Origin of the sequence: Pseudomonas sp. USTB-Z, from assembly GCF_019691255.1 — a bacterium.
Taxonomy (GTDB): Bacteria; Pseudomonadota; Gammaproteobacteria; order Pseudomonadales; family Pseudomonadaceae; genus Aquipseudomonas; species Aquipseudomonas alloputida.
The window spans coordinates 56,988-236,647 of sequence record NZ_JAECZP010000008.1 but is presented as its reverse complement, the minus strand read 5'-3'; the positions used below and the strand labels follow the sequence as shown (position 1 = coordinate 236,647).

Sequence of the window (179,660 nt, the reverse complement as noted above, 5' to 3'; positions counted from 1 at the left end):
CAGCGGGGTTCGCGCCAGCAAATTCAAGGCATCGGCATCCCACACTTGCGGCCGCGGGGGGGGGGGGGCCCCCCCCCACACCCAAACGCCCCCCCCCCCCCCCCCCCCCCCCCGCCCCCCCCCCCCCCCCCCCCCCCCCACGCCGGTGTCCAACCGTGCGCCTTTCGACGAGCAGAGCTGCCTGCTGGTCGAAGCGTTGCGCCCGGAGGTGGTGAGCTTCCACTTCGGCCTGCCGCAGGCCGAACTGCTGCAGCGGGTAAAGGCCAGCGGTGCCAAGGTACTGTCCAGCGCCACGACCGTGGAAGAAGCGGCCTGGCTGGAGCGCAATGGCTGCGATGCGATCATCGCCATGGGTTATGAAGCCGGTGGCCATCGCGGCATGTTCCTCAGCGATGACATCACCAGCCAGATAGGCACCTTCGCGCTCGTACCGCAGGTGGCCGATGCCGTCGGCGTGCCGGTGATTGCCGCCGGTGGTATCGGCGACCACCGCGGGCTGTTGGCGGCACTGGCCCTAGGTGCCTCGGCAGTGCAGATCGGCACGGCTTACCTGTTCTGCCCCGAGGCCAAGGTGTCGCCAGCGCATCGCCGGGCGCTGGACAGCGCGCCTGCCAGCGACACCGCGCTGACCAACCTGTTCACCGGCCGACCGGCGCGCGGCATCAACAATCGCCTCATGCGCGAGCTGGGGCCGATGAGCGAGCTAGCACCGCGCTTCCCGCTGGCGGGCGGGGCATTGATGCCTTTACGGGCGATCACCGATCCGCAGGGTAAGAGTGATTTCAGCAATCTGTGGTCGGGGCAGGCGTTACGGCTGGGCCGGCACATGCCGGCGGGTGAGCTGACCCGGGAGATTGCCGGTAAGGCACTGGCAGTGATCGGTCACCAGGCATTCTGACAGGCAGGCCTGGCCTCTTCCCGGCCAATGGCTTATCGCTATATAGTCAAGGCTATAACGATAACCTCAAGGAGCTGTCTTCATGCGTATCCGCTCGCCCCAGTTGGCCGTCACTGCCCTGGCCAGCCTGTTCGCCTTCAACACTGCCTGGGCCGACGAAGTCCAGGTCGCGGTCGCAGCCAACTTCACAGCCCCTATCCAGGCCATCGCCAAGGACTTCGAAAAAGACACCGGCCACAAACTGGTCGCGGCCTATGGCGCCACCGGGCAGTTCTACGCGCAGATCAAGAACGGTGCACCGTTCGAGGTGTTCCTCGCCGCTGACGACACCACCCCCAAGAAGCTTGAAGCAGAAAAGGAAACCGTACCCGGCTCGCGCTTTACCTACGCCATCGGCACCCTGGCCCTGTGGTCTGCGAAGGAAGGCTACGTAGATGTTAAGGGTGAAGTGCTGAAAAAGAACGAATACAAACACCTGTCCATCGCCAACCCGAAAGCGGCACCTTACGGCCTGGCCGCCACCCAGGTACTGGACAGGCTGACGCTCACCGAAGCCACCAAAGGCAAGATCGTCGAAGGCCAGAGCATCACCCAGGCCTTCCAGTTCGTCTCCACCGGCAACGCCGAACTCGGCTTTGTCGCCCTGTCGCAGATCTACATGGACGGCAAGGTGACCCATGGCTCGGCATGGATCGTGCCGTCCAATCTGCACGACCCGATCCGCCAGGACGCCGTCATCCTCAACAAAGGCAAGGACAATGCGGCCGCCAAGGCACTGGTCGAATACCTCAAAGGCCCGAAAGCCGCAGCGGTGATCAAATCCTATGGTTATGAACGCTGATGCCACTCGATGCCAGTGACCTGGGCGCTATCTGGCTGACCGTAAAACTGGCCAGCCTGACCACCCTGATCCTGCTGGTCATCGGCACCCCGGTCGCCTGGTGGCTCGCGCGCACGCGCTCATGGCTGCGCGGACCGGTGGGTGCGGTGGTGGCACTGCCGCTGGTACTGCCACCGACGGTGATCGGCTTTTACCTGTTGATCGCCCTTGGCCCGCACGGCTGGCTTGGTCAGGCCACCCAGGCGCTAGGCCTGGGCAGTGTGGTGTTCAGCTTCACAGGCCTGGTGATTGGCTCGACGGTGTATTCCATGCCGTTCGTGGTGCAACCCCTGCAGAATGCCTTTGGCGCGATCGGCCAACGGCCCCTGGAAGTCGCCGCCACCCTGCGCGCCAGCCCATGGGACACTTTCGTTCATGTGGTGCTGCCGCTGGCCCGCCCTGGCTTCGTCACTGCCAGCATCCTCGGCTTTGCCCACACGGTGGGCGAGTTTGGCGTCGTGCTGATGATCGGTGGCAACATCCCCGACAAGACTCGCGTGGTTTCGGTACAAATTTTCGATCACGTCGAAGCCATGGAGTATTCGCAAGCCCACTGGCTGGCCGGTGCCATGCTGGTGTTCTCATTCCTGGTGCTGCTCCTGCTGTACGCTGGACGCCGCGGCAAAGCTGGCTGGAGCTGAAATGACCGCATCGATTGTGGCGCGTCTGAAACTGGCACGCGACGACTTTACCCTGGACGTCAACCTGCACCTGCCCGGGCGCGGCATCAGCGCACTGTTCGGCCACTCTGGCTCCGGCAAGACCAGCTGCCTGCGCTGCCTGGCCGGGCTGGAACGGGCCGCCAGCGCCTATATCGAGGTCAACGGCGAAGTCTGGGAAGACAGCACCCATGGCTACTTCCAGGCACCGCACCTGCGCCCGGTGGGCTACGTGTTCCAGGAAGCCAGCCTGTTCCCGCACCTGTCGGTGCGCGGCAACCTGACATTCGGCTGGCGCCGGGTAGCGCCTGCTGAACGCAAGGTCAGTCTCGACCAGGCATGCCAACTGCTGGGTATCGGCCACTTGCTGGACCGCCGCCCGGCAACCCTGTCGGGGGGCGAGGCGCAGCGGGTGGGTATTGCCCGCGCCCTGCTCAGCAGCCCGCGGCTGTTGTTGATGGACGAGCCGCTGGCAGCCCTCGACGGCCCGCGCAAGCGGGAGATACTGCCCTTCCTGGAGCGCCTGCACGACGAACTGGACATCCCTCTGATATATGTCAGCCACGCCCAGGATGAAGTCGCGCGGCTGGCCGACCACCTGGTGTTGCTGGAACAAGGCCGGGCGATCGCCAGCGGCCCGATCGGCGAAACCCTGGCTCGCCTTGACCTGTCGCTGGCCCAGGGCGACGACGCCGGCGTCGTGTTCGAGGGTAAGGTGGTAGGGCACGACCCGCACTACGGCCTGCTGGACCTGCGCCTGCCCGGCAGCAGCGGGCCGCTGCTGCGCATCACCCACGCGGCGCAGGTGATGGGCAGCACCCTGCGCGTCAAGGTGCAGGCCCGGGATGTCAGCCTGGCCCTGGCGGCGGACAGCGCATCAAGCATCCTCAACCGCCTGCCGGTGCGTGTGCGCGAGAGCTGCCCGGCAGCTAACCCGGCGCATGTGCTGGTCAGCCTGGATGCTGGCGGCAATGCCCTGCTTGCACGCATCACCCGCTTCTCGGCAGACCAGCTCGGTTTGCACACGGGGCAGATACTGTTCGCCCAGATCAAGTCGGTGGCCCTTTTGGGTTGAGCATCCTTAGCGCGCGTACTGTCCATTGATCAGTGACCTGATCGAGGCCCGCCGCCCATGCTTGACTGCCCCCTGCCGCGCACCCTGCACTACGTTGACGACAGTCAGCCGGGCCTGACCCGTCGGCGCTGGCGCGACCGTTTCATCTACCTCGATGCCGATGGCCAACGAGTACGCGACAGCGAAACCCTCGCACGCATCGCCGCACTGGTGATCCCCCCGGCCTACACGGATGTGTGGATCTGCGCCGACCCGCAAGGCCACCTGCAAGCCACCGGCCGTGATGCCCGTGGCCGCAAGCAGTACCGCTACCATGCGCAGTGGCGCGAACTGCGCGACCAGCACAAATACGGGCGCATGCTTGCGTTCGCCCAAGCCCTGCCAAAGCTGCGCACACAGCTGGAAGCCCACTTGGCGCGGCCAGGGCTGGACCGGGAAAAGGTCATGGCGCTGGTGGTGAGCCTGCTGGACCACACCCTGATCCGCATTGGCAACCAGCGCTACCTGCGCGATAACCGGTCGTACGGATTGACCACCCTGCGCAATCGCCATGTACAGATCAAAGGCAGCAGCATTCGCTTTCAATTCCGCGGCAAGCGCGGCGTCGAACACAACGTCACCCTCAACGACCGGCGCTTGGCCAACCTGCTCAAACGCTGCATGGAACTGCCTGGGCAGGCACTGTTTCAGTACCTGGATGAAGACGGCCAGCGCCATAGTGTCGGCTCCACCGAGGTCAATCAGTTTTTGCAGCAGTTGACCGGCGCCGACTTCACTGCCAAGGACTATCGCACCTGGGCCGGCAGCAGCCTGGCATTGAACCTGCTGAAGCCCTTGGCCTGGGAGCCGGAGAGTGAAGCCAAACGTCAGGTCGCCGCAATAGTCCGCCAGGTGGCCACGCGCCTGGGCAATACGCCGGCCGTGTGCCGACGCTGCTATATCCACCCGGCAGTCCTGGAGCACTATACCTTGGGGCGCCTTGCCAATTTACCGAAAAACCGAGTGCGCAAAGGCCTGGACCCGGAGGAAGTGGCCTTGCTGTTGTTTCTTCAGGCACTCGAGGAACAGGAGGCCCATTGAGCTTGTCTATTCAGCCCATGATGCGAAGAAATTTCCCATTAGCCGCCAACCCCCCTATTCTTGCCAGCGAGCACCTTGGCCGACAAACCGTTGACGGTTTGCTTTGGCACCTGCAACTGAAGACACGCAACAGAATTTGTCTGTCGGGGAATTACTATCCGCCGAAAGCGTCTTTAATGAGAAGGAAGAGGGACAAGCTCCCGCCGCCACGGCAACTAGCCCAGCGGACTTTTACATCACCAAGGAGAACTACATGCTGATACTCACCCGTAAGGTTGGCGAAAGCATCGTCATCAACGATGACATCAAAGTCACCATTCTGGGCGTCAAAGGGATGCAGGTGAGGATCGGTATCGATGCACCGAAAGATGTTCAGGTCCATCGAGAAGAGATCTTCAAACGTATCCAGGCCGGCAGCCCGGCTCCGGAGAAACACGAAGACTCACACTGAGCGTCACCCGAGGGGCATGGATGCGCTCGACCGTCAGCCTCAGGTGCCTATTAACTGATGCACCGTGGCGATCATCTCATCCATGTCGAACGGTTTGTCGAATATTGCGGCAAACAGGGCCGGGCATCCTTGGCTGGCCTGTGCGCCGCTCATGAGGATGACCGGCAACTCGCTTAACGCCGGGTCCTGGCGTATGGCGCGTGCCAACTCCTCACCGTTGAGTAGCGGCATCATGTAGTCGGTAATCACCAGCTGCACACGTTTTTCCTTCAACGCCTCCAGTGCTTTGCAGCCATTGCTCGCCTTTTCCACCACGAAACCTTCGTCCTCCAGGGCGAACCCGAGGATATCGGCGATCAGGTATTCGTCATCGACAATCAGGATGGTGTTCATCGGCTCGTCCGTCACCCGCTCCCCTGCGGCGTCGGCGTTCCCGAAAGCACACCGCAGGCACCTTCGAATGCCTTGCGCAAGGTGATGCCTTGCGGCCCGATCAGCAGCTCGTGCAAGGCCGGATCATGGTGGCTGTCACGCACCTTGAGGACCGACAGCATGCGCTGCAGTCGCGAGTCCAGTTCGACAAAGCGCATCAGCATAAGGTTGTCGACGATACTCGACAGGTCCGGCGCGGGGGCGCTGATTTCCGCGCCGAAAATGTCGCGCATCTCCCAGGTCAGGACCACGCTGACATCGCGCGCGCGCAACTCACCCGCCAGCGCGCGGAAAAACGCATTCAGCCGCGTCGGGTCAATAGCCAGGCGGCTGAATGCGCCAAGGCTGTCGATCACCACGCGCTTGCTGCCCTGCGCCGCTACACGCTCCAGTAATCGCGCGCCAACCTGGTCCAGCAAGCCTTCGGTGGTCGGCTGCCAGCACAGCTGCAAGCTACCGCCCTGCTCCATCGCGGCAAAATCGTAACCGAGCGAAGCGGCCTTGCTGCGCAGGCGTTCGGGCGTTTCGTAAAAACCGAAATGCAACCCCGGCGCCTGCGGGGTGCTGGCACCCAGAAAGGCCAGGCCCAATGATGTCTTGCCAATCCCCGAAGGCCCCATCAACAGGCTGACTGACCCGGTGGCCAAGCCACCGCCAAGCATTTCATCGAAGGTTGGTACACCGCTGCTGATACGCGCCAAGGTGCCGCTGCCCAATTGGCTGGGGTGGCTGAACAACGCTTCCAGGCGAGGATAGACCTGCATGCCGGACTCATCGATAAGGCATTCGTGACGCCCCGACAACGCACCGCTGCCGCGGGTCTTGCGCAATTGAACATGGCGCACGGCGCGGCTGCCGACCAGTTGCTCGCCCAGTTCGATCACGCCATCGACCATGGTGTGTTCCGGGCTGCCCTCGTCCAGCCGGGCACTCGTCAGCAACAGTACGGTGCAACCGGCGAAGGCCGCATGCCCCTGCAGCTCAGAGACGAACTTCTTGGTGTCCAGCGCGGTTTCCGCACGTACCCGGGCATTGAGCACACCGTCGACGATCAGCAGGCTGGCCTGTTGCCGGGCAATTTCCTGGCGCAGCAAGCGCACCACCGCATCCAGCCCGTCCTGCTCGAGGGTATCAAAGGCGCTGACGAACTGGATCTTGTCACCGACCAGCGCCGGGTCGAAGAAGTCCAGCGTGGACAGGTACTGGAACAAGCGTTCATGCGACTCGCTCAGCAAGGTGGCCACCAGCACCCGACCACCGCCACGCACGTGGCCGCAGGCCAGCTGATTGGCGAGGATGGTCTTACCGGCCCCCGGCGGGCCCTGGATAATGTAGGAGGCGCCAGCTATCAGGCCACCCTTGAGCAACGCGTCGAGCCCGTCGATCCCCGTTACCAGCCGCTTCAGTGCCTGCGCCATGATGTCTACCTGTCGAGTGGGCTATCCGTCTGGTCCTGATACATTGGCAAGTACAGTCGCATGCAAGTTCCCCGGCCAGGCTCGCTGTCGACACAAATGGCACCACCACTTTGCCGGGCGAAGCCATAGACCTGGCTAAGCCCCAGGCCGGTACCCTTGCCGAAAGGCTTGGTGGTGAAAAACGGCTCGAAGATACGCGGCAGTACCTCTGTGGGTATGCCTGCGCCGCTGTCTTCCACCTCGAAGCGCACGAAACTGCCCTTCAGCCCTTCAACTTCGCCGAACAGCTCGACCACATCGACAGTCAGGCTGATGCGGCCATGCCCGTCGATGGCATCACGGGCATTGAACAACAGGTTGAGCAACACCATCTGCAGTTGCCCGGCATCCACCTCGATCAACGGCAGGTCCGGTTGCAGCAACACCTTCAAGTCAATTGAGCTTGGCAATGCATGTTCAAGCAGGCCACGCGTAGCGTTAACCAGCTCTGCCGGGGCAACGCTGGCCACATCGAACTTGCGGTGACGGGCAAAACTGAGCAGTTGTTGGGTCAGTTCGGTGCCACGCTGGCTGGCATCGAGGATGTGCTGCAACATGCGCTGGGTGCGTGCCGGGTCCTGGGTGGCCAGCGCCAGGCGCGCCGAGCTGATGATAATGGTCAACATGTTGTTGAAGTCGTGCGCCAGACCACCGGTCAACTGGCCGAGGGCTTCAAGCTTCTGCGCCTGGAACAGCTGGGCGCGCACTGCGTCGAGCTGCTGCGCCGTCTCGCGGCGGTCAGTGATATCACGTGTCACCTTGGCCAGGCCAATGATCTGGCCATTCTCATCACGGATCACATCCAGTGCCGCCAAGGCCCAGAACTGCGTGCCGTCCTTGCGCACCCGCCAGCCTTCGTCCTGCGCCACACCCTGCTCCAGCGCCTGACGCAGCAGGCACTCGGGGCGGCCCTGCGCACAATCCTGTGGGGTGAAGAACAACGAAAAATGCTTGCCGATCACTTCATCCCTACGGTAACCCTTGATCCGTTGCGCGCCTGCGTTCCAAGACACCACATGGCCGGAAGGGTCGAGCATGTAGATGGCATAATCCACCACCGACTGAACCAGCTGTTCATAACGATGGGCGGGCATGAGGGAAGCGTCGAGGCAGTCGGCTGAAACCATGCAAACTCCACTGGCACAGCAGGAGGGAGAAAATGAACGTAGCCTGGAGTGTCTGCCAGTAGACAGCTGAACGACTACAGGCTGTCAGCGTTCCGGCTCGGCCAGCGCCGGGCTGATGCACCGCGGCATGGCCTCTTTCAGCAATCACAGGCTGAGCCGCATGATCATACCACCGCCGGCAGAGGCCAACACGAGCACCTGCGCGAACAACAGCCGCCAGAATAACCGTGGACGCACCACACCGTCGCCAACTCGGCCCCATGTCATTGCGGAACACGCTTGGATCCAATCATGGGCAACAGTGGCGTAACGACAGCAAGGTGTCAATTGCCCGTTCGATCGCCTCTTCTATCTGTTGATCATAGGTGCTGCAGTTGACTCAACTATAACAATGGGTTATAAAGCGCGCTTGATTGCGAAGCCCTTCTGCTTAGAAGCGAGCTGGTCGTTGCGACCCCTTCAAACGTGCGAGTGTGGTGGAATTGGTATACACAGCAGACTTAAAATCTGTCGGCGTGAGCCTTGCGGGTTCGAGTCCCGCCACTCGCACCAAACTTCGTTGAAAAGGCGCCCCTGCGGCGCCTTTTTGCTGCCTGGCAGCAATGTCTGGCGTAGCTGCTAAAGTGGAGCTTGTCCCCGTCAAATGGAACGCCGCCATGCGCTACTCCCTGTTCGATGGTCAACGCGACATCATTATCCTGATCGCCCGCGTACTGCTGATGGTCCTCTTCGTCTTGTCTGGCTGGGCCAAGCTGACCGGCTTCGATGGCACAGTAGGCTACATGACCTCGCTCGGCGCCCCTGCCCCGATGCTGGCAGCAGGGATTGCCGTCATCATGGAGTTCGTCGTCGCAATCCTGTTGATCCTCGGTTTCTACACGCGGCCGTTGGCCTTTCTTTTTGCGCTGTTCGTACTGGGCACGGCGCTGCTGGGCCACCCGTTCTGGAACATGGTCGACCCCGAGCGCAGCGCCAACATGACTCAGTTTCTGAAAAACCTCAGCATCATGGGCGGCCTGCTGTTGCTGGCGGTAAGCGGGCCCGGGCGGTTCTCGGTGGATGGTCGCTGAGTCAGTCGTCGCAGTCGTCGAACCAGGCTGGGTGATCGCGCTCTTCATCATCGAGGTCATCCAGCGTCTCCTCGTCTTCCTCCACTTCATCCTCGGCACCTTGGGCATCTGCCTCGGGCTCCACGTCGTCGTAGAGAAATTCGTGGTCAAGCAGGTGATCGTGCTCGGGTTCGTGCAGGTCGTCTTCGTCGCGCATGCTGGCTCCTGGGATAATGGCAGGCCTGTATAGGCTGATCAGGATGCTGGGTCAATGCGTTGTCGCTTAATCCTGGGTTAACCGGCCCGGCGCAACCTGCAGGCTCTCCCTTCAAACGTCTTTCGCCCGCCTTTATGGCGGGCTTTTTTATGGCCCTGCGCACTTCGGTGCAGATGATGACAGCCCCATGACCTGATCTTCACGAAATGCCGACATCCGGGTGGGCACACTGACCCTGCTCCGTACGTTCTTGCAGCCCGCCGCATCATTGCCGCGGGCTTTTCTTTTTTCCGCAAATGCCAGTCAGGCATCCGTCGGTATTTTGCGCAAACGTCCACCATGACCATGATCTGAAGCAGTTTTGCCTGGCCAGGCGAGGTCTATGCTGTCCCAGCGATAACCCAAGCTCATATCGGATAGACACGGAGGCTCTCATGAAAGCTGCTGTCGTTGCACCAGGCCGTCACGTGGACGTGGTAGAGAAAACCCTGCGCCCTCTCGAATACGGCGAAGCGCTGCTGAAGATGCAGTGCTGCGGTGTGTGCCACACCGACCTGCACGTGAAAAATGGCGACTTTGGTGACAAGACCGGTGTAGTACTGGGCCACGAAGGTATTGGCGTGGTTCAGGAAGTTGGCCCGGGCGTCACCTCGCTCAAGCCAGGCGACCGTGCCAGCGTCGCCTGGTTCTACCAGGGTTGCGGACATTGCGAATACTGCAACAGCGGCAACGAGACCCTGTGCCGCGACGTGAAGAATTCCGGTTACACCGTGGACGGCGGCATGGCCGAGGCCTGCATCGTCAAGGCCGACTACTCGGTTAAAGTGCCCGACGGCCTCGACTCCGCTGCCGCCAGCAGCATCACCTGCGCCGGCGTCACGACCTACAAGGCAGTTAAGATCTCCAACGTCCGCCCCGGCCAATGGGTCGCGATCTACGGCCTCGGCGGCCTGGGCAACCTGGCCCTGCAATATGCCAAGAATGTGTTCAACGCCAAAGTCATCGCCATCGACGTCAACGAAGAGCAACTGCGCTTCGCCAGCGAGATGGGCGCGGACCTGGTGGTCAACCCGCTCAACGAAGATGCCGCGAAGGTCATCCAGGCTAAAACCGGCGGTGCACATGCTGCCGTCGTTACTGCTGTGGCCAAAGGCGCGTTCAACTCGGCTGTCGATGCCTTGCGCGCTGGCGGGCGACTGGTGGCCGTCGGGCTTCCGTCGGAGTCCATGGACCTGAATATTCCCCGCCTGGTGCTTGATGGGATCGAAGTGGTGGGCTCGCTGGTAGGTACACGCCAGGACCTGCAGGAAGCCTTCCAGTTTGCCGCTGAAGGCAAAGTGGTGCCCAAGGTAACGCTGCGACCGATCGAGGATATCAACCAGATCTTTGACGAGATGCTTGAGGGCAAGATCAAAGGCCGGATGGTGATACAGTTCGAAGGCTGACAGTCCGAGCCAGGTCATGTGGAACCACAGCAAAGCCCGTAGATGACCCTCTACGGGCTTTTTGCCTTCTCAATTGTCAAAGGAACAGACCATGACCGTAGACTGGCACGCCGGGCCGATCACCCGTACGACTCCATTGGACAAGCATTACCGCAACACGCAGAAGGTTCGTCAGTTTCTGCTCAGCGAGTGCGGCGCGGCATTCAAGTTCGACCGAGGATTCATGCTTTGGATCAAGAGTGGTACCCCATCAACCATGGGTGACGTCGCGGACGAATGGCTACGGAGGTGTGGTTGACGCTCTGTATCTGACGGCTGCAGGCAGGCCTTGGCTGCAGCCGTTGCTTTCAGCATCTTGTCCAACGATTCAACCATGCTGGAATAATCCATTTCCTGACTCCCTCGATGGTGGAATTGGCTTGAGTTCAACCCTAGACTGCGAACATTTCAATATTTGAAGAGGAAACCTGGAATTATCACTCATCCTTCATGCTGAAGACCGGCGCCCGCGAGGTGTGGTTCAAGAAAAGTGCTCAACCTGCAAGGGCGAGCCTGTGCATATGAGGAGATCGGTATGTCCATTCGAAGCTTGGCGAAGCACCTGCCGCCAGACCCTTCGCGGGAAGGCTGGGTCATCGGATGGGGGGTCCTGAGAGACCGACATCCATGGCATTTTGTCGACGTTTATGCCGACCAGAAAACGGCCATGGCAGAGGCGCAGCGCAGAGGAGACGGCTACGTGGTGGAATTCGGCTCGCACCGCTTGGGGACGCATGAATTTATCTGCGGTGTCACCTTACCTGAAGGCTGACGCTCGATCGAAAAGGGTCATGGACAGGACTTCAAGGCATTATCTGCCCGTTGGCAATAGCACTGGCTTCAAGCTTGGCGCGCTCCGCGTCCAGAAAAACATAAGCGGCCTGTAGCGTGGTGATCTTCGTTTGAATCTCGGCCATCTTGGCGGCGACCAAGACGGCGCCTTGCGCGCAATCGATCGTGTTTCCCCGCCTGGCCACAAGAATGTCCCTAATCTCAGCAAGTGAAAAGCCCCCGCCCTGGGCGCTCTGTATGAAGGCCAAGTCAGCTACGGTCTGTTCACTGTAACTGCGATAGTTGTTGGCTTGTCGGTGTGGCTCGATAAGCCCGAGCTGTTCGTAATAGCGCAATGCATGGCGGCTGAGCCCACTCCGGCGCTCCAACTCTCCAATATTCACGTTAAAAACCCTTGACTGTAGAGCAGGCTCTACACCTTAGCCTGCGCCCATTATCCAAACAAGGGTTCAAACATGAGTGTGGAATGCTTTGTCACCGGCGGCAGCGGCTTTGTGGGGCAACATTTGCTGGCCGCTCTTACTGCGCAAGGGCACAAGACCTGGGTGCTGATGCGCAGCCCCGGTAACATCGAACGCCTCAAGGAGCAGGTAGGCCAACTGGGGGGTAACCCGGAGTATCTCCATGCCGTTGAAGGAGATATCAGCCAGGAGGGGCTTGGCCTCAGCGAAGCAGACGAAGAACGCGTCACTTCGGCCGCTGTATTTTTCCATCTCGCGGCGGCATTTTCCTGGGGGCTGACACCGGAGCGCGCCCGCACAGTCAATGTCCAAGGTGCTCTGAGCGTGGCCAGGCTTGCGGCCAGCCAGCGCATCCGATTGCTCATGGTAGGCGGCTTCATGCTGCAAAACCTCAACCACCTTGCCCGTATCGGGGTTGATATTCAGTGCCCTGAAAACACAAACTGGCCCGCGGTCTACGCCCGTGTAGGCGGCTACGAAGGCAGCAAACTCGAGTCCCATTTTGCAGTCATCCGCTATATGCAAGACGCAGATGCGGATTACACGATTGTTCACCCTGCTACGGTGTGCGGCCACAGCGAGAACGGGCATATCCTGGACGGACAACCGCTTGCCGAACTCATTCGTAATCTGGCACAAGGCCGGTTCAAAGCTGTTCCCGGTTCCGCCAGTCACTGGTTGCCATTGGTCAGCGTCGATTATCTGGTGAACATGATAACTTGCGTGGCGTTCGACCCCGCCATGGCCAACCGGCAAGTGCTGGCGCTGTATGAGCGAACACCAAACTTGCAGGGAATGCTTGTGCAGATCGCAGACACGCTAAAGGTCAAGGCACCCCGCCGCCATATACCCATAGGGTTGCTCAGGTCGATATTGACAATTCCGGGACTGGCGACCCGCCTGGCGATCAGCGCCGAGTCATTGAACTTTATTCAGACACAGCGCTTCGACATGGGAAACAGCAGGCAATTGGAGCGCAAGTACGCGTTTACCCATCCCGACATGACGCAGGCTTTGGAAAACACGGTGCGCTATGTCAACGGCTCCTTGATGAAAAAATCCAAAAGTGAGGGCGCAGGCCAGCGAGGATGACGGGCCAGGCTGATGATGCCCACTCTGTCGGATAGCTGGAAGTGTGGCGACGCAGGGATTTCATGCACTGCCTCTTCGCTGATGACAGTGAGTCGCCGCTCGACCTCCGGCGCTGCGCGCCTGGCCGCTATTTCGAGGCAGCCATAAAGCCCGCAACAGGCGCACCTTCAGCGGCGACACGTCGGGCCCGGCCAACGCCCCACGCCAGCGCCCTGGTCATCGACTCGCCAGGGCGAGAATCGAAGGCCTCTTCAAGGATAGCCATGCCACCAGGGGCGTACACCCCGATGAACATCTGCGTTTTGCCTGTCCGCGACAGTCGCGTCTGAACATCAATGTATGTCCCATCGTCGAGTGTCTCGTCGTGAGTTCGGTGATGAAGCGTCGGGTCAGCCCAGGCCCAGAAAACATCACCGCGTATTCTCATGAGACGCTCCTACGACTTTAGTTGTAGTCAGGTGGTTTATTGCCACCATAGCGAACGTGCAGTTTTACGCAAATTCGTCTGACTCATCTGTGAGCTGAATCGGACAATCGGCTATTCAGCAGCCCCGCCAAAGACTCAACGCTTGTCGTGAAGCTCCGGGGGCCATGCGCTAAAGAACCACATAATTCCTGGCACCAATACATAGATCCAGTGCTGGCCAGGGTAGATGAAGATGCCGACAGCCCAGATGGCGAGTAAGGTTCCGCCCGCTCGCCTACGCCGCCTCGGCGTGAACCATTCCTGAAACGCCTTGTGCCTCTCCCGCAGTTTCATTACCACCCTCCCTGTTTGGTAAGCGGCGAAGCATATCACCTCTAGTTCAACGATAACGCGTCCCCGGCAAGGGCGGCGCCTGCACGCAAGAACCACGACATGACCCAACAACAGCACGACGAGCGCAAGCCGGAGCGGGTCATCCGCCAACATCTACGGGCTCAAGCAGCTGCGCTCAGTGTTCGACTAGACATCAATGGCCCCCAGCACGCCGGCCCTGATCGCGCAGTACCGCGACTCAAGGTTGGCTATGAGATTTCGGAACTCCATGCCAAAAGTTACCGAACTCGTGGCGTTTTTGGACCCATACAGAAAACCCCGCAGACGTTAATCTGCGGGGCGTTCGAATGGTGGAGGCCGAGGTCGGAATCGAACCGTCTGGCGATGGCAGTTAGAAACACCAGTCCTCGGCGTGTACGACACGACAGAATGGTCCCGCGAGGGTCGCATTGTGATGAGCGACAATCTCTTCGGCCTTCAGGGCAGGGGTGTCGGTGCAGGTATGGCCATCGGCGATCAGCACTGCATCGAATCCAAGATCTCGTGCGGCGCGGCAGGTGCTATCGACACAGTATTGGGTTTTCATTCCGGTAATGACCACACCCTGAGTTCCACAATCCCGTAACCGATCGGCCAAGGCGGTCTTGTAGAACGCGTTAGGTCGGCTTTTATCGAAAATCACTTCGTCGCCTTGTAACACCAGCTCCTGCACCAGTTGCGTCAACGGGCTTCCAGGCTCGATTGGCGACCCAGGTGGACCAATATGGCGGGCGAGAAAAATGGGTGCTCCTGCACTTCGGGCTTTACTCAATAAATTATTCAATGTGTCTAGCAGCGCTTCGCCAGCCCATGGCTTATCCGGGCCATAAAACAATCCAGCCTGCATATCAAGAATCAACAGTGCATACATAATGCTTTCCCTTGCATATTGGCCAGCGACACAAGGGCAAAAGAAAAGGCCCTTTCCATCACTGGCGGGCCTTTGAAGTTCGTGCGTTATTGGCTCACGAAACCCCTCACGACCAGCCTCTGGCGGTCGTGACGGTCGTGGTCAAGGCAATTCGTAGTTGACTCATAGAGCTGACAGTAGCTGCACTTTACCGGGTTGGCAAGTGAGCGCTGTGAGGGTGAAGGCTGATTGAAGTATCGAGCATTGAGGTCCGCTTGTGGCCGATAGCTGCCCTTCGTGAAGGGCAGCTATCGGCCACAAGCGGACTGAGGAGCGGTAAATAAATCTTCCCCTTTTCGCGGCCCCTTTTCGTTGGTTTTGCGAAGCGAACCCAAAAGAAAGAATGCGGTGAGTCAGGCACTCTTCGACTGCTGGTTTTGGGGCTGCTTCGCAACCCAACGCGGGACAAGCCCGCTCGCCACAGGTTACTTGTTGCCTGTTCTACCTAAATACCTTGAAAGGGCTGCATCTAACTCGCAGCCAAAAAGCTAGGACAAATCAGCGACAGGGCTGACGCTACTGTCTCGTTCTGCGATGCTCAACACCGCCGGTAGCTGCTGCTCGACAGGTAACTCGGCGGTCTTATCAAGAAGTTCATCCAAGTCGAAAACGGCCATTTCGACATAGCGTTTTATGCACATCCGCTCATAGGAAACGCTGCGAATACCGTCCAGTACCAGCCAGTTCAAGAACAGTGCGCCCATACCCAGCACCACGATCACCGAGCCCTTGCCCCATGTGAACAAAGGCGTGGCTTTAATAATTTCCGTGCACAACGCGATCATCAGCGCGATCAGAGAGGCGAAACTCAGGTTCTGGGATAAAGCAGGCCTGGCGGGTTTTCCGGTCAGGCCAGCATAAGCTGACAACTCGCGTAGTTTCTCAACCGTGTAGCCTTCCTTGCGCAATCCCTCCAGAAAGAAGGCATAACAAAGGGTGTTTTCCCTTTCTAGGCTCGGCTGGTGGTCAATCGCGTGATCTGCAAACTGCTGCGGGTAAACCATGCGCAATGCTTTAAGGCGCGTGACATAGAGCAGAAGAGCCCAAGGAGCCAGTGCCATGTAGGTGTAAGGAATCAGCGTAGGGTTCTTGATGCCGAACATTGCGAACACAAAAAGCAATGCGGTTGACCCTATCGCTGACCACATTGGCCATAACTTGCGAGCATTGTGGAGTTTAAATATGTGTTTATTGGGTTGTTTGCGACTGATTTTATAAAGGGCCTCGAGTTGAGCCCATTCCTTGAGTTTCATTATCCATCCTTATTTTCAAAGTCGTGATAACCGAGCGATACAACGTTGCCCGCAATTGCCACTGCTGACAACCCACAGCCAAAAAAGACGATCGAAAGGCGACAGATTTATTTTTCTATCACTATCCGATTTTGGCCGATATCCGCCCTTCGCGAACGGCCGCAATGGGTCGATAGCTGTCACTGGCTACCCTGGGCTTTCTCCCCATAGCCGTTGTTCACACAAGGAGGCTCAAGCGACCTCCTCATGCTCGATCAGCGCCCACAGCCTAGCTGCCTAGGTGAACTACAGCATGTCTGCCAGCTGGTCTTCGTCAACGTCGCTGCGTCGGTGCGCGGAAAACGCTAGCTCAACGAGCACCGCGGCCCTGCCATCGGGATCGGTCAACAAGGCCGGCTGGTCATTCAGCTCGGCCAGCCAGGCGGACGGCAGGCTTAACATTTGACCGTCCATAGCTGGTCGATCCGTGTCGTATAGGATTGGCTCATCATCTCCCTCCTCATACCCCAGTCCGGTATCGCCGGCACGCTGGCGGCCCGCACTGTCCCCCTCCCCCAGCGCTCGTTGATGCCATCCATCAAGCGTACCGACCGAGGCAACCAATGCCGCCGGCAGCCAGGCGGACAAGGTGGTCCCTGCCGCTGCAACCTGTGCAGTAGTAGTTGTTGCGGTAGCCGCGAGGGAGGCGCCAGTGACGACGCCAATCCCGGTAACCTCGGCCGCGGTCTTGACGCCCTCGGACGCTACCTTGGCACTCGTGGTGGTGGCGATCCCGGCCAGTTCCAGGGCGGTGTTTATGCCGTACCGGGTACCCACCTGGATGAGCGAGCTCAGAACGTCCGTGACAATAGATCGCCCCAGACTGGCCATGGAGTCTTCGAGGCTTTTCCCTTGGACGATTGCTTCCGCCGTGTTGTCGCCAATCCCTTGGGTCACCGACTCCATGGTGTTGTAGATCATGTCGGAGGTCTGATCGCTCTGCCTCCGCCGCATTCAACGCCGCGATGGTGCGCGCTCAGGCCGAGATCGGACCGGTGTTCCGCGACAAGTACAACAGCCAGACCAACAGCTCTTATGCTGCCCTTGAGTCGATCGACAAGAAGATCGCCCCAACCTACACGCTGCACGGTTTTTCCCTCTCGTTCGGTACCGATGACAGTCCGCTGGCCGGGCACATCCGCACCGTCTGCGACTGCATGCACGAGGCCGGGCACACCAAGCGCTACTACGTCGACCTGCCAATCGACTCGACCGGCATCAAGGGCAGCGTCAACAAGACCGGCGTGCACGCCAATGGCTCTACCTACAGCTATGCCCGGCGCTACCTGACGATGATGATCTTCAACGTCGTGCTGACGAACGAAGACAACGACGGGAACGGCGGCGGTGAGCAACCCCAAAGCCTTGGGGAGCTTATGAATGAGTGGATCCCGAAGGCCTACGCCGCTGACTCCAAAGACTCGCTCACAGCGGTATGGCAGGCGGGCGTCAAGTTCGCCCAGGACCTAAAGGCCACCGACAAGAAAACGGCCGACGAGCTCTACGAGGCATTGAAGGTAGCGGTTAGCGCTCGCGGCTCTCAGCTCAGCGCAGCACCACAAGTGGGAGCAAGCCAATGATCATCGTCAATTGTACTCAGGGCTCGCCAGAGTGGCTGCAGGCCCGCGCTGGAGTGATCACCGCCAGTATGTTTAGCACCGCACGCTCACGGGTGAACGGACTGAACGCCCAGCAGAAGAAATACGTTGACGCCATGCTTGCGGGCCTTGGCGAATCCAAGGCTATGGAGCTGGCAGGCTACAAGGCCGGTCCAAAGGCCGAGGTCGTGCAGCGCGCCCTAGATGGCGAAACGGTCGGCGAGCCATCGAATGCCGCCCTCACCTACGCCTTCGAGCTGGCCGTCGAACGCATAGGCGGCGCCCCGCTCGATGGAGGGTTCGAGACCTGGCAGATGCGCCGCGGCCATGAACTGGAGCCGGAGGCGCGCATGGAGCATGAAATCCAGACTGGCCTTATCGTCACGCAGGTCGGCCTGGTTAAAACAGACGACGGCTCGTTCGGCGCCAGCGCGGACGGCTTCATCGGCGAAGACGGCGGAAGCGAATACAAGTGCTTCCTGGCCCCGGACAAGCTCCGCGCGTTCCACATCGACAACGATGCCAGCGACGTCATCGACCAGGTGCAAGGCTGCATGTGGATCACTGGCCGGAAATGGTGGCACATCGGGATGTACTGCCCCCTCCTCAAGCCCGTAGGCCGCCAGCTCTGGTGGCGTGAGTTCAAGCGCGATGACGACTATATCGAACAGCTTGAGCAGGACCTGTGGGAATTCAAGCTGCTCGTGGACGGCTACGAAAAGCAGCTGAGGAGCCAGGCAGCATGAACCCATCAATCGACCTGGAGGCCGCCAAAGCGGCCTTCTTTGCCTCTGGTGGCCAGCTCGTTGTCCTTGAAGGCTTCACCCATCGACCGCTGCCGCCGCGCAAGCATCCCGATACGCAGCCAAAGCCAGCCGCTAAGGCGAGGCCCAAGAAACCTAACCCAGCCCCGCGAAAGGAGAAGGTGAAGGCCCGAGTTGCAACGGTGGCCGAGATGGCGAAGATCATGACCTGCCAGCAGGTTCACGAGGCCACCGGCATTTCCAAACAGGCCCTATTCCGGGCCGCCCGCGAAGGCAACTTTGTTTTCCGACGAGCCGAGCGGAAGAAGTCAGCCAACAGCAAGCGGGATGCCCAGCGCCAGATCCAGCGGAACCTGAAGCGGATCGAGGAGCTGAAAGTGGTCCAGAAAATATGCGCCCTGCGCGATACCGGCCTGCACCGCGCCCAGGTGGCCGAGCAGCTCGACCTGAATTACGGAACGCTGGTGAAGATCATTGAGCGCAACAGTATCGACTTCCCGCGGGTACGCATCAGGAAATGAAAAGACTCAACAGCCTGGTCCGCCAGCGCCGGCGGCAAGAACAGTTCCACCTGCCGCCCAGCGGCCTCACGGAGCACAGACATGCAGCAAGCACCCTCTGGAGTGGTAACCCTGCCGGCCTGGATGAATCGGCCGATCAAGAAGCTGTACATCACCCGCAGCGGCGGCCAGTACCGGCCTGATGATGTGGCCCTGGCCTTCGCGCTGAGCCTGCGCATGCACGACAGCGCCGATCACCTGCGCAGGCTGGCACGGCGCCTGGTCGACAAAGTCTGCCTGGAGCACCAGCCGAACATGAAGCGCCTGGCTCGTGAGGCTGACGACGCCAAGGTGTTCGACGCCGCGCTCAAGATCATCAATCGGGTCTGCGACCTGCTCGACATCGGGCCGGGCGCCACCTTCGTGCGCAATGGAGGCGATGATGGCTCTGACGCAGCAGCAGCGTGACGAGAAGCGCAGGGCCAAGGCCGAGCGCCTGCAGGAAGAAGACCTGCGCTTGAAGGCTCGACCAGGGACTAAACAGGCCCTGCTGGAACTGATGGAATGGGCCGGGATCGAGGAACAAGGCGAGGCGATGACGCTGATGATTCATCACGTCGAGGCGCTCGGGCATCACGCCTTGTTCAGGATTGCGCGCCACGAAATCGAAGCTCACCGTTTTGTGGCGCGTACTGAGCCGCTGCGGCTATCAGCAAGGAAGCGGACTGGCCAGCACCTGCGGGCGATCTGCGGCTGGGCTGACGCCACATACAGCCAAATGATTGAGGCGCTGATCCACGGCATCCACGCACTGGGCAGGGTGCACGCGGCGAAGTTTCTAACCCCGCCGCGGCACGAGATCAGCATCTCGCCGCGCCTGGCCCTGGCCTTCGACCGGAAGAGCATGCTGATGATTCAGCAGGATCCTGGCGACGAAGTTATCAGTCCAATCGCAGTCACTCGCTGATATCAATTATCCTCATCGACATCGAGCGAATCCCCTTCATCGTCGGTCAATCCGAATTCATCTTCTGCTGCGATCTTTGCCTCTGATTCAGTGTCAGCAAAAACCGTCCCGAGCTTTTTCCCATGAAGATACACGCGCCATTTCTTCATTACTGATCCTTATCCCGATCCCATGCCGGTCACCCGTAATACCCCATCCCAAACCAAATTGCCACCATGGCAAAGGGTCAGTTTGGCGAGTTGTTTTGGGAGTGGAACGGCGCAAAGGTCATGCCGAAAAACCAACCTCCGATCATTGCCAGCCATATCGACTTGTACCCGTCGACGTTGTAGGCAAGCCAGTAGTTGGCCGCAGTGATAACAACGAACACTGAGAAAAACTGCTTGCGGGAATATCTGCTCAGGTAGCGGGTTGCTGCGGCCTCTAGGTCTTTGAGCTTCTTCACTGCGATTCATCCTTGAAAAGACCCTGCAATCCTACCCTATCGCCCCATTTTGACACCATGCCGCATCCGGCCACGGAGGGCGGCGTATGCATGGAGAAAGCCATGAGCAACTACAACTGCGACTACGTCCGACGCCATTACGGCGTACCAGCTGAGATAGGCCGGCGCGTCATCGCCAACGGCGAGCCTGGCGTGATCATGGCCGACCGCGGTCAGTACATCGGCGTAATCCTCGACAGCGACCCGAAGAAGCGCATCCGTAACTACCACCCCACCTGGGAGATGCAGTACGGCGAGATGGCCTAGAAGCTTCCGCTGAAGCGCTACCAGGTTCTGGTCAGTGGCTGGGATTGGTGGGACATCACCAATCGCACCATCGTCGATGTGTTCGCCTGCACGCCATCGCAGGCCAAGTACAAAGCCTACGAGCGGTGCGAGTACCACGATATCGAATGCATGTTCGGCTTCAAGGTGCGCCGAGCCTGACCATCCGGCGCTGCCCGCCAGCGACTAATCTGCTCCGGCATTGGCCTATCTGATCTCAGTTCCGTTTATCGTCATCCGTTGGAGGGCTGTACATCCCCCTATCCTCGCTGAGTCGGTGAAAAGGCGACCGCTTCAGCCGAGGGATTGCGAAATGGTAAACAATCAACAGCGTTGCCCATCCAGCAAGGCAGAAAATCGAACGCTCGCTTGTGCTCAATGACAGGTCGAAAGAGATTGCCACTATCGCAAACATGATGCTGACGAAGAAGAATCCAGTCGACAGGGCATTGACGAGGAAATTAAGCCTGTGCCAACGATCTGGGATCAGTTCGAGGGGGCCTGTGGCGATCAGAGCAATTCCAAACGGCACGGAATAGCTGATCAACGACGCAGATGGCTTTCCCAACCAAAGAAACGCTATCCAAATCGCGAGCCCTATGAATGATGCCGTTCGGGTCTTCATCGCGGCAGCTCCTGATCTTGGCGATCTTCCTCGATCTCGCAACCCCATTACCACCATCCTTGTTTGGTGAGCGGCGAAGCATATCACTCGGCGCTGCCCGCCAGCGCCTTCCCTATTCAACGATAACGCCTCCCCGGCGAGGGCGGCGCATGCAATGGTGATTGCCATGAGTAACTACAACTGCGACTACGTTCGCCGTACCTACGATGTGCCGGCCGAGGTCGGGCGCCGCGTGATCAGCAACTTAGATTCCCATATGATCTGGTCTGCCGAGGACAGCACATCGACATCGCTCTCTCGATAGCAAACTAGAGCAACGTATTTACAGTATAAGGCTTTTATTTCTCACCATTTCAAATTTTGAAAATGCAGGACGAACTTTAAAGATGGAAACTTCAGCGAGCTCTTCGCCTAGCACGTCACGCACTTCTGCGCTAGACGCATCGGACTCACATCCGATAATTACTTGACGAAGTTTTACAGCACCTCCAAACTTAGAAAAATACAAATCACCTTCTTTATCACAAAAACCAAGCCTCTTCACAAGACGCTCTTCTTTCTCATAGCTCCAGCTTCTGTGCTTTGTAGTCAAGAGGCCTAGCAACCATTCAAATCCTTTTTCTTGGCTTAACAGATCGTTACCATCAAACTTCTTGCGCCCTCCCGTATAACTCACCTCATGGAGAGCTGATTTATCGATATCAAAACCCAGACAGATTCCTTTGTGCCTATCACCATAATGCGCCCATTGGACCGGGCTTCTAAAGGACCTGCTAAAACATATGAACCCATATTCGCTCGCAAATGAAGCTTTCAGTCTTCCTATGTGAAGCCTTAATTGCTTATCTTTCAAGTCATAGGCCAACAGTTCAAAAGGATCGTTTAACTCCATCACCCTGGCAATTTTAATTCGACGATTTTTTATATTTTTCAGACCATATTCTTTATTGCAAAAATGATACACCCGAACAACATCACTCTCATCCATTAATCAAACCCTTAAACGAAATTCTACAACTATACCCATCAGGATCCATCATGCCCACAGCAATCGACCTATTCGCCGGCCTCGGCGGATGGAGCACCGGCGCGCGCGCCGCAGGCGTCCAGGTTCTCTGGGCAGCAAACCACTGGCCGGTAGCCGTTGAATGGCACAGCGCCAACCACCCCGACACGCTTCACGTCTGCCAAGACCTGCACCAGGCGCGCTGGGAGCAGGTGCCGGCTCACGACATCCTTCTTGCCTCACCCTGCTGCCAGGGCCATGCGAAGGCCCGAGGCAAGAAGTCGGGCAACCCCGAGCATGACGCGTCGCGCTCCACTGCCTGGGCACCGGTATCGGCACTGGAGTTTCACCGGCCACAAGCGGCAGTGATCGAGAACGTGCCTGAGTTCACCGACTGGGTGCTCTACCCGGCCTGGCTGCAAGCGGTGCAGGCGCTGGGATATCAGGCAGCGCCACACATCGTCGACTGCGCCGACCTAGGAGTACCGCAGCACCGGGTGCGCCTGTTCATGGTCCTGACCCGCAGCAAGGCGCCGCTGATGCTGCAACTGCCCAAAGAACGGCATGTGCCAGCCGCCAGCTTCCTCGACTTCGCCTCCGGGCGCTGGTCGCAGATCGAAAAGCCAGGCCGGGCCCAGGCCACGCTTGACCGGGTACGCAACGGCCGCCAGCGCTTCGGCGACCGGTTCATCATGCCCTACTACGGCAAAGGCTCCGGCACCACCGGCCGGGACATCAACCGACCGATCGGCACCATCACCACCCTGGATCGCTGGGCCTTGGTCGACGGCGACCGCATGCGGATGCTCAGCGCCAGCGAGGCCCTGGCCGCTATGTCGTTCCCAGCTAACACCCTGCGCCCGGACAGCCACCGATTGACCATGCACATGGCCGGCAACGCGGTGCCGCCTCTGGCGGGGCAGCGAGTTATCGAAGCGCTCATGGCAGCGGCCTGAAGTCGTTAAACAGCCGCACCAGCTCGTGAGCGAGCTGCGCAATAAGCAAGAAAATTTTGAGGATCTGGAGGAGGGTCATTGCTGCTCACCAAATAGACGTGGTGAGCCGAAGAATACCGACGCCAGTTTCACCATTTTTCGACTGATATGCAAGGTACCCCCATGCCCACAGAAAACCGATCCAGCAACACAGAGATGGTCAGCGAACTACTGCCGTGCCCCTTTTGTGGCCAGCAGGACTTCCTCATCGAGCGCCTAGACAGCGATGCCTCAGTGGTGATCTGCCAAGGCCTGACCGGACCGCATGAAGCCTGTCTGGCCCGTGGGCCAGTGGGCGTGGCGCAGGATGAAGGCGAGGAGCAGCCAGGCCGCGACAAGGCTGTCGAGCTGTGGAATGCGAGAGCCGAGCAGCACCAGGGCGCGCCGGCTGTATCGATCCCCGAGGGTTACTGCCTCATGCCTAGGCGACTCACTGCCGAGAACGGAGCCAAAGCGCTGCTGCTTGGCGAGTTCAAGCTGGAGGTCACGCGCGAGTGCCCCGAATGCCTGGAACTGGACGAGCCTGTAGTTGGCTGCGAGATCTGCGACGGTGAGGGCGAATACGCGCAGCGCTACACCATCCCATGGGAACAGATCAAATTCATCTACAGCGAGGCCGTGAAGGGTCTTGCTCTCCAGCCGAACGTCACATGCAAGCCATCATGACATTCGGAGTACAAAAGTACTCCACCCAGCTGTAACCCCTCTCCCCTCTATTCACTGCCGCGATATGGCGGCCAAGGAACGACCGTGCCTGTAGAAAAAACTGCTCTCGACTCCATCGATCTGGAAGCCCTGCATATCGCCGCCAAGGCCGCTGCCGAGGATGTGATCCGCTCCCACGGCTGGAAGGGAATGATCGAAGACGCGGACCTGCTGGGAACCGATGAGCGTTACATGGTCCTGGCCGACCCGGCTGTAGCTCTGTCCCTGATCGAAGAGGTACGCAACTTGCGCCAAATGCTGCAGCAGCCCCGCGTGCCGGACGGCTTCGCTTTGGTGCCGCAAAGCATGTTGCTCAGCAAGGACGTCATCGGCGTCATCAATTTCCACTGCGGCGACACCGACCAGGAAGAAGGTGGCCAGTTCGGGCAGTACACCGATGGCCGGCTGTGGGTCGGCTACGTGCTGGACGACGATGGGAACAAAGTCCACGGGCTGCACATCGCGACCGATGAATATCCGGAGGAAGGAAGCACGACGCTGGTTGAGTTTACGGCGGCTCAGCCATGACCCGCCTCGCCCTCTGCCTCCTGCTGCTGGCCACCGGCGCCAGCGCAACCGAGAACGTCATCGACGTGCAGCACGACAGCCAGCGCGGCGTCACCTGCTACCTGCTCAACGGGGTCGGCATCAGCTGCATCCCCGACAGCCAGCTGCAGGCCAGCAACGAGCCCCAGCTCTCCCCGCACGAAACACAACCCGAACCTACACCCGCACTGGCGCCTGGGCGCTGGATTGATGAGAGGTATCAGCTGTGAAGATTGGAAAACTATTCCTCGGGCTGAAATGGTGCTACGGCGGCAAAGATGAGGCCGTTGTCGCCAGCTGGGCACTGAAATGTGGCTACTGGCGCTGGGCGGTCTGGTGGCGCAAGCCAAAGAAGGTGCTGTGCCTTCCGGCCTTCGGACCATCCATGACAGCAGGTACGAGGTACTTCGTTGGTCATGGCCACTTTGGCGCCTGGGCGCGGCTTCCGCTGATCGGCTCGTTTTCCATCTCGACCCAACCGCCCTACCCGGCGCAGGTGCAGCCATGACCGACCTGATCGAAGTGAAGTCCTGCGATCTGCAGGGCGAGGCCCTGGGCTGGGCCGTGGGCAAGGCCGAAGGGCTTGACCTGTACCTGGAACCTCCCGGGTACAACGGCGTGCCATGGCGGGTGTTCGCCCGGTACCGGGGCGAGGCCATCGAGCACATCAAGCGGTTCAACCCGTGGGAGGACTGGGCTCTGGGAGGGCCGCTGATCGAGGAGCACATGGTCAGCCTGCATTGCCCGCAGAGCACCGACGATGTTTGGGCTGGCTGGGTGATCACCGACAAGGGGGAGTTTTGCCAGGCCGGTGACACTGCCCTGCTCGCCACCTGCCGCGCCATAGTCGCTCACAAGCTCGGCGATACCGTCCCGGTGCCCAAGGAGTTGATCATATGCCAGCTTTTATCATGACGAATATGGCGCAACTGAAGGATTTAGACTTGTCACACTAAAAAGCAGGCGGGTACTTCTATCCCTAGAAATCACGACGCTTAGACGACGGCGTTAACGCGCGAATACTTTCAAGCTCCCGCTCCTCCGTGATGCAATGTCTTACAGCCATATTCAGAAGCCCAAACAATGATAAAGCGACATCAGGAGTATCGCCCAGATTAATAGTGCCGGGATGCACTGATTCGTTACCAAAAATTCGAATCGTGTCAAAAGCCTTCAAAACCCTTGGTGGAAGTCCTTTATCTACAAGCTCGCCAATCTGCGTGTGTATATCCCCCTTTTTACCTAGCAACTCATGGCATAGCTTCTGTACGCACAGCCTCAACAAGGCTGCCGATGCTCTTGGTGAGGCGCCAAAGACTTTCCGGGCTTCTTCAAAATCGGATTTAATTACCTCAGGCATATCTGGTTCAGCCAATGGTGCCAAACATACATGCGGATACACTAACTCATCTTTCGGGCTCAACACCCTACCAAGACTAACCATCCGGTCACCATCTCTTTTCCCCTCATCGACCCAAACACCAGAGCGTTTGCAAGCATGACACTCTGACAAACTAACTATGGAGTAGGTATTAGGATCTAAAAGCAAATTACTCCACTTCATTGCCGAAAACGCTCCACAGTGCGGACAATTGAAGCTGGGCGATCTATATTCAGGAGCCACGTTACTTTTTGACATATACATTTCCTTTTTGACGAGCAATCTTAGCCCCGCCTAAAGCAAACATCCAGCCTCAAAAAACCATCTCCATCTTGCCGATGACAACTTGAATCACGATCGGTATCACTACTCATAGCTCAAGCCCGCCGACATGCGCGGGCGAGGAATCCCCATGCCTGAAATTAAGTGCGAGCACGGCCACACGATGCGGATCGGCACCGACAAGTGGGTGGAAACACTGACCTTGGATCAGTTGCGCTACGCCCGCGACCAGATGGCCTTGAAGATCCAGGCGGCCGAGGCCCAGCCGAAACGCTGCGTGTGGCAAGTCTGTCGGGGCGGCCTGGTCGAGGGTAACTACCGCGAAGAGGACTACGAGAAGGCAGCCGACCACCTGGTGCGAATCTTCAAGGAGCACTTCATCGAGGAGGCGAAGGCTTTCGTCGAACGTCACTACGGCACGCTTCGCTTCGAGCGCGAGATTCCGCACCTCTCTGTAGAGCTGGTCAGCCAGTTCGAATATGGCAACGAGTGGTTCCCGGCCAAGGCCTGACCACCAACCTGCCGCCACCGGCGGCGTGGAGACCATCCCATGGAAACCGAGATCCTTTCGGACGAAGAGCTGGTGGCGATCACCGGCTACAAACCCCGGGCGTGGCAGCGCCGCTGGCTCACTGAAAAAGGTTGGCACTTTGTCGAGAGCCGCGGCGGCCGGCCACTAGTAGGCCGCCAATACGCCCGCCAGAAGCTCAGCGGCGTAGTGATCGACACCGTTCCAGTTACTGCAGCCCCGCCACCGGCGCCAGCCTGGACCCCTGATTTTTCCCGAGTGAAGTGAAATGCGCCCACGGAAGACCGAGAATCGCGACCTGCCACCAGGTATGTATCGCCGCAAGAGACAAAAAGCCAACGGCAAGGTGTGGGAGGCGCTGTACTACAGAGACAAGTCAGGCAAGGACATTTTCCTCGGCAATGACTTGGTGAAGGCCAAACTGAAGTGGGCGGAACTGGAGGCCAAGTCGGTACCGAAAGAGCTGACCACAATGAAGGGAATCTTCGACGAGTACTTGCTGAAGATCATCCCGGGCAAGGCCGCCAGAACCCAAAAGGACAACATCTACGAGCTCAAGCAGCTGCGAACCGTGTTCGACTCGGCGCCAATCGATGCCATCACGCCGGCGATGATCGCGCAGTACCGCGATTCGCGGTCGGCCAAGACCAGGGCAAACAGGGAGATCGCCCTGCTCTCCCATGTGTTCAACACAGCAAGGGAATGGGGCCTCACTACCAGGGACAACCCGTGCCTGGGCGTGAGGAAGAACAAGGAAAAGCCGCGCGACTTCTATGCCAACGAGACGGTGTGGCAGGCGGTATATGAGGAAGCTCCACCGGAGCTCAAGGATGCGATGGACCTGGCGTACCTGACTGGCCAGCGACCGTCAGATGTGCTGTCCATGCGAAAGGACGATGTGGAGGGGATCTACCTGATGGTCAGCCAAGGCAAGACCGGCAAGAGATTGAGGATCGTCTTGGAAGTGGACGGGGTGAAGAACAGTCTGGGCCAGCTGCTCGAGCGAATCATGCGCAGGACCAGCGAGCACCTGTCGCCGTTCTTCATCCTCAACGAGCACGGCAAACGCATGAGTTGGCCAATGTTACGCAACCGGTGGGCAGACGCCCGCGAGAGCGCAAGGGTAAAAGCTGAAGTCGAGAAAAAGCCAGACCTCGCCAACCGAATCGCCCAGTTTCAGTTCCGCGATATCCGACCGAAGGCTGCCTCGGAAATCAACGACCTGAGCGATGCGAGCGTGCTGCTGGGGCACTCGAAAGAGGGAATCACCGAGCGCGTTTACCGGCGCGTCGGGGCCATTGCCAAGCCTTCAAAATGAGGAAGTTTTGGGACTGGTTGCAATTTGTTTTGGGACTTCGGCATTTTCTGGCGTACAAAGAAAAGCCCCGCAGACGTTAATCTGCGGGGCTTTCGAATGGTGGAGGCCGAGGTCGGAATCGAACCGGCGTAGACGGATTTGCAATCCGGAGCATAACCACTTTGCTACTCGGCCTCAAAGGTCGGATCTAGCTGCTTGCGCTTTGCTATCTCCTTGAAACGCTGAACCTTTTTCAAAGTTTGCTGCGTTTCGATGGGCGCCATTATGTCTTCATTCTTTTAACCTTGCAACCCCCTGAACGAAAAAAAATTTCAACGGGTTCAAGGTGTTAGCGCAGGCGGCTGAGTTTACTCCACAAGCCCACCACCGCGTTCTCCACGGTACCGCTGGCGGCCATGCCAATCCGCTCCTGCAGGCTCTTGCGTTCGGCATAGTGCAGGTGGAACAGGTTGGCGTTGCGTGCGCGCTCGCTCAGGTACTCGTCACTGGTCTGCAACTCGTCAACCAGCTTGCGATTCAAGGCGGCCACGCCCAGCCAGACTTCGCCAGTGGCCACTTCATCGATGTGCAACTGCGGACGATAGCGGGAAACGAAATCCTTGAACAACTGGTGAGTGATGTCCAGGTCTTCCTGGAACTTCTCCCGGCCCTTCTCGGTGTTTTCGCCAAAGACGGTCAGGGTGCGCTTGTATTCGCCAGCAGTCAGCACTTCGAAGTCGATGTCGTGTTTTTTCAGCAGGCGGTTGACGTTGGGCAACTGCGCCACCACGCCAATAGACCCCAGTACGGCGAATGGGGCACTGACGATCTTCTCGCCGATGCAGGCCATCATGTACCCACCGCTGGCAGCCACCTTGTCGATACACACGGTCAACGGGATGCCCGCCTGGCGAATACGCGCCAGTTGCGACGCAGCCAAGCCGTAACTGTGCACCAGGCCACCGCCGCTTTCCAGGCGCAGTACCACTTCGTCACGCGCGGTGGCGAGCGTCAGCAGCGCAGTGATTTCGTTGCGCAGGCTTTCGGTGGCTGAGGCTTTGATGTCGCCATCGAAGTCCAGTACGAATACCCGGCTCTTGTCCTCGGCCTTGCCCTTCTTCTGCTGTTTTTCCGCCTTGGCCTGCTGCTTGCGCAGGGCCTTGAGCTGGGCCTTGTCGAGCAAGCCGGACTCCAGGCGCTCACGCAGGTCCTTGTAAAAATCGTTCAGCCGGGTGACCTGTAATTGCCCGCCCGATTTGCGCCGACCTTTGCCACGCAGCCCGGCGATCGCCGAAAGCACCACCAATATGGCGATGACCAGGGTGGCGGTTTTGGCGAGAAAGCTTGCGTATTCGGCAAGAAACTCCACGTTGACTCCTTAAATACCTGCGCCACTACGGCGCGTCACTGTTGCAAGCATACCGTTGCGCCTGTGGTGCTGCCAGCCGGTGTAAACGCTGGCAACACCTTTCAAACAACCTTTTCAAACGCTTGTATGTTTTTTCGTTGACAGCCCGTGAGCCGCATCCTAACCTCGCAGCAACCTCCAACAGGCCGGAACCTTTCGTGGGCAATCTCTACCTGATTCGACATGGCCAAGCCTCCTTCGGTGCCGATGACTACGACGTCCTCTCGCCCGTGGGCGTGCGCCAGAGCCAGGCCCTGGGTGAACACCTGGCCCAGTTGGGCGTGCGGCTGGACCGCTGCATGGCTGGCGACCTGCGCCGCCAGCAGGATACCGCACGGCTGGCGCTGCAGGCGCTGCACGCCAACGGCTGCCCGGTGCCGGCGGTTGAGACCGACGCCGCATTCAATGAGTTCGATGCCGACGGTGTGATCCGCGCCCTGTTGCCCGACCTGCTGCCCGAAGAGCCCGATGCCCTGCATGTGCTGCGCAATGCTGCGCAGCACCGCAGCGAGTTTCAGCGTCTGTTCGCGTTGATGGTGCAGCGCTGGCACGATGGCGAGCATGCCGATAATGGCCTGGAAACCTGGCATTCGTTTACATCCCGCGTACAAGGTGGGCTGCAACGCGTGCTGGATACCGCCGGCAGCGGCGATCATGTTGCTATCTTCACCTCGGGTGGCACCATTGCCGCCCTGCTCCACCTGGTTACCGGTATTACCCCCAGCCAGGCGTTCGCGCTGAACTGGCAGATCATCAACACGTCGCTCAGCCAGCTGAAGTTTCGCGGCCGCGACGTGGCACTGGCCTCCTTCAACAGCCAGGCCCATGTGCAGCTGTTGAGGGCGCCGGAGCTTGTCACTTACCGATAAGCCCGGCTTGTTGTGTCCCTGCGGGGACGTGTAAATCACTCTATAAGGAATGCGCCATGACCTCCGTAGCTGATGCCGTCAAAAAGATGCAAGAGAAATTCAACCCATCCGCTGCCGCCGGCCTGGACCTGGTGTTCGGCTTCAACATCACCGACGAAGACAAGCACTACGCGCTGATCGTCAAGGACGGCACCTGCGACCTGCAGGAAGGCGAAAACCCGGATGCCAACTGCACCCTGGTGATGGACGCCGAAACCCTGAAGGGTATCGTCAGCGGCGAAACCGACGGCATGCAGGCCTTCATGGGCGGCAAGCTGCGGGTTGAGGGCGACATGATGCTGTCGATGAAACTCAGCGAGCTGTTCCCGTCCTGAGGGCTGGGAATACCGGATGATCGAAAAACCGAAGCCTGACGGCTTCGGTTTTTTTTGCCCTGCATTCGGTGCAGTGATCCACCAGCAACACCCTCACCTATTTGGCACATGGGACGATTGTTCCAACCCTGGCGGACCATTAGATTACCCAATAGTACTTGCTATCGAGAATAAGGAAGACGCATGACGCTCACCGACCAGTCCACCCAGGTACGCCCCGGCGAAGAACTCGACGCGGCCGTCATCGACCCTTACTTCAAAGCCAATATCCCCGGCCTGCTCGGCCTGCCGAGCATCAGCCAGTTTCCTGGCGGCGCCTCCAACCTCACCTACCTGGTCAGCTACCCGGGCCGCGACTTCGTGCTGCGTCGCCCCCCCTTCGGTCAAAAGGCCAAGTCGGCCCACGACATGGGCCGCGAGTTCCGCATCCTCAACCAGCTCAACAGCGGCTTCCCCTACTGCCCCAAGGCCTACGCACACTGCACCGACACCGGCCTGATCGGCGGTGAGTTCTATGTGATGGAACGGGTCAAGGGCATCATCCTGCGCTCGGACATCCCGGCCGAACTTAACCTGGACGCTGGCCGGACCGAAGCCCTGTGCAAAAGCTTCATCGACCGCTTGGTCGAGCTGCACCAGGTGGACTACACCGCCTGCGGCCTGGCCGACCTGGGCAAGCCGGAGGGCTACGTGCAGCGCCAGATCGAGGGCTGGACCAGCCGTTATGAAAAAGCCCTGACACCGGATGCGCCACGCTGGGAAACGGTAACCGCCTGGCTGCACGAAAAAATGCCCGCCGACCACCCGCGCCCAGGCATCGTGCACAACGACTACCGGTTCGACAACGTCATCCTGGACGCGGACAACCCCATGCGCATCATCGGTGTGCTGGACTGGGAAATGGCCACCCTGGGCGACCCACTCATGGACCTGGGCAACTGCCTGGCCTACTGGATCGAAGCCGGCGACCCGGCGCCAGTGCAGTTGATGCGCCGCCAGCCGAGCAACGCGCCGGGCATGCTCAGCCGTCGCCAGTTCGTCGATTACTACGCCGAGCGCGCCGGCATCCGCCTGGACAACTTCGATTACTACTATTGCTATGGCCTGTTCCGCCTGGCAGGCATCGTTCAGCAGATCTACTACCGCTACTACCATGGCCAGACCCAGGACAAGCGCTTCGCCCAGTTCATTCACATGAACCGCTTGCTGGAACAGATGACCTTGCAGGTCATTTCCAAGTCCAGCCTCTGAGCACAGCCCACGACGACGGATAACAAGGAAAACAGCATGTCCAAGACCCACCTGTTCGACCTCGACGGCAAGATTGCCTTTGTTTCCGGCGCCAGCCGAGGCATCGGCGAGGCCATCGCCCACTTGCTCGCGCAGCAAGGGGCCCATGTGATCGTTTCCAGCCGCAAGCTTGACGGGTGCCAGCAGGTGGCCGACGCCATCATTGCCGCCGGCGGCAAGGCCACGGCTGTGGCCTGCCACATTGGTGAGCTGGAACAGATTCAGCAGGTGTTCGCCGGCATTCGCGAACAGTTCGGGCGACTGGACGTGCTGGTCAACAATGCAGCCACCAACCCGCAATTCTGCAATGTGCTGGACACCGATCCAGGGGCGTTCCAGAAGACCGTGGACGTGAACATCCGTGGTTACTTCTTCATGTCGGTGGAGGCTGGCAAGCTGATGCGCGAGAACGGCGGCGGCAGCATCATCAACGTGGCGTCGATCAACGGTGTTTCGCCCGGGCTGTTCCAAGGCATCTATTCGGTGACCAAGGCGGCGGTCATCAACATGACCAAGGTGTTCGCCAAAGAGTGTGCACCCTTCGGTATTCGCTGCAACGCGCTACTGCCGGGGCTGACCGACACCAAGTTCGCTTCGGCACTGGTGAAGAACGAAGCCATCCTCAACGCCGCCTTGCAACAGATCCCGCTCAAGCGCGTGGCCGACCCCAAGGAAATGGCGGGCGCGGTGCTGTACCTGGCCAGCGATGCCTCCAGCTACACCACCGGCACCACGCTCAATGTCGACGGTGGCTTCCTGTCCTGATCAGGCTTTGACGGCGACCAAGGTGTAACTCAAGGGCAGGCGTGCAGGCTGCTCGCGCAGGCGATATTCGCCGTCTTCACCCTTGACCATCTGCCCCGGCAGCGCCTCCCAGGGGATGCTCTGGTGCTCGACCAGTGCTGTCAGCTGCAGGCCGTGGGCCAGCAAGGCAGTGATCACTTCTCCCAGGCCGTGGTTCCATTCGTGGGTTTCGGTGTGGGTCAGGCGTTGATCGGTTTCGACGTAGGTCTGGTCGGTGTGCCACACCGTCGGCGCTTCGTGCTCGAAATACGGATATTCGAGCTGCAGGCGGTCCTGATGATCTTCGTTGACAGCCATCAGCATCGGGTGCCCGTCGCGCAGGAACAGCCGCCCGCCCGGTTTCAGCAGTGCCGCGACGGTGCGCGCCCACGGCTCGATGCGGGGCAACCAGCAGAGCGCGCCAATACCGGTGTAGACCAGGTCGAACGTACCCGCCGGCAGTACCTTGTCGGCGGCATAGACGTCAGACTCGACATACTGGATGGGCAGCGCGCATCGCTCGGCCAATGCCCGTGCCTCGGCCAGCGAAGCCTTGGAATAATCCAGGCCGCAAACCTTGGCGCCAAGGCGCGCCAGCGACAGGGTGTCGGTGCCGATGTGGCACTGCAAGTGGACCGTATCGAGCCCGTCGATGTCACCGAGCAATGGCAGGTCGAAGCGTACGGTTTCGGACAAGTGCCCGTGTTGCTGGACCAGGCGTTCGACCTCGTAGTCCTTCGAAGCGGCGTGCAACGGGGCACGCTCATCCCAGCTGATGCGGTTGAGTTGCAGTGAACGGTCCATGGTGTCGTCCTTGAGTGGAAGCACCTTATGCTAGCCGTCACCGCGCGCGCTGCGACATCACTGCCTTGAAAAAAATTGTAAAGCCCGCGCGCCTCTGCTGTGGCAACAACTGCCTTGCTCACTGCCCTGAATGCACAGGCCCTTGCAGAAGCGGCGATAGCGCCCGTACAGGCGCCAGCCGTTACAGGCAGGTTGCAGCAGCAGCTCGGCGCTGCAGGGCCACGCCGTCGTTCTGCTTCGCGTAGTAATCCACACGCGTCCCGCCCGATTGCGGGTAAACGTCCACGAACGCTTCGGCCTCACGGGTAAACACGGTGAACCCGCCCTGCTTGCGCGGCTCCAGGTAGCCGCTGGCGTCATCACCGAACACCTTCTCTTCCTGCCAGCTGAACTGGATGCACTGGGCCACCAGCTCTGGCGCCTTGTGCGAGTCGAGCTGCGCAGTCGGCTTGCCGCCACGCGCCGTTTCCATGGTCGCAGAAGCACAACCGGCCAGCATCAGCACCGCAGCCAACGGCAGAATCGCACGCATGTTCCATCCTCGGGGTCGCAAAAAAGAAGGCGACTCTAGCACTGGCAGGCATCCAGAGTGAATTGCCGCGCACTTGCCGCTGTCGCAGATAAAACATGCCATCACGAGGAACGCATCATGAAACTGCACTATCTGCTACTCGCCGCCCTGCCTTGCCTGCCTCTGAGCGTCAGCGCCGCTCCCTCGAGCGAAGAAAGCATCACCGCCCCCGAAACCCACAACCGTGAACTGAACGTCGGCGACAAGGCCCCCGACCAGTACAAACGCGATGACCAGGCCATCCAGGACTGGAAAGCCAAAGGCCTGCCCGAACCGGAAAAGGAAAGCCACTGGGTGCGCATGGGCAAGCATTACGTGCTGGTGCAGATCACCAATGGCGTGGTGCTGGCGATTCAACCGGCATCCTGATTCAACATGCCCTGGCCAAGGCGACCCATTGCAGAGCACCTCGCCGCCGGCCAAGTGCGCTTGGAACGCGTCGATACGCCAGGGCTGGTCGATGCCGGTCAGCGCCACAGCCCACTGTTGCAGGCGGGCGCATTGGCGCTGATCGCTGGACGCACAATTTTTTTGCCCGCCCAGGAAACCAAATCGATCGGCCCCAGTCTTAAAAGGTGCCCCGTAAACCTATGCGGATCAAGGACCTATATCGTGCTCACGCGTCTTGCAAGCCTTTCTCTGGTTGCTGTTGTTCTGCTGACCGCAGGTTGCCATAGCCATCGCTACCATGATGACGACGGCTGGCGTGACCGCGACCGTGACCATCGCCACCACCACCGCCATGACCGCGACGACGATGACGATCGGCAATACCGCGGTGACCGCTACTACCGCTGAAGCGTCCTTTCAGCCCAGACCTGCCGCCCGTTGCGCGGCAACTTATCCTGATGATTCCTTTGAGGTTCGTATCATGCGTCTGACTCTGCCTTCCCTTGCCCTCGGCCTGCTGCTGTGCCAGGGCGCTTTCGCCGGTGACGGTACTGCCGCCATTGGCGGTGGCCTGGGGGGTGTCCTGGGCAACGTTGTTGGTCAACAGCTCGGCGGCAAGACCGGCGCAGCCATCGGTGCCGGCGTTGGCGGCGCAGCCGGCAGCGCTGTCGGTGCGCGCAAAGGCAACCGTACCGAAGCCGCCATCGGCGGTGGCCTGGGCTCGGCCGGCGGCTCGCTGCTGGGCGGCGCAGTAGGCGGCAAGACCGGTTCGACCGTGGGTGCCGGCCTGGGCGGCGCGGCCGGTGGTGCCCTCGGCAACCATCTGGGCGACAACAACCGCGGCAGCAAGAAGCACCACCGCCACCGTCACTGACCCCGTGACCGGAGGGCCGCATAGCGGCCCTTTTTGTTGCAGCACATCAACACCCCCTTCACGACAAGCTGGCACACTGACTGCTACTGTCTATCGTGCCCCCGTGTGAAGGAACACCCCCTCCCCATGAACCATGAGTTGCTCTGGGTCCTCGGCCTGCTGGCCATCGTGATTACCCTGTTCGTCATCAACCGCCCACGCATGGACGTGGTCGCGCTGCTGGTGATTCTCACCCTGCCACTACTGGGCATCCTTACCGTGGAACAGGCCCTGGCCGGGTTCAGCGACCCCAACGTGGTGCTGATCGCCGCCCTGTTCGTGATTGGCGAAGGCTTGGTCCGCACCGGCATTGCCTATCGCATCGGCGAATGGATGAGCGAGCGGGCTGGCAATAGCGAGGCGCGCCTGCTGGTACTGCTGATGGTGGCGGTGGCCGGGCTGGGATCGATCATGAGCTCCACCGGCGTGGTGGCCATTTTCATCCCAGTGGTGCTGAGCATCGCTGCGCGCCTGCAGCTCTCACCCAGCCGCCTGATGATGCCACTGGCTTTTGCCGGTCTCATCAGTGGCATGCTCAGCCTGGTCGCCACACCGCCCAACGTGGTGGTGCACAGCGAGCTGGTACGCCATGGCGAAGCAGGGTTCAGCTTCTTCAGCTTTACCCCGTTTGGCCTGGTGGTGCTGGTGCTGGGCATCGGGTACATGCTGCTGACCCGCCACTGGCTCAACGGTGAAGTGCGCAAGGACGGCCGGGTGGAAAGCCGCCGCACCTTGCTGGACCTGGTCCTGGACTACAAGCTCAACGGCCGTGAACGACGCCTGCGCATCCGCCCTCAGTCGCCGCTGATCGGCCACAACCTTGGCGAGCTGAAACTGCGCACCAGACACGGCGCCAACGTGATCGGTATCGAGCGCCAGCACAAGTTCACCACGCGCGTGATCGCGGCCGACTCGGGCACCGTGTTGCATCAGGGCGACGTGCTGCTGCTCGACCTGTTCGCCAAGCATGACGACCTGCGCAGCCTGTGCCAAACCATGCAACTGGAGCCGCTGCACTTCAAGGCCGCCTACTTCATCGACCAGTCCCAGGATTTGGGAATGGCTGAGGTCTCGCTGCCACCCGGCTCGCAGTTGATCGGCAAGAGCATCCTCGAACTGGCGTTTCGCACCCGCTATGGTCTCAACGTGGTCGGCCTGCGCCGCGATCAGGCCGCTATCGAAGAGCAACTGGTGGAAGAAAAGCTGCGCCTTGGCGACACCCTGCTGGTGGTCGGCCCGTGGAAGGCGGTACGCCAGTTGCAGAGCAAGCCCAAGGACTTCCTGGTCCTGAGCCTGCCCGCCGAGATCGACCTGGTCGCACCAGCCCGCACCCGCGCACCGCAAGCGTTGCTTAGCCTGGCGGTAATGGTCGGGCTAATGGTCAGCGGCGCCGTACCCAATGTCATTGCAGCGCTGATCGGCTGCCTGCTGATGGGCGCAGGCCGTTGCATCGACATGAACAGTGCCTACCGCGCCATCCACTGGCAAAGCCTGGTGCTGATCGTGGGCATGCTGCCCTTCGCCCAGGCGCTGCAGAAAACCGGCGGCATCGACCTGGCGGTGGGTGGGCTGGTGAACGTGCTGGGTGGTGGCGGCCCCAGCGCCATTCTTGCCTGCCTGTTCACCGTCACCGCAGTGATCGGGCTGTTCATTTCCAACACCGCCACCGCTGTTCTGATGGCACCGGTGGCTGTCAGCACTGCAGCGCAGCTGGGCATGTCGCCCTACCCGTTCGCCATGACCGTCGCGCTGGCCGCGTCGGCGGCATTCATGACGCCGGTGTCATCGCCGGTCAACACGCTGGTGCTTGGGCCGGGGCAATACCGCTTTGCTGACTTCGTCAAGATTGGCGTGCCGTTCACCGTGCTGGTGATGCTGGTTACCGTCGTGATGGTGCCGTGGTTCTTCGGGTTGTGAGGAAAGCGGCCAGGAATAGAGGCAATTTGACATTATCGCAGCCAATCGCGGCAGATTGACATCAACCACCCTGACCCAACACACTGCGGGTAATTGTCCCAGGTGCTCTATCGCGTTGTCCTGGATTTCGTTTCCGCTTGCCGGTCGAGTTCATGGTTTTTCCAGCCCAATCGCGCGTGTTGCCTTATGTCGTTGTACTTGGCGTGACCTTCGCCCTCACCCTGGGCGGCATCCTGGCACGCCCGATCGAATCGCTGTCGCTGTTCTGGCCAGTGAATGCGGTACTGGCCGGCGTACTCCTGCGCTACCCCCGTCAAGCCACGTTTACGGGCTTTTGCCTGGTGTGGCTGGCTATGGTGGGGGCCGACCTGCTGTGTGGCAGCGCCTGGGGGCCGGCTCTGTGGTTCAACCTGTGCAATCTTGGCGTGGTGGTCACCCTCTGGCAGCTGATGTCGCGCTTGCCTCGCATGCACCGGCGCATGCGCAGCCCGCGTGGCGTGCTTAGCGTGTTCGCTGCCTGCGCCGCCGCTGCCATGGTGGCGGCCAGCATGGCAGCGGTAATGGCCGCACCGTGGTTCGAACAGTCGTTGCGCGCCACCTGGCTAGCCTGGTTCAGCGAACAGTTCTCGACCGGTGTGCTGGTACTGCCGGTGCTGCTTACAGCGCCCTCGGTGCGGGCCTTGGTGCGCGGCGGCGCGCAACCCATCCGCCTGGCGCCGTTGCTGGTGCTGCTGGCCTCGCTGGCATTCAGCATCGCCTTTGGTGGCCCTGGGGCCATTGCCTTCCCGATTGCCGCGTTACTGTGGTGTGCCTGGACCTACTCACCGTTCCTGGTTTCATTGCTGACGCTCACGGCCGGCAGTACGCTGATTGTGGCTGTGGCGCAAAACCTCATGCATTTCAGCGTGCCGCAGAGCGAACCTGGGGTTACCACGCTGATGTCGGCGCGCCTGGGCATCGCCATGCTGGTGCTCGGGCCGCTGGTGGTGGCCTGCGTCAGCCAGGCCAATCGTAGCCTCATGGCCCGCCTGGCGCACCAGGCCACCGTCGATCACCTCACCGGTGTGCTCACCCGCAGCGCCTTCACACGCCGCGCCAACGCGCTGCTGGAGAGCCGCCAACAGCACGCCCAGGCGCTGCCCCTGACCCTGATGATGCTGGACATCGACCACTTCAAGTCAATCAACGATGCCCACGGCCATGCAGTCGGTGACCAGGTGCTGCGCCAATTCGCCAGCACCCTTCAGGACCAGCTGCACAACGATGAGCTGATAGCACGCCTGGGTGGCGAAGAATTCGTTGTCATCCTGCCCGGACTTGCGCCAGAGCGGGCCAACTTCATCGCCGAACGCCTGCGCCGCGCCATCCAAGACCTGCACGTGGTACAGGCCGACCAGCGCCTGCAGATTACCGTGAGTATCGGTGTGGCAGGCTGCGACGCAGACATGCCGGCCCCCAGCCTCGACGAACTGCTGGCGAGTGCCGACCAGGCGCTGTACCGGGCCAAGGCCCGGGGCCGCAACCGCGTCGAACAGGCCGAAGCACAGCGCCTGGTGATCTGAACTAGCCGGCCAGCAGGTCCCACGACAGCTTGGCGATCAGCACACACAACAGCACCAGGAACAGCCCGCGGACAAACCCGGCACCCTTGCGTACCGCCAGCCAGGTACCGGTCAGCGCGCCGAGAATGTTGCACGCCGCCATGGGCAAGGCTATGGCGTACAGCACGTTGCCCGTCGGCACGAAGAACACCAGCGCCGCGAGGTTGGTGGCAATGTTCACCACCTTGGCCGAAGCCGAGGCGTGCAGGAAGTCCAGGGCGAAGAAGCGGATGAACAGGAAGATCAGGAAGCTACCGGTGCCCGGGCCGAACAGGCCATCGTAGAAGCCGATAGCGCCGCCAATCAGCACTGCCAGGCACTGCTCCTTGCGGCCGACCTGGGCAGGTGTGTGCAAGGTGCCGAAATCCTTCTTGCAGAAGGTGTAGACAGCCATCAGCACGATCAGCACCAGCACCGCCGGGCGCATCACGCTGGGGGGTACCAGCGACACCGTGGCGGCCCCCGCGAACGACATGACAAAGGCACTGAGTGCCGCCGGTACGATCAACCCCCAATCCAGCGTCACTTTACGAATGAACGAGCGGGCCGCGAAGGCTGTGCCGCACACGGACGCCAATTTGTTGCTGCCGAGCAATGCGGCCGGTTGCGCGGAGGGCAATACGTTGAACAAAGCCGGGATCTGGATCAGCCCGCCGCCACCCACCGCAGCGTCGATCAACCCAGCGGCGAAGGCGAACACAGAAAGCACAGCAATATCCATCATGACGCGGTTCCAGGCAGTGAAGACGCCTGCAAGGCTAATCAAAGTGGCACACTTGTGTTGAAATGCCATATTGCGATAACTGCAACGAGGAGCAGGCAATGGCACTGGACATGCTGCGGGAAATCCAAGCGTTCGTCAGCGTGGCACACAAGCGCAGCTTCGTTGCTGCCGCCCGCGCCCTGGGGCGTTCACCAAGCGCAGTTACACGCGCGGTGCAAACCCTGGAAGACAATGCGGGAAGCAAACTGCTCAACCGCAACGCCAACGCCGTCACCCTGACCGAGGCCGGCGAGCGCTTGCTGCCGCATGCCGAACGCTTGCTGGATGTGCAACGCGATGCAGCCGACGAATTGGCCGCGCTCAGCGGCAACGCCCAAGGCTGGATTCGCTTTGCCGCGCCGCAACTGCTGGGAGAGCATGTGCTACCGCAAGTGCTTGCCGAGTTTTCCCGCCGCCACCCTCAGGTGACCCTGGACGTGCAGTACAGCGACGAAGCCCTTGACCCGCTGCAAGGTAAATTCGATTTCGTGGTGCGCGGTGCCTTTCCGCAATCGAGCGAGCTTATCGGCTACCCGCTTTGGCCCTACCAGCGCCACCTGTATGCCAGCCCGGCATATCTGGCCCTGGCTGGCACACCGCAACACCCGGAAGACCTGGATGGCCACACCTTGATCCTGCATACCGCGCCACGCATCCTCAAGGCCTGGCACTTCTGCCACGATGACCAGATCACCAGCCTGCGCCCCAGGCCCAGGCTTCGCTTGGGCTCAGGAGGCGCGGTATACCACAGCACCCTGGCTGGCGCCGGCATCGCCCGCCTTGCCGCCTGGGTCGGCGAAGCACAGGTCAAGGCCGGCCGCCTGGTGCGGGTGTGTCCGCAGTACCGCCTGACGTCCAGCAGCGGCCAGGACCCACAGATGCACGCTGTGTACCCTGCCGGCGAGTTGCCGACGCGGGTACGTGACTTGCTGACAGCCATACGCCGAGCCGGCCCGCTCCACTGAAACAGGCCATAAAACAACTGTTCAATTTCTGCTCAATTTAACAGAGCCCGCCGGGGGTCTGGCTTGCAGCACTTTATCCACAGACCTACCCACGTTTTTTGTGGACAGATTTCCCAGCGTAAAGAACGACTTATCGCACAAGCAGAAAGGCGAATTGGCCAGCCTGACCCGCTCGATCCATGCCTGCGTACCGCGCATATCGACGCCAAGGCCAAACACCACCGAATGCGCGGCGGCGGGAGGCTACACGAGGACTTTGCACTTGAGAATGACGTGCACCTACTGCTGATCCAGCAGTGCAATCAAAGAGATTATCGGCCATTTGCCGATGGATTGGGCCCGTCGCTTGAAGTGGACGGGCCGCGCAGGGGAAAACGCAGTTGAACTCAGCTTGGCGGAATGGTGCCAAGAATACCAATCAGAATGGTCAGCAGCAGAAAACCACCCAGGAACAGCGCCAGCTTGCCCATTGGAACCTCTACAGTTGTGATGCGGGAATGGGCACATTGTCGAGCTTGGGCTGATACGGTTACAGATTCAGGTTTATGGAAAAAAAGCGGATCAGATGTCATGCGCAGATGCCGCTGGGGTGAATTCAGCCGCAGTGGTTGACGATGAGCACGTGTCGCTCGCGGGCGGGCAATTGATACATGAAGTTTCTAAACACGCCTCCAGCTTTGCGCAGTACCTGCGTTCAGTGCGCTGCCCCTCGAAAGCGCCTGAACCCAGCCAATACGGTAGATTGAGCTTACTTGGGGGGACACGATCTGAAACACGGCTTGTAGGATTGCTTACCGCACTCTGTAGGAAATGGCGTGGCAATGAGTCTTGCCTGTATGAAACATCAGTTTCTCCGGCAAATTCGAGCTGCTACGGTCCATTTTTCCTACAACGGTACGGAAGCCTACAGCGTGAGAAAAGCATGGACTCGTTCAAAACCTCTGCACTGAAGTTGCAGAAAAATCTGCTTAACCTGCGCGTTGAGCGTGAGCGCTTAAGAGGTGAAGGCAAGGACAAGGAAGCGGATCAACTCACTGGGCCGATCACGCGGCTTGAGGAGGCCCTTCGGCAACTGCCAGATAGCCTGAAGCCCGACACCTTGCAGTGACCTGCAAGGGCAATTGTCATGCTCCACAGCTCAAACCTACCCATCACCGTGCAGGAGCAGCCTTGCGCTGCGAAGAGGGCGGTCAGGCAAACGACTGCCTTAGGCCGTGATTGCTTCTTCGCAGCACAAGGTTGCTTCGGGAACCGAGCTGGCGCCGGGCCATCTACCCCCTCAGAACACCTTGATCGTGTAACTCAGAATCAAGCGGTTCTCATCGATATCTGTCCGGTAGTTGGAGCGCGCCATCACGTTGCGCACCCGTATCCCAAGCCCGGCCAACGGCCCGCTTTGCACCACGTAGGCCAGGTCCAGGTCACGCTCGCGGTCACGCCCTTCAAAGCCCAGCCCTGTGTCCACGTCCCGCCCCTTTACATAACGCAGGGTCGACGTCAGCCCCGGAAGCCCCAACGCGACAAAATTGTAATCATGGCGCACCTGCCACGAGCGTTCACCCGGCGCCGAGAACTCATAGGTCGGCAGCGTATTACCCATCGGGTTGGTGTTGGCGCCTACCTGGATAAAGCCGTCATCCCCGCCGATCTGCTGATAGCCCACATAGAAGGTATGCCCGCCGGTCTTGGCCGAGAACAGGCTGAACAGCGCATGGTTATCGTAGTCGCCAGCCACCTTGCTCCCGTCCTCGCGGGCATCGAAGTAGCCGGCATTGACCCCCAGCGTCCAGCCCCCGATCGGCTCGGCATGCTTGAAGCTGTAGAAGCGCTGCTGGTAGATATCCTCCAACTGCGCCTGCCAGACACCGACGCTGGTACGGTTGTCGTTGAAGGCATAGTCGGCACCCACGTAATTGAACCGGTCGCTGGTAAAGCGCGCCAGCCGCGCCGGGTTGATCGGATCGTTGACCAGCGCGTACATCTTCTGGCTGTTGGACGAGTCGCGCAGGCTGGTGGAGCGGAACTGGCCGGCGCTCAGGGTCAACCCGGCGAACTCGCGCGACTCCAGCATCGCGCCCTGGTAAGTCGGCGGCAGCAGGCGCAAATCGCTGAACAGCAGCACCGGCAGGTTGGGCATCAACTCGCCCACCTTCAGCTCGGTTTGCGACACCTTGAACTTGATCGCCGCACCCAGGCGGCTGTATTCGTCCGCCGACTTGCCGCTGTCCAGGCTGGGCAGCAACCCGGACCGGGCATGTTCCGGGCTGCTGTCGAGCTTGAAACCCAGCAGGCCGGTAACATCCACACCCACGCCAACGGTGCCCTGGGTATAACCGGAGCTGGCATTGAGGATAAACCCCTGCGCCCATTCCTGGGTACGCGACTGGGTGCTGGCGCCCTTGATATCGGCATAGTCGCGGCTGAAGAAGTAATTGCGCGCCTGCAGCGTGGCGCGGGCACCTTCGATGAAACCGGCCTCTTCTGCCGTGGCCTCTGCACACAAAGCGGCGGCAATACAACCGCCGGCCAGGCGTGCAGACGAAGAAAAACGCGGCGCAGTGAAACCTTGCATAGGGCTACTCCTGGATTTGGGCAACAGCAACCCGGCGCGGCGGCACTGCATGGCCACCGGCGTACGGGTTGCATCGAGAGAGGTCGGCAGGCGGGCCCCCGGCCCGCCTGCCCTGCCGTTGCGTGAAGCGCTGGGCCGCTAGCGGTTGACCAGCTTGGCCGGCAAGGCGATGACCAGGAAGCAGCTGAGGATCAGGCAGCCGGCAAACACCCACAGCGCAGCGTGCGAGGTGCCGGTGAGGTCGGTGACCACGCCCATCAGTGAGTTGCTCACCAGGCCGGCGATGTTGGCTACCGAACAGGCCAGGGCAAAGCCGGTGGCGGCTGCGGTACCTTTGAGGAAGGTCGCCGGCAGGCTGAAGAACACCGGCACCGCGCCGATGATCGCCGCCGAGGCAATGGCGAACAGCACCACGGTCATCACCAGGTTCTGGCTGAACAAGGTGCTGCTGGCCATGGCGATTGCACCAATGATGAACGGCACGATGATGTGCCAGCGGCGCTCGCGGTGGCGGTCGGAGCTGGCCCCGATCATGAGCATGCCGGCCAGCGCGGCCAGGCTTGGAATGGCCGTGAGCAGGCCGATATGGAAGGTGTCGCTGACGCCCGCATCGCGGATGAAGGTCGGCATCCAGAAGCCCATCGCATAGGCGCTGAGCAGGATCGAAAAGTCGATACCACCGAGCATCCACACCTTAAGGTTGAAGAAGCCATCGCGGAAGCTGTGTTTGCTGTCCTTGCCCTCGGCATCGTCGGCGGCCAGGTCTGCCGCCAGTTGTGCCTTGTCGTCAGCCGACAGCCACTTGGCCTGCTGAAAATGGTTAGGCAATGCCCAGAACGTGAGGATGCCGAGCAAAACGCTGGGGATCGCCTCCAGCAGGAACAGCCACTGCCACCCATGCAAACCTTGAACCTGGTCGAAATGCCCCATGATCCAGCCAGAAATCGGCCCGCCAATCACGCTCGACAACGGCAGCCCGATCATGAACAGGGCAATGATGCGCCCGCGGCGATAGGTGGGGTACCACATGGTCAGGTAGTACAACACGCCTGGCAGGAAGCCGGCCTCGGCCGCACCCAGCAGGAAACGCAGGATATAGAACTGGGTGGTGCTGGTGACGAACAGGGTGCAGGCCGACAGCAGGCCCCAGGTGATCATGATGCGGGCGATCCACAGCTTGGCGCCAACGCGCTGCAGGATCAGGTTGCTCGGTACTTCGAAGATGATGTAGCCGACGAAGAACAGCCCTGCACCCAGGCCATAGGCCGCTGTGCTGAACTGCAGGTCTTCGAGCATCTGCAGCTTCGCGAAGCCGACATTGATGCGATCCAGATAAGCTGCGAGGTAGCAGAAACACAAGAAGGGGATGAGCCTCCAGGTGATCTTGCTGTACAGCGCTTTCGTGCCATGGTCGATGTCACTGTGGACCGTGGTTGCATTCGCAATTGGCATTTCCTGTCTCCTGGCGGGCGACTTTGTGGTTGTTTTAAGGCCAGCAGTTTTCGACGCGCCGGGCACGCCGCGCATTCTACGCGGCGGGCCTGGACAGCGCCTGAAGACCCCGAGTGCTCCTGCGGGGCGACCACCCGGACAGCAGGCGGTCATGGACGGGCTTCCCGCACCGGTCCTTGATTGTTATTGGATAGGCGCTGCCCGGCGTTCAGCCGGCCAGGTGCCTGAGTTGCTGCATGGCATCCTGCCGGGTGACGACGTCGCCGTACTTGCTGTCGATGTCGAACAGGTTGGCTTCGTGCGGGTCGCTGTGGCGGTCACCGACACACTCGCGCACCACGATAGTTCGAAACCCGTGCTGCATGGCATCCACCGCACTGGCGCGGATGCAGCCGCTGGTCGAGCAGCCAGCCAGCACCACGGTATCCACCCCCTGTGCATGCAGTAGCGGGGCCAGGCTGGTGGCGAAGAAAGCGCTGGCGTACTGCTTGCTCAGCACCACCTCCCCTGCCTGTGGCGCAACGGCCTCGCAAAAGGCTGCCAGCGGGTTGCCTTCGACCATGTCCTTCATCACCGGCGCCTTGCGCACCCACACGCCGCCGTCAGCAAAATGCGGCGGCTGGTAACGGATGTTGGTATGCACCACCAAGGTACCGCAGTCGCGGGCCAGCGCCAGCAGGCCGGCGGCCTGCTCGACCGCTGCGACCACGCCCGGGGCGTACAGCGGTGCGCCCGGGGTGGTGTAGCCCTGCATGAAGTCGATCATCAGCAGGGCCGGCTTGCGGCCAAAGCCGATGCGCTGGCCCCACACACCCTGGTAGTTGTCACGGGCGCTTTGTGCGTCGCTCATGTCCGTCTCCCGATTTCAGTAGGCGCCCGACAGCAAGGCACCGGCGCCCGGCACGATCGGCTCCAGGTCCAGCGCCTTGAGCATGGCGTAGGTGGTCGCGATTGCAGCGGTGACCACCGGCTTGCCGGTTTGCGCCTCGACCTTGGCCACTGCCGGCAGCGATTGCATCTGCACGCACGCCGACAGCACCACCACATCGACGCCTTCAAGGTCCATGCCGGCGACGATGCCCGGCAGGTTGGCCGGGTCGTGACGGGCCACAGCGAGGTTGTCGGGGATTTCCAGCGCGCGCCAGTCCTGCACCTCGAAGCCTTCCTCGCGGATGTAGTTCACCACCAGCTCGGTCAGCGGCTTCATGTACGGCGCGACGATGGCAATGCGCTTGGCCTTCATCACATGCAAGGCCTCGACCAGCGCCCCGGCGCTGGTGATCACCGGTGCCAGCGCATCATTGTCGGCGGTGGCCTGCTGCAGGCGCTTTTCAGATTGGCGGTGATAGCCCAGCCCCATGGCCATGATCGCCACAAGGCAGGCATAGCCCAGCACATCGACCTTAGCGTCGGACAGCTCCACTGCGCAGCGGTCGGACTCGGCGTCCATCGCGGCCAGTTCTTCCTTCTTCACCTGCTTCATGCGCATGCGGCTGGAATGGAAGGTGAACCGCTCGGGGCGGATCGCCTGGCGTGCGTTGAGCATCGCCGGAATTTCGGTTTCCATGGTGGTGTTCGAACTCGGCACGATCTGGCCGATGCGGTATAGCTGGGTCATGTCTCGTGCTCCGTCAGACGAGGGGGTGGTCGAGGAAGTCGCCAAAGGCGGCGAAGAAACCGTCCAGGTCATCCCAGGGAATCATGTGGCCGGCGTTGTCCACGTACGCGACCTGGATATCCGGCTTGAGCTCGCGCATTTCAGCAATGTCACGGGGCTCGATCACTCCACCCCGCCCGGCCACCATCAGCAATGCCGGCTGGCGCACCGCGGGCAGGTACTGGTGGATATCGACCACGTGGAAATCATCGAAGGCCCGCACGATCGCCGGCTCGTAGCAGGTGTGCAGCCACTCGGCACGCAGGGCCAGCTGCTCGTCGCTCCAGGTGGCACAGAAGGCGCGCATGTCATCGCCGCTCATGCCAACCGTGGCTTGGCGGATCGAATCGACGTACCACGGCAACTTGCTCGGGTAGATGCGGCGGCCCGGCCCGGACACCGGTGGGTCGACCAGCACCAGCCGCTGCAGTCCCGGTGCCCCTTGGGCGGCAGCGCGGATGGCAAAACGCGCCCCCATCGAGTGCCCGACAAGATGGTAGCCATCCAGGCCCAGCGCGGCGGCAAAGGCGGGAATATCCGCAGCACAAGCGTCGGTGCCGTAGTCCAGTTCGGGGCCGCTTGAAGACAAGCCGCGCCCGCGCACATCCAGCACATAGGTGTCGAAATACTGCCCAAGGCGCTCGGCAACAAAGCCCCAGGTGATCGCTGGGCTGGTGATGCCCGGCACCAGGATCAGCGCATGGCCCTTGCCGCCATAGCGCAGGTAATGCTGGCGGATGCCATTGGCGCTCACGTTACCGCCAGCGACGAAGGTGCTCATGCCGCCTCCCCGCTTTTAAGCTGCTGCCCATAGAGGTCGTAGCCGTAAACCCAGGCTGGGTCTTCCTGGGTGTAGAGCCAGGTGTTGGCGTTGGATACCGATTGCACCTGCGATGCCCGCTCTTTACGGTTGGCCTCGTAGAGGGCGAACGCCGTGCGGTGGTCGGACAACCCGGTCTCCTGCAGGCAGCGGGTCAGCATGGCCGCGTCCTCGATGGCCATGCACGCGCCCTGGGCCATGTGCGGTTTCATCGGGTGGCAGGCGTCGCCCAGCAGCACCAGGCGGCCACGGCTCCACAACGGCAACGGGTTGCGGTTGCGCAGCGGCCACTTGGTAATCGATTCGGTAGCGTCGATCAGCTTCTGTACGGTGGGGTGGTAGCCTTCGAAGGCTGCGCGCATTTCTTCCTGGCTGCTGTCGACGAACGCACCCTGGAAGTCCCAGGCTTCATGTGGCACGCCGGTGACGAAGTAATACTCGTCGCGCTTGCCGGTGGTGTAGTAGACCATCATGTGGCGGTCTTCGGACCACCATTTGACGCAGGGCTCGAACACATCGGCATGCGGTGCCAGGTTCACCCCGCGAATCAGTGCACGGTGCGCGACCCAGCCACTGTAGATCGGCGCTTCAGCCCCCAGCAACGCTTCACGGATCTTCGAATGGATGCCGTCGGCCCCAATGACGATGTCGGCCACGGTGTGGGTGCCGTCGGCGAAGTCCAGGCGCACCTGGTCACCTTCGTCGACGATCTTTTCCAGGCGCTTGCCGAAGTGCACGGTGCCCGGCTGGATGGCCTCGATCTGCAGGGCGTGCAGGTCGCCACGGTGGATGGTGATGTAAGCGGCGCCGTATTCGCGGCGGGCAAACTCGCCCAGCGGAATGCGCGACAGGTAATCACCGGTATTGCCGTCGCGGCTGAACCAGAAGTCCGGGTGCGAGCCCATCAGCTCCAGCTTCTGCTCCAGCCCCATGCGGCGGAAGATTTTCATCACGTTAGGGCCGATATGAATGCCCGCGCCCAGGCGGGTGAACGCCGGAGCCTGTTCGAATACCTCGACATCGAACCCGGCCTGTTGCAGCAACGTGGCGGCGGCTGCCCCACCCAGACCTGCACCGACGATTGCGATTTTCTGCCTACCCCGCATGGGTATGTCTCCTCTTGTTCTGATAGGTGGCCAGCGGCTCAACCGCCTGACGATTTAGAGCGTATACGCTACAAATGACCTTTGAAAAGAGCCCGCTGAAAATATTTTTCAAACAGCTGATCGAAACAGCACCCGGCTTACTGTTACCGTAAATACTGGATAATGTGTGGATATGTAACGTTTGAACAGATAACTTGCGCTCGCTGGCAGGATGCGTTTTCATCTGCAAAAATAGGGTGTACACACTATTATTTTGCACCGAGATGAAGCACCAGGCACTGCCATGGTGCGCCCCTGTCAACGCCACCCAGGAGAACCCCGATGCCGGTGAGCAATGCACAACTGACCCAGATGTTCGAGCACGTACTGAAGCTGTCTCGCGTGGACGAAACGCAGAGCGTGGCCGTGCTCAAGAGCCACTACTCCGACCCGCGCACGGTCAACGCCGCCATGGAGGCCGCCCAGCGTTTGAAGGCCAAGGTGTATGCGGTAGAGCTGCCGGCGTTCAACCACCCGACCGCCATGGGCAACGACATGACGGCCTACTGCGGCGACACCGCGCTGACCGGCAACCTGGCGGCGCAGCGGGCGCTGGAAGCAGCCGACCTGGTCGTCGACACCATGATGCTGCTGCACTCACCCGAGCAGGAGCAGATTCTCAAGACCGGCACGCGCATCCTGCTGGCCGTGGAGCCACCCGAGGTGCTGGCGCGCATGCTGCCGACCGAAGACGACAAACGCCGGGTGCTGGCTGCCGAAACCCTGTTGAAACAGGCGCGCAGCCTGCATGTGCGGTCCAAGGCCGGTAGCGACTTCCATGCCCCGCTCGGCCAGTACCCGGCCGTGACTGAGTACGGCTATGCCGACGAACCGGGGCGCTGGGACCACTGGCCCAGCGGCTTTCTGTTCACCTGGCCGAACGAGGACAGCGCCGAGGGCACGCTGGTGCTGGACGTGGGCGACATCATCCTGCCGTTCAAGAACTATTGCCGCGAGCGCATCACCCTGGAAATCGAAAAAGGCTTCATCACCGGCATACATGGCGGCTTCGAGGCCGAGTACCTGCGTGACTACATGAAGTACTTCAACGACCCCGAGGTATACGGCATCTCGCACATAGGCTGGGGCCTGCAGCCGCGCGCGCAATGGACGGCCATGGGCCTGCACGACCGCAACGACGGCATGTGCATGGATGCCCGTGCGTTCTACGGCAACTTCCTGTTCTCCACTGGCCCCAACACCGAGGTCGGCGGCAAGCGCAAGACCCCGTGCCACCTGGACATCCCGCTGCGCAACTGCGATATCTACCTGGATGACAAGGCGGTCGTGCTGGCCGGCGACGTGGTTGCACCAGAGGAGTCGCGAGCGCGATAGGGGTTATACTGGCCGGGCGCTCCGCTATTGGCGGCCGGCCAGCCTCTTTCCACCCAGCCCAAGCCATCCTATGTCGAAAAAAACCACCCCCAGCAGCGCCCCGCTCGACAACACCCCCTACGACGTTACCGAACAGGTCGGGCACTTGCTGCGCAAGGCCTACCAGCGGCACACGGCGATTTTCCAGCAACAGGCTTGCGACCCGCAGCTTACCTCGATCCAGTTCGTCACGCTGTGCGCCCTGCGCGACCACGGCCCCAGCTCCCAGGCTGAACTAATCAAGGCCACCGCAGTGGACCAGGCAACCATCCGCGGCATCGTCGAGCGCCTGAAGGCCCGTGAGCTGGTGCAGCTTTCGCCAGACCCAGGCGACCGGCGCAAGGTCATCGTCGAACTCACCGAAAGCGGCGCGGCCTTGCTCGATGCAATGATCCCCTGCGCCCGGCAGATCAGCGAACTGAGCATGGGCAGCTTGAATGCCGGCGAACGTGTAGCCATTTTGTACTTGCTGCGCAAGATGATCGACAGCGACGAAAACGCGGGCTGAAATTTGTTGTGACTGCCGCGGTGGCCGTCACAGAGACGCGGCCTGAGAGATCGAGCACATAGCGAGCAAGCTCGCTCACATTGGACACGCATCGGTGGTTGGACACAGGCCGCCGTAGGAGCGGGTTCACCCGCGAATGGGCCGGTCCTGCTGGCCAATTTCCACCCGCCCTTCGCCGTTGCCGCCGCCACCGTATTCGCGGGTAAACCCGCTCCTACACATCCATCGGTGGTTCGGCACAGGCCGTCGTAGGAGCGGGTTTACCCGCGAAAGGGCCGGGCCTGCTGGCCAATCTCCACCCGCCGATCACCGTTGCCGCCGCTACCGTATTCGCGGGTAAACCCGCTCCTACACACACGCATCGGGGTTCGGCACAGCGCGATGCGCCGCGCGGGCGCTCGATTTCCCAGACGCCGACAATCTTCCTCCCTGCCCCCACCACAGCGCTCTGCAAATTCATCCCTGGCCTGCTTCTTGCTCACTCATTTCATGTAGTGAGTACTTACCGAAACGCTTGCGTCATTTGAGTCCTTTGGTAGCGCAAGCAACCTTCAGAGATGAGCCAATAATGCAAACAACCATCTCCCTGCAGGTCAACGGCCAGCCCGTCGAAGTCAGCGCCATGCCTGACACCCCACTGCTGCTGATCCTGCGCAACGACCTGTCCCTGAACGGCCCCAAGTACGGCTGCGGCCTGGGCGAGTGTGGGGCGTGTACGGTGATCATCGATGGCGTGGCCGCCCGCTCCTGCGTCATCCCCTTGGCCGGCGCCGCCGGCCGCGATATCACCACCCTCGAAGGGCTGGGCAGCAAGGCCGCTCCGCACCCGGTGCAACAGGCGTTCATCGACGAGCAAGCGGCCCAGTGTGGTTACTGCATGAACGGCATGATCATGACCGCCAAGGCCCTGCTCGACCGCATTCCCGAGCCCAGCGACGAACAGATTCGCAATGAGCTGTCCGGCAACCTGTGCCGCTGTGGCACCCACGTCGAAATCCTGCGCGCCGTGCGCCGCGCTGCCGAGACCCGGAGAAAGCCATGAACCACTCACAACAGGTGCCCAGCCGCGACCAACTGCTGGCCAAGACCGGCGTGTTGCTGATCGTCGACCAGATCACCCCACCCTCAGGCCCTGTGGCCAAGGGCGTGACACCTGCAGTCAAGGAACGTGAGCTGGCGCTGTTCATCGCGGTCAGCGACGACGGCATGGTCTACGCCTTCAATGGCCATGTCGACCTGGGCACTGGTATCCGCACCTCGCTGGCGCAGATCGTCGCCGAAGAGCTGGACGTGCGCATGGACCAGGTGCACATGGTGCTGGGCGACACCGAGCGGGCACCCAACCAGGGCGCGACCATTGCCAGCGCCACCCTGCAGATTTCCGCGGTACCGCTGCGCAAGGCCGCAGCCACAGCGCGACGCTATCTGTTGCAACAGGCCGCCCTACGCCTTGGCTGCCCGCCCGAAATGCTGCGCATTGAAGACGGCACGGTTATCGCCAGTAACGGCAGCACGCTGAGCTTTGCCGAACTGGTGCAAGGTGAGAACCACCGGCTGCACATTGCCGAGGACGCCCGACTCAAGGCCATCGAGGACTACCGCCTGGTCGGACGCAGCGCCGCACGGGTAGACATCCCAGGCAAGGCCACCGGCGAGCTGACCTATGTGCACGACATGCGCCTGCCCGACATGCTTCACGGTCGGGTCATCCGCCCGCCCTATGCCGGCCATGACAGCGGCGACTTTGTCGGCAACAGCCTGCTGGCGGTGGATGAATCCTCCATCGCCCATCTACCCGGCGTGGTCGCCGTGGTGGTCATCCGCGACTTCGTCGGCGTGGTGGCAGAGCGCGAAGAGCAAGCCATCCGTGCAGCCCATGAGCTGAAAATCAGCTGGAAGCCATTCACAGGCAAGCTGCCCGACCTTAGCGATGTCGCCCAGGCCATCCGCGACAACCCGCGCGTGCAGCGCACCGTGCTGGACCAGGGCGATGTCGACGGCGGCATCGCCAATGCCAGCCAGCGCCTGAGCCGCAGCTACCTGTGGCCGTACCAACTGCACGCATCGATCGGCCCATCATGTGCGCTGGCCGACTTCACCGCAGGGCAGATCCGCGTGTGGTCAGGTACGCAGAACCCGCACCTGCTGCGCGCAGACCTGGCCTGGCTGCTGGCGTGCGACGAAGCACGCATCGAGATCATTCGCATGGAGGCAGCCGGCTGTTATGGCCGCAACTGCGCCGATGACGTGTGCGCCGACGCGGTGCTGCTGTCACGTGCGGTGCAGCGCCCGGTGCGGGTGCAGCTGACCCGCGAACAGGAACACGTGTGGGAGCCCAAGGGCACCGCGCAGCTGATGGAAATCGACGGCGGCCTGAACGCCGATGGCAGCGTGGCCGCCTATGACTTCCAGACCAGCTACCCGTCCAATGGCGCGCCCACCCTGGCCCTGCTGCTGACCGGTGCCGTGGAACCGGTGCCGGCGCTGTTCGAGATGGGCGATCGCACGTCGATCCCGCCTTACGATTACGAACACATGCGCGTCACCATCAATGACATGACGCCACTGGTGCGCGCCTCGTGGATGCGGGGGGTGTCGGCCATGCCCAACAGCTTCGCCCACGAGTCGTACATTGATGAGCTGGCCTTCGCCGCTGGCGTCGACCCGGTCGAATATCGCCTCAAGCACCTGTCCGACCCGCGCGCCATCGACCTGGTCAAAGCCACCGCTGAACGTGCGCAATGGCAGCCACATACCCGGCCCATGCAGACACAGGCCGAAGGTGATGTGCTGCGCGGCCGGGGTTTTGCCTATGCGCGCTATATCCACAGTAAATTCCCCGGCTTCGGCGCGGCCTGGGCAGCCTGGGTGGCTGATGTCGCAGTCGACCGGCGCACAGGCGAAGTGGCCGTCACCCGCGTGGTGATCGGCCACGATGCCGGCATGATGGTCAACCCCGAGGGCGTGCGTCACCAGATCCACGGCAACGTCATCCAGTCCACCAGCCGGGCGCTCAAGGAGCAGGTCAGCTTCGAAGAGTCGACGGTGGCGAGCAAGGAATGGGGCGGCTACCCGATCCTGACCTTCCCCGAGGTGCCAGCTATCGACGTAATGATGCTGCCGCGCCAGCACGAGCCGCCAATGGGCAGTGGCGAGTCAGCCTCGGTACCCAGCGCAGCGGCCATCGCCAATGCCATTTTCGACGCCACCGGCATTCGTTTTCGCGAGCTGCCGATCACTGCCGAACGCGTGCGCGCTGCGCTCGGTGGCGAAGGCCAAGGGCCAGATGCACCCGCGCCAGCGCAGCCGTCAACCAAGCGTTCGAAGTGGTGGTTCGGCTCGCTGGCCGGGGTGTTCGGCGCCGCATTGGGCATGCTTGCCACCGCCTTGCCCTGGCGCGCCGAAATCGCCCCGGTAACGCCACCTGGCGTCGGCAGCTGGAGCGCCGCCATGCTCGAGCGCGGGCGCCAGGTGGCGGCGGCCGGCGACTGCGCCGTGTGCCATACGGTCGGCGGCGGCAAGGTCAATGCCGGGGGGCTGGCAATGGATACGCCTTTTGGCACGTTGTACAGCACCAATATTACCCCCGACCCAGAAACCGGTATCGGCCGCTGGTCCTTCGCTGCCTTCGAGCGGGCCATGCGCGAAGGTATCAGCCGCGATGGCCGGCACCTGTACCCGGCGTTTCCCTACACCTCGTTTCGCAACATCAACGACGCCGACCTGCAAGCGCTGTATGCCTACCTGATGTCGCAAACCCCGGTACGCCAGGAAGCGCCCGCCAACCAGATGCGCTTCCCGTTCAACCAGCGGCCGCTGATGGCCGGTTGGAATGCGCTGTTTCTGCAACGCGGCGAATACCAGCCCGACCCGCAGCGCAGCGCGCAGTGGAACCGCGGTGCCTACCTGGTCGACGGCCTGGGCCACTGCACGGCCTGCCATTCGCCGCGCAACCTGATGGGCGCAGAAAAAGGCGGTAGCAGCTACCTTGCTGGCGGCATGGTCGATGGCTGGGAGGCCCCGGCCTTGAATGCCCTGGGCAAGTCATCGACGCCGTGGAGCGAAGACGAGTTGTTCAACTACCTCAGCACCGGCTTCTCCGAAAAACACGGCGTGGCGGCCGGCCCCATGGGCCCGGTGGTCAGTGAGCTTGCCACCCTGCCAAAAAGCGACGTGCGCGCTATCGCCCACTACCTCAGCTCCCTGGATGGCGAGCCGCAGGCACTGGCGGCCAATGCCGCGCCTCAGGTGGACTCGCCAGTGTCGCTGAGCAACGGCGAGCGGGTATTCAAAGGTGCATGCCTGGCCTGCCACAGTGATGGGCTGGGGCCGAAGCTGTTTGGCGTCAGCCCGTCGATGGCGGTCAACAGCAACGTCCATAGTGACCTGCCGGACAACCTGCTGCGCGTGGTGCTGCACGGCATTCCGACCCCGGCAACCCGCGACCTGGGCTACATGCCCGGTTTCAAGGACAGCCTGTCGGACCGCCAGGTAGCCGACCTCGCGGCCTACCTGCGCCATCGTTTTGCCGCCGACAAACCGGCCTGGCAAGGGCTGGCGTCCAAGGCTGCGCAGGTACGCGCCAACCCTGGCAGCCACTGAGGCTCAGCGGCGCAAGCCGCGCAGCGCAAGGTCACTGATGAAGGCCAGCCAATCGGCCTTGGCCTGCTTGTCGGCCAGGTCCACGGCCAGGAACGAGCTGAGCGTGTGGCGGTTGGAGTTATAGAAGTAGCAGAGCGAGGCAATCATCAGGTAGGCGTGGGTAATGCAGATATCGTCGCGGAACAGGCCCTTTGCCTGCCCTGCCTCGATGATCGGCCGCAGCACGCCGACCGCTTCGCCGGACAGCGCCCTGAGGTTTTGCGACTTGCGCGCGTGCAAGCCCTGGTGAAGGTTTTCGGTGGCGAGGATGGTGACGAATTCGGGGTGGCGCACATAATAGTCCCAGATAAACGCCACCAGCTCGCGCAGGGCCTGCTCAGGGTCGGCGAGGTCGAGGCGCAGCTTCGCTTCGGCCTGGTTGAAGCTGGCATAGATGTGCTCCAGCACACTGATGAACAGCTTTTCCTTGCTGCCGAAGTAGTAATAGATCATCCGGTCGTTGGACTTGGCCAGTGTGGAGATCTGCTCGATGCGCCCACCAGTGAAGCCTTCCTTGCTGAAGACCTTCACTGCGGCCTTGAGAATATTGTCCCGGGTGCGGTCGGCCTGCTGGGCGCGAACACCGGTTTTGCGAGTTTGCATGTCGGTCCCTGTGGGGCTGGCCAGATACCCAACACTGCCACAGACATTGAGCCATTGCGCGGCTTTTTCGACTGGGCTGCGAGGTCATCGCCTGCGACCCGCGCGAGGAGATGGCGCACGTCGAAATCGAGGGCGCACAGATGCATCGGGTGCTGCCTTCGCTGTTCATTGCTGCGGGTGGTTGCCATGCGGCTACCGCCATTGTGGCGCTGACGCATGATCCGAAGATCGATGACCTGGTATTGATGGAGGCGGTGAATACCCCAGCGTTCTATATAGGCGCCATGGGTTCGGCGGCCACGTCAGCCCGTCGCGCCGAGCGGCTGCAGCGGATTGGCGGGCTGACCGACAAGCAGATAGAACGGCTGCACATGCCTATTGGGCTGAACCTGGGCAGCAAGGCGCCAGCGGAGATCGCGCTGGCGGTGATGGCGGATGTGCTGCGGGTGTATCGGGGCAAGGCGCGGGATGCGCTGTGAGGCCAGCCACCGCCCCAAGCCATCAAGCAGCCTGCGACTGCCCCCCAACAACTGGCCCGGTTCAGGTCGCCCTGCAAATCATTGCTTACTGCCGCCACCCGTGAAGTTGCCGAACATCGAGATCGACCTGTTCTGGCACAGACGGTACATCAAGGACCCGGCCAACCGATGGCTCAGGCAATTGATGTTCGATCTGTTTTCGGACACTCGCTGACCGCGCGCTGGGCACGTGTCAGGCAGTTGACCAAGTGCAGCCGCATGGCAGCGCGGGCAGCACCGGCATCCTTGCGGGTAATCGCGGCATGCACTTGCTCACGCTCCCGCACCTCCAGTGCCCGTTGCTCGGTATCGCCCCCCGGCACTGCTTGCTGGGCCGCAGCCAACAAGGTATGCCCAAGATGGGTCATGGTGTCGATGAAAAAGCTGTTGCCCGTGCATTGGGCTATCTGCAGGTGAAACTCGAAGTCGGTACGCATGCAGGGTGCAGACTGCGTAGCGACACTCCCATCCAGCGCCGCCCGCATGGCAGCCAGTTGCTCTGAGGTGGCACGCTGGGCAGCAATGGCAGCCGCCTCGACTTCAAGGCAAAGCCGCAGCTCGATGATCGCCACCTCGTTGTATGCGCCCCCCATTCCAGGGTTGGCACTCTGGAAGTCACCTGCCGGGATGGCGTCTACAACGAAGGTGCCGATACCACGGCGGGTTTCTACCAGGCCTTCGGCCTGCAACCGTGACATGGCTTCGCGCACCACGGTACGGCTTACGCCACGCGCTTTGGTCACGGCTTCTTCGGTGGGCAATTTGCTTCCCGCTGGCAATTCGCCCGAGAGAATCTGCTGCGACAGGTCATGCACCAGTTGCTGGGCGAGATTCAGGCGTTTTTCCGGGGTGGCAGAAGCCATTGGGCGAACCTTTGCTAAGCGGAAGATCCCGGAGTATACCCGCTGCCCGGGGCCAAAACGCACTATACTGCCCGCTGCCAACACAAGAGCACAGTAATGCCGAACCCGACCGCCAGCCCCCCTCAACAGCCTCGCCGCCTGGCCGAAGCACTGGTCGAGCGCTTCGCCCAACGCATGCGTGAGGGCACGCTCAAGCGTGGTGACAAGCTGCCGACCGAAGCCACACTGATCGAAACCGAAGGCGTCAGCCGCTCGGTAGTACGCGAAGCGTTGTCGCGCATGCAGGCAGCGGGCCTGGTCGAGACCCGCCACGGCGTGGGCACCTTCGTGCTGGACATGCCGGCACCGGAGAGCTTCAACGTGGGGCCGGCAACCATCAGCCTGCTGTCCGATGTGCTCGACCTGCTGGAATACCGCCTAAGCCTTGAAGTACAAGCCGCCGGCATGGCCGCCGAACGGGCCACGCCACAGGCACTCGAAGAACTGCAGCAAGCCTTGGAAGCCCTGATGCAAGGCCCGGAAAAATCCGGCAGCACGACCAACGCCGACTTCCAGTTTCACCTGAAAATTGCCAAGGCCGCGGGTAACCAGTACCTGATCGATATCATGAAGCACCTGGGCACCAAGATGATCCCCCGCACGCGCATGAACTCTGCCTATACCGGGCAGAGCAACCGCAGTACCTACCTGGCCGGTATCAACGCCGAACATCAGCAGATCTACGACGCCATCGCCAGCCGCCAGGTGGATGCGGCGCGCGCCGCCATGTACCTGCACCTGAGCAACAGCCGTATGCGCCTGCGTGAGGCGCAACGGCTACAGGCATTCTACAGCGAGGCCTGAGGCCCCGGCGCGGGCTCTACGTCCGTATAGACAAGCCCTTGGCTGCCCTGCACCTGCCAAGGGTTGGCACCCCCGGTGTCAGTGAAGCGAAGCCCGTCGAAACGCGAGTCCTTCAGGCCATCGATCTTCACCGGGGCTGGCCCGCGAAAGCGCACTCGTTCAAACACCAGGCCCTGATGCCAGGCGCCATGGCTGCTATCGCCCTTCACCTCGATGGCAGCGGTGCGGGCGTTTTCCACGCTTACGTCGCTGACCGTGATATCCCGGAACTGCCCCGCCACCGCCGAGCGCTTGTAATCGAGCTTGGCATTCGGGTCGTTGTAATCCAGGGTGAAGATGAAGGCCTGTTTTGCCGTATTGCGGATGGCCGAATCACGGAAAGTGACGTGGCGTGCGCCACCGCCCATGAAGTTGGTGCTTTTCATGCGCAGCCCGGCATCGGTGCCATCGGAGACGTTGTCCTCGGCCAGGATGTGCTGAATCCACGCGCCGGTATGGCTGCCCGCCACGACCATGCCATGGCCTTTGCGGAAATAGTTGTTGAAGATCCAGGCCTCCTCCTGCGCCTTCTGGTGAACCGCATCCGCCCCAGTGCCGGCGGCGAAGTTGACGCAGTCGTCTCCGGTGTCGAAGAAGTTGTTGAACACCAGGGCGCCGCGGCTGTTGGCAAACTCGATACCGTCGCCGTTGTTGGCGTCGTAGGTACGGTGCGTGGTGTTAGCCAGCACCACATTCTGCGTCTCCAGGTTCATGATGCCGTGGTAGGCCGGGTTGACCACCGTGAAGCCACCATAGAACACGTTTTTCACATTGCGCAGGGTAATCAGCGAGGAACGCATCTGACCGTAGGCGTCCTTGACGTTCATGCCCTCGGCCACCGCTCGCTCCACCTGAGCCTTGGCCAGCACGCCATCGTGCATGTAGCGGCTGTTGTCGCTGGGCAGGTAGAAGGGCAAGGCTTGCCCGCGCTCGTCGAGCACATCCGGGTTACGCTTCCAGCCATTGCCGTCGATGGTGCCCTTGCCAACGATGCGGATATTCTCGAAGGCCTGATGCGCACGCGGGTCGCGCGGCAAGGCATTGATCAGCGAGGCCGGACGCACGGTGGTGGAATACGGGTACTGGATATAGCCCTGGCGCGGGTAGTCCTCGGCACGCTCGGAACCTAACAGGGTAGCGCCCTCGGCGATTTCCAGGGTCATGTCGCTCTTGAGGTAGAGCGCCCCGCTCTTGTACGTGCCGGCAGGCAGCAACACCTTGCAGCCCTTGCTGCAAGCATCGATGGCACGCTGAATGGCAGCCGTGTCGAGCGCCTTGCCATCGCCCTTGGCACCGTAGCGCTGCACGTTGAACAGCGCCGGTATGGCCGTGGTTCGCTGCACAACCACGGGGCTGTCAGCAGACTCCTTGCCATTGCGATCGACCGAGCGCACGGTGAAGTGGTACTCGGTATCGGGGGCAAGCCCTTGGGCGGTGAAGCTGTGAATGGCGATGCGGTGGTGGAAGTTGTGCAGGTCCTGCTCGTAGAACCGGTCGATGTACGGTTTGGCCGGTGACACCTGCTCGTTGTTGGCGTTGCTTGCACCCAGCAACCGGCCATTGGCGTACACGTGGTAGTCGACGATCTCGGCATGGCTGGCGGGCTTTTCCCACACCAGGATGATCTGCCGGTCGTCGTAGGCCAGCGTCGGCACCTGGACCTTTGCAGGGGCCTCTACGGCCCACAGCGGCAAGCTGCTGCCCATGGCCAGGGCAACCACGGCAGCACGCACCAGCGAAGCGGGCGCAAGGTTGGCATTCGGCATGTTCTTGTCTTCCTTGTAATTGCCGGGTTCAGGCCGACATGGCCGGGGCACGATCTGCACTGAAGTCGCGGCTGGCTTGCACCAGCATTCGTGTGTAATCGTGGGTGGCCTGGTCCTGGCTCAGTGCCTGGCAGTCCAGTTGCTCGACGATACGCCCCTGCTGCATCACCGCGACCTTGTCACACAGATGGCTGACCACGCCCAGGTCGTGCGTCACCATCAGGTAGGTGAGCTTCTCGCGCTGACGCAGGTCGGACAACAGGTTGAGAATTTCTGCCTGCACCGACACATCCAGCGCCGACGTGGGCTCATCGAGCAACAGCACCCTAGGCTCAAGAATCAACGCCCGGGCGATAGCCACGCGCTGACGCTGGCCACCGGACAGCTGGTGCGGGTAGCGGTAACGGTAGCTGTCGTTGAGGCCTACCTTGACGAGGATGTCGTTGATGCGATCGTTGCGCTCATCCATGCCGTGGATCACCAGCGGCTCGCGCAGTGCAGTGTCGATGGTATGGCGCGGGTGCAGCGAACCATAGGGGTCCTGGAACACCATCTGCACCTTGCGAAAGTGCTCCTTGGGGAGCTTGTGTTGCAACGGCACGCCGTCAATGCTCAGGGCTCCGCTCCAGTGCCGGTACTGGCCGGCCAGGCAGCGCAACACCGTGGTCTTGCCAGAACCAGACTCCCCCACCAGGCCAAATGACTCGCCATCTTCGACACTCAGGTCGACATTGTGCAGCACCTGGTTGAGCGTGGCGCCAACGCCAAAACTCAGGTTCAATGCGTGTGCTTGGATCATGGACATGGTCAGTTACCTCAGCAGGAGAGCCACAGTGGGTCGCGTTGCAACACGGGCAAACGCGGGCGGCGGTTGTCCATGCTTGGCAAAGCGGCCAGCAGGCCTCGGGTGTAGGGGTGTTCGGCACGGTGCAGGTCACTGGCAGCCAGCGACTCCACCACGCGCCCGGCGTACATCACCAGCACCCGGTCACAGTAATTGCGCACCAGGTTCAGGTCGTGGCTAACGAAGATCAGCCCCATCTGCTGCTCCACCACCAGCTCTTCGAGCACGTTGAGCACCTGCTGGCGCACCGAAACATCCAGCGCCGAGGTCGGCTCGTCAGCGATGATCACTTCCGGGCTGGTGATGACCATCATCGCGATCATGATGCGCTGGCCCATGCCGCCGCTCACCTCATGCGGATAAAGATCGTAGACGCGCTTCGGGTCGCGGATATGCACCTTGTCGAGCATCTGCAGCACCCGCTCACGGGCGTCGTTGCGGCTGGCCTTGTGGTGCGCCAGGTACGCCTCGGCAATCTGGTCACCCACCCGCACCACCGGGTTGAGCGAATACTTGGGGTCTTGCATGATCATCGAGATGCGCTGGCCGCGAATTTTCTGCATGGTCTTTTCGCTGGCACTGAGCAGGTCGACATCGCCGAACTGCAGGGCCTTTGCGGTGATCTGCGCGCTGCCGGGGTGCAGCTTGAGCAAGCTGCGGCCCACGGTGGACTTGCCCGAACCGGACTCACCCACGATGGCGAGCTTTTCCCGGCCCAGGGTGAAGGACACATCACGCACCGCGTGCATCACTTTCTTGCCGTTGACGAAGCGCACATTGAGCGATTCGACATTGAGTTTGACTGCTGACATAAAGCCTCCGGTTACTCGCTACGCGGGTCGAGAATGTCCCGCAGGCCATCGCCCAGCAGGTTGAACGCCAAGCTCACCAGCATGATTGCCGCACCGGGTACGGCTACCAGCCACCAGCACTCGAGCATGTAGCGCCTCCCCGTGGAGATCATCGCCCCCCACTCCGGCAAAGGCGCCTGCGCCCCTAGCCCGAGGAAGCCCAGCGCCGCCGCGGTAAGGATGATGCCGGCCATGTTCATGGTCAGGCGGATGATCACCGACGACAGGCACATCGGCACGATATGGCGCAGGATGATGCGTGTCGAAGACGCGCCCTGCAGTTCGACCGCCACCACGAAGTCGGCCTTGCGCAGCGACAGGGTTTCGGCCCGGGCCAGCCGTGCGATCGGTGGCCAGGAGGTTAACGCAATAGCCACCACCGCATGCTCAAGGCCAGGGCCCAATGCGGCGATGAAGGCCAGCGCCAGCACCAGGCTGGGGAACGAAATGAAAATGTCGGTGACGCGCATGAACACGGTATCGACAATGCCGCCGAAGTAGCCCGATACCGTGCCGATGAACAGGCCGATCGGGCCGACGATGACCGTCACCAGGGCGATGATGTAGAGGGTGATACGCGCGCCATAGACCAGCCGGCTGAAGATATCCCGGCCGTATTCGTCGGTACCGAACCAGTGCGCGGCACTGGGTGCCTGCAAGGCGTTGGCGAGGTTCTGGATGACCGGGTCGTGGGTGGCGATCCACGGCGCGAACGCCGCTACCACGACCAGCAGCAAGGCCACCAGCAAGCCCGCCAGGGTCATAGGGTTGCGGACCAGCAGGCGCAACACCCGCAGGCTGCTTTTGCCAAGGGCCTCAAGGCTGGACGCCGGGGCATCGGCCTGCCGCTTGGCGGTAGATTCGGTAGAAGATATGTTGGCAATCATCGGCAAGTTCTCGATGTGGAGTCATGGCCGCTCGGGGTACCCGTGAGCCCCCGGGCGGTACTCAACGTTGCTTGTAGACGCCGAGGTAGCGGGTGGCTTCGGCGTCGTCGCCAGTGAAACCCTTGACGTCGGCTGCGCTTACGGCGGTGTCGGTCATCTGCGAAATCATCATGATCGGCCCCACCTCGTCGTCGTACAGTTTCTGCGCCTGCTGGTACATGGCCAGGCGTTTGGCCGCATCGCGCTCGATCCCCACCCGGTCGATCAGGTCATTCAGCGGGGGGCTGAAGAACGACGCTCGCCAGCCCTGGAAGTTGGGCAGGCCAGCACTGTCACTGTTGTCGGGGTTGTAGACGAAGGTGCGCAGGCTGAAATACGGGTGCGGATAACGCTCGGCGCCCCGCGCCACGATCATCTCAAAGTTGCGCGCGCGCATGGCGCCATACACCTGGTTGCCGGTACCGGTGACGATAGTGGCCTTGATGCCACCTTCAGCCAGGGTCGACTGCATACGTGCGGCGATATCAATGAAGGGAGGTTCGGACAGCGTGCGAATGGTTGTATTGAAACCTTGTGGGTAGCCCGCCTCTGCCAGCAGTGCCTTGGCTTTGGCGACATCCAGCTTGTAGCCAGGGTCGGGCAACCGGGCCTCGAGCCCTAGCTGCATCGGCTGCTGGTTGAGCTTGCCGTAATGCGGCATCACCTGCTGGTCCAGGCCCTGGTAGTCGATCAGGTTACGCACCGCTTCGCGGACTTTGCGGTTGGCAAACTCCGGCTGCTTCATGCTCATCGCCACGTAGTACAGGGTGCCGCGCTGCAACGCTTGCACCTGGAGTGTGTCGGAACTCTCGATGGCCTTGATATCCGGCGCAGCCATACCGTAGGCCAGGTCCAGGTCACCGCGTTCGAGCATCAGGCGCAGTGACTGCGACTCGGTCATGTGGCGGACCAGCACTCGCTTCATCTTCGCCGGGCCTGCCCAGTACCCGTCGAAACGGGTCATCACCAGCGCATCGTTGGCGCTCCACTTGGTCAGGGTGAACGGCCCGCTGCCTGCCTCATTGGTGACCAGCCAGGCCGCGCCCAGGTCACCGTTCTTCTCATGCTTGAGCACTTGCTGGCGGTCGACCACGACAGCGCTGGGGGACACAGCCAGCGAGTCGATCACCAGCAACGGGTCGGTCGGCTGCGGCAGGTCGATCACCAAGGTATGGCTATCGGTCGCACGGATCAGCTTTTGAATGTTTTCGACACTGTAGCCGTAGGCCTTCCAGGTGGTAGCCAGGCCATAGTTGAGCTTCATCACCCGGTACAGTGACCAGGCCACATCTTCGGCAGTGAGCGGGTTGCCGGAATGGAACAGGACATCACCGCGCAGGTGGAAGGTGATCTGCTTGCCGTCTTCGCTGACGTCCCAGCGTTCAGCCAGTTGTGGCAAGTGCTTGTCCGGATTGCCCTGGTCGCGCTTGATAAGCGTGTCGTAAAGGTTGGCATTGATGCCGGAGGCATCCAGGCCGGGCGCGTTGGCCGGGTCGATGGAGAACAGGTTGACCATGCTCATGCCGACGATCAACTGGTCGCCAGGGGTTTTCGCCTGCACCACAGTGAGCGGGCCAAGCAGCAGCGCTGCGCCCAGCAAAGCCATACGCAGCGGCGGGAATACAGTCTTCATGGCGCATCCTTTTTTATAGTTATTCAATGTGTTCACGCTGATCGGGAATTAGCGGGTCCTTGGATCGAACACCTTGTACAGGGCGTCGCTTATCAGGTTGAGCGCGACGAAAATCAGGCCGATGATCAACACGCAGCCCATCACCGCGTTCATGTCACCGAGCATCAGGCTGCTGGTGAGGTATTGGCCGAAGCCAGGCCAGGCAAACACGGTTTCAATCAGCACCGCCCCCTCCAGCAACGAGCCATAGGCCAGGGCGACCACCGTAAGCAACTGCACGAGGATATTGCGGAACGCGTGGTTCCAGACCACCTGGCGCCGCGACAACCCCTTGACCCTGGCGGTGATGATGTATTCCTGTGACAGCTGCTCAAGCATGAAGCTACGGGTCATGCGGCTGATGTAGGCCACCGAGTTCAGGCCCAGGATCAACGCCGGCAGAACGATATGGCGCAACGCGCTGGTGAAGGCCTCCCAGTCACGCGCCAGCGCCGTGTCGATCAGCAGCAGGCCGGTAACCTCATCGACCATGCCGTCATAGGCCAGGTCGATGCGCCCTGCGCCACCCGCCCAACCCAGCCAGGCGTAGAACACCAGCAGGCCCATCATGCCGACCCAGAAAATAGGCGTGGAATAGCCGAACAAGGTAATGACCCGTGCGACATGGTCGCCGACCCGCCCCTGATTGCTGGCAGCCACCACGCCCAGTGGCAGACCGATCAGCACGCCAAACAGAATGGCCAGCGTTGCCAGCTCGATGGTGGCCGGGAACACCCGCTTGATGTCATCGAGTACTGGGTGGCCGGTGAGCAGTGCATTGCCGAAATCACCGTGCAGCAAGTCGTTCAAGTACAGCCCGAACTGGGCCCAGATCGGTTTGTCCAGGCCCATCGCCCGGTATACCTGGTCGTAGGTGGAGCTGTCGGCATCCGGGCCAACTACCGCCAGCACGGGGTCCAGCGGCATGACCCGGCCGATGAAGAACGTCAGCGCCAACAGGCCAAGCAAGGTCACCAGCACCGTGCTGGCCCGGCGGGCAGTACCCGATACACGGGCACCCATTACAGAGGCAGTCGAAGCAAACATAACAGGCTCCTGAAAAAGCATTCACCAATCACGCAGGCTTGACCTCAGCGCGACTTGTAGACGTCTTTGTAACGGGTGGTGGCCGCGGTATGGCCTTGGTAGTCCTGCACATCGTGGTAGAGCACCACGGTGTCGGTCATCTGCGACACGGGCAGAATGGCCCCCACCTGCTCGTCCAGGGTTTTCTGGATTTGCTGGTACTGGGCCAGTTGCTGCGCCTTGTCGGGCTCGACTTCCGCCTGCTCGATCAGGTTGTTCAGCTCGGGGCTGTAGAACGAGGTACGCCAGCCCTGGAAGTTGCTCAGCTTGGCTTCGTCGCGGTTGTCCGGGTTGTACACCAGGGTGCGCAGGCTTGAATGCGGATGCCGTTCAGCACCACCGCCGCCGCGCCCGACCAGGATGTCGAAGCTGCGCTCACGCATGGCACCGTAGATCTGGTTGCCGGTACCGGTGACGATGGTGGCCTTGATACCGGCCTGGGCCAAGGTCGACTGCAGGCTGGACGCAATGTTGATGAAAGGTGGCTCGGTGAGCACGCGGATGGTGGTCTTGAAGCCCTCGGGGTAGCCCGCTTCGGCCAGCAGTTTTTTCGCTTCGGCCACGTTCAGGGCATAGCCCGGATCATCCAGCCTTGCTGCCAGGCCAAGCGGTAGCGGGCGCTGATTGAGCTGGCCATAGTGCGGCATCACGGTCTGGTTGATGCCTTGATAGTCGATCAGCGAACGAACCGCCCGGCGTACGCGCACATCGTCGTAGGGTTTGCTCTTCACGCTCAGGGCAACGTAGTACAACGTTCCGCGCTGCACGGTCTGGGTACGAACGTTGTCAGACTTCTCCAGTGCCTCGATGTCTGGCGCGGACATGCCCTTGGCCAGGTCCAGGTCGCCCCGCTCCACCATCAACCGCAGTGACTGCGACTCGGTCATGTTGCGCATGACGATGCGTTTGAGCTTGGCTGGGCCACCCCAGTACCCGTCAAAACGGTTCATCAGGATGACATCGTTGGCGCGCCACTCCTTGAGCACGAACGGCCCGCTACCAGCCGCGTGGGTGGCCAGCCAGGCACTGCCCATGTCATCGCCCTTCTGGTGCTGCTGCACCACCTTGCGGTCGAGGATGAATGCGCTGGGCGAAGTTGCCAGGGTATTCAGCACCAGCAACGGATCAGTCGGCCGTGGTAGCTCGATGACGAAGGTTGAGTCATCAACAGCGCGCATGTGCTGGTCTACATTGCCCGCAGAAAACCCGTAGGCCTTCCAGGTCGACGCCAAGGCCAGGTTAAGTTTGAGTACGCGCTGCAGCGACCAAGCGACATCCTCGGCACTTAGCGGGTTACCGGACTGGAACGTTACGCCCTGGCGCAGGTTGAACGTGAGGGTCCTGCGGTCATCGCTGACCTGCCAGCTTTCTGCCAGCGCTGGCAGCAGCCGGTCCGGCTGACGCACGTCCTGCACCAGCAGCATGTCGTAGAGGTTGGCATTGACCTCGGACACATCCAGCCCGGTGGCCGCCGCCGGGTCGAGGGACAGCAGGTTGATCATGCTCATACCGACGATCAACTGATCCGCCGGGGTTTTCGCTAAAGCAGCAGGTACCGAGGTCAGCGCCAGAGACGCAGCAAAGACCCCCGCCCAGAGTGTGGGGATAACGCTCATGTGAGATCGCCTTCTTATAGTTATTGGACGCTCGGGCGGCACGCAGCGACGCGTGCCGCCATGCACGAATCAGAAGCTTTGCAGCGTATTGGTTTCGACGTAGTCGAAGTCGATATCTTCCCCAAGGCCAGGCAAGTTCGACAGGTGCACATAGCCGTCTTCGTCCATCGGGTCGACCAGGCGTTTGAGATAGGCAGGTACCTCGTCGTAGTCAAGGTAGGGGTGCAGCAGACCGCGCTCGTACCAGGTGCAGTTCTTGATTGCCCCCACGACCGCCAGGTTGGCGGCGCCGTTGCCATGGATCTCGCAATCCATGCCGAACGATTCGGCCATGTGCGCAACCTTCAGACACGGTGCAATGCCACCCACACCGGCAACCCCCGCACGCAGGATGTCGCACACATCATTCTTGACCCAGCTCGCCCGGCTCAGGTGCTTGCCGCCGAGGCTTTCCGGGCCTAGCACCGGGATATCCAGCTGCCCGGAAAGCCAGGCGTAGGACTCGGCGGAGTCTTCCATCATCGGCTCTTCGAACCAGGCAAAGTCCAGCTTCTCCAGGGCACGGCCGATAGTGAGGGCCTCGGTGCGGCTGTACCAGTGATAGCCATCGATCATCAGCGCAATGTCCGGTCCCACGGCCTCGCGCACGGCGGCGCATGCCTTGATGTCCATGCTCACGCTGGGCGCGAACGACACCGGCGGCATCCAGGTGTGCAGCTTGATCGCCTTGTAGCCACGGTTGACCAGGGTTTCAGCGAAGCGACCGTACTCTTCCGGAGTGGACAGACCGCCGGGCAGCTCATCGCCGCACATGGTCGAGCCATAGGCCGGCACCTTGTCGCGGTAGCCGCCGATCAGCTTGTGCACCGGCAGGTTCAGCTTGCGACCGGCCCAATCCCACAGCGCCTGCTCGACCAGCGCCAGGGCACGATCGGTCAGCTGGCTGGCGCTGCCGCGCTGCCAGTGCGCCAGGTCGTGCCAGATTTTTTCGCGGTCAAAGGCATTGGCGCCAACCAGCACCTTGCGCACGAAATTATCCAGCACATAAGGGCGAATGAGCTCGGGTGCGCCCAGCGCATAGCCTTCGCTGCCGCACTCGGTCCTGATGCGCAGCAGGGCCATCCTGGCCTGGGTCACATCACCTGGGTGGGCATGGCCGGCGCTGTCTACGGCGCGGCGCGTGGGGTAGGAAAATACCTGGACGGTTACAGCAGTAATGATCATGGACGTCTGAGCCTTCTTATTGGATTTGTGGCGAGTGAGTCACGCTCTGGGGCCATCCTACGTCATCATACAACATTTGAAAAGCGCCAGTTAAAATCCGATAAAACCTCCGGTTCATGATGCCTACAGCAATCATGAGACCCCGATATAAAAGCAAACACACCCTTGAAACACGCCGAATAGAGCCATCAATCAAAGTGATCAGACAACATTTCAATAATTCGTAGACAGCCCCACAGTCGTACGATAACTTATTTTAAAAATCACGGAGCGCTGACCACCTCGACCACCTTGCTCACCCGCCTCATCACGTCCTCAACAAAAACAAAAAAAGAGATCGCATGAACATCACACTTCGCCGCCTCATCGCCGCCAGTACGCTCGGCCTGTCGTTCTACGCCTGTGCAGACTCCGCCAGCATCAACTACCGGCACACGTTCACCGAAGATGACAGCATTCATTCCGACCGGATAAAGCTGAGTTACCGCAAGGACAGCGGCCTGGGGTTTGCCGCAGAAATCAAATACAAGACTGCCGGCGACCGCGAAGACGTCGCCTACGACAACATGGTCAACAACGGCCATGAGTTCACCGTGGACTACAACTACAAGATGAGCCCCCGGTCGACCTGGACACCCGCCTTCCAGATGGACAGCACCAAGGATGCGACCACCTACAAGTTCGGCTTGAAGTACAACTACAAGCTCAGCGACACCTGGTACGTCGCCACCCGCGTGCGCCACGACGCACGCAACCTCGACCGCGACCAGATTGACCACAGCAAGCCGGACCGCGCCAAGGACAACCAGAACACCACCCGCCTTGAAGGCTGGCTCGGCTATACCCCCAGCGGCCCATGGGCATTCGAATACCAGTACATCCACTTCACCACCGACTACATCCGCTACGACAACAAGAAGCGCGACTACGAGCAGAACCTGATCATCAAGTACAAGCTCAACAAACAGTGGGCACCGTTCATGGAGGTGGGCGACATCAAGGTCAACAGTTACACGGACGATCGCCAGGCCCGTTGGCGCCTGGGTATCCAGTACAACTTCCTGTAAGGGCTACCGCCCGCCCATGCCGGTGTCGTTCCTGCACGACACCTTCATGCAATTTCCGTAAAAGGCCCCAGCACAATGACCACGACCACCCGCAAACCCTTCAACCGCCTGCTGCTCACCGGTGCTGCCGGCGGGCTCGGACACGTGCTTCGCGAAGCACTGCAAGCACACGCCGACATCGTGCGCGTATCGGACATCAGCCCAATGACACCGGCCGAGGACGAGCATGAAGAAGTTATCCATTGCGACCTGGCGGACAAGGCCGGCGTACTGGCCCTGGCCAACGGTGTAGACGCTATCGTGCACCTGGGTGGGATCTCTACCGAACGCGCTTTCGAAGAAATCCTGCAAGCGAACATCATCGGCACCTTCCACATCTACGAGGCTGCCCGCAAGCACGGGATCAAACGTGTGGTCTTTGCCAGTTCCAACCACGTCACCGGCTTTTACCCCCAGGGCGAACAAGTGGATGCGCATTCGCCGCGCCGGCCGGACTGCTATTACGGGCTGTCGAAGGCCTACGGCGAAGACCTGGCAACGTTCTACTTCCACCGCTACGGCATCGAAACCGTCAGCCTGCGTATCGGCTCCTCCTTCCCCGAACCCCGCAATGTGCGCATGTTGTCCACCTGGCTGAGCTATGGCGACCTGGCACACCTGGTGGAGCGCGCATTGCTGGCCGAGAACGTTGGCCACACCGTTGTGTATGGCGTCTCCGCCAACCGCGACCTGTGGTGGAGCAACCGCTACGCCGCGCACCTGGGTTTCAACCCGAAGGACTGTGCCGAACGCTTCCGCCCGGCACTGGAGCAGCAGCCGAAACCCGCCGCGAATGACCCGACTGCTCATCTGCAAGGTGGCGCCTTCACCGCTGCCGGACCTTTTGGCGACTGACCCCCGATAGAGTGCAGAATGCTTCCATGACAGCCGAACTGATTATCGATGCACGCAATGTCACGGGCGAGAGCCCGGTCTGGCACCCGCAGGAAAATGCCTTGTACTGGGTGGACATTCCGGCAGGCCGCCTGCACCGCTGGCAACCGGACGGCCAGACCCACCACTGGACCGCAGACGAAATGCTAGGCTGCATTGCCCGCAGCCACCAAGGCCATTGGCTGGGGGCCCAGGAGAGCGGGATCTTCCACCTCACCCCCCAGGCAGACGGCCGTCTGCTGGCCGGCAAGCGTGCCAGTGTCGAACACGCCAGACCCGGCATGCGCTTCAATGACGGGCGCTGTGACCGCCAGGGGCGCTTCTGGGCCGGTACGATGCAAACCAGCATGGCCGCCGAACCGGTGGGTGCCTTGTACCGGTATGACGCGATGGCAGATGGCACGGCAGGGCCATTGCAGGCACGGCTGGGCACATTGTCCGTTCCCAACGGCATGGCGTTCAGCCCGGACGGCAAAACCATGTACGTCTCCGACTCACACCCGAGCGTGCAGATGATCTGGGCTTTCGACTACGACATCGACAGCGGCAGCCCGCACAACCGCCGGGTCTTCGTCGACATGAACCAGCACCCCGGCCGGCCGGATGGGGCTGCGGTAGATGCCGAAGGTTGCTACTGGATCTGTGCGATCGATGCCGGCCAGGTACTGCGCTTTACTCCCGACGGGAAGCTGGACCGCGCCCTGCCGCTACCGGTGAAGAAACCTACCATGTGCGCATTCGGTGGCCCGCAACTGGAAACGTTGTTCGTGACGTCGATTCGCCCGCAAGGCATCGACCTGAGCGACCAGCCCCTGGCCGGTGGCGTATTCGCATTGAACCCAGGCGTCAAAGGCTTGCCGGAGCCCATCGCCAAGGGCTGAATGAAGCCAGGCAGCGGCTGTTTCAGGGGCAATGCGCCCATCGACGAGATGCTGATCAGCGGCGTGAGTTGCACCCAGCCAACGTTGATCAGCAGCAACGCCACGCACAACTGCATCGGCGTGCAGGTATGCCCGGCGAGCATGGCGACGGATGAACACCGCCACCAGCCCCACGGCGATCATCAACTGGCGATGACCGGACAGGTGCGTTACTCAAGCAGCGACGCCTCGTTCGCCATCATCGCTGACTTCGAACTGCCCCACCAGCTTCTGCAACTTGCCAGCATCCACCTTCACCTTCTGCGCACTGCTTTGCAGCACCAGGGCGGTCTGGCGCATCTCGCTGGAGGACTGGTTGACCTGCTCGATCGTCTTGCCGTATTCCACGCTGCGACGGTTGAGCTGCTGGATGATGGCGAACATGCCCTCCACCGCCTGGTGCAGTTGCACATTTTCGGAAGACGCGTCCTCCGCCAGGCGCAGGCTGTTGTCGACATCCTGCACGCCCTGCTCCATGAAGCTTACCGCCTGCCGGGTTTCGCCCTGCAGGCTCTCGACCATATGGCGAATGTCGTCGGCGGCACGCGAGGTGCGTGCGGCCAGGCTGCGCACCTCGTCGGCCACCACCGCGAAGCCACGACCATGCTCCCCGGCCCGCGCCGCCTCGATAGCGGCATTGAGCGCCAGCAGGTTGGTCTGGTTGGTGATTTCGCTGATCAACCCGGTGATGTTGTCGATCTCGACCATGCGGCTGTCGAGCCGTTGCACGCTGGATGATGAGCGCGCCACCACATCGCGGATCGACTGGGTGCCCGCCTGCACCGCCTGGTACTGCGCGCGTGCGCGGCTGACCACTTCGTCCATGGCCTGTTTCATCTGCTCGGCGCTGACCGAGGCCTGCTGCAGTTCGCCGAGTTGCTCTTCCATGATGATCATCATCTGGTGCACGGCGTCGGCCACGTCGGCGGAGCTTACGCTGGCCTCCTGGCTGCGCCCGAGCATCATCTGGTTGGTGCTGCCAACCGTGCGACTGGCCTTGACCACCTGCCCGACCACCGTGTCCAGGCGGTCGATGAAGCTGTTGATCCAGCGCGCCATGTCGCCGCTCTCATCATTGGCCAAGGTACTGGTATCCAGGCGCTGGCGCAGGTTGCCTTCACCCTCGGCGATGGTGCACAGCACACTGCTCATGCCATTCAACCTGGCGGCCAGGCGCTTGGGCCCGAGCACGCCGAACAACAAGGTGGCGCCCAGCATGCTCAAGGCCTCGATCGCGTCAGTCAGTCCTTGCGGCAGGCCTGCATAGTGCTGCACCCAGTAATTGCAGCCGAACAGCCCCGCCATGATCGCTACATAGGGTTTCATCAACCCGTAGCTCAGCGAACGCCGGCGATAGACCTCCTCCAGATCTGCCTCGCACATCATGCCCCAGCGGTCGGGTGAGCCTGGCAACTGGAAGGTCACGCCCTTGCCCACCACTGGCACATGACGGTAGTCGGAATAGCCGGGGTAGGTCACGAACAGGTTGGCACCCCGCCTGATCGTCTCCCTCACGCCAGGGTGCAGTTCCCGCGTGGAAGGGTCGGTGAAACGAAGCTCCAGCTCGGTATGACGCTGGACCTGCACGGTGGTCCAGGGGGTGTGCACACCGTTCTTGAGGTTTTCGCCATGGGTGAAGGTGGCGTCCTCGAAGCGCGAACGGGACAACGCGGTACCGGGCTGTATGCCAGGGTCGAAGCGCGATTGCGCCATGAACAGGTAGTTGTCGCCCGACTCGGGGTAAATGTGCCCTGCCTCGCGCTGGATCAGGTCACCCAGCACATCGTTGGGCACCCGCCCACACAAACAACCTAGCACTTTGCTCTCGTGCATCAGGGGCTGGTAGAACATCAACGTGACTTCATCGTGGAAGCGCGAGGAAGACGGGCCGACCTGCAAGGTCAGCGGGTCGCTGTAGGGCCCGTGCAGAAACGGTGCTTTCAGCCCTTGCGCCAGGGCTGCCAAGTGCTCGATGCGTGGCGTGCCACGCTGGGGCCAGGTCGAAGCGATGACGATGCCGTGGGCATCGACGACAAACAGCTCGGAAAAGTCCTCAGCCTGGGCCAGCGTGTTGCGCAACATTGCGCTATCGACTTGAGCGAGCCCGGGCGCCACCTGCTCGGCCAGGTCGGCCAGGTGTTCCCACTGCTCGCGCACCCACTCATGCAGCAACTGCACGCGGGTCTGGGCGATGGCTTCGAACGTTTGCTCGACCTGCGGGTAACTGGCCCGATTAAGGCGGCACGCCCAGCCCATGCTGAATTTGCCGGTTTTGCCAAACCACGGCAGCCAACCCTTTTCACTCGACGATAACTGCATCGAACCACTGGAAAGCGACATTATCTTCACCATACGCGACATCGAATGGCAATCTGATAGCAAGTCGCACGCCAACGGCGGGAGGCGTGATTAATCGGCCGTCCCGCGGAGTGGATGCACTTCATCAGTGCAAGGTGCCGGCAGGTAAACCCCGGAGCGCACCAGGCAGGGGCAAAAATGAGGGGTTTAAGCATTCAACTGAAATGAGACAAATAGCCTCCAGAACTGCTCGCAGATCGCACAACAGTTCGATAATCGCACAAATTCAGCCAAACCCTCTCTACTGTTGCCCTATCTTGCGGCACGCTATAGCGAAAGTCAGCAAGCCATTTCAAGTGCTGACAGGCCCCATCGCTTCACGCGCTCCGGCCAGCCCGACAACCACAACTCCAGGAACAACCAGGAGCTCGCCTTGATCAATAAAACGTACGAGTCCATCGCCAGCGCGGTGGAAGGGATCACCGACGGTTCGACCATCATGGTCGGTGGCTTCGGCACGGCTGGCATGCCGTCCGAGCTGATCGATGGCCTCATTGCCACCGGTGCCCGCGACCTGACCATCATCAGCAACAACGCCGGCAACGGCGAGATCGGCCTGGCCGCCCTGCTCATGGCAGGCAGCGTGCGCAAGGTGATCTGCTCGTTCCCGCGCCAGTCCGACTCCTACGTGTTCGACGAACTGTACCGGGCGGGCAAGATCGAACTGGAAGTGGTCCCGCAGGGCAACCTGGCCGAGCGTATCCGCGCCGCAGGCTCCGGCATTGGTGCGTTCTTCTCACCGACCGGCTACGGCACCCTGTTGGCCGAGGGCAAGGAAACCCGTGAGATAGACGGCCGCATGTACGTGCTGGAAATGCCGCTGCACGCCGACTTCGCACTGATCAAGGCGCACAAGGGTGACCGTTGGGGCAACCTGACCTACCGCAAGGCCGCCCGCAACTTCGGCCCGATCATGGCCATGGCTGCCAAGACCGCCATCGCCCAGGTCGACCAGGTCGTCGAACTCGGTGAACTGGATCCGGAACACATCATCACCCCGGGTATCTTCGTCCAGCGCGTGGTCGCCGTCACCGGTGCTGCCGCTTCTTCGATTGCCAAAGCTGTCTGAGGCCTGCCATGACCATCACCAAAAAGCTCTCCCGCACCGAGATGGCCCAACGCGTGGCCGCAGACATCCAGGAAGGCGCGTACGTAAACCTGGGCATTGGCGCGCCAACCCTGGTGGCCAACTACCTGGGCGACAAGGAAGTGTTCCTGCACAGCGAAAACGGCCTGCTGGGCATGGGCCCAAGCCCTGCGCCGGGCGAGGAAGACGATGACCTGATCAACGCCGGCAAGCAGCACGTCACCCTGCTGACCGGTGGTGCCTTCTTCCACCATGCCGATTCGTTCTCGATGATGCGTGGCGGCCACCTGGACATCGCCGTACTGGGTGCCTTCCAGGTGTCGGTCAAGGGCGACCTGGCCAACTGGCACACGGGTGCCGAAGGTTCGATCCCGGCCGTAGGCGGCGCAATGGACCTGGCCACCGGCGCCCGCCAGGTGTTCGTGATGATGGACCACCTGACCAAGACCGGCGAAAGCAAGCTGGTGCCCGAGTGCACCTACCCGCTGACCGGTATCGCGTGCGTCAGCCGCATCTACACCGACCTGGCCGTGCTGGAAGTGACACCGGAAGGGCTGAAAGTGGTCGAAATCTGCGCGGACATCGACTTTGACGAACTGCAGAAACTCAGTGGCGTGCCGCTAATCAAGTAATCCAGAAAGCCCGCGGGCTTTCCATGCCCACTGCGGCACTCTCAACAGTGCCGCACTAGCGCTGCACGGCAGCCCCGGCAATTCGTGTATCCACGCTGAAATCCAGGGGCTGCTCCGCAGCCCTTTCGCGACACAAGGCTTGCGCTGTTTTCGCCAACCCGCGAAGGGGGCGCGCGGCGTTGAGGCCTCTCTTCCAATCGTTTGGGAGCTGACAGACGGGAACACGCGTAGAGATCAGCCCAATAAGCCATCGAGCGAGAGCCAGAAAGCGGCGTGCAAAATCCCCGACCGCGACTTTACGCCTTTTTTACTCGACATTACCGTAAAGCAAGCAATACTGCCGGCACTGTCCCAACGAGCTCCCTCAATGCCGCTGCCTGCATTGCGTTTCATTGCCTTCATTATTGGCGTATTCCTGATCACATTGGCCGTCAGCATGGTGATTCCGATGCTGACGTTGCTGTGGTACGACCGCAGCGACGACCTCGGCGCATTCGTCTGGTCGAGCCTGATCGTTCTGTGCGTCGGCCTGCTTCCGGTAGCCCGGGGCGTCCCCGACATACCGCAACTGCGGACCAGGGACATGTATTTCCTCACGACGGCAAGCTGGGTCATCGTGTGTGCATTTGCGGCGCTGCCGATGGTGTTAATTCGCGACATCAGTTACACGGACGCGTTCTTCGAAACCATGTCGGGAATTACCACCACCGGCTCGACCGTGCTGACAGGCCTGGACAGTGCATCACCGGGGCTACTGATATGGCGTTCCCTGCTGCACTGGCTGGGAGGCATTGGATTTATCGGCATGGCCGTGGCGATCCTGCCACTGCTGCGCGTGGGCGGCATGCGCCTGTTCCAGACCGAGTCTTCGGATTGGTCTGACAAAGTGACGCCACGTTCGCATGTGGCTGCCAAGATGATACTGCTGGTCTACCTGGCCCTGACAGCATTGGGAACAGGGGCGTTGTGGGCTGCCGGCATGACCCCGTTCGAAGCCATCAATCATTCGATGTCGCTGATTTCAACCGGTGGTTACTCGACCTCGGATGCCTCGCTGGCTCATTGGCCACAGCCTGCGGTGCATTGGGTAGCTGTGGTCATCATGATACTCGGCAGCCTGCCCTTCACACTCTATGTCGCCACGCTGCGCGGCCATCGACGCATCCTGCTCACGGACCATCAAGTTCGCGGTTTCATTGGTTTTCTCGTCTTCGTCTGGCTCACCGTCGGAACCTGGCTCTGCCTGCACAGCGATCTGGCCTGGTGGGATGCGTTTCGTATCGTTGCGGTCAATGTGACCTCGGTGGTGACCACCACAGGCGTTGCCTTGGGTGATTACACGCTCTGGGGCAGCTTCGCCATCATGCTGTTCTTTTACCTGACGTTCGTCGGCGGGTGCTCAGGCTCCACCGCCGGCGGTTTGAAAATATTCCGTTTCCAGGTGGCCGCTGCCTTGCTTGTCAGCAGCCTGAAGCAGTTGATCCATCCACGGGCAACGATCTCGAAGAAATACAATGGGCACCCCATCGATGAAGAGATCGTACGGTCACTGCTGACGTTCTCCTTCTTCTTCTCCGTCACCATCGCAGTCATCGCCCTTGGCCTCTCTCTGATAGGGCTCGACTGGATGACGGCGTTGAGCGGGGCGGCCACCGCGGTGTGCAACGTCGGCCCAGGCCTGGGGACGATTATCGGGCCTGTAGGTAATTTCGCCTCGTTGCCGGACGCAGCGAAATGGTTGCTGACGGTTGGCATGCTACTTGGACGGCTCGAGATCCTCACCGTACTGGTACTGGTCTCGCCGGCCTTCTGGCGATTCTAGGCCTGAGGTCATACAACCAATCAGCCAGAAGACCTCTGGACTCCCCGCATGCCCCGCCTTTGCGGTGGGCTAGGCGGTGTAGCCTGGGCCAGCCTGCCACTGCTCGATTTTACCCTCGCGTGGCAGCACGGTGTCGAACGCTGGGCGAAGGCATTACCGAACCCCAAAGTCGCAGCGTGCACAGCACCTTGAGACAGAACACGACCACCCTAAGTACCGCGCCCAACGACAATGATGCTGAAGAACGGAAAATGCTCCAGGAAAGCAAACAAGGCGAGCGCACTGTCTTCACAATGTGCAGGTGGCGGTGATCAGTTGGATAAATTGCCGTTCGCCAAGCCCCGTGTGCTCGGTAATCACCATAAACCGTAACGTCCGCAGGGAAAAATCCCAGACCGACGCCCCATGGGAGTGAATGGTTTGGCGCTTGTTGTTCATCTGAGAGTGGTTATTCGGTAGACTACCGCACGGGTGCCAGCTGCACGGTGCAGTGGGGCAGGTTAAAGAACAGCGCAGGTCGGGCCGCCATGCGGGAGCACCTGTGCCTATGCATAAAGTAGAATTACCTCGCGCCCAGAAACTGGCTGAGCGCGCCTTCGCCAACCTTGAACGCTTTTTGCACATTGAAGCGGTCAGCGGCATCGTTCTGTTGATTGCCGCAGTCGCTGCCCTGATCTGGGCCAATTCCCCGGCTGCCGACAGTTATGAAGCCCTTTGGCATACGCCGTTGACATTCGGCGTGGGCTCGCATGTCTATTCGCAGTCTCTGCATTTCTGGATCAATGATGGCTTGATGACCATCTTTTTCCTGGTCGTGGGCATGGAGATCCGCCGCGAAATCCACGAGGGTGCACTGTCCAGCCTGCGCCAAGCCACACTCCCCATGGCAGCCGCTGTCGGCGGCGTAGCGGTACCCGCACTCCTCTACCTGAGTTTTGGTCACGCGTCGGCAGACCAGCAAGGCTGGGCCGTGCCAACGGCGACGGATATCGCCTTTGCGGTGGGCGTATTGGCACTGCTCGGCAAGTCGATCCCGTCCAACGTACGTGTGTTCCTCCTCGCCCTGGCAATCATCGATGACATCATCGCAGTCCTGATCATCGCGTTCTTCTACTCAGGCGGCCTTGATTACACCGGTTTCGGCGTTGCACTGATCGGCCTGCTAATGGTGATCGGGCTTCAAAAGATCGGTGTGGGTTCAGCCTACGCCTACGTCCTTCCCGGTGCGATCGTCTGGCTGGGCATCTTGTTGACCGGCGCCCACCCGACCCTCGCAGGCGTCGTGCTGGGCCTGATGACACCTGTCACCGCAATGCCGATGCGTGAGCGCCCACTGGATGCCATTACCCGCTTCACCGGCGAATTGCTGGGGCGCGCCAAGGCGCCTGAGCAAGATGCCAGCGACCTCATGGACCCGTTGAAACGACTGCGCCTGGCCCAGCGCGAACTGCTGCCGCCGGTGGTGCGCATGCAAGGTACCCTGCACCCCTGGGTAGCCTTCGGCATCATGCCGGTGTTTGCCTTGGCCAACGCCGGGGTCAGCCTTTCGGGTGTCGACCTGTCCGTTGAAGGCCCCCAGTGGGTCATGATCGCCGTCGCTGTCGCCCTGGTAGCAGGAAAGCCGTTGGGCATCGTCAGCGTCAGCTGGCTGATGGTCCGCCTGGGCTGGTGCGTGCTTCCCGCCGAGGTCAACTGGCGTAGCATTGTCCTGGTCGGGCTGCTGGCCGGCATCGGTTTCACCATGTCGATCTTCATCGCCAACCTCGCGTTCGTCGACCCTGGCTCACTTGGGGCAGCGAAACTCGGCGTGCTATCTGCATCGTTGATCGCGGCCGTGCTGGGTTTGACCTGGGGGGTGTGGAGCCTACGTAGCGCAGCGTCTGCTACCAAAGCAGGTTCGCCCACCTAGCTACATCCGGACTGGCGATCCCTTGCAGTTGGGCAAGCGGATCGCCACTCCCGGCGCGGCTACAACCTGTGTCGGGTAGGCCTGTGCGGGAAAACACGCCATACTCTCGGTATTCCAAGTCAGCCATGTGTGGGCAATGTCCGACCCTACCCGACCTGCTCCTTCACTCCCCCGCCGTTCACGCTGGCGAGAATGGCGTCAGCGACTGGCGTTCTGGATCGGGGCATTGCTGGTGGGGCTCGTTGCGCTGGCATTCGCCTGGCTAGCCGACGCGGCATTCGCTTCGTTCAAGCGCTTGCTGGAATGGGCACCCTGGTCACCTCTTCTCATCACTCCGCTGGGTTTCGCGGCCCTGGCTTATCTGACGCAACGATGGTTTGAAAATGCCAAGGGTAGCGGCATTCCCCAAGTCATCGCCGCCCTGGAAATGCCCTCTCGCCGGCTGCGCGCCCGATTACTCTCGCTCCCTGTGGCTGCAGCACGCATGAGCCTGACGCTGGGCGCCCTGCTGGTCGGCGGTTCGGTTGGCCGGGAAGGCCCGACCGTCCACATCGGCGCCGCAGTGCTCTATTCCTTTGGCCGACGCTTAGGCCTGCACGGCCGGCGCACCATCGCTGGCCTGGTGCTAGCCGGAGGCGCTGCGGGTATTGCGGCAGCCTTCAACACACCGTTAGCGGGGGTAGTCTTTGCCATTGAGGAATTGAGCCGCACGTTCGAGCAACGTTTCAGTGGCTTGGTGCTCACTGCGGTGCTGATCGGCGGGGTCGTGACGCTGGGGCTGATGGGGCATTACGCCTACTTTGGAGAGATCAGCGGTCGGATGCCGGTGGGCTGGGGCTGGAGCGTCGTTCCTGCCTGTGCAGTGCTGGGCGGGCTGCTGGGTGGTTTTTACGCCAAGCTTGTGCTGCCCACCGACAAGGGCATACTCGGCCAGGTCTGTACGTTACGCGGACGCTATCCAGTGCGCTTTGCTGCCACCTGTGGGTTGCTGCTGGCCACCTTGGGGCTCGTCTCTGGGAATCATGTATTCGGCACCGGGTATGAAGAAACACGTGCGTTGCTGGAGGGGCAGCCGATCACAGACACAAGCTTTCTCCTGTGGAAGTTTCTGGCCAACGTCGCGTCCTATCTCTCCGGGATTCCAGGCGGGCTCTTTTCGCCGTCACTGAGCATCGGCGCCGCCTTTGCGCCGCTGTTGAGCTTGCTGCCCGATGTTGACCCTCAGGCAGGCGCACTTCTCGGCATGGGCGCATACCTGGCCGGTGTGACACGCTCGCCACTGACCGCCTCGGTCATCGTGCTTGAACTGACACACAGCCCGGACCTGGCCATTCCCATGTTGGCCGCGACACTGATGGCGGCGGCGATCTCTGGATGGGTGTCTCCAGTCTCGCTTTACCATGCCTTGGCCAAGCAGATTACCGACAAGCTTCATGCTGCCGCGTCTTCTTCCACAGAACCCGCCGCTCGCCAACCGAGCGCTACCGAAAAACCTTGAGCAGCACCAAGCCTGCCCTGCCAGACGTTAACGGGTAGTCAGGTAGCGGAACTGCCCTGAGGGGTACGGGGCTCCCAACAGGGCGGAACTGTCGCGCGCATTCACGCCTCCGTAGAGTCTGTTGGCCGCTTTAGCACCCCGAGCAACAGCAGGTCGAACGCCTTGACGGCCTGCGCCAAGCGAGCATTGCCGTCTTGGGCCTCCGCGATCCACACAGCCGCTTCAGCCAAGCTGCCGTAGATCAACGCAGCCAGCGCTTGAGCGTGCGCGTTGACGAAAACGCCCTGTAGTACCAGGTTGTCGATCAACTGGCGCAGCGACTCTATGCAATACCGCTGGGCCTCAGGCGAGCCGCCCCCCAACACCGCTCTGGCGTCGCGCAGCACGATGCGCTGGATCTCGGGCTCCAGCGCCATCTCCAGGTAGGCGTGGCAGCGTTGGCGGAAGCCGTCCAAAGCGTTATCGGCGGTCTCGGTAATAGCACGCAGGCGCTCGTCCATTTCAGCGTCGAGCTGCTCAACGACGGCTGCCAGCAACCCCTTCTTGTCGCCAAAGTGGTGGTACAACGCCCCCCGCGTCAATCCCGCCCGAGCGGTCAGATCATCCATCGAGGCGTGCGCAAACCCCTGCTCGCTGAACATCTGGCGGGCGGTGGCCAGTAACAGGGCTCGGGTTTCTTGCATTGCGGCGCGGGTGCGGCGAACCATCCAGCTATTCCTTGTGTTCTGGCGGCATGGGGTAGGCGTATACGAGTATTCATACCGCTTGCACGCATTGTCTTGGGCGCGAGGCGCACTGACAAGCCTGTCGTATCGTCGCGCGGTGACCGAGCCACCAAGCCTGGCGGCCAGCCCTGAAGCCGATCAAAGCGAATACGACGCCTGTCGGGCTCGGGCGCGCATGCGCTGGTAGCCCCAAAGCGCGACCAACAACACTGCGGCCCCGGCGGCCAAGGCCACGTTGAATCCGGCCTGGGCACCCCACATATCGACCACCTGCCCAGACGCTGCGGCACCGCCGGCAACTCCAACGTTGAGACCGGCGAGCAACCAGGTCATCCCTTCAGTCAGCTTGCTTTCGGGAACGATGCGCTCTACCAGCGACATCGCCACGATCATGGTCGGGGCGAAGAACAGGCCCGCAACCAGCACGGCAATGGCCAGCCCGATGATGTCTCCCACCACCAGCAGCGGCAAGGTTGTCGCCGCCGTCGCCAACCCACCCAGCAGTAGCAGCTTGTGTAGCGGGGTATCGAGTTTCAGGACACCGAACACCAGCCCCGCGACACAGGAGCCGATGGCATAACAGGACAGCACCACGCTGGCCGCAGCCGGCATGTCCATCTGCTCGGCGAATGCCACGCTGACGATGTCGACCGTACCGACGATCAAGCCCATAGCGACCATCAGCAAGGTCAGCAGGCGTACGTCGGCCAGCCTGAACACCGACATGCTGTCTTGCCCGGTGGCGGCATCGGCCTCTACTGGCGGCTCGGTGCCGACCTGCACCGCCAAGGCGAACACGCCGACGGCCAGGAACACGGCAGCAGCCAATGTACCGGCCTGCGGAAGTACCGCCACGCTCAGCCCTACCGAAATCGGCGGGCCAGCAATGAAGGTGACTTCGTCAAGAACGGTTTCCAGCGAGTAGGCTGTCTTCAGTTGCGCCTTGCCGCGGTAAATCGCGGTCCAGCGCGCGCGCACCATCGCCGACATGCTGGGCATGAAGCCGGCGAGCGCGGCCCCGACGAATAGGGTCCAGTCCGCCAGCCGCCAATAGCTGCAAGCCAACAGCAGAAGGATGCCCAGCACACTGAGCCCGGCGGCGGCCGGCAATAAGCGGCCCTGGCCATGGCGGTCGACCAGGCGCGAGATCTGCGGCGACATCAGTGCATAGGTCAGCACGAAGGTGGCCGCCACCGCACCGGCCAGGCCATAACTGCCGGTGATCTGAGACAACATGGTGATGATCCCGATACCGGTCATCGGCAACGGCAGCCGGGCCAGCAGGCCGGCCAAGGCGAAGCCCTTGGCGCCTCTGGCCTGGAACAACTCGCGGTAGGTACTGAACACGCTCGACTCTCCTTATCGAAAGGCCCTTGTGCAGTCACGCTCAAGGTAAAATACATACAGCTCGTATGATTAAAACCTTATTATCATACGAATTGAATGTAAATACTCGACGGGGAACGTCCTTATTCAGCCGCCCTGCCCCGTGACGCCTTGCGTGTGGCGAACACTCGTTCGCCGTCGAGCGAGAGTTGAAGGTGTGAGCGATGAGGCCCGCAGGCCAGTTGCCACGAACGTCGCTGCAGTCAGCGCACAATTGTAGAGCTTGCTTGAACCACCAAAGCCAACGGCCAAGAACCCTATGCATGGCTTCGCCACGTACTGGAGGACTTGCCGCATGCCGCGAAGATTGAGGATTACGAATCGCTATTGCCGTGGAAGTGAAAGTCGGGGAAGCCACGGTAAACCAAGCCCTGACCTTGCGGCAGGAGGGGAACGTGCATCGGTTAAGAATCGCAAAAAGCCCTGAATAATCAGGGCTTTCCTCACGCCTTTGTCCCATTGGGCCGGCGCGCTGCGCTTGCCATTTGACCACAAGATTCAATGACGTGAACCGTCGCATATCTCTGTCGCAGATAACGCGCATAGGCTGGCCCTGCGTTGGAGAACTCTGCGATGACATTGTAGGGACTTTTCTTTCACCCCATTTTCACGACACCTAGGCAACACTCGTCCTATCCCCCGTGTGATAGAAGCTCCCATTAGCCCGCCTAGCAGCGGGCTTTCTTTTGCCTAGAATTCGGCCGTTTGTCTTCTGAGTTGTCCGTTCAACAGGCCCAGGCTGTCCCTTGAGGACACTAGCTAGAGCCACTCTCATGCCACAACTCATCAAATTCGTAGCCCTTCCCCTGGCCTGTAGTCTTCTTTGGGCTTGCTCTGTTCCTGAGACGAAGTCGCCTGTGGAGACGCCTGGCAGGCCCGAATCCGCAAAGACTCAGTTGCTGGAAGCCGGCGCCGCGACCTTGCAGGCGAAGCCGCCCATTGAGGCCATCAACGCCTACCTGGATGGCTTCCACTTTTACAACGGACATCCTGATGTGCAGATGGAAGCGCATCACTACTGCTCCATCCTGAATGAGGATGTCATCCAGTGCGTCATCTTCGACGGTAATACCAAGGAAGCGAAGATCATGGGTGTCGAGTACATCATCGACGAAAAGCTGTTTGCTGGTCTGCCGGCCAACGAGAAGGCGATGTGGCACAGCCACGGCTATGAAGTCTCGTCCGGTCAGTTGGTTGCACCAGGCATCCCCGCGACTGCTGAACATGCGCTGATGGAGCGGCTTGCCCATACCTACGGGAAGACATGGCACACGTGGCACACCGACCAGGATAAAGCTCTTCCTGTGGGCGTTCCGCAGTTGATGATGGGGTTCACAATGGATGGCCAGGCTGACCCGGCGATGGTCGAGCAGCGCAATCGCCGTCTGGGGGTGGATGCGGCAAAAACCAAAGCTCAGCGGGCTGACATTCAAATCCCTGCGGCTGATCCCAAGGCGGATGGTTGGCAACACGGCAACGTTATTCAGATCACCGATCCAACAGGTGCTCATCTGCATCGTCCCGCCACGTCGACATCTGAGAAAGCGAACAGCCGTTCCAGCCAATAGGGAAATGCGATGGGCAAGACCTTGTGACACCAATAAAGTTGAACAAAAAGGCCATCCTCACGTGCCGAAGGTGTGGCGCAATTGCCAATTATGGCGATCTGATGCAGGCAGAAGGCAGACGGCTCATCGCCGACATCCGGCAGCGTCTGGCACTCTTGGAAGTTATCTAGCCGCGCTCAGATAGCCACACCTACCTATACCATTGCAACGATCTTTATCACACGATACGTTGCGCTTTACCATCTTTCGCGCCCCCGGTCAGCTCGCACGAAAGTAAAGGAAGCATCCCGCACTCTCCCGGCATCCGAAGAAAACACAGACTCTCTGTGTGAACACACGAGGTGCGAGATCATGGCTAACGATCAAGACAAGGCTGGTCAGCAAGGCGGCACCGCTCAAAACAACCCTGGCAATTTTGCCAATGATCCACAACGGGCGTCTGAAGCCGGCCAGAAAGGTGGTCAAATGTCCGGCGGGAGACCTGAGAATCAGCAAACGGGGCATGGCAGCGGCAGTAACCTTCAGGAAGACGATCCTCAGCGTGCCGGTGGTGCAACCCAACGGGGTGGCCAAGGAGGCCATTCCACCGGCATTAAATCTGACCGGGAGGAAAGTATGGACGATGAGTCGCAAGCGATTCAGGACGAAGACAGCGGAATGACGGAAGACAATCGCTGAGCAAATAGCCAGGGAGAGGGATAACCCTGGCTTCCCCAATATCTTCGAAGCCACCATTCAAGAATGACGGAATGACCGGCTAACGAAACAGTACAGTTTTCCCAGTTGATAGGCGAAAAAAAGCCCGCGCACAAATCGCGGGCCGATCAGAGAGCAACAACCGCCCTGATTAGTTATCCAGCTCGTCCTTGATGATCTTGCCGTCGTGCGGATCGACCTGAAACTCGTACTGCTTGCCGTCAGCTTTCATACCTTCGCCCTCCCAATGACCATCATCGGCCTCGATCTTGGTGATCTGCGTGTAGCCGGCGCCTTTTAAGGTAGCTTCGGCCTGATCCTTGGTTACTTTCCAATCTGCTCCAGGCTGATCCGCCCATGCTGCAGTGCTTGCCATTGCGGCGACCATGGCGAAGCCTGTGAACAGTCGAGTCATCGCTTTCATCGTTAACATCCTTTTTCGTGACAGTTATCGTTCCGACCCTCACGCTGATCTCGCCGTTCAGTTTGAGTGCGGGTCGACACCGAAACTGAGGTCTCTTCATGGAGCTCCGGCAGACAAGCAGTCGGGTGAGGCTTCATAAATCGTTGGATCGAGTGACTCGAGCTATCCCCGCGTGATAGTGCTTGCCCGCCTAGCAGCCGGCATTCTTCTGCCCATTAACCAGGCACGCCTTCTAACCCCACCTTGGTTGGCCAAGCTCCTTCTCGTATCATCAGCCCTCCCCACCTGGAATGATTGTCGTGAAGCCGTCACCTGGAAGTGCCCAGTCCATCCCTGCGAATGCCAACGGCCCGAAGTGGGATGTCGGCGAAGCTGTCAGCCAACTTTCCTGGGACGACTTGCGGATCATTAAAACGCTAAGTGACTGTAGCAACCGCTCTGCCACGGCCAAGAAGCTCGGCATCAATGTGTCCACCGTCTCGCGCCGGGTCGCGCAAGTTGAGAAGACGCTTGGGGTCGCGCTTTTCGATCATCGCAAGGCGGGGTATCTGCTGACTGCCGAAGGCGTCGAGCTGCGTGCACTGGCCGAGCGCGTTGAGCTGGACATCGTCAGTGTCACCCGCAGGGTGTCCCGCGCCGGCCAAGGCCCCCTGGGAAAGCTGCGAATCACCACCAGCGACTCGCTGCTGTTGTACTTTCTCACGCCGATCATCGCGGACTTCAAAGCCCTCAATGAGGGGATTTCCATCGAGGTGTTGGTCGGCAACCAGACGTTGAGTTTGGCAAGGGACGAGTCGGATATTGCGGTACGCGCGACCAAAAAACCAACGGACACCCTCGTGGGCCGCAAGCTCGCCAACATCGCGTGGGCGGCATATGGCAGCGTCAAGCAGGCGGCGATTACCGATCCCTTCGCTGAGGGTCAGGCATGGGTATCCTACTCGGGAGGCCTGTGCGGTTTGAAGGCAACGAGCTACGTCGAATGTCGAGTGCCCTCGGAGCATATTGCTTACCGCACTGATTCCGTGGCGGCAGCAAGTGCCGCTATTGCGGCGGGCCTCGGTTTTGGTTTCCTCCCCTGCATGCTGGGCGACATCACCCCAGGTTTGGTTCGAGCCGGCCCAGTGGTGCAGGAGCTTCAGGATGAGTTATGGCTGCTCACCCACCAGGACATCAGAAAGTCCTGGCGGGTAAAAGCATTCATGACGTTCTGCGCGGCTGCCGTGGCGGACCTTAAACCTCTGGTCGAAGGTCAGCAGGCCATCCCTGCTTCCTAGTTGAAATCGGAGGCGCCGTTTATTTGGCTTGGGCGCCGATCACAGCACGACACACGATCTCGATCAGCTGGGGGCGCTGTGCAAGCCGCGATACACCGATGATATTACTGGCCGCCTGCGGTCGCTCGGTGCCATAGGCCGCCTTGCGCACCTTGCCGACTACGGCAAAGGCTGCGTCCATGTCCAACACATACAGCGTCTCCTCAACGACATCCTGCATCGTAGCGCCATACAAGGCCAACAGCTTGGCAATGTTGTCGTAAGAAACCCGCATCTGTTCGCCCATTGACGAGAAATCGCTCGGACGACCGTCAGCATCCAGTGGCGCCGGCGCTACCAGGTTGCCCTCTTCGTCATGGTTGAACTGTCCCGAGATGAAGATCTCGTTCCCAACTCGCCGCGCTTGCGGATAGCCGTAGCCCTCTTCCCATGAAACGCCCCAGTAGGCGGTGTCGTCGTTAAAAGGTCGTGAAGCAGCCATTGGATTCTCCTTGGCGAAAAATGGATCGACGTGATCCGACTGGCCGAGATCCTAGCACCGGATTGAACGTCATCCATGGTGCATTAATGCGCCCACAAGAGCGCAAATGTGCGCCACTATTTCGCTGAGTGTTTCGCTATCTTGTGCTGGCACTCGGCGACATCCCGCCGAAAAACTCTCGCCACCGTTCAGCAAAAGGGAAGAACAATGAGCAAGCCACACACTGAAGTCCTGACCCCGCTCAACAGCCAACTGATCTTCATCGATCAGCAACCGCAAATGGCTTTTGGCGTGCAGAGCATTGACCGGCAGACGCTGAAGAACAACACCGTGGGCCTGGCCAAAGCAGCCAAGATCTTTAATGTTCCCACCATCTTCACCACAGTCGAAACCGAGAGCTTCTCCGGGCATACCTACCCCGAGCTGCTCGCGGTCTTCCCTGACGCTCCGCTGCTCGAGCGCACGTCCATGAACTCCTGGGACGACCAAAAGGTACGTGACGCGCTGAAGAAGAATGGTCGAAACAAGATCATCGTTTCGGGCCTGTGGACTGAGGTCTGCAACACCACCTTCGCGCTGTCCGCCATGCACGATGCAGGCTATGAGATCTATATGGTTGCCGACGCTTCCGGGGGCACGACCAAGGAGGCTCACGACTACGCCATGCAGCGCATGATCCAGGCGGGCGTGGTACCAGTTACCTGGCAGCAGGTGCTACTGGAGTGGCAGCGCGACTGGAAAAACCGCAACACCTACGATGCGGTCATGGAACTGGTCAAAGAGCATTCGGGTGCCTACGGCATGGGCGTCGACTATGCCTACACCATGGTGCACAAAGCGCCAGAGCGCGTTCAACACGGCCCAACCCTGGCCCCCGTGCCCGCATCGGTCTGATGCCTGATCAGCCCCAAAGTTGGTTCCTGATCAACAAGCGGGGCTAGCTCGAGCTGATCCGGGCTACCAATCGTTACGGAGTGTTCTGAAGCGTCAGACGAGGCTTCAGCGAATCGTGCTGCCCGGATCAAGCCATCTACAGATTTTCAGGATGAATTGATCCCATGCACAGTACTAAAGGCATCGTTATAGCCACCGTCGCGATTCAGTCGACTGGGCGGCTCAAACCCTGGCAGGTCACAACGGCTAAGCAGATGATGTTGGATCATCTGGATACCGGCATATCGGTCACCGCGCTTGCTGCAGCATGCGGGCTGTCGCGCAGCCATTTTTCGCGAATGTTCAAGGAATCCACACAGATCTCTGCGCAGCAGTGGTTGCGGGAGCAGCGGCTCAGGAAGAGTAAGGACTTGCTGCAGGCGTCGACGATGATGCTCGCCGAGATCGCTCTGGAATGCGGCTTCTACGACCAGCCGCACTTCTGTCGGACGTTTATGAGATCCGTTGGGATGACGCCGCAGGCTTGGCAGCAACAGCCCATTTAGCAGAGTCAGGTGTGCTATCCCAGAAGCACCCGTTGGCGGCGGGTATTCTGGAAACCATCAACGCGTACCTGCGAGACAAAGGGTGCGAAAGTGGAGCACCCGTCCCGGGTGATCAAACGCCAGCTCGGCTATGTGAAGACTCGCTTTCGTGGCTTGGCCAAGAACATGGCGCAACTGACCACGCTATTTGCGCTGTCTAATCTGTGGATGGTGCGCCGGCAATTATTGCCTGCTGCGGGAGAGGTGCGTCCGTGAGGGCAAAAAATTAAGTTTGCGCCTTGGTTTTCCAATAATCAGCGGCTGAAAATCGGGCTTCTCGGCATCCCCAAGCCGTCCATTTCCGGCTGATGGGCAACTTGTTCTGAGTTCCCTCAAATTAGCATTCGAATGGCCAACGAATCCAAAATCATTAGCCCCTAGTTCTAGAACATGGAAATCATTCTGATATTACAATGACGTTGACGCCCCAAAGCACTAAAGCGGATGAAATATATAGTCACCTCCCTCTTGGCCATCCAATGCCACACCAGCCTGTTTAAGTCTCTGCCGCAGAACTGGAATGTCGACCCGGACTTTCCAATCCGTTCGAATTTGGCTAGCTCTCATGAGTGCGTCGTAAAAAACAAAAGCATCGAGTAGCTGTTCTCGATCAAGCAGGTACACAGTAAATGCATTGCCTTTCCACGCAGCAACATTTAGCCCTAAGATTTCACAGACAGCGATTTTAGCCCGAGCATCGTCTCTATCTGCTTTTCGAGAGCACTCAATCTGTTTCGCCAGAACGGGGTCAATGATACGGTCAGTAAATAATACTTCACCTTCATCCCATACCTCAGGCGGACAGATTTTGCTCGCAGGATTCAGTGGGATGAACGGATTTATTTCCGCAGGATAGATTCGACATACCAACGGACGCTCGTCATAGATGCCGCAAAGGTTGTTATCACCCAGGTTCTGACAGCCATTTAGGGCATTGCCCGCGAATACTGCAATGACATAGATTGAGGCATGACCACTGGTGACCTCCACGGCTCGGCCTTTGGCATGAGCAAACTCCTCCGGACTTGAACTCCAATGAAGCTCGTCAAATGCCTCAAGCAGAATTGCTACCTCATGCCCTCTGTTTAGCCACTGCCTCGTTTCATACAGCGTAAGTGGAATCAGCCGTCCTTTACAGCAGACCCCACATCCGTTGCAGGCAAATCGGAAAGAGTTGTTTTCCATAGAAGAACTCGAAAATGCTCTCGGCGCACCATTTGCAAAATTGACCTGACAAGGCAACGCCTTTCAAGAAAATGACTTAAACGGGGCAATCACTGACCACGTAAGTACTTTTATCAATCAAGAATTTTCTTAAATTTTCGGAATAGTCCGCTGATACAGCCTGACGCACGCTTGGTCGAGTCATTAGCGATTGCTTCCAGGCTTCAACTCGAGGGAGCCCATCCAGCACGACATTCTGGGCTGGGGAGTTAAGCACTTCAAAAAACCTGAAAATCGGTGCCATAACAACATCGACCATACTGAATTCAGCCCCTTCAAAGTACGGCCCAGCGACCAAGGCAGAATCAAGCTTCATTAGTTTTCCACGAAGTTCGAATGCCTTATGAACGAAACCCTCTTTATCGGGAGAGTTGATCATTCCCCAAGCATCCCCCATTGCGGCTGTGGAAAACTCCATCCATGCTCGATGTTTAGCTCGCTTCAAAGGCACAGTCGGGTGTAATGGTACCTGGCGATACTCGTCTTCAATAAATTCACATATCGGAAAGCTTTCAAATAAAACAGTTTGACTTTCCTCCTCCTCACCTACGATCAATAGCGGTACCTTGCCGGACGGCGAGATTGCGAGGAACCATTCTGGCTTGTTAGCCAAATCGATGGTTTCACGCTCGAAGGCAATATTTTTCTCGAGCAACGCAATGGCGACACGCTGGACAAACGGACACAATCCATGGCTCACGAGCTTGAGGTTATTGGGCATTTCTTAGGCCTATATTGAAAGGAGGGCGAGACAGCGAGTACATCTAGGCCTACTAAGCCCTACACTGCCCCGCCCACGCGCTGAAGTGATAAGTAAGGGACTTTTACAGTCGACGTCCGCCGTCCACGATGATTTCAGACCCAATCGTCCATTTGGACTCATCAGATGCTAGGTACACTACCGCTTTGGCGATCTCTTCTGGCGTGCCGAAACGACCTGCGGGAATGGAAGAAACGATTTCAGCGTTTACCTGCTCCCTGTACTCAACTGGAATACCGAGCTTGTCATAAAGTGGTGTATCCACAGGGCCAGGACTCACAGCATTCAGACGAACACCGCGATCAAGCAGCTCTGTTGAAAGTGTTTTCGACATATTCAGCAGCGCTGCTTTGGTCGCCGCGTAAACCGAAGAGTTGGCATCACCCACATGAACACTCACAGAAGTATTCAATACTACGGAAGCCGGATTTGCGAACACCGGCAGGAGTGCCTGGATCAGGAAGTAAGGCCCTTTGACATTGATGTCAAAAGACCGATCAAACATCTCTTCAGTCCACGCTTCCATAGGCATCCATACAGAAACACCAGCATTGAGGAAAGCGATATCAAGCTGTCCAAAATGATCACGGATGTCGAGAGCGAGTTTTTTCTGGGCTTCCACGTCAGCGGAGTCCGCCTGGAGCACAAGTACCTCGCTCCCTAGCTGATTCTTAGCTTTAGCGATTGAATCTGGGTTCACGCCTGTAACGACAACTCTGGCCCCCTCATTCAGAAAATGTTTAGCGGCTTCGAGACCAATTCCGCTGGTGCCACCGGTGATCAGTGCGCGTTTGCCTTGCAATCTTGCCATTGGAAATTCTCCTGGTGTGCGGGGCCTTCATGCCCCGGTTAGGTGTACTATGTACCTATGCCGAATAATTGATAAGATGGCGAAATTGAATAGCATTCATGCCCTCCAAGCATAAATCGGAGAATGGAACGTGGATCGTCTGCTACTGATGACATGCTTTGTACGCACTGTGGAAACGGGTAGCTTCTCGTCGGCAGGTCGAGATTTAGGCCTTGGCCAACCGAACGTAAGCCGCTATGTAGCCGCCTTGGAAGATCATCTGAAAACTCGATTGCTTCACAGGTCTACCAGGAAGCTGTCACTCACGTCTGAAGGAGAGCGGTACTACGCGGATGCACGCCGAATTCTCGATGCAGTAGCTGAATCGGAATCAGCACTGAAGAACGACGTTACGCCTTCTGGGTTGCTGAGGGTGGCCTGCCCTACTGCTCTGGCACATACCTTTATCGTTCCTGAAATACCCAGATTTCTAAGCCTTTATCCGGAAATGACCCTAGACCTGCAGATTAATGATCGCTTCGTAAACCTTGTAGATGAGGGTGCTGACCTAGCACTGCGGATCGGTCACTTCGATGACAAGACACTTAGAACTAAACAATTAGGTTCATTCAAGCGCGTATGCATCGCTAGTTCAGATTATTTGGCCAAGCGTGGCACCCCTTCGACGCCAGAAGATCTCGAAAATCATGACTGTATAATATATACATTGTTAAGCACCGGGGCCACATGGCGTTTTCGTAATGTGGACATACCTGTCACCGGAAAGCTCAGAGTAAACTCTCCAGAAGCTACCCGAGAGTTGGTCAATGCGGGTGTGGGGATAGCACAAGGGCCCGAATGGCTATACGAGGCGGGCTTGAGCAATGGAAATCTTAAACTGATACTTCAGGAGTTTTATCCGCCTCCCGTACCTATCCAGTTTGTTTACATTGCGGATCGGCTAATGCCTAAAAGAGCGCTGGTATTCATGGAGTTTATAGCTGAAGCATTCGCCAACAGCTCCGTGATTGACGAACGCCACGCCTCACCCTAGCTAATGTGTCTCCGAGCCTGCTACCTCTGACCGAACTCGCTACCGGCTGTTAGTCCTAAGTGGTGACTTGAGCTATAGGCTTGGGAGCTTTATACACCAAGCCTTAACAACTCGAACACAGACAACCTAAATATTATTGAACCTGGACTTCAATAACGAAACACCGGTCATCTCTTTGGGCTGCGGAAGATCTAGGATATCTAGAATGGTTGGAGCGATATCACACAGCCGCCCATTACTTAGGCCGAATTTCTTCCCACCGGAAATGTAGATAAGAGGTACGGCATTAAGAGTATGGGCAGTATGAACTTGTCCAGACTCCGGATCCCACATCTGCTCAACGTTGCCGTGATCTGCAGTTATCAGGCAATTGCCACCCGACACAAGCACTGCGTCTACAACACGCCGCAGGCATTGATCGACGGCCTCCACAGCTTTTACAGCAGCTTCAAAAACACCACTATGACCAACCATGTCCCCATTTGCATAATTACATACAATCAAGTCATGATTGGCGCTTAAGATTTCTGCGACTAAATTATCCGTCAATTCAAAGGCACTCATCTCGGGCTGAAGATCGTAGGACTCCACCAGCGGAGATTTAACAAGAATCCTTTTTTCCAATGAGAATGGCTCTTCCTGCCCCCCATTAAAGAAAAACGTAACGTGGGCATACTTTTCTGTTTCGGCAATTCTAAGTTGAGACCTTCCCAGCCGGGCCATGTACTCACCCAGACTATTCCTAATAGGCTCTGGCGGAAAAGCACACAATACATCAAACTCTTCTGCGTAGCGCGTCATAGTGAGCATCTGCTCTTTGCCTATGACAAAAGGTCTCTTGAACTCAGAAAAATTATAGTCAGTGAGCGCTTTACACATTTGACGAGATCGGTCAGGCCTAAAATTTAATAGTATGACTGCATCGTTTCCACTAATTATAACAGGGCTGCCAATCGATGTTGCCTGGACAAACTCATCGCTTTCGCCACGTGCATAGGCTTCTTGAAGAGCCTCCAGCGCAGTTTCATAGTGAAACTTGCTTTGCCCTTGAACAATTAACCTGTAGGCCGCCTCTACCCGACTCCAGCGGTTATCGCGATCCATCGCATAGTAACGCCCTACTAACGACGCGATCCTACCTCCGCCATTGTTGACCAATTCAAGCTCAAGGGCAGAAATAGATTCTGAAGCGCTTTTGGGTGGGGTATCTCGCCCATCAAGGAACGCATGAACATAGCACTGTTCGATACCATTCGCCGCAACCAAACTGGCTGCTGCAACAAAATGTTCCAAGTGACTATGAACACCGCCAGGTGACAATAAGCCAAGCAGATGAATTGAACCACCTCGTTGCCTTGTACGTTTCAAAACCTCTAGAAAAGCATCGTTCTCATAGAATGAGCCATCTTCGATACTTTTGTTGATCCGCGAAAAATTTTGATAAACGATCCGGCCCGCTCCGAGGTTCATATGACCGACCTCGGAATTTCCCATTTGACCATCAGGAAGCCCTACAGCCATACCGGACGTCGCAATCTCACTGTAAGGGTAATTTTCGAAAAGGTAGTCCAGGGTCGGAGTGTTGGCAGCAGCTACTGCATTGGCTTCCTGCTGAGACCTCAGTCCAATTCCATCCAAAACAATTAGAGTGCAGGTTGTCATATGAGAACCTCTGAATGATATTCCTGGCGCGCACGACTCATACATCTACTTAGAGCTAAACCGTGCGCGCAATGGTCAGTCGGCATCTACGAGGATCGTCCCAGCACCTTAGGACGCCTGGCCTTCAAGAGCCTCTTCAATACGAAGCAAGCGGTTGTACTTCCCAACACGATCTGAACGACACAGCGAGCCGGTTTTGATCTGCCCGGCGTTAGTCGCTACGGCCAAATCGGCAATCGTTGTATCCTCCGTTTCCCCGGATCGATGGGAAATCACAGCAGCATAACCAGCCTCTTGCGCCATACGTATGGCATCAAACGTCTCACTTAGAGTTCCGATTTGATTAAGTTTAATCAAAATGGAATTGGCAACTCCTTGCTCAATACCCCTGCGCAGAATTTTTGGATTAGTGACGAAAAGATCATCCCCCACCAGTTGAACCTTCTGGCCCAGCTGAGCGGTTAAGTATGCCCATCCATCCCAATCACTCTCATCCAGACCATCTTCGATAGAAGCAATCGGATATTTGCTACAGAGATCAGCTAAATAGTCAACAAACTGCTCGGAAGTCAGAGACCTCCCCTCACCTGCCAACGTGTATTTACCATCCTTGTAAAACTCGGAAGCCGCGCAATCTAATGCTAACGTTACGTCTCGCCCTAACTCGTAGCCTGCGCGATTAACAGCCTCGGCAATAACAACGAGCGCCTCTTCATTCGAGGCCAAGGAGGGTGCGAAGCCCCCCTCATCACCAACAGAGGTACTCAAACCACGCTCTGAAAGCACGGCCTTCAAGGTATGAAATATTTCAGCACCAATTCTCAAACCCTCCCTAAAATTCGGAGCTGAAATTGGCTGAATCATGAACTCTTGGATGTCGATATTATTATCCGCATGCTCACCACCGTTGAGGATATTCATCATCGGCACAGGCATAGAGTAAGTGGGGTTCGCACTGAATAGTTTCGCAAGGTGTTCGTACAATGGAATACCTTGGGATGCTGCGGCAGCTTTAGCCGCGGCCAAAGAAACAGCGAGAATTGCGTTAGCACCAAGAATAGATTTCGAGTCCGTACCATCAAGAGAGATCATCGCTTGATCAATGATGCGCTGATCCAGTGCGTCCAGGCCTAGAATGCGCTCGTGAATCGCGACATTCACATTTTCGACGGCACGCATTACGCCTTTTCCCTTGTAACGCCATGAGCCATCACGCAATTCAAGGGCTTCACGGGAGCCGGTGGAAGCGCCTGACGGTACGCTTGCCTCACCTGTTACTCCACAACCTAAAGTAACCACAGCCTCTACGGTAGGGTTGCCTCGAGAGTCCAAGATCTCGCGAGCGAAGACTTTCTTGATGCGAGTGAACTCACTCATCACTACTTTCCTCCCATTGCGATGCACATCCAGCATATTGATAATTAGCGTCCAGCAACTCTTGTTGTTCGGCAAACTCAGCTCGAATATCAAAATCGCGTGGCCAGTCATTAGGCTTCAAATCTTGATCCAAACCAGACTCAAAAATTTTCTGTTGAACAACCATTTGGAAACTCCCTGACAATAGCGACCATACCCCGGAGCTACACCTAGGTGAGTACCGATTGCGTGGCACCGCCGTATATATCCGACAAGGATTAGAGGCAGATCCTTATAAGCATCAAAGCTGATGCATCCGCCTCTAGAATTATTTAAATTAACTGAGAGTTAGACTTGGAGGATTTTCATGCCGTTCGTACCACCCACCACATTGTAACTGTCACCCTTAGTGAGAATGATCCAGTCTCCAGGCTGTACCAAATCACGCTTCAGCAATTCGCCGATGGCGGCCTCGCTTACTGTCTCAGAGGGCAGTGAGGCAGGATCAAACGCTATTGGATAAACACCACGGAACAGCGAGGAGCGAGCCTGGGTAGCGCGATGAGGCGAAAGCGCATAGATCGGCACATGAGAACGAAGCCGAGACATAATCAAGGGTGTGAAGCCACTCTCTGTGAGCGAGATGATTGCCTTAACACCAGGAAAGTGGTTCGCTGTGTAGAGTGCGGCCAGCGCAATGCTTTCGTCACAACGCCCAAAGGTCGTATGCAATCGATGACTAGACTTTACATTGGTTGGATGCTTTTCAGCACCGCTGCAAATACGAGCCATGGCACGTACTGCCTCGATGGGGTATGCCCCGGCAGCGCTTTCAGCGGACAGCATTACGGCGTCAGTATTGTCGAGTACCGCATTGGCCACATCTGACACTTCAGCGCGGGTAGGCATCGGACTGGAGATCATCGACTCCATCATCTGGGTCGCAACGATCACCGCTTTATTGTTACGCCGGGCATGCAGAATGATCTTCTTTTGGATAGCGATTAGCTCCGCATCTCCAATCTCCACACCAAGATCTCCCCGAGCGACCATGACCGCATCACTCGCTGCGATCAGCTCATCGAGCGTCTGATCATCGGCAACAGCCTCTGCTCGTTCGATTTTCGACACCAGCCAGGCTGTCCCTCCTGACTCGTCACGCAGCTTGCGGGCGTACTCCATATCCTTGGCATCCCGAGGGAATGAAACGGCCAAATAGTCGAGATCCATTTGGGCAGCGAGTTTGATATCAGCTTTGTCTTTTTCGGTAAGGGCAGGAGCAGTGAGCCCGCCCCCCTTGCGGTTGATCCCCTTGTGATCTGACAGAGGCCCGCCCACAGTGACGATGCAATGTAAGGCTTCGGGCGTAGTTGACTCAACACGCATAACCACGCGCCCATCATCAAGCAGTAGCTCGTCACCGACACCACAGTCCTTCACTAGGTCAGGGTAATCAATCCCTACAACCTGCTCATTGCCTGACATGAGGGGATGGCTCGTGGAGAACGAAAAGGTATCGCCAACCTTCAACTCGATCCGTTTGTTAGTGAATTTCGCAATACGAATTTTAGGGCCCTGCAAATCGCCCAACAAAGCCACGTGCCTACCGTGTTTGGCAGCGATCTCACGAATCAAGCGAGCGCGAGTAATGTGCTCACTTGGAGTGCCATGAGAAAAATTCAAACGCGCTACATCTAGCCCGGCCAAGATCAGCGCTTCAATGACTTGCGGCGAATTACTAGCAGGGCCTAGAGTTGCAACAATTTTGGTTCTACGGATGGTCATACCGATACCTTCCAGGGACGAGGATTCTCTCATCTCACTGAGTAAGTTCGAAAAGTTATGCTGGCTGAGCACTCAGCAATACAAGGTGGGATTTACAGCCGAGACTGCGTGCCCCCGGGGAGGCACGCAAATGCCAGGGTCACTCGTCGACGATGTCCACGTCTTTTGTCTCAGCAGACAGGTAGACACAGAGTCCAGAGAACGCCGCGAGAGCTATCGTGAGCATCGAGATCGCGTAAGGCGTACCGTAATGGCTGAGGAGGAATGCCCCTACAATTGGAGCAGTACCACCGCCTACAATTCCACCAACGTTAGTAGACATCGCGAAACCAGTGAAGCGAGCGCTAGGCCCGAAAGCTTCGCCAGTGAACGATGGCACTGCACCGTATACCAAGCCATATCCGGTCATGAACAGGCATGATCCAGCGACCATCGGCCAGAACTCGCCGGTTGAAAAGAGGTGCCAGAAAGGAAAGGCGGCAAGTGCCGTCACGACAAAACCAATCAGCATCATGGTACGGCGGCCAATACGATCTGCCAGCGCCCCTGCAAAGGGTACGACTACCAGGTGAGTACAGATTGCAACCATTGCGACTGACAACACGAAGGCATTGGACAGGCCTAGCTCTCGCTGGCCATAGCTCAGGGCAAATACAGTGAAGAGGTAGAAGGTCGAGAAGTGGCAGATGTTAGCGCCTGCAACCAACATCAGTTGCTTAGGATAGCGAGTGAACAAGCGGAGCGCTGGAGATTGCGAATCGCCTGGGGTTGCAGCCCTCTTCTCAGCAGTTTTTTCAAACACTGGAGACTCAGGGACTTTGGAGCGGACAAACACCCCTACTATCAGCAGCGCAAGGCTGGCGATGAAAGGAATACGCCATCCCCAAGCGGTGAAATCCTCTTTAGAAAGCAAGGCACTCACGATCAAAAGCATGCCAGCGGATGCGATGAAACCAAAGACTGGGCCGATGTTATTGATCGCCGCATAGAATCCCCTCCTTCTTCTTGGGGCATGCTCTAAGAGCATCAGCACAGCGCCACTGTACTCACCCGCAAAAGCGAAGCCTTGGATGAAGCGGAGCACGCAGAGCATGATAGGTGCCCAAATGCCAATGCTGGCATAGGTAGGCAAAAGACCAATACCTACAGTGCTCAAGCCCATAATGATGAGCGTGAGGTACAGCAGCTTTTTACGGCCAATCCTGTCCCCGAAATGACCAAGTACAAGCGACCCTAGTGGACGCGCCACGAAAGAAATTGCGAATGACGCAAGAGAGGCCAGTCGGGAAACTGTTTCGTCAGTCCCTGGAAAAAACAGAGGCCCAAAAATAAGGGCAGCTGCGGTGCCATAAAGGTAGAGGTCGTAGGTCTCTAATGCTGTTCCGAACAGGCTTCCGGCCACAACATTTTTCATGGATTTCTTCTCGTCATGATCCATGTGATCGAGGTCACTTTCGACAGGGCTCGATATAGAGGTATGCATGGTTTCACCTTTTGTTATTGTAGATATGCAAGTATTTTCTTGCTGAAAGACCCTCAGAGATTATTCAAGACCTCTGAGTGCTTTGACGAAATAATCACGATCTCCCATCTGCCCACCTTTGAGAGCAATCTCCACATCCTTTAGGTACGGCTCGCGAGAGTGCATTTGGCACAAAGGAGCGCCGGGAGAAATATCAGACTTGATAACCAGAGCATCGGGTGCAAGCACTTTGGTTACTTGGCTCGATGTGTCGCCGCCCGAAACCACCAATCTTTTCAACGGGAATGCCTTAAGGATTTCAAGCGCAACTTGACCCACTTCCATTGCTAGCTGCTTCCCACCCTGAACCCTCGCCTCATCACGAGGCAGGCCTTTTTGCAGCATTGCCTCGATCATCTGCTCGATCCGAGAATCGCATGGGCCTTTGGCAGTGTGAATCAGAACCGACCGCCCCTCTTCCAGGTGGGATACAGCGGCCATGACCACATCTCGTATTGCGGCACTTTTTCGGGACTCAGTAATCAATGCGGCAGCATCGACTTCAAGCTCTACAAACCCGTAATCAATTGCCGTTTCAATCTGGGACTGACTCAACGGCGAAGCACTGCCTGAGATAACCAGTACCTGGTCTGCAGGTTTCAGAGGTACGGCCAGCGACGCTCGTGGCGGAAACACCCCAGCGGTACGCCAATATTGTGTGAGGCCGTACTCCACGCCGGAAGAACCGACGACGAAGACTGGAGCTGCGCCTGATGAAAGCTCGGTCAATACTTGGCCAGCGGTGGTCATATGAGAGTCGTCGGTACCATCAAACAGCACTGCATCATGCTGCTGTGTCATCTCGTCGACTAATCGGCTGAGCTCTGCAGTCTTTTCGAGCTGGCGAATATCGACTTTGCCAATCGACAAGCTCTTTTGCTTGCCGATATGGATACTCAAGTCCGCTTCATGCATCGGGGTAATCGGGTGGGCACTCATGATAGGGTGCCGGTCAATCCTGTGAACCTTGTGATCTGTCTTGGACAAGGCATAGAGGTTGCCGAAAACGCAGTAGCGGCCCAATGCGGGATTGCCTGCAATGATCGGGATCCCTTTGACATCATAGATGCGAGATGCCAGCTCAATGACGTGCCCAATGCTGCCCACGGAGTCGGCACTGTCAAAAGTCGAGCAAACCTTGTAGTGAATCAACGCTGGCGATAGACGTTTGATGCCCTCAAAAATCCCGGGCAACACCGCATCCATCTCGCCATTGGACAAAGCACGGCTATCACCAGCGATGCCGATGGCGTCAAATTCGCCGAGTTCCGCCAGGCGTTCTGGGGTCGGAGGAGCGAGGAACAGGGCACATTTAAGTCCAGCAGCCGTCAGAACCTCTAGAGCATCGGTCGAGCCAGTGAAGTCATCACCATAAAAGACCAACGGCAGCTTGGTAACGTGATGGGAGGTCATGACTTAGTTGCCTCCAAACTTCTGAAGGGCCGCTGACAGGGCTGGCCTACCCTCTGCGTAACGCTCAAGAGGCACATGCTGTACAGCAGCTTCCCAGCCTTCACGCATGCTTTGAACGCCTGCTTCGATCCCCATCGGATGACCGATGATGCCGCCGCCAGCGAGGTGCATCAGGTCAACAGATTGAAGCCTGTTGAAAAGCTCAGGCGCCTGGCCCGCCCATTGACCGGAGGAGAAGACAGGCATCAAGGGGCGCATGCCGGCAAATGGAGCAAGGCAACTCTTGGCAGAGGAGATTACGGAGTCGTCCGCCTCATAGAACTTGCCTTGAATACCATTAACGTGCAGATGGTCGATCCCGGCCAGCCGCCAGATCTTCTGATACACCTCGAATGAGAAACCTAGCTGGGGATAACGAGTCAGAGCTCCCCAGCCATTACGATGACCATGAATAGGCAACTGGGCATGCTTTCGAATGTGCTCAACCGCCGAATGCCCAACCCAATTCAGGCAAAGCATCACGCAGGTACCACCCGCCTCAAGCACTGCATCTTGGCGGCGCATCATCTCGTCGATGCTGCCCGAGATGTTGATAGCGTACATAGGCATGCGTCCGAGGCGATCTGCATGCTTGTGAAGCACAGGCATCACAGCACCGAGACGGGCATCGAACGAAGCGTAGGTAGGATCGATAAGCAACTCATCATCCTTGATGAAATCGATACCTCCGGCGCAGAGCTCATCGACCACAGAAGCTGTCTGCTCTGGAGTAAGGCCGATACTCGGCTTGACGATGGTTCCAATGATAGGTCGGTCATGAACACCGGCTAGCGCCCTGGTGCCTTCAATTCCGAATTGAGGGCCAATGAATCCCGATGCGAACCGCTCGGGAAGCTCCAGATCCAGCACCCTCAGCCCGCTCACCTCGCCAATCTCAAAGAGATTGCCGGCAATGGTGGTGAGCAACGCTGGGATATTCGTTCCGATATTGGCTGTAGGGAACGCGATTGTGACCTCACCTCGATGGTAGGTCTCAGAGGGATTGTGGCGAGCCAGGTAGTCGCTGTGCAGAGAAGGGCTGGAAACGGATGGCAGCGGCTCGATAGCTACGACACGAGCACGAGAGCGTTCTTTAAGCTCCGCCGATTCGCCAGGAAGTGAGAGGAAGGTACCGCTGGATTGCTCCCCTGCGATTACCTCGCTAACCCGTTCAATCGGGTAGCTGCTCTCTACAAAAAATCGGGCAGTAAACTCCTCTCGCCCGGCCTTGTGATCGACCATGATGGGTGCCTCAAATCTATTTGTTATTGTGAATCTGCCCGAAATGCCCAAGGCAGTTTCAAATCAATATACATTGACCCTGTATCAATCCAACCGATATGATTTCCTTCGATCGTGAGAAAAACTCACACTAGAATTCTAGCTATGGCCGAGGCTTCGGTCTTACGGAGGTGCGTATATGACGTCGCCAGTCAGGCCTTCGCTCAATGCCCTACGAGCGTTTGAAATGATCGCGCGCAAAGGATCGTTCAGCGATGCAGCGGATGCTCTGTGCGTGACTCACGGGGCTATCAGCCGTCATGTTCGAAGCCTGGAAGACGCCCTAGGTGTAATTTTGCTGACCCGAAATGCACATGGCACCAAACTCACTCCAGAGGGAGCACGCCTCGCCTCAGGCTTGGCCAGGGCTTTTGCCTTGATACAAGAAAGCATTGATGAAGTTCGCCCTCGCCCGCTTGAGCTCTCCTGCTCGGCGTCGATCATGATGCATTGGCTGCTACCTCGACTCGCCAAGCTCCACAGCAGCTTTCCCACCATGGAATTAGGCTTGAAAACGGGTCACGGCCCCATTGATTTCGCCCACGAAGGCGTCAGCGTAGCGATACGCCTCGACAGCATCGAACCACCTCCAGGGATCGAGCCGATACCCTTAACCAACGAATGGGTAGGTGCGATCTGTTCGCCTGCTTATCTGGCTGCGTCCGGCGTCACAGAGGTGAGCGACTTAACCAAGGAACGCTTGCTAACCACAAAAACCCGTCCCCACGCGTGGAAGGACTGGTATGCGTCTATTGAGCAAGAACCTGGTGAGCTGCTTGAGATGGAGTTTTTCGAGCACTTCTATTTACTCATTCAGGCAGCCAAGCTCGGCTTGGGGTTCGCCTGTGTCCCACGCATGCTGGTGGAGGCAGAGCTTGAGAGTGGCGCCTTGTTGGCCCCGTTTGGCTTTGCACAAGGGGCGGCAAAGTTGGTTCTGTGGGTTTCACCCAATGCAAGGCTACGCCCCGATACAGCAGATTTGGAAAAGTGGATAAAAAAAGAGATGGCGCAAAGCTAGACAAGCGCCCGCTTGGGCGCTTGCAATAGTGCCGATTACAGGTCGCCTGCGCCCCAGGCCAGGAACCCGCCATCCACAGGCAGCACAACACCATTCACGTAAGCGGCTACGTCAGATGCCAGATAGCTAACTGCGCCGGCAATTTCTTGAGTCGTTCCGTAGCGCTTAGCCGGAATAGCATTGCTATAAGCCTGGCGGAAGGTGTCGCTGTGCAACTCCTTGGTCATCGGGGTATCGACCGGGCCCGGCGCAATAGCGTTAGCAGTGATCCCGTATTCGCTGAGTTCCACAGCCATCTGCCGGGTCAACGCAATGACTGCACCTTTAGAGGTACCGTAAGCGGTTCGCCCCTTACCCACGGCACGCATACCAGCGACCGACGCGATGTTGATGATTCTGCCGAACCCATTTTTCCGCATGATTTGAGCGGCGAGTTGGCAGCACATGAACGTGCCAGTGACGTTGATGTGCATGGTCTTGTTGAAAACGTCTAGATCAAACTCCAGGAACGGCATGGTCTTGGCGATGCCTGCGGAATTCACCAGCACATCGCATCTGCCGAACTCGCTATCGATCCAAGAAAATGCATCTCTTACAGACTCCACCGAGGCTACATCTACCTGGCACGCGTCAGCTGTGAAGCCCTCCGCACGGAGCTGTCGCGAAAATTGCTCAGCCGCGTCGACGTTGATGTCACAAATGACGACATGATGCCCGTCCTTTGCCAGTGAAACGGCAGCTTCAGCACCGATACCCATCGCACCGCCTGTAACCACGGCGATTTTCTTGTCTGCGTACTTCATCGAAACCCTCTCTTGTTATGATCGCCAAAGGCTTATTGGATGGCTGAAGGCTAGAGCTGCCAGGGGGCTTTGCGCAATGGATAAAAACTCGTGCTTAGGAGAGGAAACCTCACACAAGCCAGCGCGATTAACTGCACCAACTGAAGCCCCATACTAGGGTGGCATACCGAGGGGTCTTCACAGCAAATAAATAGTGACTACGTTAAACACATAAAACTTTTAACTTCTATATGTCCACCAGAGGAAATAGCCGGGTGCTCGACAACCACTGAATTCACAACAGAGGTGAAATGTATGGGTGATGTCAAAATTTCCGCCATCCTTCCATCACATAAATATTTACGAGTAGCGACACCTGCCCGCCACAGAGAGGTGCCTGATGACCAAGCAACGCCGCACCTTCACATCCGCATTTCAGCGCGAAGCCGCCCGCTTGGTGCTCGACCAGGCTACAACATCGAGGCGGCGCGGTGGCTTGGACTGGCTGAGTCAGCCTTGCCCAGGTGGATCGCCCAGCCTCTGCGGAAACGTGGCGGTGTTACACCGACCAGTGAAGCGCTGACGCCTGAGCAGCAAAAACCCAGGAACTGGTAGCGCGGATCATTTGGCAGGCGCAGGAGAAATCGATCCTAAAGAGCTACCGAGCGCTTGATGGCCGAGGAGCAGGAGCGCGCGCGTTAATCGATCAACTCTGCTGCGAAGCGCCGGTTGACCTGTTGTGCTCGCTTTTTGACATGAGCGCATCGCCTGCCCAGCAGGATATCGGCTGATTCCTGAATCAACGGCACATCTTGAAACGGCCGCATCAGCTCAACGACGGGTTACCGCCTGCGATCGCCGAGGACAAACCTTGCGCAGGGCTCAGGATCACTTGGCCACTACCAGCAGCTCGCACACAGCATGCGGAAATGATCAAAGAAATGCGGGCGCGATCCGTATGACATAGAAAATCGGAGCCCCAAAAACGCAAAAAGCCCTGACTAATCAGGGCTTTGAATATGGCGGAAGCGTAGAGATTCGAACTCTAGGATAGTTGCCCATCGACGGTTTTCAAGACCGTTGCCTTAAACCACTCGGCCACGCTTCCAGCTCGTTTTGCGGCCGCCATAATACCTTAATGAAACACGCTGTCAAACTCTCTGTGTCGCGGGTTGCAGGAGCAATGGTAGACTCCTAGCATCTGAACGTCCGAAACCACAGGTTTACCAAGGAGTGTCGCCATGCGCGAACAGGATTATGCCGTCCACCACGGCCAGCAGGTCGAGCAGCAGGAGATCAGCAAGGTCCTGCGCAACACGTACAGCCTGCTGGCGCTTACTCTCGCCTTCAGCGGTGTCATGGCTTTCGTTGCCCAGCAGATGCGCGTCGGCTACCCGAACGTGTTCGTGGTGCTGATCGGCTTCTACGGGCTGTTCTTCCTTACCAACAAACTGCGTGATTCGGCCTGGGGCCTGGTGTCCACCTTCGCGCTCACCGGTTTCATGGGCTTCATCCTCGGCCCGATCCTCAACCGTTACCTGGGCATGGCCGGTGGCGCCGAGGTAGTGAGCTCCGCGTTCGCCATGACTGCGCTGGTATTTGGTGGTCTGTCGGCCTACGTGCTGATCACCCGCAAGGACATGAGCTTCCTCAGCGGCTTCATCACTGCAGGTTTCTTCGTTCTGCTGGGTGCTGTCGTTGCCAGCTTCTTCTTCCAGATCAGCGGCCTGCAACTGGCAATCAGCGCTGGCTTCGTGCTGTTCTCGTCGGTCTGCATCCTGTTCCAGACCAGCGCGATCATTCACGGTGGTGAGCGTAACTACATCATGGCGACCATCAGCCTGTATGTGTCGATCTACAACCTGTTTGTCAGCCTGCTGCAGTTGTTTGGCATCATGGGTCGTGATGACTGATTGATTGCTGTGCCGCAACAAGCCCGCTTAGGCGGGCTTTTTTGTAGGCGCTGGAAATGGGGCGGGCTGCGGGATGTTCGTCGGAAGAGGTTCAGCGCCTGATAGATCGAGCGGCGCCCGCGCAGCGCATCGCGAGCAAGCTCGCTCCTACATCAGTTTCGAGCCAATTATGCCGGCAACCGCAATAACTGACCAAAAAGTCAGATAACCAGGCAAATGGTCGCCGATCATGTCGCCATCCTGCTTTTCTCTACCGCTATCTTTCATCACCCCGTAGAATGCGCTCCTTTTTTCTTCCGGGGCGGCTTTCAGCAATGAGCTCACACGAACACAGCCCAGGCGCAGCGGCGCCTGCCAATGAACTGGTGCTTGGTCTGGAGGACAAGCCACGGCTGTTGATCGGCCTGTTGGCAGCCCTGCAGCACCTGCTGGCGATCATCGTACCTATCGTCACCCCTGGCCTGCTGATCTGCCAGGCGCTGGGCGTATCTGCACGTGATACCAATTTGATCGTTTCGATGTCGCTGGTGATCTCGGGTATCGCCACCTTCGTCCAGTGCAAACGCTTCGGCCCATTTGGCGCGGGGCTGCTGATCGTTCAGGGCACCAGCTTCAACTTCGTCGGCCCGCTGATTGCCGGCGGTGCGCTGATGGTCAAGCAAGGTACGCCGGTTGAGGGCGTAATGGCGGCCATTTTTGGTGTGGTAATCGCAGGCTCGTTCGTCGAGATGGGCGTGTCGCGCATCCTGCCCTTCGTCAAACGCCTGATCACCCCGCTGGTGACTGGCATCGTGGTGTTGATGATCGGCCTGACACTGATCAAGGTCGGCCTGATCAGCATGGGAGGCGGCTTTGGTGCCATGGCCAATGGCACCTTTGCCAATGGCGAAAACCTGCTGATGTCGGGCGTGGTATTGGCGATCATCGTCGTTCTCAACCGTATCCCGGTGGTGTGGATGCGCAGCTGCGCCATCGTCATCGCCCTCGCGGTCGGCTATGCGCTGGCCGGTTTCCTGGGCCGCCTGGACTTTACCGGCATGCACGAGGCCGCGCTGTTCCAGGTGCCGACACCACTGCACTTTGGCCTGGGCTTCTCGTGGGCGCTGTTCATTCCGATGCTGGTGATTTACCTGGTCACCTCGCTGGAAGCCATCGGTGACGTTACCGCCACCAGCAAGGTGTCGCGCCAGCCGGTCGAAGGGCCAGTGTGGATGCAGCGGATCAAGGGGGGCGTGCTGGTCAACGGCGCCAACTCGCTGCTGGCCGGCCTGTTCAACACCTTCCCTAGCTCGATCTTTGCCCAGAACAACGGGGTGATTCAGCTGACCGGTATTGCCAGCCGTCATATCGGTATGTGGATTGCCGTGATGCTGGTGTTGCTGGGTCTGTTCCCGAGTGTTGCCGGGGTGATTCAGGCCGTGCCGGAGCCGGTGCTGGGCGGCGCGGCGATGGTCATGTTTGGCGCGGTTGCGGCGTCGGGGATCAATATTCTGGCCAGCACCCGGCTGGACCGTCGGGCGCTGCTGATTATTGCGGTGTCGTTGGCGCTGGGGCTGGGCGTGGCGCAGGTGCCGGAATTCCTGGCGCACATGCCGGCGGCGATTCGCAACGTGCTGGAGTCGGGTGTGGCTACCGGGGGGATTTGTGCGCTGGTGCTGAACTGGTTCTTGCCGGAGGGCAAGGAGCAGGCTTGAACCTGGAGATTGAATGATAAGCCCGCACCCGCTTGCACAAGCGGGTGCGGGCTTTTTTGCTTTATCATGGCACCATTCCTTTGCATGAGTTAGCCATGAAATTCGCTATCGCGGTGTTCTCCCCGGCCCATGCGCCCTCTTCGCGACGCGCCCTGCGCTTCGCCGAGGCGGTGCTGGCCGGCGGGCATGAGATTGCCCGACTGTTCTTCTATCAGGACGGGGTGCACAGTGCCTCGGCCAACGTCGTCGCCCCCCAGGACGAACTGGACGTGGCTGGCCAGTGGCGCACGTTCATACAGACCCATCAGCTGGACGCCGTGGTGTGTATCGCCGCCGCCCTGCGCCGTGGCGTGCTCGACGAAGCCGAGGCCAACCGCTACCAGCGCCCGGCCGTGAACCTGCCCAAGCCCTGGGAACTGTCGGGGCTGGGCCAGCTGCACGAGGCCGCGCAAGTGGCCGATCGTCTTGTCTGCTTCGGAGGCGACTGATATGGCCAAGTCTTTGTTGATCATCAGCCGTCAGGCACCGTGGAATGGCCCCTCTGCCCGCGAGGCGCTGGACATCGCCCTGGCCGGCGGCGCGTTCGACCTGCCGTTGGGCATGCTGTTCCTCGACGATGGTGTGTTCCAGCTCGCGCCGGACCAGCAACCCGCCGCCGTGCAACAGAAGAACCTGGCCGCCAACCTGCAGGCGCTGCCGATGTTCGGTGTCGAAGAACTGTTCGCCTGCAACCACAGCCTGGCCCGCCGTGGCCTGGCAGCCGAGACCCTGGCGCTGCCGGTGCAAGTGCTCGATGACGCAGCGCTGACCGCGCTGATAGCCCGTTTCGACCAGGTGATAACGCTCTGATGAAGACCCTGCATGTAATTGCCCATTCCCCGTTTGGCGACGAGCGCCTGGCCAGTTGCCTGCGCCTGCTCGGTGCCGAAGATGCCCTGCTGCTGTGCGGCGATGCCGTGTATGCCCTGCGCAGCGGCAGCGAGCCGCATGGCCATCTGCAAGCCGCCGGCCTGGCCCAGCGCCTGTTCGCCCTGGACGAGGATGTACAGGCCCGCGCGGTCGGCAACGACCTGGCAAAGGCCGTGGACTACGCCGGGTTCGTCGAACTGTCGCTGCAATACGACAAGGTCAACAGCTGGCTATGAATACGCTCACCGTTGGCGATCAGGTGATCGCCCTGGACAAGGATGGCTTCCTGGTCGACCTGCAAGATTGGTCCCACGACGCCGCCGAGGCGTTGGCCAAGCGCGAGGGTATCCCGTTGACGGCGGACCACTGGGAAATCCTCGAACTGCTCCGTCAGTTCTACCAGGAATACCAGCTGTCTCCGGCCACCCGCCCGCTGATCAAGTACACAGCCCTCAAGCTGGGCCCTGAAAAGGGCAACAGCCCGCACCTTAACCGCCTGTTCAACGGCACCCCCGCCAAACTTGCCGCCAAGCTGGCGGGCCTGCCCAAGCCGACCAACTGCATATGACTGAACCTCGTCCGCTCACTCTGGAAACCCCCGCCGAACACCCGTTCGCCGAATTCGTGCGCATTCTCGGCAAAGGCAAGCGCGGCGCGCGTGGCCTGACCCGCGAGGAGGCCCGTGCAGCCATGACCCTGCTGCTGGAAGGCAAGGTCGAAGACACCCAGCTCGGTGCCTTTCTCATGCTGCTGCGGCACAAGGAAGAAAGCGCCGAAGAGCTGGCCGGCTTCACCGAGGCCTTGCGCGCCCACCTGCAGGCGCCGCGCATCGCCGTTGACCTGGACTGGCCCACGTACGCCGGCAAGAAGCGTCACCTGCCCTGGTACCTGCTGGCCGCCAAGTGCCTGGCCAACAATGGCGTGCGCATCCTGATGCACGGCGGTGGCGCACACACTGCCGGGCGTATGTATACAGAGCAACTGCTCGACCTGCTGCAGATTCCGCTGTGCCGCGACTGGGCCGCCGTCGGCAACGCGCTGGACCAGCACCAGCTGGCATTCTTCCCGCTGCACGACTGGGCGCCGCAGCTGCAACGCATGATCGACCTGCGCAACACCCTGGGCCTGCGCTCGCCCATCCACTCGCTGGCGCGAGTGCTCAACCCGCTGGGCGCTCGCTGTGGATTGCAGAGCATCTTTCACCCCGGTTACCAGGCCGTGCACCGCGAGGCCAGCCGTTTGCTGGGCGACCATGCCGTGGTGATCAAGGGTGATGGCGGCGAAATCGAGGTCAATCCCGATGTCATCAGCCATCTCTACGGCACCACGGCGGGTGAGGCGTGGGATGAAGAGTGGCCAGCGCTGAGCGAACGTCGCCATGTCAAGCCGCCCAGCCTGCAGGCAGAACACTTGCTGGCGTTCTGGCGTGGCGAAGTGGAAGACAGTTATGGCGAGAAGGCCCTGATTGCGACCATGGCGCTGGCCCTGCGTGGCTTGGGACAGCACCGCGAGCAGGCGTTCGTCACAGCGCAAGGCTACTGGGACACTCGAAATAGATCGATTTAGCCGATAATAGAACCCCGATCTTTGCGTTATTTCTTCGAACGATTTGGCCTAGACTGGGCTCCAACGACAAACAACTTTGTTTCAGGAGCTCACAATGGGCCTATTGATCGACGGCCGCTGGCACGACCAGTGGTATGAAAACGGCAAGGATGGCACGTTCAAGCGTGAGAATGCCCAGCGCCGCAATCAGCTGCCCGCCCCCGAGGCCGGCCGCTACCACCTGTATGTGTCGCTGGCCTGCCCGTGGGCCCACCGCACCCTGATCTTTCGCGCGCTGAAAGGCCTGGAGCCGTTGATCGACGTGTCGGTGGTCAGCTGGATGATGCAGGACCATGGCTGGACCTTCGATCAGCAGCAAGGCTCCAGCGGGGACCACCTAGACGCCCTGCAGTACCTGCACCAGCGCTACACCCAGGATGACCCGCACTACACAGGACGCGTGACGGTGCCTGTACTGTGGGACAAGAAAGAGAAGCGCATCGTCAACAATGAGTCGGCAGAAATCATCCGCATTTTCAACAGCGCATTCAACGAGCTGACCGGCAATACCCTGGACCTTTACCCCGCATCGCTGCGCCCGACCATCGAAGCACTGAACGCACGTATCTACCCCGCGGTGAACAACGGCGTGTACCGCGCAGGCTTTGCTACCACGCAAGACGCTTATGAGGCTGCCTTCGACGACGTGTTCAACGAGCTGGATTACCTGGAAGCCTTGCTAGGCCGCAATCGCTACCTGGCGGGTGAGTACCTGACCGAGGCTGATGTACGCCTGTTCACTACACTGGTGCGCTTCGATGCGGTGTACCACGGGCACTTCAAGTGCAACCTGCGCCGCCTGAGCGACTACCACAACCTGTCGAACTGGCTGCGTGAGCTGTACCAGTGGCCTGGGGTGGCGGGCACGGTGAACATGGAGCATATCCAGAAGCACTATTACATGAGCCACAAGACCATCAACCCGAACGGGATTGTGCCTAAAGGGCCTTTGCAGGACTTTGGCTTGCCGCATGATCGAGAGCGGTTGGTGGGCAAAGGGATTTGGCAGGCTTGAGAAAGCCGGGGCTGCTTTGCAGCCCATCGCGACACAAGGCCCACACACAAGGACCTTGCAATGCCTGGGGCATGTGCGATGGGCCACAAAGCGGCCCCCACGATTTCAGCTGTTCTGCGAACCTTCGAACCAGGCCAGCTTGTCACGCAACTGCACCACCTCCCCCACAATCACCAGGGTCGGCGCATGCACCTCGTGCTGGGCCACCAGGTCTGGCAAGTCCGCCAAGGTGCCGGTGAACACGCGCTGATTACGCGTGGTCCCCTGCTGCACCAACGCCGCCGGGGTACTCGCGGCACGCCCGTGGCGAATCAGCTCGGCACAGATGGTCGGCAAGCCCACCAACCCCATGTAGAACACCAAGGTCTGCGCCGGCGCCACCAGGTCAGTCCACGGCAGGTTGCTTGTGCCGTCCTTGAGGTGCCCGGTAACGAAGCGCACCGACTGGGCATAGTCGCGGTGAGTCAGCGGAATGCCGCCATACGCCGAGCAGCCGCTGGCCGCGGTAATGCCCGGCACCACCTGGAACGGAATGCCATGCTCGGCCAGCTCTTCGATCTCTTCGCCGCCCCGGCCGAAGATGAACGGGTCGCCACCCTTCAGGCGCAGCACCCGCTTGCCCTGCCGAGCCAGATCGACCAACAGGCGGTTGATCTGGTCCTGCGGCACTGAATGATCAGCGCGGCGCTTGCCTACATAGATGCGCTCGGCATCACGACGACACATATCGATGATGGCGGGTGCGACCAGGCGGTCGTACAGCACCACGTCGGCCTGCTGCATCAGGCGCAAGGCACGGAAGGTCAGCAAGTCCGGATCACCCGGGCCGGCACCAACCAAGTACACCTCACCGCCCTGCTGCACCGGTGCGCCGTCCACCATCGCCTGCAACAGACGTTCGGCTTCAGCACCCTGCCCGGCCAGCTGACGCTCGGCGATCGGCCCCTGGAACACGGTTTCCCAGAAGCCACGACGCTGGTTGACGTCCGGGTACAGGGATTTGACCTTGTGCCGGAAGCGTGCCGCCAGCCCGGCCAGTTCACCATAGGCCGAAGGGATCCAAGCCTCGAGCTTGGCGCGAATCAGGCGCGCCAGTACCGGGGCGTCACCGCCGCTGGAAACCGCAATTACCAGCGGCGAGCGGTCTACGATCGCCGGGAAGATCACCGTACACAGGGCTGGCGCATCCACCACATTGACCGGGACGCTAAGGGCCTGCGCATCAGCCGACACCTGGGCATTCAGCCCAGGGTCGTCGGTGGCCGCGATCACCAGCCGGCAACCGACCAGGTCGGCTGCCTGATAGCCACGCACCAGCACCTCACCGCTACCTTCCCGGGCCAACGCGGCCAACTGGCCGTCGACGTCCGGCGCCACCACGCGCAGCACGCCGCCGGCATCGGCCAGCAGGCGCGCCTTGCGCAAGGCGATCTCACCGCCACCGACGACCAGCACGCGGCCGCCCTGCAGCTTGTGGAACAGCGGCAGGTAATCCATTTAGCGGATGACCTCGACGCCGCCCATGTAAGGCTTCAGCACTTCCGGCACCAGGATCGAACCGTCGGCCTGCTGGTAGTTCTCCAGCACAGCCACCAGGGTACGGCCTACGGCCAGACCGGAGCCGTTGAGCGTGTGTACCAGCTCTGGCTTGCCGGTTTCCGGGTTACGCCAGCGAGCCTGCATGCGGCGCGCCTGGAAGTCACCACAGTTGGAGCACGAGCTGATTTCGCGGTACTTGTCCTGGCTTGGCACCCACACTTCCAGGTCGTAGGTTTTCACCGCACCAAAGCCCATGTCGCCAGTGCACAGGGCCAGCACGCGGTATGGCAACTCAAGCAACTGCAGCACGCGCTCGGCGTTGGCGGTCAGGCCTTCCAGGGCTTCCATCGACTTGGACGGCTCTACCACCTGCACCATCTCGACTTTGTCGAACTGGTGCTGGCGGATCATGCCGCGGGTGTCACGGCCAGAAGCGCCGGCTTCGCTGCGGAAGCAAGGGGTGTGGGCAACCAGTTTGAGCGGCAGCTGCTTGGCGTCGAGGATTTCACCCGCCACCAGGTTGGTCAGCGACACTTCGGCGGTCGGGATCAGGTAGAAGTCAGCCTCGCCTTCGCGGGTGATCTTGAACAGGTCTTCCTCAAACTTCGGCAACTGGCCAGTGCCCTGCAGCGCGGGCGCCTGCACCATGTACGGGGTGTAGTGTTCCTCGTAGCCATGTTCGCCGGTGTGCAGGTTGATCATGAACTGCGCCAGGGCGCGGTGCAGACGGGCAACCGGACCACGCAGCACAGCAAAACGGGCACCGGACAGCTTGGCAGCCGCTTCGAAGTCCAGGCCACCGCTGATTTCACCGAGGGCCACATGGTCCTTGATTTCGAAGTCGAACGCCTTCGGCGTGCCCCAACGGCGCACTTCGACGTTGTCGTCTTCACTGGCGCCGACCGGCACGCTGGCGTCCGGCAGGTTGGGAATGGTCAGCAAGATGCTATCCAGTTCGGCCTGAATGGCGTCCAGCTCAGCCTTGCCGGCAGCCAGTTCGTTGGCCATGCGCTCGACGTCCGCCATCAGCGGGGCGATGTCTTCACCCTTGGCCTTGGCCTGGCCGATGGACTTGGAACGGGCGTTACGCTCAGCCTGCAGCTGTTCGGTGCGGGTCTGCACCGCCTTGCGGCGCTCTTCCAGTGATTCGATGCGCGCGACATCCAGGCTGAAGCCACGGGAGGCCAGGCGATCCGCCACTTCCTGAAGTTGGCCGCGTAACAGTTTGGAATCGAGCATATCGTTCTCTCGTTATGTGTAGGTGTTGGTTCAGAATCGGGTCAGGGACAGGCCAGCCCAGGTTGCGAGCAGCCCGCCCACTACGCTGATACTGGTATAGCCCAAGGCAAGGGGCACTTGCCCGCTTTCCATCAGGCGCACGGTATCGAGCGAGAAGGAGGAAAAGGTCGTCAGGCCCCCGAGGAAGCCGACAATCAGGCCGGCGCGCAGTTCGACCGGCGCCAGCGGCTTGTGCAAGAACAAGCCATAGAGCAAGCCGATCAGCAGACAGCCAACCAGGTTGACCGCCAGCGTACCGGCATAGAAGTGCCGTGGCCAGTGGGCCGCTACCCAGTTGGTGGTAGCAAAGCGCAACAAGGTGCCGGCAATACCACCCGCGCTGACCGCGGCGATGAGTGCAATCACGGTTTTCTCCGCTGGCGGGGGCTGTTGCGGTCGAGGTCGGCCAGATGGCGCAGCTTCTCGCCAATTTTCAGTTCCAGGCCACGGGGCACCGGCTGATAGTACTGGCGCGGTTCCAGCTCGTCGGGGAAGTAATCCTCACCGGCGGCGTAGGCGTCAGGTTCATCGTGGGCATAGCGGTACTCGTCGCCATAGCCCAACTGCTTCATCAGCTTGGTCGGGGCATTGCGCAGGTGCAACGGCACCTCCAGCGAACCATGCTCGGCCGCTTCGCGCAGGGCGGTCTTGAACCCCACGTACACCGCGTTGCTCTTGGGTGCACAGGCCAGGTAGGTGATGGCCTGTGCCACCGCCAACTCGCCCTCGGGGCTGCCAAGGCGCTCCTGCACATCCCAGGCTGCCAGGCACAGGCTAAGCGCACGCGGGTCGGCGTTGCCGATGTCTTCGCTGGCCATGCGCACCACGCGGCGGGCGATGTACAACGGATCGCAGCCGCCGTCGAGCATACGTGCAAACCAGTACAGGGCGCCATCGGGGTTGGAGCCGCGCACCGACTTGTGCAGCGCGGATATCTGGTCGTAAAACGCCTCGCCGCCCTTGTCGAAGCGGCGGCGACTGTCACCCAGCAGGCTCTGTAGCATCTCGACGTCGATCTCGCTGCCGTCTTCAGCCAGGTCCGAGGCGTTCTCAAGGAAGTTGAGCATGCGCCGGCCATCGCCGTCGGCGGCGGCCATCAGCATCTTGAAGGCGTCGTCGCCCACCCGCAGGTTGCGCTTGCCCAGGCCACGCGCTTCCGTCAGCGCACGGTTGACCAGCTTGCGCAGGGCCGCTTCGTCCAGGCTCTTGAGCACATACACCCGCGCCCGCGACAGCAGCGCGTTGTTCAGCTCGAACGACGGGTTTTCGGTGGTGGCACCGATGAACAGCAGGGTGCCGTCCTCGACATAGGGCAAAAACGCGTCCTGCTGCGACTTGTTGAAGCGGTGCACCTCGTCAACGAACAGGATGGTGCGACGGCCATATTGGCCAGCCTGCTGTTTGGCCACCTCCACCGCCTGGCGAATCTCTTTCACCCCGGCCAGCACCGCCGACACCGTTTCGAAGTGCGCATCGCAGAACTGCGCCAGCAACCGCGCCAGCGTGGTCTTGCCGACCCCGGGCGGCCCCCAGAAGATCATCGAGTGCAGCGCACCTTGTTCCAGCGCTTCGCGCAGCGGTTTACCGCGCGCCAGCAGGTGCTCCTGGCCGACGTACTCATCCAGGCTGGACGGGCGCAGACGGGCGGCCAGGGGCTGGGCGACAGGTTCGCTTCGAAACAGGTCCATGGCGAGCTCTGGTTACTCCTTGATCACGTCCGCGCCTTTGGGGATGTCGAACTTGAACTTGCTGTCCGGCACCGCCTGGTTGGCCTTGACGCCATTGAACAGGATGTTGGTGCGCTGGCCGACGCTGTCGATCAGCTGCATGTCATTGATCAGGCCTTTGCGGAACGACACGCGCAGCGAGTCGAACAACGTGTCCTTGGTCTTTGGCTTGAGGGTGAAGTCCATCACCTCACCCTGCTCCTTCGAGGCGATGTCGAAGCTCTGGCTGATCTTCGACACATCCCCTGACAGCAGCAGCGCCGGGGTCTGGTTCAGGCGCACGTCGAGCTTCTTGATGGTGGCCTGCTCCAGGTCCGGGTCCCACAGGGTGACGTTCTTGCCGTCCGACACCACCACCTGCTCCTGCGGTGCATCGGTGTGCCAGTAGAACAGGCCGGGGCGCTTGACCGTCATCTTGCCCGAGGTTTCCTGCAGGCTGGTGCCATCGGCGCCCAGGGTCAGCTGGGAGAAGTTGGCCTCGATGGTCTGCGACTTTTCCAGCAACTGGGTCAGGCGTTGTACGTCTTGCTCACCGGCATAAGCAGTAACCGAGCCCAGGGTCAGGGCAGAAACCAACAGCATGCGAATCGCGCGCATGGGAATCCTCATTGAGCGTTGAAAAGGCCGGGCGCCACCGTTGGCACCCGGCAGGGTGTTCATCAGTCGCGCGGGCCGCCCGGGGCTATCACTTCCCGCGAGCCGTTGCTGTTCATCGGGGTGACAACGCCGGCCATCTCCATCGACTCGATCATGCGCGCGGCACGGTTGTAGCCGATCTTCAGCTTGCGTTGCACGGCAGAAATGGAGGCACGACGGCTCTCGAGCACGAATTGCACCGCCTCATCATACAGGGCGTCGGTTTCGGCATCGTCACCCTCGCCACCGCCGCCGCCGCCGTCAAAGCCGCTACCGGCCTCTTCGACGCCGTTGAGGATGTCGTCGTTGTAGTCCGGGGCGCCACGCAGCTTCCACGCTTCGACCGTGCGGTGCACTTCGTCGTCAGACACGAATGCGCCGTGCACCCGGATCGGCAGGCTGGTGCCCGGCGGCATGTACAGCATGTCGCCATGGCCCAGCAACTGCTCGGCACCACCTTGGTCGATGATGGTACGCGAGTCGATCTTGCTCGACACCTGGAACGCCATACGGGTCGGGATGTTGGCCTTGATCAGGCCGGTGATCACGTCCACCGACGGGCGCTGGGTGGCGAGGATCAGGTGAATACCGGCCGCCCGTGCCTTCTGCGCGATACGGGCGATCAGCTCTTCGACCTTCTTGCCGACGATCATCATCATGTCGGCGAATTCGTCCACCACCACCACGATGGTCGGCAGGGTTTTCAGCGCAGGCGGCTCATCGTCCATGCTCTCACGGCGATACAGCGGGTCATGGATGATTTCGCCCGCTTCCTGGGCGTCCTTGATCTTGCGGTTGAAACCGGCCAGGTTACGCACGCCCATGGCCGCCATCAGTTTGTAGCGCCGCTCCATTTCGGCCACGCTCCAGCGCAGGGCGTTGGCGGCGTCCTTCATGTCGGTGACCACCGGGCACAGCAGGTGCGGGATGCCTTCGTAGATCGACAGTTCAAGCATTTTCGGGTCGATCATGATCAGCCGCGCGTCTTCCGGGCTGGACTTGAACAGGATCGACAAAATCATCGCGTTCACACCCACCGACTTACCGGAGCCGGTTGTACCGGCCACCAACAGGTGCGGCATCTTGGCCAGGTCGGTGATCACCGGCTTGCCGCCAATGTCGTGGCCCAGCGCCAGCGTGACGGGCGATTTCTGCTCGTCGTACTGCGGCGTGGCCAGCACTTCGGAGAAGCGCACCATCTGGCGGTTTTCGTTGGGTATCTCGATACCTACCGTGGTCTTGCCAGGGATGACCTCGACCACTCGCACACTGGTCACGGCCAGCGAACGCGCCAGGTCCTTGGCCAGGTTGGCGATGCGGCTGACCTTCACACCGGCGGCCGGCTGGATTTCATAACGGGTAATCACCGGGCCGGGGTGGATCGAATCCACCGCCACTTCCACACCGAATTCCTTGAGCTTGATTTCCAGCAGCTGACCGACGCCGGCCAGGGATTCTGGCGAATACTCGATCTTTTTCTGTTCGGCCGGGTCGAGGATGGAAATCGAGGGCAAGGTGCCTTCCACGGCGCTGTCGACGAACAGCGGCGCCTGCTTTTCCTTCATCGCCCGCTTGCTCGGCTCCGGCGCTCTGCTGGCGGCTGACGGCGGCACAATGGTGGGCGCTGCGTGCTGCTGGCGGGGCACCACGGTTTCGCGCGGCGCCAATGCCTCAGGCGCCGTTTCACGTGGCGGCACAATCGGTTCGCGTGCAAGGGTTGGCTCACGCGGCTCGACCGGCTGAGCGGGTGGCTCTTCACGCTTGAGGATGCGCTCGCGCAGTGACGGCTTGGCCGGCTCGCGCTTCTCGGCAGCCATCGGCGCGGCCTTGAACACCGGTTCGTCCTCGCGCAACTGTGCCTCGAGGCGCTTGCGCTCGTTGCGCGCTTCCCACCAGCGGGTGGCAGCCCCTTGCACCAGTTCGAACAGGTCGAGGGTGATCTTGCCGGTCAGGTCCATCACCTTGAACCACGACAGGTCGGTGAAGACGGTCAGGCCGAACAGGAACAGGGCAATGAACATCAGCGTGCTACCCTGCACGTTCAGCAGGTTGCGCGCCAGGTCGCCCAGGCTTTCGCCCAGTGCACCACCGGCAGAGAACGGCAGGCTGGCGGGCGGGTGGAAGTGGATATGCGCAAGCGCCGCCCCCGACAGCACCAGGAACACCAGGCCAATCAGCCGCCAGGAGAACAGCCAGCCGCTCCAGTCCCATGGCTGGTGGCGTTCGCGGAAAATCTGCCAGGTCTTGACCGCCAGCAGCAGCGGAAAAATATAGGCGAAGTAACCCAGCACCATGAACAGGATGTCGGCGAAATAGGCACCGGCACGCCCGGCCGCATTCTGCACCTGGTCGACGTTGCTGGTGTGGCTGAAGCCCGGGTCCGACGTATCGTAGGTCAGCAGCGCCATCCACAGGTACAGGCACAGCGCGCCGACAGCGATCAACGCACCTTCCTTGAGGCGATAATGCAGCTGCTGCCGCCACAGTGGCACAGGCAATGGAGCTGGAGTTGCGGTGGATTTCTTCAAAACGCGTCTATTCCTGCGCGTGGTGCGCGTCCAATAGTGATCGGCCGCTGCGCGACCAACGAACCACTACTTTTAACATTACTGCCCGCCAGCCGCCATGGCGGCACGCCGTATGGGGGTTTGGCCGGGGGCGAATTCATATAGCTGCAATTTGAGCATGCATTTTCTTTCGTGACAAAGGCTTATGCTGTGTTTTTGCACAGGTGTGACAGCAAATGTAGCGGATGGTGCCTGCGGTTTGATGAATGTGTAGGAAATTGCCCTGAATTGCCGCAAAACTGCCTCACTTCCCTGTAGGGGTAGCCTTGTGCAGGTTACCGCGCTGGCTTTGAGACCCCCAAAGAGATTGACCCCGCTTTTCACCCAAGCCATGCTGCCCTCTCCCCTCCCCCACCGCACGATAGACCATGCTCACCTGGCTGACCCGCGACTCGCTTACCTTCCCGCCCCTGGAAAAGGCGCTGCACGACCCCAACGGCCTACTGGCCGCCGGCGGCGACCTGAGCCCCGAGCGCCTGGTGCAGGCGTATCGCCATGGCTGCTTCCCGTGGTACCAGGACGGCCAACCGATCCTGTGGTGGTCACCCGACCCGCGCACGGTGTTGTTGCCTGACCAGTTGCATGTGTCACGCTCGCTGGCCAAGCTGATGCGCCAAGGCCGCTACCAGGTCAGCTTCGACACCGACTTCCCGGCCGTGATCGCCGCCTGCGCCGCGCCTCGCGACTACGCTGACGGCACCTGGATCACCGACACCATGCGCAACGCCTACTGCGAGCTGCACCGCCGTGGCATCGCTCATTCGGTCGAAGTTCGCCAGGACGGCGAACTGGTCGGGGGCCTGTACGGCCTGGCCATGGGCCAGCTGTTCTTTGGCGAATCGATGTTCAGCCGCGCCGACAACGCCTCCAAGGTCGGTTTCGTGACCTTGGTCAACCACCTGCGAGACGCCGGCTTCGTGCTTATCGACTGCCAGATGCCGACCAACCACCTGCACAGCCTGGGCGCCCACGCCATCAGCCGTGCCGAGTTCGCCAGCTACCTGGCACGCCACCTTGACCAGCCCAACAGCGCTTCATGGGTTGCCTAGGCGAGTTCCCGTAGCTGGCTTACACTTAAAACAAAGTCTCACCGAAGGGGTTGATCATGACAGAGTTGGCGCGGTTGAAGTTCTATGCCACTCAGCCCCACTCCTGCAGCTACCTGCCGGAGGAGCAGGCGACCACGCTGTTCCTCGATCCCAGCCAGCCGATGGACGTGCACGTGTACGCCGATTTGTCGGAAATGGGCTTTCGCCGCAGTGGCGACCACCTGTACCGCCCACACTGCCAGAACTGCAACGCCTGCGTGCCGGCGCGCATCCCGGCGGCGCGCTTCATTCCCAACCGCCAGCAGCGTCGCATACTCAAACGTAACGCCGACCTGACCGTAACCGCAGCGCGCCCGGCGTTCAAGGAAGAGTACTTCGAGCTGTACCGGCGCTATATCGAAACCCGCCACGCCGATGGCGACATGTACCCGCCCAGCCGCGATCAGTTTTCCACCTTCCTGGTACGCGACCTGCCGTTCTGCTGGTTCTACGAGTTTCGCCTGGAAGGCCGGTTGATGGCGGTGGCAGTGTGCGACCTGCTGCCCAATGGCCTGTCGGCGGTGTACACCTTCTACGAGCCGGACGAGGAGCGCCGCAGCCTTGGCCGTTTCGCCATTCTCTGGCAGATCACCGAAGCGCTGCGCCAGAACCTGGAGGCGGTTTACCTGGGCTACTGGATCAAGAACTGCAAGAAGATGAACTACAAGACGCAGTACCGACCTATCGAGCTGCTGATAAACCAGCGCTGGGTCACCCTCAACTGAAAGCATTGGCTTGACACGCAGTTTTCCGGCATAATCCACGCCACTTTTTTGCCCGGTGCGGATATGCGTCGGGCTAACACTGGATCCGAGGGCTCAACTGCATGTCGAAAGAAGACAGCTTCGAAATGGAAGGTACTGTCGTCGACACCCTGCCCAACACCATGTTCCGCGTGGAGTTGGAAAACGGGCACGTCGTAACCGCGCACATCTCCGGAAAGATGCGCAAGAACTACATCCGTATTCTCACTGGCGACAAGGTCCGCGTCGAGCTGACGCCGTACGACCTGAGCAAGGGCCGCATCACCTACCGTGCGCGCTAAACTCAAGCCATGAAAAAGCCCGGCCAGGTGCCGGGCTTTTTTGTGCCTTTTGAAACTGCAGGGGCTGCCTTGCAGCCCCTGCACATCACGCGACCTCAGCGGTGGTTTCGAAGTCGAACACCAGTTCGCCATCGCGCAGGTCGACATGCACCACGCCACCATGCTCGGCCAGCTCGCCAAACAGAATCTCCTCGGCCAGCGGCCGCTTGATCTTGTCCTGGATCAGCCGCGCCATTGGCCGCGCACCCATCTGCACGTCATAGCCCGAAACCGCCAGCCAACCGCGCGCTTCATCGCTGACTTCCAGCAGCACACGCTTGTCTTCCAGTTGCGCCTGCAATTCGATAAGGAACTTGTCGACGATGCTTTTGATCGTCTCCGTGCTCAGGCGGCCAAACTGGATGATGGTATCCAGACGGTTGCGGAACTCTGGCGTGAAGCTCTTGCGGATCACTTCCATGGCATCGGACGCGTGGTCCTGATGAGTGAAGCCGATCGACGCCCGCGCCGCGGTTTCTGCACCGGCGTTGGTGGTCATGATCAGGATCACGTTACGGAAGTCGGCCTTGCGCCCGTTGTTGTCGGTCAAGGTACCGTGGTCCATCACCTGCAGCAGCAGATTGAAGACTTCCGGGTGGGCCTTCTCGATTTCATCGAGCAACAATACGCAGTGCGGCTGCTTGGTGATCGCCTCGGTCAACAAGCCACCCTGGTCAAAACCAACATAACCCGGCGGCGCACCAATCAAACGCGACACGGTGTGACGCTCCATGTACTCAGACATGTCGAAACGCACCAACTCCACACCCAGCGCCTTGGCCAGTTGCCGCGCCGCTTCGGTCTTGCCGACGCCGGTAGGGCCGGCGAACAGGAACGAACCCACCGGCTTGTCTGGCGACTTGAGGCCTGCACGGGACAGCTTGATCGCGGTGGCCAGCGAGTCGATTGCCTGGTCTTGGCCAAACACGGTCAGTTTCAGGTCGCGCTCAAGGTTACGCAGCAGCTCCTTGTCGGAACTGGTGACGTGCTTCGGCGGAATTCGCGCAATCTTTGCGACGATGTCCTCCACTTGCGGCACATCGATGCGCTTGACGCGATTGGCCTCTGGCTGCAGGCGCTGGTAGGCCCCAGCCTCGTCGATCACATCAATGGCCTTGTCAGGCATGTGCCGGTCGTTGATGTAGCGCGAAGCCAGTTCGGCGGCGGCGCGCAAGGCTTCGTCGCTGTACTCGATGTTGTGGTGGCTTTCGAAACGCCCTTTCAGGCCGCGCAGAATGCCCACGGTGTCTTCGACCGATGGCTCGCTGACGTCCACCTTCTGGAAGCGACGCGCCAGGGCACGATCCTTCTCGAAGATGCCGCGAAACTCCTGGAACGTGGTCGAACCGATGCAGCGGATTTCACCCGATGACAGCAGCGGCTTGAGCAGGTTGGAGGCATCCATCACCCCGCCCGACGCCGCACCGGCACCGATGATGGTGTGAATTTCGTCGATGAACAGGATGGCCTGCGGACGCTTGCGCAGCTCACCGAGCAGCGCCTTGAAGCGCTTCTCGAAGTCACCACGGTATTTGGTACCGGCCAGCAAAGCGCCCAGATCGAGGGAGTACACCACGCTCTGCGCCAGCAGGTCAGGCACCTGACCATCGACGATGCGCTTGGCCAGACCTTCGGCGATGGCCGTCTTGCCCACGCCAGCCTCACCCACCAGCAGCGGGTTGTTCTTGCGCCGACGGGCCAGGATTTGCGCCACGCGTTCCACTTCCTGCTCGCGACCGACCAGCGGGTCGATACGGCCGGCACGGGCCAGCTCGTTCAAATTGCTGGCGTAGGCGTCCAGCGGGTTACTCGAAGAGGAGGTTTCGCCGCCCTCTTCGTCCTGCATGTCCTGGTCGCTTTCAGATTGCGCACCATGCCCTGGCACCTTGGAGATGCCATGGGCGATGTAGTTGACCACGTCGATACGGGCCACGCTCTGCTGCTTGAGCAGGAACACGGCCTGGCTTTCCTGTTCGCTGAAGATCGCCACCAGCACGTTGGCGCCGGTCACTTCGCGCTTGCCAGAGCTTTGCACGTGGAACACGGCACGCTGCAGCACGCGCTGGAAGCCCAGGGTTGGCTGGGTTTCACGGTCTTCGTCGTTGACAGGGATCAACGGCGTGGTGGAGTCGATGAACTCTTGCAGGTCATGCTTGAGCTTGTCGAGATTGGCGCCACAGGCGCGCAGAACGGTCGCGGCAGCCTCATTGTCAAGGAGTGCCAGCAGCAGATGCTCGACGGTCATGAACTCATGACGCTTCGAACGGGCCTCCTTGAAGGCAAGATTGAGGGTGACTTCGAGCTCGCGGTTTAACATAGCTTCACCTCATACCCAAGTGGTCGGCGATTAACCGTCCTTCTCGATTTCACAGAGTAGCGGATGCTGGCTTTCCCTGGCGTATTGGTTGACCTGCATGGCCTTTGTTTCGGCGATGTCACGGGTAAACAATCCGCACACTGCCCGCCCCTCGGTATGGACGGTCAGCATGATCTTGGTCGCCAGCTCGCGGTTCAGACTGAAGAACGTCTCGAGCACTTCGACGACGAAATCCATTGGTGTGTAGTCATCGTTGAACAAAACCACCTTGTACATCGGTGGCGCCTGCAGGATCGGCTTGGCTTCCTGAACTGCAAGACCTGAGCCGTCGTCCTCATTCGATTGCGGGCGATCCTGATTGAATGTTAGTCGAATCTCACTAGGTGCATGCATGGAAAGAATTTCATCATGAGCGTCAGGTTAAGGTTGCAGGTTGACTGCACAGGCCACCGCCAGCGCAGGCGCCGCGTGACCTTGACTATCGGCAAAACGGTGTTACAACCAATAAGAACCCACCGTGGTCGATAAAGATCCGCGCAGTCAACCAGATTTTTCGCAAGGTTCGTATGCGGATGAAGTGGATGATACTCCAGTGATGGAGTCCTTTGCAGAGGGACATAGGGATGGCAAGCGGTAAAGTCAAGTGGTTCAACAATGCCAAGGGCTATGGATTCATCAATGAGGAAGGTAAATCCGATGACCTGTTCGCCCATTATTCCGCCATCCGAATGGACGGATACAAGACCCTGAAGGCTGGCCAGGCCGTGGTATTCGACATCGTCCAGGGCCCCAAAGGCTTGCACGCCGTTGAAATCAAAGATGCTGCGGCCGCCGCGGCAGAGGCTGCCAGACCCGTGGGTGAGCCGCAAAGCGAAACTGCAAAAGCCTGACTGCCTGCGCTGTGCCGATAGACGAAAAAACCGGCCGCCTCTTTACAGGAGACGGCCGGTTTTCTGTTGCCTTACATGTGTTTGATCATTTCATCGCCAAAGCCTGAGCTGCTTACCAGCTTGGCGCCTTCCATCAACCGCTCGAAATCGTAGGTCACGGTCTTGGCCGCAATGGCGCCATTGGTGCCCTTGATGATCAGGTCGGCGGCCTCGGTCCAACCCATGTGGCGCAGCATCATCTCTGCCGAGAGGATCACCGAGCCCGGGTTGACCTTGTCCTGCCCGGCATACTTGGGCGCCGTGCCGTGAGTGGCCTCGAACATGGCCACGGTGTCGGACAGGTTGGCGCCCGGGGCAATGCCGATACCGCCCACTTCCGCCGCCAGGGCATCGGACAGGTAGTCACCATTGAGGTTGAGGGTGGCGATCACATCGTACTCGGCAGGGCGCAGCAGGATCTGCTGCAGCATGGCGTCGGCGATGGCGTCCTTGACGATGACCTCGCGACCGGTCTTGGGGTTCTTGAACTTCATCCAAGGGCCGCCATCGAGCAGCTCAGCGCCGAACTCGTCACGCGCCACCTCGTACCCCCAGTCCTTGAAGGCACCCTCGGTGAATTTCATGATGTTGCCCTTGTGCACCAGGGTCAGTGATTCGCGGTCGTTATCCACCACATATTGCAGGGCCTTGCGCACCAGACGCTTGGTACCTTCCTTCGACACCGGTTTGACGCCGATACCGCAATCCTGGTCGAAGCGGATCTTGGTGACCCCCATTTCCTCCTTGAGAAACTTGATCACCTTGTTCGCCTCGGGCGAGCCGGCCTTCCACTCGATGCCGGCATAGATGTCTTCGGAGTTCTCGCGGAAGATCACCATGTCGACGTCGCCCGGCTTTTTCACCGGGCTCGGTACACCCTGGAACCACAGCACCGGCCGCAGGCATACATACAGGTCCAGTTGCTGGCGCAGGGCCACGTTGAGTGAGCGGATGCCGCCACCGACGGGGGTGGTCAGCGGGCCCTTGATCGACACCACGTAATCACGCACGGCATCGAGGGTTTCCTGCGGCAGCCAGGTATCCTGGTCATACACCTGGGTGGCTTTCTCGCCAGCGTATACCTCCATCCAGGCGATCTTGCGCTTGCCGCCGTAGGCCTTCTCCACGGCGGCATCGACCACCTTGATCATTACCGGCGAAACATCGACGCCGATCCCGTCGCCTTCAATGTAAGGAATGATCGGATGATCAGGCACGTTGAGCGAATGATCTGCATTGACGGTGATCTTGCTGCCGTCGGTCGGAACCTTGATTTTCTGGTATCCCATGCTTGCACTACTCCGCTGTCGGGTGTGGTTTGGACATTGTGCGATCCACTGAGCCTAAACCACATCTGCCGACCTGCAAGGCATGCGACAACCCGCCGCATTGCCGCTTAGTCTTTGGTCTTATAAATGGGCCGATATCACTTGGCCTTGCTGATTAGCCCGAATGGTTTGGTATACTCCGCCGCGACCGAAGGGTCATCGGGGCGAATCCCAGGAAAATGCGGACCGCCCTAGGCCATGAATGGCCATAAAGCCTGGGTTGTTACCGCAGCTCAGCACTTGACGCTCGACTGATGCATCCACCATCACCGCTCGCAGCCTCTCGACTTTCCGCTCATGGCGCTGCCAGGGCGATGCGCCTACCCTGCGCACCACGAGACTCGAGCACGCTCAGCACACAGAGAGTTAACCCGCATGCCCACCCGTTCCAAGATCATCTATACCTTCACCGACGAAGCCCCCGCCCTCGCCACTTACTCGCTGCTGCCGATCATCGAAGCGTTCACCGCTTCGGCTGACATCGCTGTCGAAACTCGCGACATCTCCCTGGCTGGCCGTATCCTTGCCGCCTTCCCGGAGCAACTGGGCGCAGAGAAGCAAGTAGGCGATCACCTGGCGGAACTGGGCCAGCTGGCTACCACCCCTGAAGCCAACATCATCAAGCTGCCGAACATCAGCGCCTCGGTACCGCAGCTCAAAGCCGCGATCAAGGAACTGCAAGGCAAGGGCTTCAACATCCCTGACTACGCCGACGAGCCGGCCACCGCGGAAGAAAAAGAATCCCGTGCCCGCTACGACCGCATCAAGGGTTCCGCCGTGAACCCGGTGCTGCGCGAAGGCAACTCCGACCGCCGCGCGCCGCTGTCGGTCAAGAACTACGCCCGCAAGCACCCACACAAGATGGGTGCCTGGGCCGCCGACTCCAAGTCGCACGTTGCCCACATGACCCAGGGCGACTTCTACGGCAGCGAAAAAGCCGCGCTGATCGAAGCTGACGACAGCCTGCGCATCGAGCTGGTCGGCAAAGACGGCAGCACCACCGTGCTGAAAGAAAAAACCGCCGTCAAAGCCGCTGAAGTCATCGACTGCGCCACCATGAGCCGCAAGGCCCTGAAAGCCTTCATCGCCGAGCAGATCGCCGATGCCAAGGCCGCTGGCGTGCTGCTGTCGGTGCACCTGAAAGCCACCATGATGAAGGTCTCCGACCCGATCATGTTCGGCGTCATCGTCGAAGAATTCTACAACGACGTGCTGACCAAGCACGCCGCTGCCCTGGCCGAAGTAGGCTTCAACGCCAACAACGGTATCGGCGACCTGTACGCCCGCATCAAGGACCTGCCAGCCGACAAGCAGGCCGAGATCGAAGCCGATATCCAGGCCCTGTACGCAGAGCGCCCGGCCCTGGCCATGGTCAACTCCGACAAAGGCATCACCAACCTGCACGTGCCGAGCGACGTGATCGTCGACGCCTCGATGCCGGCCATGATCCGTGACTCGGGCAAGATGTGGAACACCGCAGGCGAACTGCAAGACGCCAAGGCCGTGATCCCGGACCGCTGCTACGCCGGCATCTACCAGGCCACCATTGAAGACTGCAAGGTCAACGGAGCCTTCGATCCAACCACCATGGGCAGCGTACCGAACGTTGGCCTGATGGCGCAGAAAGCCGAAGAGTATGGCTCCCACGACAAGACCTTCCAGATCAAGGCTGATGGCGTGGTTCGCGTAGTCGATGGCAAGGGCAACGTCGTGCTGGAGCAGAACGTCGAAGCCGGTGACATCTTCCGTATGTGCCAGACCAAGGACGCGCCGATCCAGGACTGGGTCAAGCTGGCCGTCAACCGTGCCCGCCTGAGCAACACCCCGGCGGTGTTCTGGCTGGACCCGGCTCGCGCCCACGACGGCGTCATGATCGAGAAGGTGCAGAAGTACCTGAAGGATCACGACACCACCGGCCTGGACATCCGCATCCTGGCGCCGGTCGACGCCATCAAGTTCTCCCTGGCCCGCATCCGCGAAGGCAAGGACACCATCTCGGTGACCGGCAACGTGCTGCGTGACTACCTGACCGACCTGTTCCCGATCATGGAACTGGGCACCAGCGCCAAGATGCTGTCGATCGTGCCGCTGATGAACGGCGGTGGCCTGTTCGAAACCGGCGCCGGCGGTTCGGCTCCGAAGCACGTGCAACAGCTGGTTGAAGAGAACTTCCTGCGTTGGGACTCGCTGGGTGAATTCCTGGCCCTGGCCGCTTCCCTGGAGCACCTGGGCAACACCTACGACAACCCGCGCGCCAAGGTTCTGGCCAACACCCTGGACCAGGCTACCGGCAAGTTCCTCGACACCAACAAGTCGCCGTCGCGCAAAGTCGGCGGTATCGACAACCGCGGCAGCCACTTCTACCTGACCCTGTACTGGGCCGAAGCCCTGGCTGCTCAGACGGACGACGCTGCCCTGCAGGCACGCTTCGCACCACTGGCAAAAACCCTGGCCGAGAACGAAGCGACCATCGTCGCCGAGCTCAACGCCGTTCAGGGCAAGCCAGCCGACATCGGCGGCTACTACGCCCCGGATGCCGAGTTGACCGCCAAGGTGATGCGCCCAAGCCAGACCCTGAACAGCGCCATCGCTGCCCTGTAAGGTTCGCTTGAAGTAACAGCACAAACCCCGGCCACGCACCGGGGTTTGTGCTTTCTGGGAAAATGGGGCCGCTCTGCGGCCCTTCGCGGGCAAGCCCGCTCCTACAGGAGAGGTGCAGTTTGTGCGACCTGCGCTGCACCTTGTGGGAGCGGGCTTGCCCGCGAAGGACCGCAAGGCGGTCCCGGCAATCTGAAAGGACATGGCAAATGACCTGGCAACCCCACATCACCGTAGCGACCATCGTCGAGCACGAAGGCAAGTTCCTCTTCGTCGAGGAATTCAAAGCCAACCAGCACGTCTTCAATCAGCCGGCCGGCCACCTCGAGCCCAACGAGACCCTGCCCCAGGCCGCCCTGCGCGAAACCCTGGAAGAAACGGCCTGGGAAGTCGAGCTGACCGGCGTGGTCGGCATCTACCTGTACACCGCCCCCAGCAACGGCGTGACCTACCAGCGCGTCTGCTTCGCCGCCCGCCCCGTGCGCCATCACAACGACCTGGCACTGGACAGCGACATCGTCCGCGCCGTGTGGCTGACCCGCGACGAACTGCTGGCCGACCCCACTCGCTGGCGCAGCGAGCTGGTGCCGCGCTGCCTGGATGACTACCTCAAAGGCCCGCTGCACAGCCTCGACCTGCTACGCGACTGACGCAGCGCCGCGGTTTTGATAGAATCGGCGTTTTTCCCCCTTGATACACACCGGTACCCATGACCAGCCCAGTACTTAAAGACCCCGCCAAGACCCGCGTCATCGTCGGCATGTCCGGCGGCGTGGACTCTTCCGTCTCAGCCCTTCTGCTCATCGAGCAGGGCTACCAGGTGGAAGGGCTGTTCATGAAGAACTGGGAAGAGGACGACGGCACCGAATACTGCACCGCCCGTGAAGACCTGGCCGACGCCCAGGCCGTGTGCGACCGTATCGGCATCAAGCTGCACACCGCCAACTTCGCCGCCGAATACTGGGACAACGTGTTCGAGCACTTCCTTGAGGAATACAAGGCCGGCCGCACACCCAACCCCGACATCCTCTGCAACCGCGAAATCAAGTTCAAGGCGTTCCTCGACTACGCCCTGTCGCTGGGTGCCGACCTGATCGCCACCGGCCACTATGTGCGCCGCCGCGATACTGGCGCGCTCACCGAACTGCTCAAGGGCCTGGACCCGAACAAGGACCAGAGCTACTTCCTGCACGCCGTCGGCGGCCAGGAAATCGCCCGCACACTGTTCCCGGTCGGCGAACTGGAAAAGCCCGAAGTACGCGCCATCGCCGAAAAACACGGCCTGGCCACCGCCAAGAAGAAAGATTCCACCGGCATCTGTTTCATTGGCGAGCGCCGCTTCAGCGACTTCCTCAAGCAGTACCTGCCGGCCCAGCCGGGCGACATTGAAACCACCGAAGGTGAAGTGATCGGCCGCCACCATGGCCTGATGTACCACACCATCGGCCAGCGCCAGGGCCTGGGCATTGGCGGCCTGAAAGATGCCAGTGACGAGCCGTGGTACGTGCTGCACAAGGACCTGGCCCGCAACGTGCTGGTGGTCGGCCAGGGCAACGAGCACCCATGGCTGTTCTCCCGCGCCCTGCTGGCCTCGGACATTTTCTGGGTCAACCCGGTCGACCTCGGCAGCCCACGCCAGCTGACTGCCAAGGTGCGCTACCGCCAGAGCGACCAGCGATGCACCCTGGAACGCACCGCCAGCGGCTACCGCGCCGTGTTCGACGAGCCTCAGCGCGCCGTGACGCCGGGCCAGTCCGTGGTGTTCTACGACGGCGAAGTGTGCCTGGGCGGCGGCGTGATCGAGGCTGCCGAGCCGTGGAGCCCGCGCGCATGAGCAACCTGCAGGAGCAGTTGATCGCGCTGGGCGGTGTGTTCCAGGCCGCCGTGCTTGTCGACCGTATCGCCCGCACCGGCCAGGCCAGTGAAGCCAATATCGGCTGCATGCTGGGCAGCCTGCTGGTGCGTGACCCCAAGGACACCCTGGAGGTGTTCGGCGGTGACGACCTGAACCTGCGCGACGGCTACCGAGCGCTGATCGGCGCCCTCGAGCGCGACCCCAACAGCCTGCAGCGCGAGCCACTGCGCTACGCCCTGTCGATGCTGGGCCTGGAACGCCAGCTGAACAAGCGAGGTGACCTGCTGGACACCATCGGCAACCGCCTGCCGCAAATCCAGTCGCAGGCCGAGCATTTCGGCCTGGTTCACGAAAACGTCATCGCTTCCAGTGGAGCCTTGTATCAAGACACCCTGAGTACCTTGCGCCAGCGCATCCAGGTGCACGGCGACATGCGCTTCCTGCAGCAACCCAACAACGCCTCAAAGATCCGCGCCTTGCTGCTGGCCGGCATCCGCGCCGCGCGACTGTGGCGGCAGCTGGGCGGGCACCGTTGGCAGCTGGTGTTCAGCCGGCGCAAGTTGCTGAACGAACTGTATGACATGATGCGCAGCCCCAACTGACGGGCTGGGCTGCCCTTTGTAGGAGCGGGCGTGCCCGCGAAGCAGGCGACGCGGTGTATGGCACCGGCTACGCCGGTGTTCGCGGGCACGCCTGCTCCAACAGGGGCTGCCACCAGATCCAAATTGGGCCGACCTTTGGTCAGCCACCCGACCCAGGCGCAATTTTCATGTATGATATGCGCCCTTCCAAAAGCCTGACTGTCCGAGAACACCCCATGCAGCTTTCTTCGCTCACTGCGGTTTCCCCTGTAGACGGCCGTTATGCCGGCAAAACCCAGGCCTTGCGCCCCATTTTCAGCGAATTCGGCCTGATCCGTTTCCGCGCCCTGGTCGAAGTGCGCTGGCTGCAGCGCCTGGCCGCCCACCCGCAAATCGGCGAAGTGCCGGCGTTCTCCGCCGAAGCCAACGCCCTGCTGGACAGCCTGGCCAACGATTTCAAGCTGGAGCACGCCGAGCGCGTCAAGGAAATCGAGCGCACCACCAACCACGACGTCAAGGCCATTGAATACCTCCTCAAGGAGCAGGCCGCCAAGCTGCCTGAGCTGGCCAAGGTCAGCGAGTTCATCCACTTCGCCTGCACCAGCGAGGACATCAACAACCTGTCCCACGCCCTGATGCTGCGCGCTGGCCGTGACGAAGTGCTGTTGCCGCTGATGCGCCAGGTCGCCGACGCCATCCGCGCCCTGGCCCACGCCCACGCCGAAGTGCCAATGCTGTCGCGTACCCATGGTCAGCCGGCTTCGCCGACCACCCTGGGTAAAGAACTGGCCAACGTCGTGTATCGCCTGGAGCGCCAGATCGCCCAGGTTGCCGCCGTGCCACTGCTGGGCAAGATCAACGGCGCCGTGGGCAACTACAACGCCCACCTGTCGGCCTACTCGCAGATCGACTGGGAAGAGAACGCCCGCGCCTTCATCGAAGACGAACTGGGCCTGCAGTTCAACCCGTACACCACCCAGATCGAGCCGCACGACTACATCGCCGAGCTGTTCGACGCCATCGCCCGCTTCAACACCATCCTGATCGACTTCGACCGTGATGTGTGGGGCTACATTTCGCTGGGTTACTTCAAGCAGAAGACCGTTGCCGGCGAAATCGGTTCGTCGACCATGCCGCACAAGGTCAACCCGATCGACTTCGAAAACTCCGAAGGCAACCTGGGTATCGCCAACGCGCTGTTCCAGCACCTGGCCAGCAAGCTGCCGATCTCGCGCTGGCAGCGTGACCTGACCGACTCCACCGTGCTGCGCAACCTGGGCGTGGGCTTTGCCCACAGCGTGATCGCCTTCGAGGCCAGCCTGAAAGGCATCGGCAAGCTGGAAGTCAACGAAGCTCGCATCGCCGCCGACCTGGACGCTTGCTGGGAAGTGCTGGCCGAGCCGATCCAGACCGTGATGCGCCGCTTCAACATCGAAAACCCCTACGAGAAGCTCAAAGAGCTGACCCGTGGCAAGGGCATCACCCCAGAAGCGCTGCTGACCTTCATCGACGGCCTGGACATGCCAGCCGAAGCCAAGGCCGAGCTCAAGCAGCTGACCCCCGCTACCTACATCGGTAACGCGGCGGCCCAGGCCAAACGCATCTAAGCTGAGCGTCGCGTACAACGCCCGGCCTGGCCGGGCGTTTTTATTCCCGTACGAAAATTACGTTTTTTCAATAGGTTGAACATGAATCCTGATACTCCACTGCAGCTGCTCGGCGGCATCTCGGCCCGCGAATTCATGCGCGACTACTGGCAGAAGAAGCCGCTGCTGGTACGCCAGGCCTTCCCGGACTTCATCAGCCCGATCGACCCCGATGAGCTCGCCGGCCTGGCCCTGGAAGACGAAGTCGAATCGCGTATCGTGCTGGAGCACGGCGCGCACCCGTGGGAACTGCGCCGCGGCCCGTTCAGCGAAGACACCTTCGCCGAACTGCCGGAAAAAGACTGGACCCTGCTGGTACAGGCCGTTGACCAGTTCGTTCCGGAAGTGGCCGAACTCCTGGAAAACTTCCGCTTCCTGCCCAGCTGGCGTATCGATGACGTGATGATCAGCTTCGCCGCCCCGGGTGGCAGCGTCGGCCCGCACTTCGACAACTACGACGTGTTCCTGCTGCAGGGCCACGGCCAGCGCAACTGGAAGATCGGCCAGATGTGCAGCAGTGACAGCCCGCTGCTGGAGCACGCCGACCTGCGTATCCTGGCCGAGTTCGAGCAGAGTGAAGAGTGGACACTGGAGCCCGGCGACATGCTCTACCTGCCACCGCGCCTGGCTCACTACGGCGTAGCCGTGGATGACTGCCTGACCTACTCGGTCGGCTTCCGCGCACCGAGCGCTGCCGAAGTGCTGACCCACTTCACCGACTTCCTCGGCCAGTTCCTGCCCGACGAAGAGCGCTACAGCGACGCCGACGCCCAGCCGGTCAGCGACCCGCACCAGATCCAGCACGATGCCCTCGACCGTCTCAAGGCGCTGCTCGACAAGCACATGGGCGACAAGGACCTGCTGCTGACCTGGTTCGGCCAGTTCATGACCGAGCCGCGCTACCCCGAGCAGATCGTTGGCGAAGAGCTGAGCGAGGAAGAGCTGATCGACGCCCTTGAGCAGGGCGCCATCCTGATCCGCAACCCCAGCGCACGCCTGGCCTGGTCGGAATTCGAAGACGACCTGCTGCTGTTCGCCAGCGGCCGTAGTTGCCCACTGCCCGGCAAACTGCGAGAGCTGCTGAAGCTGGTATGTGCGGCCGACGCCCTGCACATCGACAACCTGGCCGAGTGGCTGCAGGACGAAGATGGCCTTATGCTGGTACAGCAGCTGGTCAAACAAGGGAGCCTGGGATTCGCCAATGAATAAGATCAGCGTTCGCCTCGCCGATTGGCACAAAGACAACGCCGACATCCGCCGTATCCGTGAAGCCGTGTTCGTCGCCGAGCAGCACATTCCGCCAGAGCTGGAGTTCGATTCTGAAGACCAGGATGCCCTGCACTTCCTGGCCCTGGAAGGCGACTATCCGATCGGTACTGCGCGCCTGCTGGCCGACGGCACCATCGGGCGCATCTCGGTGCTCAAGGACTGGCGCGGCCTGAAGGTGGGCGATGCGTTGGTCAATGCGGTCATCGTCGAAGCGCAGAACCGCGACCTGAAACAGCAGATGCTCAGCGCCCAGGTACACGCCACGCCGTTCTATGAGCGGCTGGGCTTTCGCGTAGTCAGCGAGGAATTCCTCGAAGCTGGCATCCCGCATGTCGACATGGTGCGCGACTCGCGCGCCTGATCCATCACCAGTGCCGTCCTCTTCGCGGGTAAACCCGCTCCTACAAGCACCACGCGTCCCTGTAGGAGCGGGTTTACCCGCGAAGAGGCCGGCACAGGCCATATACATCCCCGCTGACAAAAAACCTGTACATCCATCCAGATAAAACTTGCCTCTGCGCCCCCGCTTGCGCATCCTATGGCCCACCACCCCGATGAAGCGTCCCGGCCATGCGCCTGTTCCTCTGTGAAAAACCCTCCCAGGCAAAAGACATTGCCAAAGTGCTCGGCGCCAACCGCAAAGGCGACGGCTGCTGGCAAGGCACCGATATCTGCGTCACCTGGTGCATTGGCCACCTGCTGGAAACCGCCCCGCCCGACAGCTATGACGAACGTTACAAGCGCTGGAACCTGGCCGACCTGCCGATCATTCCAGACAAGTGGAAGATGCTGGTAAAGCCCAAGACCGCCAGCCAGTTCAAGGCGGTCAAACGTCTGCTCGGTGAAGCGCGGGAGCTGGTGATTGCCACCGACGCCGACCGCGAAGGCGAAATGATTGCCCGCGAACTGGTCGAGCACTGCCGCTACCGAGGCCCGGTGCAGCGCCTGTGGCTGTCGGCGCTGGATGACGCCTCCATCCGCAAGGCCCTGGCGCGCCTGCTGCCAGGCCACGAGACGTTCAACCTGTACCACTCGGCGCTGGGCCGCTCGCGCGCCGACTGGCTGATCGGCATGAACATGAGCCGGCTGTTCACCTTGCTGGGCCGCCAATCCGGCTACCAGGGTGTGCTGCCGGTAGGCCGCGTGCAAACGCCGACCTTGCGCCTGGTGGTCGACCGCGACCGCAGCATCGCCAACTTCGTGCCAGTGCCGTTCTGGGCCATCGACGTACAGCTGGAACACGCCGGCCAACGCTTCAATGCCCAATGGCGCGCCCCCGAAGACGTCTGCGATGACCAAGGCCGCTGCCTGAAGCAAGACCTGGCACAGCGGGCCGCCACCGACATCGGCCATGCCGGCACTGCCCGAGCGGTAAAGGTAGCGACCGAGCGTGTGCGCGAAGCAGCACCGCTGCCCTTCGACCTTGGCACCCTGCAGGAGCTGTGCTCGAAAAAGTTCGGCCTCGGCGCCCAGGAAACCCTCGACATTGCCCAGGCACTGTACGAAACACACAAGCTGATCACCTACCCGCGCAGCGATTGCGGCTATTTGCCACAAAGCCAGCACGCCGAGGCACCCGCCATCCTCGCCGCCCTGCAACGGGCCGATGCCAGCCTGGCACCGCTGCAGCCCTACCTGGAGCCGCAACGCCGCTCGCGGGCGTGGAACGACGCCAAAGTCAGCGCTCACCATGGCATCATCCCCACCGCCGCCGCCAGTGACCCCTCGCGCCTGCCGGCCAAGCACAAGGCCGTGTATACCCTGATCCGCGCCCGCTATCTGGCGCAGTTCCTGCCCAACCATGAGTACGACCGCACCCAGGCCGACTTCGACTGCGCCGGTCATGCGCTGCGTGCTGTAGGCAAGCAGATCGTCGAGCCGGGCTGGCGCCGCGCCTTGCCCGAGGCGCTGACCCCGGCCAAAGGCCGCGAGGCACCACCGGCCCAGGTGCTGCCGGCGCTTCGCGAAGGCCAGGACTGCAACGTACACAGCCTGCAACTGAAAGACCTGTGGACCCAGCCACCCAAACCGTTTACCGAAGGCGACCTGATCAAGGCGATGAAAAACGTGGCCAAGCTGGTGGATGACCCTCGGCTGAAGCAGAAGCTCAAGGAAACCACCGGCATCGGCACCGAAGCCACCCGCGCCAGCATTATCCAGGGCCTGCTCGACCGCGGTTACCTGATAAAGAACGGCAAGGCGCTGTCGGCCACACCTGCGGCCTTCAGCCTGATCGACGCCGTTCCCCGCGCCATTGCCGACCCCGGCACCACGGCGATCTGGGAGCAGGCGCTGGACATGGTGCAAAGCGGCGAGATGCCCCTGGAAGAGTTCGTCGCCCGGCAATCAGCGTGGATGGGCAAGCTGGTCGAGCGTTGCAGCGGCATGCGCATGACCATCAGCGGGCCAGCGGCCGGGGCGGCCCCGCCCTGGAAGAAGAAACGTCGCGGTGGAGGTGGGAAAAGCAAAGCGGCCGGAAACAAGGCAACTCCGAGCAAGCCACGGCAGCCGCGGAAAAAGGCAACGTCCTGAAAATTACGCCTTCTCACGTCCGGTCTCTCTGCGCGTGCCCCCTGTAGGAGCGGGTTCACCCGCGAAGAGGCCAGCCCAGGCAACACATTAACCACAGGCAAACCACAAACCCCGACCAACACATTGGCAGCGTGAAATTTAACTGCTAACTTTTCATGAAAATAAACATAATAATTTTCACGGAAATCCCGCATGTTCAAACAATCCGCCCAGCACGTCGCCAGTTACTACGCCCAGACCTACCCCGCCAACATCCCATTACGCCCTACCCTGCAAGGCACTCAGGACACCGATGTGCTGATCATCGGCGCCGGTTTCAGCGGCCTGCACACTGCCCTGCGGCTGACCCAGGCCGGCAAGCGCGTAACGCTGCTGGAAGCCAGCCGGGTTGCCTGGGCGGCCTCCGGACGCAACGGTGGCCAGGCCCTGTTGGGCTGGTCGTGCGACATGCCGCCGCTGGAGCAGGCCCTTGGCATCGAACGCACCCAACGGCTATGGGCCAGCATGTGCTGGGCCGCCGACGAGATGCGCGAATTGCCTCAACGCCACGGTTTCGACATCGACTACCGGCAGGGCAGCCTGTGGACTGCGGTATTGCCACGCCGGGTGAAAATGCTCGAAGAGGCCCTGCATGATGCCGAGCATAAATGGGGTTACGACGCCCTGCGCCTGATTGGCCGTGACGAGTTGCCGCAATGGATCGACAGCCCGCGCTACCAGGCCGCGCTGTACGACGCCAAAGGTGCCCACCTCAACCCGCTGAAACTGGCACAGGGCCTGGCCAATACCATCGAGGCTGCCGGCGGGCAAATCTACGAACAGAGCCAGGTGCTCAGCTACCAGCAGGCTCGCGACGGCTATGTCGCCCGTACCGACCGTGGCGAAGTTCGCTGCCAGGTATTGGTGCTGGCCTGCAACGCCTACATCGACCGCCTTGACCGCAGCCTGTCGCGTCGCCTGTTACCAGTCGGTTCCTACCAGGTCGCCACTGCGCCTCTGGATGCCGACTTCGCCCATTCGTTACTACCTCGCAACAGTTGTGTGATCGACAACCAGTTCGTACCCGACTACTTTCGCCTCACCCCGGACCACCGCCTGCTGTTCGGTGGCGGCTGCACTTACCTGGGCGGCATTCCCAAGGACGTCGCCAGCGCCACCCGCCCGTACCTGGAGCGGGTATTCCCGCAACTGGCCGGGGTGGCCATTGACTATGCCTGGGGCGGCCATATCGATTGCAGCATCAAGCGCACCCCGGACGTCGGTCGCGAGGGCCAGCGCTACTGGCTGCAGGGCTTCTCCGGTCATGGCGTACTGCCGACCCTGGCGGCGGCGCGTGCGGTCAGCGATGCCATTCTCGGCGATGAAGACCTGTTGGCGCTGTACCAAGGCATCGACAACGGCCGCTTCCCCGGTGGCGACCTGCTGGCTGCGCCATTGGAAGCGGCGGCAAAGGCCTGGTACCGCATGCGCGACCGCGTCTGAAGGGCATCAGTATTGCCTGTGCGGGCCTCTTCGCGGGTGAACCCGCTCCTACACTGTGAGGTCCCTTTCACCCGCGAAGAGGCCCGCACAGGCACCACAACTTCCTGATACCCGCCAAAAACCCTCCTATTCTCAATAGCTCCCTTCGCTTCCTGCACCCAGGAGACACGACCATGAGCTATGTAACCACGAAGGACGGCGTACAGATTTTCTACAAGGACTGGGGCCCGCGCGATGCACCGGTGATCCACTTCCACCACGGCTGGCCGCTCAGTGCCGATGACTGGGACGCGCAGATGCTGTTCTTCCTCGCTGAAGGCTACCGCGTGGTCGCCCACGACCGGCGGGGCCATGGCCGCTCCAGCCAGGTATGGGACGGCCACGACATGGACCACTATGCCGACGACGTAGCCGCCGTGGTCGCCCACCTAGGCACCCAGGGCGCCGTGCATGTCGGCCACTCGACCGGCGGCGGCGAAGTGGTGCGCTACATGGCACGGCACCCTGAAGACAAGGTGGCCAAGGCCGTGCTGATCGCGGCCGTACCCCCTTTGATGGTGCAAACCCCCGGCAACCCCGGTGGCCTGCCCAAGTCGGTATTCGACGGTTTCCAGGCCCAGGTTGCCAGCAACCGGGCGCAGTTCTACCGGGATGTGCCAACAGGGCCGTTCTACGGCTACAACCGCCCTGGGGTCGAAGCCAGCGAAGGCATCATCGGCAACTGGTGGCGCCAAGGCATGATCGGCAGTGCAAAGGCCCATTACGATGGCATCGTGGCGTTTTCCCAGACCGATTTCACCGAGGACCTCAAGGGCATCCAGCAGCCGGTGCTGGTGATGCACGGCGACGATGACCAGATCGTGCCCTATGAAAATTCCGGGGTACTGTCGGCCAGGCTGCTGCCCAACGGCACGCTAAAAACCTACAAAGGCTACCCGCATGGCATGCCCACCACCCATGCCGATGTGATCAATGCGGATTTGCTGGCGTTTATCCGTAGTTGATGCTTTCGCCTGTACCGGCCCTTTCGCGGGTAAACCCGCTCCTACAGGTCCTCCACCGTCCTCAAGACCTGTGCAGTACCTGTAGGAGCGGGTTTACCCGCGAAAGGGCCGGTACAAGCAACACACTTATGTGGTGTCTGTATGCAACTGGCAAATCTACCAGTTGCGCGCCTGCCTATTTTGTTCGAGGGTAGTCTCAATTGACCATTCCCACGCCAGCAGGTTGACCATGTCACAAAACAGGAAGCAATGCTTATTTTACAAAAATGACCACCTGTCTTCGAAAATTGACAGCGGACGTTCCGTGACAGTGTTTTCCATCTCAAACATTCCTCTGGCGGAACACTCAACCGAAACACTATTACTGGCAACAGACTCACGTAACTCCATAGCAAGGCGCTCTTATCGCAGCGGCACTTGCAACCTGACCTACACCGCTTACGGGTACAGCGTTACAGCTCATATGATGGGATTCACCGGACAACGCTTCGATGACGTCACAAACTGCTACCTCCTTGGTAACGGTTATCGCGCCTTTAGTCCGAGATTAGCTCGATTTTATTCAGCAGACAGCCTCAGCCCGTTTACAAAACACACACATAACGCCTATGCCTATTGCCTGGGTGACCCAGTAAATTACCACGACCCTTCGGGACATATGTTACGCCACCTCAATACAATGTGGAATAGCGTAAAGAATAAGTTCGTGAAGCCCAGGATTCATTACATCAACAAAGCAAGGGAAGCAATCACGAATTTCCCCAACCTCGAACAATACTCCACTATCGTTGACAGTCCAAACGTAACCCAAGACACCCTCCAGATGATCTACAAGCTTCCGAAGATGGACGCCATGCTTGCTGAGCTTAGAGACACAGCAGTCCTTAACTGGCGTTTCAAGAAAGGCAATATTGAAGGCCCCATCATTCAAGACTTTGACTATCTCAAGCATTTGGACATAGACGGACAACTTGCCTACATAGGACTAGTGGAAAAGAGCCATAAGTATAGAGCCCAGTTGAACAACTTAGCATTCGCGTCCCAGCAAACCGCCAAAAGGCATTCGAGCATTCAATTACCCGCTACGTCACCTGATCTATCACATCCAGCCACTCTCAGATCAGTGAGGCGAGGGTCATAAAGACACTAACCTGAACGAGCACGTCTGCATCGGGTTTGAAACAAGTAAACGGCTTGAAACACTGACAGCCTCAGGGACGAGAGATTATCATGGCCGATTATCAGTCCATTTGCCGCAATCCGGCCCTTCAGCTTGAAAGCCTCCCATGCCCTTCGAACTCACCGTAGAACCCCTAACCCTCCTCATCCTGGCGCTGGTCGCCTTCGTCGCCGGATTCATCGACGCCATCGCCGGTGGCGGGGGCCTGCTCACCACCCCGGCCCTGCTCACCGCCGGCATGCCACCGCACCTGGTGCTGGGCACCAACAAGCTCAGTTCCACCTTCGGCTCGGCCACCGCAAGTTTCACTTACTACAAACGCAAACTGTTCCATCCGGCGCAGTGGCGCCCGGCATTGTTCGCCACCCTGACCGGGGCGTTGCTCGGCGCCGTCATCGCCCACTACATGCCAGCCGAATGGCTGAACAAGATGCTGCCAGTGATCGTCTTCGCCTGTGGCATCTACCTGTTGTTCGGCGGCACGCCCAAGGCGCCGCTGGATGCCGATGCTCCGATCAAGAAAAAGTGGCAAGTCCCGCAAGGCTTCACCCTGGGCTTCTACGACGGCGTAGCCGGCCCGGGTACCGGGGCGTTCTGGACGGTCAGTACCCTGCTGCTGTACCCCATCGACCTGGTACGCGCCAGCGGCGTGGCGCGCAGCATGAACTTCGTCAGCAACATCGCGGCGCTGACGGTGTTCATCATTTCCGGGCAGGTGGACTATATCGTCGGCCTGTGCATGGGCCTGTCGGTGATGGTCGGCGCCTTTTTCGGCGCACGCACTGCGATCAGCGGCGGCAGCAAGTTCATCCGCCCGGTGTTCATCACCGTGGTGCTGGCGTTGACCGTGCGCTTAGCGTGGCAACACTGGTTCGGGCAGGCCTGAGGGGCTTTGGCAATGGAATGACCATTGCCTGCGCCCTGCGCCTAGTCGGAGCACATTGTTCACTGCAGCTAGGACGGGAAAGCAGGGATATCACAGCCCAGCCGCCGCGCAACATACAGATCGATCAGGTAACGGGCAATGGACCGCCCGGCCGGCAGCGGCGGCAAGTCGTGGACGCTGAACCACTTGGCGTCCTCGATCTCGTCCGGCTGCATGACAATCTCGCCCCCGGCATACTCGGCATGGAAACCCAGCATCATCGAATGCGGGAACGGCCAGCACTGGCTGCCGACGTACTGGATGTTCCGCACCTCCACCGCCACTTCTTCGCGCACTTCGCGCACCAGGCAGTCTTCGGCCGATTCACCCGGCTCGGCAAAACCTGCCAAGGTGCTGTACACCCCGGTAACGAAGCGTGGCGAACGCGCCAGCAGGATTTCATCACCGCGTGTCACCAGCACGATCATGCTGGGTGAAATGCGCGGATAGCTGCGCAGGTCGCAGGGCTGGCAGTACATCGCCCGCTCCCAGCGAATTTGCGTCATCGCCTGGCCGCAACTGCCGCAGAAGCGATGCTCGCGCGCCCAGGTACCGATTTGTGCGGCATAGCCCAGCACCTTGTAGGTGTCGAAGTCGCCTTCGAGCATGAACGCACGCAGGCCGCGCCAGCTGCAGCCAGGCACATCAGTGGCGCTGCGCAGTTCCAGCAGGAACACCGGCTGGCCGTCAAAGTGACCGATGCCGTGCTCGCACAGCACGTCGAGGTCCTGGCGCTTGAGCCAGTCGCGGGGGAACAGCGCGCCGTTGGCGTCCACCAGAAACCCTTCAGGGCTGCGGGCCACGGCCAGCCCCCCGGTCATCTGTGGGTCGAGTACTGCAGTAGTCCAGCGTGCTGACATGTCGGGGGTTCCTTTACTGCGCGTCCCCCGGCCCAATCAGTCGGCGAACGTCGGTTTCTGTTTGCTCATGTGCGCCGCCACAGCCACGCGCAGGTCTTCGGACTGCAGCATCGCGGCGTTCCAGGTGGCAATGTAGTCCAGGCCATCGTCGATGCGATGGTCACGCATGTAGCTGAGCATTTCCTTGGTGCCGGCCACAGCGATCGGCGATTTTGCGGCAATCTCGCGGGCGATGGCAAAGACGCCGTCCATCAGTGCGGCCTGATCATCATAGACTCGGTTGACCAGGCCGATGCGCAGCGCCTCGTCGGCCTCGACATTGCGCCCGGTAAACGCCAGCTCCCGCATGATGCCGTCGCCAATGATGCGTGGCAAACGTTGCAATGTGCCAACATCGGCCGCCATACCCATGTCGATTTCCTTGATCGAGAACTGCGCGTCACTGCTGCAGTAGCGCATGTCGCATGCCGAGATGAGGTCGATGGCGCCGCCGATGCAGTAGCCTTGCACGGCCGCCAGTACGGGTTTGCGGCACGTGTCCACAGCGGTGAACGAGGCCTGCAGCCGCTGGATGGTCTTGCGCAGGAAGCGTGCATTGCGGCCCACGTCCTTGCCCATCTGCCCAGCCAGCGAGGCCAGCATCATCAGGTCGATACCGGCGGAAAAGTGCTTGCCAGCGCCGCTGATCACCACCGCGCGCACGGCATCGGTGTCATCGATCCACTGGAAGATGTCGACGATTTCCTCCCAGAAGGCCGCATTCATCGCGTTGACCTTCTCTGGGCGATTGATCTGAACATGGGCGACGCTGTCGGTCAGTTCGACCTTTAATGCACTGTACTCGGTCACGGGCGGCACTCCTGCGGGCGAAAAGTTCATGGTCCGGATGTTAACTCATGCCGATGACCGTACTTGTGCCAAAAACGGGACTGTATGCCTTGCCTAAGGCGCAATGATCCGGCACCGTGCGCCATCGCTGAATCATAAGGATACATATTCATGTCGCGCTCCCTGACCGGCGCCCTCGCTCACGGTTTCCTGGGCCAGTCGCCGCTTTGGTACAAAGCGGTCATCTGCCTGTTCCTGGTGCTCAATCCGCTTCTACTGGCAACCATTGGCCCGGCTGCAGCCGGGTGGGCGCTGGTAATCGAGTTCATCTTCACCCTGGGCATGGCGCTGAAGTGCTACCCGCTGATGCCCGGGGGATTGTTGCTGATCGAAGCCCTGCTGTTGCAGATGACCACGCCGCAGGCACTGTACGAAGAACTGCAGCACAACTTCCCGGTAATCCTGCTGCTGATGTTCATGGTCGCCGGTATCCATTTCATGAAGGAACTGCTGCTGTTCCTGTTCTCGCGCATTCTGCTGGGTGTGCGCTCGAAAGCCATGCTGTCGCTACTGTTCTGCGTACTGTCGGCATTCCTTTCGGCGTTTCTCGATGCGCTGACCGTGACGGCCGTGATCATCAGCGCCGCGGTCGGCTTTTATGCGGTCTACCATCGCGTGGCGTCCGGCGCCAACCCGCGTGAAGACAGCGCACTGGACAGCGACCAGCAAGTGGCGCAGTTACACCGTGACGACCTGAACCAGTTCCGCGCGTTCCTGCGCAGCTTGCTGATGCACGGCGCAGTGGGTACCGCCTTGGGTGGCGTGTGCACGCTGGTGGGCGAGCCGCAGAACCTGCTGATCGGCCACGAGATGGGCTGGCACTTCGCTGACTTCTTCCTCAAGGTGGCGCCCGTGTCGATACCGGTGCTGGGTGCCGGCCTGCTGACCTGCGTGTTGCTGGAGAAGCTGCGCCTGTTCGGCTACGGCACGCTGATGCCTGAGACAGTGCGCCAGGTACTGGCTGCCTATGCCGCCGAGGACGATGCCGCACGTACCCAGGCCCAGCGCATCGCGCTGTGGGTACAAGGGCTTGCTGCCCTGATCCTGATCATCTGCCTGGGGCTGCATGTGGCCGAGGTCGGCCTGATCGGCCTGATGGTGATCGTACTGATCACGGCCTTCACCGGCATCACCGACGAGCACCGCCTGGGCCGTGCCTTCCAGGACGCCATGCCATTCACTTCGCTGTTGGTGGTGTTCTTTGCCGTGGTCGCGGTGATTCATCAGCAACAATTGTTCAGCCCATTGATCAGCTGGGTGCTGACGCTGCCGGCCGAACAGCAACCGGGCATGCTGTATCTGGCCAACGGTTTGCTGTCGGCGATCAGCGACAATGTGTTCGTTGCCACCATCTACATCACCGAAGTGAAGCAGGCATTTCTCAACGGCAGCATGAGCCGCGAGCATTTCGAAACACTGGCGGTGGCGATCAACACCGGCACCAACCTGCCAAGCGTGGCGACGCCGAACGGGCAGGCGGCGTTCCTGTTCCTGCTGACCTCGGCCATTGCGCCGCTGATCCGGCTGTCGTATGGACGGATGGTGTGGATGGCGCTGCCCTATACCGTGGTGATGGGCGGGTTGGGATGGTGGGCGGTGACGTACTGGCTGTGAGGCAGGCCTGTGCGGACCTGTGCGGGCCCTTTCGCGGGTAAACCCGCTCCTGCACGGGTTTACCCGCAGGCAATATCGTCTACAACTTTTTCCCCGCACAGGCGTCGAAACACAGGTACGCCCCATCCGCTCCAAGGAGGTCACCCATGGCGCTGCGCACTACACTGCTGCTTTCCTGCATGACCCTGGCCCTGCTCGGCTGCGCCGGCAACGATCACCCGGCACCGCCGCGCACCCAGCAGGTCGACTTGCAACGCTACCAGGGCACTTGGTATGAACTGGCGCGACTGCCGATGTTCTTCCAGCGTAACTGCGTGAAGTCCGAGGCGCGCTATGGCTTGCGCGAGGACGGCCGTATCGATGTAACCAACCGCTGCCAGGAAAAGGACGGCCAGTGGAATGAAGCCAAGGGCATCGCCGAGGCTCAGCAACCGGGCAGCACCGACAAGCTGTGGGTGCGCTTCGACAACTGGTTCAGCCGCCTGGCACCGGGCCTGACCAAGGGCGAGTACTGGGTGCTGTACCACGACAAGGACTACCGCGTGGCTCTGGTCGGCCACCCCAACCGCGAGTACCTGTGGCTGCTTTCGCGCACGCCAGCGGTCACCGACCAGCAGCGCGAGCAACTGCTGACAATCGCCCGAGAGCAAGGGTATGACACCAGCAAGCTCATCTGGCGACAGGATAACTAGCGGGCCGTCGACGGCGGGTGGCAATCCGGCTAAGGTGTGCGCCCCGTATCACCTTGGCCGCTTCTGGCCTGAAACAGGAGCCTGAGCATGGACCTGCTGTTCCTCGGCACCTCCGCCGGGGTGCCCACCAAGGCACGCAATGTCAGCGCCACAGCTGTGATCGAAGCCAGTGGCAGCCACTGGTATCTGGTCGATTGCGGCGAAGGCACCCAGCACCGCCTGCTGCACACCCCGCTTTCGATCCGCGACCTGCGCGCGATCTTCATCACCCACGTGCATGGTGACCATTGCTTCGGCCTGCCCGGCCTGCTGGCCAGCGCGGGCATGAGCGGGCGCACCCAGCCGCTGGAAGTGATCCTGCCCGCCGTACTGCACGATTGGGTACGCCAGGGCCTGGTTGCCAGCGACACCTTCCTGCCGTTCGAGCTACGCCTGTTGCCCGTGGAAGCGCTGATCGCATGGCGCAGCGAAACCCTGCAGGTGACCACCGTGCAACTGTCGCACCGGGTGCCCAGCGTGGGTTTCGTATTCACCGAAATCAACCCTGAGCCACGCCTGGACATCCAGCGCCTGGACGCCGAGGGCATACCGCGTGGTCCGCTGTGGGGCGAGCTGGCCAAGGGGTTGACCGTGACGTTCAACGGGCAACTGCTGAACGGCAACGACTACCTGCGCCCTTCGCGTCCGCCCCAGCGGGTGATCGTGTGCGGGGACAACGACAAACCAGCGCTGCTGGCAGCCGTCGCCAGGGGGGCGGATGTACTGGTGCACGAAGCCACCTTCACCCAGGCGGTGGTCGAACGCACCGGGGGCACGTTCGGCCACAGCACCGCCGCTGAGGTGGCACGCTTTGCCGAGGCCGCTGGCGTGCGCAACCTGGTACTGACGCATTTCAGCGCCCGCTACCAGAACGACCCACGGCGCAGCCCGCACATCGACACCGTGCGCGACGAGGCCCTCGCCCATTACAGCGGGCAGTTGACCCTGGCGCAGGACCTGCAGCGCTATCACCTTGGCCGTAACGGCCTTCTTGAGGCCAGTGCCTAGGCCGCCAGCCGCCCGCTGGCAATTGCCTCCGACGCCGCCAGCATCGCCCGCAACAACACTGCGCAGCCCGCCGCCAGGTCATCGGGCGTGGCGTTCTCGATCTCGTTATGGCTGATGCCGTTTTCGCACGGCACGAAAATCATCCCCGCCGGCCCCAGCTCGGCCAGGAAGATCGCGTCATGCCCCGCCCCACTGACGATGTCCATGTGCGGCAGGCCCAACGCCTTGGCCGACTCGCGTACGGCGTCGACACAGCCTTTGTCGAAGTAAAGCGCCGGGAAGTCTGCCGTGGGCACCAGCTCATGGCTCAGGCCATGCTTGGTACAGGTCGCCTCGATCACCCCGCGCACATCGGCAATCATCGCATTCAACTGCTCGCCCTCCAGGTGGCGGAAGTCGAGGGTCATGCGCACTTCGCCCGGGATCACGTTACGCGAGCCCGGGTACGCCTGAAGGCAACCCACCGTGCCGCAAGCGTGGGGCTGGTGGGCAAGCGCCGTGCGGTTGACCGCCTCTACCACAGCGGCTGCCCCCACCAGGGCGTCCTTGCGCAGGTGCATCGGCGTAGGGCCGGCATGGGCTTCAACACCGCGCAGGGTCAGGTCGAACCACTTCTGGCCCAGCGCGCCGAGGACCACGCCGATGGTCTTGGCCTGGTCCTCAAGGATAGGACCCTGCTCGATATGCGCTTCGAAATACGCCCCCACCGGGTGCCCCGACACGGCACGCGGACCGGCGTAGCCAATGGTGTTCAACGCTTCGCCAACGCTGACACCCTGGGCATCGCGCTTGGCCAGGGTGTCTTCCAGGGTGAACTTGCCGGCGAACACCCCTGAACCCATCATGCACGGCGCAAAACGCGAACCTTCTTCGTTGGTCCACACCACCACTTCGAGCGGCGCGTCGGTTTCCACGCCCAGGTCGTTGAGGGTACGGATCACCTCCAGCCCGGCCATCACCCCGAAGCAGCCATCGAACTTGCCGCCGGTGGGCTGGGTGTCGATATGGCTACCGGTCATCACCGGCGGCAGCTTGGGGTTACGGCCCGGACGGCGGGCGAATATGTTGCCGACAGCGTCGATGCTGACCGAGCAACCGGCCGCCTCGCACCACTGCACGAACAGATCGCGGGCCTGGCGGTCGAGGTCGGTCAAGGCCAGGCGGCAGACACCGCCCTTGGCAGTGGCGCCGAGCCGGGCCAGGTCCATCAGCGACTGCCACAGGCGGGTGCTGTCGACGTGACGGGCGTTGGTCTTCAGGATCTCATTGACGGGGGTCACGGGCTTCTCCTTCAGGCTTCTTATTGTTTGTACGGGCCTCTTCGAGGCCTCAAGGCAAGGGTTTGACCAACCGCACCGGGTTGCGTGCCGCCAAACCGCCAAGCGCGGCGTACAGTGCACCGCCCAGCAACGAGCCGGTGAACCAGCCATAGTCGTAGAACCAGCTGAAACTGCTGTTGCCAATCGCCATTACCGTCAGCCCTACTGGCAAGGCGAAGGCGGCAAAACCGGCCCAGTTCCACGCGGGATACACGTCGTCGCGGTATAGCCCGGCCAGGTCCAGCTTCTGCCGCCGGATCAGGAAGTAGTCCACCACCATGATGCCGGCAATGGGCCCCAACAAGCTGGAATAGCCCAGCAGCCAGTTGGAATACACGCTCTCCAGGCTAAGGTCGGAGACAATCAGGCCCAGTTTCTTCAGCAGTTCATGCCCCATCAGCGCCAGGCCGATAAAGCCGGTCAGCCATACCGCGCGGCTTCGGCCGATCAGGCGTGGGGCAATGTTCTGGAAGTCATTGGTGGGCGACACGATGTTCGCCGCGGTGTTGGTCGACAGCGTGGCAATCACGATCAGCGCCATGGCCAGGGCCACCCAGAACGGGCTTTGAATCTTGCCGATCAGGGTGACCGGGTCGGACACCGTCTCGCCCACCAGCGACGCCGAAGCGGCGGTCAGCACCACACCCAGCGCAGCGAACAGGAACATGGTCAGCGGCAGGCCGAAGATCTGCCCGAGAATCTGGTCCTTCTGGCTGCGGGCGTAGCGGCTGAAGTCGGGAATGTTCAGCGACAGTGTGGCCCAGAAGCCGACCATGGCCGTAAGCCCGGCGCAGAAGTAACTGACCACGCTCGCCCCTTCTGGGCGCTTGGGCGGCTGTGCCAACAGTTCGGTCATCGACATGTGCGGCAAGGCCCAGAACAGCAGACCGACGCCCACTGCCACCAGCAGCGGTGCCGACAGCGTTTCCAGCCACTTGATCGACTCGGCGCCGCGCAGCACCACCCACAGGTTCAGGCACCAGAAGATCATGAAGCCAATTACCTCGCCTGTCCCGCCCAGCGCCTTCCAGCCGTCGAACACCGAACCCAGGAACAGGTGAATGGCCAGCCCGCCGAACATGGTCTGGATACCGAACCAACCACAGGCCACCACCGCGCGGATCAGGCACGGTACGTTGGAGCCGAGAATGCCGAACGACGAACGCAGCAGCACCGGAAACGGGATGCCGTACTTGGTACCGGGAAAGGCATTGAGGGTAAGCGGTATCAGCACGATAACGTTGGCCAGCAGGATCGCCAGCAGCGCTTCGCCAACACTGAGGCCGAAGTAGGCGGTAAGGACACCGCCGAGGGTGTAGGTGGGTACGCAGATGGACATGCCCACCCACAGGGCGGTGATGTGCCATTTGTTCCAGGTGCGCTGGTGCACCTTGGTCGGTGCTATGTCGGGGTTGTAGCGCGGGCTGTCGAGGACATCGCTGCCCTCGGACAGCTCGAACAGGCCATCTTGCTCGACCACTTCCGATCTGCTCTGTTGCATAGGCCCTTCTCCAGTTTTTCTTCTATTTTTTCGCTCATCAGGCTGATTCGATGACCGGAGTTCGCACGCGGAATTGTGCTTAGAAATCTCGACCAGATTTTCATCTTGTCAAGTTAGTCAAATACCCGGAAAACCCCGGCGCCCATTCGCGCGTTAATTTTTTCCTATTGATATCAACAACTTAAAAACCACAAATTTAATGGGAAAATTTTCTTGCTGAATCCAGAATCAGCATCTAGCCTCGAATCTTGTCAGGCCTGACAGGATTGACCGCCCTGCCCGCCCTGCATCCATGACAATGCAAAGAACCGGCCAAGACCGGTCAGCCTGCGAGGAAAACGGCATGTCCCTGTTGATCCGTGGCGCCACCGTGGTTACCCACGAAGAGCGTTATCCCGCCGATGTCCTGTGTGCCGATGGCCTGATCCGTGCCATCGGGCAAAACCTCGAACCGCCCACCGACTGCGAGATCCTCGACGGCAGCGGCCAGTACCTGATGCCCGGGGGCATCGATCCGCACACCCACATGCAGTTGCCGTTCATGGGCACGGTGGCCAGTGAGGACTTCTTCAGCGGCACCGCTGCGGGCCTGGCTGGCGGCACCACCTCGATCATCGACTTCGTCATTCCCAACCCGCAGCAGTCGTTGCTGGAGGCCTTCCACACGTGGCGTGGCTGGGCGCAGAAAAGCGCCAGCGACTATGGCTTCCACGTCGCCATCACCTGGTGGAGCGAGCAGGTGGCCGAAGAGATGGGCGAGCTGGTGGCCAAGCACGGGGTGAACAGCTTCAAGCATTTCATGGCCTACAAAAATGCGATCATGGCCGCCGACGATACCCTGGTGGCCAGCTTCGAGCGTTGCCTGCAACTGGGCGCGGTGCCCACCGTGCATGCCGAAAACGGCGAGCTGGTGTACCACCTGCAGAAAAAACTGCTCGCCCAGGGCATGACCGGGCCGGAAGCCCACCCGCTGTCGCGCCCCTCGCAGGTGGAAGGCGAAGCGGCCAGCCGCGCCATCCGCATTGCCGAAACCCTCGGCACGCCGTTGTACCTGGTGCACATTTCCAGCCGCGAGGCACTGGATGAAATCGCCTATGCCCGGGGCAAGGGCCAGCCGGTGTATGGCGAGGTGCTGCCCGGCCACCTGCTGCTGGACGACAGTGTCTACCGTGACCCGGACTGGGCCATCGCCGCCGGTTATGTGATGAGCCCGCCGTTCCGCCCACGCGAGCACCAGGAGGCGCTGTGGCGCGGCTTGCAGTCGGGCAACCTACACACCACCGCCACCGACCACTGCTGCTTCTGCGCCGAGCAGAAAGCCATGGGCCGCGACGACTTCAGCCGCATCCCCAACGGCACCGCCGGCATCGAAGATCGCATGGCAGTACTGTGGGATGCCGGGGTCAACAGCGGGCGTCTGTCGATGCACGAATTCGTCGCGCTGACCTCTACCAACACGGCGAAAATCTTCAACCTGTTCCCGCGCAAGGGCGCTATCCGCGTGGGTGCCGATGCCGACCTGGTGCTGTGGGACCCGCAGGGCACCCGCACCATCTCCGCCAAAACCCACCACCAGCAGGTGGACTTCAACATTTTCGAAGGCCGCACCGTGCGCGGCATCCCAAGCCACACCATCAGCCAGGGGAAGGTGCTCTGGGCCGATGGCGACCTGCGCGCCGAGCCGGGCGCGGGGCGGTATGTGGAACGGCCGGCGTACCCGGCGGTGTATGAGGTGCTGGGGCGCCGGGCCGAGCATCAGCGGCCGATGCCTGTTCAGCGCTGAAGCCACTGGGCTGCTGTGCAGCCCATCGCGACGCAAGGCCGCTCCCACAGGGATCGCGCCAGCTTTTAGAAATTGAGCAAGACAGTTGCTCCCACAAGGACCGCGATCGCCTGTGGGAGCGGCCCCAGAATCGACCGCAATACCTGTCGCCTGCACCAAAAAAAATAGAGAGGCTACAACCGTGACCAACGCCCTGAACCACTTGCCGCGCCCACGGGCCGGCGCCGACCAGTTGGCCGAGCGCTTCAGCGACCTGGCCCCACCCCTCACCGCGCGCCAGGCCGCCCTGGAAAGTGCACGCTGCCTGTACTGCTACGACGCCCCCTGCGTCAACGCTTGCCCCAGCGAGATCGACATCCCCTCGTTCATACACCGCATCAGTGACGAAAACCTGCAAGGCGCCGCCGAGCGCATTCTTTCGGCCAACATTCTGGGCGGTAGTTGCGCCCGCGTGTGCCCCACCGAAATCCTCTGTCAGCAAGCCTGCGTGCGCAACAATGCCCAGGAATGCGCGCCGGTGCTGATCGGCCAGTTGCAGCGTTACGCCTTGGACAACGCCCAGTTCAGCGCACACCCATTCAAGCGCTCGGCAACCACCGGCAAGCGTATCGCCGTGGTCGGCGCCGGCCCGGCAGGGCTGTCCTGCGCCCACCGCCTGGCCATGCACGGCCATGACGTGGTGGTGTTCGAGGCCTGCGACAAGGCCGGTGGCCTCAACGAGTACGGCATCGCCCGCTACAAGCTGGTAGACGACTATGCCCAGCGTGAAGTGGATTTCTTGTTGGGGATTGGCGGTATCGAAGTCCGCCATGGCCAGCGCCTGGGTGGCAACCTCAGCCTGGGCGAACTGCGCGATCAGTACGACGCGGTGTTCCTGGGCCTCGGCCTGAATGCCGTGCGCCAGCTAGGGCTGCCCGACGAGGAAGCACCCGGAGTGGTCGCCGCCACCGAATACATCCGCGAGCTACGCCAGGCCGATGATCTGAGCCAGCTCCCGTTGGCCGACCGCTGCCTGGTGATCGGTGCTGGCAACACGGCCATCGACATGGCTGTGCAGATGAGCCGTCTGGGGGCCCGCGACGTCAACCTGGTGTACCGCCGTGGCCACGCCGACATGGGCGCTACCGGCCACGAGCAGGACATTGCCAAAGCCAACCAGGTGCGCCTGCACACCTGGGCCCGCCCTGATGCCGTGCTGCTGGACGACGCCGGCAGGGTCCGCGGCATGCGTTTTGCCTGCACCGAGCTGGCGGAAGGCCGCCTGCGCGATACCGGCGAAACCTTCGAGCTGGCTGCGGACGCCATCTTCAAGGCCATTGGCCAACGCTTTGACGATGCCAGCCTCGGCGACCCGGTGGCTGCGCAACTGGCCCGCGAGGGTGAGCGCATCCGCGTGGACGAAAACCTGCAGACCAGCCTGCCGGGCGTGTACGCAGGCGGCGACTGCACCGCACTGGGGCAGGACCTTACCGTGCAGGCCGTGCAACACGGCAAGCTGGCCGCCGAAGCCATCCATGCCCAACTCATGCTCAACGTGGAGGCAGCGTAAATGGCCGACTTGTCTATCGTATTTGCCGGCATCAAGGCACCCAACCCCTTCTGGCTGGCCTCCGCACCGCCAACCGACAAGGCCTACAACGTGGTCCGCGCCTTCGAGGCCGGCTGGGGCGGCGTGGTCTGGAAGACCCTGGGCGAAGACCCTGCGGCGGTCAACGTGTCGTCGCGCTACTCGGCGCACTATGGCCCCAACCGTCAGGTACAGGGGATCAACAATATCGAGTTGATCACCGACCGCTCACTGGACATCAACCTGCGTGAAATTACCCAGGTAAAGAAGGACTGGCCCGACCGCGCACTGATTGTGTCGCTGATGGTGCCGTGCATAGAGGAATCGTGGAAGTTCATCCTGCCGCTGGTGGAAGCCACCGGGGCTGATGGCATCGAGCTGAACTTCGGTTGCCCGCACGGAATGCCGGAGCGCGGCATGGGGGCGGCCGTCGGCCAGGTGCCGGAATATGTGGAAATGGTCACCCGCTGGTGCAAGACGTACTGCGCGCTGCCGGTGATCGTGAAGCTTACGCCAAACATCACCGATATCCGCCAGTCGGCCCGCGCCGCGCACCGGGGCGGGGCCGATGCGGTGTCGTTGATCAACACCATCAACTCCATCACCAGCGTCGACCTGGACCGCATGGTGGCCCACCCGATTGTCGGAGACCAGAGCACCCATGGCGGTTACTGCGGTTCGGCAGTGAAGCCGATTGCCTTGAACATGGTGGCGGAAATCGCCCGCGACCCGGAAACGCGGGGCTTGCCGATTTGTGGCATTGGCGGCATCGGCAACTGGCGTGACGCCGCCGAGTTCATGGCCCTGGGCAGTGGCGCCGTGCAGGTGTGCACGGCAGCGATGCTGCATGGCTTCCGTATCGTCGAGGACATGCAGGACGGCCTGGCACGCTGGATGGACCAGCAGGGGCATGCCACTATCGAAGCGTTCCGCGGGCAGGCGGTGGGGCATACCACCGACTGGAAATACCTGGACATCAACTACAAGTCGGTCGCGCACATTGACCAGGAGGCGTGCATTGGCTGCGGGCGCTGCCACATTGCGTGCGAGGACACCTCGCACCAGGCGATTGCCAGCACGCTGAAGGCTGACGGCACGCATGCCTACAGTGTGATCGAAGAGGAGTGCGTAGGCTGCAACCTGTGCCAGATCACCTGCCCGGTGGAAAACTGCATCGAAATGGAGGCACAGGACACCGGCAAGCCATACCTGAACTGGACGCAGGATCCGCGTAACCCCTACCGCGAGGCCAGTTGAAGCGGGTCACCGCCTGAACAGCTGACGCGCCCCCTGTGGGAGCAACTGTCTTGCTCAATTTCTAAAAGCGGGCGCGATACCTGTGGGAGCGGCCTTGTGTCGCGATTGGGCCGCACAGCGGCCCCAGCAGTCTTTGCCGCGATACAGACATCGAGGGGCCGCTTCGCGGCCCAATCGCGACACAAGGCCGCTACCACAAAAAGACCACGTCCACCTGGAATGCCGGATCACGGCGCCAGCCCTATTCCCCGCAAGATCACGCTGGTCACCGTCTGCACCGCATTCTCGAAGGCCATGTCAGACAGCACCTCGCCGCCGTTGAGCAACTGCACCTGGTAACCAAAGTCAGCATAGTGCTGGGTAGACGCCCAGATCATGTACAGCAACGCCGAAGGCTCTACCGGCAGAATACGCCCCTCTTCCACCCAGCAGCGGATCTTGGCTTCTTTCATCTTCGCCCAGGGCACCAGGCTTTCGTCGAGGTTCACCCCCAGCACCGGCGCCCCGTGCAGCATCTCTTCGGCCCAGATTTTCGAGCCCAGCGGCCGCGAGCGCGAATGGCCCATCTTTGCCCGGATGTAGCTGGTCAGCACCACACGCGGGTCGTCGAAGTTCTCGAAGCACAGGGCGTCCTGCTTCCACACATCCAGCAGGTCCTGCAGCACCGCGCGGAACAGCTCGTCCTTGGTGCTGAAGTAATAATGCAGGTTGGAGCGTGGCAGCTCAGCCTGCTCGGCGATATCACCCATGGAGGTGGCGCCATAGCCCTTCTCGGCAAACACCTTTTCCGCCGCTTGCAGGATTTTTTCGATATTGCGTCGGCGGATTTCGATCTTGTGATTGGCCATCAGGCTTGGGCCGTCCACACCGCCAGCTCATAACCGTCCGGGTCGATGAAATGAAAGCGCCGCCCGCCGGGGAAGGCAAAGGTCGCCCGGCTGATTTTCGCCCCGGCAGCTTCGATCCGCTGCTGCGTGGCCTCCAGGTCGTCAGCGTACAGGATGACCAGCGGCCCGCCCGGGCGCACCGGCTCACCCGTGGTGAAGCCCCCCGTCAACCGGCCATCGCTGAACTCGGTGTAAGTCGGCCCGTAGTCGGTGAACGCCCAGCCAAACACACTGCCATAGAAGGCCTTGCTCCGTGAGATGTCGCTGACATTGAACTCGATGTTGTCGATCTGCCGGTCAGTACCGCGAATGCCCATGTATGCTCCGTGCCGAAAGGGTTTGGCCTAGTCTACTCCGGTCAAGGCAGTCGCCCTACTCATTCGCTACCCACAACGCGCCCGGTCGCGCGCCGGGCACTGTGCGCGGTGCAGATTCAGCGCGGTGTTGATGATGCCTATCTGGCTGAAGGCCTGGGGGAAGTTGCCGAGCATGCGCTGGCCGGCCGAGTCGTACTGTTCGGCCAGCAGGCCGAGGTCGTTGCACAGGCCGGTCAGGTGTTGGTACAGCGCTTCGGCTTTGCCCTGGCGCCCCAGCAATACATAAACGTCAGCCAGCCAGAACGAACACACCAGGAAGGTGCCCTCTCCCGGCGTCAGGCCGTCGCTGCAGCTGTCACTGTCATAGCGCAGCAACAGGCCGTTCTTCATCAGACGCTGTTCGATCTGTTCCAGGGTGCGCATGAAGCGTGGGTCATCCGCCGGCAGGAAGCCGGTCAGGGCGATCTGCAACAGGCTGGCGTCCATTTCGGTCGAACCATAGGCCTGGACGAAGAACCGGCCGCTGGGGTCCAGGCCGTGCTCGCACACGTCGCGGTGAATTTCGTCCGCCACCTGGCGATAATGCTGCCCGCGCTCGCGGCCTTCTTCTGTGGTGTCGGCCAGCCCTGCGGCGCGGTCGAAGGCGACCCAGGCCATCACCTTGGAGTGCACGAACTGCTGCCGGCCGCCACGCACTTCCCAGATGCCCTCGTCCGGCTCGCGCCAGATGCGTTCGACATAAGGCAATATCAAGCGCGAAATGGCGGCGCTGCGCGGGTGACGGGGCAACCCGCCCCTGATCGCCTGAGTCATCGCATCGGCCAGTTCGCCATAGATGTCCAGTTGTGTCTGCGCCGAGGCGGCGTTGCCCACCCGCACCGGCTGTGAATGTTCATAACCGGCCAACCACGGCAAGGTGTACTCCTGCAGGTCACGCTCGCCAGCCAGGCCATACATGATCTGCATCTGCTCGGGGTTGCCGGCCACCGAGCGCAGCAGCCACTCGCGCCAGGCCTGGGCCTCGTCGAAGTAGCCAAGGTTCATGAAGGCCAGCAGGGTCATGGTCGCGTCGCGCAGCCAACAGAAGCGGTAGTCCCAATTGCGCTCGCCCCCCACACGCTCAGGCAACGAAGTGGTGACGGCAGCGACAATACCGCCGGTGGGGGCGTAGGTCATGGCCTTGAGGGTGAGCAGCGACCGACGCACCAGGGCGGTATATGGCCCTACCTGCGGGCAGCGGTCGGCGAAGGCCTGCCATTGCTCACAGGTGTTTGCCAGGGCATGGTCGATGTTGCAGTCAGGCTGCACCGGCAAGTGCGAGGGCTGGTGACGCAGGCTGAAGACCTGGCGCTGGCCCGTGCTGACGCGAAAGCGGCAGCCGGTATGATGGTCGCGGGCTTGCGGGGGCACGGTGCTGCACAGGATCAAACGGTCAGGGCCGGCGACGGCACTGAGGGTCAGTGGGTCGAGCCGTTCCACCCAGGGCACGCTGCGGCCGTAGTCGAAGCGCATGACCAGGTCCATTTCGAAATGGGTTTCGCCAGACAAGCCTTCGACGATGCGCACCACCGAATTGACTTCGCCCAAGGGCATGAAGTCGAGCACCCGGGCACGACCGCTGGCGGTGACCCAGGTGGTTTCCAGCACCAGGGTGTCGCCCAGGTATTGGCGGCTGCTGTGCGTTACCGGGTCGCAAGGGGCCAGGCGCCAGCGGCCATTTTCTTCGTTGCCCAGCAGGGCGGCGAACACGGCGGGGGCGTCGAAGCGTGGCAGGCACAGCCAGTCCAGCGCGCCATCGCGGCTGACCAGCGCCGCACTGCGGCAATTGCCCAGCAGGGCGTAGTCTTCGATGTGGGCAGGCATTGAGTCTCCTTTGTGTGGTTGCCTGTGCTGCCCGCTTCGCAGGTGCCTGAGGGAATGGAATGCCCTGCAGGCGCGGGCTTGCCCGCGAAAGGGCCGGCACAGGCTTGCAAACCTCTCACCCCAACCGGTGCCACTCCCGCTTGTCGCGGGTCAGCAATTCATTGCCGGCCTCAGGCCCATCTTCGCCAGCCGAGTACTCATGCACTTCGCCGCCCTGGGCCCAGGCATCGAGAAACGGCTGCACCGCTCGCCAGCCGTTTTCGATGTTGTCAGCCCGCTGGAACAGGGTCTGGTCACCGGTCAGGCAGTCATAGATCAGCGTCTCGTAGCCAGTGGCCGGGGTCATCTTGAAGAAGTCCTTGTAGGCAAAACCCAACTCGACATTCTCCATCACCAGCTCTGGCCCGGGCCGTTTGGCTTGCAGATCGAACCACATGCCTTCATTGGGCTGGATCTGGATTTTCAGGTAGTTGGGTTTGGGCCGTTCCAGCTCCGACTCGCGAAACTGCGCATACGGTGCGGGCTTGAAGCAGATGGCAATCTCGGTGTCACGCACGCTCATGCGCTTGCCGGTGCGCAGGTAAAATGGCACGCCGGCCCAGCGCCAGTTGTCGATCATCACCTTCAGCGCCACGTAGGTCTCGGTCTGGCTATCCGGCGCGACGTTGGCCTCCTGACGGTAGCCTGGCAACGGCTTGCGCCCCTGCTTGCCAGCGCTGTACTGGCCTCGCACGGAGTTCTTCAGGGCCATTTTTGCCGACCATGGGCGAATAGCGCCGACCACCTTGGCTTTTTCACCGCGCACCGCATCGGCACCGAACGCGGCCGGCGGCTCCATGGCCACCATCGCCAGCAACTGGAACAGGTGGTTGGGCACCATGTCGCGCAGGGCGCCGGTGCTGTCATAGAACGCACCACGGGTCTCGACACCGACGGTTTCCGCTGCGGTGATCTGCACGTGGTCGATGTAGTGGTTGTTCCAGAACGATTCGAACAGGCCGTTGGAAAAGCGGCTGACCAGAATATTCTGCACCGTCTCTTTGCCCAGGTAATGGTCGATGCGGTAGATCTGCCGCTCGCCCATCACCTTCAGCAGGCAGGCGTTGAGCGCCTCGGCGCTGGCCAGGTCGGTGCCGAACGGTTTTTCAACCACCACCCGGCGAAAGCCGCCGGCAGACTCGTCCAGCAGGCCGGCCTGCCCCAGGCGCTGCGCCACCTCGGGGAAGAAGCGCGGCGACGTGGCCAGATAGAAAATGGCATTGCCGTGGCGGGTCTTGTCGATGCGCCTGGCCAGGGCCTGGTAGGTGGCCGGATCGAGAAAGTCGCCCGTCTGATAATCCAGGCGCTTGGCCAGGCGGGCCCATAGTTTCTCGTCCAGGCACTTGGCGGTGCCCTCGCTTCCTTTGTCACGCTCGACCATGAACGCGTGCAGGCGCGCGGCGAAATCCTCGGCGCTGGCCGGGTTATGGTCGACGCCGACGATGCGCAGGTTACGGTCCAGCAAACCGTCGCGGCTGAGGTTGTACAGCGCGGGCATCAGCAGGCGCTTGACCAGGTCGCCATTGGCGCCGAACAGGAACAGGGTACAAGGGGGGGCGGCCGCAAGGGTCTGTTTAGTCATTCGCCTTTCTTCTCGACGTGGCCACCGAAGCCCAGGCGCATGGCCGAGAGGATCTTGTCACCGTAGGTGCCCTGTTGCTGGCGCGAACGGAAGCGCGCGAACAGTGCGCTGGACAACACCGGCACCGGCACCGCCTGCTCGACGGCGGCGTCGATGGTCCAGCGGCCTTCGCCACTGTCGGACACCGAGCCACTGAATTGCGACAGCTGAGGGTCGGCCACCAGTGCATCGGCGGTGAGGTCGAGCAGCCACGAGGTCACCACGCTGCCGCGTCGCCACACTTCGGCAATTTCGGCCACGTTCAGGTCGAAGCGCTGGTCTTCGGGCAGCTCGTTGCCGCCCTTGCTGCGCAGCAGGTCGAAGCCTTCGGCATAGGCCTGCATCAGGCCGTACTCGATGCCGTTATGCACCATTTTCACGTAGTGCCCGGCGCCCGGTGGGCCGGCATGGATATAGCCGTGCTCGGCACGCTGGTGCTCGCCGCTGCGGCCATGGGTACGCGGGATGTCGCCCACGCCCGGCGCCAGCGCCTTGAACAGCGGCTCGAGGCGCTCGAACACGTCCTTTTCGCCGCCGATCATCATGCAGTAGCCGCGGTCCAGGCCCCACACGCCGCCGGAAGTCCCGACGTCCAGATAATGCAGGCCGCGCTTGGCCAGTTCGGCGGCGCGGCGCATGTCGTCCTTGTAGAAGGTGTTGCCACCGTCGATGATCGCATCGCCCGGTTCCAGCAATTCGGCCAGCTGGGCGATAGTCTGCTCGGTGGCGTCGCCAGCCGGCAGCATCACCCAGACCGCGCGCGGCGCTTTCAGCTTTTGCACCAGTGCACCGAGGTCATGCGCGCCCTGGGCGCCTTCGCCCTCCAGGCCGGTGATGGCTTCACGGTTGCGGTCGTGCACCACGGTGCGGTGACCGGCGCGCATCAGGCGCCTTGCGATATTGCCGCCCATACGGCCCAGCCCGATGATTCCCAGTTGCATGAGCCAATGCTCCCTTTTCGAAATGGATGACGACAGTCCAGCTTTTCAGATTAGTCCAGCATGCCGCCCGAGGGTTCAGCGACGAACGGCAAGACCACAATAAACAAAAAAGTTCCCAAGCCCGGTGAAAGAATTCAGAATGCGCCCCGCGTGAAGCGTCTACGCTTTGACTTGTCACCAGCCAAAACCGCGAGGTGTGCTCATGGGTACATTGATGCCAGCAACCCCACCCCAGACCCTCTATGTCTCTGTGCGCCGTGATGAGCTGCGTAAACTGAAGGACGAACGTGACCAGCTGCGTCAGCAGGTTGCCCAACTGAACCTGCTGTTGGCGCAGCAACGCGCTGGCGATAAAGCGGTCAGCCTCTGATCGATTCCTTTTTCGCCTGTGGGGGCTGCATGGCTCCCACCCGATCCTGAATCCAGTCACCGTCTTTGAACCCTATCGGGCAACCGAAGCGGCTTTGTGCCCAAAAAGGGCCGGCACTGAAGCAGAATCCTGCGCCCATACCCGCCTCTTCGCAGCCTAAAGCCACGCTTACGCCTACGCACCCAAAAGGTGCATTGCGCGTAACGAGCCACAATTTGGCGCAGCTCGAAACCCCTCTGCCCCACACTCGCCCACCCCGTTTCACAACCCCTCACAAACGCCAACGTTTGCGTCTATTGCGCACATAACAATAGTGACCAGTGGGTCACCTTTTTAGCACTTTCTCTCCTACACTCAGTTTTCGGCCCGCCATTTGCTCAATGGAAGAGTGACCCCAAAAAAGTCGAACTTTCAGGAAACCCGGCAGGTCATGAACATAAGTAGGCCAGACGCATCGGGCTATTCCCGATCCTCGGCCCACACACCCCAACCAGTCCAAGCGCCTTCGGCCGGAATGCTGATCGCGTAGTGCCTGCGCGCACGACCCTGGGGCATGGAACGCACTAAGCAGATTCAAACTAGAGAGAACCAGCACGAAACATCGCCACGGGTGCCAGCACCCGACCAAGCATAGGGACGGAGAGAAGTATGATCAGTGCCGCTGTCGAGCCTCACGTAGACGCTTTCAAACCGGATAACCGCGAGCCGCTCACCCCGGACTTCGCCACGACAGGCAAGGCACCCGGCGCCCAGCGCCAGCAAAACCCGAACATGCGCAAGATTCTGTTCGTGACCTCGGAAATCGCTGATCTGGTGAAAACCGGTGGCCTGGGTGATGTGTCCGCTGCCCTGCCCCGTGCCCTGGCGCACCTGCACGATGTGCGGGTACTTATCCCCGGCTACCGCCAGGTGATGGAAAGCGACAACCCTATACATATCGTGGGTGAACTGGGCGGCCATGCGGCCCTGCCGCCCTGCAAGATCGGGCGCATGGACATGGCCGACGGCCTGGTCATCTATGTGTTGATCTGCCCCGAACTGTACCAGCGCGACGGCACACCCTATGGTGCCAACAATGGCCGCGACTGGCCCGACAACCACATCCGCTTCGCCCGCCTGGGCCTGGCTGCCGCCGAAATCGCTGCCGGCGAAGGCAAGATCCACTGGACGCCGGAAGTGGTGCACGCGCATGACTGGCCCGCCGGCCTGGCCCCCGCCTACATGCACTGGCGCGGCCTGAATACGCCCACGCTGTTCACCATCCACAACCTGGCGTACCAAGGTGTGTACAGCCGCGGTTGCAGCCCGGAGCTGGCGATACCCGAACATGCCATGCAGCAAGAAGGCATGGAGTTCTACGGCAAGCTGTCGTTCCTCAAGGCCGGCCTGGCCTACTCCAGCCACATCACCACAGTCAGCGCCACCTATGCCCGGGAAATCACCACCCCGGAATTCGGCTGCGGCCTGGACGGTTTCCTCGCCAGCAAGGCCCAGCAAGGCCTGCTCGGTGGCATCCCCAACGGCATCGACGAAAGCTGGGACTCGGCCACCGACAAGCACCTGCAACACAACTTCAGCATCAATGACTGGGAGGGCAAAGCGCGTAACACCCAGGAGGTGCGCGAGCTGTTCGGCCTGGACGATTCCGAAGGCCCACTATTCGCCGTGGTGTCGCGGCTGGTCTATCAAAAGGGCCTGGACCTGACCCTGGGCGTGGCCGACTACATCGTCGAGCAAGGCGGGCAGATTGCGATCATCGGCCGCGGCGAGCCGGAAGAAGAACAGGCCATGCGCGAGCTGGCACTGCGTCACCCGGGCCGCATCGGCGTGCGTATTGGTTTCAATGAAACCGATGCCCGGCGCATGTTCGCCGGCAGCGATTTCCTGCTGATGCCGTCTCGGTATGAGCCGTGCGGCCTTAGCCAGATGTACGCGCAACGCTTCGGCTCGCTGCCGGTAGCACGCAATACCGGTGGCCTGGCCGACACCATCGAGTGCGGCGTGACGGGCTTCCTGTTCAACGAGTCCACCGTCGAGAGCTACCGCGAGGCACTCAGCCGCGCCTTCTATGTTTACGGCAAGAAGGACCTGCTGAACGCCATGCGCTGCCTGTCGATGACCCAGCCGTTCAACTGGTGCCAGGCGGTTGAACCCTATGCCCGCCTGTACGAGGACCTGGTCAAGCAGACACAACTGAGCCACTACTGAGCGGGGGTCGGAAGATGCACAGACATGGCGCACACTTGCTGGACGCCACGTCGGCGCGCTTCGCCCTCTGGGCGCCGGATGCGCGCAGCGTGAGCGTGGAACTGGAGCGGCAGCCGGCCATCGAACTGCTGCCGGATGATGAGGGTTGGTACAGCGGCGTGGCGCCATGCCAGGCCGGTGACCGTTACCACTACCGTATCGACGGTGAGCTGCAGGTGGCCGACCCGGCCTCGCGCTACCAGCCCGACGGCGTACACGGGCCGAGCCAGGTAGTGGATGTGACCGGTTATGCCTGGCAACACCCGTGGCTGGGCCGGCCTTGGCATGAGGCCGTGATCCAGGAGGTGCATGTCGGCCTGCTCGGGGGGTACGCCGGGGTTGCCCGGCACCTGCAGCGCCTGGCCGAACTGGGCATCAGCGCGATCGAGCTGATGCCGCTGGGGCAGTTCCCCGGCGAACGCAACTGGGGCTACGACGGCGTACTCCCTTACGCCCCACAGAACACCTACGGCAGCCCCGAGCAGCTGTGCGCACTGGTCGACCAGGCCCACGGCCACGGGCTGATGGTGCTGGTCGATGTGGTGTACAACCACTTCGGACCTGACGGCAATTACCTGCACCAGTACGCCAGCCCGTTCTTCCGTGAAGACCGGCAGACACCGTGGGGCGCGGCCATCGATTTTCGCCGCCCGCAGGTGCGCGAGTACTTTATCCAGAATGCCCTGATGTGGCTGTGCGACTACCGCTGCGACGGCCTGCGCCTGGATGCCGTGCATGCCATCGACCAGCCCGATTTCCTGATCGAACTGGCCCAACGGGTACGCGCCGCCGTAGAACCGGGCCGGCACGTGTGGCTGGTGCTGGAGAACGAGCACAACCAGGCAGGCCTGCTGGAACAGGGTTACGATGCCCAGTGGAACGACGACGGCCACAATGCCCTGCACGTGCTGCTGACCGGTGAAACCGAAGGTTACTACGCCGACTACCAGCATCGCCCTATCGACCAACTGGCCCGGTGCCTTGGCGAAGGTTTCGTGTTCCAGGGCCAGGCCAACCGGCATGGCAAACCACGCGGCGAACCCAGCGGGCATTTGCCGCCCAGCGCCTTCGTGCTGTTCCTGCAGAACCACGACCAGGTCGGCAACCGCGCGCTGGGTGAGCGCCTGACCCGCCTATGCCCCGCGCCAGCTTTGCGTGCAGCCACCGGCCTGTTGCTGCTGGCCCCCATGATTCCGCTGCTGTTCATGGGCGACGAAGCCGGCAGCTGCCAGCCGTTCCTGTTCTTTACCGACTTCCATGACGCGTTGGCCGACGCGGTCCGCGAAGGCCGTCGTGGCGAGTTCGCCCATTTCACCGCGTTCGCCGACCCCACGCAGCGTGAGCACATTCCCGACCCCAACGCCGAACAGACGTTCGCCTCCTCACGCCCGCAAAACAAGGCGGTGATCGCCGGCTGGCACGGCCTTTACCAGCAACTGCTCGACCTGCGCCGCCGCCACGTCATCCCGCACTTGCCCGGCAGCCGTGCGCTGGGCGCCGAGGTGCACGCAGACAAAGCGCTGACCGCGCGCTGGCGGCTGGGCAATGGCAACACATTGCGCATCGACCTGAACCTGGCCGACACCCCGCAGGCAGTCGAACTGCCCGCGCCAACCACACGGCTGTTCGACAGCAGCGACACCCGCCACCCGGATACCCACCTGGCTGCCTACAGCTGCGTGGTCAGCCTGCTTCCCCCTGCCCAGGAGCGCCCATGAGCGAAACCGCCCTGCACCGTCTGGCAACCAGCGTCGGGCTGAACCGCGACTGGATTGACGCCAATGCCAGGCCCCAGCGTGTCAGCGACGACGTGCTGCGCAACGTCCTCGAAGGCCTTGGCCACCCGGCCGGCGATGACGCGGCCGTTGCCGCCAGCCTGCGTGCGGTGGAAACCGCCGAAGACAGCGAACACCTGCCGCCTTTGCTGACCGCCGACCTAGGCCAGCCGCTAGCGCTGGCGCGCTACTTCAGTGCCGCCAGCGTGGCCCACTGCACCCTGGAAGATCACACCTCGGTCACCCTCAGCCTCGATGACCAGGCGCGCCTGCCCGGCGAGCTGCCCATCGGCTATCACCAGGTGGAAATCGACAGCCGCCGCTTCACCGTGGCGGTGGCGCCAACACGCTGCCACAGCCTGGAAGACAAGGTGCAACAGCCGCCACCACGCTACTGGGGCCTGGCAGTGCAGCTGTACAGCCTGCGCCGCCCCGGCGATGGTGGCTACGGCGACTGCCTGGCGCTGGAGCAGTTGGCCCGCTCGGCCGCCGAGCGCGGCGCCGATGCCTTGGCTATCAGCCCGATTCACGCCCTGTCGGCCATCGACCAGGAACACTACAGCCCCTACTCACCTTCCAGTCGCCTGCTGCTCAACACCCTGTACACCAGCCCCGCAGCCCTGCTGGGTGAACGGGAGGTGCGCATGGCCATCGAAGCCTGCGGGCTGGAGCAACAACTCGAAGAGCTGGAGCAGCGCCCTCTGGTCGACTGGCCACGCGCCGCCAGCGCCCGGCTGCGTTTGCTTGAAGCGCTTTATCAAGGCTTCAGCCAAGGCGACCACCCACTACGCACTGATTTTGACAGCTTCCGCGAAGCCGGCGGCCAGACGCTGGAGCACCACTGCCGCTTCGAGGTGCTGCAGGCCCAGGCGGTGGAGCACGGCCTCGGTGCCGACTGGCGCAACTGGCCCAAAGCCTGGCATGACCCCTACCACCCGGAAGTGGAGGCTTTAGCCAATGCCTACCCGGCCAAGGTCGAGTTCCACGCGTTCTGCCAGTGGCTGACCGAACGTGGCCTGCAACGTGCCCACGAAGCGGCCCGCAGCAATGGCATGGCCGTGGGCCTGATCGCCGACCTGGCGGTGGGCGCCGACGGTGCCGGCAGCCAGGCCTGGAGCCGCCAGGACGAACTGCTGGCCGGCCTGAGCGTGGGCGCGCCGCCCGACATCCTCAACCACGTCGGGCAAGACTGGGGCATTTGCGCCTTCTCGCCCGAGGGCCTCAAGCGCAATGGCTATCGCGCCTTCATCGAGATGCTGCGGGCCAACCTCGCCCACGCTGGCGGCCTGCGCATCGACCATGTGATGGGCCTGCGCCGGCTATGGCTGATCCCGCAGGGGGCCAAACCCAGCGAAGGCGCCTACCTCGATTACCCGCTAGACGACCTGTTGCGCCTGCTGGCGCTGGAGTCGGTGCGTCACCAGGCGATCATCCTCGGCGAAGACCTGGGCACCGTGCCCGACAGCCTGCGTGAAAAGCTGGCCGAGAAGGCGGTGCTGGGCATGCGCGTGCTGCCGTTCGAGCAGACCCAGCCGGGCCAGTTCAAGCCGATTCTCGACTGGCCAGACAATGCCCTGGCCACAACCGGCACCCACGACCTGGCGCCACTGGCCGGCTGGCTGGCAAACCGCGACATCGACTGGAGACACCGCTTGCAACTGATTGATGCTGCTGCCGAATTGCACTGGCGACACGAGCGTCAGAAAGAACGCGACGGCCTGCGCCGCATCCTGGAGGCCAACTACGGCGAACTGAAGGACAACGACGCGCTGATCGATGCGGCCATCCGCTTCGTTGGCCATACCCGTGCGCCGCTGGTGCTGGTACCGCTGGAAGACCTGCTGGGCTGCGACGAGCAACCCAACTTGCCGGGCACCACCAATGGCCATCCCAACTGGCGGCGGCGCTTTGCCCTTCCAGTACGCGAACTGCTCGACGATGAGGACGCCGCACGGCGCCTGGAGCTGCTGGCCCAGGCCCGCGAACAGGCGTGGGAGCGTGACCGATGAAGCCACTGACCGCGACCCTGCGCCTGCAATTTCACAGCGACTTCACCCTCGATCACGCCGTGCCGCTGGTGCCGTATTTCGCCCAGCTGGGCATCAGCCACCTGTATGCCTCGCCCATCCTCAAGGCCCGCGCTGGCTCGCGCCATGGCTACGACGTGGTCGATCCTACCTGCGTCAACCCGGAGCTGGGCGGCGAGGCCGCGCTGGTGCGCCTGGTTGCCGCCCTGCGCCAGCATGGCATGGGGCTGATCCTCGACACGGTGTCCAACCACATGGCCGTGGGCGGTGCCGACAACCCTTGGTGGCAAAGCCTGCTGGCCTGGGGACGGCGCAGCCCGTATGCAGCGTTCTTCGACATCCAGTGGCACTCCAGCGACCCACTGCTGGCCGGGCAACTGCTGTTGCCGTTCCTCGGCAGCGACTACGGCGTGGCGCTCAAGAAGGGTGAGATACCGCTGCAGTTCGACAAACAGCAGGGGCTGCTGCAAGTGGCCCATTACGCGCATCGTTTCCCGATCTGCCCGGTCGATTACGGCTGGATTCTCGCGCTCAGCCCAGAGCCTGCGCTCAAGGTGCTGGCCGAACGCTTCACTGCTTTGGGCGACTCGGCCAACCCGCTGGCCGATAGCCTGCCGCTCCAAGCCGAACTGGCACGCCTGGTGCGCGAAGGTGCCGACCTCGAATCGGCCCTGGTGGCCTTCGACAGCCGCAGCGAGGCCGGTTTCAAGCGCCTGCACCTGCTGCTGGAGCGCCAGACCTACCGCCTGGCCAGCTGGCGCACCGCCGCCGACGACATCAACTGGCGGCGTTTCTTCGACATCAACGAGCTGGGCGGCCTGCGCGTGGAGCGCGCCGTGGTGTTCGAAGCCACCCATGCCAAGCTGTTCGAACTCATCGAGCGCGGCCTGGTGGACGGCCTGCGCATCGACCATATCGACGGCCTTGCCGACCCGCGTGGCTACTGCCGCAAACTGCGCCGGCGGGTTGATGGCCTGCTGGCGCGGCGGCCGCTGAATGCAGGGCTGGAGCACTTCCCCCTGTACGTGGAAAAGATCCTGGGTGCCGACGAGCACCTGCACCGCGACTGGCTTACCGACGGCACCACCGGCTACGAGTTCATGAACCAGGTATCACTGCTGCAGCATGATCCGGCCGGCGAAGCGCCGCTGAGCGAACTGTGGAGCAACGTCAGCGAGCGCCCGGACTTCCCTGAAGAAGTGCGCCAGGCCCGTCACCTGGTGCTCAACGCCAGCCTGGCCGGTGACTGCGAGTCGGTGGCCCAGGCACTGTTGCAGGTGGCGCGCAACGACCTGATGACCCGTGACCTGACCCTGGGCGCGATTCGCCGGGCCTTGCAGGCGTTGGTGGCGCATTACCCGGTTTACCGAACCTACTTCAATGCCTGCGGGCGCCCGGCGCAGGACGAAACGTTCTTCCAGCAGGCCCTGACCAATGCCCGGCAAGACCTTGCCGAAGCTGACTGGCCGCTACTGGACCAACTTGAACGGTGGCTGGGCGGGCAAGCCTGGCGGCACCTGCCACCGGGGCGCGCCCGCAAGCAACTGCGCCACGCCTGCGTGCGCTTCCAGCAACTGACTGCGCCCAGCGCCGCCAAAGCCGTGGAAGACACCGCCTTCTACCGCAGCGCGCGGCTGCTGTCGCGTAACGACGTGGGTTTCGAGGCCGAGCGCTTCAGCGCCCCCCCAATGCATTTCCACAACGAGGCCCATCGGCGCCTGCGCGATTTCCCCGACAACCTGCTGACCACCGCCACCCACGACCACAAGCGCGGCGAAGACACGCGTGCACGCCTGGCCGTACTCAGCGAGCGCGGCACGTGGCTGGCCAGCCGGGTGGAACACTGGCGTGAGCTGGCCGCCCCCCTGCGTGCGCAGTTGGACGACGGGCTGGCACCCAGCCCCGGCGACGAGTTGATGCTGCTACAAACCCTGCTCGGCAGTTGGCCCTTGGACCTCGACCTGAACGACGACAATGCCCTGCGCCAATACGCCGAGCGTGTTCGCCAGTGGCAGCAGAAGGCCCTGCGCGAGGCCAAGCTGCGCAGTAGCTGGAGTGCACCGAACGAGGCCTACGAAGGCGCCTGTGCTCATTACCTCGACGGCCTGCTGCTGGACAGCGAGAACCAGCAACTGCGCAAGTCGCTGGCCGACGCGGCGCAGCTGCTGGCCTGCCCCGGCGCACTCAACGGCTTGGTCCAGGCCCTGTTGCGCATGACCACACCCGGTGTGCCCGACCTGTACCAGGGTAACGAATACTGGGACTTCAGCCTGGTCGACCCGGACAACCGCCGCGCCGTGGACTACGCATCGAGGCGTCGCACGCTGGACGACGCCACGCCGGCAGCCGAGCTGCTGGCGCACTGGCGCGACGGCCGCGTCAAACAGGCCTTGATCGCGCGGGTGCTGGACTGCCGCCAGGCCCACGCCGAGCTGTTCCGCCGCGGTGCCTACCTGCCACTGACCGTACAGGGCCGGCACGCTGACAAGGTCATTGCCTTTGCTCGCCTGGGAGACGGCGAGCACGCCATCGTCGTCGCCCCGCGCCTGGCCAGCGGCCTGCTCGGAGGTGCCGCTACACCGTTGATCCCGGCACAGAACTGGGACGACACCCGGCTGGTATTGCCGTTTGCCTTGTCACCTGCCAACTCGACGGGACTTTTCGCCTGTGCGGCGGTCAGCTCTTCAAAGGAGTTGCTGTTGAGCGCCGTGCTGGCGGAGTTTCCGGTCAACGTGTTGATACAACAATCTTGAGCATCAGGAGCGTCATGATGAGTGTCGATGAAAAGCGTATTCGCGAATTTGCCTACCAGATCTGGGAATCCGAAGGTAAGCCCGTAGGGGAGGAAGAGCGCCACTGGGAAATGGCCCGCAAGCTGGCCGAGGCCGAAGCACTGGCGCCCAAGGCAGCCCCGCGCAAGAAAGCAGCGGCCAAGCCGAAGGCGCCTGCAGAACCCAAGGCGGCTGCCCTGCCGGGGGTTAAACCCGCTGCAGCGAAAAAGCCCCGGGCGGTAAAAAAGCCTACTGCCGGTTAAGCCTGTCCTGGCCTCTTCGCGGGTAAACCCGCTCCTACAGGCACCTGTGATGACCTGTAGGAGCGGGTTTACCCGCGAAGAGGCCATGCCGGACAGCCCAAATCCCCCTCCATCACGGCCACTCGAGGATCGTCATGAGCCCCCGCACCCCAAAGAAAACCCGCTCGGTCGCACCATCGCGCATCCGCGAAGGCATGCCCTTCCCCCTCGGCGCCACCTGGGATGGCCTTGGGGTCAACTTCGCCCTCTTCTCGGCCAACGCCACCAAGGTCGAGCTGTGCCTGTTCGACTCCACGGGCGAGCAGGAAATCGAGCGCATAGAGCTGCCCGAATACACCGATGAGATCTACCATGGCTACCTCCCCGACGCTCACCCCGGCCTGGTCTATGGCTACCGGGTGTACGGCCCCTACGAGCCGGAAAACGGCCACCGCTTCAACCCCAACAAACTGCTGATCGACCCGTATGCCAAGCAACTGGTCGGCAGCCTGAAATGGTCCGAGGCACTGTTCGGCTACACCATCGGCCACCCGGACGGTGACCTGTCGTTCGACGAGCGCGACAGCGCGCCTTTCGTGCCCAAATGCAAGGTCATCGACCCGGCGTTCACCTGGGGCCGCGACCAGCGCGTGCAGATCCCATGGGAGCGCACGATCATTTATGAAGCGCATGCCCGCGGCATCAGCATGCGCCACCCGGCTGTGCCTGAAGAACTGCGCGGCACCTTCGCCGGCCTGGCCAACGACGAGTTGCTCAAGCACATCAAGGACCTTGGCGTGTCGAGCATCGAGCTGCTGCCGATTCACGCCTTCGTCAACGACCAGCACCTGCTGGACAAAGGGCTGAACAACTACTGGGGCTACAACAGCATCGCGTTTTTCGCCCCGCACCCGCGCTACCTGGCCAGCGGCAAGATCGCCGAGTTCAAGGAGATGGTCGCGCACCTGCACGACGCCGGGCTCGAGGTGATCCTGGACGTGGTCTACAACCACACCGCCGAAGGCAACGAGCGCGGCCCGACCCTGTCGATGCGCGGCATCGACAACGCCTCGTACTACCGCCTGATGCCGGACGACAAGCGCTACTACATCAACGACTCCGGCACCGGCAACACCCTGGACCTGAGCCACCCCTGCGTGCTGCAGTTGGTCACCGACTCGCTTCGCTACTGGGCCGGCGAAATGCACGTGGATGGCTTTCGCTTTGACCTGGCGACCATCCTTGGCCGTTACCACGATGGCTACAGCGAGCGTCATGGCTTCCTGGTCGCCTGCCGCCAGGACCCGATGCTGAGCCAGGTCAAGCTGATTGCCGAACCATGGGACTGCGGCCCCGGCGGCTACCAGGTGGGCAACTTCGCCCCGGGCTGGGCGGAATGGAACGACCGCTTCCGCGATACCGCACGCGCCTTCTGGAAAGGCGACGAAGGCCAGTTGGCCGATTTTGCCGCCCGCTTGACCGCCTCGGGCGACATGTTCAACAACCGCGGGCGCCGGCCCTATTCCTCGGTCAACTTCATCACCGCCCACGATGGTTTCACCCTGCGCGACCTGGTGTCCTACAACCACAAGCACAACGAAGACAATGACGAAAACAACCAGGACGGCACCGACAACAACCTGTCCTGGAACTGCGGCGTCGAAGGGCCGACCGACGACCCGGGGATCAATGCCCTGCGCATGCGCCAGATGCGCAACTACTTCGCCACCCTGCTGCTGGCCCAGGGCACGCCAATGATCGTTGCCGGCGACGAGTTCAGCCGCACCCAGCACGGCAACAACAATGCCTACTGCCAGGACAGCGAGATCGGCTGGGTGAACTGGGACCTGGACGAGGAAGGCCAGGAGCTGCTGGCCTTCGTCAAGCGCCTGACGCGTCTGCGCCTGGCCTACCCGGTGCTGCGCCGCTCACGCTTCCTGGTGGGTGACTACAATGAGGCAATTGGGGTCAAGGACGTGACCTGGCTGGCACCCGATGGCAACGAGATGAGTGTTGAGCAATGGGAAGACCCACACGGGCGTTGCCTGGGCATGCTGATAGATGGTCGGGCACAGGTCAGCGGTATCGCCCGGCCAGGTGCCGAGGCCACCGTGCTGCTGATCGTCAATGCCCACCATGACGTGGTGCCATTCAAGCTGCCGGCCGTGCCCGAAGGCGATTACTGGAGCTGCTTGGTCGATACCGACCGGCCGGAGTTGCGCAAGGGGCAGCACCTGCAATTCGACAGTACCTTCGAGGTGAAGGGCCGGTCGATGCTGCTGATGGTGTTGCAGCGCGACGAGGAGTGAACCGTGATAACCCAGGCAGGTCTTACGTTTTGATCGCTACGCCATACCTGTGGGAGCGGGTTTGCCCGCTGCCACAGGTTTTAGCGGCGACAGTAAGGCAGGGTTAACTTCAGGAGGATTTGTGAGCCTCGAAGCCGGCAGTAATGGTTTCGCCAGCGTCAGCCAGGCCCCAGCCGTGAAACGCCTGCGGGTACTGACGGTGAACACCCACAAGGGCTTCACCGCCTTCAACCGGCGCTTTATCTTGCCAGAGCTGCGCGAGGCCGTGCGCAGCACCCAGGCCGACATTGTCTTCCTTCAGGAAGTGCTCGGCAGCCACGACCGCCACGCCGCGCGCTACCCCGGCTGGCCACAGACCTCGCAGTATGAATTCCTCGCCGACAGCATGTGGAGCGACTTTGCCTACGGCCGCAATGCGGTCTACCCTGACGGCCACCACGGCAATGCGCTGCTGTCCAAATACCCGATCATCGAGCACCGCAACCTGGACGTGTCGATCACCGGCCCCGAACGCCGCGGCCTGTTGCACTGTGTGCTGGAGGTACCGGGGCAAGGCCAGGTGCATGCGGTCTGCGTGCACCTGTCGCTGCTGGAAAGCCACCGGCAAAAGCAGCTGCAGTTGCTGCGTAAACTGCTGGACGCCCTGCCGGCCAACGCCCCGGTGATCATCGCCGGCGACTTCAACGACTGGAAAAGCCACGGCAACCGCACCCTTGGCCTGCAACGTGACTTGCACGAAGCCTTCGAACGCCACCACGGCCACCTCGCCCGCACCTATCCTGCCCGCCTGCCACTGCTGCGACTGGACCGCATTTACCTGCGTAATGCCGAAAGCCATGGGCCGCGGATTCTGGGGCACAAACCTTGGTCGCACCTGTCAGATCACCTGCCGCTGGCAGTTGAAGTGCGGCTTTAGCAATCATTCTTCATAGCCACGGCAAAGCAAATAGCGATCCCCGCTATACCCTGCTGTTTTTACCAATAAAACAACAGGTTGAGCGTTACGACGTACCTTGAACACTTCCTTCACGCTTTCTTGACGCAAGCGGCGACCTCTCCTTAGCTGAACAATACCAAGCTGTAAAAAACTTGCGCCGGGCCTCTAGCTCGCGCCTTCGTGCGCGTTTGCGATAACTGGCGTACTGGTTTGGGTCGCCCACTGTTTTTGCCGTACAGCTCGTGACAACAGGCCAGATTTCTCGGGCTGCACCACAAAAACAAAGGAGATCCGCCATGAAAAGCACCTCGAACCCCTTGCGCTTCGACAGCATTTTCTACGCGGTTTCCACGTCGCTGCTTCTGGCAACCCCGGTGGAAACGATCGCGTACGAACTGCAGGGTGACCCCACCTCCCCCGGCTTTCTGCAGCAACCTTTAGCGGCGCAACTGTCGCTCGACCCGCTCAGTGCCAGCGGGTTGAGTCTCGGCACCCTCAATGCGTTTTCGCAGCAAATGAGCGAACGCCACCGGCAGGCGCCACCCGACCTGATTGCCAGTCAATGGGCGCAGTTCTTCCCCACCAGTGCGCGCGGCCGCGCGCTGCCCCCGGCACAGCTGGAAGCGCCCAGCCAGCAACTGATGATCGGCCCGGACCTGTTCGTGCGTGAAACTGCAGCGGGCGATGTGCACCGCGCAGGGATTTTCGTGGGGCACAACAACCTGCAAAGCAGCTTCAAAGGCATGCGCCCTCTGCTGGGCGACAAGCAGCGCAAAGCGGTGAACTTGAGCGGAGAAAGCCTGGGGGTGTACTGGAGCATGACCCATGAACAGGGTTGGCACCTGGATGCCGTGGCCATGGGCTCGCGGATCGACGTGATGGGCCGTGGCGAAAACGGCCAGCGCCTGGACGACAGTGGCCATGCAATGACCTTCTCGGTAGAGGGCGGTTACCCGATCCGCCTGGGTGGCAACTGGGTCATCGAACCCCAGGCACAGTTGATCAACCAGCAGTTCTTCCCTGGCAACCAGGTGCAGGAGGAGACCTTGCAAGCCTTCGACAGCCAGCCGAGCTGGAGCGGCCGGGTCGGTGCCAAGTTGTCCGGGCGCTACGAAGTGCGCGGCATGCCCATCGAACCCTATGTGCGGACCAACGTGTGGTATGACTTCAGCAATGCCGATGAGGTGAAGCTGGACCAGGTCGACAAGATTTCCAGCTCGCGCTACTCGACTACCGTGGAGTTAGGGTTGGGGTTGGTGGCGCGGGTGACGCCTTCGGTGGCCATGTTCGTCAGCGCCGATTACAGCAGTGATGTGGATGACAATGACCTGAACGGGTTGATTGGCAGCCTTGGGGTACGGATGCGGTGGTAGGCAGGGCCGGCCTCTTCGCGGGTAAACCCGCTCCTACAACGATCACCGCCGGGTTCGGTACCTGTGTAGGAGCGGGTTTACCCGCGAAGGGGCCCGTACAGCCAACCGATCAGGCGGGCTTCATGATCAACACCCCCAGCGGCGGCAGGTTCAGGGCCAGCGATAATGGCTGCCCGTGGCTGGCCACTGCCTCACTGGCCACCGCCCCCAGATTACCCACGTTCGACCCGGCATACAGCTCGGCATCGCTGTTCAGCAGCTCCTGCCAACGCTCGCCGAACGGCACGCCAATGCGGTAACCCTCACGGGGTACCGGGGTGAAGTTGGCCACCACCAGCACCGGCTCGCCGCTGCTGCTCCAGCGCAGCCAGGCGTACACGCTGTTTTGCGCGTCGTCACCGATCAGCCACTGGAAGCCCTGCGGCTGGCAATCCTGCTCGTGCAGCGCCGGCACTTCGCGGTACAGGCGGTTGAGGTCGCCCACCAGGCGCTGCACGCCCTGGTGCTCGGGATACTGCAGCAGGTACCAGTCCAGTTCGCTGTCGTGGTTCCACTCACGCCACTGGCCGAACTCGCAGCCCATGAACAGCAGCTTCTTGCCCGGATGTGCCCACATGAAGGTGAGGTAGGCGCGCAGGTTGGCGAACTTCTGCCAGCGGTCGCCGGGCATCTTGTCGATCAGCGAGTGCTTGCCGTGCACCACCTCATCATGGGAAATGGGCAGGATGAAGTGCTCGGAATAGGCATAGATCAGCCCGAAACTCATCTCGTTGTGGTGGTAGGTGCGGTGCACCGGGTCGTTCTGGATGTAGTGCAGGGTGTCGTGCATCCAGCCCATGTTCCACTTGTAGGCAAAACCCAGGCCGCCCTGTTGGGTAGGCTGGCTGACCCCAGGCCAGGCGGTGGACTCTTCGGCGATGATCAGCGCACCCGGGGCCTCGTGGGCAGCCACGCCGTTAAGGTGGCGGATGAAGTCGATGGCTTCCAGGTTCTCGCGCCCGCCGTGGCGGTTGGGTACCCATTCGCCAGCCTTGCGCGAGTAGTCGCGGTACAGCATCGAGGCCACCGCATCGACGCGCAGGCCGTCGATGTGGAAATGCTTCAACCAGTGCAGCGCCGAAGCCATCATGAAGCCGCGCACTTCATTGCGCCCGAGGTTGTAGATCAGCGTGTTCCAGTCCTGGTGGTAGCCCTCCAGGGGGTTGTCGTATTCGTACAGCGCAGTGCCATCGAAGCGCGCCAGGCCATGTTCGTCGGTGGGAAAATGCGCCGGCACCCAGTCCAGCAGTACACCGATGCCTCCCTGGTGGCAGGCGTCGATGAACGCGGCGAAATCCTCGGCACTGCCGTAGCGCGAGGTGGGCGCGAACATCGACAATGGTTGATAGCCCCAGGAGCCGCCGAACGGGTGTTCCATGATCGGCAGCAGTTCGATGTGGGTAAAGCCCAGTTCCTGCACATAGGGCACCAGCCGCTCGGCCAGTTCGCGCCAGTTGTAGAAACGCCCGACTTCGCCCGCTTCGTCCAGCTCGCAGCGCCATGACCCTGGGTGCAGCTCGTAGATCGACAACGGCGCGTTGTACGCATGGCGCTGGGCGCGTTGCGCCATCCAGTCATGGTCCTGCCAGGCGTGGCTGAGTTCACCGGCTACCTTGGACGCCGTGCTCGGCGGCAGCTCGGTGGCACGGGCCAGCGGATCGGCCTTCAGCGGCAGTATGCCGTCCTTGCCAAGCACTTCGAACTTGTAGGTTTCGCCCACGCCCAGGCGCGGAATGAACAGCTCCCACACCCCCGCGCCATGCCGCAGGCGCATGGGGTGGCGGCGGCCATCCCAGTTGTTGAAATCACCCACCACCGACACCCGCCGGGCATTCGGCGCCCAGACCGAGAAACACACGCCGTCGATGCCATCGACCTGAGTCGGCTGGGCACCGAAGCGCCCGGACAAATCGCGGTGATTGCCTTCCGCGAACAAGTGAAGGTCCATGTCACCCAGTTGCGGGCCGAAGCTGTAGGGGTCTTCGGTAACCTGTTCGCCACCGGCCCAGACGATATGAAACTGGTAGGGCTTTGCCTCATCAAGGTGCGCGCTGAACAACCCAGGCAGGCTGCCCTGCTCCATTTCGGCAAGGACCCGCCCGTCATCCCGGGCCTGAACGCGCACTTTCAGGGCATTGGGCAGAAAGGCGCGGACCACCTGCCCGCCTGCACCGTCGCCGTGGGGGCCGAGTACCGCAAAAGGATCGGCGTGTTCGGCGCGGGCCAGGGCGTCGAGGTCCCGTTGCCGAAGGCCACCGTTTTCACGCGTTGTAACGTTCATTCTGACTCTCCCCAGGTACTGATCAGTCCATGCAGACCATGCAAAGGCACGGCCAGCCAGCTCGGACGGTTTTCGGCTTCGTATGTAATCTCGTAGGCGGCTTTTTCCAGGCAGAACAATTCCAGCGCCGCGCGCTCACCCTCGGCGTGCTGCCAGGCGTGAGGCATGGCGGCGGTGGCCAGCCCATAGGCTTCGACAAAGGCATGCCGGGACTGGTGCAGGTACTGCCGGGCAACCCGCTGCCGGGCTTGCCGCGCCGGCTCGGAAAGGTCCACCGCAGACGCGCTGCGCAAGATCATCGCAGCAGCATAGTCGAAGGAACGCAGCACGCCGCTGACATCCTTGTAGGGGCTGTGTTTTGCCCGGCGCTCTTCAAGGGGCCGGGCGGGTTCACCTTCAAAATCGATGAGGTAGGCATCACCCTGCACCACGAGCACCTGGCCCAGGTGCAGGTCGCCGTGCACACGCATCAGCAGGCCACCCTGAGCCTGCTTGCTCAGGGTGTCGATGTGCTGGGCCAGGCCGTCACGCTGTTGCTGCAGGTCGTCGACCAAGGACTGGCTGTCGCTGTCCAGCGTGTCGCGATGCTGCGCCAGCAGGTCGAGGGCGTGGGTCAGTTCGGTGCTGATCTGTGCACACCAGCGCTCGCTGTCCTGCGCATCGCTGGGGCGCGGCTGGAAGGCCAGGTCTTCGGTGGGTGCGGCCAGCAGCAGGTGCATCTCGCCCAGGCGCTGGCCAAGCAAGGCCGCAAAGCCGCTGAGTTCGGCCAATGCGTCAGTGTGCGCTTCGGCGTCGTTGCGGGTGGGCTCCATCTGGTCGCGGATGGCCCGTTCCAGCGTGTTCTGGGTCCAGCCCCAGGCATCGCCCTGGTTACTCAGGTAACCCTGAGCAATCATCAGCAGGTGCGGCGCGTGTTGCTCGTCCACCCGGCTGACCCAGGCCAGCAGCGGCGAGATGTTGGCAAAGCCGGCGGCGGTCAGGTAGGCACTCATTTCCAGCTCTGGATGGATACCCGGGTTGACCCGGCGGATCAGTTTAAGCACCACGCGATCGCCGATGACCACCGAACTGTTGGACTGCTCGGCGCTGAGGTAGCGCACTTCGCTCTCCTCGTCGAGCGCCAGGCCGGCCAGCTGCTCTGTGCATTCAAAGCGCAATTCACCCTCACCGTCGCCGCACGGCAGACGCAGTCCATCCTCGCAGGCTTGCATCACAGCGTGAATGAACGGCTCAAGGACGAAGGCGTCTGTGATCAAGCCAACCTGGTGGGTACGGCGCACCCGCGACAACGCCAGCTGCTGCGGCAGCGCGGTGTGGATCTGTTCCTCACGCAGCAGGCCGAACGGCAGCTGGTAGCGGGTGGCCGTGCCGTCACTGAGTACCTCGATTTCGCTGAGCAACACCGGCGTGGTGGCGGTGCCGAAACGCACGCCGTAACACAGGCGCACGGCATCGATCGGCCCTTCCTTGCCGGCGAACCAGCGGCGTTTGGGCAGGTACTGCGGCAGGATGGTGCTTTGCAGCGTATCGCTTGCGGGGGCTTGCAGCAGTTCTTCCATGCGCTTGCGCAGTACCAATGTGGTCAATTCGGGTAACCCCTCGGTGGGCTGGATGTGCCAGCTGGGCATGCGATCGCGGCTGGCCAGCAGGAACCAGTAGAACGCATAAGGTGGCAAGGTCAGCAGAAACGGCAGTTGGCCGATTGGCGGGAACGCGCTGCCGCCCAGCATCTCCACCGGTACTTTGTCGGCGTATTGTGATAATTCGAGTTCGGCAGCCTGGGCGGCGCGGGACACGTTGGCCACGCAGAGGATGACCTCGGTATTGCCGTCAGCATCGGTGTACTCGCGGATATAGGCAAGGATGCGCCGGTTGCTGGGCGTGAGGGTGCGCAGGCTGCCGCGGCCAAAGGCCTTCTGCTGCTTACGCACCGCCAGCATGCGCCGGGTCCAGTTCAGCAGCGAATGCGGATCGTGGCTTTGCGCCTCGACGTTGACGGTCTGGTAACCGTAGAGCGGGTCCATGATCGGCGGCAGCACCAGGCGTTGCGGGTCGGCGCGGGAAAAACCGCCGTTGCGGTCTGGCGACCACTGCATGGGTGTGCGAACGCCATCGCGGTCACCCAGATAGATATTGTCGCCCATACCCAGTTCGTCGCCGTAATACAGGGTTGGCGTGCCGGGCATCGACAACAGCAGGCTGGTCAGCAGCTCTATGCGCCGACGGTCACGCTGCAGCAGGGGCGCCAGGCGCCGGCGAATGCCCAGGTTGATGCGCGCGCGGCGGTCTTCGGCGTAGTAGTTCCACAGGTAGTCGCGCTCGCGGTCGGTGACCATTTCCAGGGTCAGTTCATCATGGTTGCGCAAAAAGATCGCCCACTGGCAGTTGGCCGGGATTTCCGGCGTCTGGCGCAGGATATCGGTGATCGGGAAGCGGTCTTCCATGGCCAGGGCCATGTACATGCGCGGCATCAACGGAAAGTGGAAGGCCATATGGCATTCGTCGCCGTCGCCTTCACCGAAGTACGGGCGCGTGTCTTCCGGCCACTGGTTGGCTTCGGCCAGCAGCATGCGATCGGGGTAGTTGGCGTCGATCTCGGCGCGGATCGCCTTGAGCACGTCGTGGGTTTCGGCGAGGTTTTCGTTGTTGGTGCCGTCGCGCTCGATCAGGTAAGGGATCGCGTCCAGCCGCAGGCCATCTACACCCAGGTCGAGCCAGAAGCGCATGACGCCGATCACCGCCTTGAGCACCTGCGGGTTGTCGAAATTGAGGTCCGGCTGGTGGGAATAGAACCGGTGCCAGAAGTACTGGCCGGCGACCGGGTCCCAGGTCCAGTTGGACTTTTCGGTGTCGAGGAAGATGATGCGCGTGCCGTCGTACTTCTGGTCGTCGTCCGACCACACGTAAAACTCGCGCGCCTTGCTGCCGCGCTTGGCGTGGCGGGCGCGCTGGAACCACGGGTGCTGGTCGCTGGTGTGGTTGATGACCAGCTCGGTGATCACCCGCAGGCCGCGCTTGTGGGCCTCGGCGATGAAACGGCGGGCGTCGGCCATGCTGCCGTAGTCCGGGTGCACGGCCTTGTATTCGGCGATGTCGTAGCCGTCGTCACGGCGTGGCGAGGGATAGAACGGCAGCAGCCACAGGGTGTTGACGCCCAGCTCGGCGATATAGTCGAGCTTGCTGATCAGGCCGGCGAAATCACCGATGCCATCGTTGTTCGAGTCGAAGAATGACTTGATGTGCAGCTGATAGATGACAGCGTCCTTGTACCAAAGCGGGTCGTCGATGAAGGCTGCCGGGCGGGAACGCTTGGCCATGTGCGACTCCTTTCAATTGCATGTTTGCCCCTTCTTGCACCATCGCTGTGGGAGCGGGCGTGCCCGCGAATCAGCCACCGCGGTGCTTGGCACCGGCTCTGCCGGTGTTCGCGGGCGTGCCCGCTCCCACAGGGGAAAAGGCTACAGACCGGTTTTACCCGGCTTTCGCGATACGCCAGATGCCGAACGGCAGGTGCCAGGGCTCTATGCGCATCCATTGGGTCTTGCCGTACCACGACCAGCGGTGGCCGTTCATCAGGTCTTCACCCTGGGTTTCGGCGTTGTCGTCCAGCCCCAATTCCCACAGGGGCAACTCGAAGTGCGCCTCCTGGGCGTTGTGCGGGTCCAGGCTGACGGCCACCAGGATGTAGTTGTCCCGCTCGGGCGTACGCTTGGCGAAGTACAGGATGTTGTCGTTCCAGCAATTGAAGAAGGCCACGCCCAGGTGGGTTTGCAAGGCGCGGTTCTGCCGGCGGATGCGGTTGAGCTGGGCGATCTCGGCGATGATGTTGCCGGGCTGGGTGAAGTCGCGTGGGCGGATTTCGTACTTCTCCGAATCCAGGTACTCCTCCTTGCCCGGCAACGGCGTGCCCTCACACAGCTCGAAGCCCGAATACATGCCCCACAAGCCTGAGCCCATGGTCGCCAGCGCGGCACGGATAAGAAAACCTGCGCGGCCGGAGGTGTGCAGGAAGAACGGGTTGATGTCCGGCGTGTTGACGAAGAAGTTGGGCCGGTAGCACTGGCTCCACGGCGGCTGGTTGAGCTGCTCGAAATATTCGCGCAGCTCCTGCTTGTGGTTGCGCCAGGTGAAATAGGTATAGCTCTGTGCGTAGCCGACCTTGCCCAGGCGCGCCATCATCGCCGGTTTGGTAAAGGCTTCGGCAAGGAAGATGACGTCGGGGTGCTGGCTGCGCACATTGGCGATGAGCCATTGCCAGAACGGCAGCGGCTTGGTGTGCGGGTTGTCGACGCGGAAAGTCTTTACGCCCTCCTCGACCCAGCCGACCACCACATCGCGCAGGGCCAGCCACAGCGAGGGCACGGCCTCCGGCGCATAGAAATCGACGTTGACGATGTCCTGGTACTTTTTCGGCGGGTTTTCAGCGTAGCGGATGGTGCCGTCCGGGCGCCAGCTGAACCAGCCCGGGTGCTCCTTGAGCCAGGGGTGGTCCTGGGAGCACTGGATGGCGAAATCGAGGGCAATTTCCAGGCCGTGTTCCGCCGCTGCGGCCACCAGACGGCGGAAGTCATCGCGGCTGCCCAGTTGCGGGTGAATGGCCTCGTGGCCGCCTTCCGGGCTGCCGATGGCATAAGGGCTGCCCGGGTCGCCCGGCTCGGCCTTGAGGGCGTTGTTGCGGCCCTTGCGATGCTGCATGCCGATGGGGTGGATGGGCGGGAAGTACAGTACGTCGAAGCCCATGTCGCGGATCATCGGCAGCCGTTCGTGCACGTCGTTGAAGGTGCCGTGGCGCTGCGGGTCGTCGGTCATCGAGCGCGGGAACAGCTCGTACCAGCTGGCGAACAGGGCGGCCGGGCGGTCGACATCAAGGGGAAACTCAGGGCTGCGGGTCAGGTAGCTGCGGTGTTCGGCTTCGCCCATCAGGCGGGCGGTGGTCGGGTCGAGAAAGACGGCTACCTGGTCATCGGTACTGAGGGTGGCCAGGCGGTGTTGCACGGCCTCGAGCTCTTCGCGCAGGGCGCCGCTGCACAGCTCGATGCCTTTGCCCAGCATCAAACGGCCTTCTTCCAGCTCCAGTTTCACCTCGACGCCGGCGTGGTACTTCTTCTCCAGGTCGTGGCAATAGGTGGCAAACGGGTCGATCCAGGCCTCGATACTGAACCGGTGCGGGCCCAGCTCGGTGGGGGTGAATTCGGCCAGCCACAGGTCGTTGCCCGCCGCCTGCATCGACACGCAATGCCAGCGCCTGCTGTGCGCCTGGCGCCAGTTGAGCATCACCGCCAGGCGGTCGTGGCCGTCGCTGTAGGCCTTGGTGCTGACTGTCACGGGCTGGCCGCTGACGGCCTTGGCGGCGAAGCTGCCGGCGTCGAGCACGGGTTGGGTGTCTTCGATCACGATGCGTGGCGCCAACAGCGCCTGGGCCAGGCTAATGGCCTGGTCCGGGTGATCGTTCGCCATGGGCACGCTTTCAAAGGGCTCGTTTCGTGACATCGACCTTGCTCCCTCAGGCTGGTGGCGGTAAGGGTTCAGAGCCGGGCACAGGCGGGGGGTTCAAAATAATTGAGCGAACGGCAGCTGCCAGCGGTCAGAGCCTACAGCACCTCTTCACCCACCCACGCGAGGTCAGGCCATGAACATTCCCATTCCACCGGAGACACC

The 179,660-nt window shown here is 61.0% G+C and carries 168 protein-coding genes, 3 tRNA genes and 10 pseudogenes (1 of these 181 only partly in view); 104 read left to right on the top strand and 77 right to left on the bottom strand.

The window, feature by feature from the left end; genetic code table 11:
- Positions 1-136: 136 nt before the first annotated feature.
- From I8746_RS12330 to csrA, 6 genes and pseudogenes are all read left to right on the top strand, one after another.
- Positions 137-898: pseudogene (locus I8746_RS12330) on the top strand (NAD(P)H-dependent flavin oxidoreductase); the annotation flags it as partial.
- 82 nt (positions 899-980) lie between these two features.
- Positions 981-1,739, top strand: coding sequence for a molybdate ABC transporter substrate-binding protein (modA, locus tag I8746_RS12325; RefSeq protein WP_012051908.1), 759 nt, complete (start codon positions 981-983; stop codon positions 1,737-1,739).
- Positions 1,739-2,419 carry a molybdate ABC transporter permease subunit gene (modB, locus tag I8746_RS12320; protein ID WP_003250923.1) on the top strand — a complete coding sequence of 227 codons (681 nt, stop codon included), beginning with the start codon at positions 1,739-1,741 and terminating at the stop codon, positions 2,417-2,419. Before modA ends, modB begins: the two co-directional genes overlap by 1 nt.
- 1 nt (position 2,420) lies before the next feature.
- The gene (gene modC, locus I8746_RS12315) at positions 2,421-3,512 is read left to right on the top strand and encodes a molybdenum ABC transporter ATP-binding protein (protein ID WP_221100725.1); all 1,092 of its coding nucleotides are present in this window, start codon (positions 2,421-2,423) and stop codon (positions 3,510-3,512) included.
- 57 nt (positions 3,513-3,569) lie between these two features.
- Positions 3,570-4,592, top strand: coding sequence for a DNA topoisomerase IB (locus tag I8746_RS12310; RefSeq protein ID WP_012051905.1), 1,023 nt, complete (start codon positions 3,570-3,572; stop codon positions 4,590-4,592).
- A gap of 253 nt (positions 4,593-4,845) precedes the next feature.
- Positions 4,846-5,043, top strand: a complete 198-nt coding sequence (csrA, locus tag I8746_RS12305) for a carbon storage regulator CsrA (RefSeq protein WP_012051904.1) — start codon at positions 4,846-4,848, stop codon at positions 5,041-5,043.
- Between the two features lie 39 nt (positions 5,044-5,082).
- Here the strand turns inward: csrA and I8746_RS12300 are convergent, their stop codons facing one another.
- The 3 genes from I8746_RS12300 to I8746_RS12290 are packed head-to-tail and all read right to left on the bottom strand — an operon-like array spanning position 5,083 to position 8,059.
- Positions 5,083-5,436 carry a response regulator gene (locus tag I8746_RS12300; RefSeq protein WP_012051903.1) on the bottom strand — a complete coding sequence of 118 codons (354 nt, stop codon included), beginning with the start codon at positions 5,434-5,436 and terminating at the stop codon, positions 5,083-5,085.
- Between the two features lie 11 nt (positions 5,437-5,447).
- The gene (locus I8746_RS12295; RefSeq protein ID WP_012051902.1) at positions 5,448-6,893 is read right to left on the bottom strand and encodes an ATPase domain-containing protein; all 1,446 of its coding nucleotides are present in this window, start codon (positions 6,891-6,893) and stop codon (positions 5,448-5,450) included.
- A gap of 5 nt (positions 6,894-6,898) precedes the next feature.
- Positions 6,899-8,059 (bottom strand): nitrogen regulation protein NR(II), encoded by a 1,161-nt coding sequence (locus I8746_RS12290; protein WP_014756173.1) that lies wholly within the window; start codon positions 8,057-8,059, stop codon positions 6,899-6,901.
- Positions 8,060-8,526: 467 nt separating this feature from the next.
- Between I8746_RS12290 and I8746_RS12285 the strand changes: the two genes are divergently transcribed.
- Positions 8,527-8,611 (top strand) — tRNA-Leu (locus I8746_RS12285).
- A gap of 104 nt (positions 8,612-8,715) precedes the next feature.
- The gene (locus tag I8746_RS12280) at positions 8,716-9,129 is read left to right on the top strand and encodes a DoxX family protein (protein ID WP_003250931.1); all 414 of its coding nucleotides are present in this window, start codon (positions 8,716-8,718) and stop codon (positions 9,127-9,129) included.
- A gap of 1 nt (position 9,130) precedes the next feature.
- Here I8746_RS12280 and I8746_RS12275 read toward each other — a convergent pair whose 3' ends face one another.
- Entirely contained in the window at positions 9,131-9,325 is a 195-nt protein-coding gene (locus I8746_RS12275; RefSeq protein ID WP_003250932.1) for a hypothetical protein, read from the bottom strand.
- 434 nt (positions 9,326-9,759) lie between these two features.
- Here I8746_RS12275 and adhP point away from each other — a divergent pair, with 434 nt between their 5' ends.
- The 3 genes from adhP (at position 9,760) to I8746_RS12260 (ending at position 11,581) form a co-directional block, all read left to right on the top strand.
- Positions 9,760-10,770: an alcohol dehydrogenase AdhP gene (adhP, locus tag I8746_RS12270; RefSeq protein WP_014756169.1), complete on the top strand. Its 1,011-nt coding sequence runs from the start codon at positions 9,760-9,762 to the stop codon at positions 10,768-10,770.
- Positions 10,771-10,861: 91 nt separating this feature from the next.
- Complete coding sequence (locus I8746_RS12265; RefSeq protein WP_017148244.1) at positions 10,862-11,068, top strand: DUF6434 domain-containing protein; 207 nt, start codon at positions 10,862-10,864, stop codon at positions 11,066-11,068.
- Between the two features lie 276 nt (positions 11,069-11,344).
- A complete protein-coding gene (locus I8746_RS12260) occupies positions 11,345-11,581 on the top strand; it encodes a hypothetical protein (RefSeq protein ID WP_020191348.1) in 237 nt (78 codons plus the stop codon).
- A gap of 31 nt (positions 11,582-11,612) precedes the next feature.
- Here I8746_RS12260 and I8746_RS12255 read toward each other — a convergent pair whose 3' ends face one another.
- On the bottom strand, positions 11,613-11,984 hold the full coding sequence (locus tag I8746_RS12255; protein WP_003250937.1) for a MerR family transcriptional regulator: 372 nt from the start codon (positions 11,982-11,984) through the stop codon (positions 11,613-11,615).
- A gap of 72 nt (positions 11,985-12,056) precedes the next feature.
- Here I8746_RS12255 and I8746_RS12250 point away from each other — a divergent pair, with 72 nt between their 5' ends.
- On the top strand, positions 12,057-13,154 hold the full coding sequence (locus I8746_RS12250) for an SDR family oxidoreductase (RefSeq protein WP_014756166.1): 1,098 nt from the start codon (positions 12,057-12,059) through the stop codon (positions 13,152-13,154).
- Positions 13,155-13,281: 127 nt separating this feature from the next.
- On the opposite strand, the gene I8746_RS27195 is transcribed toward I8746_RS12250, so the two are convergent.
- From I8746_RS27195 to I8746_RS12235, 5 genes and pseudogenes are all read right to left on the bottom strand, one after another.
- Positions 13,282-13,581, bottom strand: a complete 300-nt coding sequence (locus I8746_RS27195) for a hypothetical protein (RefSeq protein ID WP_017148242.1) — start codon at positions 13,579-13,581, stop codon at positions 13,282-13,284.
- A 724-nt stretch (positions 13,582-14,305) separates the two neighbouring features.
- Positions 14,306-14,824 carry a cysteine hydrolase family protein gene (locus I8746_RS12245; RefSeq protein ID WP_014756163.1) on the bottom strand — a complete coding sequence of 173 codons (519 nt, stop codon included), beginning with the start codon at positions 14,822-14,824 and terminating at the stop codon, positions 14,306-14,308.
- 527 nt (positions 14,825-15,351) lie between these two features.
- Positions 15,352-16,116 carry a hypothetical protein gene (locus tag I8746_RS12240; RefSeq protein WP_017148239.1) on the bottom strand — a complete coding sequence of 255 codons (765 nt, stop codon included), beginning with the start codon at positions 16,114-16,116 and terminating at the stop codon, positions 15,352-15,354.
- A 285-nt stretch (positions 16,117-16,401) separates the two neighbouring features.
- Positions 16,402-16,557 (bottom strand): hypothetical protein, encoded by a 156-nt coding sequence (locus tag I8746_RS27190; RefSeq protein ID WP_230623078.1) that lies wholly within the window; start codon positions 16,555-16,557, stop codon positions 16,402-16,404.
- A pseudogene (locus I8746_RS12235) lies at positions 16,551-16,694 on the bottom strand (DUF4113 domain-containing protein); the annotation flags it as partial. The pseudogene I8746_RS12235 and the gene I8746_RS27190, both read right to left, overlap by 7 nt.
- Before the next feature lie 426 nt (positions 16,695-17,120).
- Here I8746_RS12235 and I8746_RS12230 point away from each other — a divergent pair.
- The 5 genes from I8746_RS12230 to I8746_RS12210 all read left to right on the top strand — a co-directional run bounded on the left by I8746_RS12230 (position 17,121) and on the right by I8746_RS12210 (position 19,984).
- Complete coding sequence (locus I8746_RS12230) at positions 17,121-17,735, top strand: ERF family protein (protein WP_012051893.1); 615 nt, start codon at positions 17,121-17,123, stop codon at positions 17,733-17,735.
- Positions 17,732-18,499 (top strand): lambda exonuclease family protein, encoded by a 768-nt coding sequence (locus tag I8746_RS12225; RefSeq protein ID WP_012051892.1) that lies wholly within the window; start codon positions 17,732-17,734, stop codon positions 18,497-18,499. The genes I8746_RS12230 and I8746_RS12225 overlap by 4 nt, the downstream gene beginning before the upstream one ends.
- Complete coding sequence (locus I8746_RS12220) at positions 18,496-19,038, top strand: hypothetical protein (RefSeq protein WP_014756157.1); 543 nt, start codon at positions 18,496-18,498, stop codon at positions 19,036-19,038. The genes I8746_RS12225 and I8746_RS12220 overlap by 4 nt, the downstream gene beginning before the upstream one ends.
- 81 nt (positions 19,039-19,119) lie before the next feature.
- Positions 19,120-19,485: a hypothetical protein gene (locus I8746_RS12215; protein WP_012051890.1), complete on the top strand. Its 366-nt coding sequence runs from the start codon at positions 19,120-19,122 to the stop codon at positions 19,483-19,485.
- Positions 19,460-19,984 carry a hypothetical protein gene (locus I8746_RS12210; protein ID WP_012051889.1) on the top strand — a complete coding sequence of 175 codons (525 nt, stop codon included), beginning with the start codon at positions 19,460-19,462 and terminating at the stop codon, positions 19,982-19,984. The genes I8746_RS12215 and I8746_RS12210 overlap by 26 nt, the downstream gene beginning before the upstream one ends.
- A 2-nt stretch (positions 19,985-19,986) precedes the next feature.
- Here the strand turns inward: I8746_RS12210 and I8746_RS12205 are convergent, their stop codons facing one another.
- Both I8746_RS12205 and I8746_RS12200 read right to left on the bottom strand, forming a co-directional pair.
- Positions 19,987-20,133 (bottom strand): hypothetical protein, encoded by a 147-nt coding sequence (locus I8746_RS12205; RefSeq protein WP_014756155.1) that lies wholly within the window; start codon positions 20,131-20,133, stop codon positions 19,987-19,989.
- Positions 20,134-20,210: 77 nt separating this feature from the next.
- On the bottom strand, positions 20,211-20,429 hold the full coding sequence (locus I8746_RS12200) for a hypothetical protein (RefSeq protein ID WP_014756154.1): 219 nt from the start codon (positions 20,427-20,429) through the stop codon (positions 20,211-20,213).
- Between the two features lie 102 nt (positions 20,430-20,531).
- Between I8746_RS12200 and I8746_RS12195 the strand changes: the two are divergent.
- Positions 20,532-20,915, top strand: a pseudogene (locus I8746_RS12195) (hypothetical protein).
- Between the two features lie 55 nt (positions 20,916-20,970).
- Here I8746_RS12195 and I8746_RS12190 read toward each other — a convergent pair.
- Complete coding sequence (locus I8746_RS12190; RefSeq protein WP_014756152.1) at positions 20,971-21,378, bottom strand: hypothetical protein; 408 nt, start codon at positions 21,376-21,378, stop codon at positions 20,971-20,973.
- Positions 21,379-21,700: 322 nt separating this feature from the next.
- Positions 21,701-22,366 (bottom strand): DUF2971 domain-containing protein, encoded by a 666-nt coding sequence (locus I8746_RS12185; protein WP_221100724.1) that lies wholly within the window; start codon positions 22,364-22,366, stop codon positions 21,701-21,703.
- Between the two features lie 50 nt (positions 22,367-22,416).
- Between I8746_RS12185 and I8746_RS12180 the strand changes: the two genes are divergently transcribed.
- The 6 genes from I8746_RS12180 (at position 22,417) to I8746_RS12155 (ending at position 25,545) form a co-directional block, all read left to right on the top strand.
- Positions 22,417-23,340, top strand: a complete 924-nt coding sequence (locus I8746_RS12180; RefSeq protein ID WP_047604709.1) for a DNA cytosine methyltransferase — start codon at positions 22,417-22,419, stop codon at positions 23,338-23,340.
- 162 nt (positions 23,341-23,502) lie between these two features.
- Positions 23,503-24,045, top strand: a complete 543-nt coding sequence (locus tag I8746_RS12175) for a Lar family restriction alleviation protein (protein ID WP_052196251.1) — start codon at positions 23,503-23,505, stop codon at positions 24,043-24,045.
- Positions 24,046-24,129: 84 nt separating this feature from the next.
- Positions 24,130-24,612: a hypothetical protein gene (locus I8746_RS12170; protein ID WP_221100723.1), complete on the top strand. Its 483-nt coding sequence runs from the start codon at positions 24,130-24,132 to the stop codon at positions 24,610-24,612.
- Complete coding sequence (locus I8746_RS12165; protein ID WP_047604711.1) at positions 24,609-24,860, top strand: hypothetical protein; 252 nt, start codon at positions 24,609-24,611, stop codon at positions 24,858-24,860. The genes I8746_RS12170 and I8746_RS12165 overlap by 4 nt, the downstream gene beginning before the upstream one ends.
- Positions 24,857-25,138 carry a hypothetical protein gene (locus I8746_RS12160; RefSeq protein ID WP_047604712.1) on the top strand — a complete coding sequence of 94 codons (282 nt, stop codon included), beginning with the start codon at positions 24,857-24,859 and terminating at the stop codon, positions 25,136-25,138. Before I8746_RS12165 ends, I8746_RS12160 begins: the two co-directional genes overlap by 4 nt.
- Entirely contained in the window at positions 25,135-25,545 is a 411-nt protein-coding gene (locus tag I8746_RS12155; protein ID WP_221100722.1) for a DUF2591 domain-containing protein, read from the top strand. The genes I8746_RS12160 and I8746_RS12155 overlap by 4 nt, the downstream gene beginning before the upstream one ends.
- A gap of 64 nt (positions 25,546-25,609) precedes the next feature.
- Here the strand turns inward: I8746_RS12155 and I8746_RS12150 are convergent, their stop codons facing one another.
- Positions 25,610-26,269 carry a DUF4145 domain-containing protein gene (locus I8746_RS12150; RefSeq protein ID WP_196250026.1) on the bottom strand — a complete coding sequence of 220 codons (660 nt, stop codon included), beginning with the start codon at positions 26,267-26,269 and terminating at the stop codon, positions 25,610-25,612.
- Between the two features lie 154 nt (positions 26,270-26,423).
- On the opposite strand from I8746_RS12150, the gene I8746_RS12145 reads away from it, so the two are divergent.
- The 3 genes from I8746_RS12145 to I8746_RS12135 are packed head-to-tail and all read left to right on the top strand — an operon-like array spanning position 26,424 to position 28,140.
- Complete coding sequence (locus tag I8746_RS12145) at positions 26,424-26,804, top strand: hypothetical protein (RefSeq protein ID WP_230623080.1); 381 nt, start codon at positions 26,424-26,426, stop codon at positions 26,802-26,804.
- A gap of 39 nt (positions 26,805-26,843) precedes the next feature.
- Positions 26,844-27,089, top strand: coding sequence for a DUF4224 domain-containing protein (locus I8746_RS12140; RefSeq protein WP_070096468.1), 246 nt, complete (start codon positions 26,844-26,846; stop codon positions 27,087-27,089).
- Between the two features lies 1 nt (position 27,090).
- Positions 27,091-28,140 carry a site-specific integrase gene (locus tag I8746_RS12135; RefSeq protein ID WP_041167305.1) on the top strand — a complete coding sequence of 350 codons (1,050 nt, stop codon included), beginning with the start codon at positions 27,091-27,093 and terminating at the stop codon, positions 28,138-28,140.
- 100 nt (positions 28,141-28,240) lie between these two features.
- Here the strand turns inward: I8746_RS12135 and I8746_RS12130 are convergent.
- Both I8746_RS12130 and sohB read right to left on the bottom strand, forming a co-directional pair.
- A tRNA-Cys gene (locus tag I8746_RS12130) sits at positions 28,241-28,314 on the bottom strand.
- A 154-nt stretch (positions 28,315-28,468) separates the two neighbouring features.
- Positions 28,469-29,488: a protease SohB gene (sohB, locus tag I8746_RS12125; protein ID WP_004577258.1), complete on the bottom strand. Its 1,020-nt coding sequence runs from the start codon at positions 29,486-29,488 to the stop codon at positions 28,469-28,471.
- Between the two features lie 197 nt (positions 29,489-29,685).
- Here sohB and I8746_RS12120 point away from each other — a divergent pair, with 197 nt between their 5' ends.
- From I8746_RS12120 to I8746_RS12105, 4 genes are all read left to right on the top strand, one after another.
- Positions 29,686-30,396 (top strand): histidine phosphatase family protein, encoded by a 711-nt coding sequence (locus tag I8746_RS12120; RefSeq protein ID WP_221100721.1) that lies wholly within the window; start codon positions 29,686-29,688, stop codon positions 30,394-30,396.
- 56 nt (positions 30,397-30,452) lie between these two features.
- Positions 30,453-30,770 (top strand): SCP2 sterol-binding domain-containing protein, encoded by a 318-nt coding sequence (locus I8746_RS12115; RefSeq protein ID WP_003251077.1) that lies wholly within the window; start codon positions 30,453-30,455, stop codon positions 30,768-30,770.
- A gap of 183 nt (positions 30,771-30,953) precedes the next feature.
- Positions 30,954-32,021 (top strand): phosphotransferase family protein, encoded by a 1,068-nt coding sequence (locus I8746_RS12110; RefSeq protein WP_014756053.1) that lies wholly within the window; start codon positions 30,954-30,956, stop codon positions 32,019-32,021.
- Positions 32,022-32,057: 36 nt separating this feature from the next.
- On the top strand, positions 32,058-32,825 hold the full coding sequence (locus tag I8746_RS12105; protein WP_003251082.1) for an SDR family oxidoreductase: 768 nt from the start codon (positions 32,058-32,060) through the stop codon (positions 32,823-32,825).
- On the opposite strand, the gene I8746_RS12100 is transcribed toward I8746_RS12105, so the two are convergent.
- Entirely contained in the window at positions 32,826-33,647 is an 822-nt protein-coding gene (locus tag I8746_RS12100; RefSeq protein ID WP_003251085.1) for a bifunctional 2-polyprenyl-6-hydroxyphenol methylase/3-demethylubiquinol 3-O-methyltransferase UbiG, read from the bottom strand.
- A 181-nt stretch (positions 33,648-33,828) separates the two neighbouring features.
- Positions 33,829-34,179, bottom strand: a complete 351-nt coding sequence (locus tag I8746_RS12095) for a hypothetical protein (RefSeq protein WP_012051882.1) — start codon at positions 34,177-34,179, stop codon at positions 33,829-33,831.
- Positions 34,180-34,296: 117 nt separating this feature from the next.
- Between I8746_RS12095 and I8746_RS12090 the strand changes: the two genes are divergently transcribed.
- The 5 genes from I8746_RS12090 to I8746_RS12070 all read left to right on the top strand — a co-directional run bounded on the left by I8746_RS12090 (position 34,297) and on the right by I8746_RS12070 (position 39,000).
- Positions 34,297-34,587: an RcnB family protein gene (locus tag I8746_RS12090; protein WP_010954750.1), complete on the top strand. Its 291-nt coding sequence runs from the start codon at positions 34,297-34,299 to the stop codon at positions 34,585-34,587.
- A 243-nt stretch (positions 34,588-34,830) separates the two neighbouring features.
- Positions 34,831-35,016: a hypothetical protein gene (locus I8746_RS12085; RefSeq protein ID WP_004577263.1), complete on the top strand. Its 186-nt coding sequence runs from the start codon at positions 34,831-34,833 to the stop codon at positions 35,014-35,016.
- A 73-nt stretch (positions 35,017-35,089) separates the two neighbouring features.
- Complete coding sequence (locus I8746_RS12080; RefSeq protein WP_010954752.1) at positions 35,090-35,482, top strand: glycine zipper domain-containing protein; 393 nt, start codon at positions 35,090-35,092, stop codon at positions 35,480-35,482.
- A 126-nt stretch (positions 35,483-35,608) separates the two neighbouring features.
- A complete protein-coding gene (locus I8746_RS12075) occupies positions 35,609-37,438 on the top strand; it encodes an SLC13 family permease (protein WP_221100720.1) in 1,830 nt (609 codons plus the stop codon).
- A gap of 137 nt (positions 37,439-37,575) precedes the next feature.
- Entirely contained in the window at positions 37,576-39,000 is a 1,425-nt protein-coding gene (locus tag I8746_RS12070) for a GGDEF domain-containing protein (protein ID WP_014756048.1), read from the top strand.
- A 1-nt stretch (position 39,001) separates the two neighbouring features.
- Here the strand turns inward: I8746_RS12070 and I8746_RS12065 are convergent, their stop codons facing one another.
- The gene (locus I8746_RS12065; RefSeq protein WP_003251098.1) at positions 39,002-39,763 is read right to left on the bottom strand and encodes a TSUP family transporter; all 762 of its coding nucleotides are present in this window, start codon (positions 39,761-39,763) and stop codon (positions 39,002-39,004) included.
- A gap of 98 nt (positions 39,764-39,861) precedes the next feature.
- Between I8746_RS12065 and I8746_RS12060 the strand changes: the two genes are divergently transcribed.
- Positions 39,862-40,767, top strand: coding sequence for a LysR family transcriptional regulator (locus tag I8746_RS12060; protein ID WP_221100719.1), 906 nt, complete (start codon positions 39,862-39,864; stop codon positions 40,765-40,767).
- Between the two features lie 386 nt (positions 40,768-41,153).
- Here the strand turns inward: I8746_RS12060 and I8746_RS12055 are convergent, their stop codons facing one another.
- Entirely contained in the window at positions 41,154-41,339 is a 186-nt protein-coding gene (locus I8746_RS12055; protein WP_014756044.1) for a hypothetical protein, read from the bottom strand.
- 350 nt (positions 41,340-41,689) lie between these two features.
- Here I8746_RS12055 and I8746_RS12050 point away from each other — a divergent pair, with 350 nt between their 5' ends.
- A complete protein-coding gene (locus I8746_RS12050) occupies positions 41,690-41,875 on the top strand; it encodes a hypothetical protein (protein ID WP_221100718.1) in 186 nt (61 codons plus the stop codon).
- Positions 41,876-42,046: 171 nt separating this feature from the next.
- Here I8746_RS12050 and I8746_RS12045 read toward each other — a convergent pair whose 3' ends face one another.
- The 6 genes from I8746_RS12045 to nicC all read right to left on the bottom strand — a co-directional run bounded on the left by I8746_RS12045 (position 42,047) and on the right by nicC (position 48,374).
- The gene (locus I8746_RS12045) at positions 42,047-43,339 is read right to left on the bottom strand and encodes an OprD family porin (RefSeq protein ID WP_003251106.1); all 1,293 of its coding nucleotides are present in this window, start codon (positions 43,337-43,339) and stop codon (positions 42,047-42,049) included.
- Between the two features lie 138 nt (positions 43,340-43,477).
- Complete coding sequence (locus I8746_RS12040; protein ID WP_014756040.1) at positions 43,478-44,791, bottom strand: MFS transporter; 1,314 nt, start codon at positions 44,789-44,791, stop codon at positions 43,478-43,480.
- A gap of 208 nt (positions 44,792-44,999) precedes the next feature.
- Positions 45,000-45,641, bottom strand: coding sequence for an N-carbamoylsarcosine amidohydrolase (locus I8746_RS12035; RefSeq protein WP_003251109.1), 642 nt, complete (start codon positions 45,639-45,641; stop codon positions 45,000-45,002).
- Positions 45,642-45,656: 15 nt separating this feature from the next.
- Positions 45,657-46,409 (bottom strand): maleate isomerase, encoded by a 753-nt coding sequence (locus I8746_RS12030; RefSeq protein ID WP_003251112.1) that lies wholly within the window; start codon positions 46,407-46,409, stop codon positions 45,657-45,659.
- A 13-nt stretch (positions 46,410-46,422) separates the two neighbouring features.
- Positions 46,423-47,229, bottom strand: coding sequence for an N-formylmaleamate deformylase (gene nicD, locus I8746_RS12025; protein WP_221100717.1), 807 nt, complete (start codon positions 47,227-47,229; stop codon positions 46,423-46,425).
- Positions 47,226-48,374 (bottom strand): 6-hydroxynicotinate 3-monooxygenase, encoded by a 1,149-nt coding sequence (gene nicC / locus I8746_RS12020; protein WP_221100716.1) that lies wholly within the window; start codon positions 48,372-48,374, stop codon positions 47,226-47,228. Before nicC ends, nicD begins: the two co-directional genes overlap by 4 nt.
- Before the next feature lie 321 nt (positions 48,375-48,695).
- Between nicC and I8746_RS12015 the strand changes: the two genes are divergently transcribed.
- From I8746_RS12015 to I8746_RS12000, 4 genes are all read left to right on the top strand, one after another.
- Positions 48,696-49,748 (top strand): 2,5-dihydroxypyridine 5,6-dioxygenase, encoded by a 1,053-nt coding sequence (locus I8746_RS12015; RefSeq protein WP_004577272.1) that lies wholly within the window; start codon positions 48,696-48,698, stop codon positions 49,746-49,748.
- A gap of 70 nt (positions 49,749-49,818) precedes the next feature.
- The gene (locus tag I8746_RS12010; protein WP_003251120.1) at positions 49,819-50,295 is read left to right on the top strand and encodes a MarR family winged helix-turn-helix transcriptional regulator; all 477 of its coding nucleotides are present in this window, start codon (positions 49,819-49,821) and stop codon (positions 50,293-50,295) included.
- A 568-nt stretch (positions 50,296-50,863) separates the two neighbouring features.
- Positions 50,864-51,337 carry a (2Fe-2S)-binding protein gene (locus I8746_RS12005; protein WP_012051873.1) on the top strand — a complete coding sequence of 158 codons (474 nt, stop codon included), beginning with the start codon at positions 50,864-50,866 and terminating at the stop codon, positions 51,335-51,337.
- Positions 51,334-54,897 (top strand): molybdopterin cofactor-binding domain-containing protein, encoded by a 3,564-nt coding sequence (locus I8746_RS12000; RefSeq protein ID WP_221100715.1) that lies wholly within the window; start codon positions 51,334-51,336, stop codon positions 54,895-54,897. The genes I8746_RS12005 and I8746_RS12000 overlap by 4 nt, the downstream gene beginning before the upstream one ends.
- Positions 54,898-54,900: 3 nt before the next feature.
- Here the strand turns inward: I8746_RS12000 and I8746_RS11995 are convergent, their stop codons facing one another.
- Positions 54,901-55,539 carry a TetR family transcriptional regulator gene (locus I8746_RS11995; RefSeq protein WP_012051871.1) on the bottom strand — a complete coding sequence of 213 codons (639 nt, stop codon included), beginning with the start codon at positions 55,537-55,539 and terminating at the stop codon, positions 54,901-54,903.
- A 71-nt stretch (positions 55,540-55,610) separates the two neighbouring features.
- On the opposite strand from I8746_RS11995, the pseudogene I8746_RS11990 reads away from it, so the two are divergent.
- Positions 55,611-56,018 (top strand): annotated as a pseudogene (locus I8746_RS11990) (XdhC family protein); the annotation flags it as partial.
- Positions 56,019-56,106: 88 nt separating this feature from the next.
- A pseudogene (locus I8746_RS27185) lies at positions 56,107-56,232 on the top strand (LysR family transcriptional regulator); the annotation flags it as partial.
- Here the strand turns inward: I8746_RS27185 and I8746_RS11985 are convergent.
- Complete coding sequence (locus tag I8746_RS11985; RefSeq protein ID WP_221100714.1) at positions 56,192-56,920, bottom strand: FadR/GntR family transcriptional regulator; 729 nt, start codon at positions 56,918-56,920, stop codon at positions 56,192-56,194. The pseudogene I8746_RS27185 and the gene I8746_RS11985 sit on opposite strands and share 41 nt — an antisense overlap.
- Before the next feature lie 96 nt (positions 56,921-57,016).
- Here I8746_RS11985 and I8746_RS11980 point away from each other — a divergent pair, with 96 nt between their 5' ends.
- Entirely contained in the window at positions 57,017-57,763 is a 747-nt protein-coding gene (locus I8746_RS11980; protein WP_012051868.1) for a FadR/GntR family transcriptional regulator, read from the top strand.
- Here I8746_RS11980 and I8746_RS11975 read toward each other — a convergent pair.
- From I8746_RS11975 to I8746_RS11940, 8 genes are all read right to left on the bottom strand, one after another.
- A complete protein-coding gene (locus I8746_RS11975) occupies positions 57,748-59,568 on the bottom strand; it encodes a glycosyl hydrolase family 28 protein (protein ID WP_012051867.1) in 1,821 nt (606 codons plus the stop codon). The two genes, I8746_RS11980 and I8746_RS11975, sit on opposite strands and share 16 nt — an antisense overlap.
- A 28-nt stretch (positions 59,569-59,596) precedes the next feature.
- Positions 59,597-60,373 carry an ABC transporter ATP-binding protein gene (locus tag I8746_RS11970; protein WP_012051866.1) on the bottom strand — a complete coding sequence of 259 codons (777 nt, stop codon included), beginning with the start codon at positions 60,371-60,373 and terminating at the stop codon, positions 59,597-59,599.
- Positions 60,374-60,384: 11 nt separating this feature from the next.
- Positions 60,385-61,224, bottom strand: coding sequence for an ABC transporter ATP-binding protein (locus tag I8746_RS11965; RefSeq protein ID WP_012051865.1), 840 nt, complete (start codon positions 61,222-61,224; stop codon positions 60,385-60,387).
- An 11-nt stretch (positions 61,225-61,235) separates the two neighbouring features.
- Positions 61,236-62,150 carry an ABC transporter permease gene (locus tag I8746_RS11960; RefSeq protein WP_012051864.1) on the bottom strand — a complete coding sequence of 305 codons (915 nt, stop codon included), beginning with the start codon at positions 62,148-62,150 and terminating at the stop codon, positions 61,236-61,238.
- A gap of 61 nt (positions 62,151-62,211) precedes the next feature.
- On the bottom strand, positions 62,212-63,822 hold the full coding sequence (locus tag I8746_RS11955) for an ABC transporter substrate-binding protein (RefSeq protein WP_221100713.1): 1,611 nt from the start codon (positions 63,820-63,822) through the stop codon (positions 62,212-62,214).
- Between the two features lie 48 nt (positions 63,823-63,870).
- Complete coding sequence (locus tag I8746_RS11950; protein WP_017148229.1) at positions 63,871-64,884, bottom strand: ABC transporter permease subunit; 1,014 nt, start codon at positions 64,882-64,884, stop codon at positions 63,871-63,873.
- Between the two features lie 68 nt (positions 64,885-64,952).
- Positions 64,953-66,563 carry an ABC transporter substrate-binding protein gene (locus I8746_RS11945; RefSeq protein WP_221100712.1) on the bottom strand — a complete coding sequence of 537 codons (1,611 nt, stop codon included), beginning with the start codon at positions 66,561-66,563 and terminating at the stop codon, positions 64,953-64,955.
- A 69-nt stretch (positions 66,564-66,632) separates the two neighbouring features.
- Entirely contained in the window at positions 66,633-67,787 is a 1,155-nt protein-coding gene (locus tag I8746_RS11940; protein ID WP_014756028.1) for a mandelate racemase family protein, read from the bottom strand.
- A gap of 341 nt (positions 67,788-68,128) precedes the next feature.
- Here I8746_RS11940 and I8746_RS11935 point away from each other — a divergent pair, with 341 nt between their 5' ends.
- From I8746_RS11935 to I8746_RS11925, 3 genes are all read left to right on the top strand, one after another.
- Complete coding sequence (locus I8746_RS11935) at positions 68,129-68,854, top strand: oligogalacturonate-specific porin KdgM family protein (protein WP_012051859.1); 726 nt, start codon at positions 68,129-68,131, stop codon at positions 68,852-68,854.
- A gap of 75 nt (positions 68,855-68,929) precedes the next feature.
- Positions 68,930-69,748 carry an NAD(P)-dependent oxidoreductase gene (locus I8746_RS11930; protein WP_221100711.1) on the top strand — a complete coding sequence of 273 codons (819 nt, stop codon included), beginning with the start codon at positions 68,930-68,932 and terminating at the stop codon, positions 69,746-69,748.
- A gap of 26 nt (positions 69,749-69,774) precedes the next feature.
- Entirely contained in the window at positions 69,775-70,668 is an 894-nt protein-coding gene (locus I8746_RS11925; protein ID WP_121783186.1) for an SMP-30/gluconolactonase/LRE family protein, read from the top strand.
- A 213-nt stretch (positions 70,669-70,881) separates the two neighbouring features.
- Here I8746_RS11925 and I8746_RS27560 read toward each other — a convergent pair whose 3' ends face one another.
- Positions 70,882-71,532, bottom strand: a complete 651-nt coding sequence (locus I8746_RS27560) for a methyl-accepting chemotaxis protein (protein ID WP_370626975.1) — start codon at positions 71,530-71,532, stop codon at positions 70,882-70,884.
- A gap of 1,906 nt (positions 71,533-73,438) precedes the next feature.
- Here I8746_RS27560 and I8746_RS11915 point away from each other — a divergent pair.
- The 4 genes and pseudogenes from I8746_RS11915 to I8746_RS27180 all read left to right on the top strand — a co-directional run.
- A complete protein-coding gene (locus I8746_RS11915) occupies positions 73,439-74,134 on the top strand; it encodes a 3-oxoacid CoA-transferase subunit A (protein WP_003251128.1) in 696 nt (231 codons plus the stop codon).
- A gap of 8 nt (positions 74,135-74,142) precedes the next feature.
- Positions 74,143-74,784 (top strand): 3-oxoacid CoA-transferase subunit B, encoded by a 642-nt coding sequence (locus I8746_RS11910; protein ID WP_003251131.1) that lies wholly within the window; start codon positions 74,143-74,145, stop codon positions 74,782-74,784.
- Between the two features lie 367 nt (positions 74,785-75,151).
- Positions 75,152-76,606: a TrkH family potassium uptake protein gene (locus I8746_RS11905; protein ID WP_003251133.1), complete on the top strand. Its 1,455-nt coding sequence runs from the start codon at positions 75,152-75,154 to the stop codon at positions 76,604-76,606.
- Between the two features lie 48 nt (positions 76,607-76,654).
- Positions 76,655-76,747 (top strand): annotated as a pseudogene (locus tag I8746_RS27180) (DUF1850 domain-containing protein); the annotation flags it as partial.
- Between the two features lie 55 nt (positions 76,748-76,802).
- Here I8746_RS27180 and I8746_RS27555 read toward each other — a convergent pair.
- Positions 76,803-76,896: pseudogene (locus tag I8746_RS27555) on the bottom strand (hypothetical protein); the annotation flags it as partial.
- Positions 76,897-77,153: 257 nt separating this feature from the next.
- Here I8746_RS27555 and nhaA point away from each other — a divergent pair.
- Both nhaA and I8746_RS11895 read left to right on the top strand, forming a co-directional pair.
- The gene (nhaA, locus tag I8746_RS11900; protein WP_003251136.1) at positions 77,154-78,515 is read left to right on the top strand and encodes a Na+/H+ antiporter NhaA; all 1,362 of its coding nucleotides are present in this window, start codon (positions 77,154-77,156) and stop codon (positions 78,513-78,515) included.
- Between the two features lie 136 nt (positions 78,516-78,651).
- On the top strand, positions 78,652-80,013 hold the full coding sequence (locus I8746_RS11895; protein WP_012051854.1) for a chloride channel protein: 1,362 nt from the start codon (positions 78,652-78,654) through the stop codon (positions 80,011-80,013).
- Between the two features lie 101 nt (positions 80,014-80,114).
- Here the strand turns inward: I8746_RS11895 and I8746_RS11890 are convergent, their stop codons facing one another.
- Both I8746_RS11890 and I8746_RS11885 read right to left on the bottom strand, forming a co-directional pair.
- Complete coding sequence (locus I8746_RS11890; RefSeq protein ID WP_012051853.1) at positions 80,115-80,720, bottom strand: TetR/AcrR family transcriptional regulator; 606 nt, start codon at positions 80,718-80,720, stop codon at positions 80,115-80,117.
- A gap of 156 nt (positions 80,721-80,876) precedes the next feature.
- Positions 80,877-82,085, bottom strand: coding sequence for an MFS transporter (locus I8746_RS11885; RefSeq protein ID WP_012051852.1), 1,209 nt, complete (start codon positions 82,083-82,085; stop codon positions 80,877-80,879).
- Between the two features lie 270 nt (positions 82,086-82,355).
- Here I8746_RS11885 and I8746_RS11880 point away from each other — a divergent pair.
- From I8746_RS11880 to I8746_RS11870, 3 genes and pseudogenes are all read left to right on the top strand, one after another.
- Positions 82,356-82,466, top strand: a pseudogene (locus I8746_RS11880) (transposase domain-containing protein); the annotation flags it as partial.
- A gap of 431 nt (positions 82,467-82,897) precedes the next feature.
- Positions 82,898-83,692 carry an OBAP family protein gene (locus I8746_RS11875; RefSeq protein WP_012051851.1) on the top strand — a complete coding sequence of 265 codons (795 nt, stop codon included), beginning with the start codon at positions 82,898-82,900 and terminating at the stop codon, positions 83,690-83,692.
- Positions 83,693-84,043: 351 nt separating this feature from the next.
- Positions 84,044-84,370 (top strand): general stress protein, encoded by a 327-nt coding sequence (locus I8746_RS11870; RefSeq protein WP_012051850.1) that lies wholly within the window; start codon positions 84,044-84,046, stop codon positions 84,368-84,370.
- A 169-nt stretch (positions 84,371-84,539) separates the two neighbouring features.
- Here the strand turns inward: I8746_RS11870 and I8746_RS11865 are convergent, their stop codons facing one another.
- Entirely contained in the window at positions 84,540-84,812 is a 273-nt protein-coding gene (locus I8746_RS11865) for a PepSY domain-containing protein (RefSeq protein WP_012051849.1), read from the bottom strand.
- Between the two features lie 290 nt (positions 84,813-85,102).
- Here I8746_RS11865 and I8746_RS11860 point away from each other — a divergent pair, with 290 nt between their 5' ends.
- Positions 85,103-86,089: a LysR family transcriptional regulator gene (locus tag I8746_RS11860; RefSeq protein WP_012051848.1), complete on the top strand. Its 987-nt coding sequence runs from the start codon at positions 85,103-85,105 to the stop codon at positions 86,087-86,089.
- Positions 86,090-86,108: 19 nt separating this feature from the next.
- Here the strand turns inward: I8746_RS11860 and I8746_RS11855 are convergent, their stop codons facing one another.
- Complete coding sequence (locus tag I8746_RS11855; RefSeq protein ID WP_003256717.1) at positions 86,109-86,570, bottom strand: RidA family protein; 462 nt, start codon at positions 86,568-86,570, stop codon at positions 86,109-86,111.
- Positions 86,571-86,777: 207 nt separating this feature from the next.
- Between I8746_RS11855 and I8746_RS11850 the strand changes: the two genes are divergently transcribed.
- The 3 genes and pseudogenes from I8746_RS11850 to I8746_RS11840 form a co-directional block, all read left to right on the top strand.
- Positions 86,778-87,464: a hydrolase gene (locus I8746_RS11850; protein ID WP_012051846.1), complete on the top strand. Its 687-nt coding sequence runs from the start codon at positions 86,778-86,780 to the stop codon at positions 87,462-87,464.
- Positions 87,465-87,628: 164 nt separating this feature from the next.
- A complete protein-coding gene (locus I8746_RS11845) occupies positions 87,629-88,009 on the top strand; it encodes a helix-turn-helix domain-containing protein (RefSeq protein WP_012051845.1) in 381 nt (126 codons plus the stop codon).
- An 84-nt stretch (positions 88,010-88,093) separates the two neighbouring features.
- A pseudogene (locus tag I8746_RS11840) lies at positions 88,094-88,264 on the top strand (IS5/IS1182 family transposase); the annotation flags it as partial.
- Between the two features lie 219 nt (positions 88,265-88,483).
- Here the strand turns inward: I8746_RS11840 and I8746_RS11835 are convergent.
- The 3 genes from I8746_RS11835 to I8746_RS11825 form a co-directional block, all read right to left on the bottom strand.
- Positions 88,484-89,233 carry a YkgJ family cysteine cluster protein gene (locus tag I8746_RS11835; RefSeq protein ID WP_221100710.1) on the bottom strand — a complete coding sequence of 250 codons (750 nt, stop codon included), beginning with the start codon at positions 89,231-89,233 and terminating at the stop codon, positions 88,484-88,486.
- 76 nt (positions 89,234-89,309) lie between these two features.
- Positions 89,310-89,993: a glutathione S-transferase family protein gene (locus tag I8746_RS11830; protein WP_012051843.1), complete on the bottom strand. Its 684-nt coding sequence runs from the start codon at positions 89,991-89,993 to the stop codon at positions 89,310-89,312.
- A 103-nt stretch (positions 89,994-90,096) separates the two neighbouring features.
- On the bottom strand, positions 90,097-90,843 hold the full coding sequence (locus I8746_RS11825; RefSeq protein ID WP_012051842.1) for an SDR family oxidoreductase: 747 nt from the start codon (positions 90,841-90,843) through the stop codon (positions 90,097-90,099).
- Between the two features lie 130 nt (positions 90,844-90,973).
- On the opposite strand from I8746_RS11825, the gene I8746_RS11820 reads away from it, so the two are divergent.
- Positions 90,974-91,876 (top strand): LysR family transcriptional regulator, encoded by a 903-nt coding sequence (locus I8746_RS11820; RefSeq protein ID WP_221100709.1) that lies wholly within the window; start codon positions 90,974-90,976, stop codon positions 91,874-91,876.
- A 126-nt stretch (positions 91,877-92,002) separates the two neighbouring features.
- Here I8746_RS11820 and gpmI read toward each other — a convergent pair whose 3' ends face one another.
- The 7 genes from gpmI to I8746_RS11785 form a co-directional block, all read right to left on the bottom strand.
- Entirely contained in the window at positions 92,003-93,538 is a 1,536-nt protein-coding gene (gene gpmI / locus I8746_RS11815; RefSeq protein WP_221100708.1) for a 2,3-bisphosphoglycerate-independent phosphoglycerate mutase, read from the bottom strand.
- Positions 93,539-93,646: 108 nt separating this feature from the next.
- Entirely contained in the window at positions 93,647-94,915 is a 1,269-nt protein-coding gene (gene eno, locus I8746_RS11810) for a phosphopyruvate hydratase (RefSeq protein WP_221100707.1), read from the bottom strand.
- Positions 94,908-95,081, bottom strand: coding sequence for a hypothetical protein (locus I8746_RS11805; RefSeq protein ID WP_014755978.1), 174 nt, complete (start codon positions 95,079-95,081; stop codon positions 94,908-94,910). Before I8746_RS11805 ends, eno begins: the two co-directional genes overlap by 8 nt.
- Before the next feature lie 161 nt (positions 95,082-95,242).
- Entirely contained in the window at positions 95,243-96,679 is a 1,437-nt protein-coding gene (gene pyk / locus I8746_RS11800) for a pyruvate kinase (RefSeq protein ID WP_017148220.1), read from the bottom strand.
- Between the two features lie 139 nt (positions 96,680-96,818).
- On the bottom strand, positions 96,819-98,162 hold the full coding sequence (locus I8746_RS11795; protein WP_014755976.1) for an MFS transporter: 1,344 nt from the start codon (positions 98,160-98,162) through the stop codon (positions 96,819-96,821).
- 60 nt (positions 98,163-98,222) lie between these two features.
- Positions 98,223-99,614 carry a four-carbon acid sugar kinase family protein gene (locus I8746_RS11790; RefSeq protein WP_012051837.1) on the bottom strand — a complete coding sequence of 464 codons (1,392 nt, stop codon included), beginning with the start codon at positions 99,612-99,614 and terminating at the stop codon, positions 98,223-98,225.
- A gap of 3 nt (positions 99,615-99,617) precedes the next feature.
- Positions 99,618-100,895, bottom strand: a complete 1,278-nt coding sequence (locus tag I8746_RS11785; protein WP_012051836.1) for a ribulose-bisphosphate carboxylase large subunit family protein — start codon at positions 100,893-100,895, stop codon at positions 99,618-99,620.
- A 178-nt stretch (positions 100,896-101,073) separates the two neighbouring features.
- Between I8746_RS11785 and I8746_RS11780 the strand changes: the two genes are divergently transcribed.
- Positions 101,074-101,952, top strand: coding sequence for a LysR substrate-binding domain-containing protein (locus tag I8746_RS11780; RefSeq protein ID WP_012051835.1), 879 nt, complete (start codon positions 101,074-101,076; stop codon positions 101,950-101,952).
- A gap of 35 nt (positions 101,953-101,987) precedes the next feature.
- Here I8746_RS11780 and I8746_RS11775 read toward each other — a convergent pair whose 3' ends face one another.
- A complete protein-coding gene (locus I8746_RS11775) occupies positions 101,988-102,755 on the bottom strand; it encodes an SDR family NAD(P)-dependent oxidoreductase (RefSeq protein WP_012051834.1) in 768 nt (255 codons plus the stop codon).
- A gap of 379 nt (positions 102,756-103,134) precedes the next feature.
- Here I8746_RS11775 and I8746_RS27175 point away from each other — a divergent pair.
- Positions 103,135-103,501: pseudogene (locus I8746_RS27175) on the top strand (transposase); the annotation flags it as partial.
- 253 nt (positions 103,502-103,754) lie between these two features.
- Here I8746_RS27175 and I8746_RS11770 read toward each other — a convergent pair.
- Positions 103,755-103,842 (bottom strand) — tRNA-Ser (locus tag I8746_RS11770).
- 133 nt (positions 103,843-103,975) lie between these two features.
- On the opposite strand from I8746_RS11770, the gene I8746_RS11765 reads away from it, so the two are divergent.
- The 8 genes from I8746_RS11765 (at position 103,976) to I8746_RS11730 (ending at position 109,870) form a co-directional block, all read left to right on the top strand.
- Positions 103,976-104,647, top strand: coding sequence for a Bax inhibitor-1/YccA family protein (locus I8746_RS11765; RefSeq protein ID WP_003251184.1), 672 nt, complete (start codon positions 103,976-103,978; stop codon positions 104,645-104,647).
- A gap of 314 nt (positions 104,648-104,961) precedes the next feature.
- Positions 104,962-106,341, top strand: coding sequence for a nucleobase:cation symporter-2 family protein (locus tag I8746_RS11760; RefSeq protein WP_003251186.1), 1,380 nt, complete (start codon positions 104,962-104,964; stop codon positions 106,339-106,341).
- 95 nt (positions 106,342-106,436) lie between these two features.
- Complete coding sequence (gene tusD / locus I8746_RS11755) at positions 106,437-106,829, top strand: sulfurtransferase complex subunit TusD (protein ID WP_003251188.1); 393 nt, start codon at positions 106,437-106,439, stop codon at positions 106,827-106,829.
- A 1-nt stretch (position 106,830) separates the two neighbouring features.
- Positions 106,831-107,190 (top strand): sulfurtransferase complex subunit TusC, encoded by a 360-nt coding sequence (gene tusC, locus I8746_RS11750; RefSeq protein WP_010954803.1) that lies wholly within the window; start codon positions 106,831-106,833, stop codon positions 107,188-107,190.
- A complete protein-coding gene (tusB, locus tag I8746_RS11745) occupies positions 107,190-107,486 on the top strand; it encodes a sulfurtransferase complex subunit TusB (protein ID WP_003251193.1) in 297 nt (98 codons plus the stop codon). Before tusC ends, tusB begins: the two co-directional genes overlap by 1 nt.
- A complete protein-coding gene (locus I8746_RS11740; RefSeq protein ID WP_010954804.1) occupies positions 107,483-107,818 on the top strand; it encodes a TusE/DsrC/DsvC family sulfur relay protein in 336 nt (111 codons plus the stop codon). Before tusB ends, I8746_RS11740 begins: the two co-directional genes overlap by 4 nt.
- Entirely contained in the window at positions 107,815-108,816 is a 1,002-nt protein-coding gene (locus tag I8746_RS11735; protein WP_010954805.1) for a glycosyl transferase family protein, read from the top strand. The genes I8746_RS11740 and I8746_RS11735 overlap by 4 nt, the downstream gene beginning before the upstream one ends.
- 94 nt (positions 108,817-108,910) lie before the next feature.
- Positions 108,911-109,870: a glutathione S-transferase family protein gene (locus I8746_RS11730; RefSeq protein ID WP_221100706.1), complete on the top strand. Its 960-nt coding sequence runs from the start codon at positions 108,911-108,913 to the stop codon at positions 109,868-109,870.
- Positions 109,871-109,975: 105 nt separating this feature from the next.
- Here the strand turns inward: I8746_RS11730 and cysG are convergent, their stop codons facing one another.
- From cysG to I8746_RS11700, 6 genes are all read right to left on the bottom strand, one after another.
- Entirely contained in the window at positions 109,976-111,367 is a 1,392-nt protein-coding gene (gene cysG / locus I8746_RS11725) for a siroheme synthase CysG (RefSeq protein WP_088512486.1), read from the bottom strand.
- Positions 111,368-112,648 (bottom strand): serine--tRNA ligase, encoded by a 1,281-nt coding sequence (gene serS, locus I8746_RS11720; protein WP_003251204.1) that lies wholly within the window; start codon positions 112,646-112,648, stop codon positions 111,368-111,370.
- A gap of 30 nt (positions 112,649-112,678) precedes the next feature.
- On the bottom strand, positions 112,679-113,053 hold the full coding sequence (crcB, locus tag I8746_RS11715) for a fluoride efflux transporter CrcB (RefSeq protein WP_003251205.1): 375 nt from the start codon (positions 113,051-113,053) through the stop codon (positions 112,679-112,681).
- Positions 113,050-114,375: a replication-associated recombination protein A gene (locus I8746_RS11710; protein ID WP_003251207.1), complete on the bottom strand. Its 1,326-nt coding sequence runs from the start codon at positions 114,373-114,375 to the stop codon at positions 113,050-113,052. The genes crcB and I8746_RS11710 overlap by 4 nt, the downstream gene beginning before the upstream one ends.
- Positions 114,376-114,387: 12 nt before the next feature.
- On the bottom strand, positions 114,388-115,011 hold the full coding sequence (gene lolA, locus I8746_RS11705; RefSeq protein ID WP_003251209.1) for an outer membrane lipoprotein chaperone LolA: 624 nt from the start codon (positions 115,009-115,011) through the stop codon (positions 114,388-114,390).
- Between the two features lie 62 nt (positions 115,012-115,073).
- Complete coding sequence (locus I8746_RS11700; protein ID WP_014590374.1) at positions 115,074-117,578, bottom strand: DNA translocase FtsK; 2,505 nt, start codon at positions 117,576-117,578, stop codon at positions 115,074-115,076.
- A 407-nt stretch (positions 117,579-117,985) separates the two neighbouring features.
- On the opposite strand from I8746_RS11700, the gene aat reads away from it, so the two are divergent.
- From aat to infA, 3 genes are all read left to right on the top strand, one after another.
- Positions 117,986-118,666, top strand: a complete 681-nt coding sequence (aat, locus tag I8746_RS11695; RefSeq protein ID WP_003251213.1) for a leucyl/phenylalanyl-tRNA--protein transferase — start codon at positions 117,986-117,988, stop codon at positions 118,664-118,666.
- A 56-nt stretch (positions 118,667-118,722) separates the two neighbouring features.
- Positions 118,723-119,430 (top strand): arginyltransferase, encoded by a 708-nt coding sequence (locus I8746_RS11690; protein WP_003251215.1) that lies wholly within the window; start codon positions 118,723-118,725, stop codon positions 119,428-119,430.
- A gap of 101 nt (positions 119,431-119,531) precedes the next feature.
- Positions 119,532-119,750 (top strand): translation initiation factor IF-1, encoded by a 219-nt coding sequence (gene infA / locus I8746_RS11685; protein WP_002553999.1) that lies wholly within the window; start codon positions 119,532-119,534, stop codon positions 119,748-119,750.
- Positions 119,751-119,835: 85 nt separating this feature from the next.
- Here infA and clpA read toward each other — a convergent pair whose 3' ends face one another.
- Together clpA and clpS are read right to left on the bottom strand one after the other, a co-directional pair.
- Positions 119,836-122,106 carry an ATP-dependent Clp protease ATP-binding subunit ClpA gene (gene clpA / locus I8746_RS11680; RefSeq protein ID WP_012051826.1) on the bottom strand — a complete coding sequence of 757 codons (2,271 nt, stop codon included), beginning with the start codon at positions 122,104-122,106 and terminating at the stop codon, positions 119,836-119,838.
- A 30-nt stretch (positions 122,107-122,136) separates the two neighbouring features.
- Positions 122,137-122,499, bottom strand: coding sequence for an ATP-dependent Clp protease adapter ClpS (gene clpS, locus I8746_RS11675; protein WP_003251220.1), 363 nt, complete (start codon positions 122,497-122,499; stop codon positions 122,137-122,139).
- A 230-nt stretch (positions 122,500-122,729) separates the two neighbouring features.
- Between clpS and cspD the strand changes: the two genes are divergently transcribed.
- Positions 122,730-122,996: a cold shock domain-containing protein CspD gene (cspD, locus tag I8746_RS11670; protein ID WP_012051825.1), complete on the top strand. Its 267-nt coding sequence runs from the start codon at positions 122,730-122,732 to the stop codon at positions 122,994-122,996.
- Positions 122,997-123,067: 71 nt separating this feature from the next.
- Here the strand turns inward: cspD and icd are convergent, their stop codons facing one another.
- The gene (gene icd / locus I8746_RS11665; RefSeq protein WP_014755963.1) at positions 123,068-124,324 is read right to left on the bottom strand and encodes an NADP-dependent isocitrate dehydrogenase; all 1,257 of its coding nucleotides are present in this window, start codon (positions 124,322-124,324) and stop codon (positions 123,068-123,070) included.
- A 414-nt stretch (positions 124,325-124,738) separates the two neighbouring features.
- Here icd and I8746_RS11660 point away from each other — a divergent pair, with 414 nt between their 5' ends.
- From I8746_RS11660 to I8746_RS11605, 12 genes are all read left to right on the top strand, one after another.
- Positions 124,739-126,964, top strand: coding sequence for an NADP-dependent isocitrate dehydrogenase (locus I8746_RS11660; protein ID WP_014755961.1), 2,226 nt, complete (start codon positions 124,739-124,741; stop codon positions 126,962-126,964).
- 206 nt (positions 126,965-127,170) lie between these two features.
- Positions 127,171-127,611, top strand: a complete 441-nt coding sequence (locus I8746_RS11655; protein ID WP_012051822.1) for an NUDIX hydrolase — start codon at positions 127,171-127,173, stop codon at positions 127,609-127,611.
- 59 nt (positions 127,612-127,670) lie between these two features.
- Positions 127,671-128,795, top strand: a complete 1,125-nt coding sequence (gene mnmA / locus I8746_RS11650) for a tRNA 2-thiouridine(34) synthase MnmA (protein ID WP_012051821.1) — start codon at positions 127,671-127,673, stop codon at positions 128,793-128,795.
- Positions 128,792-129,418: a high frequency lysogenization protein HflD gene (gene hflD / locus I8746_RS11645; protein WP_010954818.1), complete on the top strand. Its 627-nt coding sequence runs from the start codon at positions 128,792-128,794 to the stop codon at positions 129,416-129,418. Before mnmA ends, hflD begins: the two co-directional genes overlap by 4 nt.
- A gap of 215 nt (positions 129,419-129,633) precedes the next feature.
- A complete protein-coding gene (gene purB / locus I8746_RS11640) occupies positions 129,634-131,004 on the top strand; it encodes an adenylosuccinate lyase (RefSeq protein ID WP_003251234.1) in 1,371 nt (456 codons plus the stop codon).
- Positions 131,005-131,085: 81 nt separating this feature from the next.
- Complete coding sequence (locus I8746_RS11635; protein ID WP_012051819.1) at positions 131,086-132,252, top strand: cupin domain-containing protein; 1,167 nt, start codon at positions 131,086-131,088, stop codon at positions 132,250-132,252.
- Positions 132,245-132,673 carry a GNAT family N-acetyltransferase gene (locus I8746_RS11630; RefSeq protein WP_003251237.1) on the top strand — a complete coding sequence of 143 codons (429 nt, stop codon included), beginning with the start codon at positions 132,245-132,247 and terminating at the stop codon, positions 132,671-132,673. Before I8746_RS11635 ends, I8746_RS11630 begins: the two co-directional genes overlap by 8 nt.
- A gap of 209 nt (positions 132,674-132,882) precedes the next feature.
- Positions 132,883-134,844, top strand: coding sequence for a DNA topoisomerase III (locus I8746_RS11625; protein WP_221100705.1), 1,962 nt, complete (start codon positions 132,883-132,885; stop codon positions 134,842-134,844).
- Positions 134,845-135,036: 192 nt separating this feature from the next.
- Positions 135,037-136,326, top strand: coding sequence for an FAD-binding oxidoreductase (locus tag I8746_RS11620; protein ID WP_014755958.1), 1,290 nt, complete (start codon positions 135,037-135,039; stop codon positions 136,324-136,326).
- Positions 136,327-136,499: 173 nt separating this feature from the next.
- Entirely contained in the window at positions 136,500-137,330 is an 831-nt protein-coding gene (locus I8746_RS11615; protein WP_014860797.1) for an alpha/beta fold hydrolase, read from the top strand.
- 229 nt (positions 137,331-137,559) lie between these two features.
- Positions 137,560-138,471 (top strand): RHS repeat-associated core domain-containing protein, encoded by a 912-nt coding sequence (locus I8746_RS11610; RefSeq protein ID WP_014755957.1) that lies wholly within the window; start codon positions 137,560-137,562, stop codon positions 138,469-138,471.
- Between the two features lie 145 nt (positions 138,472-138,616).
- Positions 138,617-139,396, top strand: coding sequence for a TSUP family transporter (locus tag I8746_RS11605; protein ID WP_012051814.1), 780 nt, complete (start codon positions 138,617-138,619; stop codon positions 139,394-139,396).
- Positions 139,397-139,464: 68 nt separating this feature from the next.
- Here I8746_RS11605 and nudC read toward each other — a convergent pair whose 3' ends face one another.
- Together nudC and I8746_RS11595 are read right to left on the bottom strand one after the other, a co-directional pair.
- Positions 139,465-140,295, bottom strand: a complete 831-nt coding sequence (nudC, locus tag I8746_RS11600; protein ID WP_012051813.1) for an NAD(+) diphosphatase — start codon at positions 140,293-140,295, stop codon at positions 139,465-139,467.
- Between the two features lie 36 nt (positions 140,296-140,331).
- Positions 140,332-141,144, bottom strand: a complete 813-nt coding sequence (locus I8746_RS11595) for a crotonase/enoyl-CoA hydratase family protein (protein ID WP_004576977.1) — start codon at positions 141,142-141,144, stop codon at positions 140,332-140,334.
- 150 nt (positions 141,145-141,294) lie between these two features.
- Between I8746_RS11595 and nhaB the strand changes: the two genes are divergently transcribed.
- The 3 genes from nhaB to I8746_RS11580 all read left to right on the top strand — a co-directional run bounded on the left by nhaB (position 141,295) and on the right by I8746_RS11580 (position 144,536).
- Positions 141,295-142,797, top strand: a complete 1,503-nt coding sequence (gene nhaB / locus I8746_RS11590; RefSeq protein WP_003251254.1) for a sodium/proton antiporter NhaB — start codon at positions 141,295-141,297, stop codon at positions 142,795-142,797.
- 146 nt (positions 142,798-142,943) lie between these two features.
- Positions 142,944-143,489, top strand: coding sequence for a lipocalin family protein (locus I8746_RS11585; protein WP_003251256.1), 546 nt, complete (start codon positions 142,944-142,946; stop codon positions 143,487-143,489).
- Between the two features lie 87 nt (positions 143,490-143,576).
- Positions 143,577-144,536 (top strand): ribonuclease Z, encoded by a 960-nt coding sequence (locus tag I8746_RS11580; protein ID WP_003251258.1) that lies wholly within the window; start codon positions 143,577-143,579, stop codon positions 144,534-144,536.
- On the opposite strand, the gene I8746_RS11575 is transcribed toward I8746_RS11580, so the two are convergent.
- Both I8746_RS11575 and I8746_RS11570 read right to left on the bottom strand, forming a co-directional pair.
- On the bottom strand, positions 144,533-145,816 hold the full coding sequence (locus I8746_RS11575) for a Zn-dependent hydrolase (protein ID WP_012051810.1): 1,284 nt from the start codon (positions 145,814-145,816) through the stop codon (positions 144,533-144,535). The genes I8746_RS11580 and I8746_RS11575 overlap by 4 nt on opposite strands.
- Positions 145,817-145,865: 49 nt before the next feature.
- The gene (locus I8746_RS11570) at positions 145,866-147,356 is read right to left on the bottom strand and encodes an NCS1 family nucleobase:cation symporter-1 (RefSeq protein ID WP_047604814.1); all 1,491 of its coding nucleotides are present in this window, start codon (positions 147,354-147,356) and stop codon (positions 145,866-145,868) included.
- A gap of 343 nt (positions 147,357-147,699) precedes the next feature.
- Between I8746_RS11570 and hydA the strand changes: the two genes are divergently transcribed.
- The 3 genes from hydA (at position 147,700) to preA (ending at position 151,963) form a co-directional block, all read left to right on the top strand.
- Complete coding sequence (gene hydA, locus I8746_RS11565; protein WP_221100704.1) at positions 147,700-149,139, top strand: dihydropyrimidinase; 1,440 nt, start codon at positions 147,700-147,702, stop codon at positions 149,137-149,139.
- Between the two features lie 181 nt (positions 149,140-149,320).
- Positions 149,321-150,688: an NAD(P)-dependent oxidoreductase gene (locus tag I8746_RS11560; protein WP_041168390.1), complete on the top strand. Its 1,368-nt coding sequence runs from the start codon at positions 149,321-149,323 to the stop codon at positions 150,686-150,688.
- On the top strand, positions 150,689-151,963 hold the full coding sequence (gene preA, locus I8746_RS11555; RefSeq protein WP_014755953.1) for an NAD-dependent dihydropyrimidine dehydrogenase subunit PreA: 1,275 nt from the start codon (positions 150,689-150,691) through the stop codon (positions 151,961-151,963).
- 227 nt (positions 151,964-152,190) lie between these two features.
- On the opposite strand, the gene I8746_RS11550 is transcribed toward preA, so the two are convergent.
- From I8746_RS11550 to gnd, 5 genes are all read right to left on the bottom strand, one after another.
- Complete coding sequence (locus tag I8746_RS11550) at positions 152,191-152,811, bottom strand: TetR/AcrR family transcriptional regulator (RefSeq protein ID WP_026031824.1); 621 nt, start codon at positions 152,809-152,811, stop codon at positions 152,191-152,193.
- Positions 152,811-153,167, bottom strand: a complete 357-nt coding sequence (locus I8746_RS11545; RefSeq protein ID WP_003251273.1) for a VOC family protein — start codon at positions 153,165-153,167, stop codon at positions 152,811-152,813. Before I8746_RS11545 ends, I8746_RS11550 begins: the two co-directional genes overlap by 1 nt.
- A gap of 66 nt (positions 153,168-153,233) precedes the next feature.
- A complete protein-coding gene (locus I8746_RS11540) occupies positions 153,234-155,030 on the bottom strand; it encodes a glycoside hydrolase family 15 protein (RefSeq protein ID WP_221100703.1) in 1,797 nt (598 codons plus the stop codon).
- A 115-nt stretch (positions 155,031-155,145) separates the two neighbouring features.
- The gene (gene zwf / locus I8746_RS11535) at positions 155,146-156,651 is read right to left on the bottom strand and encodes a glucose-6-phosphate dehydrogenase (RefSeq protein WP_014755951.1); all 1,506 of its coding nucleotides are present in this window, start codon (positions 156,649-156,651) and stop codon (positions 155,146-155,148) included.
- Positions 156,648-157,631, bottom strand: coding sequence for a phosphogluconate dehydrogenase (NAD(+)-dependent, decarboxylating) (gene gnd / locus I8746_RS11530; RefSeq protein ID WP_003251278.1), 984 nt, complete (start codon positions 157,629-157,631; stop codon positions 156,648-156,650). Before gnd ends, zwf begins: the two co-directional genes overlap by 4 nt.
- 202 nt (positions 157,632-157,833) lie before the next feature.
- On the opposite strand from gnd, the gene I8746_RS11525 reads away from it, so the two are divergent.
- From I8746_RS11525 to I8746_RS11490, 8 genes are all read left to right on the top strand, one after another.
- Positions 157,834-158,001 carry a DUF6026 family protein gene (locus I8746_RS11525; protein ID WP_003251280.1) on the top strand — a complete coding sequence of 56 codons (168 nt, stop codon included), beginning with the start codon at positions 157,834-157,836 and terminating at the stop codon, positions 157,999-158,001.
- 648 nt (positions 158,002-158,649) lie between these two features.
- The gene (gene glgA, locus I8746_RS11520) at positions 158,650-160,209 is read left to right on the top strand and encodes a glycogen synthase GlgA (protein ID WP_012051800.1); all 1,560 of its coding nucleotides are present in this window, start codon (positions 158,650-158,652) and stop codon (positions 160,207-160,209) included.
- A 14-nt stretch (positions 160,210-160,223) separates the two neighbouring features.
- On the top strand, positions 160,224-161,966 hold the full coding sequence (gene treZ, locus I8746_RS11515) for a malto-oligosyltrehalose trehalohydrolase (RefSeq protein WP_012051799.1): 1,743 nt from the start codon (positions 160,224-160,226) through the stop codon (positions 161,964-161,966).
- A complete protein-coding gene (malQ, locus tag I8746_RS11510) occupies positions 161,963-164,032 on the top strand; it encodes a 4-alpha-glucanotransferase (RefSeq protein WP_012051798.1) in 2,070 nt (689 codons plus the stop codon). Before treZ ends, malQ begins: the two co-directional genes overlap by 4 nt.
- Positions 164,029-166,803 carry a malto-oligosyltrehalose synthase gene (locus I8746_RS11505; protein WP_012051797.1) on the top strand — a complete coding sequence of 925 codons (2,775 nt, stop codon included), beginning with the start codon at positions 164,029-164,031 and terminating at the stop codon, positions 166,801-166,803. Before malQ ends, I8746_RS11505 begins: the two co-directional genes overlap by 4 nt.
- Positions 166,804-166,817: 14 nt before the next feature.
- A complete protein-coding gene (locus I8746_RS11500; RefSeq protein WP_012051796.1) occupies positions 166,818-167,084 on the top strand; it encodes a DUF2934 domain-containing protein in 267 nt (88 codons plus the stop codon).
- 134 nt (positions 167,085-167,218) lie between these two features.
- Positions 167,219-169,372 (top strand): glycogen debranching protein GlgX, encoded by a 2,154-nt coding sequence (glgX, locus tag I8746_RS11495; protein WP_088512498.1) that lies wholly within the window; start codon positions 167,219-167,221, stop codon positions 169,370-169,372.
- 121 nt (positions 169,373-169,493) lie between these two features.
- Positions 169,494-170,288, top strand: coding sequence for an endonuclease/exonuclease/phosphatase family protein (locus I8746_RS11490; protein ID WP_003251297.1), 795 nt, complete (start codon positions 169,494-169,496; stop codon positions 170,286-170,288).
- Between the two features lie 3 nt (positions 170,289-170,291).
- Here I8746_RS11490 and I8746_RS27170 read toward each other — a convergent pair whose 3' ends face one another.
- Entirely contained in the window at positions 170,292-170,417 is a 126-nt protein-coding gene (locus I8746_RS27170) for a hypothetical protein (protein WP_256596039.1), read from the bottom strand.
- A 188-nt stretch (positions 170,418-170,605) separates the two neighbouring features.
- Between I8746_RS27170 and I8746_RS11485 the strand changes: the two genes are divergently transcribed.
- Positions 170,606-171,682 carry an autotransporter outer membrane beta-barrel domain-containing protein gene (locus tag I8746_RS11485; protein WP_012051794.1) on the top strand — a complete coding sequence of 359 codons (1,077 nt, stop codon included), beginning with the start codon at positions 170,606-170,608 and terminating at the stop codon, positions 171,680-171,682.
- Between the two features lie 109 nt (positions 171,683-171,791).
- On the opposite strand, the gene glgB is transcribed toward I8746_RS11485, so the two are convergent.
- The 3 genes from glgB to I8746_RS11470 form a co-directional block, all read right to left on the bottom strand.
- Positions 171,792-174,002: a 1,4-alpha-glucan branching protein GlgB gene (gene glgB, locus I8746_RS11480; protein ID WP_221100702.1), complete on the bottom strand. Its 2,211-nt coding sequence runs from the start codon at positions 174,000-174,002 to the stop codon at positions 171,792-171,794.
- Positions 173,999-177,319 (bottom strand): maltose alpha-D-glucosyltransferase, encoded by a 3,321-nt coding sequence (gene treS, locus I8746_RS11475; protein WP_221100701.1) that lies wholly within the window; start codon positions 177,317-177,319, stop codon positions 173,999-174,001. The genes glgB and treS overlap by 4 nt, the downstream gene beginning before the upstream one ends.
- A gap of 154 nt (positions 177,320-177,473) precedes the next feature.
- Positions 177,474-179,492: an alpha-1,4-glucan--maltose-1-phosphate maltosyltransferase gene (locus I8746_RS11470; RefSeq protein ID WP_012051791.1), complete on the bottom strand. Its 2,019-nt coding sequence runs from the start codon at positions 179,490-179,492 to the stop codon at positions 177,474-177,476.
- 139 nt (positions 179,493-179,631) lie between these two features.
- Between I8746_RS11470 and I8746_RS11465 the strand changes: the two genes are divergently transcribed.
- Positions 179,632-179,660, top strand: partial view of a hypothetical protein gene (locus I8746_RS11465; protein ID WP_003251307.1) — the start only. 133 nt of this gene lie beyond the right edge of the window; only the first 29 of its 162 coding nucleotides appear in the window; it begins with the start codon at positions 179,632-179,634; its stop codon lies beyond the right edge, outside the window.

What these genes read in the sequence shown, in the direction of transcription:
- modA (WP_012051908.1), top strand. Translation starts at nt 981, where the DNA reads ATGCGTATCCGCTCGCCCCAGTTGGCCGTCACTGCCCTGGCCAGCCTG.
- modB (WP_003250923.1), top strand. Translation starts at nt 1,739, where the DNA reads ATGCCACTCGATGCCAGTGACCTGGGCGCTATCTGGCTGACCGTAAAA.
- modC (WP_221100725.1), top strand. Translation starts at nt 2,421, where the DNA reads ATGACCGCATCGATTGTGGCGCGTCTGAAACTGGCACGCGACGACTTT.
- I8746_RS12310 (WP_012051905.1), top strand. Translation starts at nt 3,570, where the DNA reads ATGCTTGACTGCCCCCTGCCGCGCACCCTGCACTACGTTGACGACAGT.
- csrA (WP_012051904.1), top strand. Translation starts at nt 4,846, where the DNA reads ATGCTGATACTCACCCGTAAGGTTGGCGAAAGCATCGTCATCAACGAT.
- I8746_RS12300 (WP_012051903.1), bottom strand. Translation starts at nt 5,436, where the DNA reads ATGAACACCATCCTGATTGTCGATGACGAATACCTGATCGCCGATATC.
- I8746_RS12295 (WP_012051902.1), bottom strand. Translation starts at nt 6,893, where the DNA reads ATGGCGCAGGCACTGAAGCGGCTGGTAACGGGGATCGACGGGCTCGAC.
- I8746_RS12290 (WP_014756173.1), bottom strand. Translation starts at nt 8,059, where the DNA reads ATGGTTTCAGCCGACTGCCTCGACGCTTCCCTCATGCCCGCCCATCGT.
- I8746_RS12280 (WP_003250931.1), top strand. Translation starts at nt 8,716, where the DNA reads ATGCGCTACTCCCTGTTCGATGGTCAACGCGACATCATTATCCTGATC.
- I8746_RS12275 (WP_003250932.1), bottom strand. Translation starts at nt 9,325, where the DNA reads ATGCGCGACGAAGACGACCTGCACGAACCCGAGCACGATCACCTGCTT.
- adhP (WP_014756169.1), top strand. Translation starts at nt 9,760, where the DNA reads ATGAAAGCTGCTGTCGTTGCACCAGGCCGTCACGTGGACGTGGTAGAG.
- I8746_RS12265 (WP_017148244.1), top strand. Translation starts at nt 10,862, where the DNA reads ATGACCGTAGACTGGCACGCCGGGCCGATCACCCGTACGACTCCATTG.
- I8746_RS12260 (WP_020191348.1), top strand. Translation starts at nt 11,345, where the DNA reads ATGTCCATTCGAAGCTTGGCGAAGCACCTGCCGCCAGACCCTTCGCGG.
- I8746_RS12250 (WP_014756166.1), top strand. Translation starts at nt 12,057, where the DNA reads ATGAGTGTGGAATGCTTTGTCACCGGCGGCAGCGGCTTTGTGGGGCAA.
- I8746_RS27195 (WP_017148242.1), bottom strand. Translation starts at nt 13,581, where the DNA reads ATGAGAATACGCGGTGATGTTTTCTGGGCCTGGGCTGACCCGACGCTT.
- I8746_RS12245 (WP_014756163.1), bottom strand. Translation starts at nt 14,824, where the DNA reads ATGTATGCACTGTTGATTCTTGATATGCAGGCTGGATTGTTTTATGGC.
- I8746_RS12240 (WP_017148239.1), bottom strand. Translation starts at nt 16,116, where the DNA reads ATGAAACTCAAGGAATGGGCTCAACTCGAGGCCCTTTATAAAATCAGT.
- I8746_RS27190 (WP_230623078.1), bottom strand. Translation starts at nt 16,557, where the DNA reads ATGTTAAGCCTGCCGTCCGCCTGGCTGGCCGAGCTGAATGACCAGCCG.
- I8746_RS12230 (WP_012051893.1), top strand. Translation starts at nt 17,121, where the DNA reads ATGGTGCGCGCTCAGGCCGAGATCGGACCGGTGTTCCGCGACAAGTAC.
- I8746_RS12225 (WP_012051892.1), top strand. Translation starts at nt 17,732, where the DNA reads ATGATCATCGTCAATTGTACTCAGGGCTCGCCAGAGTGGCTGCAGGCC.
- I8746_RS12220 (WP_014756157.1), top strand. Translation starts at nt 18,496, where the DNA reads ATGAACCCATCAATCGACCTGGAGGCCGCCAAAGCGGCCTTCTTTGCC.
- I8746_RS12215 (WP_012051890.1), top strand. Translation starts at nt 19,120, where the DNA reads ATGCAGCAAGCACCCTCTGGAGTGGTAACCCTGCCGGCCTGGATGAAT.
- I8746_RS12210 (WP_012051889.1), top strand. Translation starts at nt 19,460, where the DNA reads ATGGCTCTGACGCAGCAGCAGCGTGACGAGAAGCGCAGGGCCAAGGCC.
- I8746_RS12205 (WP_014756155.1), bottom strand. Translation starts at nt 20,133, where the DNA reads ATGAAGAAATGGCGCGTGTATCTTCATGGGAAAAAGCTCGGGACGGTT.
- I8746_RS12190 (WP_014756152.1), bottom strand. Translation starts at nt 21,378, where the DNA reads ATGAAGACCCGAACGGCATCATTCATAGGGCTCGCGATTTGGATAGCG.
- I8746_RS12185 (WP_221100724.1), bottom strand. Translation starts at nt 22,366, where the DNA reads ATGGATGAGAGTGATGTTGTTCGGGTGTATCATTTTTGCAATAAAGAA.
- I8746_RS12180 (WP_047604709.1), top strand. Translation starts at nt 22,417, where the DNA reads ATGCCCACAGCAATCGACCTATTCGCCGGCCTCGGCGGATGGAGCACC.
- I8746_RS12175 (WP_052196251.1), top strand. Translation starts at nt 23,503, where the DNA reads ATGCCCACAGAAAACCGATCCAGCAACACAGAGATGGTCAGCGAACTA.
- I8746_RS12165 (WP_047604711.1), top strand. Translation starts at nt 24,609, where the DNA reads ATGACCCGCCTCGCCCTCTGCCTCCTGCTGCTGGCCACCGGCGCCAGC.
- I8746_RS12155 (WP_221100722.1), top strand. Translation starts at nt 25,135, where the DNA reads ATGACCGACCTGATCGAAGTGAAGTCCTGCGATCTGCAGGGCGAGGCC.
- I8746_RS12150 (WP_196250026.1), bottom strand. Translation starts at nt 26,269, where the DNA reads ATGTCAAAAAGTAACGTGGCTCCTGAATATAGATCGCCCAGCTTCAAT.
- I8746_RS12145 (WP_230623080.1), top strand. Translation starts at nt 26,424, where the DNA reads ATGCCTGAAATTAAGTGCGAGCACGGCCACACGATGCGGATCGGCACC.
- I8746_RS12140 (WP_070096468.1), top strand. Translation starts at nt 26,844, where the DNA reads ATGGAAACCGAGATCCTTTCGGACGAAGAGCTGGTGGCGATCACCGGC.
- I8746_RS12135 (WP_041167305.1), top strand. Translation starts at nt 27,091, where the DNA reads ATGCGCCCACGGAAGACCGAGAATCGCGACCTGCCACCAGGTATGTAT.
- I8746_RS12115 (WP_003251077.1), top strand. Translation starts at nt 30,453, where the DNA reads ATGACCTCCGTAGCTGATGCCGTCAAAAAGATGCAAGAGAAATTCAAC.
- I8746_RS12110 (WP_014756053.1), top strand. Translation starts at nt 30,954, where the DNA reads ATGACGCTCACCGACCAGTCCACCCAGGTACGCCCCGGCGAAGAACTC.
- I8746_RS12105 (WP_003251082.1), top strand. Translation starts at nt 32,058, where the DNA reads ATGTCCAAGACCCACCTGTTCGACCTCGACGGCAAGATTGCCTTTGTT.
- I8746_RS12100 (WP_003251085.1), bottom strand. Translation starts at nt 33,647, where the DNA reads ATGGACCGTTCACTGCAACTCAACCGCATCAGCTGGGATGAGCGTGCC.
- I8746_RS12095 (WP_012051882.1), bottom strand. Translation starts at nt 34,179, where the DNA reads ATGCGTGCGATTCTGCCGTTGGCTGCGGTGCTGATGCTGGCCGGTTGT.
- I8746_RS12090 (WP_010954750.1), top strand. Translation starts at nt 34,297, where the DNA reads ATGAAACTGCACTATCTGCTACTCGCCGCCCTGCCTTGCCTGCCTCTG.
- I8746_RS12080 (WP_010954752.1), top strand. Translation starts at nt 35,090, where the DNA reads ATGCGTCTGACTCTGCCTTCCCTTGCCCTCGGCCTGCTGCTGTGCCAG.
- I8746_RS12075 (WP_221100720.1), top strand. Translation starts at nt 35,609, where the DNA reads ATGAACCATGAGTTGCTCTGGGTCCTCGGCCTGCTGGCCATCGTGATT.
- I8746_RS12065 (WP_003251098.1), bottom strand. Translation starts at nt 39,763, where the DNA reads ATGATGGATATTGCTGTGCTTTCTGTGTTCGCCTTCGCCGCTGGGTTG.
- I8746_RS12060 (WP_221100719.1), top strand. Translation starts at nt 39,862, where the DNA reads ATGGCACTGGACATGCTGCGGGAAATCCAAGCGTTCGTCAGCGTGGCA.
- I8746_RS12055 (WP_014756044.1), bottom strand. Translation starts at nt 41,339, where the DNA reads ATGACATCTGATCCGCTTTTTTTCCATAAACCTGAATCTGTAACCGTA.
- I8746_RS12050 (WP_221100718.1), top strand. Translation starts at nt 41,690, where the DNA reads ATGGACTCGTTCAAAACCTCTGCACTGAAGTTGCAGAAAAATCTGCTT.
- I8746_RS12045 (WP_003251106.1), bottom strand. Translation starts at nt 43,339, where the DNA reads ATGCAAGGTTTCACTGCGCCGCGTTTTTCTTCGTCTGCACGCCTGGCC.
- I8746_RS12040 (WP_014756040.1), bottom strand. Translation starts at nt 44,791, where the DNA reads ATGCCAATTGCGAATGCAACCACGGTCCACAGTGACATCGACCATGGC.
- I8746_RS12035 (WP_003251109.1), bottom strand. Translation starts at nt 45,641, where the DNA reads ATGAGCGACGCACAAAGCGCCCGTGACAACTACCAGGGTGTGTGGGGC.
- I8746_RS12030 (WP_003251112.1), bottom strand. Translation starts at nt 46,409, where the DNA reads ATGACCCAGCTATACCGCATCGGCCAGATCGTGCCGAGTTCGAACACC.
- nicD (WP_221100717.1), bottom strand. Translation starts at nt 47,229, where the DNA reads ATGAGCACCTTCGTCGCTGGCGGTAACGTGAGCGCCAATGGCATCCGC.
- nicC (WP_221100716.1), bottom strand. Translation starts at nt 48,374, where the DNA reads ATGCGGGGTAGGCAGAAAATCGCAATCGTCGGTGCAGGTCTGGGTGGG.
- I8746_RS12015 (WP_004577272.1), top strand. Translation starts at nt 48,696, where the DNA reads ATGCCGGTGAGCAATGCACAACTGACCCAGATGTTCGAGCACGTACTG.
- I8746_RS12010 (WP_003251120.1), top strand. Translation starts at nt 49,819, where the DNA reads ATGTCGAAAAAAACCACCCCCAGCAGCGCCCCGCTCGACAACACCCCC.
- I8746_RS12005 (WP_012051873.1), top strand. Translation starts at nt 50,864, where the DNA reads ATGCAAACAACCATCTCCCTGCAGGTCAACGGCCAGCCCGTCGAAGTC.
- I8746_RS12000 (WP_221100715.1), top strand. Translation starts at nt 51,334, where the DNA reads ATGAACCACTCACAACAGGTGCCCAGCCGCGACCAACTGCTGGCCAAG.
- I8746_RS11995 (WP_012051871.1), bottom strand. Translation starts at nt 55,539, where the DNA reads ATGCAAACTCGCAAAACCGGTGTTCGCGCCCAGCAGGCCGACCGCACC.
- I8746_RS11985 (WP_221100714.1), bottom strand. Translation starts at nt 56,920, where the DNA reads ATGGCTTCTGCCACCCCGGAAAAACGCCTGAATCTCGCCCAGCAACTG.
- I8746_RS11980 (WP_012051868.1), top strand. Translation starts at nt 57,017, where the DNA reads ATGCCGAACCCGACCGCCAGCCCCCCTCAACAGCCTCGCCGCCTGGCC.
- I8746_RS11975 (WP_012051867.1), bottom strand. Translation starts at nt 59,568, where the DNA reads ATGCCGAATGCCAACCTTGCGCCCGCTTCGCTGGTGCGTGCTGCCGTG.
- I8746_RS11970 (WP_012051866.1), bottom strand. Translation starts at nt 60,373, where the DNA reads ATGTCCATGATCCAAGCACACGCATTGAACCTGAGTTTTGGCGTTGGC.
- I8746_RS11965 (WP_012051865.1), bottom strand. Translation starts at nt 61,224, where the DNA reads ATGTCAGCAGTCAAACTCAATGTCGAATCGCTCAATGTGCGCTTCGTC.
- I8746_RS11960 (WP_012051864.1), bottom strand. Translation starts at nt 62,150, where the DNA reads ATGATTGCCAACATATCTTCTACCGAATCTACCGCCAAGCGGCAGGCC.
- I8746_RS11955 (WP_221100713.1), bottom strand. Translation starts at nt 63,822, where the DNA reads ATGAAGACTGTATTCCCGCCGCTGCGTATGGCTTTGCTGGGCGCAGCG.
- I8746_RS11950 (WP_017148229.1), bottom strand. Translation starts at nt 64,884, where the DNA reads ATGGGTGCCCGTGTATCGGGTACTGCCCGCCGGGCCAGCACGGTGCTG.
- I8746_RS11945 (WP_221100712.1), bottom strand. Translation starts at nt 66,563, where the DNA reads ATGAGCGTTATCCCCACACTCTGGGCGGGGGTCTTTGCTGCGTCTCTG.
- I8746_RS11940 (WP_014756028.1), bottom strand. Translation starts at nt 67,787, where the DNA reads ATGATCATTACTGCTGTAACCGTCCAGGTATTTTCCTACCCCACGCGC.
- I8746_RS11935 (WP_012051859.1), top strand. Translation starts at nt 68,129, where the DNA reads ATGAACATCACACTTCGCCGCCTCATCGCCGCCAGTACGCTCGGCCTG.
- I8746_RS11930 (WP_221100711.1), top strand. Translation starts at nt 68,930, where the DNA reads ATGACCACGACCACCCGCAAACCCTTCAACCGCCTGCTGCTCACCGGT.
- I8746_RS11925 (WP_121783186.1), top strand. Translation starts at nt 69,775, where the DNA reads ATGACAGCCGAACTGATTATCGATGCACGCAATGTCACGGGCGAGAGC.
- I8746_RS27560 (WP_370626975.1), bottom strand. Translation starts at nt 71,532, where the DNA reads ATGGACGAAGTGGTCAGCCGCGCACGCGCGCAGTACCAGGCGGTGCAG.
- I8746_RS11910 (WP_003251131.1), top strand. Translation starts at nt 74,143, where the DNA reads ATGACCATCACCAAAAAGCTCTCCCGCACCGAGATGGCCCAACGCGTG.
- I8746_RS11905 (WP_003251133.1), top strand. Translation starts at nt 75,152, where the DNA reads ATGCCGCTGCCTGCATTGCGTTTCATTGCCTTCATTATTGGCGTATTC.
- nhaA (WP_003251136.1), top strand. Translation starts at nt 77,154, where the DNA reads ATGCATAAAGTAGAATTACCTCGCGCCCAGAAACTGGCTGAGCGCGCC.
- I8746_RS11895 (WP_012051854.1), top strand. Translation starts at nt 78,652, where the DNA reads ATGTCCGACCCTACCCGACCTGCTCCTTCACTCCCCCGCCGTTCACGC.
- I8746_RS11890 (WP_012051853.1), bottom strand. Translation starts at nt 80,720, where the DNA reads ATGGTTCGCCGCACCCGCGCCGCAATGCAAGAAACCCGAGCCCTGTTA.
- I8746_RS11875 (WP_012051851.1), top strand. Translation starts at nt 82,898, where the DNA reads ATGCCACAACTCATCAAATTCGTAGCCCTTCCCCTGGCCTGTAGTCTT.
- I8746_RS11870 (WP_012051850.1), top strand. Translation starts at nt 84,044, where the DNA reads ATGGCTAACGATCAAGACAAGGCTGGTCAGCAAGGCGGCACCGCTCAA.
- I8746_RS11865 (WP_012051849.1), bottom strand. Translation starts at nt 84,812, where the DNA reads ATGAAAGCGATGACTCGACTGTTCACAGGCTTCGCCATGGTCGCCGCA.
- I8746_RS11860 (WP_012051848.1), top strand. Translation starts at nt 85,103, where the DNA reads ATGATTGTCGTGAAGCCGTCACCTGGAAGTGCCCAGTCCATCCCTGCG.
- I8746_RS11855 (WP_003256717.1), bottom strand. Translation starts at nt 86,570, where the DNA reads ATGGCTGCTTCACGACCTTTTAACGACGACACCGCCTACTGGGGCGTT.
- I8746_RS11850 (WP_012051846.1), top strand. Translation starts at nt 86,778, where the DNA reads ATGAGCAAGCCACACACTGAAGTCCTGACCCCGCTCAACAGCCAACTG.
- I8746_RS11845 (WP_012051845.1), top strand. Translation starts at nt 87,629, where the DNA reads ATGCACAGTACTAAAGGCATCGTTATAGCCACCGTCGCGATTCAGTCG.
- I8746_RS11835 (WP_221100710.1), bottom strand. Translation starts at nt 89,233, where the DNA reads ATGGAAAACAACTCTTTCCGATTTGCCTGCAACGGATGTGGGGTCTGC.
- I8746_RS11830 (WP_012051843.1), bottom strand. Translation starts at nt 89,993, where the DNA reads ATGCCCAATAACCTCAAGCTCGTGAGCCATGGATTGTGTCCGTTTGTC.
- I8746_RS11825 (WP_012051842.1), bottom strand. Translation starts at nt 90,843, where the DNA reads ATGGCAAGATTGCAAGGCAAACGCGCACTGATCACCGGTGGCACCAGC.
- gpmI (WP_221100708.1), bottom strand. Translation starts at nt 93,538, where the DNA reads ATGACAACCTGCACTCTAATTGTTTTGGATGGAATTGGACTGAGGTCT.
- eno (WP_221100707.1), bottom strand. Translation starts at nt 94,915, where the DNA reads ATGAGTGAGTTCACTCGCATCAAGAAAGTCTTCGCTCGCGAGATCTTG.
- I8746_RS11805 (WP_014755978.1), bottom strand. Translation starts at nt 95,081, where the DNA reads ATGGTTGTTCAACAGAAAATTTTTGAGTCTGGTTTGGATCAAGATTTG.
- pyk (WP_017148220.1), bottom strand. Translation starts at nt 96,679, where the DNA reads ATGACCATCCGTAGAACCAAAATTGTTGCAACTCTAGGCCCTGCTAGT.
- I8746_RS11795 (WP_014755976.1), bottom strand. Translation starts at nt 98,162, where the DNA reads ATGCATACCTCTATATCGAGCCCTGTCGAAAGTGACCTCGATCACATG.
- I8746_RS11790 (WP_012051837.1), bottom strand. Translation starts at nt 99,614, where the DNA reads ATGACCTCCCATCACGTTACCAAGCTGCCGTTGGTCTTTTATGGTGAT.
- I8746_RS11785 (WP_012051836.1), bottom strand. Translation starts at nt 100,895, where the DNA reads ATGGTCGATCACAAGGCCGGGCGAGAGGAGTTTACTGCCCGATTTTTT.
- I8746_RS11780 (WP_012051835.1), top strand. Translation starts at nt 101,074, where the DNA reads ATGACGTCGCCAGTCAGGCCTTCGCTCAATGCCCTACGAGCGTTTGAA.
- I8746_RS11775 (WP_012051834.1), bottom strand. Translation starts at nt 102,755, where the DNA reads ATGAAGTACGCAGACAAGAAAATCGCCGTGGTTACAGGCGGTGCGATG.
- I8746_RS11765 (WP_003251184.1), top strand. Translation starts at nt 103,976, where the DNA reads ATGCGCGAACAGGATTATGCCGTCCACCACGGCCAGCAGGTCGAGCAG.
- I8746_RS11760 (WP_003251186.1), top strand. Translation starts at nt 104,962, where the DNA reads ATGAGCTCACACGAACACAGCCCAGGCGCAGCGGCGCCTGCCAATGAA.
- tusD (WP_003251188.1), top strand. Translation starts at nt 106,437, where the DNA reads ATGAAATTCGCTATCGCGGTGTTCTCCCCGGCCCATGCGCCCTCTTCG.
- tusC (WP_010954803.1), top strand. Translation starts at nt 106,831, where the DNA reads ATGGCCAAGTCTTTGTTGATCATCAGCCGTCAGGCACCGTGGAATGGC.
- tusB (WP_003251193.1), top strand. Translation starts at nt 107,190, where the DNA reads ATGAAGACCCTGCATGTAATTGCCCATTCCCCGTTTGGCGACGAGCGC.
- I8746_RS11740 (WP_010954804.1), top strand. Translation starts at nt 107,483, where the DNA reads ATGAATACGCTCACCGTTGGCGATCAGGTGATCGCCCTGGACAAGGAT.
- I8746_RS11735 (WP_010954805.1), top strand. Translation starts at nt 107,815, where the DNA reads ATGACTGAACCTCGTCCGCTCACTCTGGAAACCCCCGCCGAACACCCG.
- I8746_RS11730 (WP_221100706.1), top strand. Translation starts at nt 108,911, where the DNA reads ATGGGCCTATTGATCGACGGCCGCTGGCACGACCAGTGGTATGAAAAC.
- cysG (WP_088512486.1), bottom strand. Translation starts at nt 111,367, where the DNA reads ATGGATTACCTGCCGCTGTTCCACAAGCTGCAGGGCGGCCGCGTGCTG.
- serS (WP_003251204.1), bottom strand. Translation starts at nt 112,648, where the DNA reads ATGCTCGATTCCAAACTGTTACGCGGCCAACTTCAGGAAGTGGCGGAT.
- I8746_RS11710 (WP_003251207.1), bottom strand. Translation starts at nt 114,375, where the DNA reads ATGGACCTGTTTCGAAGCGAACCTGTCGCCCAGCCCCTGGCCGCCCGT.
- lolA (WP_003251209.1), bottom strand. Translation starts at nt 115,011, where the DNA reads ATGCGCGCGATTCGCATGCTGTTGGTTTCTGCCCTGACCCTGGGCTCG.
- aat (WP_003251213.1), top strand. Translation starts at nt 117,986, where the DNA reads ATGCTCACCTGGCTGACCCGCGACTCGCTTACCTTCCCGCCCCTGGAA.
- I8746_RS11690 (WP_003251215.1), top strand. Translation starts at nt 118,723, where the DNA reads ATGACAGAGTTGGCGCGGTTGAAGTTCTATGCCACTCAGCCCCACTCC.
- infA (WP_002553999.1), top strand. Translation starts at nt 119,532, where the DNA reads ATGTCGAAAGAAGACAGCTTCGAAATGGAAGGTACTGTCGTCGACACC.
- clpA (WP_012051826.1), bottom strand. Translation starts at nt 122,106, where the DNA reads ATGTTAAACCGCGAGCTCGAAGTCACCCTCAATCTTGCCTTCAAGGAG.
- clpS (WP_003251220.1), bottom strand. Translation starts at nt 122,499, where the DNA reads ATGCATGCACCTAGTGAGATTCGACTAACATTCAATCAGGATCGCCCG.
- cspD (WP_012051825.1), top strand. Translation starts at nt 122,730, where the DNA reads ATGGCAAGCGGTAAAGTCAAGTGGTTCAACAATGCCAAGGGCTATGGA.
- icd (WP_014755963.1), bottom strand. Translation starts at nt 124,324, where the DNA reads ATGGGATACCAGAAAATCAAGGTTCCGACCGACGGCAGCAAGATCACC.
- I8746_RS11660 (WP_014755961.1), top strand. Translation starts at nt 124,739, where the DNA reads ATGCCCACCCGTTCCAAGATCATCTATACCTTCACCGACGAAGCCCCC.
- I8746_RS11655 (WP_012051822.1), top strand. Translation starts at nt 127,171, where the DNA reads ATGACCTGGCAACCCCACATCACCGTAGCGACCATCGTCGAGCACGAA.
- mnmA (WP_012051821.1), top strand. Translation starts at nt 127,671, where the DNA reads ATGACCAGCCCAGTACTTAAAGACCCCGCCAAGACCCGCGTCATCGTC.
- hflD (WP_010954818.1), top strand. Translation starts at nt 128,792, where the DNA reads ATGAGCAACCTGCAGGAGCAGTTGATCGCGCTGGGCGGTGTGTTCCAG.
- purB (WP_003251234.1), top strand. Translation starts at nt 129,634, where the DNA reads ATGCAGCTTTCTTCGCTCACTGCGGTTTCCCCTGTAGACGGCCGTTAT.
- I8746_RS11635 (WP_012051819.1), top strand. Translation starts at nt 131,086, where the DNA reads ATGAATCCTGATACTCCACTGCAGCTGCTCGGCGGCATCTCGGCCCGC.
- I8746_RS11630 (WP_003251237.1), top strand. Translation starts at nt 132,245, where the DNA reads ATGAATAAGATCAGCGTTCGCCTCGCCGATTGGCACAAAGACAACGCC.
- I8746_RS11625 (WP_221100705.1), top strand. Translation starts at nt 132,883, where the DNA reads ATGCGCCTGTTCCTCTGTGAAAAACCCTCCCAGGCAAAAGACATTGCC.
- I8746_RS11620 (WP_014755958.1), top strand. Translation starts at nt 135,037, where the DNA reads ATGTTCAAACAATCCGCCCAGCACGTCGCCAGTTACTACGCCCAGACC.
- I8746_RS11615 (WP_014860797.1), top strand. Translation starts at nt 136,500, where the DNA reads ATGAGCTATGTAACCACGAAGGACGGCGTACAGATTTTCTACAAGGAC.
- I8746_RS11610 (WP_014755957.1), top strand. Translation starts at nt 137,560, where the DNA reads ATGTCACAAAACAGGAAGCAATGCTTATTTTACAAAAATGACCACCTG.
- I8746_RS11605 (WP_012051814.1), top strand. Translation starts at nt 138,617, where the DNA reads ATGCCCTTCGAACTCACCGTAGAACCCCTAACCCTCCTCATCCTGGCG.
- nudC (WP_012051813.1), bottom strand. Translation starts at nt 140,295, where the DNA reads ATGTCAGCACGCTGGACTACTGCAGTACTCGACCCACAGATGACCGGG.
- nhaB (WP_003251254.1), top strand. Translation starts at nt 141,295, where the DNA reads ATGTCGCGCTCCCTGACCGGCGCCCTCGCTCACGGTTTCCTGGGCCAG.
- I8746_RS11585 (WP_003251256.1), top strand. Translation starts at nt 142,944, where the DNA reads ATGGCGCTGCGCACTACACTGCTGCTTTCCTGCATGACCCTGGCCCTG.
- I8746_RS11580 (WP_003251258.1), top strand. Translation starts at nt 143,577, where the DNA reads ATGGACCTGCTGTTCCTCGGCACCTCCGCCGGGGTGCCCACCAAGGCA.
- I8746_RS11570 (WP_047604814.1), bottom strand. Translation starts at nt 147,356, where the DNA reads ATGCAACAGAGCAGATCGGAAGTGGTCGAGCAAGATGGCCTGTTCGAG.
- hydA (WP_221100704.1), top strand. Translation starts at nt 147,700, where the DNA reads ATGTCCCTGTTGATCCGTGGCGCCACCGTGGTTACCCACGAAGAGCGT.
- preA (WP_014755953.1), top strand. Translation starts at nt 150,689, where the DNA reads ATGGCCGACTTGTCTATCGTATTTGCCGGCATCAAGGCACCCAACCCC.
- I8746_RS11550 (WP_026031824.1), bottom strand. Translation starts at nt 152,811, where the DNA reads ATGGCCAATCACAAGATCGAAATCCGCCGACGCAATATCGAAAAAATC.
- I8746_RS11545 (WP_003251273.1), bottom strand. Translation starts at nt 153,167, where the DNA reads ATGGGCATTCGCGGTACTGACCGGCAGATCGACAACATCGAGTTCAAT.
- I8746_RS11540 (WP_221100703.1), bottom strand. Translation starts at nt 155,030, where the DNA reads ATGCCTGCCCACATCGAAGACTACGCCCTGCTGGGCAATTGCCGCAGT.
- zwf (WP_014755951.1), bottom strand. Translation starts at nt 156,651, where the DNA reads ATGACTAAACAGACCCTTGCGGCCGCCCCCCCTTGTACCCTGTTCCTG.
- gnd (WP_003251278.1), bottom strand. Translation starts at nt 157,631, where the DNA reads ATGCAACTGGGAATCATCGGGCTGGGCCGTATGGGCGGCAATATCGCA.
- I8746_RS11525 (WP_003251280.1), top strand. Translation starts at nt 157,834, where the DNA reads ATGGGTACATTGATGCCAGCAACCCCACCCCAGACCCTCTATGTCTCT.
- glgA (WP_012051800.1), top strand. Translation starts at nt 158,650, where the DNA reads ATGATCAGTGCCGCTGTCGAGCCTCACGTAGACGCTTTCAAACCGGAT.
- treZ (WP_012051799.1), top strand. Translation starts at nt 160,224, where the DNA reads ATGCACAGACATGGCGCACACTTGCTGGACGCCACGTCGGCGCGCTTC.
- malQ (WP_012051798.1), top strand. Translation starts at nt 161,963, where the DNA reads ATGAGCGAAACCGCCCTGCACCGTCTGGCAACCAGCGTCGGGCTGAAC.
- I8746_RS11505 (WP_012051797.1), top strand. Translation starts at nt 164,029, where the DNA reads ATGAAGCCACTGACCGCGACCCTGCGCCTGCAATTTCACAGCGACTTC.
- I8746_RS11500 (WP_012051796.1), top strand. Translation starts at nt 166,818, where the DNA reads ATGATGAGTGTCGATGAAAAGCGTATTCGCGAATTTGCCTACCAGATC.
- glgX (WP_088512498.1), top strand. Translation starts at nt 167,219, where the DNA reads ATGAGCCCCCGCACCCCAAAGAAAACCCGCTCGGTCGCACCATCGCGC.
- I8746_RS11485 (WP_012051794.1), top strand. Translation starts at nt 170,606, where the DNA reads ATGAAAAGCACCTCGAACCCCTTGCGCTTCGACAGCATTTTCTACGCG.
- glgB (WP_221100702.1), bottom strand. Translation starts at nt 174,002, where the DNA reads ATGAACGTTACAACGCGTGAAAACGGTGGCCTTCGGCAACGGGACCTC.
- treS (WP_221100701.1), bottom strand. Translation starts at nt 177,319, where the DNA reads ATGGCCAAGCGTTCCCGCCCGGCAGCCTTCATCGACGACCCGCTTTGG.
- I8746_RS11470 (WP_012051791.1), bottom strand. Translation starts at nt 179,492, where the DNA reads ATGTCACGAAACGAGCCCTTTGAAAGCGTGCCCATGGCGAACGATCAC.